208 protein-coding genes, 3 tRNA genes, 7 pseudogenes and 1 riboswitch (2 of these 219 only partly in view) are annotated in these 228,258 nt (G+C 66.4%); of the genes and pseudogenes, 95 read left to right on the top strand and 123 right to left on the bottom strand.

Features of this window, described 5'->3' with window-relative positions; all coding sequences use genetic code 11:
• Positions 1–261 carry the beginning of an ABC transporter substrate-binding protein gene (locus AC0CH8_RS04165; RefSeq protein WP_465238815.1) on the bottom strand. Its footprint begins 813 nt before the window's first position, so only the first 261 of its 1,074 coding nucleotides appear in the window; its start codon is at positions 259–261; its stop codon lies off the left edge, out of view.
• 101 nt (positions 262–362) lie between these two features.
• On the opposite strand from AC0CH8_RS04165, the gene AC0CH8_RS04170 reads away from it, so the two are divergent.
• Entirely contained in the window at positions 363–1,028 is a 666-nt protein-coding gene (locus tag AC0CH8_RS04170) for a response regulator (protein WP_465238816.1), read from the top strand.
• Complete coding sequence (locus AC0CH8_RS04175; protein ID WP_465238817.1) at positions 1,018–2,436, top strand: sensor histidine kinase N-terminal domain-containing protein; 1,419 nt, start codon at positions 1,018–1,020, stop codon at positions 2,434–2,436. Before AC0CH8_RS04170 ends, AC0CH8_RS04175 begins: the two co-directional genes overlap by 11 nt.
• A 143-nt stretch (positions 2,437–2,579) precedes the next feature.
• On the opposite strand, the gene AC0CH8_RS04180 is transcribed toward AC0CH8_RS04175, so the two are convergent.
• Positions 2,580–3,671 carry an ATP-binding protein gene (locus AC0CH8_RS04180; protein WP_465238818.1) on the bottom strand — a complete coding sequence of 364 codons (1,092 nt, stop codon included), beginning with the start codon at positions 3,669–3,671 and terminating at the stop codon, positions 2,580–2,582.
• Positions 3,672–4,445: 774 nt separating this feature from the next.
• On the opposite strand from AC0CH8_RS04180, the gene AC0CH8_RS04185 reads away from it, so the two are divergent.
• The gene (locus AC0CH8_RS04185) at positions 4,446–5,549 is read left to right on the top strand and encodes a helix-turn-helix transcriptional regulator (protein ID WP_465238819.1); all 1,104 of its coding nucleotides are present in this window, start codon (positions 4,446–4,448) and stop codon (positions 5,547–5,549) included.
• Between the two features lie 280 nt (positions 5,550–5,829).
• Here the strand turns inward: AC0CH8_RS04185 and AC0CH8_RS04190 are convergent, their stop codons facing one another.
• Positions 5,830–7,368, bottom strand: coding sequence for a deoxyribodipyrimidine photo-lyase (locus AC0CH8_RS04190; RefSeq protein WP_465238820.1), 1,539 nt, complete (start codon positions 7,366–7,368; stop codon positions 5,830–5,832).
• Between the two features lie 37 nt (positions 7,369–7,405).
• Positions 7,406–9,136 carry a tryptophan-rich sensory protein gene (locus tag AC0CH8_RS04195; RefSeq protein WP_465238821.1) on the bottom strand — a complete coding sequence of 577 codons (1,731 nt, stop codon included), beginning with the start codon at positions 9,134–9,136 and terminating at the stop codon, positions 7,406–7,408.
• A 303-nt stretch (positions 9,137–9,439) separates the two neighbouring features.
• Here AC0CH8_RS04195 and AC0CH8_RS04200 point away from each other — a divergent pair, with 303 nt between their 5' ends.
• The 3 genes from AC0CH8_RS04200 to AC0CH8_RS04210 are packed head-to-tail and all read left to right on the top strand — an operon-like array spanning position 9,440 to position 13,705.
• A complete protein-coding gene (locus AC0CH8_RS04200) occupies positions 9,440–10,126 on the top strand; it encodes an ABC transporter ATP-binding protein (RefSeq protein ID WP_465238822.1) in 687 nt (228 codons plus the stop codon).
• Positions 10,116–12,644, top strand: a complete 2,529-nt coding sequence (locus tag AC0CH8_RS04205; protein WP_465238823.1) for an FtsX-like permease family protein — start codon at positions 10,116–10,118, stop codon at positions 12,642–12,644. Before AC0CH8_RS04200 ends, AC0CH8_RS04205 begins: the two co-directional genes overlap by 11 nt.
• Complete coding sequence (locus tag AC0CH8_RS04210; protein WP_465238824.1) at positions 12,644–13,705, top strand: lipocalin-like domain-containing protein; 1,062 nt, start codon at positions 12,644–12,646, stop codon at positions 13,703–13,705. Before AC0CH8_RS04205 ends, AC0CH8_RS04210 begins: the two co-directional genes overlap by 1 nt.
• 227 nt (positions 13,706–13,932) lie before the next feature.
• On the opposite strand, the gene katG is transcribed toward AC0CH8_RS04210, so the two are convergent.
• Positions 13,933–16,155, bottom strand: a complete 2,223-nt coding sequence (gene katG, locus AC0CH8_RS04215) for a catalase/peroxidase HPI (RefSeq protein ID WP_465238825.1) — start codon at positions 16,153–16,155, stop codon at positions 13,933–13,935.
• Positions 16,156–16,272: 117 nt separating this feature from the next.
• On the opposite strand from katG, the gene AC0CH8_RS04220 reads away from it, so the two are divergent.
• Positions 16,273–17,157, top strand: coding sequence for a hydrogen peroxide-inducible genes activator (locus AC0CH8_RS04220; RefSeq protein WP_465238826.1), 885 nt, complete (start codon positions 16,273–16,275; stop codon positions 17,155–17,157).
• A 134-nt stretch (positions 17,158–17,291) separates the two neighbouring features.
• Here AC0CH8_RS04220 and AC0CH8_RS04225 read toward each other — a convergent pair whose 3' ends face one another.
• Positions 17,292–17,546: a hypothetical protein gene (locus AC0CH8_RS04225; protein ID WP_465238827.1), complete on the bottom strand. Its 255-nt coding sequence runs from the start codon at positions 17,544–17,546 to the stop codon at positions 17,292–17,294.
• A gap of 48 nt (positions 17,547–17,594) precedes the next feature.
• Positions 17,595–18,194 carry an SDR family NAD(P)-dependent oxidoreductase gene (locus tag AC0CH8_RS04230; RefSeq protein ID WP_465238828.1) on the bottom strand — a complete coding sequence of 200 codons (600 nt, stop codon included), beginning with the start codon at positions 18,192–18,194 and terminating at the stop codon, positions 17,595–17,597.
• A gap of 29 nt (positions 18,195–18,223) precedes the next feature.
• Here AC0CH8_RS04230 and AC0CH8_RS04235 point away from each other — a divergent pair, with 29 nt between their 5' ends.
• Complete coding sequence (locus AC0CH8_RS04235) at positions 18,224–18,400, top strand: hypothetical protein (protein WP_465238829.1); 177 nt, start codon at positions 18,224–18,226, stop codon at positions 18,398–18,400.
• A gap of 105 nt (positions 18,401–18,505) precedes the next feature.
• Here the strand turns inward: AC0CH8_RS04235 and AC0CH8_RS04240 are convergent, their stop codons facing one another.
• The 13 genes from AC0CH8_RS04240 to AC0CH8_RS04300 form a co-directional block, all read right to left on the bottom strand.
• The gene (locus AC0CH8_RS04240; RefSeq protein WP_465238830.1) at positions 18,506–19,375 is read right to left on the bottom strand and encodes a glycosyltransferase family 2 protein; all 870 of its coding nucleotides are present in this window, start codon (positions 19,373–19,375) and stop codon (positions 18,506–18,508) included.
• Positions 19,376–19,428: 53 nt separating this feature from the next.
• Entirely contained in the window at positions 19,429–20,334 is a 906-nt protein-coding gene (locus AC0CH8_RS04245; RefSeq protein ID WP_465238831.1) for a polysaccharide pyruvyl transferase family protein, read from the bottom strand.
• Positions 20,331–21,398, bottom strand: a complete 1,068-nt coding sequence (locus AC0CH8_RS04250) for a glycosyltransferase (RefSeq protein ID WP_465238832.1) — start codon at positions 21,396–21,398, stop codon at positions 20,331–20,333. Before AC0CH8_RS04250 ends, AC0CH8_RS04245 begins: the two co-directional genes overlap by 4 nt.
• Positions 21,395–22,315 carry a galactosyltransferase-related protein gene (locus AC0CH8_RS04255; protein WP_465238833.1) on the bottom strand — a complete coding sequence of 307 codons (921 nt, stop codon included), beginning with the start codon at positions 22,313–22,315 and terminating at the stop codon, positions 21,395–21,397. The genes AC0CH8_RS04250 and AC0CH8_RS04255 overlap by 4 nt, the downstream gene beginning before the upstream one ends.
• Before the next feature lie 13 nt (positions 22,316–22,328).
• Entirely contained in the window at positions 22,329–23,477 is a 1,149-nt protein-coding gene (locus AC0CH8_RS04260) for a glycosyltransferase (RefSeq protein WP_465238834.1), read from the bottom strand.
• Positions 23,474–25,492, bottom strand: a complete 2,019-nt coding sequence (locus AC0CH8_RS04265) for an HAD-IIB family hydrolase (protein WP_465238835.1) — start codon at positions 25,490–25,492, stop codon at positions 23,474–23,476. Before AC0CH8_RS04265 ends, AC0CH8_RS04260 begins: the two co-directional genes overlap by 4 nt.
• Positions 25,493–26,137: 645 nt before the next feature.
• Entirely contained in the window at positions 26,138–27,175 is a 1,038-nt protein-coding gene (locus AC0CH8_RS04270; protein WP_465238836.1) for a methionine synthase, read from the bottom strand.
• A 28-nt stretch (positions 27,176–27,203) separates the two neighbouring features.
• Positions 27,204–28,187, bottom strand: coding sequence for a DUF1852 domain-containing protein (locus AC0CH8_RS04275; protein ID WP_465238837.1), 984 nt, complete (start codon positions 28,185–28,187; stop codon positions 27,204–27,206).
• Between the two features lie 125 nt (positions 28,188–28,312).
• Positions 28,313–28,537, bottom strand: a riboswitch (cobalamin riboswitch).
• 375 nt (positions 28,538–28,912) lie between these two features.
• Positions 28,913–32,110, bottom strand: a complete 3,198-nt coding sequence (locus AC0CH8_RS04280; RefSeq protein WP_465238838.1) for an efflux RND transporter permease subunit — start codon at positions 32,108–32,110, stop codon at positions 28,913–28,915.
• 3 nt (positions 32,111–32,113) lie between these two features.
• Positions 32,114–33,262, bottom strand: a complete 1,149-nt coding sequence (locus AC0CH8_RS04285) for an efflux RND transporter periplasmic adaptor subunit (RefSeq protein ID WP_465238839.1) — start codon at positions 33,260–33,262, stop codon at positions 32,114–32,116.
• The gene (locus tag AC0CH8_RS04290) at positions 33,259–34,521 is read right to left on the bottom strand and encodes a TolC family protein (protein ID WP_465239151.1); all 1,263 of its coding nucleotides are present in this window, start codon (positions 34,519–34,521) and stop codon (positions 33,259–33,261) included. The genes AC0CH8_RS04285 and AC0CH8_RS04290 overlap by 4 nt, the downstream gene beginning before the upstream one ends.
• Before the next feature lie 56 nt (positions 34,522–34,577).
• Positions 34,578–34,907 (bottom strand): hypothetical protein, encoded by a 330-nt coding sequence (locus AC0CH8_RS04295; RefSeq protein ID WP_465238840.1) that lies wholly within the window; start codon positions 34,905–34,907, stop codon positions 34,578–34,580.
• 685 nt (positions 34,908–35,592) lie between these two features.
• Positions 35,593–37,881, bottom strand: a complete 2,289-nt coding sequence (locus AC0CH8_RS04300; protein WP_465239152.1) for a glycoside hydrolase family 3 N-terminal domain-containing protein — start codon at positions 37,879–37,881, stop codon at positions 35,593–35,595.
• 134 nt (positions 37,882–38,015) lie between these two features.
• Here AC0CH8_RS04300 and AC0CH8_RS04305 point away from each other — a divergent pair, with 134 nt between their 5' ends.
• Positions 38,016–39,005: a LacI family DNA-binding transcriptional regulator gene (locus AC0CH8_RS04305; RefSeq protein WP_465238841.1), complete on the top strand. Its 990-nt coding sequence runs from the start codon at positions 38,016–38,018 to the stop codon at positions 39,003–39,005.
• A gap of 1 nt (position 39,006) precedes the next feature.
• The gene (locus AC0CH8_RS04310; RefSeq protein ID WP_465238842.1) at positions 39,007–40,431 is read left to right on the top strand and encodes a glucoamylase family protein; all 1,425 of its coding nucleotides are present in this window, start codon (positions 39,007–39,009) and stop codon (positions 40,429–40,431) included.
• Here the strand turns inward: AC0CH8_RS04310 and AC0CH8_RS04315 are convergent.
• From AC0CH8_RS04315 to AC0CH8_RS04335, 5 genes are all read right to left on the bottom strand, one after another.
• On the bottom strand, positions 40,397–42,178 hold the full coding sequence (locus tag AC0CH8_RS04315) for a family 43 glycosylhydrolase (RefSeq protein ID WP_465238843.1): 1,782 nt from the start codon (positions 42,176–42,178) through the stop codon (positions 40,397–40,399). The two genes, AC0CH8_RS04310 and AC0CH8_RS04315, sit on opposite strands and share 35 nt — an antisense overlap.
• Positions 42,178–42,846 carry a DUF6445 family protein gene (locus tag AC0CH8_RS04320; protein WP_465238844.1) on the bottom strand — a complete coding sequence of 223 codons (669 nt, stop codon included), beginning with the start codon at positions 42,844–42,846 and terminating at the stop codon, positions 42,178–42,180. The genes AC0CH8_RS04315 and AC0CH8_RS04320 overlap by 1 nt, the downstream gene beginning before the upstream one ends.
• Before the next feature lie 4 nt (positions 42,847–42,850).
• Positions 42,851–45,802 (bottom strand): TonB-dependent receptor plug domain-containing protein, encoded by a 2,952-nt coding sequence (locus AC0CH8_RS04325; RefSeq protein ID WP_465238845.1) that lies wholly within the window; start codon positions 45,800–45,802, stop codon positions 42,851–42,853.
• An 83-nt stretch (positions 45,803–45,885) separates the two neighbouring features.
• A complete protein-coding gene (locus tag AC0CH8_RS04330; protein WP_465238846.1) occupies positions 45,886–47,436 on the bottom strand; it encodes a tryptophan halogenase family protein in 1,551 nt (516 codons plus the stop codon).
• Positions 47,437–47,705: 269 nt separating this feature from the next.
• Positions 47,706–47,852, bottom strand: coding sequence for a hypothetical protein (locus AC0CH8_RS04335; RefSeq protein ID WP_465238847.1), 147 nt, complete (start codon positions 47,850–47,852; stop codon positions 47,706–47,708).
• Between the two features lie 423 nt (positions 47,853–48,275).
• Between AC0CH8_RS04335 and AC0CH8_RS04340 the strand changes: the two genes are divergently transcribed.
• Positions 48,276–48,467 (top strand): helix-turn-helix transcriptional regulator, encoded by a 192-nt coding sequence (locus AC0CH8_RS04340; protein ID WP_465238848.1) that lies wholly within the window; start codon positions 48,276–48,278, stop codon positions 48,465–48,467.
• Here AC0CH8_RS04340 and AC0CH8_RS04345 read toward each other — a convergent pair.
• From AC0CH8_RS04345 to AC0CH8_RS04365, 5 genes and pseudogenes are all read right to left on the bottom strand, one after another.
• A complete protein-coding gene (locus AC0CH8_RS04345; RefSeq protein ID WP_465238849.1) occupies positions 48,414–48,920 on the bottom strand; it encodes a tyrosine-type recombinase/integrase in 507 nt (168 codons plus the stop codon). The genes AC0CH8_RS04340 and AC0CH8_RS04345 overlap by 54 nt on opposite strands.
• 56 nt (positions 48,921–48,976) lie before the next feature.
• Positions 48,977–49,411: a tyrosine-type recombinase/integrase gene (locus AC0CH8_RS04350; RefSeq protein ID WP_465238850.1), complete on the bottom strand. Its 435-nt coding sequence runs from the start codon at positions 49,409–49,411 to the stop codon at positions 48,977–48,979.
• A gap of 77 nt (positions 49,412–49,488) precedes the next feature.
• Positions 49,489–49,614 (bottom strand): annotated as a pseudogene (locus tag AC0CH8_RS04355) (Arm DNA-binding domain-containing protein); the annotation flags it as partial.
• A 339-nt stretch (positions 49,615–49,953) separates the two neighbouring features.
• Positions 49,954–50,028 (bottom strand) — tRNA-Gln (locus tag AC0CH8_RS04360).
• A 46-nt stretch (positions 50,029–50,074) separates the two neighbouring features.
• Positions 50,075–51,157, bottom strand: a complete 1,083-nt coding sequence (locus AC0CH8_RS04365; RefSeq protein WP_465238851.1) for a branched-chain amino acid aminotransferase — start codon at positions 51,155–51,157, stop codon at positions 50,075–50,077.
• 63 nt (positions 51,158–51,220) lie between these two features.
• Between AC0CH8_RS04365 and AC0CH8_RS04370 the strand changes: the two genes are divergently transcribed.
• Positions 51,221–51,709 carry a MarR family transcriptional regulator gene (locus AC0CH8_RS04370; protein WP_465238852.1) on the top strand — a complete coding sequence of 163 codons (489 nt, stop codon included), beginning with the start codon at positions 51,221–51,223 and terminating at the stop codon, positions 51,707–51,709.
• Between the two features lies 1 nt (position 51,710).
• Here the strand turns inward: AC0CH8_RS04370 and proC are convergent, their stop codons facing one another.
• The 5 genes from proC to AC0CH8_RS04395 form a co-directional block, all read right to left on the bottom strand.
• Positions 51,711–52,517, bottom strand: coding sequence for a pyrroline-5-carboxylate reductase (gene proC / locus AC0CH8_RS04375; RefSeq protein ID WP_465238853.1), 807 nt, complete (start codon positions 52,515–52,517; stop codon positions 51,711–51,713).
• Complete coding sequence (locus AC0CH8_RS04380) at positions 52,514–53,020, bottom strand: type III secretion system chaperone family protein (protein ID WP_204194146.1); 507 nt, start codon at positions 53,018–53,020, stop codon at positions 52,514–52,516. Before AC0CH8_RS04380 ends, proC begins: the two co-directional genes overlap by 4 nt.
• A 71-nt stretch (positions 53,021–53,091) precedes the next feature.
• On the bottom strand, positions 53,092–53,370 hold the full coding sequence (locus AC0CH8_RS04385) for an accessory factor UbiK family protein (RefSeq protein WP_465238854.1): 279 nt from the start codon (positions 53,368–53,370) through the stop codon (positions 53,092–53,094).
• Between the two features lie 22 nt (positions 53,371–53,392).
• Positions 53,393–53,944: a TspO/MBR family protein gene (locus AC0CH8_RS04390; RefSeq protein ID WP_465238855.1), complete on the bottom strand. Its 552-nt coding sequence runs from the start codon at positions 53,942–53,944 to the stop codon at positions 53,393–53,395.
• 191 nt (positions 53,945–54,135) lie between these two features.
• On the bottom strand, positions 54,136–54,870 hold the full coding sequence (locus AC0CH8_RS04395; RefSeq protein ID WP_465238856.1) for a TlyA family RNA methyltransferase: 735 nt from the start codon (positions 54,868–54,870) through the stop codon (positions 54,136–54,138).
• A 182-nt stretch (positions 54,871–55,052) separates the two neighbouring features.
• On the opposite strand from AC0CH8_RS04395, the gene AC0CH8_RS04400 reads away from it, so the two are divergent.
• Positions 55,053–55,718, top strand: a complete 666-nt coding sequence (locus tag AC0CH8_RS04400; protein WP_204194153.1) for an RBBP9/YdeN family alpha/beta hydrolase — start codon at positions 55,053–55,055, stop codon at positions 55,716–55,718.
• A 225-nt stretch (positions 55,719–55,943) separates the two neighbouring features.
• Here the strand turns inward: AC0CH8_RS04400 and AC0CH8_RS04405 are convergent, their stop codons facing one another.
• The 7 genes from AC0CH8_RS04405 to AC0CH8_RS04435 form a co-directional block, all read right to left on the bottom strand.
• Positions 55,944–57,029, bottom strand: a complete 1,086-nt coding sequence (locus AC0CH8_RS04405) for a LuxR C-terminal-related transcriptional regulator (protein ID WP_465238857.1) — start codon at positions 57,027–57,029, stop codon at positions 55,944–55,946.
• Complete coding sequence (locus AC0CH8_RS04410) at positions 57,022–57,183, bottom strand: hypothetical protein (protein ID WP_465238858.1); 162 nt, start codon at positions 57,181–57,183, stop codon at positions 57,022–57,024. Before AC0CH8_RS04410 ends, AC0CH8_RS04405 begins: the two co-directional genes overlap by 8 nt.
• Positions 57,180–59,105: a 1-deoxy-D-xylulose-5-phosphate synthase gene (gene dxs / locus AC0CH8_RS04415; protein WP_465238859.1), complete on the bottom strand. Its 1,926-nt coding sequence runs from the start codon at positions 59,103–59,105 to the stop codon at positions 57,180–57,182. Before dxs ends, AC0CH8_RS04410 begins: the two co-directional genes overlap by 4 nt.
• Positions 59,106–59,214: 109 nt before the next feature.
• Positions 59,215–59,682, bottom strand: coding sequence for a Fur family transcriptional regulator (locus tag AC0CH8_RS04420; RefSeq protein WP_204194160.1), 468 nt, complete (start codon positions 59,680–59,682; stop codon positions 59,215–59,217).
• Positions 59,683–59,739: 57 nt separating this feature from the next.
• Complete coding sequence (locus AC0CH8_RS04425; RefSeq protein WP_465238860.1) at positions 59,740–60,123, bottom strand: MerC domain-containing protein; 384 nt, start codon at positions 60,121–60,123, stop codon at positions 59,740–59,742.
• A 100-nt stretch (positions 60,124–60,223) separates the two neighbouring features.
• Positions 60,224–61,228, bottom strand: coding sequence for a DUF6976 family protein (locus tag AC0CH8_RS04430; protein ID WP_465238861.1), 1,005 nt, complete (start codon positions 61,226–61,228; stop codon positions 60,224–60,226).
• Positions 61,225–61,488, bottom strand: coding sequence for a hypothetical protein (locus AC0CH8_RS04435; RefSeq protein ID WP_465238862.1), 264 nt, complete (start codon positions 61,486–61,488; stop codon positions 61,225–61,227). The genes AC0CH8_RS04430 and AC0CH8_RS04435 overlap by 4 nt, the downstream gene beginning before the upstream one ends.
• A 108-nt stretch (positions 61,489–61,596) precedes the next feature.
• Between AC0CH8_RS04435 and AC0CH8_RS04440 the strand changes: the two genes are divergently transcribed.
• The 5 genes from AC0CH8_RS04440 (at position 61,597) to dcd (ending at position 66,561) form a co-directional block, all read left to right on the top strand.
• Positions 61,597–62,637 (top strand): COX15/CtaA family protein, encoded by a 1,041-nt coding sequence (locus AC0CH8_RS04440; protein ID WP_204194166.1) that lies wholly within the window; start codon positions 61,597–61,599, stop codon positions 62,635–62,637.
• A gap of 141 nt (positions 62,638–62,778) precedes the next feature.
• Complete coding sequence (gene rplM, locus AC0CH8_RS04445) at positions 62,779–63,258, top strand: 50S ribosomal protein L13 (protein WP_082474823.1); 480 nt, start codon at positions 62,779–62,781, stop codon at positions 63,256–63,258.
• Positions 63,258–63,815, top strand: a complete 558-nt coding sequence (gene rpsI, locus AC0CH8_RS04450; RefSeq protein ID WP_465238863.1) for a 30S ribosomal protein S9 — start codon at positions 63,258–63,260, stop codon at positions 63,813–63,815. Before rplM ends, rpsI begins: the two co-directional genes overlap by 1 nt.
• Positions 63,816–64,174: 359 nt before the next feature.
• Positions 64,175–65,938 (top strand): bifunctional metallophosphatase/5'-nucleotidase, encoded by a 1,764-nt coding sequence (locus AC0CH8_RS04455; protein WP_465238864.1) that lies wholly within the window; start codon positions 64,175–64,177, stop codon positions 65,936–65,938.
• 68 nt (positions 65,939–66,006) lie between these two features.
• The gene (dcd, locus tag AC0CH8_RS04460) at positions 66,007–66,561 is read left to right on the top strand and encodes a dCTP deaminase (RefSeq protein ID WP_055847979.1); all 555 of its coding nucleotides are present in this window, start codon (positions 66,007–66,009) and stop codon (positions 66,559–66,561) included.
• Positions 66,562–66,567: 6 nt separating this feature from the next.
• Here the strand turns inward: dcd and AC0CH8_RS04465 are convergent, their stop codons facing one another.
• Both AC0CH8_RS04465 and eno read right to left on the bottom strand, forming a co-directional pair.
• The gene (locus AC0CH8_RS04465) at positions 66,568–66,888 is read right to left on the bottom strand and encodes an FtsB family cell division protein (protein WP_204194169.1); all 321 of its coding nucleotides are present in this window, start codon (positions 66,886–66,888) and stop codon (positions 66,568–66,570) included.
• On the bottom strand, positions 66,885–68,168 hold the full coding sequence (gene eno, locus AC0CH8_RS04470) for a phosphopyruvate hydratase (protein WP_465238865.1): 1,284 nt from the start codon (positions 68,166–68,168) through the stop codon (positions 66,885–66,887). The genes AC0CH8_RS04465 and eno overlap by 4 nt, the downstream gene beginning before the upstream one ends.
• Before the next feature lie 145 nt (positions 68,169–68,313).
• On the opposite strand from eno, the gene AC0CH8_RS04475 reads away from it, so the two are divergent.
• The 5 genes from AC0CH8_RS04475 to AC0CH8_RS04495 are packed head-to-tail and all read left to right on the top strand — an operon-like array spanning position 68,314 to position 70,261.
• A complete protein-coding gene (locus AC0CH8_RS04475) occupies positions 68,314–68,835 on the top strand; it encodes a hypothetical protein (RefSeq protein ID WP_204194172.1) in 522 nt (173 codons plus the stop codon).
• 27 nt (positions 68,836–68,862) lie between these two features.
• The gene (locus tag AC0CH8_RS04480; RefSeq protein ID WP_465238866.1) at positions 68,863–69,171 is read left to right on the top strand and encodes a phage holin family protein; all 309 of its coding nucleotides are present in this window, start codon (positions 68,863–68,865) and stop codon (positions 69,169–69,171) included.
• Positions 69,168–69,503: a DUF3618 domain-containing protein gene (locus tag AC0CH8_RS04485; protein WP_465238867.1), complete on the top strand. Its 336-nt coding sequence runs from the start codon at positions 69,168–69,170 to the stop codon at positions 69,501–69,503. The genes AC0CH8_RS04480 and AC0CH8_RS04485 overlap by 4 nt, the downstream gene beginning before the upstream one ends.
• Positions 69,500–69,979, top strand: coding sequence for a hypothetical protein (locus tag AC0CH8_RS04490; RefSeq protein ID WP_465238868.1), 480 nt, complete (start codon positions 69,500–69,502; stop codon positions 69,977–69,979). The genes AC0CH8_RS04485 and AC0CH8_RS04490 overlap by 4 nt, the downstream gene beginning before the upstream one ends.
• Before the next feature lie 54 nt (positions 69,980–70,033).
• Positions 70,034–70,261 carry a DUF4170 domain-containing protein gene (locus AC0CH8_RS04495; protein WP_204194179.1) on the top strand — a complete coding sequence of 76 codons (228 nt, stop codon included), beginning with the start codon at positions 70,034–70,036 and terminating at the stop codon, positions 70,259–70,261.
• 189 nt (positions 70,262–70,450) lie between these two features.
• On the opposite strand, the gene AC0CH8_RS04500 is transcribed toward AC0CH8_RS04495, so the two are convergent.
• The 5 genes from AC0CH8_RS04500 to carA form a co-directional block, all read right to left on the bottom strand.
• Positions 70,451–71,086 carry a rhomboid family intramembrane serine protease gene (locus AC0CH8_RS04500; protein WP_465238869.1) on the bottom strand — a complete coding sequence of 212 codons (636 nt, stop codon included), beginning with the start codon at positions 71,084–71,086 and terminating at the stop codon, positions 70,451–70,453.
• A gap of 4 nt (positions 71,087–71,090) precedes the next feature.
• The gene (gene greA / locus AC0CH8_RS04505; RefSeq protein WP_465238870.1) at positions 71,091–71,567 is read right to left on the bottom strand and encodes a transcription elongation factor GreA; all 477 of its coding nucleotides are present in this window, start codon (positions 71,565–71,567) and stop codon (positions 71,091–71,093) included.
• Between the two features lie 76 nt (positions 71,568–71,643).
• On the bottom strand, positions 71,644–74,988 hold the full coding sequence (gene carB, locus AC0CH8_RS04510) for a carbamoyl-phosphate synthase large subunit (protein ID WP_465238871.1): 3,345 nt from the start codon (positions 74,986–74,988) through the stop codon (positions 71,644–71,646).
• Positions 74,988–75,254: a hypothetical protein gene (locus tag AC0CH8_RS04515; protein ID WP_204194192.1), complete on the bottom strand. Its 267-nt coding sequence runs from the start codon at positions 75,252–75,254 to the stop codon at positions 74,988–74,990. Before AC0CH8_RS04515 ends, carB begins: the two co-directional genes overlap by 1 nt.
• Positions 75,251–76,432 (bottom strand): glutamine-hydrolyzing carbamoyl-phosphate synthase small subunit, encoded by a 1,182-nt coding sequence (gene carA / locus AC0CH8_RS04520; RefSeq protein WP_465238872.1) that lies wholly within the window; start codon positions 76,430–76,432, stop codon positions 75,251–75,253. Before carA ends, AC0CH8_RS04515 begins: the two co-directional genes overlap by 4 nt.
• A gap of 98 nt (positions 76,433–76,530) precedes the next feature.
• Between carA and AC0CH8_RS04525 the strand changes: the two genes are divergently transcribed.
• The 4 genes from AC0CH8_RS04525 to rpoD all read left to right on the top strand — a co-directional run bounded on the left by AC0CH8_RS04525 (position 76,531) and on the right by rpoD (position 81,380).
• Positions 76,531–76,998, top strand: coding sequence for a GatB/YqeY domain-containing protein (locus tag AC0CH8_RS04525; RefSeq protein WP_465238873.1), 468 nt, complete (start codon positions 76,531–76,533; stop codon positions 76,996–76,998).
• 154 nt (positions 76,999–77,152) lie between these two features.
• Positions 77,153–77,491 carry a GIY-YIG nuclease family protein gene (locus AC0CH8_RS04530; protein WP_465238874.1) on the top strand — a complete coding sequence of 113 codons (339 nt, stop codon included), beginning with the start codon at positions 77,153–77,155 and terminating at the stop codon, positions 77,489–77,491.
• Complete coding sequence (gene dnaG, locus AC0CH8_RS04535) at positions 77,488–79,347, top strand: DNA primase (protein WP_465238875.1); 1,860 nt, start codon at positions 77,488–77,490, stop codon at positions 79,345–79,347. The genes AC0CH8_RS04530 and dnaG overlap by 4 nt, the downstream gene beginning before the upstream one ends.
• On the top strand, positions 79,347–81,380 hold the full coding sequence (gene rpoD, locus AC0CH8_RS04540; RefSeq protein WP_465238876.1) for an RNA polymerase sigma factor RpoD: 2,034 nt from the start codon (positions 79,347–79,349) through the stop codon (positions 81,378–81,380). Before dnaG ends, rpoD begins: the two co-directional genes overlap by 1 nt.
• A gap of 245 nt (positions 81,381–81,625) precedes the next feature.
• On the opposite strand, the gene AC0CH8_RS04545 is transcribed toward rpoD, so the two are convergent.
• The 4 genes from AC0CH8_RS04545 to trmD all read right to left on the bottom strand — a co-directional run bounded on the left by AC0CH8_RS04545 (position 81,626) and on the right by trmD (position 85,433).
• The gene (locus AC0CH8_RS04545) at positions 81,626–82,825 is read right to left on the bottom strand and encodes a DUF418 domain-containing protein (protein ID WP_465238877.1); all 1,200 of its coding nucleotides are present in this window, start codon (positions 82,823–82,825) and stop codon (positions 81,626–81,628) included.
• Between the two features lie 10 nt (positions 82,826–82,835).
• Positions 82,836–84,194, bottom strand: coding sequence for a DUF418 domain-containing protein (locus AC0CH8_RS04550; protein WP_465238878.1), 1,359 nt, complete (start codon positions 84,192–84,194; stop codon positions 82,836–82,838).
• Between the two features lie 115 nt (positions 84,195–84,309).
• Positions 84,310–84,702: a 50S ribosomal protein L19 gene (gene rplS / locus AC0CH8_RS04555; protein ID WP_055848026.1), complete on the bottom strand. Its 393-nt coding sequence runs from the start codon at positions 84,700–84,702 to the stop codon at positions 84,310–84,312.
• 2 nt (positions 84,703–84,704) lie between these two features.
• A complete protein-coding gene (gene trmD / locus AC0CH8_RS04560) occupies positions 84,705–85,433 on the bottom strand; it encodes a tRNA (guanosine(37)-N1)-methyltransferase TrmD (protein WP_465238879.1) in 729 nt (242 codons plus the stop codon).
• A gap of 124 nt (positions 85,434–85,557) precedes the next feature.
• On the opposite strand from trmD, the gene AC0CH8_RS04565 reads away from it, so the two are divergent.
• Entirely contained in the window at positions 85,558–86,463 is a 906-nt protein-coding gene (locus AC0CH8_RS04565; protein WP_465238880.1) for an NAD(P)/FAD-dependent oxidoreductase, read from the top strand.
• Positions 86,464–86,466: 3 nt separating this feature from the next.
• Here the strand turns inward: AC0CH8_RS04565 and AC0CH8_RS04570 are convergent, their stop codons facing one another.
• The 9 genes and pseudogenes from AC0CH8_RS04570 to AC0CH8_RS04610 form a co-directional block, all read right to left on the bottom strand.
• Positions 86,467–86,781 carry a hypothetical protein gene (locus AC0CH8_RS04570; protein ID WP_465238881.1) on the bottom strand — a complete coding sequence of 105 codons (315 nt, stop codon included), beginning with the start codon at positions 86,779–86,781 and terminating at the stop codon, positions 86,467–86,469.
• A gap of 103 nt (positions 86,782–86,884) precedes the next feature.
• Positions 86,885–87,196: a hypothetical protein gene (locus tag AC0CH8_RS04575; protein ID WP_055848040.1), complete on the bottom strand. Its 312-nt coding sequence runs from the start codon at positions 87,194–87,196 to the stop codon at positions 86,885–86,887.
• A complete protein-coding gene (locus AC0CH8_RS04580; RefSeq protein WP_465238882.1) occupies positions 87,193–87,771 on the bottom strand; it encodes a hypothetical protein in 579 nt (192 codons plus the stop codon). Before AC0CH8_RS04580 ends, AC0CH8_RS04575 begins: the two co-directional genes overlap by 4 nt.
• Positions 87,772–88,420: 649 nt before the next feature.
• A tRNA-Leu gene (locus AC0CH8_RS04585) sits at positions 88,421–88,505 on the bottom strand.
• A gap of 54 nt (positions 88,506–88,559) precedes the next feature.
• Positions 88,560–88,940 (bottom strand): DUF805 domain-containing protein, encoded by a 381-nt coding sequence (locus AC0CH8_RS04590; protein ID WP_465238883.1) that lies wholly within the window; start codon positions 88,938–88,940, stop codon positions 88,560–88,562.
• A 58-nt stretch (positions 88,941–88,998) separates the two neighbouring features.
• Positions 88,999–89,877, bottom strand: a pseudogene (locus AC0CH8_RS04595) (YifB family Mg chelatase-like AAA ATPase); the annotation flags it as partial.
• A gap of 70 nt (positions 89,878–89,947) precedes the next feature.
• Entirely contained in the window at positions 89,948–90,400 is a 453-nt protein-coding gene (locus AC0CH8_RS04600) for a hypothetical protein (protein WP_465238884.1), read from the bottom strand.
• Complete coding sequence (locus AC0CH8_RS04605; protein ID WP_465238885.1) at positions 90,397–92,313, bottom strand: hypothetical protein; 1,917 nt, start codon at positions 92,311–92,313, stop codon at positions 90,397–90,399. Before AC0CH8_RS04605 ends, AC0CH8_RS04600 begins: the two co-directional genes overlap by 4 nt.
• Positions 92,313–94,394 (bottom strand): hypothetical protein, encoded by a 2,082-nt coding sequence (locus AC0CH8_RS04610; RefSeq protein ID WP_465238886.1) that lies wholly within the window; start codon positions 94,392–94,394, stop codon positions 92,313–92,315. Before AC0CH8_RS04610 ends, AC0CH8_RS04605 begins: the two co-directional genes overlap by 1 nt.
• A 347-nt stretch (positions 94,395–94,741) precedes the next feature.
• Between AC0CH8_RS04610 and AC0CH8_RS04615 the strand changes: the two genes are divergently transcribed.
• The 4 genes from AC0CH8_RS04615 to AC0CH8_RS04630 all read left to right on the top strand — a co-directional run bounded on the left by AC0CH8_RS04615 (position 94,742) and on the right by AC0CH8_RS04630 (position 99,764).
• Positions 94,742–96,142, top strand: a complete 1,401-nt coding sequence (locus tag AC0CH8_RS04615) for an MBL fold metallo-hydrolase (protein WP_465238887.1) — start codon at positions 94,742–94,744, stop codon at positions 96,140–96,142.
• Positions 96,143–96,480: 338 nt separating this feature from the next.
• The gene (locus tag AC0CH8_RS04620) at positions 96,481–97,929 is read left to right on the top strand and encodes a tyrosine-type recombinase/integrase (protein ID WP_465238888.1); all 1,449 of its coding nucleotides are present in this window, start codon (positions 96,481–96,483) and stop codon (positions 97,927–97,929) included.
• 24 nt (positions 97,930–97,953) lie between these two features.
• Positions 97,954–98,757 carry a hypothetical protein gene (locus tag AC0CH8_RS04625; RefSeq protein WP_465238889.1) on the top strand — a complete coding sequence of 268 codons (804 nt, stop codon included), beginning with the start codon at positions 97,954–97,956 and terminating at the stop codon, positions 98,755–98,757.
• 68 nt (positions 98,758–98,825) lie between these two features.
• Entirely contained in the window at positions 98,826–99,764 is a 939-nt protein-coding gene (locus AC0CH8_RS04630; RefSeq protein WP_465238890.1) for a hypothetical protein, read from the top strand.
• A 25-nt stretch (positions 99,765–99,789) separates the two neighbouring features.
• Here the strand turns inward: AC0CH8_RS04630 and AC0CH8_RS04635 are convergent, their stop codons facing one another.
• Positions 99,790–100,242 (bottom strand): hypothetical protein, encoded by a 453-nt coding sequence (locus AC0CH8_RS04635; RefSeq protein WP_465238891.1) that lies wholly within the window; start codon positions 100,240–100,242, stop codon positions 99,790–99,792.
• A 227-nt stretch (positions 100,243–100,469) separates the two neighbouring features.
• Between AC0CH8_RS04635 and AC0CH8_RS04640 the strand changes: the two genes are divergently transcribed.
• From AC0CH8_RS04640 to AC0CH8_RS04665, 6 genes are all read left to right on the top strand, one after another.
• Positions 100,470–100,697 carry a helix-turn-helix transcriptional regulator gene (locus AC0CH8_RS04640; RefSeq protein ID WP_465238892.1) on the top strand — a complete coding sequence of 76 codons (228 nt, stop codon included), beginning with the start codon at positions 100,470–100,472 and terminating at the stop codon, positions 100,695–100,697.
• 47 nt (positions 100,698–100,744) lie between these two features.
• The gene (locus tag AC0CH8_RS04645) at positions 100,745–101,428 is read left to right on the top strand and encodes a hypothetical protein (RefSeq protein WP_465238893.1); all 684 of its coding nucleotides are present in this window, start codon (positions 100,745–100,747) and stop codon (positions 101,426–101,428) included.
• On the top strand, positions 101,425–102,030 hold the full coding sequence (locus tag AC0CH8_RS04650) for a tyrosine-type recombinase/integrase (RefSeq protein WP_465238894.1): 606 nt from the start codon (positions 101,425–101,427) through the stop codon (positions 102,028–102,030). The genes AC0CH8_RS04645 and AC0CH8_RS04650 overlap by 4 nt, the downstream gene beginning before the upstream one ends.
• Positions 102,031–102,188: 158 nt before the next feature.
• Positions 102,189–103,157, top strand: a complete 969-nt coding sequence (locus tag AC0CH8_RS04655; RefSeq protein ID WP_465238895.1) for a DUF7146 domain-containing protein — start codon at positions 102,189–102,191, stop codon at positions 103,155–103,157.
• 77 nt (positions 103,158–103,234) lie between these two features.
• Positions 103,235–103,942 carry a hypothetical protein gene (locus tag AC0CH8_RS04660; RefSeq protein WP_465238896.1) on the top strand — a complete coding sequence of 236 codons (708 nt, stop codon included), beginning with the start codon at positions 103,235–103,237 and terminating at the stop codon, positions 103,940–103,942.
• Positions 103,943–104,639: 697 nt separating this feature from the next.
• Positions 104,640–105,998, top strand: a complete 1,359-nt coding sequence (locus tag AC0CH8_RS04665) for a hypothetical protein (RefSeq protein WP_465238897.1) — start codon at positions 104,640–104,642, stop codon at positions 105,996–105,998.
• A gap of 93 nt (positions 105,999–106,091) precedes the next feature.
• On the opposite strand, the gene AC0CH8_RS04670 is transcribed toward AC0CH8_RS04665, so the two are convergent.
• Complete coding sequence (locus AC0CH8_RS04670; RefSeq protein ID WP_465238898.1) at positions 106,092–107,120, bottom strand: hypothetical protein; 1,029 nt, start codon at positions 107,118–107,120, stop codon at positions 106,092–106,094.
• Positions 107,121–107,161: 41 nt separating this feature from the next.
• On the bottom strand, positions 107,162–109,036 hold the full coding sequence (locus tag AC0CH8_RS04675; protein ID WP_465238899.1) for a DUF262 domain-containing protein: 1,875 nt from the start codon (positions 109,034–109,036) through the stop codon (positions 107,162–107,164).
• 202 nt (positions 109,037–109,238) lie between these two features.
• Here AC0CH8_RS04675 and AC0CH8_RS04680 point away from each other — a divergent pair, with 202 nt between their 5' ends.
• From AC0CH8_RS04680 to AC0CH8_RS04695, 4 genes are read left to right on the top strand one after another with little or no spacing between them, the layout of a single operon-like run.
• Positions 109,239–110,588 carry a DNA cytosine methyltransferase gene (locus tag AC0CH8_RS04680; protein WP_465238900.1) on the top strand — a complete coding sequence of 450 codons (1,350 nt, stop codon included), beginning with the start codon at positions 109,239–109,241 and terminating at the stop codon, positions 110,586–110,588.
• A gap of 7 nt (positions 110,589–110,595) precedes the next feature.
• The gene (locus AC0CH8_RS04685; RefSeq protein WP_465238901.1) at positions 110,596–112,320 is read left to right on the top strand and encodes an AAA family ATPase; all 1,725 of its coding nucleotides are present in this window, start codon (positions 110,596–110,598) and stop codon (positions 112,318–112,320) included.
• Positions 112,317–113,615 (top strand): hypothetical protein, encoded by a 1,299-nt coding sequence (locus AC0CH8_RS04690; RefSeq protein WP_465238902.1) that lies wholly within the window; start codon positions 112,317–112,319, stop codon positions 113,613–113,615. Before AC0CH8_RS04685 ends, AC0CH8_RS04690 begins: the two co-directional genes overlap by 4 nt.
• 2 nt (positions 113,616–113,617) lie before the next feature.
• The gene (locus AC0CH8_RS04695; protein WP_465238903.1) at positions 113,618–114,055 is read left to right on the top strand and encodes a very short patch repair endonuclease; all 438 of its coding nucleotides are present in this window, start codon (positions 113,618–113,620) and stop codon (positions 114,053–114,055) included.
• Here the strand turns inward: AC0CH8_RS04695 and AC0CH8_RS04700 are convergent.
• The 4 genes from AC0CH8_RS04700 to AC0CH8_RS04715 form a co-directional block, all read right to left on the bottom strand.
• Positions 114,031–115,605: a GmrSD restriction endonuclease domain-containing protein gene (locus tag AC0CH8_RS04700; protein ID WP_465238904.1), complete on the bottom strand. Its 1,575-nt coding sequence runs from the start codon at positions 115,603–115,605 to the stop codon at positions 114,031–114,033. The two genes, AC0CH8_RS04695 and AC0CH8_RS04700, sit on opposite strands and share 25 nt — an antisense overlap.
• 136 nt (positions 115,606–115,741) lie before the next feature.
• A complete protein-coding gene (locus AC0CH8_RS04705; RefSeq protein ID WP_465238905.1) occupies positions 115,742–117,949 on the bottom strand; it encodes a UvrD-helicase domain-containing protein in 2,208 nt (735 codons plus the stop codon).
• Position 117,950: 1 nt separating this feature from the next.
• Complete coding sequence (locus AC0CH8_RS04710) at positions 117,951–118,763, bottom strand: hypothetical protein (protein ID WP_465238906.1); 813 nt, start codon at positions 118,761–118,763, stop codon at positions 117,951–117,953.
• Positions 118,764–118,917: 154 nt separating this feature from the next.
• Positions 118,918–119,133, bottom strand: coding sequence for a hypothetical protein (locus AC0CH8_RS04715; protein WP_465238907.1), 216 nt, complete (start codon positions 119,131–119,133; stop codon positions 118,918–118,920).
• 206 nt (positions 119,134–119,339) lie between these two features.
• Between AC0CH8_RS04715 and AC0CH8_RS04720 the strand changes: the two genes are divergently transcribed.
• Both AC0CH8_RS04720 and AC0CH8_RS04725 read left to right on the top strand, forming a co-directional pair.
• On the top strand, positions 119,340–119,555 hold the full coding sequence (locus AC0CH8_RS04720) for a hypothetical protein (protein WP_465238908.1): 216 nt from the start codon (positions 119,340–119,342) through the stop codon (positions 119,553–119,555).
• Positions 119,556–119,557: 2 nt separating this feature from the next.
• A complete protein-coding gene (locus tag AC0CH8_RS04725; protein ID WP_465238909.1) occupies positions 119,558–119,821 on the top strand; it encodes a DUF3892 domain-containing protein in 264 nt (87 codons plus the stop codon).
• 66 nt (positions 119,822–119,887) lie between these two features.
• On the opposite strand, the gene AC0CH8_RS04730 is transcribed toward AC0CH8_RS04725, so the two are convergent.
• On the bottom strand, positions 119,888–120,829 hold the full coding sequence (locus tag AC0CH8_RS04730; RefSeq protein WP_465238910.1) for a helix-turn-helix transcriptional regulator: 942 nt from the start codon (positions 120,827–120,829) through the stop codon (positions 119,888–119,890).
• A gap of 114 nt (positions 120,830–120,943) precedes the next feature.
• Here AC0CH8_RS04730 and AC0CH8_RS04735 point away from each other — a divergent pair, with 114 nt between their 5' ends.
• The 3 genes from AC0CH8_RS04735 to AC0CH8_RS04745 all read left to right on the top strand — a co-directional run bounded on the left by AC0CH8_RS04735 (position 120,944) and on the right by AC0CH8_RS04745 (position 126,540).
• Positions 120,944–124,408 (top strand): TM0106 family RecB-like putative nuclease, encoded by a 3,465-nt coding sequence (locus AC0CH8_RS04735; protein ID WP_465238911.1) that lies wholly within the window; start codon positions 120,944–120,946, stop codon positions 124,406–124,408.
• Positions 124,409–124,439: 31 nt separating this feature from the next.
• Positions 124,440–124,982 carry a hypothetical protein gene (locus AC0CH8_RS04740; protein ID WP_465238912.1) on the top strand — a complete coding sequence of 181 codons (543 nt, stop codon included), beginning with the start codon at positions 124,440–124,442 and terminating at the stop codon, positions 124,980–124,982.
• A 193-nt stretch (positions 124,983–125,175) separates the two neighbouring features.
• Positions 125,176–126,540 carry an anti-phage deoxyguanosine triphosphatase gene (locus tag AC0CH8_RS04745; RefSeq protein WP_465238913.1) on the top strand — a complete coding sequence of 455 codons (1,365 nt, stop codon included), beginning with the start codon at positions 125,176–125,178 and terminating at the stop codon, positions 126,538–126,540.
• 69 nt (positions 126,541–126,609) lie between these two features.
• Here AC0CH8_RS04745 and AC0CH8_RS04750 read toward each other — a convergent pair whose 3' ends face one another.
• The 3 genes from AC0CH8_RS04750 to AC0CH8_RS04760 form a co-directional block, all read right to left on the bottom strand.
• On the bottom strand, positions 126,610–127,191 hold the full coding sequence (locus AC0CH8_RS04750; RefSeq protein WP_465238914.1) for a hypothetical protein: 582 nt from the start codon (positions 127,189–127,191) through the stop codon (positions 126,610–126,612).
• The gene (locus AC0CH8_RS04755; protein ID WP_465238915.1) at positions 127,191–127,856 is read right to left on the bottom strand and encodes a hypothetical protein; all 666 of its coding nucleotides are present in this window, start codon (positions 127,854–127,856) and stop codon (positions 127,191–127,193) included. The genes AC0CH8_RS04750 and AC0CH8_RS04755 overlap by 1 nt, the downstream gene beginning before the upstream one ends.
• A gap of 93 nt (positions 127,857–127,949) precedes the next feature.
• Positions 127,950–128,492, bottom strand: coding sequence for a hypothetical protein (locus tag AC0CH8_RS04760; protein WP_465238916.1), 543 nt, complete (start codon positions 128,490–128,492; stop codon positions 127,950–127,952).
• Positions 128,493–129,786: 1,294 nt separating this feature from the next.
• On the opposite strand from AC0CH8_RS04760, the gene AC0CH8_RS04765 reads away from it, so the two are divergent.
• Together AC0CH8_RS04765 and AC0CH8_RS04770 are read left to right on the top strand one after the other, a co-directional pair.
• Positions 129,787–130,110 carry a DUF5818 domain-containing protein gene (locus AC0CH8_RS04765; RefSeq protein WP_465238917.1) on the top strand — a complete coding sequence of 108 codons (324 nt, stop codon included), beginning with the start codon at positions 129,787–129,789 and terminating at the stop codon, positions 130,108–130,110.
• A 35-nt stretch (positions 130,111–130,145) separates the two neighbouring features.
• Entirely contained in the window at positions 130,146–130,811 is a 666-nt protein-coding gene (locus tag AC0CH8_RS04770) for an SOS response-associated peptidase family protein (protein ID WP_465238918.1), read from the top strand.
• Positions 130,812–130,814: 3 nt separating this feature from the next.
• On the opposite strand, the gene AC0CH8_RS04775 is transcribed toward AC0CH8_RS04770, so the two are convergent.
• From AC0CH8_RS04775 to AC0CH8_RS04785, 3 genes and pseudogenes are all read right to left on the bottom strand, one after another.
• Positions 130,815–131,534 carry a hypothetical protein gene (locus AC0CH8_RS04775; RefSeq protein ID WP_465238919.1) on the bottom strand — a complete coding sequence of 240 codons (720 nt, stop codon included), beginning with the start codon at positions 131,532–131,534 and terminating at the stop codon, positions 130,815–130,817.
• A gap of 92 nt (positions 131,535–131,626) precedes the next feature.
• Entirely contained in the window at positions 131,627–133,210 is a 1,584-nt protein-coding gene (locus AC0CH8_RS04780; RefSeq protein WP_465238920.1) for a recombinase family protein, read from the bottom strand.
• 29 nt (positions 133,211–133,239) lie between these two features.
• A pseudogene (locus AC0CH8_RS04785) lies at positions 133,240–133,884 on the bottom strand (magnesium chelatase domain-containing protein); the annotation flags it as partial.
• Between the two features lie 103 nt (positions 133,885–133,987).
• Between AC0CH8_RS04785 and AC0CH8_RS04790 the strand changes: the two are divergent.
• From AC0CH8_RS04790 to yihA, 6 genes are all read left to right on the top strand, one after another.
• Positions 133,988–134,302 (top strand): hypothetical protein, encoded by a 315-nt coding sequence (locus AC0CH8_RS04790; RefSeq protein WP_465238921.1) that lies wholly within the window; start codon positions 133,988–133,990, stop codon positions 134,300–134,302.
• A gap of 104 nt (positions 134,303–134,406) precedes the next feature.
• Complete coding sequence (gene rpmH / locus AC0CH8_RS04795) at positions 134,407–134,541, top strand: 50S ribosomal protein L34 (RefSeq protein WP_017978410.1); 135 nt, start codon at positions 134,407–134,409, stop codon at positions 134,539–134,541.
• Between the two features lie 5 nt (positions 134,542–134,546).
• Positions 134,547–134,864 carry a ribonuclease P protein component gene (rnpA, locus tag AC0CH8_RS04800; protein WP_465239153.1) on the top strand — a complete coding sequence of 106 codons (318 nt, stop codon included), beginning with the start codon at positions 134,547–134,549 and terminating at the stop codon, positions 134,862–134,864.
• On the top strand, positions 134,861–135,079 hold the full coding sequence (yidD, locus tag AC0CH8_RS04805) for a membrane protein insertion efficiency factor YidD (RefSeq protein ID WP_465238922.1): 219 nt from the start codon (positions 134,861–134,863) through the stop codon (positions 135,077–135,079). Before rnpA ends, yidD begins: the two co-directional genes overlap by 4 nt.
• Before the next feature lie 64 nt (positions 135,080–135,143).
• Positions 135,144–136,850 carry a membrane protein insertase YidC gene (yidC, locus tag AC0CH8_RS04810; RefSeq protein WP_465238923.1) on the top strand — a complete coding sequence of 569 codons (1,707 nt, stop codon included), beginning with the start codon at positions 135,144–135,146 and terminating at the stop codon, positions 136,848–136,850.
• Complete coding sequence (gene yihA / locus AC0CH8_RS04815) at positions 136,847–137,482, top strand: ribosome biogenesis GTP-binding protein YihA/YsxC (RefSeq protein WP_465238924.1); 636 nt, start codon at positions 136,847–136,849, stop codon at positions 137,480–137,482. Before yidC ends, yihA begins: the two co-directional genes overlap by 4 nt.
• Positions 137,483–137,676: 194 nt before the next feature.
• On the opposite strand, the gene AC0CH8_RS04820 is transcribed toward yihA, so the two are convergent.
• A complete protein-coding gene (locus tag AC0CH8_RS04820) occupies positions 137,677–137,892 on the bottom strand; it encodes a hypothetical protein (protein WP_465238925.1) in 216 nt (71 codons plus the stop codon).
• Positions 137,893–138,028: 136 nt separating this feature from the next.
• Here AC0CH8_RS04820 and AC0CH8_RS04825 point away from each other — a divergent pair, with 136 nt between their 5' ends.
• The 3 genes from AC0CH8_RS04825 (at position 138,029) to dapE (ending at position 141,184) form a co-directional block, all read left to right on the top strand.
• Positions 138,029–139,342: a M28 family metallopeptidase gene (locus tag AC0CH8_RS04825; protein WP_465238926.1), complete on the top strand. Its 1,314-nt coding sequence runs from the start codon at positions 138,029–138,031 to the stop codon at positions 139,340–139,342.
• Positions 139,343–139,412: 70 nt separating this feature from the next.
• The gene (locus AC0CH8_RS04830; RefSeq protein ID WP_204194233.1) at positions 139,413–140,075 is read left to right on the top strand and encodes a glutathione S-transferase family protein; all 663 of its coding nucleotides are present in this window, start codon (positions 139,413–139,415) and stop codon (positions 140,073–140,075) included.
• Positions 140,072–141,184, top strand: coding sequence for a succinyl-diaminopimelate desuccinylase (gene dapE, locus AC0CH8_RS04835; protein ID WP_465238927.1), 1,113 nt, complete (start codon positions 140,072–140,074; stop codon positions 141,182–141,184). The genes AC0CH8_RS04830 and dapE overlap by 4 nt, the downstream gene beginning before the upstream one ends.
• Before the next feature lie 52 nt (positions 141,185–141,236).
• Here the strand turns inward: dapE and AC0CH8_RS04840 are convergent, their stop codons facing one another.
• From AC0CH8_RS04840 to AC0CH8_RS04850, 3 genes are read right to left on the bottom strand one after another with little or no spacing between them, the layout of a single operon-like run.
• Positions 141,237–141,743: a Smr/MutS family protein gene (locus AC0CH8_RS04840; protein ID WP_465238928.1), complete on the bottom strand. Its 507-nt coding sequence runs from the start codon at positions 141,741–141,743 to the stop codon at positions 141,237–141,239.
• Between the two features lie 25 nt (positions 141,744–141,768).
• Positions 141,769–143,142 carry a murein transglycosylase A gene (gene mltA, locus AC0CH8_RS04845; RefSeq protein WP_465238929.1) on the bottom strand — a complete coding sequence of 458 codons (1,374 nt, stop codon included), beginning with the start codon at positions 143,140–143,142 and terminating at the stop codon, positions 141,769–141,771.
• 13 nt (positions 143,143–143,155) lie between these two features.
• Positions 143,156–143,806, bottom strand: coding sequence for a Tim44/TimA family putative adaptor protein (locus AC0CH8_RS04850; RefSeq protein ID WP_465238930.1), 651 nt, complete (start codon positions 143,804–143,806; stop codon positions 143,156–143,158).
• Positions 143,807–143,973: 167 nt separating this feature from the next.
• Between AC0CH8_RS04850 and secB the strand changes: the two genes are divergently transcribed.
• The 3 genes from secB (at position 143,974) to trpS (ending at position 147,429) form a co-directional block, all read left to right on the top strand.
• The gene (gene secB / locus AC0CH8_RS04855; protein ID WP_204194246.1) at positions 143,974–144,495 is read left to right on the top strand and encodes a protein-export chaperone SecB; all 522 of its coding nucleotides are present in this window, start codon (positions 143,974–143,976) and stop codon (positions 144,493–144,495) included.
• Between the two features lie 364 nt (positions 144,496–144,859).
• Positions 144,860–146,425 carry a murein biosynthesis integral membrane protein MurJ gene (murJ, locus tag AC0CH8_RS04860; protein ID WP_465238931.1) on the top strand — a complete coding sequence of 522 codons (1,566 nt, stop codon included), beginning with the start codon at positions 144,860–144,862 and terminating at the stop codon, positions 146,423–146,425.
• Between the two features lie 11 nt (positions 146,426–146,436).
• The gene (gene trpS, locus AC0CH8_RS04865) at positions 146,437–147,429 is read left to right on the top strand and encodes a tryptophan--tRNA ligase (protein ID WP_465238932.1); all 993 of its coding nucleotides are present in this window, start codon (positions 146,437–146,439) and stop codon (positions 147,427–147,429) included.
• A gap of 163 nt (positions 147,430–147,592) precedes the next feature.
• Here trpS and AC0CH8_RS04870 read toward each other — a convergent pair whose 3' ends face one another.
• The 4 genes from AC0CH8_RS04870 to mutM all read right to left on the bottom strand — a co-directional run bounded on the left by AC0CH8_RS04870 (position 147,593) and on the right by mutM (position 151,645).
• Complete coding sequence (locus tag AC0CH8_RS04870) at positions 147,593–148,570, bottom strand: NAD-dependent epimerase/dehydratase family protein (RefSeq protein WP_465238933.1); 978 nt, start codon at positions 148,568–148,570, stop codon at positions 147,593–147,595.
• 68 nt (positions 148,571–148,638) lie between these two features.
• A complete protein-coding gene (gene dnaA, locus AC0CH8_RS04875; protein WP_239474020.1) occupies positions 148,639–150,012 on the bottom strand; it encodes a chromosomal replication initiator protein DnaA in 1,374 nt (457 codons plus the stop codon).
• A gap of 451 nt (positions 150,013–150,463) precedes the next feature.
• Positions 150,464–150,727 (bottom strand): 30S ribosomal protein S20, encoded by a 264-nt coding sequence (gene rpsT / locus AC0CH8_RS04880; RefSeq protein WP_204194255.1) that lies wholly within the window; start codon positions 150,725–150,727, stop codon positions 150,464–150,466.
• Positions 150,728–150,829: 102 nt separating this feature from the next.
• Positions 150,830–151,645: a bifunctional DNA-formamidopyrimidine glycosylase/DNA-(apurinic or apyrimidinic site) lyase gene (mutM, locus tag AC0CH8_RS04885; protein WP_465238934.1), complete on the bottom strand. Its 816-nt coding sequence runs from the start codon at positions 151,643–151,645 to the stop codon at positions 150,830–150,832.
• A 55-nt stretch (positions 151,646–151,700) separates the two neighbouring features.
• Between mutM and AC0CH8_RS04890 the strand changes: the two genes are divergently transcribed.
• Both AC0CH8_RS04890 and ubiB read left to right on the top strand, forming a co-directional pair.
• On the top strand, positions 151,701–152,432 hold the full coding sequence (locus AC0CH8_RS04890; protein ID WP_465238935.1) for a class I SAM-dependent methyltransferase: 732 nt from the start codon (positions 151,701–151,703) through the stop codon (positions 152,430–152,432).
• 7 nt (positions 152,433–152,439) lie between these two features.
• Positions 152,440–153,972 (top strand): 2-polyprenylphenol 6-hydroxylase, encoded by a 1,533-nt coding sequence (gene ubiB, locus AC0CH8_RS04895; RefSeq protein ID WP_204194266.1) that lies wholly within the window; start codon positions 152,440–152,442, stop codon positions 153,970–153,972.
• Between the two features lie 21 nt (positions 153,973–153,993).
• On the opposite strand, the gene AC0CH8_RS04900 is transcribed toward ubiB, so the two are convergent.
• Positions 153,994–154,233 (bottom strand): hypothetical protein, encoded by a 240-nt coding sequence (locus AC0CH8_RS04900; protein WP_465238936.1) that lies wholly within the window; start codon positions 154,231–154,233, stop codon positions 153,994–153,996.
• A 29-nt stretch (positions 154,234–154,262) separates the two neighbouring features.
• A complete protein-coding gene (locus AC0CH8_RS04905) occupies positions 154,263–155,294 on the bottom strand; it encodes a spore coat protein U domain-containing protein (RefSeq protein ID WP_465238937.1) in 1,032 nt (343 codons plus the stop codon).
• Between the two features lie 167 nt (positions 155,295–155,461).
• On the opposite strand from AC0CH8_RS04905, the gene AC0CH8_RS04910 reads away from it, so the two are divergent.
• Complete coding sequence (locus tag AC0CH8_RS04910; RefSeq protein ID WP_465238938.1) at positions 155,462–157,312, top strand: M61 family metallopeptidase; 1,851 nt, start codon at positions 155,462–155,464, stop codon at positions 157,310–157,312.
• 102 nt (positions 157,313–157,414) lie between these two features.
• On the opposite strand, the gene AC0CH8_RS04915 is transcribed toward AC0CH8_RS04910, so the two are convergent.
• Positions 157,415–157,999: an FKBP-type peptidyl-prolyl cis-trans isomerase gene (locus AC0CH8_RS04915; RefSeq protein ID WP_465238939.1), complete on the bottom strand. Its 585-nt coding sequence runs from the start codon at positions 157,997–157,999 to the stop codon at positions 157,415–157,417.
• A gap of 112 nt (positions 158,000–158,111) precedes the next feature.
• Entirely contained in the window at positions 158,112–158,318 is a 207-nt protein-coding gene (gene rpsU, locus AC0CH8_RS04920) for a 30S ribosomal protein S21 (protein WP_088331195.1), read from the bottom strand.
• A gap of 225 nt (positions 158,319–158,543) precedes the next feature.
• Here rpsU and cysS point away from each other — a divergent pair, with 225 nt between their 5' ends.
• Positions 158,544–159,974, top strand: coding sequence for a cysteine--tRNA ligase (cysS, locus tag AC0CH8_RS04925; RefSeq protein WP_465238940.1), 1,431 nt, complete (start codon positions 158,544–158,546; stop codon positions 159,972–159,974).
• Here cysS and AC0CH8_RS04930 read toward each other — a convergent pair.
• Positions 159,966–160,892, bottom strand: coding sequence for a M48 family metallopeptidase (locus tag AC0CH8_RS04930; RefSeq protein WP_465238941.1), 927 nt, complete (start codon positions 160,890–160,892; stop codon positions 159,966–159,968). The two genes, cysS and AC0CH8_RS04930, sit on opposite strands and share 9 nt — an antisense overlap.
• A 101-nt stretch (positions 160,893–160,993) precedes the next feature.
• On the opposite strand from AC0CH8_RS04930, the gene rfbF reads away from it, so the two are divergent.
• Positions 160,994–161,764 (top strand): glucose-1-phosphate cytidylyltransferase, encoded by a 771-nt coding sequence (gene rfbF / locus AC0CH8_RS04935; protein ID WP_465238942.1) that lies wholly within the window; start codon positions 160,994–160,996, stop codon positions 161,762–161,764.
• The gene (gene rfbG, locus AC0CH8_RS04940) at positions 161,758–162,834 is read left to right on the top strand and encodes a CDP-glucose 4,6-dehydratase (RefSeq protein ID WP_465238943.1); all 1,077 of its coding nucleotides are present in this window, start codon (positions 161,758–161,760) and stop codon (positions 162,832–162,834) included. Before rfbF ends, rfbG begins: the two co-directional genes overlap by 7 nt.
• Here rfbG and AC0CH8_RS04945 read toward each other — a convergent pair.
• Genes AC0CH8_RS04945 through AC0CH8_RS04995 form a run of 11 tightly spaced genes read right to left on the bottom strand, consistent with a single transcriptional unit; the run spans position 162,821 to position 174,046 of the window.
• Positions 162,821–164,188, bottom strand: coding sequence for a glycosyltransferase family 87 protein (locus AC0CH8_RS04945; protein WP_465238944.1), 1,368 nt, complete (start codon positions 164,186–164,188; stop codon positions 162,821–162,823). The genes rfbG and AC0CH8_RS04945 overlap by 14 nt on opposite strands.
• Positions 164,185–164,577 (bottom strand): GtrA family protein, encoded by a 393-nt coding sequence (locus AC0CH8_RS04950; RefSeq protein ID WP_465238945.1) that lies wholly within the window; start codon positions 164,575–164,577, stop codon positions 164,185–164,187. Before AC0CH8_RS04950 ends, AC0CH8_RS04945 begins: the two co-directional genes overlap by 4 nt.
• Entirely contained in the window at positions 164,574–165,521 is a 948-nt protein-coding gene (locus tag AC0CH8_RS04955; RefSeq protein WP_465238946.1) for a glycosyltransferase family 2 protein, read from the bottom strand. Before AC0CH8_RS04955 ends, AC0CH8_RS04950 begins: the two co-directional genes overlap by 4 nt.
• On the bottom strand, positions 165,518–166,087 hold the full coding sequence (locus AC0CH8_RS04960; RefSeq protein WP_465238947.1) for a hypothetical protein: 570 nt from the start codon (positions 166,085–166,087) through the stop codon (positions 165,518–165,520). The genes AC0CH8_RS04955 and AC0CH8_RS04960 overlap by 4 nt, the downstream gene beginning before the upstream one ends.
• 59 nt (positions 166,088–166,146) lie before the next feature.
• Entirely contained in the window at positions 166,147–167,130 is a 984-nt protein-coding gene (locus AC0CH8_RS04965; protein WP_465238948.1) for an NAD-dependent epimerase/dehydratase family protein, read from the bottom strand.
• Positions 167,127–168,962: a thiamine pyrophosphate-binding protein gene (locus AC0CH8_RS04970; RefSeq protein WP_465238949.1), complete on the bottom strand. Its 1,836-nt coding sequence runs from the start codon at positions 168,960–168,962 to the stop codon at positions 167,127–167,129. Before AC0CH8_RS04970 ends, AC0CH8_RS04965 begins: the two co-directional genes overlap by 4 nt.
• A complete protein-coding gene (gene rfbH, locus AC0CH8_RS04975) occupies positions 168,959–170,353 on the bottom strand; it encodes a lipopolysaccharide biosynthesis protein RfbH (protein WP_465238950.1) in 1,395 nt (464 codons plus the stop codon). Before rfbH ends, AC0CH8_RS04970 begins: the two co-directional genes overlap by 4 nt.
• A gap of 60 nt (positions 170,354–170,413) precedes the next feature.
• A complete protein-coding gene (locus AC0CH8_RS04980; protein ID WP_465238951.1) occupies positions 170,414–171,451 on the bottom strand; it encodes an oxidoreductase in 1,038 nt (345 codons plus the stop codon).
• Positions 171,448–172,356 carry an SDR family oxidoreductase gene (locus AC0CH8_RS04985; RefSeq protein ID WP_465238952.1) on the bottom strand — a complete coding sequence of 303 codons (909 nt, stop codon included), beginning with the start codon at positions 172,354–172,356 and terminating at the stop codon, positions 171,448–171,450. The genes AC0CH8_RS04980 and AC0CH8_RS04985 overlap by 4 nt, the downstream gene beginning before the upstream one ends.
• Positions 172,353–173,177: an inositol monophosphatase family protein gene (locus AC0CH8_RS04990; RefSeq protein ID WP_465239154.1), complete on the bottom strand. Its 825-nt coding sequence runs from the start codon at positions 173,175–173,177 to the stop codon at positions 172,353–172,355. Before AC0CH8_RS04990 ends, AC0CH8_RS04985 begins: the two co-directional genes overlap by 4 nt.
• A 56-nt stretch (positions 173,178–173,233) precedes the next feature.
• Positions 173,234–174,046 (bottom strand): aldolase/citrate lyase family protein, encoded by an 813-nt coding sequence (locus AC0CH8_RS04995; RefSeq protein ID WP_465238953.1) that lies wholly within the window; start codon positions 174,044–174,046, stop codon positions 173,234–173,236.
• 200 nt (positions 174,047–174,246) lie between these two features.
• Between AC0CH8_RS04995 and AC0CH8_RS05000 the strand changes: the two genes are divergently transcribed.
• From AC0CH8_RS05000 to AC0CH8_RS05015, 4 genes are all read left to right on the top strand, one after another.
• Complete coding sequence (locus tag AC0CH8_RS05000; RefSeq protein ID WP_465239155.1) at positions 174,247–175,185, top strand: D-2-hydroxyacid dehydrogenase; 939 nt, start codon at positions 174,247–174,249, stop codon at positions 175,183–175,185.
• 52 nt (positions 175,186–175,237) lie between these two features.
• Positions 175,238–175,423 (top strand): hypothetical protein, encoded by a 186-nt coding sequence (locus tag AC0CH8_RS05005; RefSeq protein WP_204194316.1) that lies wholly within the window; start codon positions 175,238–175,240, stop codon positions 175,421–175,423.
• 126 nt (positions 175,424–175,549) lie between these two features.
• Complete coding sequence (locus tag AC0CH8_RS05010) at positions 175,550–176,923, top strand: class II 3-deoxy-7-phosphoheptulonate synthase (protein WP_465238954.1); 1,374 nt, start codon at positions 175,550–175,552, stop codon at positions 176,921–176,923.
• A gap of 112 nt (positions 176,924–177,035) precedes the next feature.
• Positions 177,036–177,110 (top strand) — tRNA-Glu (locus AC0CH8_RS05015).
• 63 nt (positions 177,111–177,173) lie between these two features.
• On the opposite strand, the gene AC0CH8_RS05020 is transcribed toward AC0CH8_RS05015, so the two are convergent.
• Positions 177,174–177,299 (bottom strand): hypothetical protein, encoded by a 126-nt coding sequence (locus AC0CH8_RS05020; protein ID WP_275431403.1) that lies wholly within the window; start codon positions 177,297–177,299, stop codon positions 177,174–177,176.
• Positions 177,300–177,467: 168 nt separating this feature from the next.
• On the opposite strand from AC0CH8_RS05020, the gene kynU reads away from it, so the two are divergent.
• Positions 177,468–178,715: a kynureninase gene (gene kynU / locus AC0CH8_RS05025; RefSeq protein ID WP_465238955.1), complete on the top strand. Its 1,248-nt coding sequence runs from the start codon at positions 177,468–177,470 to the stop codon at positions 178,713–178,715.
• Positions 178,716–178,735: 20 nt separating this feature from the next.
• Entirely contained in the window at positions 178,736–179,989 is a 1,254-nt protein-coding gene (locus AC0CH8_RS05030) for an arsenic transporter (protein ID WP_465239156.1), read from the top strand.
• Here the strand turns inward: AC0CH8_RS05030 and AC0CH8_RS05035 are convergent.
• Entirely contained in the window at positions 179,986–181,287 is a 1,302-nt protein-coding gene (locus AC0CH8_RS05035; RefSeq protein ID WP_465238956.1) for a UDP-glucose dehydrogenase family protein, read from the bottom strand. The two genes, AC0CH8_RS05030 and AC0CH8_RS05035, sit on opposite strands and share 4 nt — an antisense overlap.
• Before the next feature lie 338 nt (positions 181,288–181,625).
• On the opposite strand from AC0CH8_RS05035, the gene AC0CH8_RS05040 reads away from it, so the two are divergent.
• From AC0CH8_RS05040 to AC0CH8_RS05050, 3 genes and pseudogenes are all read left to right on the top strand, one after another.
• A complete protein-coding gene (locus AC0CH8_RS05040; protein WP_465239157.1) occupies positions 181,626–182,330 on the top strand; it encodes an IS5 family transposase in 705 nt (234 codons plus the stop codon).
• Positions 182,331–182,404: 74 nt separating this feature from the next.
• Positions 182,405–183,386 (top strand): annotated as a pseudogene (locus AC0CH8_RS05045) (IS481 family transposase).
• An 86-nt stretch (positions 183,387–183,472) separates the two neighbouring features.
• A pseudogene (locus AC0CH8_RS05050) lies at positions 183,473–183,796 on the top strand (IS481 family transposase); the annotation flags it as partial.
• A gap of 13 nt (positions 183,797–183,809) precedes the next feature.
• On the opposite strand, the gene AC0CH8_RS05055 reads toward AC0CH8_RS05050, so the two are convergent.
• Both AC0CH8_RS05055 and AC0CH8_RS05060 read right to left on the bottom strand, forming a co-directional pair.
• Positions 183,810–184,094, bottom strand: coding sequence for a transposase (locus AC0CH8_RS05055; RefSeq protein ID WP_465238957.1), 285 nt, complete (start codon positions 184,092–184,094; stop codon positions 183,810–183,812).
• Between the two features lie 282 nt (positions 184,095–184,376).
• Positions 184,377–184,679, bottom strand: a pseudogene (locus tag AC0CH8_RS05060) (transposase); the annotation flags it as partial.
• A 364-nt stretch (positions 184,680–185,043) separates the two neighbouring features.
• On the opposite strand from AC0CH8_RS05060, the gene AC0CH8_RS05065 reads away from it, so the two are divergent.
• A complete protein-coding gene (locus AC0CH8_RS05065; RefSeq protein WP_465238958.1) occupies positions 185,044–185,712 on the top strand; it encodes a class I SAM-dependent methyltransferase in 669 nt (222 codons plus the stop codon).
• An 888-nt stretch (positions 185,713–186,600) separates the two neighbouring features.
• On the opposite strand, the gene AC0CH8_RS05070 is transcribed toward AC0CH8_RS05065, so the two are convergent.
• Positions 186,601–187,536 carry an IS481 family transposase gene (locus tag AC0CH8_RS05070; protein ID WP_465238959.1) on the bottom strand — a complete coding sequence of 312 codons (936 nt, stop codon included), beginning with the start codon at positions 187,534–187,536 and terminating at the stop codon, positions 186,601–186,603.
• Positions 187,537–187,598: 62 nt separating this feature from the next.
• Here AC0CH8_RS05070 and AC0CH8_RS05075 point away from each other — a divergent pair.
• From AC0CH8_RS05075 to AC0CH8_RS05090, 4 genes and pseudogenes are all read left to right on the top strand, one after another.
• Positions 187,599–187,802 (top strand): annotated as a pseudogene (locus AC0CH8_RS05075) (transposase); the annotation flags it as partial.
• Positions 187,803–187,886: 84 nt separating this feature from the next.
• Entirely contained in the window at positions 187,887–188,192 is a 306-nt protein-coding gene (locus tag AC0CH8_RS05080; protein WP_465238960.1) for an acyl-CoA reductase, read from the top strand.
• Positions 188,193–188,661: 469 nt separating this feature from the next.
• Positions 188,662–190,389, top strand: coding sequence for an ATP-binding cassette domain-containing protein (locus AC0CH8_RS05085; RefSeq protein WP_465238961.1), 1,728 nt, complete (start codon positions 188,662–188,664; stop codon positions 190,387–190,389).
• Positions 190,390–190,395: 6 nt separating this feature from the next.
• Positions 190,396–191,739, top strand: a complete 1,344-nt coding sequence (locus tag AC0CH8_RS05090) for an HlyD family type I secretion periplasmic adaptor subunit (RefSeq protein ID WP_465238962.1) — start codon at positions 190,396–190,398, stop codon at positions 191,737–191,739.
• A 1,512-nt stretch (positions 191,740–193,251) separates the two neighbouring features.
• Here the strand turns inward: AC0CH8_RS05090 and AC0CH8_RS05095 are convergent.
• From AC0CH8_RS05095 to AC0CH8_RS05105, 3 genes are all read right to left on the bottom strand, one after another.
• Entirely contained in the window at positions 193,252–194,586 is a 1,335-nt protein-coding gene (locus AC0CH8_RS05095; protein ID WP_465238963.1) for a sugar transferase, read from the bottom strand.
• Between the two features lie 244 nt (positions 194,587–194,830).
• Positions 194,831–195,067 carry a hypothetical protein gene (locus tag AC0CH8_RS05100; RefSeq protein ID WP_465238964.1) on the bottom strand — a complete coding sequence of 79 codons (237 nt, stop codon included), beginning with the start codon at positions 195,065–195,067 and terminating at the stop codon, positions 194,831–194,833.
• A gap of 131 nt (positions 195,068–195,198) precedes the next feature.
• Complete coding sequence (locus AC0CH8_RS05105) at positions 195,199–196,134, bottom strand: PEPxxWA-CTERM sorting domain-containing protein (protein WP_465238965.1); 936 nt, start codon at positions 196,132–196,134, stop codon at positions 195,199–195,201.
• A gap of 273 nt (positions 196,135–196,407) precedes the next feature.
• On the opposite strand from AC0CH8_RS05105, the gene AC0CH8_RS05110 reads away from it, so the two are divergent.
• The 5 genes from AC0CH8_RS05110 to rfbA all read left to right on the top strand — a co-directional run bounded on the left by AC0CH8_RS05110 (position 196,408) and on the right by rfbA (position 200,500).
• The gene (locus tag AC0CH8_RS05110; protein WP_465238966.1) at positions 196,408–197,034 is read left to right on the top strand and encodes a CAP domain-containing protein; all 627 of its coding nucleotides are present in this window, start codon (positions 196,408–196,410) and stop codon (positions 197,032–197,034) included.
• Between the two features lie 71 nt (positions 197,035–197,105).
• Positions 197,106–197,669, top strand: a complete 564-nt coding sequence (gene rfbC, locus AC0CH8_RS05115) for a dTDP-4-dehydrorhamnose 3,5-epimerase (RefSeq protein ID WP_465238967.1) — start codon at positions 197,106–197,108, stop codon at positions 197,667–197,669.
• 10 nt (positions 197,670–197,679) lie between these two features.
• Positions 197,680–198,735: a dTDP-glucose 4,6-dehydratase gene (gene rfbB / locus AC0CH8_RS05120; RefSeq protein WP_465238968.1), complete on the top strand. Its 1,056-nt coding sequence runs from the start codon at positions 197,680–197,682 to the stop codon at positions 198,733–198,735.
• Positions 198,735–199,634 carry a dTDP-4-dehydrorhamnose reductase gene (gene rfbD / locus AC0CH8_RS05125; protein WP_465238969.1) on the top strand — a complete coding sequence of 300 codons (900 nt, stop codon included), beginning with the start codon at positions 198,735–198,737 and terminating at the stop codon, positions 199,632–199,634. Before rfbB ends, rfbD begins: the two co-directional genes overlap by 1 nt.
• The gene (rfbA, locus tag AC0CH8_RS05130; RefSeq protein ID WP_465238970.1) at positions 199,631–200,500 is read left to right on the top strand and encodes a glucose-1-phosphate thymidylyltransferase RfbA; all 870 of its coding nucleotides are present in this window, start codon (positions 199,631–199,633) and stop codon (positions 200,498–200,500) included. Before rfbD ends, rfbA begins: the two co-directional genes overlap by 4 nt.
• A gap of 105 nt (positions 200,501–200,605) precedes the next feature.
• Here the strand turns inward: rfbA and AC0CH8_RS05135 are convergent, their stop codons facing one another.
• Complete coding sequence (locus AC0CH8_RS05135; RefSeq protein ID WP_465238971.1) at positions 200,606–201,079, bottom strand: MarR family winged helix-turn-helix transcriptional regulator; 474 nt, start codon at positions 201,077–201,079, stop codon at positions 200,606–200,608.
• A 78-nt stretch (positions 201,080–201,157) separates the two neighbouring features.
• Here AC0CH8_RS05135 and hppD point away from each other — a divergent pair, with 78 nt between their 5' ends.
• From hppD to maiA, 3 genes are all read left to right on the top strand, one after another.
• A complete protein-coding gene (hppD, locus tag AC0CH8_RS05140; protein ID WP_465238972.1) occupies positions 201,158–202,252 on the top strand; it encodes a 4-hydroxyphenylpyruvate dioxygenase in 1,095 nt (364 codons plus the stop codon).
• A 273-nt stretch (positions 202,253–202,525) separates the two neighbouring features.
• Positions 202,526–203,803 carry a homogentisate 1,2-dioxygenase gene (hmgA, locus tag AC0CH8_RS05145; protein ID WP_465238973.1) on the top strand — a complete coding sequence of 426 codons (1,278 nt, stop codon included), beginning with the start codon at positions 202,526–202,528 and terminating at the stop codon, positions 203,801–203,803.
• The gene (gene maiA, locus AC0CH8_RS05150; RefSeq protein WP_465238974.1) at positions 203,800–204,432 is read left to right on the top strand and encodes a maleylacetoacetate isomerase; all 633 of its coding nucleotides are present in this window, start codon (positions 203,800–203,802) and stop codon (positions 204,430–204,432) included. The genes hmgA and maiA overlap by 4 nt, the downstream gene beginning before the upstream one ends.
• Before the next feature lie 114 nt (positions 204,433–204,546).
• Here the strand turns inward: maiA and AC0CH8_RS05155 are convergent, their stop codons facing one another.
• The 4 genes from AC0CH8_RS05155 to AC0CH8_RS05170 form a co-directional block, all read right to left on the bottom strand.
• Entirely contained in the window at positions 204,547–205,272 is a 726-nt protein-coding gene (locus AC0CH8_RS05155; protein WP_465238975.1) for a CPBP family intramembrane glutamic endopeptidase, read from the bottom strand.
• Entirely contained in the window at positions 205,273–206,235 is a 963-nt protein-coding gene (glpX, locus tag AC0CH8_RS05160) for a class II fructose-bisphosphatase (RefSeq protein WP_204195011.1), read from the bottom strand.
• A 114-nt stretch (positions 206,236–206,349) separates the two neighbouring features.
• The gene (gene dapD / locus AC0CH8_RS05165) at positions 206,350–207,174 is read right to left on the bottom strand and encodes a 2,3,4,5-tetrahydropyridine-2,6-dicarboxylate N-succinyltransferase (protein WP_465238976.1); all 825 of its coding nucleotides are present in this window, start codon (positions 207,172–207,174) and stop codon (positions 206,350–206,352) included.
• Positions 207,171–207,836, bottom strand: coding sequence for a pyrimidine 5'-nucleotidase (locus AC0CH8_RS05170; RefSeq protein WP_465238977.1), 666 nt, complete (start codon positions 207,834–207,836; stop codon positions 207,171–207,173). Before AC0CH8_RS05170 ends, dapD begins: the two co-directional genes overlap by 4 nt.
• A 317-nt stretch (positions 207,837–208,153) precedes the next feature.
• Between AC0CH8_RS05170 and AC0CH8_RS05175 the strand changes: the two genes are divergently transcribed.
• Positions 208,154–210,445, top strand: coding sequence for a S8 family peptidase (locus tag AC0CH8_RS05175; protein WP_465238978.1), 2,292 nt, complete (start codon positions 208,154–208,156; stop codon positions 210,443–210,445).
• 91 nt (positions 210,446–210,536) lie between these two features.
• Entirely contained in the window at positions 210,537–211,535 is a 999-nt protein-coding gene (locus tag AC0CH8_RS05180; RefSeq protein WP_465238979.1) for an LLM class flavin-dependent oxidoreductase, read from the top strand.
• 97 nt (positions 211,536–211,632) lie between these two features.
• Here AC0CH8_RS05180 and AC0CH8_RS05185 read toward each other — a convergent pair whose 3' ends face one another.
• From AC0CH8_RS05185 to AC0CH8_RS05195, 3 genes are all read right to left on the bottom strand, one after another.
• Complete coding sequence (locus AC0CH8_RS05185; RefSeq protein ID WP_465239158.1) at positions 211,633–212,949, bottom strand: sensor histidine kinase; 1,317 nt, start codon at positions 212,947–212,949, stop codon at positions 211,633–211,635.
• A 180-nt stretch (positions 212,950–213,129) separates the two neighbouring features.
• Entirely contained in the window at positions 213,130–213,795 is a 666-nt protein-coding gene (locus AC0CH8_RS05190) for a response regulator transcription factor (protein WP_465238980.1), read from the bottom strand.
• 157 nt (positions 213,796–213,952) lie between these two features.
• Entirely contained in the window at positions 213,953–214,282 is a 330-nt protein-coding gene (locus AC0CH8_RS05195) for a PepSY domain-containing protein (RefSeq protein ID WP_465238981.1), read from the bottom strand.
• Positions 214,283–214,378: 96 nt separating this feature from the next.
• On the opposite strand from AC0CH8_RS05195, the gene AC0CH8_RS05200 reads away from it, so the two are divergent.
• The 3 genes from AC0CH8_RS05200 to AC0CH8_RS05210 all read left to right on the top strand — a co-directional run bounded on the left by AC0CH8_RS05200 (position 214,379) and on the right by AC0CH8_RS05210 (position 217,612).
• Positions 214,379–216,154 (top strand): ABC-F family ATP-binding cassette domain-containing protein, encoded by a 1,776-nt coding sequence (locus tag AC0CH8_RS05200; protein ID WP_465238982.1) that lies wholly within the window; start codon positions 214,379–214,381, stop codon positions 216,152–216,154.
• Positions 216,155–216,425: 271 nt separating this feature from the next.
• A complete protein-coding gene (locus tag AC0CH8_RS05205) occupies positions 216,426–216,878 on the top strand; it encodes a hypothetical protein (RefSeq protein ID WP_465238983.1) in 453 nt (150 codons plus the stop codon).
• The gene (locus tag AC0CH8_RS05210; RefSeq protein WP_465238984.1) at positions 216,875–217,612 is read left to right on the top strand and encodes a TorF family putative porin; all 738 of its coding nucleotides are present in this window, start codon (positions 216,875–216,877) and stop codon (positions 217,610–217,612) included. Before AC0CH8_RS05205 ends, AC0CH8_RS05210 begins: the two co-directional genes overlap by 4 nt.
• Positions 217,613–217,738: 126 nt before the next feature.
• Here AC0CH8_RS05210 and AC0CH8_RS05215 read toward each other — a convergent pair whose 3' ends face one another.
• From AC0CH8_RS05215 to AC0CH8_RS05235, 5 genes are read right to left on the bottom strand one after another with little or no spacing between them, the layout of a single operon-like run.
• Positions 217,739–218,539, bottom strand: a complete 801-nt coding sequence (locus tag AC0CH8_RS05215; RefSeq protein WP_465238985.1) for a DUF815 domain-containing protein — start codon at positions 218,537–218,539, stop codon at positions 217,739–217,741.
• Positions 218,540–218,577: 38 nt separating this feature from the next.
• Positions 218,578–220,563 carry a tetratricopeptide repeat protein gene (locus AC0CH8_RS05220; RefSeq protein ID WP_465238986.1) on the bottom strand — a complete coding sequence of 662 codons (1,986 nt, stop codon included), beginning with the start codon at positions 220,561–220,563 and terminating at the stop codon, positions 218,578–218,580.
• Positions 220,556–221,902: a PEP-CTERM-box response regulator transcription factor gene (gene prsR, locus AC0CH8_RS05225; RefSeq protein ID WP_465238987.1), complete on the bottom strand. Its 1,347-nt coding sequence runs from the start codon at positions 221,900–221,902 to the stop codon at positions 220,556–220,558. The genes AC0CH8_RS05220 and prsR overlap by 8 nt, the downstream gene beginning before the upstream one ends.
• Complete coding sequence (gene prsK / locus AC0CH8_RS05230) at positions 221,899–223,926, bottom strand: XrtA/PEP-CTERM system histidine kinase PrsK (RefSeq protein ID WP_465238988.1); 2,028 nt, start codon at positions 223,924–223,926, stop codon at positions 221,899–221,901. The genes prsR and prsK overlap by 4 nt, the downstream gene beginning before the upstream one ends.
• Positions 223,927–223,954: 28 nt before the next feature.
• Positions 223,955–225,343 (bottom strand): TIGR03013 family XrtA/PEP-CTERM system glycosyltransferase, encoded by a 1,389-nt coding sequence (locus AC0CH8_RS05235; protein WP_465238989.1) that lies wholly within the window; start codon positions 225,341–225,343, stop codon positions 223,955–223,957.
• A 149-nt stretch (positions 225,344–225,492) separates the two neighbouring features.
• Here AC0CH8_RS05235 and AC0CH8_RS05240 point away from each other — a divergent pair, with 149 nt between their 5' ends.
• Complete coding sequence (locus tag AC0CH8_RS05240) at positions 225,493–226,542, top strand: mannose-1-phosphate guanylyltransferase/mannose-6-phosphate isomerase (protein ID WP_465238990.1); 1,050 nt, start codon at positions 225,493–225,495, stop codon at positions 226,540–226,542.
• A 3-nt stretch (positions 226,543–226,545) separates the two neighbouring features.
• On the opposite strand, the gene AC0CH8_RS05245 is transcribed toward AC0CH8_RS05240, so the two are convergent.
• Together AC0CH8_RS05245 and groL are read right to left on the bottom strand one after the other, a co-directional pair.
• Positions 226,546–227,109: a Uma2 family endonuclease gene (locus AC0CH8_RS05245; RefSeq protein WP_465238991.1), complete on the bottom strand. Its 564-nt coding sequence runs from the start codon at positions 227,107–227,109 to the stop codon at positions 226,546–226,548.
• Between the two features lie 129 nt (positions 227,110–227,238).
• Positions 227,239–228,258 carry the 3' portion of a chaperonin GroEL gene (gene groL / locus AC0CH8_RS05250; RefSeq protein ID WP_465238992.1) on the bottom strand. The gene runs 624 nt beyond the window's last position, so 1,020 of the gene's 1,644 nt are visible here — the last part of the coding sequence; its start codon lies off the right edge, out of view — the gene reads right to left on this strand; the stop codon is at positions 227,239–227,241.

Below are 228,258 nucleotides of genomic sequence, written 5' to 3' on the forward strand. Positions count from 1 at the left end.
CGTTTCCGCCACCACCCGGCGATAGATGTCGCTCGATTCGAGTTCACGGTACTGGACGATCACGCCGGGATAGGTGCGCCGGAACGCTGCGATCATCGCCGTCATCGCCGCAGCATCGGCATTGCCGTAGACGCGGACGCCGCGCTCGGCGCGCGCCTCCGCGATCAGCGCGTCGTAAGATCGTGGATAGCCGGCGGGCCGCTGCGCCGATGCCGGCACGGCGAGGCAGAATACCAGCATTAGCAAGAACAGGGGACGCATCGTTCAGGCTCCTCTCGCTTCCCGGCTCTGCGTTCGGGTAAGTCGACAAGGATGGGCTACACGGGCAAGCTGTCATCAACCTTTCACGGGCGATACCGACAGTGAGGATCTTGATCGTCGAGGATGATGCGCCGCTGGCCCGCAGCATCGTCGCGCTGTTGCGCACCGCCGGCCATGCGATCGATCACGTCGCGACCGGCGCGGACGCTCTGATGGTCACCGCCGACGACGTTTACGCGCTGGTGATCCTCGACGTCGGCCTGCCCGATATCGACGGATTCGCCGTGCTCCAGACGCTGCGGCGGCGCGGGCAGCGCGTGCCCGTGCTGATGCTGACCGCGCGCGACGCGCTTGACGACCGGGTCCGTGGTCTTGACCTCGGCGCCGACGATTACCTCCGCAAACCGTTTGCGCCGGAGGAGCTGGAGGCTCGCATCCGCGCGCTTGGCCGCCGGCGGGGTGGCGATCCGACGCCCGAGCTGGTGGTGGGATCGCTGGCGCTCAACCGCTCTACCGGCGAAGCGCGGGTAGGCGACCGGCTGCTCGACCTGCGCCGTCGCGAGTGGACGGTGCTCGATGCGCTGGCCACCCGCGCTGGGCAGATCGTGACGCGGGAAACGTTGCAGGCAGAGGTCTTCGGCTATGACGAGCCGGTCGGCCCCAATGCGCTGGAAGTGAACATCACCCGGCTGCGCGGCAAGCTGGCCCCGGAGGGCCCGACGATCCGAACGGTGCGTGGCGTCGGGTATCTGCTCGATGCGACCTGAGCCGAGCCACCGCGCGCTGGCGCTGCGGACGCGGCTGCTCACCGCGATGCTGGTGCCCTTGCTGGCGATCGCGGTGCTGCTGGGGCTGGCCGGTGCGACGCTGATCGCCGACGTGGTCCGCCGCACCAACGACCGGGTGCTCGGCGGCGCGCTGGGGGCTATCGCGGAGACGGTGGAGGTGGAACGGGGCGAGGTGACGTTGGACCTGCCCGCCGCTGCGTTCGGGATGCTGGAAAATAGCGAGCGCGACAACGTCTATTACCGCGTCGCGGTCGGCGAGCGGCTGTTGACCGGCTATGCCGACCTGCCCGCGCCGGCCGTCGGCACGGTCGAGATCGACACGCCCGGTTTTCGGTTCGCGACCTATCGGGGCCAGAAAATCCGCATCGCCGAGGTCCGCCGCGCGCTGCCGCGGATCGACAAGCCGGTGATCGTGCAGGTTGCCGAGACGCTCGACGGGCGTGCCTCGCTCCAGCGACGGTTGATGATCGCGCTGCTGGTGGGCGAGATCGTGCTGGTCGGCATGGCGATGCTGCTGATCCGGCCGGCGCTGGCCTGGAGCCTGCGTCCCCTCGCCCGGCTACGCAGCGCGGTGGAGGCGCGCGACACCCGCGCGACGCCCGACCTCTCCCCGTTGCAAGCCGGTCTTCTGCCGGCCGAGCTGCGCCCGCTGTCCGATGCCTTCGATCATCTGCTCGCACGGCTCGATACCGCCACCGCCGGGGTTCGCCGCTTCACCGCCGACGCATCGCACCAGATGCGAACGCCGCTCGCGGTGCTGAAGGTGCAGGTCGCGCTGGCCCGGCGCGGCGACGTGCGGGCGCTGGGCGAGATCGCCGACGCCGCCGACCGGCTGGAGCGGCTGGTGACCCAGCTTCTCGCTCTGGCGCGAGCGGAAGAGGCGGGCACATCGCCGCCGGTGGAACGCGTCGACCTGCGCGAGGTCGCCATCGCCGCCATCAACCGCCGCATCCACGATGCGATCGAGGCCGGGGTGGAGGTGCAGCTGGACGCGCCCGACGCGGATGTCATCATCGCCGGCCATCGTACCCTGCTCTTTGAAATCGTGTCGAACCTTCTCGACAACGCGATCCGTTATATCAGTACGGGCTCGTCGATCACCGTCACCATTGTCGGTGGCGATGCATCCGCGTCGATCGCCGTGGCCGACGATGGTCCCGGTATCGGCGACGGGGACCTGCGACGGCTGGGCGAAAGATTCTTGCGTCTCAGCACGAGCGCTGGACAGGAGGGCAGCGGCCTGGGTCTGGCGATCGTGCGATCGGCGACGCAACGTTTGGGCGCACAGCTCCAGTTCACCAATACAAAGCCAGGACTCCGCGTGACGCTACGCTTTGCAAATCTAGCTGATCCAGCGGCGCAGGTGCCCATTCCTCCTACACAATAGAAGGTGGCTCAGACCCGCACGGTCGGGGCGCGATACCCGTCTTCCAACTTCCGCCGTTCGCTCATCTACCTACCCGCACGCGATTTCGCCCGAGGCAAAACACGCCTCAGGCAAAGCCATCTGCCGGTTGGCAGCGGTTGCCCTCAACGGTGAGCATGTTGTCTCCATTTGGCTGAGAGCATCGCCTGCAGCATATCCACATAGCTCCAGCCATCAGCCCGAGCGGCTATGGCGGAGAGGCAGTCCTGATCGTCGCGACCGGGACGGCCTGGCCCGGTCATGTTGGGCTTCATGTTCAAGTCAAATAGCTTGAACGATCCATGGCGGTCGGCACGGCAGTCGATCCGGATTGCTGCGCGGGCGTCGACGAGCGCGACTGCGGCGACACAGCTTTCCATCATGCTGACGATCGTCGGCTCGCGCAGTCGCTCCTCATCGATCGCCGCGCTGTTGGCGGTCACCGGAACGTCGCCGTTGTAGGGGGCGACACCGTTGCGCTGATCGAAGCGATGGACGGGTCGTAACGCCCAGTGGGATTGCACGTGCGATCCGTCCGGACGCGGAGAGGCAGATGGCATGACGGTTACGGTCATCTCGTCACCGTCGAGATATTCCTCGACCATCAGCATGTCGCCGAAAGTTGCGGCTTCGATCAACGCTGCTGCGGCACTATGCAGCTGGCCGATATTCGCGACGAGCGTAACACCCTGGCTGCCGCGACCACGCACCGGCTTTATCATCAGCGGGAAGTCCATGCCACGGGCAGCACACTCCTCCTCGACGTCTTTCAAAGCGCAGACGCGCTCTCGCGCCGTGCCAGACAGCAGGAACGATCGTGCCACTGGCAGACCCGCCTCTGCCAGCATCTGGTTGGTTTCGAATTTATCATCGTAGGCGTGCATGGCCGCTGGAAGCTGGCCGACGATGTCGACATCCTCAAGAACCGCCTCAAGAGGATGCCCGACGAACAACACCGTGTTAGCCCATAGCGCAGACGCGCCAGCATCGGTCGCTGCGCGGATGCCGTTGATGGTATCGGGAAACACCCAGTCGAGAGCCTTGCGGACGTCAGGAAACTGCTCCGGAGTAACGACGTTCACGCCCGCCATTCGCAGCGCCTGCGCTATATCCGCGCCCCCATCCGAATAGCCGCCTGGCTTCGCCTCTTTGCGGAGCCCGTCGATCAGCGGTGGTGGCAGCGCCTGATACAGAACGGCAACCGGTTCTGGAGTCATGGACGGTCTCTTGTTCGAGAGTCGCTAGCGCACCGAGCGGCTTAGCGATAGCTTGCTGCGGCAGCAGAGCCTTCTGAGACTGCGCCTTGGACCGAATGCGATGGCGATAGGATGATCGCCGAAGCTCGACAAACTGCCCTCTAAGCGGGTGGAGCGCGAGCAATAATGGCCTGAGCTAGACGGAGGCGGGCCTTCCATGTCTTCACCGATGGATGGCCGGCAGCCAAACCGGCGAGCCGCCCTTCGATCTGAACCACTTCTCGCCGGGCTGCTTCAAGCTCGTCAGCGGTTGGGGCAGGATGGATGTTGGCGCGTGCACGCGCGCCGGTGCGTCCATTGCTCTTAGTCATGGCTTTGCGATGATCCCAGATGGATGATCCGGTCAAGAAGAGACGACTATGACGAGGCTTGCGGGGGGCGTATGGCCGTTGAGGCACGACTGCGGACGTTCGCGCGGTGCGTCGCGTCGCCCGGAAACAGCTATTCATTCCCGTTCGCTCGCCACGGCCATCGACATCAAGGCCATCCGCACATCCTGTAAGGCAGCAGCGTCATCTGTTCGGCGCCAGCATTCCCTGAGCCCCGCCCTATCAAAGCTGATCCCCGATGATCCCACCGACCCATCAACGGTTCGTGAATGCCAGCCGCCTGGTCGGTCTTGCGAGGGGGGAAGCGCCGAATGGCGCCTGAACGGCCTGGTACCCAGTCAGAGTACTAGGGCGGTACCAGAAGGCCGTGGTTGGTACTTCCTCCTCAGGCGCTACCATGGCGGGTATGAAGACAGACGAGATAGACGAAAGCATGCTGGCCGCGATCCTGCGCCTGACGACTGGGGAGCGGGAATGCTTGAAGCGGTGTCTAGAGCATCAGACTGCCAAGGAGATGGCGTTAGACCTGGGCGTCTCTCCTCACGCTGTCGAAAAGCGTCTCAAGATGGCGCGTGCCAAACTGGGCATGTCGTCATCGCTTGAGGCGGCAAAGCGGGTGGCAGCAGCCGATGCGTCCAACCGCTTGGTACCCCAATCGTCCGCCCTTTCCGGAACCAACGCGATCGTCGAGGGGGTTCACGCCGCTATTCCGCACCCGCCGATCACGCGGGGCAAGCGGCGCCCCTCCATCTACGTAATTTCAGGAGCGATCTTTATGATCTTAGTCGCGGCAGCCGCTCTCTTCGCCTGGCTCCAGGCCTCTGGCAATGGCGACCAACGGGCATTTCCGCCCACCGCTGCCGATGCGCCGGCATTAGCAGCAACCGCAGCGCAAAAACCCGCTACCGAAGCTGTGCTGCGGCAGCTGGTCGCCGGTCTCGCGAGCGGTTCGCCCGATTACAGAAGACTCTCGCCTAGGTTCGCTGAGGTCGTTCGTAGCGACCTTCCCATGACACACCCCATGTTCAAGGCCCTCGGCGAGCTAAAATCCGTGACGTTTCGCTTACGCGGCGTGAAGAACGACGACATCTACAACCTCGTCTTCACCAACGGCGAGGTTTTGATGTCGGTTGAGCTCGACGCCGAAGGCAGAATGGCGGGCGGCATACTGCAACCAGGCAACCGCACTCCTTCTTCGGCGACGCCATTACCTGGCACTGAGGCTGCAGTAAGGCGCCTTGTCGCTGGCCTGGCAAGCGGCTCCCCCGACTATGACAAGCTTGCGCCAAAATTCGGCGATATAGTCCGCAGAGATATGCCGATGTCACAGCCCATGTTCAAATCTATGGGCGAGTTAAAGTCGATCACTTATCGCGGGAGGGGCAGAATGGGAGACGATGTCTACAATCTCGTTTTTGCCAACGGTGGAGTATCGATGTCCGCTGTGCTCGACAAGGATGGACGAATGGCCGGAGGGTTCATTGCTCCGCCAAACACGCCTCTTCCATGATCCTGCGATAGTAGCGAATCGGAAAGCTTCCTCCATTATGAACAACCGCTCACCCGTCGGGATCGAAGTCACATATCACAGCTGTCCCGGGGCTTTCATGGGTCACCTGAGTAGGAAATTGCCAAGTGAGCCCTGCCCCGGCTTGGGCCGGGGTAATTGTACAATTTCCTGTAAAGCGACGACCCAGAAGACGACATACAGCGCCACTGGTGGCTTGTGTGAGAACGGTCGTCCTTTCAGCCGACATTCCGTTGCCCCGAGAAGGAGGCAGCGGCACAGCTCAGACGGTCGGCTCACCGGTAAGATATGGATCGACCGGCACCTCTGCCGGGATTGTTACTCGCGTAACCAGCCTCGCCGCGGCGGTGGCGAGCCATTCATCGCCGCCTTCCCTGCGGCGGGTGGAGCCGTCGCCGCGGACAGCCACGCGCCCGTAGATCGGCCGCTCCCGATCCGATGGCGAGCCAGCAAAGATCGCCGAGATATTGCCGTAGGTCGACGGGTCGCGACCGTCGAGGCTCAGCCGGTCGTTGAGGTAGCACGCTGTGGCCCATGCCGCCTCGGGGCTGGGCGTCATCGCGATCAGGCGCTTGCACCAGTACATCCGCAGATTGTTGTGCATCCAGCCGTCGAGGAGGAACTGCTTCTGGCAGGCGTTCCAGGTCTGATCGCGCGTTTCGCCATGGACAAGCGCGTCCAGCGTCTCCAGCTCGGGTCGCGGATCGCCGGCGTGCCGGCCGAGCGTCTCGACCGCCCATCCTGCGATGCGGTCGTAGCGTTCCGGCGCGGCGAGCGCCCGCGCCTGGTAGTGGAACCACTCGCGCCAGCCGAGGAGCTCGTCGGCGAACTTGGCCTTGTGCTTGCTGCCAGCCTCGGCAGCCGTGACCGCGGCCATTATCTCGCGGGGGCCCAATACGCCGAAGTGCAGATAGGGCGATAGGCCGCTCGCGCCGTCCGCCCGCGTGGCATCGTTGCGCGCCGACGCGTAGCCGGGCAGCACCTCCGTTACCAACCGCCGAAGCCGGGCTTCCGCCGCGGGTCGGCCAGCCGGGTGCATGTCGCTGACGGGCAAACTGTGATCGATCGCGAGAGCGGCCACCAGTGCGTCGAGATCGCACGTGTCCAACGCGTCTGGCGAGAAGGGCAGAGGGCCAGCGTAGGCGGACACGTCCGGCACCGCCTCATCCGCCTCCATCCAGTTGGCGCGCTCGGGCTCGTGACGGCGCAGGAAGCTTGAGCGGCCACGAATATCGTCGCTGAACAGGGCCGGCGGCACCAGGCAGGCAGAGTTCACCGCATAGACCGGCACCGCGGTTCGCGCGGCGACCCGGTCGGACTGCCAGCGAGCAACGAAGGTCGGCTGATCCTCCAGCACGATCGCCGCCGCCTCGGCGCCGAGGCGGTGCACAAGGCCCTTCTCCCGATGCCCGGCCCGGTCGACATGATGGACGCAGGCGAAGCCGCGATCGCGGCACCCAGTACCAAGATCCCGGCTCGCTCCCAGGATGAAGTGATGCAGCCGGTCGGAGGCATACGGATAATCCTCGCGTACGCCGTGGTAGACCAGCACGGGCAGCGACAGCGCATTGCCGAGCCGGATGCTTGCGTCGATCACCGGATTGTCGCGGGCTCGCAACGCCTGCTGCAACCAGCACAGCACGAAGCGACCGCTCGCGTTCGGCACCCGATCATTCAACGCCTGCACGCGCGGTGCCCCCCGCCAATCGCTGAGGCCAACAGGCAGAGCGGCAGTCACCATCCCGTGCTGCCTCGCCCGCGCTTGTCCAGCCGGCGCACCGGTTCGATCACGCGCCGGCAAAGCGGACGGTCGCCGCGGTGCCGGACCGTGACCCGTCTCATCGCCGCTCTCCCGGGTTGTCGCGCCAGATGCGTTCGGCCAGCAGCGTCGCGAAGCCAAGCCAGGCGACGAACGGGATCGCCGCGGCGGCAGCCGGACGGTCCACCTTGGCGGCCGTCGCGAGATAGGCTGCACTGCTGGCAACCATCGCCCCCGATGCCACCGCGCTGGCCCCCAGTCGCTTTTCGCGAAAGAACAACTGCGTCCAGCCGCCGACCATAGCGGTATTGAGCAGCCACAGGCCGACCGCAGCGTTGCGCGCCGTTCCGGATGGCTGCCGAAGCAGGCGATACCCTCCAACCGCGAGGCCAGTCTCCAGCATCGGCCAAGCGGCGCCGAACACTGCATCGGGCGGGGTGTAGCCGGGTTTGTCCAAGCGGCGATACCAGCGGCGGATGCCGGGATGCGACGGATCGGGTGCGTTGCGCCGGCCGAGGATCGCGCTTGCACCGAGCACCACAGCGACGGCGCCGAGCGCCAGGAGTGGCGACAAGCCCGCCGCCGCTGGTGACCTCGGTGCGATCAGCGATCCTCCAGAGGTTGGCGGGTCATAGCGCGAGAGATCGACGTCCCTGGAGCGGCCACCGAACAACTTGCCGGCGACGCTGCGCACAACCGGGCGGCTCGCCACGCGCAACGCGCCGTGGAGCAACCCGATGCCGAGGCGGCTGTGCGGATTCGCCAATCGCGGCGCAAGCTTGGGGACGCTCTGGGCATCCTCGACCATCGGGCGCATCGCCTGCTCATAGGCCTTGAACGCCGCCCGCATGTCGGTGGAGCGGATGAGCTCCTGCGCCAGAACGTAGGCGCCGGTGACCGCCAGCGTCGTGCCGTAACCGGCGATCGGCGTCGCGCACCATGCTGCATCACCGGTCAGCACCACCCGCCCTCCCGACCAACGGGGCATCCTTACTTGCCGGAGCACATCGAGGTAGAAGTCTTCGGTCGTCTCCAGCGCATCCAGAACGCGGTCGGCCTGCCAACCCGCATCGGCAAAGCGAGTGCGCAGCCACGCCTTCTGCCGGTCGCCACTCCAATCCTGCTCTCCGCCGGGCGGCTGCTGCACCGACAGCATGGCGCGCGCTGTGCCGTGCCGGTCGGGGCGAAGCGACACACTGCGACCGCCAGGCGCATTGTACCAGCGCCACAGCCGATCGTCGTCCGCCTGCCTCGGAATGGTGAAGTAGGCGAACGTCAGGTTCATCCAGCGGGGCGCGTTCTCACCCGGGAAGACCATTTCCCGCGACGTCGACCCCACGCCCTCGGCGACGATGACCACGTCGAATCGTTCGGTGGTCCCGTTCGCAAAGGTGACAGTGGCGCCGTCATCGTCCTGCTCGACGCCGGCGATGCTGTCGCCGAAACGGTAGGTCGCGTGCTCGCCGGCCGGCTCGTAGAGCAGCCGGGCCAAATCGCCGCGCAGGATCTCCATCTCCGCGGTCGGCCCATCGGCATCCGTATCGGCGGTCAGGAACTGCGCCGCCACCCTGCCGTCCTCCTCGACCCAGGCGGTCCCCTCTTCGCCGGTGCCCTGCTCCAGCGCCGCTTGTTCCAGCCCCATGCGACGCAACACCTCGCGACCAACCCCGCGCACGTCGATGTTCTGGCCGCCGTCGCGGAACCCAGGCGTTCGTTCGACCACGGTGACGTCGAGGCCGGCGCGGCCCAACCACCAAGCGGCGGTGTTGCCGGCGACGCTCGCGCCGGTGATCAGGATGCGGTGGGACATCGGCATGCTACTCCTCGCCTGCCCAACGAATGGAAGCAGATAAGTCGCGCAGCCGAGTCGATTCTGCTCGATTGTAAGCGGAACATGATGCTCGACACGTTCAAGACGACCGTGCGCTTGATGTCGAGGATAGCAGATTGAAGCGTTCGGCTGGCTGGACCCACAAGCAGACATTCGCGGCCGCTCCGCGCGATACGCACAGCAGTCATTGGTTCAGGTCGGATTAGCCTGAGCAGCTGACCTATGTTGCCAGACCGGGGCTACGGCATTGCGGTTAAGCTTCACCTTCGCCACGCATACCACGTGACTGGTCACCCGATCCTTCTCGACGTTCAGGCGCTCGGCAAGTCGGTACCGGGGCCCCGGCGATTGTTCCGGTCGCTCGATCTTCAGGTCCGTGCGGGCGAGCTGGTAGCGATCATCGGTGAGTCGGGCGTCGGCAAGTCGACGCTGCTCAATATCCTCGCCGGGCTCGACGACGCCGATGACGGCCAGGTCGCGATCGACGGCACGATACTCGGCTCCCTTGACGAGGCTGCGCGGACGCGCCTGCGACGCGAGCGCATCGGCTTCGTGTTCCAGGCCTTTCACATCCTCCCCTATCTCACGCTGCGTCAGAACGTCGCGCTACCACTGGCGCTGATATCACCGGACGCCGACGCGGCGGAAACGCGACCGACGGCGATGTTGACGGCAGTCGGCCTCGGCGATCGCGGCGACGGCTACGCGCGCGACCTCTCGGGCGGGGAGCTCCAGCGCGTCGCCATCGCCCGCGCGCTCGTGCATCGACCGTCGCTGATCCTGGCAGACGAGCCAACCGGCAATCTCGATCCCGACACCGCGTCGCGCGTCCTGGCGCTATTTGCCAATGCAGTTCGCGACAACGGCGCGGCCGGCGTGATGGTCACGCACTCGGACGCAAGCGCGGCGATCGCCGACCGGGTGCTGACGCTTGGCGCGGATGGGCTGGTGGAGCGTCGTGGCCGCTGAGCCCGGTCTTCTGTCCGGTCGGCTCGCGCTCGGCTGGCTGATCGGCGGCGAATGGCGGTTCCACCCCGCCCGCTTTCTCACCACTGCGATCGCGATCGCCGTAGGCGTCGCGCTCGGCTTCGCAGTCCATCTCGTCAACGGATCCGCGCTCGCCTCCTTCGATGGCGCAGTACGGGGCGTGAACGGAGCGGCCGAACTTTCCGTCACCGCGACCAGCCCGTTGGGGATCGATGAACGGCTCTACCCGGACGTCTTGCAAACTGCCGGCGTGACCGACGCGAGCCCGGTCGTGCGGCTCGATGCACGGATCGGCGGCAATCGGCTGACGCTGCTCGGGCTGGACGTCATCCGCGCGGCCGCAGTGACGCCGTCGCTGGTCGGCATCCCGCCGCAAGGGCCGGATTCCAGCAGCGACGGCGTCTTCGATGAGTCCTCACTATTCCTCTCTCGCACGGCGTTGGAGCGGTCCCGCCTGGCAATCAGTGACCGGATTACCGTGACAGCAAACGGGCGCAACGTTCCTCTGCGCGTCGTCGGCACACTCCCCGCTGCGGAGGCGGAGGCTGCGATCGGCGTGATCGATATCGCCGCAGCACAGTGGCGCTTCGGGCGGATAGGCAGGATCGACCGGATCGATCTTTCTTTATCCGACCGCCGGACGGCGGAAGAGGCGCTTGCCCGGCTCCTACCCGCCGATGCGATCCTGTCGACGGCGCAGGCGCGGGGCGCGCAAGGATCGGCGCTGTCGCGGGCTTACCGCGTCAACCTCGATACGCTGGCGCTGGTCGCGCTGTTGACCGGCGGGTTCCTGGTCTACTCGGCGCAGTCGTTGTCGGTAGCGCGGCGACAGCGCGCATTTGCGCTGCTGCGAACGCTGGGCATGCCGCGCCGCGCGGTGGTCGCTGCGGTGGTTGTCGAGGGGGTCGTGATCGGGATCGTCGGCGGGGCCACAGGACTCGCCGCGGGGTACGGCCTGGCGTGGTCGGCGCTGCACTGGTTCGGCGGCGACCTGGGTGCCGGCTATTTCGGCGGCACCGCCGCGCGGATAGTCTTCCAGCCTGCAGCCGCAGCGGTGTTCTTCGCGCTGGGGTTGCTCGCCGCGGTCCTCGGCAGTGCGGTACCCGCGCGCGCCGCCGCGCGGGCGGCACCCGCGGCAGCGCTGAAGAACGCCGGTGACGTGCTCGACCCGCGCCGCGCTGTGGCGTGGTGGCCTGCGGCCGTGCTGCTGGCGGCAGGCGGGGGCGCGGCGTTGCTGCCCGCAACCGCGGGGCTCCCCTTGTTCGGCTTTCTGGGCATGGCGCTGATGCTGGCGGGCGGCGTCGCTGGCGTACCCTGGTTTGCGCGATCGCTGCTGGCCCCGCTTGCGCGGCGCCGCGGGGGGAGCGTGCCTGCCATGCTTGCCATCCGGCATCTGCACGGCGCGCCGGGCGAGGCGGCGACCGCATTGTGCGGCATCGTGGCGTCGACGGCGCTGATGATCGCGATGGCGACGATGGTGACCAGCTTCCGCGGCGCTGTCGATACGTGGCTGGGGCAGGTGCTCGGTGCGGACCTGTATATGCGCGCCAATGCCGGCGCCAGCTTCGACCCGGCCACGCGAGCGCATCTGGCCGCCACGCCGGGGGTAGATCGCCTGGCGTTCAGCCGACAATTGCCTCTGACGATCGTCGCTGATCGTCCGCCGATCAGCCTGATCGCCCGGCCTGAACGCGGAGGCCGCGATCCCCTGCTCGTCCTCATCGAGCGTACCTCAAGCCTGCCCGCATCTGCGCTGCCGGTCTGGGTGTCGGAGCCGGCGCAGCGGCTCTACGGGTGGGATCCAGGTGAGACGATCATCCTGCCGATAGCCGGCCGGACGCGGTTCACCGTCGCCGGAATGTGGCGCGACTATGGTCGACAGGCCGGCGCGGTGCTGGTCGACGAGGCGGACTATCAGCGGCTGACCGGCGACACCGGCCGCGACGAGGTGTCGGCGACGCTCCAACCCGGCAGCGACGCGACCGCCGTCGGCAAGGCGATGACGGCACGCCTTCCCGCAGCGCTGCGGGGCCAGGTGGACGTGACGCAGCCCGCCGTGCTCAGGCGGCTCGCGCTGACCCTGTTCGACCGTAGCTTTGCCGTGACCTACCTGCTGGAGGCGGTGGCGATCCTCGTCGGGTTGGCTGGTGTCGCCGCAACGATGTCCGCACAGACGATCGCGCGCGAACGGGAGTTCGGCATGCTCCGGCACCTGGGGCTCACGCGCGGGCAGCTCGGCGCAATGCTCGCGACCGAGGGGGCGGTGGTCGGGCTGACCGGCGCGCTCGCAGGCATCGGGCTTGGACTGGTGCTGGCGCAGGTCCTGATCCACGTCATCAACCCGCAGTCGTTCAACTGGACCATGACGACGCAGGTGCCGCTCGGGACACTGTTCGGCGTAGCCGCCGCGCTGACCGGCGCATCCGCCGCAACTGCGGTGCTCGCTGGTCGCCGTGCGACGGCAACGGGCGCTGTCCAGTCAGTGCGGGAGGATTGGTGATGCGGAATGCGCTCTCCGGGTGGTTGGCCCTGGTCGCGGTCGCGGCGCCCGCCGCAACACCCTACCCCGTCGTCCGGCCCGGCATCACTCTCGCCTTTCCGGCGGATCACGGCGCGCACCCGGGGTTCCGCACCGAATGGTGGTACGTCACCGGCTGGCTCCGGACGGCGGCGGGCGAAGACCTCGGCTTCCAGGTCACGTTCTTCCGGACGCGCCCTCCCGTCGACACCGCGAACCCGAGCCGCTTCACTGCACGGCAGGTGGTGTTTGCGCACGCCGCGCTGTCCGATCCCGCTACCGGTCGCCTGCTACACGGCGAGCGCGCCGCACGCGTGGGTTTCGGCCTGGCGAGGGCACGCACGGCTGACGCCGATATCGGCATCCGTGACTGGCGCCTGCGCCGCACGCCTGACAACCGATGGAATACCCGAATCTTCGCCAACGACTTTGCGCTGGCGCTTGATTTCCGGCCAACGCAGCCGCCGATGCCGCAGGGCCTTGGTGGATACAGCCGCAAAGGGCCCCGGCCGGAGCAGGCGAGCTATTACTACTCGATCCCTCACCTGCGCGTTGCTGGCCGCGTCCGGCGTGGCGATCGCATCGTCGCGGTGACCGGCGAGGCCTGGCTCGATCGCGAATGGTCGTCCGACTATCTGGCTCCCCAAGCTGAAGGGTGGGACTGGACGGGGCTCAATTTCGATGATGGCTCTGCGCTGATGGCGTTCCGCATCCGTCGCAAAGGTGGTGGCACGCTGTGGGCCGGCGGTGCGCTCCGCCGCCCTGACGGCATCACCACCCCGCTGGGTCCCCGCGACGTTGCATTCCGGCCGCTGGCGACATGGCGGAGTGGCGCGACCCGCGCAGTGTATCCCGTATCACAGGAGGTAAGTATCCGCGTCGATGGCCGGATCGCGCGGTGGCGCCTGACCCCGATGTTTGCAACTCAGGAGCTTGACGCGCGCCGCGGAGGCCTTCCGGTTTACTGGGAAGGTGCGGTCCGGACATCGGGCGGCCGCGGCTATCTCGAACTCACCGGCTATAATCAGGCGCTCAGGATGTGACGATATGATCGACAAGTCCCTCCCCGAGTTCCCTGCTGCCGCATTCGCGCGGCAGGACAATGGGGATGATCTCACCTTCTACGCTCCGCCTCGGGCACCAAACTTCGGCGCTCCTACGGCTGTTGTCGCGCCAATATTGGAACTCGTGCACCAGCATGTTTAAGACGGTGCACAACCAGAGAAGGCGATTGCTTTCGCAACCGCCTTCTTCCCGGTTCAAGCCACTATCAGGTCGCGATATTCGAGGTCACCGGCTTGGCCGTCACATCGAAACGATCGGCATCCATGACCTTCACCCAAGCCTTGATGAAGTCCCTGACAAACTTCTCCTCGTTGCCGTTCTCGGCGTAAACCTCCGCCGTTGCGCGCAGCTGCGAGTTCGAGCCGAACACCAGGTCCGTGCGAGTGGCGCGCCACTTCTCGCCCTTCCCGCCGCGGTCGTGTCCGATGAACTCCTCGTCGCTCGACGGATCAACGAGCTCCCAGAACGTCTCGTTGTCGAGGAGGTTGACGAAGAAGTCGTTGGTCAGCTGACCCTTCCGCTCCGTCAGAACGCCCTCGGGCTTGTCGCCGTGGTTGGCACCCAGCACGCGCAGACCACCGAGCAGAACCGTCATCTCCGGAGCCGACAGGCCAAGCAGCGAAGCCTTGTCGAGCAGCAGCTCCTCCGTCTTCACGGTCTGCCGCGTCCGCAGGTAGTTGCGGAAGCCATCTGCCTGCGGCTCCATCCATGCGAAGCTCTCGACGTCGGTCCAGTCCTGGGTCGCATCGCCGCGGCCACCGGTGAACGGCACCTTCACGTCGAACCCGGCATCCGTCGCTGCCTTCTCGATCGCCACCGAGCCCGCAAGCACGATCGCGTCAGCAAGCGATATCGAACCGCGGAGCTCGTTGAGCTTGGCAAGCACCGATGCAAGCTCGGCTGGTTCGTTGATCGCCCAGCTCTTCTGGGGCGCCAGCGCGATGCGCGCGCCGTTGGCGCCGCCGCGGTGGTCGGACTTCCGGTACGTCGAGGCCGATGCCCACGCGGTCTTGACGAGCTGCCCGATGCTGAGACCGGAGGTCAGCACCTTCTGTGCGAACGCAGCAATCTCATCGTCGCCCGGAGCCGTTCCCTCAGGCACCGGATCCTGCCAGATGAGCGTCTCCTCCGGAACCTCTGGGCCAAGGTATCGTACCTTCGGCCCCATGTCGCGGTGGGTCAGCTTGAACCATGCACGTGCGAAGGCATCGTCGAGAGCCGACTGATCGTCGCGAAATCGCTCGGAGATCGCGCGGAACTCGGGATCCAGCTTCAGCGCCATATCGGCGGTCGTCATGATCGTCGGCACGCGCTTGCTGGGGTCCCGCGCGTCGGGTGCCATGTCCTCCCACTCGGGATTGACGGGCGTCCACTGCTTGGCACCCGCCGGGCTGGACGTCAGCTCGTAGTCGTATTTGAACAGCAGGCGGAAATAGTCGCCGGTCCACTTCGTCGGATTGTTCGACCACGATCCCTCGATACCCGAGGTGGTGATGTGGCCCTTGCCGATCTCTTCGCTGTCGGTGAGCCAGCCGAGCCCCTGCATGTGCACGGACTCAGAGGCAGGCTCCTTGCCGAAGTTCTCAGCCGGCTTGGCGCCATGCGTCTTGCCGAAAGCGTGACCGCCGGCCGTGAGCGCGACGGTTTCCTCCGAGTTCATCGCCATGCGCGAGAAGGTGGCGCGCATGTCTCGCGCCGAGCCGAGTGGATCAGGATTGCCGCCGGGACCTTCCGGATTCACGTAGATCAGACCCATCGAGTCCGCAGCCAGCGGTCCTTCCAGCTCTAGCTGCTCGTCAGGACGGATGCGGGTCTTGTGTTCCGCGTGTCCGATCCACTGCTCCTCGGCGCCCCAGTACGTGTCACCCTCCGACTGGAAGACGTCCTTGCGCCCACCGGCGAAGCCGAAGGTTGGTCCGCCCATGCTCTCGATGGCGACGTTCCCGGCGAGGATGAACAGGTCCGCCCAGCTGATGTGTTTCCCGTACTTCTGCTTGATCGGCCACAGCAGGCGCCGTGCCTTGTCCAGATTGCCGTTGTCCGGCCAGCTGTTGAGAGGTTCGAAGCGTTGTTGGCCAGACGAGGAGCCGCCACGTCCATCGGTAACCCGGTAAGTACCCGCGGCATGCCACGCCATGCGGATCATGAAAGGGCCGTAGTGCCCGTAGTCCGCCGGCCACCAGGGCTTGCTATCGGTCATCAGGGCGGTGAGGTCGGCTTTCAGCGCCGCGTAATCGAGTGCCTTGAACGCTTCCGCATAGTCGTAGTCCTCGCCCATTGGGTTCGGAGAGACACCATGCTGATGCAGGATCTCGACCGGCAGAACGTCTGGCCACCAATCCTTGTTGGTGCGACCAAGGAGCGAGCGAACGGTACCAGCGCCGCCGCCATTCCGGCCCACCGGGCACCGGGGATCTTCGTCAGCCATGTTCTCACTCCTCTATATGATCGCGCCACCGTAGTAGGGACGATTGATTTATCCAATGGATTGAAGCGATTTCTGCTATCACTTTAAACGATGAAGCCTACGCCATCGCTCCGACAGTTGTCGTATCTGCTTTCGCTCTATGAGCATGGCAATTTTGGACGCGCAGCTACCGCTTCGTTCGTCTCCCAGTCCGCACTGTCGGCCAGCATCGCGGAACTCGAGCGAGTGCTCGATGTGATCCTTGTCGACCGCTCCAAGCGCCATGTCCGCTTCACCCCGATTGGAGAGGAGATAGTGGTACGGGCGCGACAGATGGTGTGCGCTGCCGAAGACCTCCACCTCGTTGCGCAGCGCTCGCACGAGCCGCTTGTGGGATCGCTACGGCTGGCGGTGATCCCTACGATTGCACCCTTCCTGCTGTCCGGCATATTGTCGGCACTCGCGTGCGATTGGGCGCAGTTGCAGCTGTATGTGCGCGAGATGCTGACAAGCGTCGCGTGCGAAGCGATGGGTCGCGGCGAAATCGACTGCGTATTGCTCGCCCTTCCGGTCGAATGCGGAGAGGTGGAGAGCGTCGACATCGCGGCCGATCAGCTTGTCCTTGTAGCCGCCGAGGGACACGACAGCTTCGCATCACCGGCATGTGAAGCGGACGACGATCGCCTGCTCCTGCTCGAGGATGGTCACTGCCTCAAGGAGCATGCTCTGGCAGCTTGCAATCGCACAGAGAGGGAGGCGGAAAGCCGGCTGGTCGCCTCTACGCTGCACACGCTCGTCGAACTGGTAAACGCGGGCCTTGGCTACACACTGATCCCGCAAATGGCCATTGAGGCCGGAATCCTTGACGGCACTCGTGTTGAACCTCGTCGACCGCAGGGCCTTGAGGCAGTGCGTCAGATCGCCCTCGTCTGGCGCAGCGGTCATCCCCGTACGAGCGAGTTCCGACTGCTTGGCGCAACCATTCGGCGAGCGGTCGGCAGAGATGCACCTGAAACCGACTAACTCATGCGCCCTTCTGACGACCACCCTTGTTCGGGGATCGCGCCACGGCGATCTTTTGAGCGCAGCTACGAATTATCCGCCGTCGCGCCGCCGAATGACCTGCCGATCGGGTGACTGCGGCTTGGCACGTCTCGTCAGCGCGTCGGCGGCGGCGCGTTGACCCCTGATTGCGTTTCGCCGGTAGCCTGCTCCACCACGTGGGTCGTCATCATCGCAAAGCCTGCGCCGAAGAGCGGCAGGATGGTAAGGATCGCCCAGATCATGGAGCTGCGCCGGGATGTCAGCCGCTTGGAACGGTGCAACCACATGCCAAGCGCGGCGAGGAAGATTGATCCTGCGACGCAAGCGAGCAGGACGCCAAGGATCGGACTGCCAGTATTCTCACCCATCACGCGCTCTCCTAATCGGGAACGCAACGGTGGCGGGGCTATTGGTGTTCATGGAAACTGAGCACAAACCGCTCCGCTGATAACCGAGTTTACCGTTAGCTCTCTGTATTCGACGGATGACGCCAGTTGAGGTCCGAGTGCACACAAATGAGCGTCGTCGACCGCGTCGGGCCGGCCGCAGAATAAATGATCAATGCAGCCCGACTGGCTGCACTGATCAGTAATTCGGCCATACCATACCGCTTGGGAGAACACGCCACCATCGACCAGCAGCATCTGTCCGGATACGACAGAAGATCCTGGTCCTGCGAACCAGACAACGGCCGCCGCAACGTCCTCGACCGTGCCGACGCGCCGAAGCGGCGTGATTGGCGACCGGCGTCCTGCGTAATCGTCAATCTCGGTGCGGGTGCGATCGGTTTCGATCGAGCCGGGTGCGACGCAGTTGACGCGAATGCCATGCGAGCCAAGCTCATGCGCGGCGATCTTGGTCAACTGCTCGATGCCGCCTTTGGACGCGATGTAATCGACAAGCCGGGAGAAACAGCACCGTGCTCCGGGCGCACCACTGCGCCGTCGGGCTGAAAAAGGGATCAGGAAGCCGAGGGGCTCGGCAGATCCCGAGGCGGCTTCACGACCAAGCTGCACGCCCGCTGCGATGGTCAGGGCCGACCACCATGCTTCGTCCTGACGCCGGCAAATACCGTTGGCGCAATCTCGTCGCGCACCTGTTTAACAAACTGAAGAACTGGCGTCGCGTCGCAACCCGCTACGACGAAACCGCGGAATCCGATCTCGGCTTCGTCGCGCTCGCCTCAGTTACGCTGTGGTCGCCCTTTGTTTACGTGGCCTAGTCGCGCTGGCGATCTCGTCTGGCACTTGCAGTATTCGACCATCAGGTTTGGGGTTGTTTGACGATCGATAAGCTTATGCAAACGGCCGCAAAAAGATCTTGGACGTTATTTGCTGGGTCGACGAGCCCCATCCGAGTGATGGACCTTGTTCGCAATCAGTGCCGACGCGAACGCTGTGAAACCGCGGACGATCCCAAGTAGGCGAAAGGCGTGGAAAAAGCGGACTGATGGGAAAGGGCGCTCACCGCCGCCCAGTTCTGCGACGGCGCTCCACACATCGCCCCATATCGCTCGAGCGATCCGGGACCCGTCGAACAGGTACTTCGCGTAGAGCGCACCGTCGCCGAACGCATAGCCGGCCAGCAGTTGGCGGAGCGTCTCGGCGGATCGCCGGCCATGATGATGCGCGACGACGAAATAGGGATCGTATCGCACCGGTATGTCGTGGCGCAGGGCGCGAATTACGAAATCCGTGTCCTCCGCGGCGCGAAATCGCCCGCCCGCGCCGAACCGCTCATCGAAAGACCCGATGCGCGCCAACACATCGCGCGTGAAGGCAAGGTTCGCACCCATGACGAAGCCGTTCGGAAAGCGATTGCGCGGCGCTTCCATGGCGTAGTCTTCCAGTTTGATCGTCACGGCCAGGTCGTCAGGATCGCCGAGCAGGATGCGACCGCCGATGACCACCGGCGATGGAGCTTGGCCAAAGCGCGCGACCAACATCGCGAAGAAACCCGCGTCGAGCACGCAGTCGTCGTCCGTCATCGCGACGATATCTCCGCGCACTCGTGACAGTCCGGCATTGCGCGCGCGCGCCAGTCCTGGTCGGGGTTCGTCGACGACCGTAACCGGAAAGCACTGCCGGGAACGCCACGCCGCCAGACGCGTGAGCGTGTCGTCGGACGATCCGTTGTCCACGACGACCACCTCGAAGGCATCGAACCCGGCCGCCGCCCGCGTGATCGAGGTCAGCAAGCGGTCGAGCGATGCGCCGCGATCGCGCGTGCAGACGAGGAGGCTGACCTGGATCATCGCACCCGGTGCGACAGTTGTGGCGATCCTCTGGTCCACGCCTCGATATAGGAGGAGAGCTTCCCGTATTCGTTGTCGAGCGCGATGTGCGGGATATCGAGGAGGACCGCCAGGATGTGGGCATGCAGGCGGTCGGTGACGATCCGACGCCCCCTCGAAAGGGTCGCCAGCCCGCGCTCCACGCGGGCGGTGGCCAACGCGAAACAATAGTCGGCGAGCGGTTGTCCCGATCGGGCGAGCGGCAGAACCCCGTCGTCAAGCCAGTCGACGATCACCCGGTCATCGCAGTCGCCCATGATCGGGGCATCGTGGATCACGCGCTCGTCGTCCGTCCGCATCAGCATCAGCACGTCGCAATGCGGTTCCGCTCGCGGCTGTCGGCCCAGCGCAAAGGCGCTGTCCGGGGCAAGATCGGACGGGCAACGCCAGTGACGCCGGGCGGTCGACAGGCTGGGGCGGTCACGAAGATAGAGATGGAAGGCGGGGTGCGCGGCGACCGCCTCCGCGAATGTCTCCATGCCCCCCGGAGCACGGAAGTGAACCGACTGAGGCAATTGCACGATGCTGCGATCGCGAACGTCGCGCAGTACGCGCTCGCGGAAACGTTGGTGATGGGGCCAGATGTCGCCGAGATTGCCGCCGCCGTGCAGGAACAGCACCCCCGCGGGGCTCGCCGCCCGAAACGCGTCCAGATCGAACCCGTCCCATGTTGCGACATAACCGGGATCGCGGCCGGTAACCGATCGCAGCATCCGGATCTCGCCGAGCCAGATCGCACTGTCACCGACGTTGGCATGATCGGGAAAGTCGATCAGCGCATAGCGATCGCCCGGGCCAACGTGACGGCGATACAGGGCCAGCAAGGCGGCCTGCTGCTTCGCCACGACATCGTTCCCGCTCATGCTGCCGAGGCGGTGGCGGAACCGACCTCCCGGTAGAGGTGCTCGCAGCGGTCGAGCCACCGGTCGCGAGTGAACAGCCGTTCCACCCGGTTTCGTGGCACGATTCGCGGAATCGTCAGGGCGTCGGCGATGACGTCGGCTAGCGCTTCCCACTCGTCGGGAGGCGCGAAACGTCCGGCTTCGCCCACGACCTCCCGCGCTGCGCCACGATCGAACGCGGCGACGGGCAAGCCGCAGGCCATCGCCTCGATCGCCACGAGACCGAAGGGTTCATCCCAGCGCGGCGTGAAGAGGAACACCGCCGCCCGACCGAGTTCGGCGGCCAGTGCCTCCCCCTGCACATGGCCGCCGTAGACGATCGTCGGCCCGAGCAACGGTTCGACTTCCGCAGCCCAGTAATCGCGGTCCTCGATCGAACCGAACATGATGAGCGGCACGCCAGCGCGCAACGCCGCCTTCGCGGCGAGGTGCGTGCCCTTGTTCGGGGTGATCCGGCCGCACCAGATCGCGCCGCCGCCGCCGTCGCCATAGGGCCATGCCGCAGGATCGATCCCGTTATGCAGCACCGACACCTGCGGCGGCGCACCGTCCGGAAACCAGGCCCGCAACTGGGTGTGCGACGTCACGGTCAGCCGGTGGGTCGACGTCGGGCTGGCCTTCACGAACCAGTGCAGCGCGTCATAGGGCGGGACGTGCAGCGAGGTGACGGTCGGAACGCGTGCGGTGCGGGCCGGCTCGATCGGGAAACGATGCAGGCTGTTGTTGTGAACGACGTCGAAGCCGCCACGCGCTATCCGGTCGCACGCGGCGGCGTAGCCGGCGTCGACATGCGCGATCAGCGGTGCCGACCCGCGATGCTCCGCCCAGGGAAAGGTGCGCTCGTAATGTTCGGCCAGGACCGGATCGAGCGTGAAGCGCGGATCGCTGTCGCCCGACGCGAACAGCACGACCTCGTGTCCGCGGGCCTTGAGGCCGTCGGCGAGATACCAGCTGTGCGACTCCATGCCGCCCATGAATGGTTGCGCGATGCGCTGGCGGACATGGGCGAGCAGCGCGATTTTCACGCGGCGACACGCTCCGACGACGCCGGTCGCGCCTCCAGCACGCGGATGACGCTGGCGGTGTTGGCATAGGGTTGATGGCTCTGCTGCCCCGTCAGCGCGAGGTCGTCGGCATCGGGTCGACGCAGAATTTGGATGGGGCGACCCTCGGCATCGTCGATAAGACCCATTAGGCGGAAGGCGTAGAGCCAATGCCCCATCGTCCGGTAGCCCCAGCGCGCCTCGAACAGTTCGGCGTTGCGGACGACGCTGTCGAGGTGATGGACCGGGGGCATATGGTGGGGGTGATACTGGTGGTGCGACAGTCCGCCCTTGATCCAGGCGATCGGCACGCCTGCCGTGTCGAGCACCTTGCCGAAGTCGGTATCCTCGCCCCCATATCCGCAATACCCCTCATGAAAGCCGCCGACGGCCATGAACGTCGCGCGGGTCATCGCGAAGTTGAGCGACCAGAAGCAACGGTAGTCGTTGCAGAGTTCGATGCCATCGGCGGGCGGGCCGCGCCGGTCGGAATGACGGATGGCGACGGCATCGAAATCCTCGCTGCGCCAGTCGCCGGTGGTGGCACCGCCGGGCAGGTACAGGACTTCGCCCATCAGCAGTCCGTCGAGTTCCTGCAAGCGGCGCGCGTAATCGGCGACCAGCGAGGGTGCCGGAATACAGTCAATATCCAGGAAGACGAGCTGATCGCCGATCGCCGCACGCGCGGCGGCATTGCGCGCCGCCGCCAGCGGCAGGTCCGTGCCCGCGATCATCAACTGACGGATCGGGAACGGGGCCGCCGGCAGGTCGTAGGCGACGTCCTGCATCACGGCGACGATCAGCTCGACCGGGGCAAGGGTCTGGCGGGTCAGGCCGATGACGAGATTGCGGAGGTGATCGGGCCGGCCGCCGGCCAGCGTAACGACGGAAACGGTCATGGGCAGGCTCCGGTCAGATCGATGGAAGTTGGTCAGTTGCAACCGGACCGGCGGCGACACGCTCGGTCGGCCACAATCGCGCTGCCAGCTCCTCCAGCCAGCGAGCGACGTCGGCGGCGGGCGCGTCGGCGATCATCGCCCGCTGACGAGTGGGTCGATGCATCGCCAAAGCCTCGTCGATCGCATGCCCCCACGCATCGGCAGACGACGGCAGATGGGGTCGGACGCAGGCGACGCCCGCTGCGGCCAGTGCCTGCGCCTTGCGATGCTGCTCGTCGAAATAGCGCCATTCCGGCACCGCCAGCCAGGGGCGTGCCGCGGCGAGGATCTGCTGACAGGTGGTGTTGCCGGTGGAGGCGATCACGAGGTCCGCCGCCGCGACATAGTCGGTGGCATCGTCCACCCAGCCGCGATGTTCGATGTTGGCGGGCTCCGTCGCATGCCAGTCGCGGACGACCGGACCGATCGTGATCCAGCGCGCGGCGGGACGGCTGCGTGCGCCGACGCCGAGTGGTGCCTGTGCGAAGCCGCTACCGCCACCGCCGCCCATGACCAGGATCATCTCCTCATCCGCGGCGACGCCGATCCGCTGGCGTGCAAGCTCCCGCTCCGGGATGCGAGTGTCGACCCCCAGTCCACCCGCGAAACAGGTCCGCGACAGCATCGCGCCGTCCCATTCGAGCTGCGCCAGATCGGCGTGAAAAGGGGCGAGCAGTCCCGCCGCGCCGTCATAGGCGGCCCGGTGGCCGGCATCGCTCCGATCGCCGTGTTGCAGGACCTTGACATGCGGCACGCTGCAAATGCGAGCGAGTTGAGCGACCTCGGCCGATACGTCGCAGATCATCAGGGCAGGATCGGCGTCCGCAAACCACTGCGTCATTACCGCCATCGCGCGGCGGATACCCGGCCACCCCAGGGGCGCGCAGTGGAGGGTGGAGGGGGTCGATACCCAGTCGGCGGTTGCGACTTCGTCGCCACATTGCTCGAAAAGAGAGGGGATGCGAACAACGTCTACTTGCGGCGGCAGCGTCGGAAAGATGTCGTCCCGTGCGGAGAAGATCGTCAGCGGCCGTTCGACGGGCAGCGCATGGGCGATCGCGGCGCAGCGTTCGGCGTGACCACGCCCCTGATGATGCACGAAATAGCCGAAGGGACGGGTCATGCCGCGATCTTCGCGTCGACCGCTATCCCCAGCCGTTCCAGTCCCTCCAGTACGCCCGCCGCATGGTTTCGCTCGGCACGATAGAGGCCGCACCGAGGCGTCAGCGTCGCGAGTTCGTGACCGGCATTACCGACCACGATCGCCGCGCCGCACCGTTCCAGCATGTCCAGATCGTTGCCGCTGTCGCCGGCCGCGACGCAATCTGCCAACGTTAGTCCGACGCTGTGCGCATAGGCATCGATCGCGGCCGCTTTGCCGCCGCCGGGGGCCAAGACGTCGATCAGTCGCCCGTGCGAAAAGATCACATGCGCGGACAGACCGGCCGAGCGAAGCGTATCCCTGATCGCCTCAGCGTCTTCCGCTGTGCCGAAGAAGCTGAGCTTGTGCGGGCCTGCGGTCGCGGCGGGTTGTGGTGCTATGTCGAGCGGAGCGAGCACCGCACGGACGGCGGACAGATCCCAGTCGATGTCCAATGTGGCGGCATAATCCGGGCAGGATCGCCAATCACCGCTCGCATCGCGGCGTATGATCCGGGTGCCGACATCGGTGATGAACGCGTCCGGTTCCGGAAGCCGCCACTGGGCCAGCACTTGGCGGGCGTCGGCGAAGGATCGACCGGTAGCGATGATGAAGGGCATATCGTCGGACCTTCGCCAGTGCGCAAAGGCTTCCGCCCCGCGGAGACAGCCGGTCAGGGTGTTGTCGATGTCGCATGCGAGCAGCGAGAGTGGACGGTGCATTCGCCTGTTCAACCCGGCATAAACGGCGATCGCGCGCTCGGCATATCGCGTCCAATTGTACAGGCCCTGATTCGCGCGGGCCGCGGCGTGGAACCGGGCGTGAAGCGCGGCGTCGCCGATCACGGTGCGGCAGGCCTCCGAAATCGCCATCGGATCGCGCGGATCGATCACGATGCCGTGGCCGATCGCAGCGACGATCTCGGCCGGCCCGCCATGCGCCGTCACCACGACGGGCACGCCCGCTTCCGCTGCCTCGATCAGGGTTAATCCGAACGGCTCATGGAAAGCGGGATTGACGAATACGCCGCCTTGCGCAGCTCGCCGATACAGGCCGGCGACATCGGCGGCATCGTGACGCGGGGGTAATGCGACGCGCCGGCGCAGCAACGGTGTGTCGCACAGGTCGCGAAGCTCCCGGCGCACGGTATCTTCTTCAGGCGAAGGGCGGCCATCGTCCTGACCGGCCAGGATCACGAGATTGGCCTGTGCCTGCAGACGAGGGTCGGCAGCATAGGCGCGCACCAGTCCCGCCAGATTCTTCTTGGCGACCGGCCGTGCGATCGCGAGAATGATCGGCAGAGCGGGCCGGTCGAATACCTCGTTCAGGCGATCGGCGAGCGTCGGCGCGGCGGGGTCGCACTGGCGCTGCGGCACACCGGGTGCGATACAATGAACGCAGCCGCCCGCTTCGACGCCATAGGCGCGCACCTGCCGATCGGCCTCGTCGCGCGTCGACACGATCAACGCGTCCGCTTCAGCGATGGCCGTGGACTCGGCAACGATCCGGGTATTCAGCGTACCGTCGTCGAGCCCCTGATCCCGCTTGTCGATGGCCAGCGCATGCGGCGTATAGACGAACGGAATGCCAAAGCGGCGCCGAGCCTCCATCGCGACCTGAACCGCGTCCGCGAAATGCGTGTGGATGACGTCGGGCAGTGCCGGAAGCGTTGCCAAATAGCGGCAAAAGGCACGCGTGAACTCCGGAATTTCCGCCCCGAGAGCTTCCTTTTCAAGGTAGCGGTCGCTTACCGTCGCAATCCGCCGAATTGCAACGCGGTCGCTGACATATTCACGATCGAAGGCGTGGTTCGCCGGCAGATGCACCTCAGCGAATTTCCGCGTCACGATCGTCACGTACGATGCCGGCGACGACTCAGCCTGGGCTTTCGCGGCTTCCATCACATAGGCTAGGTGCCCGCCCGAATCAGCTGTAATGCCGAAATCGAGTGGCGGCGCTTTCAGGCAGCCGCCAAGCGCCATGTGCAATATGAACAAGCTACCCCCACAACGTTAGCGAGCCGAAACGATCCACGTCAGACATGTTTCCAGTCGAACCTCACCGTTTTTGATCCATGTGAATTTCGGTCGATCGGAATGGACGTGTTTGCCAACGCGTTCGCTCGGCCTCCGCCGGAACCTATTGAGAACAAGATCGCAGGAGCGCTTCACCAGCTTCGAAGGTGCGACAATGATCCTTGTGTGGACATCCGCGCGCCGTTTCCCGCTGCCCGACTTCAGCCGTTCATTCATTCCCGCGTTATGGCCTCTTTTGGCGCCTGACACTGCGGTCTCGAATGTCATTAGGTGGGTGGTTAGTGGAACTAGCTGGCGAGTATCAGTGCGACGGATTGAACGAAAGCCGCGCCATCCCAGCGATTATCAGTGCACCGCCCGCAAGCGCAACGGCGGCAATCAGCCAAATAGCGACGAGAAAAAGCCTGCGAGCCATGCGGCCACGATGTTATCGGCTACGAGTGTCCGCAATTGGACGCAAGCTGCTGGGCTTCATCGCGGCCACCGCGACCCAGTATACGATATTCAGCGCGCAATTGCCTCCACCTGAAAGTGGACGCTCGTTCATCTGGTTTCAGGTGGCCGTATTTCCTTGTTCAGATCGGTAGGATCGATCCAGCAATGACGTCAGCCGCGGCCATCGAGGATCTCTCGTCGAACGATGTCCGCGCCGGCACTCAGCGCCTTCAGCTTGCCCCGTGCGACATCGCGCGATAGCGGAGCCATCCCGCAGTTGGTGGCGGCATAGAGCTTGTCGGGATCGACGAAGCGCAACGCGTTGCGCAGCGTGTCGGCGACCTGTTCCGGCGTCTCGATCGTATCGGTCGCGACGTCGATCGCGCCGACCATCACCTTCTTGCCGCGGATCAGTTCGATCAGGTCCATCGGCACGCGCGAGTTCTGGCACTCGAGCGAGATGATATCGATCTTCGACTTCTGGAGGTTGGGGAAGGTTGCCTCATACTGGCGCCATTCGGAGCCGAGCGTCTTCTTCCAGTCGGTGTTGGCCTTGATGCCATAGCCGTAGCAGATGTGGACCGCGGTTTCGGCCTTCAGCCCCTCGGCCGCGCGTTCCAACGTGGCGATTCCCCAGTCGTTGGCCTCGTCGAAAAAGACGTTGAATGCGGGTTCGTCGAACTGGATGATATCGACGCCGGTCGCTTCCAGCTCGCGCGCTTCCTCGTTGAGGACGCGGGCAAATTCCCATGCCAACTTCTCGCGGCTCCGATAGTGCGCGTCGTAGAGGGTATCGATCATCGTCATCGGACCCGGCAGCGTCCACTTGATCGGTCGATCGGTCTGCGCACGCAGGAAACGGGCGTCGTCGACGAAGACCGGTTTCGGTCGCGAGACGGCCCCGACGACCGTCGGCACGCTGGCGTCATAGCGGTTGCGGATGCGCACCGTCTCGCGTTTTTCAAAATCTACGCCGGCCAGATGCTCGATGAACGTCGTGACGAAATGTTGGCGGGTCTGTTCGCCATCGCCCAGGATGTCGATGCCCGCCTGCCGCTGATCATCGACCGCCAGGCGCAAGGCGTCCTGCTTGCCTGCGATCAGCTCCTCGCCCTCCAGCTTCCATGGCGACCACAGCGTCCCGGGCTGGGCGAGCCAGGAAGGCTTGGGCAGGCTGCCCGCGGTCGTCGTCGGCAACACGGTCGACATGATGCAAATACCTTCGTGTGCGTGAGGATTAGAGGCCGCAGGTCGCGGACCAGCGCTGGAGCGCGGTGGCATGCGGCTTGATGAAATGCTCTTCGGCGAACTTGCCCTGCTCGGCCGCGAGCCGGTTGCGCTCTTCGCGATCATAGACGATGCGAGTCAGCGAATAGTCCTGGTAGGTGAGGCTCGGCTGATAATGCTCCGCGGCCACGGAGTTCGCGTTGTAGATCTCGGGACGATAAATTTTTTGGAAGGTCTCCATCGTGGCGATGGTGCTGGCGAGTTCAAGGTTGGTATAATCGCTGACCAGATCGCCGATGTGGTAGAAGGCGAACGGCGCGACGCTGTGCGGGGGCATGAAGTACCGCACCTTCATGCCCATCTTCGCGAAATACTGATCGGTGGCCGAGGACTTTTCGTTGCGGTACTCGGCCCCGAGGATCGGATGCACGTTGGCGCTCCGATAATAGACTTCCTTGCTCGACACACTGAGGCAGATGACCGGAGGTTTGCGGAAGTTGTCGCGATACGCGCTCGACCCAAGAAAGTGCTTGAACAGATTGCCGTGCAGATCGCCGAAACCATAAGGCGCGCTGCCACCCCCGGCCTTGAGGTGGTCGGGCAGGACGACGCTGAAGTCGTAATCGCGCACATAAGACGAGAAGTTGTTGCCGACCATGCCATCGCTGCGCTCGCCGCTGGTCCTGTCGGTGACGGTGGTGTGCAGGATCTCGATCAGCGGGAACGCTTCGTCGTCGGCGCCGTCGCCCAGCGTGAGAGCGGCCGAAATGATCTTCACTTCCAACGTGTAGCGGTCACCCTTGGGATTATCCCAGTGCATCAGCGCGTTGAAGCGGTGGTCGATCATCGCCAGCGTGTTGCGCAGATTCTCCTGGCGGCGTTCCCCGCGCGCGAGATTGGCGAAGTTGGTGGTGATGCGCGTATTGTCGACCGGACGATAATCCTCGTCGAAGGGCAAGCTGCTGATCGAGAATGTGAAGCCGCTATTCGTCATGACTCACCCAGGTTTTGCGGGCAGAAGGTCAGGCGAAAGCGCGCAAGGCGTGAACAGGCCCGAAAGGCGCCAAGGCCACGGACCGTCGCATCAAGCGCGATCCACCGGAGGAACCCCCGTCCGAGGAACGTTATGGCGTCGATAGGCAGGTATCCTGGCTCACGGGTCAACGCGGTGGCTCCGGCCTTCCCAGGCTCCTTGCGGGAACCCAGTGACACGAATTGGAGCCGCCGCTCACCGCTTACAGTTGCGGGGGCAGCGCCGGATTCTGCCCTGAAGGGCACCACCGGCTTCCCGTCTTAGCCCCATCGCCATGCCTGGGATGGGGAACCTCGACATAACCGTTCAACACCATCGGTCCGATGCTGTCAATGCGATATAACGATATCCTTATATCTTTATATCATTGCGGGGTTCTTGTGAACGCGGCGCCGGTATCCGTGCGTGCACCGTCGGCACACCCGCCGACGTTTACCTCAAAGACGTTCTCAGCGACCGTACCAAGGTCGAGCTTCCTTCGCTGGATGAGGGAAAGCCAAGATTGAAAATGACTGCGATTCCGGTGCTGCTCCCGCAGATTGCCGCCGTCGAGTAGATAACCTGGCGGGAAAACGATGCCCTCGTATATTGTCAGTGCCGCCCTGCTACACGCCGAGCGTGCAATCAAAGGGGCCCGGTTCCGGACATTCGGGTATCCTAAAGACATCCCAGCTCCAGACGTTCGTTCAGCTAGCGGAGTCGCGTTCGGGTCGACTTCGCCACGCGCCGAATCGGGCGTAGAGCGTCGGCAGGACGAACAGGGTCAGCAGCGTCGCCGAGATGAGGCCGCCTATGACGACCGTCGCCAGCGGCTTCTGCACTTCCGCGCCGGCGCCGTGGCCGAGCGCCATCGGGACGAAGCCCAGACTTGCGACGAGCGCCGTCATGGCGACCGGCCGCAGGCGGGCGAGCGCCCCGTCACGGGCGGCCTGCACCCGGTCCATGCCACGCTCCATTAGGTCGTGGATGGACGACACCATGACCAGCCCGTTGAGCACTGCAATTCCCGACAACGCGATGAAGCCCACGGCGGCGGACACGGAGAACGGCATTCCCCGGAGGACCAGCGCCAGCACGCCGCCCACCAGCGCCAGCGGCACGCCGGTGAAGACGATCACCGCATCGCGCACCGAGCCGAGCGCCCCATAGAGCAGCAGCATGATCACCGCGAAGCAGACGGGCACCACGAGCAGCAGTCGGTCGCGCGCCGAGGCGAGATTCTCGAACTGCCCACCCCATTCGACGTACGTCCCCGGCGGCATCTTCACCTGTGCGTCGATGGCCGCACGTGCATCCGCCACCACGCCGGCGACGTCCCGGTCGCGCACGTTCGCCTGCACGACCACGCGGCGCTTGCCGTTCTCGCGGCTGATCTGGTCCGGGCCGTCGACGACTGCGATGTCGGCCACCGTCGACAGCGGCACGAAACGGCCCGCCGATGTCGGCACCGGCACCTGCGCCACTTCGGTCAGGTCCGACCGCGATGCTTCGGATAGGCGGATCACCACCGGGAAGCGGCGATCGCCCTCGAAGATCACACCGGCCTCGCGACCGCCGATCGCCGCGGCGACGGTGTCCTGCACATCGCCGGCGGTGACGCCGATCCGCGACATCGCCATGCGGTTGGGGCGGATGTCGAGCATCGGCAGTCCTTCGGTCTGCTCGACCCGCACGTCGACCGCACCACGCGTCTTGCGCAGAATGTCGGTAATGCGGCCGGCAGCGTCGTTCATGCCGCCGAAGTCGTCACCGAACACCTTGACCGCTATGTCCCCGCGGACGCCGGCGATCAGCTCGTTGAAGCGCATCTGGATCGGCTGGGTGATCTCGTAGGCGTTGCCGGGCAGCGTCAAGAGCTTCTTCTCCATCCGCTCCACCAGTTGCTCCTTGCTGAGGCTAGGGTCGGGCCACTCGGCACGCGGTTTCAGGATCACGAAGGTGTCGGTGGCGTTGGGCGGCATCGGGTCGGACGCGATCTCCGACGTTCCCGTGCGCGAGAAGGCGAAGCGGACCTCGGGTTGGCGCGCCAGCATCGTCTCGACCTGGAACTGCATCGCCTGGCTCTGGTCGACCGAGGTGCCGGGGATGCGGACCGCCTGCACGAGGATGTTACCCTCGTCCAGCTGCGGCAGGAACTCCTGTCCGAGCGTCGTGAACGCGACCCCGGCGAGTGCCAGCGCACCCACCGCGACGCCGAGAGTCACGGTCGACCGCCCCATCGCCTTGCCGAGGCCCGGCTCGTAGCGGCGACGGAGCCAGCCGATGATCCGGCTCTCCTTCTCGTCGACCGGTCGGCTGAGCCAGATGGCGATGGCAGCGGGCACGAAGGTCATCGACAGGATGAAGGCGAAGACGAGCGCGATGATGACGGTCAGCGCCATCGGCTCGAACATCTTGCCCTCGACGCCGGTGAAGGTGAGCAGCGGCGCATAGACGAGGATGATGATCGCCTGACCGTAGACGGACGGGCGGATCATCTCGCGCGCCGATGCCGCCACCAGATCAAGGCGTTGCCGGAGCGGCAGCGGCTCGGCTCGGCCGTGCTGCGCGTCGCCAAGCCGCCGCAGCGCGTTCTCGACGATGATGACGGCACCGTCGACGATCAGCCCAAAGTCGAGCGCGCCGAGGCTCATCAGATTGGCCGAGACGCCTGCGCGGAGCATGCCGACGCTGGTCAGCAGCATGGTGATCGGGATGACCAGCGCCGCGATCAGCGCCGCGCGGAAATTGCCGAGCAGCGCGAATAGCACGACGATGACGAGCAGCGCCCCTTCCGCGAGGTTGCGGGCGACCGTGGCAATGGTCGAATCGACCAGTTCGGTGCGGTCGAGCACCGGCTTGATCACCACATCGACGGGCAGCGCCCGGCCGATTGCCTTCAATCGTTCGCCGACCTTGGTGGACACGGTGCGGCTGTTCTCGCCGATCCGCATCACCGCGGTGCCGACGACGACCTCGTGGCCGTTCTCGGAAGCGGATCCCATGCGCAACGCCTGCCCGGTGCGGACGGTGGCGATCTGGCTCAGCAGGATGGGCACGCTCTCGCGTGTGGCGATCACGGTCCGCGCCAGTTCGTCGGCGTTGCGCACGCGACCATCCGCGCGGACGGCCAGCCCCTCGCCGTTGCGGTTGACGACGCCAGCCCCGGCGCTGGTGTTGGTGCGCTCGAGCGCTGTCGCGAGATCCTGAAGCGTGATCTTCATCGCCGCCATGCGCTGGATGTCGGGGACGACCAGATACTGCTTGGTGTAGCCGCCCAGACTGTCGACGCCGGCGAGGCCGGCGCTGCTCTTCAGCTGCGGGGTGACGATCCAGTCCTGGACGGTGCGCAGGTAGGTCGCCTTGTCGGCGGCATCGACGAGGTGGTCGCCCTCCGGCGTGATGTAGCTGCCATCCTTCTGCAGGCCGGGCTCGCCATTGCGATGGTTGACCTGGTCGAGCTCGCGATATTCCACCGTCCACATGAAAATGTCGCCGAGCCCGGTGGCGATCGGCCCCATCTCCGGGTTCACGCCCTCGGGCAGGCTCTCCTCCGCCGTGCGTAGCCGCTCGGCGACCTGCGACCTCGCGAAATAGATGTCCGTCTTCTCGTCGAAGACGGCGGTGAGCTGAGCGAAACCGTTGCGACTGAGCGACCGGGTATGTTCGAGGCCGGGAATGCCGGCGAGCGCAGTCTCGACGGTGAAGGCAACCTGCTTCTCGATCTGGTCGGGCGAAAGTGCCGGCGCGACGACGTTGATCTGCACCTGGTTGTTGGTGATGTCGGGGACGGCATCGATCGGCAGCCGCTGGATCGCGAACAACCCGGCGAGTGCCGCGGCGACGGTCAGCAGCAGGACGAGCCAGCGCTTCTCGACGGCGATGGTGACGATACGGGCGAGCATGACCTAGTCCTCGTCCTTCGCTTCGACCTTGCCAAGTTCGGCCTTGAGCGTGAAGCTGTTGGTGGAGGCGATGCGCTCCTCGCCGGTCAGGCCGGCGGTGACGGTGACCGAGCCGCCGTTGGTGCGGCCGAGCGTCACCGGAATGGCTTTGAAGCCGGACGGGGTTCGGACGAAGACATGCGGCTTGTCGCCGATCATCTGCACGGCCGCCGATGGCACGGCGACGCTGCGATCGCCGGTGGCCGGCAGCAGCACCGACACGCTGACGTTCTCGCCGACGCGCCATGTGCCGCCTGCGTTGTCGATGGTCGCGATCACCGGCACCAGCCGGGTGGTCTCGTCGAGGATCGGCGAGGCGAAGGTCACGCGGCCTTCCTGACGCCGCCCCGCCGACGTCACTTCGACGCGCGCGCCAGGCGCGACGCGCCCGGCATCTGCCGGCACCAGCGACATCGTCACCGACACCTTGCCGAGGTTCGCGACCCGGAAGATCTCGGCGTCGGCGGCGATCTGCTGGCCGAGCGTCGCCGAGCGGGCGATCACTTGACCGGTGATCGGCGAGCGGACGGTGATGCGGTTGAGCGCCCCACCGCCACCACCGGTGGCCGACAGTTGCTGACGGGCGAGACGTAGCGCGATGTTCGCCTCGGTCGCGGCGGTGCGGGCAGCGACGAGGTCCTGCTCGGGCGACACGCGTTCCGCGAACAGGCGCTGCTCGCGACGCAGGTTCGACTGCGCCAGCGCCGAGCGGGCGCGCGCCGCTTCCACCTCGGCGTTGAGGCTTGCGGCCTCCCGGCTCTCGATGATGGCAAGCGTATCGCCGCGTCGGACCGGCTGGCCGAGATTGCGCGTCAGAGAAACGAGGCGTCCGCCGATGGCGGCCGAGACCACCTGCACGCCCTGCGGGTCGCCCTCGATGGTCGCGGGGAGCTCGATCGCGCCGGCCACGCCGCCGACGGTTGGGCGGCTGACCTCGATGCCTGCGTCGGCGATCTGCTGCGCGGGGAGCGTGGCGCTCATCGGATCGCCGGTGGCTACCTCCTTGGTCTCCCCGGCTTCGCCGGCGTTTTCCGCGGGCTCCGCCGACCGGCCGCAGCCAGAGATGGCGAGCGCCAGGACGGTCGGCATGGCAGCCTTCATGATGCGGTTCATCGTTGATCGTCCTTGGGCAGCGGCGCGGCGGCGGTCAGCCGTTCCAGACGTGCCTGAGCATCGTGATGGGCGGCCAGCGCGTCGATCGCGGCCGTGCGGGTATCGAGCAGCGTGCGTTCGGCATCGAGCAGATCGAGCTGCCCGAACTTGCCTTCGCGGTAGCCGATGCGGGCGATGCGGGCGGCCTCGGTCGCCGCGGCAAGCGCCGGTCCAGCGGCGTTGCGCGCCGTGGTCGCGGCGTTCTCGGCATCGGCCTGCGCCGTTGCCATGTCCTGCTCGGCGTCGAGCAGCGCGACCCACCGCTGTGCATCCGATTGCTCGCGCTGCGCCTCCGCCACGGCGATGCTGGCGCCCCCGTTGTTGAAGACATTGAGCGGGATGGAGACGCCGAACACCGCGGCGACGTCGTTGGTCTGCTCCAGTCGCCGCGCGCTGGCGCTGACCGTGAGGTCGGGCACCCGCTGGCTTCGCGCGAGTCGCACCTGCGCGCTCGCCGTGTCGAGGTCGGCGCGGGCCGCTGCGACCGTCAGGGTCCCGGAAGTCGCCATCGGTCGCATCGTGCTGGTCGAAGGCACCGCGTCGAACCAGCTGCGATCGAGCTGTCCCACCGGCATGCCCAGCAGCCGTGCAAGATTGCCGGACGCAGCCTCGGCCGACCGTCGCGTTCGTTCGAGCGCCCCTTCCGCAGAAATACGAGCGACGTCCGCGCGCTGCTCCTCGAGCGGCGATGCGCGGCCGGCCCGCACCCGCACGCGGGCGGCACGCAGCACTTCGGCCGCGATGCCTACCTGATCCTCCGCGATGATGACCCGCCGCTCGGCGGCGACGGCGGCGTTGTAGGTCTGTGTCACCCGCAGCCGCAGGTCGGCGCGCGCGATCTCGGCCTGGAAACCGGCACGTCCGATCTGCGCCTGGGCGACGGCGATGCGGGCGCCGCGCTTGCCGCCGAGTTCCAGCGGCAGCGCGAGGCCGAGCGTCGTCTCCGACGATCGCAGCCCCTGATAGATGCCGGTGCCCGCGACGTTCTCCGCTTCACCGACGATGGACGGATTGGGTCGAAGGCCGGCGACGCGGCGCTGCGCTTCGGCGGCACGGATGCCGGCCGCTGCCGCGTCCTGGAACGGCGACGACGCGCCCGCCCTGTCGAGCGCCTCGGCGAGCGTGAGGACCGGCGCCGGAGCGACGATCCGGTCGGTCTGGGCCTGCAGCGACGATGCGCAGGCGCCTGCGGCCAGGACGGCCGCGATGATGCGATGCATGGAATGCTCCTGACGGTAGTGCGTGGACGCGCAGTCGCGCGCGCCCAATCGACGCGTCAGGCCTGCGGAGGTCGGAGAGCCGCTTCCGTGTCGTGCCCGCGCAGCGCGCGGCTGAGATCAGCTGGCGGCAAGGTCGATGCCGCGAGGATCGGGGCCGCCGCCGTCTCGACGATCGGCGTGTTCACGTGGTGCTCGTGGCAGCTCGCATGATGGTGCGGATAACCCTTGTCGGCATCCGCCGGGACCTCGTCGCCGTCACCTGGTGCATGGGCGGCCATCTCGGTCCTGCTCATCTCGACGCCGCCTGCTTCGGCGGCATGCGCCATGCCGGCCCATGTCGTAAGGACCAGCATCAGGCACGCCAGGAAGGGCACGAGCTTGCGCATACGTTCCCTTATCACTGAGCAGGCGCGACGTAACCCTACTTGCTCGATCTGCAGGAGGGACCAGTCAGAGAACGCATAAGTGGACGTTCACGCGCACCTGCCCGTTGTCCGAATCTGCCGCTATTTCATGCGACCAAACGGATTGATCGGGCGAGCCCGGTCGGCAACTCGATTGACCTGATTGACTACACGGTACCACGCCATGCTTATGCAGCGGGGCTGCCCTATGCGGGATTGGAGGTGCGGCAGGATCTGATCGCGGGGACGGCCGGCAGGCCGCATGATCGGCGCGGCTGAAGCGGGTGCCAACGGCGGCCCTTGGGTAACGTGGACGCGGGTGGGCGCTCGACAACCGCACGTACGTGGAAGTGCGCCAGTCCCTCCCCTGGAGGGGCGGTGACAAGCTCAGACGAACCGATATCGTCGGGGGCGCCCCTTCGCCGTGCAGGCAAAGCATCGCTCCAACCGCCCTCCCCCCGGTTGAGATCGTTACGCGGTAGGTCCGCCGCCTGTCGCCTAGTCACCCTCCAGCGAAAACCGGGTCCCAGTGGAATCAAATTTCCAGGCAATTACCACCGGCAGCTCAACTGGACCCCGGCCTTGGCCGGGGTGGCAAAAGAGCAGTTTGCAACGATCTTCCAAAGGGTGGGTTTACGCCGAAATGTCTCATTATCCGGGTCCCGGATTACCCCGCCCCCAGCACGAACCGCCCGGTCACTCCCTCCGCCTGAGCGGAGGGCGCGATCCAGACGTCGAACTCGCCCGGCTCGACGGTGGCTTTCATTTCCATCCCGATGAACTCCAGATCGCGGCGCGTCAGCGTGAAACGCACCGTCTCGCTCGCGCCCGGGGCGAGCCGCACCTTGCGGAACGCCTTCAACTCGCGGATCGGGCGGGTGATCGTCGCCACGCGGTCTCGGAGGTAGAGCTGGACCGTTTCCTCCGCCGCCCGCGTGCCCGTGTTGGTCACGGTCGCGGCGATGTCGATCGTGCCGTTCCACGCCATCGTTGGCGGCAATGACAGCGCCGAATAGCCGATCGTCCCGTAGGTCAGGCCATGGCCGAACGGATAGAGCGCCGCGTTCATCGCCGTGCGGTATTTGGCCTTGTACGGCTCCGACAGCGTCTGCGCCGGACGGCCGGTCGCCTTGTGGTCGTAGTGGTACGGCTCCTGCCCGGTCTCGAACGGAAAGCTGATCGGCAGTCGCCCGGACGGGTTCGCCGCGCCGAACAGGATGTCGGCGGTGGCATGGCCGCTTTCGGAACCCAGGAACCACGTGACGAGGATCGCGGGCGCGTCGCGGACCGCCCCGGTAAGCGCCAGTGCGCGACCGTTCTTCAGCACGACGACGACCGGCTTGCCCGTCGCCGCAACGGCCTCCGCCAGCGCCTGCTGCACGGGCGGGACGATGATCTCGGTGCGCGACTGCGCCTCGCCCGACATCCCCTCGCTCTCACCGATCGCGAGCAGTACCACGTCCGCCGCCTGCGCGGCCGCGACCGCCGCCTCGATGCCGCCGGGGATCGGCTTTTCGACCTCGGACCCCGCGACGACCGTCAGTGCAGCCTTGTCCTTCAGCGCGGCGCGGACGCCGGTCGCCAGATCGACAGCATTGGCATTGTCTCCGTACACGACCCACGGGCCGTTCAGGTCGTGCTGGCCGCTGGCGAACGGGCCGATGAGCGCGATGCGCTTGCCGGAGGAAGGCAGCGGCAACAGCCCGCCGTCGTTCTTCAGCAACACGATCGATCCCCGTGCCGCCTCGCGGGCCAGGGCAAGGTTCGCCTTCGTCCGCGACCGTGCCTTCTCACGCTTCGCATCGATGCGTCGGAACGGATCGTCGAACAGGCCGAGCCGGTGCTTGACCGCCAGCACGCGGCGGACCGATGCGTCCAGCGTCGCCTGAGGCACTACGCCCTCGCGCACCAAGGCTGGCAGGTGCAGCATATACAGGTTGCTCTGCATCGACATATCGACGCCGGCGAGAAACGCGATCCGAGCCGCGTCGCGACCGTCCTGCGCGAAGCCGGCTGCGATCATCTCTTCGTCACCGGTGTAGTCCGATACGACGAGGCCGGGGAAGCGCCATTCGTCGCGCAGCAGCGTCTTCATCAGCCACGGATTGCCCGTCGCCGGGATGCCAGCGATTTCGTTGAACGACGCCATCGTCGACGCAGCGCCGGCATCGAACCCAGCCTTGTACGGGGGCAGATAGACCTCGCGCAGCATCCGCTCGGATACGTCGACGATGTTGTAGTCGAGGCCGGATTCCGCCGCGCCGTACGCCGCGAAATGCTTGACGCAGGCCATGACGGCATCATTCGCGGTCAGGTCGCGCCCCTGAAAGCCGCGAACGCGCGCGGCGGCGAACAGCTCGCCCAGCCGCACGTCCTCGCCTGCGCCCTCGACCGTGCGGCCCCAACGCTGGTCGCGCGCGATGTCGACCATCGGCGCGAAGGTCCAGTCGATCCCGGACGCCGCCGCCTCCGACGCCGCCGCGCGGGCGGTGCGCATCGCGAGATCGGGGTCGAAGCTCGCGGCCTCGGCGAGGGGCACCGGGAAGATCGTGCGGTGGCCGTGAATGACGTCGGCGGCGAAGATCAACGGGATCTTCAGGCGCGAGTCCTTCATCACCGCGCGCTGCATGCGTTCCGCCATGACCGCGCCGTTGCCGTTGAACACCCCCGTCAGCTTCCCCGCGACCGCATCCGCGACCTGCCCCTCGAAGCTGGGTCCGGTCGACGGCGGGTTCAGGGCGGTGGCGACGCCGCCGCCCCACGCCGCAGCGTTGAGCGTCAACTGACCGGCCTTTTCCTCCAGCGTCATCGTCGCGATCAGCGCATCGATCGAGGCGGGAACCGCGCCATCGGCCGGGACCTGCATCAGCAGCGCGCGCGCCGGGCTGGTCGCCCAGGCGGCGATTGCGCCGGCCCCCATCAGCGCCGCACGCCGCGAAAGTCGCGTATCGACCATGATCAGGCCCCTCCTCATTGTCGATCCGGAGCCTCGCACCCTTTGCGCTTGCCGTCGGCCGTAACCGGTTACATAGACGACCCTGACAGGCGATGACAATCGCCGAACCGCCGCCAAAAGGCCAGAGGAGAGCGATGGGAGAGCCGACGATCCGGGACGTTGCGGCACGCGCGCAGGTATCCGTCGCCTCCGTGTCGCGCGCGATGAACGGCGCGAACAACGTCCATCCCGATACCCGCACGCGCATCGCGGAAGCGGCGAAGGCGCTCGGCTACGTGCCGCATGCCGGTGCGCGCAGCCTGAGCCTAGCGCGGTCGCACGCGATAGGCGTCGTGCTGCCCGACCTGCACGGTGAATTCTTTTCCGAACTGGTGCGCGGGATCGACCGGGCGGCGAGCGAGGCGGGTTACCACCTGCTGCTGTCGAATATCCATGCCGATGCCGGGCTGGCGGCGCAGGCGATGCGATCGATGCGGGGGCGCGTCGACGGGTTGATCGTCATGGCCCCGCAATTCGGGCGCGAATTGCTGGATGCATCGCTGCCCGCCTCCCTTCCCTCCGTGCTGGTCGCGACCCCCGACGCCGGCGAGCGCCCGTCGCTGCGCATCGACAATGCGCAAGGGGCGGCGGCGATGGTCCGGCACCTGATCGAACGCGGTCGACGCCGCATCGTCCACATCACCGGCGGTCAGGCGAACCTCGACGCGCGCGAGCGATGCGAGGCGTATCGCGTGACGTTGGCGGAGGCCGGGCTGAAGCCGCCCTGCGATCCGGTCGAGGGTGATTTTCAGGAAGCGGCGGGCCTCCTCGCCGTTCGCCGCCTGATCACAGAAAAAATAGCGTTCGACGCGATCTTCGCTGCCAACGACATGATGGCGCTCGGCGCGCTTCAGGGCTTGAGGGAGGCTGGTGTCACGGTGCCGGCCGCCGTGGCCGTGACGGGTTTCGACGACATCCCCCTCGCCCGCTATCTGGGGCTGACCACCGTCAGCCTCGACATCGCCGGGATGGGTGCCCGCGCGGTCGAGCGGCTGGTCGGGGCGCTGGGTCACAAGATGAGCGGTGATGTCGCGGAGGAGCGGATCGGCACCACGCTGGCGATCCGGGGCACGAGTGGAGGATGAGATGACGATCGACCGGCGCATGTTCCTGGGTTCGGCGGCGGCGGTCGCGGCTGGCTCCGCCCTGCCCGTCCACGCTGCTGGCCCGACACGCACCCTCCCCGCACCGTTCGACGATATCCAGCGGCGGACCTTCAATTACTTCTGGGAGCGGACGAACAAGGCGAACGGTCTGGTTCCCGACCGCTGGCCGACGCCATCCTTCGCCAGCATCGCTGCGGTCGGCTTCGGCCTGACGGCTTGGCCGCTGGGCGTGGAGCGCGGCTGGATCACGCGTAAACAGGCGCGCGATCTGACGCTGACCACGTTGCACTTCTTCGCCGGACTGCCCAGCGGCGACGCCGAGACGGGGATCGCGGGACATAAGGGCTTCTTCTACCACTTCCTGGATATGGACACCGGGTTGCGCTACCGCGAAACGGAATTGTCCAGCGTGGACAGCACGTTGCTGTTCCTGGGCATGCTGTATGCGGCGGCTTGGTTCGACCGTGCCGATCAGGCCGAGGCAGAAATCCGGCGGCTGGCGACGGACATCGTCGAGCGGGCGGACTGGGTGTGGTTCCAGCGCGGCCAGCCGCAGATATCGATGGGCTGGCATCCGGGCACCGGCTTCATCGCGCGCAACTGGGACGGATATAATGAGGGGATGATGGTCTACATCCTCGGGCTGGGCGCAACGAAGCACCCGCTGGCGGACGGTGCCTGGGAGGCGTGGACGCACAGCTATCCCGGTTTCTGGCGTGGCAGCGGGCCGACCCGTCACCTCGCCTTCGCGCCGCTGTTCGGGCATCAATACAGCCAGATGTGGATCGATTTCCGTGGCATCCGCGACGAACCGATGCGCGCCGCTGGGTTCGACTATTGCGAGAACAGCCGCCGCGCCACCTACGCCAACCGCGCGTGGTGCGTCGCCAACCCGATGAAGTGGGACGGCTATTCGAAGGATATCTGGGGCCTGACGGCGTGCGACGGGCCGACCAATGCAGAATTGCCGTTCAGGGGTGAGACGCGGCCCTTCTACGGCTATTCCGCGCGTGGGCCGGTCGATCAGCCGGACGGACGCGACGACGGCACGCTGGCGCCCACCGCCGCGCTCGGCTCACTCGCGTTCGCGCCGGAGATCTGCATCCCGGCGGGACAGGCGCTGCACCGGTTCCAGAACGGGCGGCTGTACGGACGGTACGGCTTCCTCGACGCGTTCAACCCGAGCTTTCGGTACGATGTGAAACTCGAAACCGGCACCGTGACGAAGGACGGCGGCTGGGTCGCGGAGGACTATCTGGGTATCGATCAGGGTGCGATACTGGGCGCGATCGCCAATTACAGGGACGAGGGCGTGTGGCGCGTGATGCGCCGGTCGCCGACGATCCGGCGGGGGCTGACGCGCGCGGGCCTCACCGGTGGTTGGCTATCCGCACCGGCCGGCTGAGCCGCGACACCCCGCGCTCGTCGAACGCCTCGATCGCGACCCAATAGTCCTGATCGACGTTCAGCGCGCGCAACGCCAGCCGGTCCGGGCGATCGTCCGCGAATAGCTGATAGGTCAGCGTCAGCCGGTCGGGCCTGAGCCCCCAGCGGACATTGTAGCCGGTCACGCCCGGGACCGGCCGCCATGCGATGTCGGCGTTGCGGCGATCCGCCTGCCGCTCTCCACGCAGCCCCTTCAGCATCGCCGGTGGAGGGCCGTCGGCGTTGCCGAACACCCGTAGGTCGCCGATCGCCAGCGTCGCGCTGCCGACGTGACCGTGGACGTAGCGGACGTATCGCACGCGGACCGGCGCAGGCAGTTCGAAATAGGCGTTTGGACGGTCGCGCCGGGGCGGCTCCGTGCGTGCGATCGGCGTCCAGCGTGCGCCGTCGAGCGACGCCTCCAGCGCGAACTCGGTATAGATGTCCGGCGCATCGGCGAAGCGGGCCGACTTGTAGTCGGCGAAGTTCACCTGCACCGCTCGCACCGTTTTCGCCGCGCCGAGATCGAGCGTCAGCGTCTCCCCCGGCGCATTGCGGCCCGCGACCCAGAAGGTGCGCGGGTTCTCGTCGGTGGCCCGGGCCGCTGCGTATCCACCGTCGGTGGAGGATGCGGTGGCTGGCTTGCGATAGGACAGCAGCATCCAGCCGGTGAAATAGCTGTCGAGGTCGTCGACCTTCCGCTTCGGCGCGTAATGCGGCAGGTCGCCGAACCGCGTCGACACGATCATCTGGCCGTCGTCGGCGAAGCGGGTCGGGAACATCGCGATCCGTCGCTCGAATGCCCAGTTATGGCCGATCCACGGAGTGCCGGTGTTCCACCAATTGCCGTGCCCATCCTCGAACGTCGATCCGTGCCCCGCCCCCTGCACGAAACCGCCCGGCTTGTACGCCACCGGATTCCACGGCGCATAGGTGAACGGCCCCAGCGGTGATTTCGCCGTATATGTGCCGTTGGCATAGACGTTATATTCGGTGCCGGGCGCGCCATATTGCAGATAGTAGGTGCTCCGCACCTTGGTCATCCACGCCCCCTCCATGAAGGGCGTAATCGGCGTTCCGTTCGGCAGCGTACCGCTATGATCCTGTCCGAACCGTTCCCAGCCGTGCTTCAGCGGATCGAGGCCGAACAAAGGTCTGGGCGTGCCGATATAGGCGAGCGACCGCTTCGGATCGAGTTCGATGCCGTAGAGCGGAAAAACGTTCGACGAATTCCAGTACAGGTACCAGCGCCCGTCATCGTCCTTGAACAAGGCGGGATCCCACGGCCCCGGCGGCACCTGGCCGGGCTTCATCGTGTCCTCGAACCCCGATCGCACCATGCCGGGCAGCGGCGGCATGCGGCGCGTCAGGAACTCGAGTCTGCCACTGGCCGGATCGTCGCTGACCAGCACCGCATCCTGGCCGGTCATCGACGGCATGATGTAGAGTCGCTCCCCGTCCGACCACACCGCCGGCGCGACGATGCCGCGGAAGGGCCAGCGGCTGGGTTTCACGAACGTCCATGTCACGAGGTCGGTCGAGCGCCAGTACCCATCGGCAAGAGTCTGGAAGAGGTAGTACGCCCCCTTGTGCCGCACGATCGCCGGGTCCGCGCCGGTGCGATACGAGATGCCCTCGTTCACCTGCTCCCAATTATAGCGATAGTCGATGTCGATGGGGTTGGCGTAGGTCCGGAGCGCTGCCGCCAGCATGGCCACAATCCGCATCACCGCCCCCGGATGAAGATGTTCGTCGTCAGCCGGCCGACGCGTGGATCGGCACTGAGCACGGCGCCGGCGGGGATGATGCCGGAATGCAGCAGCCGTCCCTGATAGATGACCAGCCGGTCCGTCTTGCCTTCGACCGATCCGATGCGTTCGAAGCGTTCATCGTCGGTGACGATGTAGCCGTCGCCCGCCCCCTCCGCCCGAACCGTGGTGACGAAGCGGTCGTAGGTTTCCGGCGTCACCGCCTCGATCCCGGTCGATCGCTGCCGGTAGAAGGCCGTGCCCGGCGTGTCCTTCAGATAGTGTAGCACCGCGATATAGTTCGCATCGGTGGAATCGAAGTGCGGCGCACGCTGCGCCGCCGACAACGTCGCGGGCGTGGCGGTGACGATCGAGAAGCTCGCCTCCAGCAGGTCGAACGCGTCCAGATCGAACCCGCCGGCGATGAATGGCGCAGTCCCCTCCAGCAGGTCGCGGACATAGCCGAACGCCGCTGGATCGCTCTCCCCGATCACACGGCGAACGCCCGGATAATGCGGGTTCGGCCCCTTCGGAAAGGGTGCGAGCGCCACCGCCATGTCGACGATCGCCGGGACCTTGCCCGACGCATCGTCGACGATGACGACGGGGTGCCGCCCCGTCCCGATCAGGTCCCGCCGCGGCGTCATTCCATCAAAACCGGTACTTCAATCCCGCCTGGAAGGTGCGTGCGTAACCAACGGTATTGTTCTGCTCCAGCGTCGGGTTCGGACCGCTGCCCGCGCCCCAAGTCTCGTAGTTGCGGTTGACGGAGTCGAACACGTTGAAGATGCCGAGGTCGGCGGTGACCTCATGCCCCCACGGCATCTCGAATGTCTTCGCGACGCGCAGGTCGAGGTTTTTGTACGCGATATCCTTCTTCGGCGTGAACACGCCACCGTCATTGTAGTAGGTGCAGCCGTTGCAATTCGGCACCGTGCGCGTGAAGTCAACGTTGCCGAACGCAGGACCGGAGCCGAGCGTCAGCGTGCCTGACAGCTGGAAGCCCCACGGGATGTCGACGATCGACGTGCCGACGAAGCGGAACTTCTCCAGTCCGCGCGTGCGCTGCCACCCGAACGCATCCTGACGACCGGCGTTGAACATCTGTCCCTCGTCGAAACCGATGCCCTGATTGGACTTGGCGTCGGAGATCGTGAGCGACGCGGTCGCGCCCCAGCCGGCCGACTTGTTGTACGGCTTGTCGGCTGTCAGGTACACGGCGGTGAAGCGCGCTTCGCCGTTCGAGGACCCGATGTTCAGACGGCCGGTATAACCCGCAGGACGCCCTTCGATCGGAAAATTGTCGCGGATGAAACCGTCGCCGGCGTCGGTGTAGTTGCCGTTGGGCTGACGATTGCCACGCACGAAGATGAACGCGTCGTGCGACCGGTTGTGGGCGATCGCCGCCGACAGCTGCCAATCGCCCGCCTGCTTGCGAACGCCCAGGGTCAGCTGGTCGGTAAACGGCGTTTTGGCATCGTTGTTGATGACCCAGATGTCACCGTTCAGGCCGGAATTCGCCACCGCCGCGCGCAACTGCGCAGGATCGCGATAAGCACCCTGAAACGGGATACAGTCCGTCGTCTGCCCGGCCTGACAGAAGTTGACCGTGACGTCGCTGCGGATCGTGTTGAACAGTGTCTCCAGCGAGGCGAGATAGAAGATGTTACGATCGTAATAGCGGCCGGCGCCGGCGAAGATCACCATGTCGCGATCACCGTTGATGTCGTAGCTGGCTCCGAGCCGCGGCTGGAACGCGCCCTTGAACGGATCGCGCTTGGTGCCGTCGGTGATGTAATCCTCAGGGTCGATGCCCGCCGCCTTCCACGGCTGGTAATTGCGCAGTGCGTTGGCGATCTTGTCCGGCGTCACGAACTTGTTGTTAAAGTTGTTGGATTCGTAATCCCAGCGCAGGCCGGCGTTGATCGTGATATGATCGTCGACCGTCCAGTCGTCCTGAATGAACAGGCCGAGCTGGTTGTTCTTCGCACGGATCGGCGTCGCCGGCAGCAACGAGATCTGCGCGCGCACCGGCGTGCTGGTGCCGAAGCCCGTGAAGTCCGCCGCGTTGAAGCTGTACGACCCGTTCGCAAACGCATCCTCGATCCGCTTCAGCTTGGTGCGCGAGAAGCGCAGACCCGCCTTGATGACGTGCCCGTCGAGGCCGGTGTAGGTGAAGTTGTTCTTCAGCGTGTAAGCGCTCTGATCGTTTGCCTGCTGGAAGGAATTGGCGCCGCCGATCAACACTTCGGCACCGGTCGCGTTCAACAGCTTGAACTCCGGCCCGACGGTCACGGTGGGCGTGCCGGTGAAGCTGCTGAAGCGGCTGATCGTCAGCTCGTTCAACCAGGTATCGGCCCGGTGGTTGTATTCGAGCTGGTAATTCTCCGACTTCGTGCCGAGATCGCGGCCATTCTCGAACAGGCGGATGCCGCCGAAATCGGTGACGTCCTGCTCTTCGCGGCGAAAATAGCTGACATTGATGGTGTCCGCGGCGCTGGCGAACAGCGTCAGCTTGCCGAAATACAGGTCCTGCTTGAACTTGCCGGCGAAGCTGCCTTGCGCGCCCTGCACGATCGTGTTCGGCAGCGAGGTATCGGTCAGGTTGACGACCAGCGACGGGCTGGTCTGGCGCGTGGCTTCGTAGGCCGCGAAGAAGTGCAACACGCCCGGGACGATCGGACCGCCGAGGTCGCCGCCATATTGGTAACGCTTATAGTCCGGCTTCTCGTTGTAGCAGGTGCGCGTCGCGTCGTCGGCGCATGGGAAACCCTGGTTGTTTGCCTTGCCCTTGCGATCGAAATAAGGCTGGCCGAACCACGCCTTCGGCACAAACTGTCCGAACGCGCCGCCGTGGAATTCGTCGCCGCCGGTCTTGGTGATCGCGCTGATGATCGCCGACCCGGCCTGTTCGTATTCCGCCTTGTAGTTCTGCGTCTCGACGCGGAACTCCTGCACCGCCGATTGCGGGAAGGGATTGCCCTTGGAGAAGTTCTGGCCCGCGACGCCGCCGAAGCCGACCTGATTCTTCTGGCTGGAACCGTCGATGTAGACGTTGACGTTGTTCGAGCTGACGCCGCCCGCCTGAATACGCTTGTTGTTCGGATCGTTCGACACCGTCACGCCCGGGGCGAGCGCGGCGAAGTTGAGGAAGTTGCGATCGTTCTGCGGCAGGTTTTCAAGCTGCGCCTGACTGACGCTGGTGCCGATCGTCGCGGTGCGAACCTCGGGGCGACCACGACGCGCGGTCACGATGATTTCACCGCCGCCGGCGGCGACTTCTTCTGCGGGCGTCATGTCGACGGAGATGGTCAGGCCGACCGGCACGGTCGCCTCGACGGTGCGGTCGCCGGCGACGATCCGATACAGCGAGGGTCGCAATCCGACCAGCGTGAAGGCACCCGCGGCATCCGCGGTGGTCGTGACAGGGCGTCCGGTGACGGTGTCCGTCGCGGTCACGGTCGCACCAGCCGGCGCACCCTGCCCCTGGATAGTGCCGACCGTCTGCGCATAGGCGGCGGATGCGAAGCCGAGCGACGCCGTCAAAGCCGTGGCAGAAATGCCGAACGCCAGCGCCGAACGCATGCCGAAAATCTTGCCCATCGCATCCCTCTCCCCACCGGCCGTAACCGGTTACATTCTCGAGCCAGCGTTAAGGCTGGTCCCTGAGCGACGTTAAGACGCTTTCATACGCGCACTGTCAATCCTCCTACCGGTGGTCGCATCACAGGTGTGGCCGCCACGCTACAGTTGCGCTGAATATAGACAGAGTGGTCGGGCATCGCGCGGGCGCAATCGGCCACGACGGCCTCGATGTCCGACAGGAAATCGATCGCCTGATCGTCGGGGATCATGTCCACCATCGGGTCGTACCGCATCGCCATGCCCTGCCCCAGCAGCACCTGCACCCAGCTTTCCTCGCGGAACAGTTCGGCCTTGTTGCGGACGAAGAAGCGCGCCGAGGATGCGAACAAGTCGAGCCGCTCCTTCAGACTGTCGGGCACGTCCATCGTCTTGCAATAGCGCCAGAAGTCGGTGTCCTCGCGATCGGTGACCTTGTAGTGGGCGATGATGAAGTCGCGAATGTCGCAATATTCGAAGTCGGTCTGGCGGTTGTATTCGGCGATGTCGCGCGCGTCGAAATCCTCGCGCGGGAACAGTGAGATCAGCCGCAGCAGGCCGGTGTGGATCAGGTGGATGCTGGTCGATTCCAGCGGCTCCAGAAATCCGCTCGCCAGCCCGATCGCGACGACGTTCTTCTCCCATGCTCGCTCCCGCTTGCCCGGCCGGAATCGCACCGGTCGCGGATCGGCGAGTGGCTTGCCGTCGAGGTTTGCCAGCAGCGTGTCCGCCGCCGCCTGGTCGCCGACATGCGAGCTGGCATAGACATGGCCGTTGCCGATCCGGTGCTGCAGCGGAATGCGCCACTGCCAGCCGGCGTCGCGCGCGGTGGAGCGGGTGTAGGGCGTCAGTGGCGACACGCTTTCGCACGGGACCGCCAGCGCGGAGTCGCACAGGAGCCAGCGGCTCCAGTCTTCATAACCTACGCCCAGCGTCTGCCCGATCAGCAGTCCGCGCATGCCGGAGCAGTCGACGAACAGGTCGCCGTCCACGCTGCGGCCGTCCGCCAGCACGAGGTGGTCGACGAAACCGTCGTCGGGTCGTTGTTCGACCGACACGATCCGCCCCTCGATCCGCTCGACTCCGCGCGCTTCGCAGGTCGTGCGCAGGAACTGCGCGAAGAGCGACGCGTCGAAGTGATAGGCGTAGTCGATGCCCGCCATCGGCGACTCCGGCTGGCGCGTGTCGGGAAGCGCGAAACGGTTTAGGCGCGCCGCGACGCAGTTCACCGCATAGGTGTCGAAATGCTTCGCCTGTCCCCGCGGCGCGTATTTCAGCCAGAACTGGTGCGGGTGCAGCCACATCAGGTCCTGCCCGATCTTGCCGAAGCCGTGGATGTAGCTGTGGCCGCGATCGCGCCAGTCGACGAATTCGATGCCCAGCTTGAACGTCGCCTGCGTAGCGCGGATCATCGCGACCTGATCGACACCGGCCAGTCCGCAGAAGGTGCGGATGCTGGGAATGGTCGCCTCGCCGACGCCGATCGTGCCGATCTCGTCGGATTCGATCAGGCGGATGTCGTAGCCGTCGATCAGCAGGCGGGACAGCAGGGCCGCCGCCATCCAGCCGGCCGTGCCGCCGCCCACGATCGTCACCGTCCGCCGCTTGGCGATCATCGTCCGCTCTCCTCTGCGCGACGTGTCGCGCGTCGGGGCTTGGAGAGCAACCGGCTTCAACTCGCGGCGTCCATAGCCCGTCGAGCGTGCCTCCTTGCCGTCGTACAGTGTGATCTTACCGCCTTGACGAGGATTATCGTGACTTAGCCGTGGGCGACGGCCTAAGCTTTCGCGGCGTCCGGAATACGCGGCCACTGCGCAAGTCCCGCTATCGCGTCGGCCAACGCATGGTGCGCCGGAGCTCCAGCATCGCCCGCTCCGCCCCCCGCTTAAAGGCGATGCACCTCGCGCTTGAGCTGTGCGCCGCCCAACACCGCCACCAGGATCCCGGTCGCGGTCTTCCGCAGCGCGTCGTCGATGTCGCACCCGCGAAGCGCGTGACGCGAGATGCCCGCGGAACGAAGCAGCGCGTTCATCCAATTCCGGCCCGTGACGGCGTGCTCGCTAACAGGTCGTGCTGGTCCAGCGCCTCGACCATCCGCCCGTCGAGGCGTCTCGTTCGAACCGGGGCGAGGTAAACGATCAAGATCCGTCTGAACGAACGTCCGCTTACCTGACGTGGGCGGCGGAAAGTGGCCCGGCCACTTACCACCAGCTTTGCCGAAAAACGGACTGGCTGCTTTTAGAGAGACGCCCACCATGCCGCTTCGTCGCGAAGTGCCTTGAATGCTTCGATAATCCGCCGAGGCTCAACTGAAGGCTGTTTGAAAAGGTTCGAGATGTGTCCAATCTGCCTCGGCGCACTATACGCAATGTTACGACCAGTGCGGCCTTGCGTTTCTGTTAACACCAGCCGATCAATGGGTAGGCAGGCAGGCCCGTCACTTGGGATGACTCGAATGAGCGATGGGTACCTGCGTCTCGCGTCCGTGATCGCAGCAACGGGCCTCCCCCGATCATCACTGTACCGGTTGATCGGAGAAGGCTGTTCCCCGAAGCAGGTGTCGCTTACGCGGCGGACCGTCAGGTGGAAGGTTTCAGCCGTGCAGCGCTGGCTCGACGATCCGGGCGGTTTTCGGGAAGAGCGCTGAGCAGCATCCCGGCCTGCGGCAGCGCGGCAGCAGTTTGTCTCCCTGCATTGCCTTGACCTCGGCCGCATCAAGATAATCGGCCCGCCATTGCGTCATCGGCCGTCGGTGCACGAGATAGCGAGCCGCGTTGTACGCGGCTGGCCCCCCCTGAGGCTGATGGGCGAGTTGATGCTCGATCCAGTCCGGTTCGAACGATCCGCTCTCGTTAAGGACCGTGCTAGCGAGGCCACAAAATTTATGGACCGTGGCCTTTCCGCGAGGCCCGATGCGGTACATGATGTCGGGCATGCGGTTTTCGCTGATCGTCAGCGTCTCGGAATCCGCGACCGGGAACAGGAAGCGTCCGAGACAGTGCGGGCCGTTGGCGTGCCAGACGCTCAGTTCGCGAAGCCCGTCGAGGATGTCCAGCGCCTGGCGCGACAGCGGGACGAGATGCTCAGCCCGCATCTTCATTCGCTGAGGCGAAAGCCGCCATAAGGGTTCCGGCCCGTCGAGCCCTCGAACTCCGATCATTCGGCGAACCGGGTCTCCTGCGTGCGCACTATGGTCAGCATGGTCCACCGCAGGGCGAGATGGCTAAGACGCTCCCCCTTAACGGCGTTCAGCTTCGCGAAGAAATCGGGAAGGTCCCGCGCCTGCACCTTTGCCCGGTGCGCTACGGGTCGCGGCTTCGACATGGCAGGATTGAGATCGCGGCAGGGACTCGTTTCGCAGCGTCCGTCCAGGATCGCGTAGCGGAAGATTTCGCTGCAATGATTCTTCACCCGCCAGGCCATCTCGATCGCGCCCCACGTCTCGATCTTCCGGATCGCGTCGAGGATCTGCCGAGGCGCAATGCGCGCGATGTCGAGTGGTCCGATGACCGGAAAGATATCAGCCTCGAGTCGGCGCGTGACCAGCGCCGCGTAGCGCGGAGTCCAGATAGCAGACGGATCTCGAGCCACTCGAGCGCGACACGTTCGAACCTGTTGCGCACGCGCTCGCTTTGTTGCGCGTCCGCGGCGGCCCGCTCTTGCCGTCGTTCCTCAGACGGATCGCGTCCGAGCGCGAGTTGCTGCTTCATCTCGTCGTGCCAGGCACGTGCCGCGAGCAGCGACAGCTGCGGATAAGGTCCGCCCGAGAGCAGCTTCTGCTCGCCGGCGAAGCGGTAGGCGAAACGTCACAGCTTGGCGCCGTTGGGTTGGACATGAATGAACAGTCCGCCGCTGTCGAACCGCTTGTACGGGCGGTCTTCTGGCGCAAGCGACATGATCGCGATGTTGGTAAGCATGTTGGTACGTCGAGCCTCCGAAACAGGTTCGAATCCCGCGACGCCAAAATCTGTTGGTATGGATGACGAAGCAACCGAAAATTGTACCAACAACCGGGTCGGGCTGCAACGGTCGGTCGCGAGACGTCCCGGGACGCAAACCCGCGGCAAGTCGTTGATCAGCCAGTGATTATCGGGACGTTCCGGGATGCCCCCGGACGACCCGGGAAAACGGATTGGCTGGGGCGGCAGGATTCGAACCTGCGCATGGCGGCACCAAAAGCCGCTGCCTTACCGCTTGGCGACGCCCCAGTGGAGCGCGGCCTTATAGCGACGCTCGCGAGAGAAGGAAGCCTGTTCAGCCCAGGCGATGCAGCCAGTTGTGCGGATCGGGCGCGGTGCCGCGCTGGATGGCGTTGAGTGCCTGATGCAGGCGCTGCGTGATCTGGCCGGTGCCGCCGCCGCTGATCGCAAAGTCGCCCTCGGCATCCTTGACGTTGCCGACCGGAGTGACGACCGCCGCGGTGCCGCAGGCGAACGCCTCGACCAAACGGCCGCTCTGCGCATCGGCCCGCCACTGGTCGATCGCATAGGGTTCCTCGCGCACCGTCAGCCCGTCGGCACGGGCGAGCGTGATCAGCGAATCGCGGGTGATGCCCGGCAGGATCGTGCCGGTCAGCGGCGGCGTCACCAGCGTCCCGTCGTCGAGGACGAAGAATAGGTTCATGCCGCCCAGCTCCTCGACCCAGCGGCGATCGACCGCGTCGAGGAACACGACCTGATCGCACCCCTCCGCGATCGCCGCCTTTTGCGCGATCAGGCTGGCGGCGTAGTTGCCGCCGCACTTGGCGGCGCCGGTGCCGCCAGCGGCGGCGCGGGTATGCTCGCGGCTGACCCAGACGGTGATCGGGCGCATGCCGCCCTTCCAATAGGCACCGACCGAGGAGGCGATGACCATGTACAGGTATTCGGCCGCCGGCTTGACGCCAAGGAATACTTCGGACGCGAACATGAAGGGGCGAAGGTACAAGGCCCCCTCGCCGCCGGGTATCCAGTCGCGGTCGGCATCGACCAGCCGCTCGATCGACTCGATGAACAGGTTTTCCGGCAGTTCCGGCATCGCCAACCGGCGCGCGCTGTCCTGAAAGCGGCGGGCATTCGCGTCGGGGCGGAACAGCGCGGTGCCGCCATCCTCCAGCCGGTATGCCTTCAGGCCCTCGAAAATCTCCTGCGCATAATGAAGCACCGACGACGCCGGATCGATCTGCAACGGCGCGCGGGCGGTGACGTGCGGATCGTGCCAGCCATCGGCGTCGGAAAAGCGGATGACCGCCATGTGATCGGTGAAGACGCGGCCGAACCCTGGGTCGATCATCCGCTCCGCCCGATCGGTGCTGGCGACCGGCGAGGCATTGGGGTCGAACCGGAAGGAACTGGGCATCGGCGTCTTTCTGGCGTTTTTTGGTGTTGCGGTCGCCTAAGACGGATGTCTAAACGGGTCAACATGGCTGCCGCTGCACCTTCTGCCCCCGCCCTGTTCCTCCGCGAGCCCGAGCTCCGCAGAGGTATGGAATTGCTGTACTTCGGTCACGCACACCTCACGAAATCGGCTGATCGCGTTCTGGCGGCGGAGGGTCTCGGACGGGCTCACCACCGCGCCTTGTACTTCGTTGCCCGAAAGCCGGATTTGACGGTCAGCGAACTGCTGTCGCTGCTGGCGATCACCAAACAGTCGCTCGGCCGCGTGCTGACCGAACTCGCCGAGCGCGGGCTGGTCGAGACGCGTGCGGGCGATCGTGACCGGCGGCAGCGGCTGTTGCGGCTGACGCCCGCCGGGGTAGAGATGGAAAGCGACCTGTTCGAGGGGGTGCGGCAGTTGATGTCCGCCGCCTATGCCAGCGCGGGTCAAGCTGCCGTCGCAGGCTATTGGGCGGTACTGGAGGGCCTGATCCCAGAGGAGGAACGCGGGCAGGTCCAGGGGCTGCGCGACTGACCTAGCGCGCCGCCGCCGCCATGGCGGCGTTGCGCTCTGCCGAGGCGGCGAGCGTCGCCCTCAACAGCCGCTTCAAAGCGTCGTCCCGGTCGAGAACGTTCAGCCCCTCGCGAGTCGAGCCACCGGGGCTGGCCACCCGATCGGCCAGAGTCGCAGGCGTCTCGTCGCTGGCGGCGAGCATGTCAGCGGCGCCGGCCAGCGTCGCACGGGCGAGGCGGAGCGCCTGATCCGCGGGCAACCCGAGCGCCGCGCCCGCCTCCGCCAGCGCCTCGGCGAAGCGGAACACGAAGCCGGGGCCACAGCCCGCCAACGCCGTCACCGCGTCATAGTCGGCAGCGTCCGCGATCCACTCCACCAAACCGAGCGGTGCGGCCAGCGCCTCCGCCAGCGCATGCACGGCGAAGTCTGTGCTACTCGTGTGGAGCGCAGTCACACCGCGCCCGATCGCCACCGGCAGGTTGGGCATGGCGCGAACGATCGCGGCCGACGGGATGCGTCCGGCGAGTGCCGCCTCCTCGACGCCTGCGAGGATCGACACCAGCACCGCCGGCGACAATCCTGATAGCGCCGGCGCGACGATGTCCAGTTGCTGCGGCTTGACCGCCAGCACCAGCACGTCTGGTCGTTCGTCAAGCGGAATAGCGGTTAGGTGGCGGACCCCGTCCGGTACCGGGCGCATCGTGCGGGTGACGACCGTGACCTGTCGCGGATCGAGCCCGGCGGCGATCCAGCGGGTCAGCATCGCGCCGCCCATGTTGCCGCAGCCGATCATCCACAGCGGACCGTCCAGAACGAGCGGCGCGCTCATGCCTCGCCGTGCGTTTCGACCAGTGCCGCGGCCAAAGCCTCGCGCGGGCTCTTGCCGCCCCACAGGACGAACTGGAACACGGGATAGAAGCGCTCGCATTCCTCGATCGCCGACTCGACCAGCAACTCGGCGCCCGACAGGCTCAGCATCGGCTCTTCCTCGCCGTCGACCAGCGCGGCGTGGCGGTACAGCAGGATACCGCTAGACGACCACAATTCGAAGTGCCCGATCCAGAGCTGTTCGTTGACGAGGCCGATCGCCTCGTACAGCGCCGGCCGGCGATCGTCGGTGGCCTTGATGTCTGGAAAAGCCAGGAATTGCAGGACGCTGTCATCGTCGCGCCAGAGGGCGCGCAGTTCGTAGGTCGTCCAGCTGCCCTTGATCGACGCGACGATCTCGTCGTCGTGTCGCTCGAATTCCCAATTATGGGCGGCGTAATACGCCTCGAGCATATCGATCGGGGCAGACGGTTCGTTGTCGTCGTGGTCGGTCTGGTCGAGCATCCTGCTCCTTATGCCGCATCACGGCGCGCGATGCGAGACGCCTGTGCAGGGCGCGGAAGGTTAGGCTAAGGTTAGTCCAATGCAGCGTTCGGCGAGGGCGCGGCCGACGCCGGCTTCGCCTCCAGCGCGTCGAGCCGGGCGCGCAGGGCGTCCGCCTCGTCGCGCGCCGCCGCGGCCATCGCCTTCACCGCGTCGAACTCGTCGCGGCTGACGAAATCGAGCCCGCCGATCCACTCGCGTGCGCGCGACCGGGCGCTCGACTCGGCTTCCCGCCCCATGCCGGCGATCGTACCCGCCGCGCCGTTGAACAGCTTGGCGACATCGTCGAGGAGGCGGTTTTCGGATTGCATCGTCGTTCCTTGAAAGTTCCGTCTACAGCATCTGGGATGTACGGGCCGTCGGCACAAGGGTTTCCGCATCGGGGTTCAGGCGGTGGATGCTCCACGTCAGCACGCCCGCGAAGCTGATCCACACCAGATACGGCACCATCAACCACGCCGCCGCACTGCGAATTCGCCCGAACGCGACGGTGGTGGCGATGCCCAGCACCAGCATGCCCGCGATCACCACGGCGGCGAGCAACACTTGATGCGCGCCGAAGAACAGCGGCGTCCAGCCGAGCGACAGCCCGAAGGCGAGCACGAACAGCAGGATCGCGAAGCCGCGCCCGCGTGCCCCGCGCGCGTTGAGGATCATCGCCAGCGCCAGCCCGAGCAGGATGTAGAGCGTGGTCCACACGATCGGGAAGACGATGTCGGGCGGGTTCACCGACGGCTTGTTCAGCGCCAAATACCACGCATTTTCACTGCCGGCCGGGACCGCGCGCCCGGACAGGAAGCCCAGCAGCAAGAGCAGCGGCACGGTGAACACCGCCCAGCGCAGGAACGACGCCCTCAACTGGCCCTTCGATGCGATCCCGCCCACGCGCGCTCCTGTCCGTCGTTTCGCAGGTGATGCCCGACATGCGGGGTGGCGTAAAGCTGGCCTACGGATTCCGTTTCAACGGCGAAAGTGGGAGCCGTTCTTGCAGACGCATCGATCCCCGACCGCCATACCGGGACGAGCGCGACATGACGGAGCGTGAGTGTTCGGGCGTACCGCCACGCCTGAACGCGCTAGGTCCGCACCGCGCCGATCAGGAATTCGACGTTCCCCTCCGGCCCCGTGATCGGGCTGGTCATGGTCGCCGCGACTTGCCAGCCCGCGCTGTCCAGCCATGCCGCGACCTCCGCGCAGACGCGGGCGTGGATGACGGGATCGCGGACGACGCCGCCCTTGCCGACCTCGCCCCGCCCCGCCTCGAACTGCGGCTTGATCAGCGCGAGCAGGCGTGCACCCGGTTTCGCGAAGGACAGCGGCCGCTCCAGCACCTTGGCCAGCCCGATGAAGCTGGCGTCGCAGACCACCAGATCGACCGGCTCCGGAATATGCGCGTCGGTCAGGATCCGCGCGCTGGTCTGTTCGTGCACGACGACCCGCGCGTCCTGCCGCAGCTTCCACGCGAGCTGGTTCGTTCCACTGTCGACGGCATAGACCTTCGCCGCCCCGCGGGTCAGCAGCACGTCGGTGAAGCCGCCCGTGGAGGAGCCGACGTCGATCGCCACCGCTCCGGTCACGTCCCAGCCAAGCTCGTCGAGCCCGTGCGCCAGCTTGATGCCGCCGCGCGACACCCACGGATGATCGCGCCCGCGCACGTCGAGCACGACGTCGTCCGCCAGCTGCTGCCCCGGCTTGTCGAGCTTGCGATCGCCGACGAACACCAGCCCGGCCATGATCAGCGCAGCCGCTCGCGTCCTCGATTCGGCAAGCCCGCGATCGACGAGCATCTGGTCTGCGCGCAGTTTCGGCATGCGCCCCTATCGCGCTGCCAACGTCCTGCCGCAACCCGGCGTCGCACCGGCGCAGCAGACCCGAATCGCTATTGTCTACCAAGCTAGTAGGAATAGCTTCGTGAGCGGGGGGCGTGGCCCGACGGCGTGCCCTAGAGCGCCGGAAGCCCACGCCCCTTCGATTGAATAGAAGGAGAGGCGTCATGGGATCGTTCGCTCCATTCGAGGGCGTACAGCCGACCATCTTGACCGTGCCGGGCCTTGGCGGCTCCGGCCCGTCGCATTGGCAAAGTCTGTGGGAGCGCGAGCGGCACGACGCGATCCGCGCCGAGCTCGGGATGTGGAACACGCCGCATCGCAACAGCTGGGTGACGAAGCTGGATCAGGCGATATCGACCGCGCAGGCACCGGTGATCCTCGTCGCGCATTCGCTCGGCTGCATCGCCGTGGCGTGGTGGGCATCGCTCAGCCCGCAACCCTATGGGTGGCCGGTGGCGGGGGCGCTGCTGGTGGCCCCGGCCGATGTCGACCGCGCCGATGCGCCGCCGGAGATCAGCGGGTTCGCACCCGCCCCGCGCGGCGCGCTGCCGTTCCCGTCGATCGTGGTCGCATCGACCGACGATCCGTGGATCACGTCGCAGCGAGCCCACAGCCTGGCCGCGGAATGGGGCAGCCATTTCGAGGAGGTCGGCGCGCTGGGCCACATCAACGCGGCGAGCGGCCTCGGTGCGTGGCATGACGGTCAAGACCTGCTGGAACGCGTGATCGCCGCCAGCGGCGACGGGCGGGGGCATCAACGCACACCGGGCGACGCGCGGCGGGTGCTGGCGACGCCTGCCGAAGCGGTGCGGCGGGGTGCGCGGGGTTGAATGAGGTAGGACGCCGGGAACACCCTTGGATGACGAAAGATAAAAAACGCCGCGCTTCCCTCACCATTCGAGGCGGTTTCTCCGTAGTTCCGCGCGGGCGGGAAACAGTCACTGGCCTCCAGACTTCACGAGAGGATTGATCGCTCCGCCGGTCATCGCGGGCGAAGCGAAGCAATCCAAGCCGCGAGAGCCGACGTGGGCCGCCTCGCTCCGCTCGCAACCACGTCAGCGCGTGGAGAATCGGATGACCCCAGGCCGCGCCGGTGTTCCATTGGCACCGACGAAGTTCCTGAACTGACCGTAGTTGATGCCGACGGCATACGCCTTGCCGGCCGACGCCGTGCAGTGGAGGGAAAAGGTTCGGCCGTCTGCGGACACCTGCGGCCGGGGATCACAATCGGGATACCCCGCTACGTCCGTCGATGTGAAGGAGTAGCTGTCACGCTGCATTGGCCGATCGAACGTCACCGATATCGTCACGGGACCAGCAGGTACGACAGTTGCGTCGGCGGGACGGCTGCGGCTGATCTTGGGAACTTCGCGGCTGACGCGATGATGATAGGCGACGAACACGCCTTTACCGTCTGGCCCGGCGGCGACCATGAAGGTGCCTTCGAGTGTGAAGCCCATGTCTGCAGGACGAATGAACCGGTAGTCCTGCAACTGTTCGAGCGTCTTGCCCCCTCGCTCGTCCTCGATTTCACCCGCAATCTCGCACAATGTCGACGCGCATGTTGCGCGAAGCCTGCTCAACCCTGCGATCCATCCATAGCGGTTGAGCAACGCCGCTTCGGTCGTGGTGACCCAACCCGTGTCTCGCCTCTCGCGGCGGAGCTTACCGTACAGGGCCTCGACGCCGGGAAACGACTTCATCTCGAAAGAGCCCAACAGAGGATCGGGCGCGATCGGCGCGGTTTGCTGCGGCAGGAGCAAGTAGGCGAGCAACCCCGCCGAGATCAGGATAGACATGGCGATCAGCACCTTCGGCCAGCGGCCCGCCGCACGGTGCGGCGGGTCCGTGACGACGCGCTGAACCGCGGGCGGCGCGGCGGCCATCCCGATTTCCTCGTCCCGATTTTCTTGGGAGGCGCTCGCCGCCGCCAGCTTGCGGGCGAGTTCGCGGCTGCTGCCAACGCCGGTCTTGCGCCGCGCCTCGCGCAGGCGTTCGTTGACCGCATTCTCGGTCAGGCCGAGTTCGACCGCGGCGGTCTTGGCGGTTTGTCCCTCGGCCAGCAGGGCGAGCACGCGGCGCTCGATGCCCGTCAGCGGCAGGTCCACCGCCGCGGCCCCGGACATCGACTGATCAGCCATCGACCGGCTCGCCGTCCCGCTCCACGGCCCGCTCCTTCTCAGCGCGGGCGGCGGCGGTCGCGGCCTTCATCCGGCGCCAGAGGTGGACGTTGACGCCGACCAGCATCACCAGCAGCAGGCCGGTGAGGACGACGACCGCCGTCCAGCCCTTCAAGCCCGCGCCCCCTCCGGCACCGTCGCGCTGTTGTGGCGCAGCGCGGTCAGCACGGTCGTGACGATGCCGTCCGCGTCTAGGCCGGCGGCGGCATACTGCACCTCCGGCTTGTCCTGATCCTGGAACGTATCGGGCAGGCGCATCGTGCGCAGCTTGAGCCCGCCGTCGATCAGCCCCTCGTCACTCGCCAGCGTCAGCACGTGCGCGCCGAGCCCGCCGACCGCGCCCTCCTCGATCGTCACCGCGACCTCGTGCGTGGTCAGCAGGCGACGGATCAGCGCCTCGTCGAGCGGCTTGGCAAAACGCAGATCGGCGACCGTCGTCGACAGCCCCTTGGCCTCCAGCTGCTCGGCGGCTTTCAGCGCCTCCTCCAGCCGGGTGCCGAGCGACAGGATCGCGACGGTCTTGCCCTCACGCACCACCCGCCCCTTGCCGATCTCCAGCCGCTGCGGCTGGTCCGGCAGGTCGATGCCGATACCCGCGCCGCGCGGATAGCGGACCGCGATCGGGCCGCTGTCGTGCAGCGCGCAGGTGTGCGTCATGTGCACCAGCTCCGCCTCGTCCGCCGCCGCCATCACGACGAAATTGGGCAGCGTCGCGAGATAGGTGACGTCGAACGATCCGGCGTGTGTCGCGCCGTCGGCACCGACCAGCCCGGCGCGGTCGATCGCGAAGCGCACCGGCAGGTTCTGGATCGCGACGTCGTGGACGACCTGATCGTAGGCACGCTGGAGGAAGGTCGAATAGATCGCGCAGAACGGGCGCATCCCCTGCGCGGCGAGGCCGGCGGCGAAGGTCACCGCGTGCTGCTCGGCGATGCCGACATCGAAGCAGCGGTCGGGGAATGCCTGTGCGAACTTATCGAGGCCGGTGCCCGACGGCATCGCCGCGGTGATCGCGCAGATCGTCGGGTCGCGCTCGGCTTCCTTGACCAGCTGCTGGCCGAACACATTCTGATATTGCGGCGGTCCCGGCGGTGCCTTGGCCTGAGCGCCGGTGATGACGTCGAACTTCTGGACGCCGTGATATTTGTCCGCCGCCGCCTCGGCCGGGCCATAGCCCTTGCCCTTCTTCGTCACGACATGGACGAGGATCGGTCCCTCCTCGGCGTCGCGGACATTCTCCAGCACCGGGATCAGGTGGTCGAGATTATGGCCGTCGATCGGGCCGACATAATAAAAGCCCAGCTCCTCGAACAACGTACCGCCCATCGTCATGCCGCGGGCGAACTCGTCGGTCTTGCGTGCGGCGGTATGGAACGGCCGCGGCAGCTTGCGCGCGAACTTCTTCATGAGTTCGCGCAGGCCGAGGAACTCGCGACTCGATACGATTCGCGACAGATAGGCGGACAGCCCCCCGACCGGCGGCGCGATCGACATGTCGTTGTCGTTCAGGATGACGACCAGCCGGTTGCCCGCCTGCTCGGCATTGTTCATCGCCTCGTACGCCATGCCCGCCGACATCGCGCCGTCGCCAATCACGGCGATGCCCTTGCCGGGCGTGCCCGCCAGCTTGTTGGCGATCGCGAAGCCCAGCGCGGCGGAGATCGAGGTCGACGAGTGTGCCGCGCCGAACGGGTCGTATTCGCTTTCCGAGCGCTTGGTGAAGCCGCTCAGCCCGCCACCCTGCCGCAGCGTGCGGATACGGTCGCGGCGACCGGTCAGGATCTTGTGCGGATAGCATTGGTGACCGACGTCCCACACCAGCCGGTCGCGCGGCGTGTCGAAGACATAATGGATCGCGGTCGTCAGCTCGACCACGCCGAGTCCCGATCCGAGATGCCCGCCGGTCATGCCGACCGCGGCGATCGTCTCGGTGCGGAGTTCGTCGGCAAGCTGGCGAAGCTGTTCCGGCTTCAGGGTGCGGAGGTCGGCCGGGGTCGAAACGGTGTCGAGCAACGGGGTTGCGGGGGTATCAGACATGGCGGCGGTTTATCCCACCCCGGCGGTGGTGTCGATTGCAACCGGTGATGGGCGAATTCTTGTCCCGTTCTGCACCAGGCGTGCACGTGGCCGCTACGGGTTCGGTGCTTCAGTTCACCCGGCAATCCGCGCATCGGCCGCGAACCTCGATCACCGGGCGGACCGGCTGGAACCCTGCCGCGCTCGCCGCCGCGCGGACACCGCCGGTAACGCTGTCGTTGTCGAGGTGAGTCGTCTGGCCGCACTGATCGCAGACGAGGAAGATACAGTCGTGGAGACAGTCCGGATGCGCGTTCGCCACATAGGCGTTCGCGCTTTCGACCCTGCGGGCGAGGTTCGATCCGACGAACAGGTCAAGGATGCGATACACGCTGTTGGCCGCGACGCGCCGCCCCTCCCGCTTCGAGACGGCATCGGCGATGTCGTAGGCGGACGCGGGCTTGGCGAACCCCGCCAGCGCCTCGAACACGCTGGCGCGCATCGCGGTCCATTGCTCGCCGGATTTCTCCAGCGTCGCCTGCGCCGCGGTGAAGAGGGCGTCGCCCTCCGGCTCATGATGATCGTGCGCGTGCGCCATACGTCATGAGATAAGGTGACGTGCCCCCGCGGGCAAGCGCCGCCTTAGCTGCCCGCCTCAGGTGGTGGCGCGGCGGTTCAGGTCGTGACCGAACGCGAGTAGACCAACGCCGACGATCGTCCACAGCGCTTCGCCGCCGGAGCCGTCATGCGGCAGGTTCATCGCCCCGGCCATGACGCCCAGTCCGAATGCGCCCATCGCGGCCGGCATCGCGTAGCCGTGGATCAGGATGCCGCGACCCAGCGCCACCGCGCCCATCACGATCGCCAGCGTCAGCCCGATCTCGTGAAAGATGGGGTCGAGCAGCATGCCCCCCGCCGCCGATGCCAGCGCGAGGAGCACCGACGTCGCGAGACAATGCACGACGCACAAACCCGACAACCCGATCGCGAAGCGATCGAGACTCGACAGCCAGTTGGGACGGTGCAGGACGAAACTCACGACCGCCATGTAGCCAAGCCGAAGCAAGGTTACAACATCACATCGTGCAATTTCGCCTGCATATTCTGGCGTCGGAGCGGTTCTCTGGCGTCGGAGCGGTTCAGCCCTGCTCGATGGTCAGGTGCACCATCGTTTGCGTGAGCAGGACGTAGGCGATTTCCCCGAACGTCATCGGTCCGGTGATCGTCCCCGTTCGCTGCCCCTCCAGATCGGCATAGGCGTAGTTCAGAACGCAATTGCAGCTGAACGTCGGGGCCGTCTCCATGCCGGCCACCGCCGCCTCGAACTGGGTCGGATAGTGGCCGATCGGCTTGGCGAAGCGATAGGCCATGCCGGCGAAGACCGGTGCAAAGAATTCGACCCGGCCCTCGTCGTCGATGATCCGGGCGATCGCCACGTTGATCGCCGCGCCGTTATAGTCGGCGACCAACGGCAGGCGCGTGTCGATCCCGCGATCGGCGATGAAGTCGACGAGCCGCATCCGCTCCCCGTCGACACGCACCCATTCGGTGGAGAAACCGGGCTCGTCGAACGTCAGCGTCTCGCCATCGCCCTGCTCGAACAGGTTGACGATATCGACCTTGGCAAACACCGTGTCGGGCAGCGCGACGTGCATCACGGCGGCGGCCGAATCCGATACTCGACCGGTACGGCCGTCGAAGACCTTGGCGGAATCGATGCCGACACGGTCGAGCGCGACGCCCGTCACCCATCCGACGACGGGCCGGTCGAACAGCCCCTTCCACTCCGTACCTTCGATCGCGAAGCGGCTGTGCACCGGCGATTGCGACGGCAGCAGGATCACGCTGAAACCATTGTTCGCACCGTCGGCGGCGAAGTGCGGCAGCGCGTCGGCGTCATAGATCGCCTGGTGCGCGATACTGGCCGACGCCGGCAGGCGCGCAACGAAGATGCGCTCCGCGTCGTGGATGCCGCCATGCTCGGCGGTCATGAAATAGGGGATCGTGCCGCCGATCCAGTCGCCGCGGGGAAGTTCGCGCAACAGCCGCTCGTCGCCGGCCAGGAGCAGCATAGCCCCGGCTTCGATCATGCCGGCGACTTCGGCAACGCCGTGCAGCGATCGGTGGAAGGTCATGGCGTTCATCGTGCGGCTCCAGCAAAGATCGACTCGTAATCGGGTGCAGCAAACCGCAGGTTCGCGACGAAGAACTGCCGGAGTTCGGCCACCAGCGCCTGCAAAGACGACGCGTCTCGCTCGTAGGCGCCGCGGATGCGGATCATCATGATCCTCAGCGCCAGACAACGATATTCGAATTTCCGCTCACCCGATACGAGTGTCCGCCATCGCGGATCACTCTCCGGTGCAATCGCCACGTCGCCTTGTTGTACCACGATGTTCCCCATCAAGTCCGATGCCGGGATTAAACCGATTTGGGCTAAATATTCCTTTACTGGGTGGATGCGGAAACCTGTGACACTTGGCCGACGAGATAAGCTGCGGTAAACGCGCCCATGCTTCAGGTCAGCGCCGCATTCATCTCGTCCACCCGCCCGCGCGCGGTGGCGCGCTGGCTGTACGCGGTCGCCGCGCTGATCGTGGCGATGGTGATCGTCGGCGGCATCACGCGGCTGACCGAGTCGGGGCTGTCGATCACGCAGTGGAAACCGATCAGCGGCATCGTGCCGCCGCTGAACGATGCGCAGTGGCAGGCGGAGTTCGCCAATTACCGCCGCATTCCCGAATACACCGCGTTCAATCAGGACATGACGCTCGCCGGGTTCAAGGCGATCTTCTTCTGGGAATATCTGCACCGCCTGCTTGGCCGCGTCATCGGCATGGCGTTCGCGCTGCCGCTGATCTGGTTCGCGGTGCGGCGGCGCATCCCCGCCGGCTATGGCTGGCGACTGACGGCGCTGCTGGCGCTCGGTGGGCTTCAGGGCGCGATCGGCTGGTGGATGGTTGCCTCGGGCCTGTCGGTGAGGACCGATGTCAGCCACATCCGGCTGGCGGTTCACCTGACGACGGCGCTCGTGATCCTGGCGGGCATCGTCTGGACCGCGCTCGACCTGATGGCGTTGCACGGCAACCGCATGGCGGCGCCCGCCCGCCTCGCGCCGGTGGCGACACTGGCGCTGGCGGCGTTGTTCGCGCAGATCGTCTATGGTGCCTTCACCGCCGGGCTCGACGCCGGTTACGCCTTCGCAAGCTGGCCGCTGATGGGCGATTCGCTGTTCCCCGCCGGCGTGCCGATGCTGTCGCCGGGGTGGAGCAACGCGGTCGACAACCCGATTGTCGTGCAATTCATCCACCGCTGGTTCGCCTTCGCCGCCGCCGCCGCGCTCGTCGCGCTGGCATGGCGGGCGAATCGCGTCGGCGCACGCGGGGCGGCCGGGATGGTCGTGGTGCTGGTCGGGCTGCAGATCGCGCTCGGCATCTCTACGCTGCTCAGTGGCGTGCAGATCGGCATCGCGGTCGCGCATCAGGCGAATGCGGCGCTGCTGCTGATCGCCAGCGTCGCCGCGGCGCATGCGATCGGCCGGCGGCGGACCTGACCGTCAGAACACCTCTGGTATTGTGATACCCGTCAGCAATGTGGCGGATTGCTTGACTTCCGGGCAACTTTCCACGAATGGCTCCCGGTCCGCGCCGCTCCTTCTGGAAGCGGCGCGCTCTTGTTTGAAAGGTCTACGCCCATGAAGGCGCTCATGAAGACCACCAAGTCGGCCAAGCCGCATGAGGTGGAGAAGAAGTGGCACATCGTCGACGCCACCGACCTGGTGGTCGGTCGCGCCGCCGTGGTGATCGCCAACGTCCTGCGCGGCAAGCACAAGACGTCGTTCACCCCGCACGTCGATTGCGGTGACAACGTCATCGTCATCAACGCCGACAAGGTCCGCTTCACCGGTAACAAGGCCGGCAAGAAGATCTATTACAAGCACACCGGCTATGCCGGCGGCATCAAGGGCGTGACCGCCGCCAAGGTGCTCGAGGGCCGCTTTCCGGAGCGCGTTCTGGAGAAGGCCGTGGAGCGCATGATCCCGCGCGGCCCGCTGGGTCGCGAGCAGATGCGCAACCTGCGTATCTTCAAGGGCGAAGCGCACCCGCACGAGGCGCAGAACCCCGAGGTCCTCGATATCGCCGGCATGAGCCGCAAGAACAAGGTGGGCGCATAATGACCGACAACCGCCAGTCCCTCGCCGATCTGGCCGCGCTGACGCAGACGCCGGCCCCCGCTCCGCAGTCGGGCGACACGTCCGCTCAGCAGGCCGACGACTATATGTCGGGTGCGGTCGAGGCGCCCCGCGCGCCGACGATGCCGCTGCGTGAGCAGATCATCGACAAGCAGGGCCGCGCCTATGCCACCGGTCGCCGCAAGGATGCGGTCGCCCGCGTCTGGGTGAAGCCGGGTTCGGGCAAGATCACGATCAACGGTCGCGATCAGGAAGTGTATTTCGCCCGCCCGACGCTGCGTCTGGTCATCAACCAGGTGTTCGGCATCACCGAGCGCGAGGGCCAGTACGACGTGGTCTGCACCGTCAAGGGTGGTGGCCTGTCGGGTCAGGCCGGCGCGGTCAAGCACGGCATCAGCCAGGCGCTGACCAAGTACGAGCCGATCCTGCGCGCGCCGGTGAAGGCCGCGGGCTTCCTGACCCGCGACAGCCGCACGGTCGAGCGTAAGAAGTACGGCAAGGCGAAGGCCCGTCGTAGCTTCCAGTTCTCCAAGCGCTGATCCTTTCGCTTCCCGCGAACGATGGAGGGCGGTCCCGCGGGGCCGCCCTTTTTCGTTGCGGTTCCTGTGGGCGGAGAGGATTCGCTTGCCGAATGGCTGGCGCGATTTCACTCCCCCGGTCCTGCATTGAACTTAAAACGTGTTCATCATGCCGCTGGTAGCGGCATCCACGGTTCTCGACACTCGATCGCCGGTTAGCTCGCGGTGCGGGACGAGCCCGGCGGCAGGGATGACACGGCGGCTCAGCGGCCAAAACGGACCGGCACGCAGGCTGCCCGGCACCCGCCGCAACCCTCTGGCGATCCCGGCGAACTGTCGCTAGAGGCGCGGCCGATACCCCCGACGATATCGAGACCGCCATGACAGCGCGCCGCTTCACCACGCTGCTGCTTCCCATGCTCGCCGCCCTGCCCGGCTGTGCGGCGCTAGTCGCGCGCACTGGCGCTGCCCCGATCGAGGTCGGCATCCTCGCGATCAACGATTTCCACGGCAATCTCCAGCCGCCGCATCTGGCGATCACCGCGCCCGACGGGAAGACGCCGGTCCCGGCCGGCGGCGCGGCGTATCTCGCGTCCGCCATCGCCAGCCTGCGGCGCGCGCATCCCAACTCGATCACCGTGTCGGCCGGCGATATGACCGGGGCGAGCCCGCTACCCTCGTCGATCTTCCTCGACGAGCCGACGATCGCGACGATGAACGCGATCGGCGTCGATCTGAATGCGGTGGGCAATCATGAGTTCGACCGCGGCACGACGGAACTGCTGCGGCTCCAGAAAGGCGGCTGCGCCCGCAACGCCACCCCCCTGCCCTGTCGATTGGAGAAATTCGGGGGCGCACGCTTCCAGTATCTGGCCGGCAACACCATCATGGAAAACGGGGCGAGCCTGCTCCCCGCCACCGCCATACGGACCTTCGGCCAAGGATCGCGGCGGGTCACGATCGGCTTCATCGGCCTGACCACGCGTACGACGAACACGTTGGTCAGCCCTACCGCCATTCGCGGCATCCACTTCGCCGACGAAGCCGACACGGCCAACCGTCTCGTCCCGGCTTTGCGGAAAGCGGGGGCGGACACGATCGTGCTGCTGGTCCACGAGGGCGGATATCCGCAGCCGGAAACCGATCCCAATGCATGTGCAGGGTTGAGCGGACCCATCGTCGACATCGCGAAGCGGCTCGACCCGGCGATCCAGGTCGTCGTCTCGGGGCACACGCATAAGGCGTATATCTGTCCCAACATCGTCAGCCGCCCCCTGCTGCTGACCAGCGCGGGCAAGTTCGGGTCGATCGTCACCGATATGGCCCTGCGGTTCGATCCACACAGCAAGCGCCTCATCGACAGCAGCGCCCGTAACGTCATCGTTCAGGGCGAGGCGTTCGAGGTCGACGGACGCACCGTAGGGCTGTCCGACGCCGTGCCCCGCTTCGCGGCAGACCCGGTCGTGGGCAAGATCGTGGATCGCTACGTGACCGCATCCGGACCATTGGCGGAGCGCGTGGTCGGCCACATGACCCGTGCGCCTGCACCGAAGGATGGGCCACCACGCCGGTACGAGACGGAACTCGGCAACCTCGTCGCCGACGCGCAACTCGCCGTCATGAGCGTGCCGGAGAATGGCGGCGCGCAGGTGGCGTTCATGAACCCCGGGGGCATCCGGACGGACCTGAAGATCGGTGATGGCGGTGCGGTCACCTTCGCCGACGCCTATGCGGTGCAGCCGTTCGGCAACGTGCTGATGGTCCGCGAATTTACGGGCGCCCAGCTACGCGCAGTGCTGGAACAGCAGTTCGACATGGGGGGCAAGACGCTGGTCCTCAGCGTGGCGGGCATGACCTACGCCTTCGATCGCTCCAGCCCCGCGGGGCAGCGGGTCATCGACGTCGTCGTTCAAGGGCGTCCGCTCATCGATACGGAACGCTATCGTGTGTCGGTCAGCAACTTCCTCGCCGTGGGCGGCGATGGGTTTACCAGTTTCGTGGTCGGTCGGGACGTCCCCGGACAGGGCATCACCGATGTCGATGCGCTGTCGGATTATCTCGGTCGCAGCATTGTGACGCCACCGCCGGTAAACCGCATCGCCGACCGTACGCCTCCCGGCTGGACGGCTCCGTCGACGCGCTGACGCCGCCGATCCCCCCTTGCCCCGCCCCGCCCTTGCCGCGATGAGCGACGGCAAAGGGAGCCCGACCGATGTCCGTCATGTCCGACCGCTGGATTCGCGAGCGCGCGCTCGCCGATGCGATGATCGAGCCGTTCGTGGAGTCGCAGCGTCGCGACGGTTGCGTCAGCTACGGCCTGTCGTCCTACGGCTATGACGCCCGCGTCGCGGACGAGTTCAAGATCTTCACGAACGTCGACAGCGCGATCGTCGACCCCAAGAACTTCGCCGCCAACAGCTTCGTCGATCGCAAGACCGACGTATGCATCATTCCGCCGAACAGCTTCGCGCTGGCGCGGACGGTCGAATATTTCCGGGTGCCGCGCGACGTGCTGGTGATCTGCCTCGGCAAGTCCACCTACGCGCGGTGCGGGATCATCGTGAACGTGACTCCGCTGGAGCCGGGCTGGGAAGGCCATGTCACGCTCGAATTCTCCAACACCACGCCCCTGCCCGCCAAGGTTTATGCCAACGAGGGCGCGTGCCAGTTTCTGTTCCTGCAAGGGAACGAGCCGTGCGAGACGAGCTACGCCGACCGCGCAGGTAAATATATGGGCCAGCGCGGCGTGACCCTGCCGCGGCTGTAGTCCGCGCTATTTCGGATCGAGCGGGACGATCACCTCGTCGGGATGAGCGACGTTCAGTTCCTTGCGGACCATTTCGTCGACCATGTCCGGGTTGGCGTGATCGGGATTGAGCAACGCCACGCGGTTGCGCAGCACCTCGCGGCGCTTGTCGAGCACCGCAAAGTCCTTTTCCCGCTTGGCGAGCTGCCGCTTATAGTCCCCATACGCGAGTACCCCGTTCGGCCCCAGGATCGCGTAGGCCCCGAAAAACGCCAGCACCGTCAACGCCAGCGCCGGGACGGCGGCACGGCGCAGCGTCTTCCGGAAGGTGGATTCCCGCGTCTTCATCGCGCCCCCATCAGGATGTCACGACCGGCATAACGCGCGGCATCGCCCAATTCTTCCTCAATGCGGATCAACTGGTTGTACTTCGCCAAACGGTCGCTGCGCGACAGGCTGCCGGTCTTGATCTGGCCGCAGTTGGTCGCGACCGCGAGGTCGGCGATCGTGTAATCCTCGGTCTCGCCCGAACGGTGGCTCATCACCGCCGTGTAGCGCGCACGCTGCGCCATCGACACCGCCTCCAGCGTTTCGGTCAGCGTGCCGATCTGGTTGACCTTCACCAGGATCGAGTTGGCGTAACCGCCGTCGATGCCCTGCTTCAGCCGCTTGGGGTTAGTCACGAACAGGTCGTCGCCGACCAGCTGCACCGTGTCGCCCACGGCCTCGGTCAGCGCCTTCCAGCCCTCCCAATCGTCCTCGCTCATACCGTCCTCGATCGACGTGATCGGATAGCGACGCGTCAGGTCCGCCAGATACTCCGCCATCTCGTGGCTGCCGAGCACCTTGCCCTCGCCGCTGATGTCGTACCGACCGTTCTTGTAGAACTCGGTCGCCGCGCAATCGAGCGCCAGCATCACGTCGTCGCCGGGGGTGTAGCCCGCCGTCTCGATCGCCCGCATGATGAAGTCCAGCGCCTCGGTCGTGCTGGCGATGTTCGGGGCGAAACCGCCCTCGTCACCGACGCTGGTGGCCAGTCCCTTGTCGTGCAGCGCCTTCTTCAGCGCGTGGAAGATTTCGGAGCCGCAACGGACGGCCTCCAGGATATTCGGCGCGCCGACCGGCATCACCATGAATTCCTGAAAATCGATCGGGTTGTCGGCATGCTCGCCGCCGTTGATGATGTTCATCATCGGCACCGGCAGCAGATGCGCCGAGACACCACCGACATATTTGTACAGCGGCAGACCGCGCGCCTCCGCCGCCGCCTTGGCCACCGCGAGGCTGACGCCCAGGATCGCGTTCGCGCCCAGCCGGCCCTTGTTCTCGGTGCCGTCCAGCTCGATCATCGCGCGGTCCAGATCGGCCTGATCCTCCGCGTCCATGCCCAGCACGGTGTCGGCGATCTCGTCGTTCACCGCCTCGATCGCGTCGTCCACACCCTTGCCGCCCCAGCGGCTCTTGTCGCCGTCGCGCTTCTCGACCGCCTCGTGCTTGCCGGTGGACGCGCCCGACGGCACGGCCGCGCGGCCGAAGCTGCCATCCTCCAGCAGCACGTCGACTTCCACGGTGGGATTGCCCCGGCTGTCGAGGATCTGGCGGGCGTGGATGTCGATGATGGCGGTCACTGGGCGCTCCTGGCAGCGTATCGTTCGCGCGGTGCTGTAGAGCCGTGCCGCGACGTGGGCAATCGCCACGCCGTGCATGCCTGGTTTGCCAGCAGGGAACCGGTGGGGATAGGTTTTGTTGAAGCGTGGTAACGGAGGAACACACATGGCCGACGACGACCTCAAGCCGATCAGCGACGGCGACATCGTAACCCCGCCCGCCAGCACGGCCTTTCAGCCAGCGGAACCGCTGAAGGACGCAGGCGTGGAATTCGCGCCCGCTTCGGACGACACGGGCACCACCACCAGCAAGACCGAAACCGCCAAGCAGGCGATCCGCGATACGACGGGCAAGGTCGGCCAGCAGGCCACCGAAAAGCTGCGCGCGTATGCCGATGATGGCAAGGCGCGTGCCGGTTCGGCGCTCGACCAGCTGTCGCAACTGCTGATCGATGCAGCCGGTCAGGTCGACGACAAGCTCGGTGCGCAATACGGCCAGTATGCTCGGACAGCCGCCGATCAGGTGCAGGGCTTCGCCGAGACGGTGAAGAACAAGGATGTCGACGACCTGCTGGAGGATGCGCGTGGCTTCGTGCGCGCCAGTCCCGGGGTGGCAATCGGCGCGGCCGCCGCTCTGGGCTTCGTCGTCGCACGACTGTTCCAGTCCGGCCTCGACGATCGGGCCTGATCCGTCATGTTCGGGGAACAACCGGGGGTGACGACGCTCGTCGGGCGGCTGGTCGATGAAAGCCGGACGCTCGTCTCGGCCGAAGTCGCCTTGTACAAGGCGAAGGCGGGCGAGCGGGTCAGCGCTTACAAATCCGCGATCGTGTTCTTCGCGATCGCGGGGGTGCTGGGGTTGGCGGCGCTGGTCGCGCTGCTGGTCGGCCTCATCATGGCGTTGGCGACCGTACTTCACCCGATCTGGGCGACGTTGATCGTCGTCGGCGTCGTGCTGCTGCTCGCCGCCATTCTCGGGATCGTCGGCAAGGGCCGCCTCGCGGGACCGGAGCGTAGCGTATGAGCAATCCCAAACTCGACCTGCTCGCCGCCGAGGCGGAAGCCGCGCTCGCCCGCGAGCGTCTGTCCGGCACCGTGGCACAGCTTCAGGCGAAGCTCGACCCCAAGGCCCTGGCCGAAGAGGCGAAGGACGCCGGACTGTCCGCCGTCCGTGCCGGCGCGGAGGGTGCCCGTCGCAATCCCGGCATCATCGCCGGGGCCGCCGCCGCCACGGGCCTGCTGCTGGTCAGCGGCCCGATTGCCCGGTTCTTCCGCCGTCGCCGCGTCCGCAGGCCCGTCCCCGCGCAACCCATCGCCCATTCCGAAGCCCATTCCATCGAGGTAACCGAGCCATGACCGACCAGCCCAACGACACGCATTCGACCTTCGAGGACGCCCGCGCCGCCGCCGCACAGACGCTGCACGATGCGCGGGACAAGGCATCGGAGGCGCTCGCCACGTCGAAACAGACGACCAAGCAGGCGGTGCACCGTGCCGCGAGCGAGATCGAGACCAATCCGCTCGCCATTCTCGCCGGTGGCCTCGCGGTCGGTGCGCTCGTCGGCGCCTTGGTGCCGCGCAGCGCACGGGAAAAGGAACTGCTCGCCCCCGTCGGCAAGCGTATTTCCGACACCGCGCGTCAGGCGTTCGCCGCCGCCAAAGAAGCCGGCCGCAGCGAACTGGATCAGGCCGGCCTGACGCCGGGCGCGGCCAAGGATCGCGGCAAGGACCTGCTCGATGGCGTCAAGAAAGCGCTGGTCAGCGCGGGCAGCGCCGCCGCGCAGTCCGCGAAGAATGCGGACGCGTCGGCGCAGTCGTCCGAAACCGTCTGATGCAGCTACGGCGGGGGTTCATTCCCCCGCCGCCAGCCGCTAAGGGATGCGGCCATGAGTAAGCTCCATCTCGTCTTCGGCGGCCGGGTCACCAACCCGCAGACTCTCGATTTCGCCGATCCCGCCAATCTCGACGTGGTCGGCATCTTCCCCGATTATGCCAGCGCCGAAAAGGCTTGGCGCGCCGCCGCGCAGCGCACAGTCGACGATGCCGAGATGCGGTTCGTGGTCGTGCACCTGCACCGTCTGCTGGAGCCGGATGCCGTCAAGCCTGCCGGCTGATCGTCGACGGAGCCGCGTATCGGAAAACGGCGCGGCCTCGGATCGACGTCGGGTTCGTCAGCATACACAGCCCGTCACCGTCACGGTCGCTCCCGACTGGTTGCAGAACCACAGCTCAAATAGTCGACCGGTGAAGTTGGAGATCAAGCGGGGAGCCAGCATGAGCGACCCTGCCGCCGCAGGATCCGCTCAGGCTCCCCGGTATCGCCAGATCAGCAATGGCCGCGTCAGCAGCAGCCCTGCGACGAACCCGCCGATGTGCGCACCGATCGCCACTGCCACGCCACCCATGCCGGCGAGGTCGATCAGCAACTGGATGCCGATCCACGCCGCCGCCAACCACGCCGCATGCACGAGGTTCGCCGATACCGGCCCCATCCGCCGCGCGCGTCGCTCGCCATATAACAGCGCATACGCCGCGATGATCGCGGAGATCGCACCGGACGCGCCGATCATCGGCATCGGCGACGCAGGGTCGAAGGCCCACTGCCCTGCCGCCGCGAGATAGGCGCCGACCCCGTACAGCACCAGTATTGCCAGTGGACCCAGCGCCCGCTCGACCTGCTGGCCGCAGAACACGAGCATCACGAGGTTCAGCGCGACATGCGCCCAGCCGCCGTGGATCAGCGTCGCGGTCAGCGGCGTCAACCAGTCCGGCACCAGGAAGACATGATCGACCGGCACCGCCCCGCCGATCCGGCCGGGGATGAACCCCGCCTCGATCGCCGCGACGGGAATGTCGCCGGTCAGGATCAACAATACCGACACGACCAGCGTGACCACGGTCAGCACCGCGGTCACCCGCCACTCGCGCCAGTCGCTCATGACGTCAGATGAACGCGATCTTGGAGACGACATAATAGCGGTCGCCCGCCGGCACCGACACCTCGACCTCCTCGTCGACCTTGCGCCCGATCAGCGCCCGGCCCAGCGGCGAGTTGTAGGAGATACGGCCGCGCTTGGCGTCCGCCTCGGTCTGGCCGACGATCTGGTACACGACCGGCTTGTCGTCGTCGTCGAGCAGAGTCACCGTCGCGCCGAACACCACCTTGTTACCCGACAGGTCGCGCGGATCGATGATCTGCGCGCGCGACAGCTTGTCCTCGATATCGGCGATCGACGCCTCGATCTGGCCCTGACGCTCCTTGGCGGCATGATATTCCGCGTTTTCCGACAGATCGCCGTGAGCGCGGGCTTCCTCGATCGCGTCGACGATGGACGGGCGCTCCTCTTTCAGACGCCGCAAATCCGCGGTGAGGGTTTCGTAGCCCTCCTGCAGCATCGGCATCTTCTCGACGGTCGCCATGATCTCGTTCCCCAATTCCTATTCCCGGGACGACCCGTCAGGATCGCCCGCACACGTCACGTCGTTATGTCCGGGATCAGTCGTGCGACTGCGAATAATAGGACTGAAGGGGCCTGACTTCAAGGACACCCCCGCCCGCATCCCGTTGCGACGCCAGGATCGCCCGCGCCGCTTCCACGCTGGCCGGGGCCGTCGTGAAATACGGGATGCGCCCGGCCAGTGCCGCCTGACGGATCGGCTTGGAATCCTTCAGCGATTGCCAGCCCTCGGTGGTGTTGAAGATCAGGTCGATGCCACCATCCGCAATGCGGTCGACGATATGCGGCCGACCTTGCGCGACCTTGTTGACCCGTTCGACCGGCAGGCCGGCGCGCATTAGGAAATCCGCGGTGCCATCCGTCGCCACGATCGTGAAGCCCGCCTCCAGCAGTGCCTCGACACCGGGGACGATGTGCGGCTTGTCGCCCGGCTTGACGCTGACGAACACCGCGCCCTTCGTCGGCAGGACGGTCCCGGCACCCAGCTGCGCCTTCGCGAAGGCCGTCGTGAAATCGCCCGCGATACCCATGACTTCACCGGTCGATCGCATCTCCGGTGACAGGACCGGATCGACGCCGGGGAAGCGCGAGAAGGGGAACACCGCCTCCTTCACCGCGACATGCGCGATGTTGCGATCGATCGTCGGCAGGTCACGCAGCTTCTCGCCGGCCATCACCCGCGCCGCGATCTTGGCGATGGGGGTGCCGATCGCCTTCGCCACGAACGGCACCGTCCGCGAGGCGCGCGGATTCACCTCGATGAGGTAGACCTTGCCGTCCTTTACCGCGAACTGGATGTTCATCAGCCCGACGACCGACAATGCGCGTGCGAGCGCCTCCGTCTGCCGCTCGATCTCCTCGACGATCTCGACGGGCAGGCTGTAGGGCGGGATCGAGCAGGCACTGTCGCCCGAATGGACGCCAGCCTCCTCGATATGCTGCAACACGCCGGCGACCACGACATCGTCACCGTCGCAGATCGCGTCGACATCCACCTCGATCGCGTCGCGCAGATACTGGTCGATCAAAACCGGTGCGTCACCAGACACTTGCACGGCGGTCTGGATGTAATCGTCGAGCTGCGCCGGGCCCTCGACGATCTCCATCGCCCGCCCGCCCAGCACGAAGCTGGGCCGCATCAGCACCGGATAGCCCACTCGCGCGGCGACATTGATCGCCTCATCGCGGCTGCGCGCGATGCCGTTCGACGGCTGCAACAGCTTCAACCGGTTGACCAGGGCCGCGAACTGCTCGCGGTCCTCTGCCAGATCGATCGCCGCCGGCGAGGTGCCGAGGATCGGGATACCTGCCGCCTCGAGCGCCCGCGCGAGGTTCAGCGGCGTCTGCCCCCCGAACTGCACGATCACGCCGACGAGCTCGCCGCGCGATTTCTCGACGTCGAGGATCGCCAGCACATCTTCCGCGGTCAGCGGCTCGAAATACAGGCGGTCGGACGTGTCGTAGTCGGTGCTGACCGTTTCCGGGTTGCAGTTGACCATGATCGTCTCGAACCCGGCATCCGCCAGCGCAAAGCACGCATGACAGCAGCAGTAATCGAACTCGATCCCCTGCCCGATCCGGTTCGGTCCACCGCCAAGAATGACGATCTTGCGACGTTCGCTCGGCTGGCTCTCGTCCTCCGGCTCCCCAAACGTCGGCGCCTCGTAGGTCGAGTACATATACGGCGTCTTCGCATCGAACTCGGCGGCGCACGTGTCGATGCGCTTGAACACCGGGCGGACACCCAGCTTCAACCGATGCGCGCGCACCTCGTCCTCGGTGACCCCACCGGTCATCGCCTTCACGACCTCGTGGATCAGGCCCGATCCGCGCGCAATGCCGCGGTTCATGCCGCGCAAATTGGCGGATTGCAGCGCCAGCCACGCCAGCCTTTTGTCGGAAAAGCCCATCGCCTTCAGCCGGCGCATGCCCGGCGCGTCGATCGGCAGGCCGTTCGCCATGACCTCAGCCTCGGCCGCGACGATTTCCGCGATCCGCTCCAGGAACCACGGGTCGTATTTGGCGATCGCGTGAACCTCGGCGACGGTGAAGCCCTCGCGTAGGGCCTGTGCCGCGACCAGCAGCCGGTCCGGCGTCGCGGTCGCCAGTGCCGCCTCGATCTGCGCACGCGGTGCGCCGACCAGATGCGCGACCTCGTTGAAGCCGGACAGTCCAGTCTCCAGCCCGCGCAAGGCCTTCTGCATCGACTCGTGGATATTGCGGCCGATCGCCATGACTTCGCCGACGCTCTTCATGGCGGTACCGAGCAAGGGGTCGGAGCCCTTGAACTTCTCGAAGGCGAAGCGCGGGATCTTGGTGACGACGTAATCGATCGTTGGTTCGAAGCTGGCCGGCGTCGCACCGGTGATGTCGTTCTCAATCTCGTCGAGCGTATAGCCGACCGCCAGCTTCGCCGCGACCTTGGCGATCGGGAAGCCGGTAGCCTTCGATGCAAGCGCCGACGACCGCGACACGCGCGGGTTCATCTCGATGACGATCAGGCGGCCGTCCTTCGGATTGACCGCGAACTGTACGTTGGAACCGCCTGTTTCCACTCCGATTTCGCGCAACACCGCGATCGATGCGTTGCGCATGATCTGGTATTCCTTGTCGGTCAGCGTCAGCGCCGGCGCGACGGTGATCGAGTCCCCGGTGTGGACGCCCATCGGATCGACATTCTCGATCGAGCAGATGATGATCGCGTTGTCCTTGCGGTCGCGCACCACCTCCATTTCATACTCTTTCCAACCGAGGAGCGACTCCTCGATCAGCACTTCGGTCGTCGGCGACAGGTCGAGCCCGTTGCGGACGATCTGGATGAACTCGGCACGGTTGTACGCGATGCCGCCGCCGGAGCCGCCCATCGTGAAGCTCGGCCGGATGATCGCCGGCAGCCCGACCTTCTCCAGCCCCTCCAGCGCCTCCGCCTCGGTGTGCGCGATCGCCGAGCGCGCGCTTTCCAGCCCGATCCGGTCCATCGCGTCACGGAACTTCAGCCGGTCCTCCGCCATGTCGATCGCGTCGGCATCGGCCCCGATCATCTGCACGCCGAACTTCTCCAGCGTACCGTCGCGGAACAGCGCCAACGCGGTATTGAGCGCGGTCTGCCCGCCCATCGTCGGCAGGACGGCGTCGGGCCGCTCCTTCTCGATGATCTTCGCCACCACCGCGGGCGTGATCGGCTCCACATAGGTGGCGTCGGCCAGCTCGGGATCGGTCATGATCGTGGCGGGGTTGGAGTTGACGAGAACGATGCGATAGCCCTCCTCCTTCAACGCCTTGATCGCCTGCGTGCCCGAATAATCGAACTCGCACGCCTGCCCGATAATGATCGGCCCCGCGCCGATAACGAGGATGGAGGAGATGTCGGTGCGTTTGGGCATTACTTATCTTCCGAAAGCTGTTCGTTGCCGATAAAGCCGAGCTTCTTCGGGGCCATACTCACGCGGAGACGCTTGAGCACGCAGTCTATTCTTTTGTACTTTGCGTTAGGCGAAGGGCGAAATCGTATCGCTTCGCCTCCGAGATGAACGAGCCACTGGCGTGGGGCTTTACACGCATCGCTCATGATATTGAGCTGAGACTGGTTCAAGTCCACGCGGGATTTAGCGATCGCTCCTTGGATCGCCAAGGCAAACAAGAAGCTCATGCTGCCTTTACCAGCGACCCCACAAACCGCTCAAACAGATAGAAACTATCCTGCGGTCCCGGCGACGCTTCCGGGTGATACTGCACGCTGAACGCCCGCCCTCCGTCCAGCTCCAGCCCGGCGTTCGATCCGTCGAACAGCGACACGTGCGTCTCCGTCACACCGGCGGGCAGCGAGTCCCGCTCGACCGAGAAACCGTGGTTCATGCTGGTGATCTCGACCGCGCCATCGCTCAGCCGCTTGACCGGGTGGTTCGCACCGCGGTGACCCTGGAACATCTTGGTCGTGGTCGCCCCGACCGCCAGACCCAGCAGCTGGTGACCGAGGCAAATGCCGAACAGCGGCAGCTTCGTGTCGAGCAACTGCCGGATCACCGGTACCGCGTACTCGCCGGTCGCAGCGGGGTCGCCGGGGCCGTTGGAGAGGAAAATGCCCTCCGGCCTCAGCGCCATGATCTCGTCGAAACTGGCGGTCGCAGGGACCACCGACACCTTCGCTCCCGCATGAACGAGGTTGCGGAAGATATTGTGCTTGCTGCCGTAATCGATCGCGACGACGTGCGGTCGCGACTCCTCGCCGACCGCGTCGTCATAGCCGAAGCCCAGCCGCCAGACGCCACCGCCCCACCCGCCCTGCGTCTCTCGCGAGACGGCCTTGGCGAGGTCCATGCCTTCCAGCCCAGGCCATGCGCGGGCGATGCCGAGCAGCGCTTCCAGATCGAACTCGCCCACCGCCGAATGCGCGATCACGCCGTTGGGCGCGCCGCCGGTGCGGATACGACGCGTCAGCGCGCGCGTGTCGATCCCGGCGAGGCCGATGCGGGCATGCCGCGCCATCCATCCGTCCAGCCGCTCCATGCTGCGGAAGTTCGACGGCGCGGTCGGGTCCTCGCGCACGATCATGCCCAGCGCGTGCGGGCCGTCCGCCTCGACGTCGTCGGGGTTCGCGCCGACATTGCCGATATGGGGAAAGGTGAAGGCGATCATCTGACCCGCGAAGGACGGGTCGGTCATGATCTCCTGATAGCCGGTCATCGCGGTGTGGAAGCACACTTCGCCCACCGCATGCCCCTCCGCGCCGAAGCCGCGGCCCCACAGCACGTCGCCACTGGCGAGGACGAGACAACCGGTGGCGCCGTCTGGTTTAGCGGGCATGACGAAAGGCGTGGGCTCGGCCATGATGCGGCGGGCACTCCGTTGGTTGATCTACGATGTCGCTAAGCCCCGCCCGCTAAACTCGCCCACCCCTCCCGTCAATCTGCTATGGCCGCGCCACCATGATTCGAGACGACATCAAGCAAGCCCAGATCGCCGCCATGAAGGCCGGCGACAAGAAATCCCGCGCCGCGATCGGCCTGATTCAGGCCGCGATCAAAAACCGCGACATCGAGGCCCGCGCGCCGCAGAGTCGGGAGGGCAAGGCCCCCGATGACGACGACGCACTCGTCGTCGAGGTGCTGCAGAAGATGGTCAAGCAACGCCGCGAATCGATCGCGATGTACGAGACCGGCAACCGCCCCGAACTCGCCGCCGCCGAAGCCGCGGAGGTCGCGGTGATCGAACGCTTCCTGCCCGCGCGAATGAGCGATGCGGAGACGACGGCCGCGATCGAGGCGATCAAGGCCGATCTCGGCGCGACCGGCATGAAGGACATGGGCCGGGTGATGGCCGAACTGAAGGCACGTCACGCCGTGAGCCTGGACATGGCGAAGGCCAGCGGGCTGGTGAAGGCAGCGTTGGCGTAGGGGTCTCGTCGATGGCTTCTCCCTTGGCGGGAGGAGCCATCCCTCCCCACTCGTTCTGAGCTTGCCCCTCCCCGTTCGTCCTGAGCTTGTCGAAGGACATGCGTCGAGCGCAAACATCTCGACCGAATCGCGCCTCTGTGGCAGGCGGAGCGCAATGGTCTTCTGGGCGTATCTTCTCCGCTGTGGCGATGGCAGCTTCTACGCCGGTCACACGGACAATCTGGATGCGCGGGTTTCGCAGCACATGGCAGGACGAGGCTGCGACTACACCGCCCGGCGGCAGCCGATCACCTTTGCATGGGCACAGGACTTCCCGAGCCGGCTGGAGGCGCTGGAAAGCGAAAGACGCATCAAGGGCTGGAGCCGCGCGAAGAAGGAAGCGCTGATCGCGGGTGATTGGGAACGAGTCGTCCAACTCTCCCGGTCGCGGGCTGCATGTCCTTCGACAAGCTCAGGACGAACGGAAGACGTGGCGAGGGGCGTCGTCGCATGAGCCTGTCGCCCGCCTTCCTCGACGAACTGCGCGCGCGCACGTCGCTGTCGGCGTTGATCGGCAAGACCACGAAGCTGCAAAAGGCCGGCCGCGAGATGCGTGGCTGCTGCCCGTTCCACAACGAGAAGACGCCCAGCTTCTACGTCAACGACGACAAGGGCTTCTACCACTGCTTCGGCTGCTCCGCGCATGGCGACGCGATCCGGTGGATGACCGATCAGCGCGGCCTGCCCTTCATCGACGCGGTCAAGGAACTGGCACAGGCGGCCGGGCTGGAGATGCCCGCGCAGGACCGTCAGTCCGCGGAAAAGGCGGAGCGCGCCAAGGGCCTGCACGAGGTCATGGCCGACGCCGCCATCTGGTTCACGGAGCAACTTAACGGCCTGTCCGGCAACGACGCGCGCGCGTTGCTCGACCGGCGCGGCATCTCTCAGGAAACGGCTCGCACGTTCGGCATGGGCTTCGCGCCCGATTCGCGCGGGCGGCTCAAGACGGCGCTGAAGGAATATGGCGATCCGCTACTGGTCGAGGCCGGCATGCTGATCCAGGTCGAGGGCAAGGAGCCGTACGACCGGTTCCGTGGCCGCCTGATGATCCCGATCCGCGACGCGCGCGGCCGGACGATCGCGTTCGGCGGGCGCATTCTGGATCAGGGCGAGCCGAAATACCTCAATTCGCCCGACACGCCGCTCTTCGACAAGGGCCGCACGCTCTACAATCTCGACCGCGCCGCCCCCGCCGCACGCAAAACCGGCCGCGTGCTGGTGGTCGAGGGGTATATGGATGTCATCGCCCTGTCGCAGGCGGGCATCCACGAGGCGGTCGCGCCGCTCGGCACCGCGCTGACCGAGGCGCAGCTGGAACGTCTGTGGCGAATGGTCGACGTGCCGATCCTGTGTTTCGACGGAGACGCCGCCGGACAGAAGGCCGCGCACCGGGCCGCGCACCGCGCGCTGCCGATGCTGGCACCGGGCCGCAGCCTGTCGTTCGTGACCCTGCCGCAGGGTCAGGATCCCGACGACCTCGTCAAGCAGGGCGGCCCAGCCGCGATGGAAGCGCTGCTCGCCAAGCCGGAGCCGCTGGTCGAGCGACTGTGGCAGAGCGAGGTCGCCGCCGAACCGCTCGACACGCCGGAGCAGCGCGCCGGTCTGAAGCGCCGCCTGTCGGACCTCGCCAACAGCATCGCCGATCCCGCGGTGAAGTCCGAATATCTCGCCGAATTCCGCCGCCGCGCCGATGCGCAGGTCACGCCGCAGCGCAAGCCGTTCGTGCCGTTCCAGCGTGGCAAACAGCCGTGGCGACCCGGCCCCCTGCCCGTCACGCAGGATGCGAAGGCCGTGCGCGCCGCCGGGATCGACCGCGTGCTGGCCAAGGCGGTGCTCGCCGGCCTGATCCGCCATCCCGCGGAGATCGCACGCCATATGGAGGTGCTCGGCAGCCTGAAACTGGCCGACGGCGCGCTCGGCCGGCTGTTCGAGGCGGTGGTCGACGTCGCGCTGGAGGACCGCCAGCTTGATAGCGCGCGCCTCGTCACCATATTGGCACGATCCGGTTTCGAGGGGATCGCCAGCGATCTCCTCCGCGCCGACACGATGCCCTATTCGTTCACACGCAAGACGGCCGATACAGTTCGCGTCCGCGAAGACTTGGACGAGGCGATCGCCATCCTGATCGCCCGGCCGGAGGTCGATGCACTGCTGGCCGAGGCGACCTCGGCGATGCAGGCGCGCTTCACCGACGAGGCGTTCGAGCGACAAGTGGCATTGGTTAGAGAGAAACAGGCGTTGGAATTGCGGCTTGCAAACCTATGTCAGGCGCACGAAGACGCCCGGTTATCGGGACCCGAGGGTAATTAATGGCGAAGTCGAACGGCAGCGGTGGTGATGATGGCGGCGTCGAGGTGACCGACGCGCCGCTCATCGATCTCAATGACGCCAACATCAAGAAGCTGATCGCCCGCGCGAAGAAGCGCGGCTACATCACCTACGACCAGCTCAACGAGGCGCTGCCGCAGGACCAGATGTCCTCCGACCAGCTCGAGGACGCGATGTCCGCACTCAACGAAATGGGCGTGAACATCGTCGAGAACGAGGAAGCGGGCGAGGACGGCGAGACCGAGGAGCGCGCGGACGACGGCGACGAGCCGGAGGCGGCGGAGGGCGAGTCCACCGACACCGCGCTTCCCGAAAAGAAGAAGGAGACGATCGATCGCACCGACGATCCGGTCCGCATGTACCTGCGCGAGATGGGAGCCGTGGAGCTCCTGTCGCGCGAGGGCGAGATCGCGATCGCCAAGCGGATCGAGGCCGGCCGGGACACGATGATCCTGGGTCTGTGCGAATCGCCGATCACCTTCAACGCGATCATCGACTGGTCGACCGCGCTCAACGAAGGCACGATGCAGTTGCGCGAGATCCTCGACCTCGACGCGATGCTGTCCAAGGGTCCGTCGGCCGAGCAGGTCGAGGGGGCCGAGGACGAAGGCGACGAGATCAGCGAGAAGACCGCCGGCGCGTCCTTCAAGGAAGAGGAGGACGTCAAGGAAGAGGCGTCCGCCGACGACGAGGACGACCTGACCGAGCGTCGCACGCCGCGTCCGTCCGACGACGAGGAAGAGGACAATACCCTCAGCCTCGCGCAGATGGAGGAGCAGCTCAAGCCGATCGCGCTGGAGCGGTTCGCCAACATCACCGCGCTCTACAAGAAATTCTCGAAGCTTCAGCAGGCCCGGCTCGACTCGATGTCGGCCGGTAGCGACATGTCCGCGGCCGACGAGCGCAAGTACCAGAAGCTGCGCGAGGAACTGACCGCCGAGGTCGAGAGCGTCCAGTTCCACAACGCCAAGATCGAATATCTCGTCGATCAGCTCTACGCCTTCAACCGGCGCCTCACCGCGCTCGGTGGCCAGATGCTGCGTCTGGCGGAGCGCCACAAGGTGCCACGCAAGGACTTCCTCGACCGCTATGTCGGGCACGAACTGGATGACACGTGGCTCCAGTCGCTCGGCAAGATGGACAAGAAATGGTCCGCCTTCGTCGCGAACGAGAGCGAGTCGGTCGATCGCATCCGCAACGAGATCGGCGAGATCGCGCAGGCGACCGGCATGGCGCTTACCGAGTTCCGCCGGATCGTGAATATGGTCCAGAAGGGCGAGCGCGAGGCGCGCATCGCCAAGAAGGAGATGGTGGAGGCGAACCTGCGTCTCGTGATCTCGATCGCGAAGAAGTACACGAACCGCGGCCTTCAGTTCCTGGATTTGATTCAGGAGGGCAATATCGGCCTGATGAAGGCGGTCGATAAGTTCGAATATCGCCGCGGCTACAAGTTCAGCACGTACGCGACGTGGTGGATTCGACAGGCGATCACCCGCTCGATCGCGGATCAGGCGCGGACCATCCGCATCCCGGTCCACATGATCGAGACGATCAACAAGCTGGTCCGCACCAGCCGCCAGTTCCTCCACGAGCAGGGCCGCGAGCCCACGCCCGAGGAGATGGCGGAGCGCCTCTCGATGCCGCTCGAGAAGGTCCGCAAGGTGATGAAGATCGCCAAGGAGCCGATCTCGCTCGAAACGCCGATCGGCGACGAGGAGGATTCGCACCTCGGCGACTTCATCGAGGACAAGAACGCGGTCATCCCGGTCGATGCGGCGATCCAGGCGAACCTCAAGGAAACGGTGACCCGCGTCCTCGCCTCTCTGACGCCGCGCGAGGAGCGCGTGCTGCGCATGCGCTTCGGCATCGGCATGAACACCGACCACACGCTGGAAGAGGTCGGCCAGCAGTTCTCGGTGACTCGCGAACGCATCCGCCAGATCGAGGCGAAGGCGCTGCGCAAGCTCAAGCACCCGAGCCGCAGCCGCAAGATGCGCAGCTTCCTCGACCAGTAATCCCTTCTATTCCCTCTCCCCTCGGGAGAGGGAGGGCGGAGCGCAGCGCCTGAAGGGTAAGGACGAGTACCCTCACCCTTCGGGCGCGGCCCAGCGCGCGGCGAGATCAGTATACTACGCCGTCGTCGCCCCCCAGCCGTTCGGGCTGAGCTTGTCGAAGCCACCTGACCGCAAGCCTCGACGCTCGTGGCCAAAGTCGCTCCACAGCCTCAAGGCGAACGGAAGGTCGTGAGCGTAGAGCCCCCCTACCGAAGCGGCAACCGCCACCCCTCCGCCAGCGATCGCCAAGCCCACTCCACCGGCGCGATCCGGAATTGCGCGACCCACCAGTTCGCCACCACCAGCAGTACCGCGTTCACCGCCAGCGCGGTCGCCATCATCGCGGCCCACCCCTGCTCCCCGTACAGTCCCAGCGCGAATGGCGGGTACAGCAACCATAGGCACACGACGGACTGCGCGACGTACAGCGTCAACGCCGTCCGCCCCGCCGCCGCAAAGGGCCGCAGCAGTCGCGCACCGAGGGCGCTGCCAAGCAACAGATGCAGCAGCCCGATATGCCCCAGCGTCGTCGCCAGACGTGCCACCTCGTACAGCATGTCGACCGCTGGCCCGGCATCCCGCCCGGCCAGTTCCGCCGTCACGCCCGCGATCCGCGCCGGCAACCCCACGGCATATCCCACCATCATCAGCACCGCGTAGAAGCGCCGCGGCCGGCCGCCCTGCAACACGCCCCACCGGAACAGCGCCGCACCGATCAGCATCGTACCCGCCGCCTCCAGCACCGTCTCGATCTCGCCCGCGCGCAGCAGCACCGCCTCGATCCGCCACAGCGCCCCAGCCCATCCGGCGAAGTCGCTCGTCCGCGCCGCATCCTCCAGCACGATGTCGCGTGCGTGATCGATCGCCACGATAGCGGTGCCCGGATCGATCAGCGCCACGCCGTTGGCGATCAGCTCCGTCACCGTTAGCCACAGCCCGATCGCCAGCATCTGGCCTGGCTTCAGCCGTCGGAACCAGACGACGATCAGCGCCGCCAGCGCATAGCTGTGCAGGATATCCCCCGGCCACAGCAGCACCAGCATGTGCACGATGCCGAACGCCAGCAGCACCAGATTGCGCCGGACGTAGCGGCGTACCACCAAACTTTCGCCCACCTGCCCCGCCGTCCGATCGGTCAGGATCACCATGCCCGCCCCGAACAGCATCTCCAGCAGTGCGCGGGCGGTTCCCTCCGCCAGCACGTCGCGCACCGCCCAAACGCTGCGGTCCGCGATCGTCCAGCCGAAATGCCGCGGCTCGACCCAGGATGCCCAGATCGATCCGCCCATCTCGTTGATGTTCATGAACAGGATGCCGAGGATCGCGACCCCGCGCAGCACGTCCAGCGACAGCAGGCGCGGCGCGCCTTCGGGGTCGCTTCCCGCTATCGATGGCTCCGCCGTCATCGCAGGGTCGCTACCCCGCGCGTGGCTCCACCGCAACGCCGCGGAACGGTACGCCCCGCCCCTCGGCCAGTAACCGCCACAGCCACTCGACCGGCGCGATCGTATAGTGGCGCAGGTAGACGTTCGCGCCCCACAGCAGCAGCGCGTCGATCGCCAGCGCCGTCAGCATCAACCCCGCCCACCCCGGCGTCGCGAACAGCCCCAGCGCGAACGGAGGATAGAGCAGCCACAGGCACAGCAACGTCTGCGTGATATACAGCGTCAGGGCCGTCCGCCCCGCCGCCGCGAACGGCTTCAGCAACCGTCGTCCCGCCGCAGTCGTCAGCAGCCAGCACACCAGCCCGACATGGCCCAGCGTCATCGCGATCCGGCCATATTCGTCGCACGCCCACAACAGCGTCACACTGTCGTCCAGCCGGCTGGTCCGCCACGCCGCAATCACCCGGATGCTCAACCCGATCGCGTACCAGCCGATCGTCATTCGCCGATAGAAGGCGGCACTGCGCAGCCCCTGCAATATCCCGAGACGGAACAGCGCCGCCCCGATCAGCATCACGCTGGCCGCCTCCCACAGCACGTTCACCACCGTCATTGGCCGGGACGCGCGGCGCACGTATTCACCGATCATCGCGCCGCGCCACGCGTCGAACCCCTGCGAACGTGCGCGCAGTTCGGCGGCGTTGTCGCGCACCGTCTTGGCGACGAAGCCGTGCCACATCTCCAGGCCGGCGATCGCCTTCTTCTCGTCCCTGGTCGGCGCGATTCCCTGCGCACGGTGCACCTTGGCGGACGCGACCAGCACATTCTCCCGCACCGCCGTCCGCATGTTCGGCAGCTCGCGTGCCGCGGACCACGTCGCGAAACTCAGCCCGAGCACGATCAGTGCCCAGACCGGCAGCCGCCGCAACGGGAACACGATCAGCGCCGCGAGCGCATAGGTGTGGAGCACATCGCCGGGCCAGAGCAGCACGAACACGTGCACCATCCCGAACCCGAACAGTACGACGTTGCGCCAGTAATAGCGCCCGATCATCCGCCATCGGCCGACACGATCGGCCAACCTGCCGGTCAGGATCACCATCCCCGCCCCGAACAGCATCTCCAGCAGCGCCCGCGCGGTGCCGGTGGCGAACACCTGCCGCAGCCACCAGAAGACCTGATCGAACGGCGTCCACCCGATCAGGTCCGGCCGCGGCCCGTGCGACGCGGCCATGGTCCCGCCCATTGAATTGATGTTCATGAACAGGATGCCGAGGATCGCGATCCCCCGCAGGATATCCAGCGTCGCGATGCGCGGCGCGCCGTCCGGCTCCTCGCGCGCGGCCAATTCCCCGACGACCGCGTCGTTCGCCACTATCCCCGTCGTCATGCCCCCGCTCCCCCGAACGAAGGCGACATCATGCGCCGCGTCGGGGCAAAAGAAAAGGCGGCGGTCCCGTCTGGTACCGCCGCCCGATCTGAAAGCCGGAAAAGGCTCGCCCGGCTTATTCGGCCGCTGCGGTGCCCTTGGCCGGACGCGTGTCGCGACGCTCGGCGATACGCGCCGACTTACCGGTGCGGCCACGCAGGTAGTAGAGCTTGGCGCGACGCACCGCACCCTTGCGCACGACGTCGATCGAATCGATGTTGGGCGAGTAGAGCGGGAAGACGCGCTCGACGCCCTCGCCGAAGCTGATCTTGCGGACCGTGAACGACGATCCCATGCCCTTGTTCGAACGCGCGATGCACACGCCCTCGTACGCCTGGACGCGGGTACGCTCGCCCTCGACCACGCGCACGCCGACGCGCAGCGTGTCGCCGGCGCGGAATTCGGGGATCGCGCGCTTTTCGGTCAGCTTCGCGATCTGCTCGGCTTCGATCTGCTGGATGATGTTCATGTTCAATCGTCCTGTCGTCGCCGCGCGCCAGAGGGCGACTGGACCCGAGCACCCTCATGGCGCTCCCAAAGGTCCGGCCGCCGTAGCCGTGTATCGGTCTCGGCCTGTGACTTGCGCCACGCCGCGATCCGCGCATGATCCCCCGATCGCAGCACTTCGGGGACCGTGCGCCCTTCCCATTCATAGGGGCGGGTATAATGCGGGTATTCGAGGAGGCCGCTTTCGAAGCTTTCCTCGTCCCCGCTGGAAGCCGCGCCCATTACGCCGGGGATCAGCCGAATGCAAGCGTCCAGCAGCACCAGCGCCCCCATCTCGCCCCCCGACAACACGTAATCGCCGATCGACACCTCCTCGACTGCGCGCGCCTGGAACAGCCGTTCGTCGAAACCCTCGAACCGACCGCACAGGATCGTCGCGCCCGGCCCCGACGCCAGCGCCCGCACGCGATCCTGCGTCAGCGGCGTGCCCCGCGGCGTCATCGCCAGCACGGGTCGGTCGTCGGCGACGCGGTCCAGCGCCGCTGCCACGACGTCCGCGCGCAGCACCATTCCCGCGCCGCCCCCCGCCGGCGTATCGTCGACGGAGCGATGCCGGTCGGTCGCGAAATCCCTGATCTGCACCGCCTCCAGCGACCAGCGTTCCTCGCGCAGCGCCCGCCCGGCGATGCTCACCCCCAGCGGTCCGGGAAACATTTCCGGATACAGCGTCAGCACGGTCGCCGCGAACGTCATGCAACTCCTGCCCTGATGTTCAGAAAATGCCTGCGGTTGAACGGCTTCGCAGGAAAGTCGTTACTCATCCGTTCCTCCATCTATAGGGGGCACTAGGGCAAGGGCGAAGAACGAGGCAAGCCGCATGGACGACTGCATCATCGTGGGCGCAGGCCCTGCCGGCCTGACCGCCGCCATCTATCTCGCGCGCTTCCACCTCAGCATCCGCCTGTTCGACTCCGGCGACAGCCGCGCCGCCTGGATCCCGCGCACCCACAATCATGCCGGCTATCCGGACGGAATCGCGGGCCGCCACCTGCTCGGCCTGATGCTGCGTCAGGCCGAACGATACGGCGCAGTGCGTGAAGAGGCGGTCGTCACCGCGATCGAACCGGCCGACGATGGCTTCATCGTCCATCTCGGCAACCGCATCGCGAAGGCGCGCACCGTCCTGCTCGCCACGGGCGTCGTCAACAATCGCCCGAAGATGGACGCCGCCCTGCACGACGACGCCCTGAGTCGCGGACTGCTCCGCTATTGCCCGATCTGCGACGGGTACGAGGTGACCGACCGCCGCGTCGGCATCATCGGCAAGGGCAGCCACGGCATGAAGGAGGCGCTGTTCCTGCGCGGCTACACACGCGACGTGACGCTCGTCAGCCCCGAACCCGATCTCGACCTCGATCCCGCCTGCGAAGCGGCCCTCGACGCCGCCGGCATCGTGCGCGTGCAAGGCCCCTGCGGCGGCTTCGCGATCGAAGGCGACCAGCTAGCCTTTGACACCGCCGAAGGCCGCATGCGCTTCGACAGCGTCTACCCCGCGCTCGGGTCCGTGATCCGCTCCGACCTCGCCGTCGCCGCGGGTGCCCGCGCCACCGCCGAAGGCTGCCTCGAAGTCGACGATCACCAGCGCACCACCCTCCCCGGCCTTTTCGCCGCCGGCGACGTGGTGAAGGGGCTCGACCAGATCAGCCACGCGATGGGCGAAGCCGGCGTCGCCGCCACGACGATCCGCAACCTCTTGGACGAACAGCGGCCGTTGCGGCGGTGAGGGTCAATCGCCGGATACTTCGCCCTCCTCGTCGAGCAGCTTGGCCTTGACGCGTTTCCGACGGACAGTTTGCACGATGTCTTCTATCTCGAATAACAACTCGCGTCCCTGATCGGTTTTACCGTTATCCACGTTCGGGTCACCTAAGAACAACGCTTTAGCACGTTCAGCGGTACCTATCAGGGTCGCGTATCGCTCCTCACCGAGCTTTTTTCGAGCGATGCCAAAACTTTCGGTGAGCTGCCTGAAGACCGTGTCGATATTGCGCTCCGGCAATTTACCCGAACCATCTATGAACGTCGGAGCGTCCAAGATCATCGCCCCAAAAAGATCGTATATTTCACCCAGAGATGCGGGGATGTACAAATTGGAAGTTGCGTAAGGGTTCTTGCCTGCCTCGTTCGTCGCACACGTCGCCTCTTCAGTCCCTCGCGTCACGCTGCGCCTCCAACTCGGCGAGCCTGACGGGATCATCGGCTGCGAGCGCCTCTTCCAGATACAAGCTATACGGTATGTCGCGCACCAACTCCCGTGCCTCGTCACTATAGTCTTCGGAGATGATCGCGAACGCATCCACCAGTTCTCTGAGGAATCCCTTTTCCATCTCCTCGAGATGGCAGGCGAGGGATTCTATCATGTTCACAGCATTATCGGGATTGAGCTCTTCCTCGTCGCTCAATTCCAGGAATACGTAGAACTCCGCGATAATGCTTGCAACCTGCCTGGCAATCATGGCTTCACGACCTTCACATGAATGTTGGTGACGTTCATCTTTTTGAACAGCTTCAAAGCCTTAGTCTTCTGGGCAGCAGTTGGAACTTCCCATAATCCGATCAAATGATGTTCTGCCAATACCCCCGATTGTCGCAGGAGCTGAGCCCGCGCGTTGGGGGCATCAACCACTTTCATTTTTCGGTCGATCACATAATCGCCACGGACCCCGTCGAACTTCACCGGCCGTTTCGAACCATCCACCATCGTCCGCATCAACGTCGGCGCCTGACCGGGACGCGCGCCGGTCGCCGCGTCGTTATAGGCTTTCCAAGGTTTCTTGGACTTCGTGGTTTCCTTGACCCAGCCGATCTGCGGAGGGTCGAAAGTCCTCCGCGGCCTTGCCACGCGAAGTCGGCGCAATGCTGCAACTCTGGAGAGCGTTGCTCCCGGCGCTGCCGCCAGTGCGACATTTCCAGCAACCGATCCGGTAAAACGACCGACGTCGCGCGCCGAGGCATTGGCCACCGCGCTTGCGGCGCGCGAAACCTGGATCCGAGCAGGCGTATCCTCCGCGGAGATCGCGGCATCGATCATGCTGGCCACCCCGCCTGCGGCGTCGCGGACGGTGGTCGCCGGATTGGTCGTGACCGCAGATCGGATACCCTCCACTGCTCCTTCCCCGACGTCTGAGAGTCCTTCGCCGACGCCGCCGAAGAACTCAGTGATGGGGTTCGACTGATCGGTAGGTTGCGTTCTGGCAATGTAGCCAGGCTTCGTCCTCGACGCACCAAGTCTGGCTGATCTCCGGCCTCCTGCCGACAATCCGGCTCGCGCTGCCTCCACCTTTGGCGATGTCGCGTTCTGCGAGGTCATACGCTCTTGCAAGGCGCGCGTGCGGTTGCCCCGGCTTGGCGCGCCACTCCTCGCTGCACCGGCCACGTCACCACCCCCGCCGTGGCGGCTTCCAGCGCCCGCAAAGGTGAACCGACCGTCCGTGGGATCGTGCCACGGGTTGAATTTGAGTTCGAGATCGCAAGTACCGGGCGCCGGAAGCAACTTGCCCGTCCGCAGCCACCCCGAAAAAGCGCCGGACCGGCTCCCGCCAGATATCCCCGTCATGCCAAACTCCCCCTGCCCCAAAAGAACAGATAGAGAACAAACGCAGGAAAATCAAGTTCGCGACTCAGCGCCTGCACCAGACCGGCGACTGGTCTGCTGTTCGATCAATTGACTTGCGAGAAGGTGGTGCCCCTGGCCGGACTCGAACCAGCATGCCTTGCGGCAACCGATTTTGAGTCGGTCGCGTCTACCAATTTCGCCACAGGGGCAGCGGCGGGCTGGCTAGACCAGCACCCGCCGCTGCGCAACCCGTTATGCGGTGGTCAGGCGAACACGTCGTTCGAGATGTCGGCATCCTTCGGGTCCTCGCCGTATCGATTGGTCCCGCCAGTGCCCTCCATGCAGAACAAGGCCAGCAGCGCCAGCGAGCCGAGGACGGGAACAAGGCTCACCCAGATCCACCACCCCGATCGATCGGTGTCATGCAATCGCCGGATCGACACCATCACGCTCGGAACCATGAACGCCAGAACGACTAGCGGCCCGATGATGCCCTCATCACTCGTGGCGCCGAGGGAACGATCGACGAAGCCGGTCGCGCAGATCACCGCCACCTCGAACAGCGTGAACATCCAGAACTCTCTTCGCCGCGAGCGCCCCCGGAAGTCGCCAATCCGTTTCAGCGGCAGGAACATCCACTTCATCGCTCTTCCCCCTCGTCATGCCCGCGCCCCCTGCGCGAGCGAACCCTGAAATCGATCATCACGCCCGCGGCGGCTGCCGTCGGTAGCTCAGCGCCTCCGCGACGTGGATGCGCGCCACCTCCCCGCTCCCGGCCAGATCGGCGATCGTGCGCGCCACGCGCAGGATGCGGGTATAGCCGCGCGCAGTCAGCCGCATCGTCTCCGCCGCCTGCCCCAGCAGCTTGCGGCCGGGGGCATCCGGCGTCGCGACCGCGTCGAGCAGCGCACCGTCCGCCTCCGCATTCGTGCGGATGCGGTGCTCCCGGTATCGCTCCCTCTGGATCGCCCGCGCCGCCGCCACGCGCGCCGCGATCTCCGCCGACCCCTCCGTCGGCGCCGGCAGGATCAAATCGGCGGCGCTCACCGCCGCGACATCGACATGCAGGTCGATACGGTCGAGCAGCGGCCCCGACACCTTCCCTTGATAATCCGCCGCGCACCGCGGAGCCCGAGCGCACGCCAGCCCGGCGTCGCCCAGATGCCCGCACCGGCACGGGTTCATCGCCGCGATCAACTGCACCCGCGCCGGAAACGTCACATGCGCATTCGCCCGCGCCACGCTGACGGTGCCGGTCTCCAGCGGTTGTCGCAGCGAGTCGAGCACCGCGCGCTGGAACTCGGGCAGTTCGTCGAGGAACAGCACCCCGAGATGCGCGAGGCTCACCTCGCCCGGCTTGACCTTCAATCCGCCCCCGGTCAGCGCCGCCATCGATGCCGAGTGATGCGGGCTACGAAACGGTCGCGCCCGGGTCAGCCTGCCGCCCGTCAGCGTCCCTGCCACCGACTGCACCATCGACACTTCCAGCGCCTCGGCCGCATCCAGCGGCGGCAAGATACCCGGCAGGCACGCCGCCATCAGCGACTTGCCCGCGCCCGGTGGCCCGCACATCAGCAAATGCGATGAGGGTACACTGAGCAGTTAGAATGACGTAGTTCGCCGGCAGAGAACGCCGTCGATCACCAATGCACTACGGCAGATGGTGAATAATCTCGATCGCCACGACAGCTGCGATCCCGATGCTCGGCACAAGGACCGCCTGCCTCCGGCGCATGGTCGCCAACGCCTCTCGGAGGACCGAGCCCTCCTGCATCACCGCCACATGAGCAGCCTGCCCCTCATCTCGCCAAGCCTCCTGAGCGACGGCAAGCGCATCAATGAGCGAACGGGTTTCGTCGAGCTTGCGATCCTGGGCCGCGATGGCGTCACTTAGCTCCCTGGTGGTCTTCTTCACCAGCTTGGTCAGCGCCTGCACGTCCGCACCGACGTCCGATTGCCCCACCAGAAGCCTGTCGCGCTCGTCGTCAAACCAGTCGGGCTTCTTCGACAAATGAGCGCGAAGAGCCGTGTCGACGGGTGCCGCCACGAATCCTTCGAGCAGCTTCGACAGCTCGGCGATGTCCGTACCGGTAGGCTCGATCATGCAGAACTCCTGCAGTAGCGCCGATGGACGTCCTCGATCAGGCGGAGCTGGCAGAGGCGTGCCAGCACCAGCGCTCCCTGCCGCTCATTTGCGGCCTCGCACATCCTGGCCGCGATCCGTCTGCGTTCGACGATCAGAGCCCCGTCCATCTCGGCTTCGAAACGGGCGATACGCACCAGATCATGCCGCAGCGCGAGGCGGCGGTGCCACAGCTTCCGAACGGCGTCCCTACGGTCGTCGCGGATCCGCGCCGCAGCGCGCCTCAACCGCACGCCCTCGTCGACGAGGCCTCGATCACGCTCGACCACCCGACTGCAGTCGTGCACGAGCGGCCGGCGCAGCTGGTCCAGCCGGCTGCGAAGCGATGCCCGCACGTCGTTCGCGATGGCGCGTCGCGCGGCAGCCGCCGCCTCGGCCAGCGCGGCGCAGTCCTTGCCGAACTGTCCGGAAAGCCATGTCCAGTAACCATCCTGCGAATAGGCGTTCAATCGCTCGCCTACCCGCTCCATCGGCTCGCACGGCGGCAATTCCCAGTGGATCGAGACGCCTGCGGCTTTGCCGAACCACTGCGTCACGCCGGCGATGGCGACCTTCATCTTGGCCTGGTCGTTAAGCGCCCACTCCTGCAGCGCAGCCACGGTACGACCGATCGGCCGATCCTCCCCGTCAAGCAACGTCCGCGGACCCATTCCACCCGATGCCGCAATTGGAGCGGACGCCAAGGCCTTCCGAACGCATGACGGGAGTTCGGCCACGGCGGCGTCGAACTTTGCCAGCCGCTCGACCGTGGCGATCCGTCGCTGGTGCGAACGACGGTGCTTCCCCGAGTTGGTCTCCTGCGCCAAGCGGCAGACGTTCGTCTCGCGCCTGGCCGCCTGCATCGTCGTCCGCCAAGTCCGACGGATCGCCTCGCGACGGACATACACTTTTTCTCGCACCTCTTGGGTAATCCGGAGCCTCCCCTCCCCTTCGCACGACAGCGCTATGTCCTCCGTAAGCGCGCGCATGGCGTCCGCCTGCACGCCGATAGCCCAATCACGGTACGCATCATCGGGGGCTGCGAGCAGCGCCTTCCAGCTGTCGCCGTACTCGAGCGGATATATGCGAGGTGCCAGCGACGGTCCTGTGGGGAATGCGAACTTCCCAATCTCGTCGACGAAGAACGACTGCAGTTCTCCCAACCCGCCGATCCGCCCGTGGGCACGTCTCACCGAATCCTGCCGGTAGGTGTAGGTGAGAACGAGTCGATAGCGCATGGGCGAACGGATCCAGTCCCTCAGCTCCTCCAGCTCCTCGCCCAGCCTGACCGGATCGAACACGCCCAGATCCGAGGCGGCACCGACGAGCAGGACCAGACTGGCGGCCACGACGTAGCGACGAGCGATCCGCTCGACCAGCAACCTTTCATTCGGAGCGGCCGCCGCGATCCCGGGGAGATCCAGTACCGAAACACGGACCGGAGGATCGGCATCGGCGAAATGACCGATGGGAATGTGCAGCACCACCGGATCGATCTCTCGGCAGGTGCCGTCCTCGACGCTCCGCCGGATCGCGGACAGATAATCGCGCACGGCCTCGTCGGAGCATGCCGGGCCGTTCGGATCGCCCACGCGCCATTCGTCGTCGCGCGACCGCACGTAGCGCATCGGCATCGCGGTCGACGACTGCCCGCGCGGACGCCCCCCCCGCAGCACGATCTGCACCCGGTCGAAGGAGCCCTCGCTCACCCCCATGAGCGTGAGCAGCAGCGTCGTCTTGCCGACCTGCGTCGGGCCGAACAGCACGACCATGGTCTCGGGGCTGCGCCTCGCACCGCTTCCGGCGTCGGGGGAGAGCGACGCGACCCAGCGGTCGTTCGCCTCGACCGCCCACGTCAGCGTCTCCTCGTGAAGTTTCCTCCAGGCCTCGGACATCACGCCCGACCCGCCCCCAATTCCTCCTTGAACCGGATGCGTGCCTCACCGAGATCCTGCACGGCCAGCCAAGCCCGCAGCCGAAGACCGACCGCCTCGTCGATGCGCAGAACGATCTGAAGCTGCTGCTCGATCTTGCTCCTCAGCAGGCTCATCATCTCATCGAACGAAGCGAGGTGGCGCATCTTCTGATCCCGGATCGCATCCTCGATGGCGGACTCCACCTGCGCTGCGACGTTCATCTGATGCCGGTTGAGGGTGTCGAGGCCGGCATATGCTATGACGGAGCCGGCGAGGGCTATGGCGGTGACGCCGGCAACGGCGGTCGCGGTCGCACCCATCGCGGCTCCGGACCCGCCGACAAGGGTCGCGACCCCCTGGACGAGGCCCGGAATGCTGTCGATCTCCCCATCCGCGACGTCGATCACCAGAACCGCTGCAGCCGCCCTGATCAGCCCCTTCGTCAGGCCGCTCATCTCCGTCGTCCTGTCCGTGGCTTCCTGGAGAAGATCGCCGAGGCCCGTCGTACGAGCGCCCGTGGACGAAGAGGCGACCGCGGTCTGCATCGCCGACATGTAGGTGGTGGCTATGACCGGCAGCAGCGCGATGTCCTGTCGCAGCGTCTGCGCCTGCGGGCGCGTCAGAGCCAGCGCGTCTTCACGGCGGCCCGACGACAGCAGAGCGCCCAGGGTGACGAGCGCCTGCGATCCGCCGCCCGCAGGCCGCTTGATCACGGCAAGCCGGTCGCCGGATGGCCCATCCACCGCAAGGACGGTGGGATCGGGAAGCCTCGAGTGCTCCCGGGACAGGTCGGCCAGCACCGCGGCATGGGTGGGTGCAAAGGCCGCTCCACCCCCGTGCTTCTCGACGGCCGACCTGAGCCGCTCCGTCATGCGACGCGCGCCTTTGTGACCTTCCAGCGATGCGAGCTCCCGGGCCCAGGTGCCCCACCCCGACCAGCCCGTCTCCGTCGCCTCATAGTCGGCCCTGGCATCCTCCTTGGCGGCGGCGGCAATGTTGCGCAGCTTGGCGTCCAGCCTGCGCTCGTAGTCGTCACGCACCTTCTCGACCTCCTGGTCCAGCGCCTCAACGACCTCCGCCAGCATGTCCTCGTCGTCGGATTGGTCCGTTCTGGCCCGCACGGCGCGCTTCGCCGCACTGACCACGCCGCCGATCCGCTGACCGAGCCTGTCCAGATCCTCGATCTGGCGGACGCGGGCATCCACGCCGATGCCTCCGTGGCGGCTCAACGCAACGAGCAGCCGCTCCCGCCAGTTTAATACATCCTCGGTGCCGGTGCACACCGTGCAGTCCAATGGCACCCCGAACCGCTCGACTGCGGTCCTGCGCAGCTCCTCAAGCCTATCACCGGACATGCCCTCCGTGTTCGTGATCGCGACCACCGGTTCGACGCCTGCGAGCTGCTTCTGCTTCAGGTCGGCTATGATCACGTCCTGCTGTCGGGCGAGCAGCCGTTCATTGGTCACGAGGACGCAGGCGCTCGACGCGACCAGCGCAGCTCGCATAAATTCCTGCCAGACCCGGTTCTCCGACGTGATCATCTCATAGCCGGGCAGCAGCAGGAAGCCGCTGTTCCGCAGGCCGCCGCCATACCTGACCGGCACGCGCAGCACCGGCAGACGCAGTCTCAGGCCGTCGCCCCACGTCGTCAGCGCCTCACGAAACCGTTCGGGCGACACTGGCGTACCGCCGGCGGCACTCACCTCGCCCGCGTCGTCGGCATCGAAGGTGTAGCCTTGGGGCGCGACAGCATCCGGATCCTCCAGCACGAGCACCGGCAGGCTCTCCCCGCGACCTGGGTTGTCGCATAGCCAGTCCGTGCCGAGGCCGTAGAGCTGACGCACCAGCATGGTCTTGCCGGCGCCCTGATGGCCGGCGATCGCGACCACGGTATGATCGTACAGCAGGCTGGTCATCTGGCAGTCGCGCATCGACCTCAGCAGGTCCGGAACGAAGACGTTCCGCTCGTCGTCGGGAAGGTGGCTCGTCGCGACGTCGACGGCGTGTAGACGTCGGATCAGGGCCCTCAGATAGGCTTCGGGCGTTCCGGCGTGCATCATATTCCCCCATCCAACAACAGTCGCTAAGTCGACATCTCAAAGGAGCCCACTCCCAGGCAGAAGGCATCTCTCAAGCCAAGGTCGGACCTAGACGCATTCCCCCCACGGACTGTCCGATAGCGTGGACGATGCATGGCCAAGTCATGGTACGCAACCCTACAATCCGATCAGCGTCGCCCTAGGACGGCGCCGTTATAGGCACAGGCAACAGGGCCGGACCACGTCGAACAGATGCCGAACGCGCTTTCTATTCCAAAGGTGCGGGATAGCGCCCTAATAGAACCAAGTCGCGAACACGCTCTTGCAACACGATGCAGCGCCGTCATGATCCGACGTGGGGGCGAAGAATGTCGAAGCTGACGGCACTAGCAGTTCATGGTGACGCATTTGTGCACCAGCGGTCGAACGGCATCATGCTCATCGACGGAGGCGGGAGCTCGGCCACCCTCGGGGCGCAGCTTACGTATGAACTTCCCACCGTGAACCATCTGGACGTCGTCGTATGCACTCACGCCGATCTCGATCATGCCAACGGGCTAAAGACGATCCTCACAGATTGGCGCGTCGCGAAGAAGGGGGCCGTCACAATTGGTGAATTTTGGCTTCCCGGTCGATGGCTCGACGTCGCGCGACGCGGTCTAGGCGATCCCCGAGCCCTGATGTCCGACCTGATCCGTGCGCTCGATCAAGGCCGCCTCGATGAAGCGCGTTTGTTGACATGGTCGGAAGACGACGATGATGCGGACAATTGGACCGACGACGAAGATGTCTCAAGCACCACCCCTGTTGAGTTATCTGACGAGCTTCGAAAACCCGGTGCATTCATCCGCATCGACGATCCCGATGCGCGGACCCGTGCTGGCGACCCCGCGGATCCGCCAGGCGTTGCCGAAGAGGTCGAGGTGCCGAAGGATCCGGTGGGCGAGGACCCTGCACCAGAATACGACGAACCGTTCGAACCAAACTGGCTCCGCGACCTGCGGAAGAAGCAGGATTCACCGGATCAACACGAGATCACTCGAAGGTTCGGAAACGCGCGCGCTCGGGTCGTCTACCGCATGGGCAAACAACCGAACCTGCAGATGCGAGGCCTGCCACGCAGCGTCGGTACCACGGAGGCCGTAGGGCGATATTGCCTCGCCCTGATCGACGCCGCCGAAGCAATCGTGAGAATAGCGCGGCACGCGATCGACGAGAAGGTGCCGATCCGCTGGTTCGATCAGGACGAATACGCGACCACGCTACAACCGATGGGCGGCAAAGCACGCTTTCTCCTGCCTATGAACTCCGTGGAACTGCGATCTATGCCGGTCGCGGTGACGCCGCCGACCATGCTTTACCTTTCCCTTAGTAAGGCGAACCGCGAAAGCCTCGCGTTCTACTCCCCGGCGGAACAGGATTGCCATGGCGTGGTGTTCTGTGCCGACAGCCGCCTCGGCACCGGACGAAAAGGAGCACGGCCCTTCAAGACATACCCGAGCATGCTCCTGACCAGGCAGCTGGCGACAGCGCCGCATCACGCGGCTGAAAGCGCCGCGCCCGCCTATGCACATTCATCTAGGTTCGGCATCACTGATTGGATCTGCGCAGCGAATGGCAGAACCGAACCCGGTCCGACATTTCGGGGCATCGCCACGAACAGGCGATGCTGCACTGCGTGTCCCCTGATCGGTAAGTCGCTTGCAGCGGTGGCCGTCGACCTGCAGGTACGGTCGTTCGCGATTCGCAATCCCTGCACCTGTCGATAAAGGCGCGCGGTCGGTTCGCCGTTGCCGCTTCGAGGATTGCTCAGCGCTTGCTCGTCGGCACGCTGGATCGACCGGGGCTAAAAGATACTCATCCGGAGTTTGGTCAGGCCGTTGCAAAACGGCCATTTTTTGAGCATCATGTCACCAGTCATCGGAGACGGCTCCTTGTCCAACGTACTCATCGGCATAATACGTTCAACCGTGGACCATTGACCACCCAAGTAGAATCAGCCCGGATTCATTGATCCGTTTGTAATTTACTTGTAGACCGTTGCGGTCGTGAAGCCCCCCTGATTACCGCATGAAGATTGCTCACCGCTTACTCGGGAGAGCACATCATGAAGAACGTCCGCCTCACCAATTCGAACATACTGAAGATCTCGAAGTCGCCTTCCGGTGGTACCAAAAGGTATCTTTGGGATCTGCTGATCCGAGGCTTCGGCGCCTACAAGACGGCGGCCGGTCGCATCGTCTTCGTCTACCAGTACAAGACCGCTGAAGGTCGCACGACGAGCAGCAAGATCGGCGAAGCAGGCGAGATGACCGTGGAGATGGCCAGAGACATCGCCGCAGACTACGCCCGCGATCGGAGACAGGGCATAGATCCCTTCGCCAAGCGCCGGCGGAGCGAGGAGGAAGCGGAAGCCCTTACGCGGCTGACGATCGGCACCTATCTCGACGAATATCTCGCGCGTCAGGTCGTGAGGGGCAAGCCGATGAAAGCGAAGTCCGAGCGAACCTATCGTCGCGACATGGTCGCATACATCGGCGAGATCCGTCTCGATCAACTCACGCCCACCATCATCGAAGACTTCGGCGAGGAACTCGTCAAGCGTGGACCCTCCGTCGTTCGGATCGGCTACGGCTGCCTCAAGACCATCATCAATGATGCGGTTCGGCGAGGCATCATCAAAAGGTGCGTCGCCCACGACTTCACGCTGCCGGCCATCAACAAAAGATCGCGACTGCTCAACGACTTTGAATTCGCGAGAATCTACGAGGCCGCACGCGACATCGGTGACGTCCGATCGGAGGCGCTGGAGATGATCCTGAGGACCGCCAAGCGGAAGGAAGAGGTGGTTGAGCTTCCTTGGGAGGAAATTGATCTTGTCAAGCGACAGTGGAGACTGCCGGCCGAGCGGAACAAGGCGAAGCGAAACGTCCTGATCCTCCTTCCTCGTCAGGTCGTCGAACTCCTCGAACGTGTGCAGCCCGATCCCGCCAAACGTCGCGGCCCGGTCTTCACGCTCGATGGCGTCAACCCGGTCGAGATGGGATCTCAGGTGAGGGACCTCCACCACGCCAAACTGCACCGTCGCCTTGAAGCGGCCGCACCGGATGGGATGCCGGCAGCGTTAAAACACTGGACGGTCCACGACACCCGCAAGGTGCCCTCGACGACCCTGCGCGAGCCGCCCTACCGATACTCGAGGGACGTCGTGAATGCGTTACTGGTGCACAAGGTCGGCGACGACCTCGACGACACGTACATGCTCACTGAGCTCGTAGAGGAGACGGGCGAGGCGCTTCAAAAATGGAACGACCACATGGACGTGCTGATCGGTAAGCCTGACGCATGGCCCGGCGGACTGCACCTCCCGCGCATGAATCCCGCCGAGCAGGCTCGCCGCATCGCCATCCTGCGCGTAGGCTGGCCCAATCGGGCCGATCAGCAGCGCGCCGCAGAGGCAGCTGCGAAGGACGACGCATCGATCGGGCCGGGAGGGACGGCTGCAGCTAGGAAGAGGAGGTGGAGGAACAAGAAGGCGAATCGATCGGGATCCTGATCCTCGACGAAGAGGAGAACCGGAATGAAAGCGACGCCCCCGCTCGCGACCCAACGCGAGCATCCGCACCTGATCTCGCAGGGCGTCAGGAGGAACCGCCGGTCGCACATGGTGGTGTCGAACGCACCGGCCCCGCCATCCTCATCGTTGAAGGACCTCGCGTTCGTCGGTCTCGGCCTCCTCGACGACGCGGGAGAACTGACGCCCCTGGCGATCCGCACGATCATGTCGCGAGTGTCCGGGCTAGCCAAGACGTCGAAGGCGTCCTTCTGTGTCGTCTGGTCGCCGACGTCGTGCACGTGGTTCGAACGGGACGGACGTCATCGCGACGGTTTCGACCCGCCGGTGGGAGACGTGGCCGATCCATGGACGGGGCGCCACCAGGATGCACGGGTGGAGTGGTGCTGGACCATAGCGCTGCCCGCTGGCGCAGAATGGTCGCACCTGTGCGTGAAGCGCATCGATCGCGAACTCGTCGAGATAGCGCCCGGCGAACCCATGGTTCTCGCCGACTTCGACGAGCCCGCCGTACCCGGCCTGCCCGATCCCGCAGCCGGACTGCTCGCTGCGGACGGCTCGCTGAACACGCCCCGCACCTACCGCGGCCAGCCCGTCACCGGCGTGCGCGACGAATGGAAGCTGCTGGGTCCGGTGCAGCCGGCCGAGGACGGCGCGATCCTGCGCAACCCCTGGCCCGACGACGTCCGCGAAGCGTGTGAGCGTATCGCCGGCATCGCCCTGCCCCGCCGTCTGACCGACGCCGCCTGGCGCGCCATCGATCCGGAGCATCTCGACGTGACGTACGTGGGCGTGCGTAAGGCCGCCTGACCCGACCTGACGGCCCGTTGCACATGCCGCGACGGGCCGGCTATGCCGCTGCCGGGAGGGAGATCGCGTTGCACGACATCGATGGCGACAGGGACTGGATCGCAGCACTGGACTGGTCGAAGTACCGCCGTCCGCATGTGGACTACGTGAGCGAGGGCTTCTTCCTGCCCGGCGTCGTCGAGATGTTCGCTCGACAGGTCTGCGCCCCCTACCCCGATGAGATAGACTTCTTTCTGGCCAACGCCGGGAACACCCCACCAGGCCGCGTCGTCCCCGCGGAAGACGCCTTCGCGGCGGATGGCGTGCCGCTGTTTTCGGTCCATCAGCGCTTGAACGCGCTGATGCGATCCCATGCGGACGAACTGGAGGTAGCGATCGCGCGCGCCGACACGATCAGCCGAGAAGAATGGACCGCGGTGATGGACGCCGGTCAGGACGACTGGGCCTTGGGACAGGGCGCGCGACGCGCCGTCGACGGCCTTGCGCCCATCATCGCCCGGCTGGCGGCCGAGGAGCGTATCACTTGCCATGCCCGTGATCACAACGACAGCCGCAGGGTCACGGAAATCAGGGGTCGCGATTGGTGGGATCTCGATCCGCAGCAGGCCATCCGACGCATCGCCAGCGGCGGCATCAACCTCGAGGCTCCCTTCGATCCCGATGCCATCCCCGACCATCACGTCTTCGTAACGCGGGACGGACTGCAGAACGCGATCGTCGAGGCCCAGCGCACGGAATACGTCGCCATCGCCTTCGTAGAGTTCGGCAAGTGGGTCATCCGCCGCCGAGCGGACCACTATGCCGTGCAGGTCGCGCAGGTCACCGATTTCCTCATCGGGCTGATGGATTCCGGCGATTTCGAAACCGCGATCAACGAAGACTTCGAGTACGAGGTGGAAAAGGAGTTCGGCAAACGAGGTCTGGGGCGGTGCTTCGAACGGGCGAAGGCCGCCGCCATCGCCGACGAGAGCAGGGCGCGCTTCGGAAAGAGGCGCAGGCAGGCCTGATGAGCCATGGAACGGGCGGTCGGTCCTACTTCAGGCGGTGCCCCACCGGCGGCGTGGCATAGTTCATCACGATGAGGCGAGCGAACCGAAGCTCCCGGTTGTTGCGGGCGAGGAAGCGCATCACTCCTCGAAGATCACGCCGCGAGCCGTTCCATTGCAGAACACGCAGCTGACTGACCGGACGGCCCAGTCCCGATCCGCCGCACAGCCTGTCCAGCGCCTCCAGCACCAGATCCATCCGGCCGTACGAGAATTTGAGGTCGTGACGACGTCTATCGAAACTGACCATCACGGTGCGTGGCGATGAGCGACGAGCGACGAGCCTGTCGAGCGTCCTGTCGTCCTCGCACACCTGCCCCTGCACATCCCGAAGGAAGCGTCTCTTGGGTCTGCTTCGCACGTCGACGCGCATGTCGTCGAAGAGCGTCTCGACCATTGCGCGGATAGGTTCACGATCGTCTTGGTCCATGATCGTCAATCTGTAGCATCGCGACGTCATCCGCAACATTGACCGCGATCGTCGCCTCGACCGCCACGTTTCGGCATAGTCGCGTACTGGCGAGTAGTCGAAAGCTCCACCGAACCTCCACGCTTTTGCCACGCCGAATGGCATTTGCGTCGTTCGAGTGCTTTGGATGGTCGTTCGAAGGGCGATATTTGGATCGTCGCCGATCACTTCTGGTCGGTCAGCGACGGAGTTCCAACATGCCCAATGGCATCATGCCGGAAGACGAGGACCGCCTCGTCGACACCCACGAAGCCGCCCGCCTCCTGGGCCTGAAGGAGGGCACCCTCCGCAAGCAGCGCATCTACGGTGGCGGCTGCCACTTCCACAAGCTCTCGCGCACGGTGCGCTACAGCCTCCGTGACATCGAAAGATACAAGGCGGTGAACCGCGTCGCAAGCACGAGCGAGCACTGGGCCGCGCGCTGAGCCGAACGCCCCGCAGACCGGTGGGGCCTCAACCACAGGAAGAAGACATGGACATGCTCCGCAAGGGGAATGGACGGCATCCGTTCGTCCTCGACGCTCCGCAGATCTCCCAACTCAACCGCAGGGCATCGATGTGCGACCATCCGCTCGCACGCCTCATGACGGTGGCGACGCTGATCCCCTGCCACGCTGCCGTACTCGCAGGATGCGGCGTTCGGGACTTCGATAGGCGCAACGACGTCCTGATGATCGCCTCGCCCCATCGCGGCCGCACCCGCGTCGCTCTCGGCATGGCGGCCGCAGCAGCCGTGCGCGACGCAGTCGCAGGACGCACCTCGGGCCTGCTGTTCGGCGGCGATGGCGATTTGCCGATCACGCCCGACCAGGACGCCATCGCCTACTTCGAGGAACTCGTCGCCGAAGACGGCCAAGGCCCGCTGCCGTTCGCTACCACCTTCCGCAGCGTGCGGGAGGGCGTGTTCGCCGGCATGGCGGACGGCGGCGTGCCGCAGAACATCGCCGAGGCGCAGGCCGGGCTCCGCCACCTGACAGACGGCCATCGTCCCGAAACCTTCTTCCGGGTGGAGGAGCGTGCGGCCTCCGACTGGTGGGCGGCTCAGCTCGGCGTGCCGGTCCCGGCTACCATCGACGTCATCCTAGCGGGGCTGCGGCAGCTGAGGTGGCACGACGATCCGGGCCAAGCGACGCATGACGGTGGAGGCACCGCATGACCGGCGCGAGCCCCCATTTGCCCGACCTCGAGTCGATGCGCCTGCTGCTGACGGGTGCGCGCACCCTCGGCGGGGCGCACGGCGCGGTGCTGGAACTCTGCATCCTGACCATATGCCTGCCGTGGGAAGCCGTGGCGATCGAGCTCGCGGATATCGACTGGAACCGTGGATGCGTGCCCGTGCCCGCGCGGGGCGGCAGGCATCGGCTGCTGCAGCTTCCCCCCGACGCCATCGGCATGCTGGCCCGCATCGCCGGCACGGTGGCACGGCATGGACAGGCGGTCACGGGCGGGCGCAAGCGCCCACTAGACCGGAAGGACGTGCGTCTCGACCGCATGCAGGCCCGGCTGTCGGTCGCCTCGCCCGACACGATCGTGCTCGAGCCTTGGAACTTCCACGGCCTCCGGGCGGCGGCGGCGCGCGAACTCCTCGAACGCGGCTGTGGGCATGAGGACGTCGCCCATGCCCTCGGTCTGAAGGCCCGCGGTTCGGACGCGGTGCCGATCGGCGGCATCCGTACCACGGAACACGACGCCGACCGCGCAGCGGTGACGGTGGGCAAGTGGAACGCGATCCTCGCGGCATGCGGGAACGCGAGGTGATGCCGCCCGCGCCGAGCGGCGCCGGCGGATGTCCGGATGAAAGTGACAGCGGCGCGAAGGCGCCGGCCGGCTGGTGCCGGGCGGTGGAGGCAGGGGCCGGAGGAAAGAGGCCCCAGACCACCGCGAACGTGGCGATTGACGAGCGAAGGAGCATGCACATGGACAAGATCGGCCTGCCGGCCAGATACATGGACGCGAAGGGAAGGATCGACGTCGCCCGCCTGAAGGCGGAGACCTCGATCGCCAAGGTCGCGGCCGACGCGACCGACCTCAAGGCGTCGGGCGACGAGATGAAGGGGCTCTGCCCCATCCACATTGAGGACACCGCCAGCTTCTACATCAACGAAGGTAAGCAGGTCTTCCATTGCCACGGCTGCGATGCCGGCGGCGACGTCATCGAACTCCACCGGCGCCTTCATCACGTCGGATTCCGTCAGGCGTGTCTCGATCTGGCGGGCGTGGTTCCCGCAGTACCGGCAGCGGTCACAAACCCGGTGCTCATCGCCATGCGGCGGGCCGAGTCGGTGAAGCGGGCGCGAGCCATCTGGCAGGAGGCGACGGCCATCGGGTGGTCGCTATCGGAAACCTACCTGACCGCCCGCGGCATCGGCCATGCCGTGCCCGGCTCGATCCGTCACACCTGCGTGGCCCGCTGGTGGGACGAGGACGGACGCGAAGGGCGGCGTGAACCGGCGATGATCGCGGCGCTGCAGGATCGCGACGGGCGCGTGTGCGGCATCCAGCGGACCTTCCTCGATCGCGAAGGACGCAAGTCGACCCGCGGGACCGCAAGGCTGTCGTTGGGACGTGTGCGCGGCTGCGCCGTCCGTTTCGGGCCGGTGTCCGATACCGTGATGCTGGCGGCCGGGGTCGAGGACGGCCTGGCCCTGCGGTTGATGTTTGCGGGCAGCAGCGTGTGGGTGGCCGCCGGCGACGGCAACCTGCCGCACGTCCGCTTCCCGTCCGAAGTCCGGCACGTGATCATCTGCGGCGACGCGGACGCGCCGGGCCGGATCGCGGCAGCCGCCGCCCTCGAGGCGTACTCCGCCGTCGGGCTGCAGGTCGAGGACCTCGTCCCCCGCGCAGGCAAGGACTTCAACGAGGAGTGGCTGCTCCTCCACGCCTGAGCAGCGGTCACTGAACATGGTCGATCATCGTCACCACCGGTCCGCCGCATCGGCGGACTCCATCCGAGGAGAATGAAATGCCCAGGAAGAAGCCCCCCACCTTCTCGCTGCCGGTCGTGGTAGCGCCGCCCACCGACCTCGTCCGGCCCATGACGGTTGCCGGTGATCTCGTCCGCGTCGACGCCGTCTACCACGTGCCGTCCGTCCACCCGTCGGGCGACGGGCCGTGGACGAACGAGGCGGACAAGGTCGCATGGACCGATCCGCTCACCGGCTACGGCTGCATCATCAGGCGCTCGCCGAACGGACGGTTCCTGGCCGGGTACGTGTCCGTGCCGCCGAGCCACCCCCTGTACGGACGGGAGGTCCGCACCCTGACCGGCCTCGGGATCGCCGTCCACGGCGGTCTGGACTACTCGGACGAATGTCAGCACGAGGAGGCCGAGGAATACAGCGTCTGCCACGTCGTCGTGCGCATCGTGCCGGAGGACTTCCAGCAGCGCGTCTATGCGAACGAGGCGGCGGATCGACGCGACGACGCGTGGTGGCTGGGGTTCAGCTGCGACAAGCCCGGCGACATCGTCCCGGTCCCGTCGAGCAGCCACGCCCAGCACGTTCCCCGGCCCGGCATCGAGGCGCCGACATACAAGACGGAAGGGTTCGTCCACGACGAGTGCGTCAGGCTCGCCCTGCAGCTGAAGGCGATCGAGGAGGGTCGCGATCCGCGCGAGGCGGACCCCGGGCCCACCCCGATGCTGCGTCCCGTTCGGGAACTCCGCAAGTGAGCGCCCGTCGGACCGAGATCGACCACGAGCTGCCGTGGGGCAACTGGCTGCGGGCCGAAGCGGGTACGCGCGGCAAGCTCGTCGACGATGCCACCGGCGAACGCTGGCCGTCGTTGAGGGCGGCCCTGTGGAACGGACGGCTGTCGATGCAGGACTACAACCGGCAGCCGCCGCCCGAGCTGCTGGAGACCATGCATGCGGTGTTGGCGGCGACGGTCCGGCGGACCCCGAACTTCCACGAGCAGACGTGCGAGCTGTTCCAGGGCAGCGAGCCGTACTCCCGCATGTTCCACCTCTGGCTCGCCAGCCAGAAGCTGATCGTGCTGGCAGCGAACGGTCACGGCGCCGAGGCGGTGACCGTGGAGGGCATGGCCATCCTCAACATGCTCATGGCGACCCGCCCGTACGACGTGAGGCAGGAGCGCCCCACCGGGGCTACCATCGCCCAGCTCGGCGAGCTCGGTCTCGGGCCGGAGGCACGCGAGGAGCGCCTGGTGCGCGTCGAGGAGGCGTCTGCCGGCTGGGACGCGACCTTCCTCCGTCAGCAGTTCGCCGGGAAGCCCTCGATCGTCATGTCGAAGCGCGGCGACGGTCCCGCCGCAGCCTTCCAGACGGTCTGGACCCTGCGGCTCGCCAACGTGGAGCAGCGCGACCGCTTCTTCGAATGGCTGTGCTTCCGGCTGGACCGCTGGATGGCATGGGCGGAGATGGCGCACGACTACGGTTCCGATCAGCTGACCCACCACCTGCTGCAGGTCGCCGCGGCAGCGCTGGTGGATGTCGAAGACCGCAGGCTGATGCCGGCTGCGACACAGAACGACTGACCAGCATCGGCAACAATGCGCAGGGGACGGCCGCACAACGAACGTGTGGCCGGCTTCCCCGCTTCAGCGACAGAGAAAGGGACGAGGACATGTGTGAATACGTGGGTAGCGGCAAGAAGCGGGCGATGCAGATGCTCGTGGAAGTCATGGGCGGCGGATCCGTCTCACCGGTGTCCGGCCACGATCGAGGTCCGTGGGGACTGAGGATCGACGATCGCGCGCTGATCGTCATCGCCGGAGATCAGAGCGAACCGCTCGATCACACCCTGCTCCGGTCGCTGGCCCGGCAGAAGGGCTGCGACATCGTCGCGACCTACGTCGACGACTTCAGGTCCGGTCACCCCTTCATGTTCGACCTCGTGCTGAAGCGCGGGCCGGATGCGATCCAACATGCAGGATACCGCCTCTGCCTCCTCGAAGGTCGGTCGCCGATGTTCGTGACGGAGCGCGGCGCGGGTCCGTCGATACGGATTATCGGCGGGGGCCTGGAAGCCAGCGATCAGTCCTCCAGCCTGACGAAGGAGCAGCGGCTGATCGGCGTCGCGCGGGGCCAGGCCGAGCTCCAGCGACGGATCCATGTCGGTCGGCCGTCAGACCATCAGCTCGCGAAGGAGCGCCACATCGATGCGCATCCCGCCAAGCTGGTCGTCGTCTTCCCGATGTACGAAGCGGCGGACTACCGCCAGCGTCTCACCGCCATCGACGATGCTCTGGTCGTTCATCGCCGCGGCGACGGCCACTTCCAGTTCGAGCTCCGTCCCATGGTCAGGTTGGGACTGCGCAGCTACGCCAAGTGGGTCATCGGGTTGGCCGCGGATCTCGAAGCCGGCCACGTCGTGATTATCGTCGATCGCGACGTCTTCCTCGCCGACATCGAGAAGCTGGCTCGCGAACATGCCTCCGAATGCCAGCGGGCCGTCGTCGAGCGCGCGATTCAGGTCATCGAGGAACGTACCCGGTACCAGATCCAGGACCATCTCGACGGCGAAGACGACGAGGCGCGCGTTAAACGGCGCCTGATCGCCAAGCGTCCGCGGCGGACGAAGGCGAAGCCGAACGAACAGGACGGTCTCAACTGCATTGCGGGCATCCCGACGCCACGTTCAGAACAGCTGTGGAACAGTATCCTCAGCGAATGGTGCGACGTCCGGACCAGCCAGCACGGTCGGACCGTTTGGGAATGTTGGGCGCGGGGTAACCGGCCCGACATGCCGATGGCGGATGGCGGGTAGACGGTCGCCGCGATCCGACCCGTCATGAGTTTCATAACCGATCACGGTCGGCTCCGGCTTGCACCTTCGGGGCGAAATAGAATCAACCTCGGTTTAGCCTACCCCTGGGGTCACGCCGCACAGGAATAGAAACTGCTGACTGAACGTCGCGATCGGTTTGGCATCCACGTCGGTCAGCCGGTAAGCATGAAGGTCTACGTTCAAGCCTTCCACCGCTCGAGCAAAGGATCGCTTTAGATCTCCAGGCAGGAGCAGAACGCGGCGATGGCCCTGGAGACGGGCAATCAGCTCGGGATAAATTTCCAGCTGTCCGATCCCGGTGTAGACATCAGCTGGCGACGTCGACGTCTTGATCTCAAGCAGAATAGGCCCGCCGGGTGCCAGGATCTCCGCATCCACTTCATAGCCTTCAGCGTGACGCGGCTTCCTCATGACGATCCCAGCTCCCTTCAAGCGTGCGTGAAGCTGCTCCCAGACGTATCCCTGAATGCGACAGACCTCGCGCGGATCAGGGGTCGGTACCACCGTGCTCGTTCCGCCGCGCTCTTCGCTGCCGAAGATGTCGTCGATGCCTTCTTCGTCGCCTTCGTCTTCGACATGGGAAAGCCGTGCCGTCCAGCATCGGTCCACGAAGTCTGCAGTCTGAGCGACGACGGTCGCCGCGTCGACGCGATCGACCTGCGCAACGACGAACCAGCGGCGTTTTGCGGGAGCGTTGCCGACCATCATCACGACCGGCCGAAGCCGTGTCAGGCGTTGGAACTCGTCGACGTCGATCCGCGGCGACACCCTGTTCTTATGAAGCGTACCCTGCCGGACGACGTAACGGATTCCCTGATGATCGACGGCGATGCCGGACAAGGGGTTCTCCGAGCCGGCCGTGGTCGGTTCGTTGATCTGCACGATCGCCGAGGACGCCTCGGCACCCGCGCTGAACTCCGTGCGGAGCCGAGGGGGCGAGGCGTCGAGGTGACGAAAGGAAAGCCGGCGATCGGGCAGGAGCCAGCCCCAATCCTCCTCGTCAGCCTCATCCTTGATCAGATCGAGCCAGTTCCGGAACCCGGTCTCCGATCGTTCGGGGTGATCGTCCAGCCTAAGCTCGAGTGTGCCCTTCGATGCCATCTCATTCCTCCAGCAGGAGCCATACGACCGGCTCGACGCCCTCAGCCGATCGCCCCTGCGGGCAGCAGACCCGTTGCGCCGGTCGTATCGACCGCCGGCCAGATCCTTCGCGCCTGCTCGAACAGCTCGTCGGCGCGAACCAGTATGCGCTCCTCGTCCCATTCCTCATGACCGTCGAGAAGGTGCCGGTTGAGTTCCAACTTGCTGTGGGCATGAAGACCGTCGCGCTTGCACGCACCCGGGGCACCCTTCCACGGACCGTTGGACAGCGATGGGTTGAGACGCTCGCTGACGAGCGTGAGGTTCCCGATGCCGTCGACCGCCCACGACCGCGCCTCAGGGGTCACGCCCTCTGCCGGCAGAGGCCAGTGCTCCTGCCAGCTCTGCGGAATGACGTGCTCGATCTGCAATCGCGACAGATCGAACGTCAGAATCGGCTCCGCCTTCAGGTTCGCACGCTGCCATCTCTCCTCGATCGCCTGAAGGATCATCGAGACGCGATCGCGGCGGAGACCGTTGTAGAACTTTCTCTGTCGCCACTGCGCGCGGAACTCGTCGTCGTCGGGCCAGGAGTCCGCACCTGAGACCGTGGCAGCAAGCTCGAATTCGATCGCGGGCGCGACGGGATGTTCGGCGGGCACAGTCGCCATCGCCTTCAGAAGGCGAAGCGCCAAGGCACCGTATCCACGTGTCTGATAGCCGCAGATCATGCGGCGGACGAGATAACTCTCCAGCGCGCTGGAAGCGGCCACGAGATCGGCTTCATTCGATCCTGTGCGACCCATCAGCGCGAGTAGAACCGCATCGAACACCACGACGTCGAGGACGCCGAGACGCTGCAGGAACCGCGAGAACCGGTCCGTGCCCTGCTCTTCGGCGATACGCCTGAAGAACTTCGCATCGCCGGCGATCGCCGACATCACCGCGGGAACGTCGACCTTGTCGTCCGCTGATCCCTTCTTCAGAGCGGCCATGTGGCGGAGGAAGCGATCGTACAGATGCTTCGGCGAAATCGCTTCCGTCGTCTCCTTCGTCAGCCATGCCTGCAGGAAGGCATCCACCCGCGCGCGCGCGGCATGGCCCGTACCGACCTTCCTTCGCCAGAACTCGTGGTCGCGATCGAATGCCCGCCAGTGCTTCTCGTAGAGCGCAGCGACATCCAGCTTCTGTCGCGCTCCCTCCCAAAGCAGCCAGTTCTTTATCAGATCGGCCGGCAGCAGCGGCGTACCGTGCGCATTGAGCGTCTCGAAGATCGCCTGAGGCTCGTCGCTCGGGTCGAGATCGAGCACGATGAGCTTGAGATAGTCCTTCAGCGCAGCTGCGAACCGCTGCGCCCGGACGCCCGCGCCCGATGCGTCGCCGGACGGGAGCAGGTACGCTTCAGCAGCGTCGCGAAAGAACCGATATGCCTCCGCCATGCGCGTCGCCTGCCCGACCGGGCCCGACGTCGCATCGCTGTCCAGCACGGCCTGGAACGGTGCACGGTCCTCGTTCGTCGGCCAGACCTTGTACTTCTCCTGCGGATCATAGGCCGTGTTGACCGTCAGCATCGCCAGCTGTTGACGAGCGAAGGACGCCATGTGCGCCTGCTCCCCCTCCGCCGCAGACTCCACGGCAGCGAGCGCATGTTCCGACGCCTTGAGCAGAAGCTGAAGCGTGGTCAGTCGCTGCTGGCCGTCGATGACCTCGCGGCGTGGCAGGCTTCCGGTCGGGTTCGGTGCCTGCTCAAGCACGATGGTGCCGAGGAAGTGACTTGCCACGGACGCTTCACCCTGACGATTTTCGAGCCGGTCGAGCAGGCCGAGCACGTCCTCCCAGAGCGGCTCCCACTGTTCTTCGCGGTTCCAGACGTAGGGCCGCTGGAACAACGGCACGGTATGTCTGGTCTGAGTTCCGAACACCTGCGCGATCGGCATGTAGGTTGGTTGCACGCGACATCTCTCCGAACCGCTCGCCCTTGGGCAACGAAGGCGGAAGGTTAGCCGCTCGGACGGGTTCGACAAGGAAAATGCCGAACTCGAAGAAACCGCTGGCGCGAGAGTCGACGATCGTCGAAAATGATGCCGACCCGTCGATCACGCTTGCGTGAACGGAACGAATGGGGAACAATGATATGCGATGAAAGAAGGGTTGCCCGTGATGCGTACCGGACACAAGCCGAAGCGACCCAAGGTGCTGGACCTGTTTTCGGGTGCGGGCGGCATAGCCGCGGGTTTCGAGGACGCAGGATACGAGATCGTCGGTGGCGTCGACTTCTCCAAGCATGCCATCGCGACGTTCACGCGCAACTTCCCGAACGCTCCGGGGATGCTGCGCGATCTGCGGCTCACCGACTTCTCCGACATCGACGCGTACGTGGACGGGGACGTCGACGTCATCGTCGGCGGTCCTTCGTGTCAGGGCTTCAGCACATCGGGCGGGCTCAGCAAATCCAGCGGGCGCGACGAGGCGGATCCACGGAACCGTCTGTTCCTGAACTACATCGGCATCGTCGATCTCCTGCAGCCGAAGTGGATCGTGTTCGAGAACGTCCCAGGTCTGCTCCTTTATGAGAACGGCAAGGTCGCTCTCGACATCGTCAAGGCGTTCCGCGAGATCGGCTATACCATCGTCCCGATGATCCTGCTGGCGGCCGACTTCGGCGTTCCCCAGCTGCGCAGGCGGCTCGTATTCGTCGGAAACCGTACCGGAAGCGAAATCTGCTTCCCGGCCGCGACCCACGGCAACCCCGATCTCTGGAAGAACTTCTCGCTACCGTTCGCCCACCTTTCGCGCATCGGCCACGGGAAGCAGGGCGAAGTCCTCAAGCACGTCGGCTTCGACGACGCATGCGGCGACCTCCCTCCGGTGCCGGAGGGCGGATGCGTCGACGGCGAGCCCTATCCATGTGCCCCGCGCAACGACTTCCAGCGTATGATCCGGGAAGGCTCGGACGCCGTGCGCCAGCACGAGGCGGCGGACCTCTCACGCCTCGACCACGTGGCCGCCAACACCTTGGAGCAGGGCCAGAACTGGCGCAATCTGCCAGCCGACGTTTTGCCTCCCCGCTTCGCCAAGATCCGTCCCTATGACGCAACCACGCTACTGAAGCGTCTGCGGGCTGACCTGCCCTCCTACACGATCACCACGAAGTTCAACGAGGCGACCACCGGCGCATTCATCCATCCGACGCAAGCCCGCACGATCTCGTTGCGGGAGGCAGCCCGGCTGCAGTCCTTCCCCGATAGCTTCGTCTTCGAAGGCAGCTCTGCGGAAATCCGGCGACAGATCGGCAACGCCGTGCCGCCTCTTCTGGCGCGGTGCATCGCTGAGGCGATCCTTCCCGCAGTCATGAAGGACGCATTCGGCGTATCAGTTCCGCATGTTCGGGACGTCCTCACCGTGGACGGCTCACCGGAAGGCGGCGACCATATCAAGCTCCACGGTGCTCGACGCAAGCCCGCGGACGTCCATCCTGTTCTGATCTGAGGCGACCATGCCCTACTTCTCATCGAAGCAGATCGAGACCTCGCTGGTCGCCTACGAGGAAACGACGCACACCATGCTGATCTCGCTCCTCGCCATGTGGCAGGAGAAATTCCCGTTGGACGACGGCATGAGCTATGCGGAGTTCGGCTCCAAGCAGGAAACCGATCTGCTGCAACGCCACTTCTCGCCCGAGGGCTCGCCGCCCAGTCATCCGCTCTTCGTCCCGTTCTACAAGACGCAGGGCAAGTCGCGGTGGCGGGAACGCACGTATGCGCAGAAGAGCCTGCAGGCGCAGCGCAGTCGACTTCCTGACATCTTCGTCAAGAAGCCGGACAGCAGGACCGAGTGGGCACTGCACAAGGACTACGTCGCCAACGCCCTTCGGGTACCCGACAAGTCGATCGGAGCCCCGCCGATCTCGCTGCCCGCGCTGGCAGTCTGGATCTATCGGGACGTCGAGCTCGCCTCCATCGACCAAGCGACGGACATGCTCGTCGCCGATTTTCATCTCGATCGCGACGGCCTGATCGGTGACGACCACCGCGTTTCCGTATTCACGCGCGAGGACACCCTCGACATCGGAGACCCCAACGAGCCCGAAAGTATCTCGACGACGGATCTGCTCGCCGTGCTGGCCCGGCGGAGCTCCCCCCCGGAGTCATCGCTCGCCACGGCGGCAGACGGAGATGCGGAAGAGAAGAGCGTCGGAGGGCTGGTCGATCCCGACGCCCTCGCCGCGTCGTGGGAGTTCGACATCGAGCTGCTGAACGGCATCGGGGGCCTCGAGGGCATGGAGGAGGCTGCGTTCTCCGCCGCAGCCGCGCTGCGCGCGGGCGACCACGTGATCTTCATCGGACCGCCGGGAACGGGCAAAACGACCTTGGCGGAGGCCCTCTGCCAGGCAGCATCGATCCCGAGCACGCTTTCGACCGCCACCGAGAGCTGGACGACGTTCGAGACGATCGGTTCGTACTTCCAGTCCCCCCGGAGCAGCAAGGAGGGGGGAGAGAAGATCGACTTCCTTCCCGGCCTGATGCTGGACGCGATTTCATCCGGTCGTTGCCTGATCATCGACGAACTAAATCGTGCAGACATGGACAAGTGCTTCGGCGAGTTCTTCTCGATAGCCACCGGCCAGGCCGTCACGCTCCCGTTTCGCATCCTGACCGACACGGGGTTCGAGCGCATTCGGCTGATGCCAAGGCCCGGGATCGTCGAAGAGGACGTACATCCCATTCCCGTCCCTTCCTGGTGGCGTCTCATCGGGGCGATGAACGATGCCGACAAAGGTGCGGTCCGTCGATTGTCGCAGGCGTTCAAACGGCGGTTCGCCTGCATTCCGGTCCCGATCCCGCCGGACGACGTTTATCGACGCATACTCGACGGAGCCGTCGCCAAGGCAAACGCACCGGCCTCCGCACCCATGGATCAGCTGCTCGCGATGCTTCATGAGGTCTTCGCGACGAGCAAGAAGGGTTTCGCCGAACTCGGGCAGCCTATGGGTCCTGCGATCCCCATCACGATCATCCGCCGCGCTGCATTCGAGTGGAACATGGATGACAAGCGACCGCTCGGTCGCGTTCTGAATTCCGTCCTCGCCAACGCGGTCGCTCCTCTGCTTTCCGAACTGAACATCGACCGAACCCAGATCCTTCAGGTACTCGGGCCGCACATAGAGAGCGTGGATCGGCTCGCCGAAGCCATCACCATGTGGAGCAGTCGTAGGCGATGATCGCGAACCGGGAGGCGTGGCGCGAGTTCATCACGTCGCCCGAACACGCGGGAAGATTCTTTTCCAGGATCGGCGACTCGATCGGTGCCGCCCTTTCCGACCCGGTCCACATGGACGAGCTTCAATCCTTTCTGGCGTCGCTTCGAGGAGGACACGAAGACGTAACCTTCCTCGCGACAGTCGTCGAACTGCTGTCCGGTGGCCATTCGCAATTCATTCGCGACGACCTTCCCGTGCTGCTGGATCAGCTCTCGAGCGAGACGGCACGCCGAGACGAAGTCGTCGGCCCCGCGATCCAGGGGGCGGTCCGCTGGATGCAGACGGACGTCGCGCGCAGGACCGGAAAGCTCCCCCCGGGACGCTACTTCAGCATGACGGCACGACGATCGTACGACATTCCCGAGAACCGGACAGTCCGTCGTTACCTTGACGCTATCGACAGCGCCGCGACCTGGGTCGCGCGGAAGGCCCGTCCGGGTCGGCCGCCCAGCGGCGTGCAACGACTTCTCGACGAGGTCCGACGATCACAGGAGCACGACGCGATGCGCGGTCTCCAGTTCACCGAAAGCACCGATGAAGCCGATCTGCAGATCACGGAGACGAGCGGCAGGGCCGGATACGGATCGGTCGCGGGCCTTCTGCGATCGATAGACCGCATCGGCGGCGACGACGACGATCGGCGTCGACACGCGATCCTCATGCTGTTGGCAGTCGGTTGGCTCGAACCGCTGAACGACGACGATCTGTTCGAATTGTATGTCCTAGTCCTCGTGCTCGACGTTCTCGCAACCGAATCGGCATTGGGCTCCCCCGCCGAGATCGGACTCGTGAGGAGCGGCAGATCACACGTCGCGCGCTTCGATCTTCTGGACGGCGAGCTGAAGGTCTTCTTCGACACCTCGCTCGCACGCATCGTAGGGTCGTCAGGCCGATACAAATCGACCGTTTCCGCTCACAGCGGAGTCACGGGAAACGAGCGACGCCCCGACGTCGTTCTTGCGGTAATCGGCAGCGACGGGGAAGTCCGACGCGTCCTGATAGTCGAGGCTAAACGCTCGGATGACGGTCGTTATCTCAGCGACAGCATCTACAAGGTCTTCGGGTATCTGCATGACTTCGCCGGTGCGATCGACGATCTGCAGGCCGTGCTCGCGGTCCCGGAAGCCGTCTATCGAACCTCCATCGCTTCTGACGGAGAGATCACCATCGTGTCCGGTGGCGATCGCGATGCACTCGCCGATATCCTATCCGCTTTCGTAGTTTCCAAGCGGGTCGGTCTGTCCGAGGTCGTCTGAGCGTGGTCGATCATCTCACCCCCGAAGATAGATCGCGTCTGATGTCGCGCATCGGGCCGAAGGGCAGCAAACCCGAAACGATCGTACGTCGCCTGGTTCACGGAATGGGTTTCCGCTTCCGCCTTCATCGGCGGGATCTTCCAGGAACACCCGATCTGGTCTTTCCCGGTCGACGAAAGGTGATCTTCGTGCACGGCTGCTGGTGGCATCGTCACGAGGCCTGCCCGAAGGCCGCCCCGCCAAAGTCGAACGTCGGCTTCTGGAACGCCAAGTTCGATCGAAACGTCGCGCGCGACTCCATGGTCCAATCGTCCTTGGAGAAGGACGGATGGGACGTACTAACCGTATGGGAATGCCAGACACGCGATGTCGGCACCCTCGCACGTCTCCTGAGCGACTTTCTCGAGCGGGGACCTCAGACGTCTGACCTGGCGGCGTGACGCCGTTCCTTGTAGGTGGTGTTGCAATAGGGATGCGACACCTGGGCGTTCTGCAGACCCGCGCCACCTCCGTCCTCCCGCCTCACCTTGTGATCGGTCTGCATCGAGTTGCGATGGAGCAGAGCGTCGCAGATCCTGCAGCGCACACCTCCCGTGAGCAGCTCGGAGACGAAGGCGGCCGACTTGACCGACCTGCTGAACCTGCGCTCACCTTCGCCGTCGCCACGCTGAGGCGCGGGGGTCGCAAAGAAGGCGAAGCGCTGGTCCTCCGACAGCGAGGCGACCACCTCCTCGTCCGCGCGCCCTTCCAGCATGCCGTCGAGCACCAGCTTCAGGAAGGCCTCGATCGCGGGGCGGCTCCTGGCTCCGGCCCCCTGCCGCTTAAGGATGAGCGTGAACGCCTCCTTGTGAGCTAGCAGAAAATCCTCGAACCGGCGTCGGACCAACGTCAGCTCGTCCAATCTGTCCTCCCTTACCAGGCGGTCGACGAACTGCAGGACTGCGAGGAATACGACCGGCTGAAATGACCCGCCGCGGGTATAGAAGTACACGAGCGGATGCAGTCCCAACGACCCGGCGTGCGTCGTGGTGATCCTCTCGAGCCGCTTGCCCACAGAACGCACGAAGCGGACGGCATCCGATCCGTCGTCGTCGCGAGGGAGCGGATCCTTCGGCCCGATGCCGTTCACAAGATGGACGAGATCGAACACGAATGGCAACGAACTGTAGCCCCTGCCACCGATAGGCACGTCGGAGCTCTTGATCGGCAGATCTCCAAGTGGCGGGGAGTAGAGTGCGTCGTACACCTTCTTGCCCTCCGCCTCGAGCTCGGACTGCATGTGTTCATCGTACTTGCCCCAGTACTTGTGGCCCGAACCACCGCGGTTGATCGCTCTGGTGGCGATCGCCGCAGCCGACTCGCGAGCCCGCAGGATCCGCTTCTCGATAGGATCGACCGGTGTCGGCGCCTGATTGATCTTGAAGAAGGACTTCTCGGCGCCATCGGCGTCCGTCGCCGGCACCCACTGCGCCACGAGCGAATTGGCGTTCATCATGCCGACCCGTTCCTTCATGGCCTCGGGCGCGAACTTGTTCCTGCCCGCGTCGACGTAGGACTGATACGACCCGTACCTCTCCTCGACCATTTTCCTGGTCTGATCAGCCACCTTGGCCTGCTCCTCCGGAATCTGATTTCGGAAGAAGTTGGCCGACCGCGAGCGATCGCCGTAGTCGTCGTAGATCCAGGCGAGAAGGGCACTGAGCCGGTGGGCGCCGTCGATGACGAAGACGTTCTGCCCGGATCTCCACAGGATGATGGCCGGAATCAGATCGCCTTCTAGGAACGCGCCGATCAGATCGACGATCTTGCCCGGCGTCCAGTTCGTTGTCTCGCGCTGGAAGTCCGGCTTGCGTAGCGTGTCGACGAAGAAGTCGTCCTTCAGGAGACCGAGGCTGATGGTGGCGATGGGGTTGCCGCGATACGGCCCGGACGCCGTGGCGAAGTCCTCGCGCGGTATCAGTGCATCTAGGTTCACGCCGTTAGCGGCCATGACGCGTCCTTCCTTCCTGTCGATCGTAGGCGACGTTCAATCGAAGCCCGATGGCGAAGCACGGCGGCGACCTGCCCGCCTCTCCTTCCGCATCGGCGACCTCGATCGCCGTGCGTCGCTCCACGTTCAGCGGCGATCAGCGGCCCGTCTCCAAACTGCCGAGCTGCACCGGACCCTTCAACATGTCGCTGTAGCCGCCGCGCTCCCTCGATGCGGTGATGACCAGCTTCGTCTTGGCGCGGCTGGCGCCAAGATAGAAGCGGTGCAGGTAGCGGCGACGAGCACCCTGACTGAGCATCTCGTCGGACAGGTCCGCGTTGTCGGCATGCAGGAGGTAGACGACTTCGAACTGCAGGCCGGCGACGTATTCGGGCTTGCTGAACACGCAGCGCGTCCGGGCATACTGCACCGCCTTCAGGTCCTCGCGCGACGTTAGCGCGACGAACTTGCCGGCGATCCGGGAAGCCTGTCGCGAGCGATCGAAGATGTCGTCGTTCAGACACAGGACGGCCACCTTCCTCCCGTCGTAGCGGCGGGCGTCGCCGCCGGCCTCGCGGAAGACCTCGTCGAGCAGATCCTGATCGCGGTTGTAGACGTCGAGCCGCGGCGACGGTCCCGATCCCTGCTCCGACGTTGCGACGTGGGTGTCGTATTCGCCCTCGAGATCCATCGCCGGAAAAGAGGCGTCGAAGTCCTGCAGGAAACGGGTGATCTGCGGGGTGGAGCGATAGTTCTCCTTCAGGTCCACCGCCTCCGACTCACCCACGCCCGGATTCCGGAACCGCTCAATTCCGCCTCCCAGCGCCGCATCGGACGTGCTCTGCTTCAGGTCGTATGCCATCAGCAGCGGCCACCGCCCCGAGCTGCCCGCCCGCGGCTTGAAGAGGCCCTGGAGGGTCATCGCCTCGTTCCTGCTGAAGTAGTGATATTCGTCGACGTAGACGACGTCATAGCCGCTGACGTCCCTCAGCTGCTCCCACTCGTGCGTCGAGAGATAGCGGCCGAAGTCGGCGGTCATCTGATCCATGCTCAGCAGCCGCTCATGCTTCAGCATCGACCGATACGCGTCATGGATCTCCAGGATCGCCTCTCGCTGCGCCCTGGTCGGAAGGTCCATTTGCCACTCCTCCCTGGAGCCGTCGAGATACCTTTCCGCGGCGGGCGTACCCTTTCGAACGTTCTCGGCGTCGAGAACGCCTGCAAACTCGTTCATGAGCTCCTCAACAAGACCGTCACGCACCGCCGCGTCGCCCAATCTGGTGAGGAATGCGGGCTCAGCGCCGCGCATGTCGCACACGACGCTAGCGTCCCGCGTCACACGGTCGATCGCGTCCGAAATGAGGATCCGCTGGTAGTCCCTGCCCTCCTGACCATCCAGGGACAGGGGCTTCAGGCCCTTCTGTGCATAGTTCAGCCGATCCTCCGCCAGCTGATAAAGCGTGCCGATCCACAGCTTGCTCCTGCCGTCCGAGGTCTTGGCGGTCCGCCACCGCTCGGAGGGATCCAATGCCGTGAACATGCCCCGGATCACGGTGTGCGCGAGCGCGGAGCTGTGCGTCAGGAAGGCGAACGTTTTCTCGTTGGGACCGTCGAGGTCCTCGAGCAGATCCGCGACGCACTTCACCGCCATCGCCTGCGTCTTCCCCGTGCCCGCCGCCCCCCGCAGCCTGACCGGCTGATCGTAGGATTTGTTCAGGAACTTCCGCTGTTCGGGATTGAGCTTGTGGTCGAGCCACTCGTCTAGCGTCGCCGTGCCTGCCATGTCCTGTCCGAGCGGCTCGCTGAGCAGGATGCCGTAATTCCCGACAGAAGGTGCGTTCTCCTCCGCGAGCGCAGCCTCCTCCAGTCCGGCGATAGCCCGCCGGAAGACCCTCAGGTCTGGCTCGACTTCTGACAGAGGCCGGGGGCCATCGGTCACGCCGTAGGCGTAGACGTCGTCCCGACCATCAGGCGACTTATCGAAATACACACGCACGCGCGATCGTAGACTCGCAGGCTCACCGTAGACCGACATCCGCGAACCGTCATGATAGGCCTGCCACTGTAGCGGAAGCGCTATGTTGGCATCGAACCGGCGCATCGCGACCCGCAGGACGCGCTCGAACCGGGACGTCTGTCGCATGCCGCCCGAGAAGACGCCGGAGGAGCCGACGTTCACGACGAGCAGCGGCGAGTCGAGGTCCGCCTTCCCCGAGAGGATGTATACCGTTCCGCCGACGACCGAACGGCGAAGCCCCGCTGCGTTCTCCGGCAGCGCGAACTCGGCGAACCACCCTTCGTCGATGAGCGCCGCATCAAGGGCGGCGATCGCGCCTTCGTCGATCACGAGGGCGTCGTAGGCCATCTTAGTCTCCATCTATGATCCCTTCGGCCGCAAGGTCTGCGGCGGACGAGCAGGCGGCCTCGTAGTGCTCGGGCAGTCCGATGCGGGAGAACAAGAACGCGATCTTCTGAGCGAAGGCGAACCGGATCCCGTCCGGCAGCCTACCGACGCGATGCAGCTCGTGCGGCCGGTCGGAGATCCGGGCTTCGATCTCGCTAACGTGAACTTCAGACGCCGGCACCGTTCGCATCGATCGCAGCACGGCGACGTGTCCGTACTCGTCGCTGCCCGGAAGTTCGGGCAGCACGAAGTAGTCGGGAAAGCCCGACCCGGCGAAAGCCGCCGAGACGGTGCCGCGGATCAGCTGCGGAGGGTCGCCCAGCAGCCGCCTGAGCCGCACCCAGCGGCCCAGGGCGGTCGGTACCGCGACCACGTCCGCCGCGCATCGGATGCCGGCGAGCGTTCGGTTGAGCTTCGCGTCGAAGACGACGCCTATTGCCGCTTCGACCTCCTCCACGGTCCTGCGTCTCAACCAATCGACGAGCTGTGTTGCGTCGAGCGAGAGATCACTCCCTGAGCGGCGGATCGATGCGGAGATCTGCTGCGCGGCGGGCGCCACCTGCTTCTGCAGGTGCTTGGCCAGCTGGTCCGGCGCCCAGTAGTCCTCGAGGTAGCTCCGGATCGTGACTACTTCGATGTACGACAGACGGTTGGAATTCTTCCGCTGGGCGAAGTCGCAGTCAGCGGTCAGGACGAGACCGTATTCCCGGGGCCGGGTTCCATCGGCAATCCTGCGGACGATGTCGCCCTGCGCGAAAAGCTCTTCATCGCCCACCTCAGACCAATAGACGCCTCCCGCTATAGGAGCATGCGCCGAACTGTCTGTCACGATTTTGTCCGTCTGATTCAAGAGCCCCCCGACATCCGCCAGTGCCTCGGTCTAAGACAGTCGCCCCGAGAATAGAAGCGGAAGAACTCTCCATGTCGGCTCAGGCATAGTATCTGAAGTCCGTCTGATCCCGCTCGCCGTAGCTCACATGCTGCAGCACCCGCCCGACTTCCCAGGCCGCGCGGGTAGAGACGGGCAGCTTGCCGTCGAGCTGCGTCGAGTTCCAGTTAAGCTTGGTCAGCGCCATGATCTCGGCGGCGATGTCAGCGAGGGGCGTCTCGCACTCGTAAGGACGCAGCTGGAGCGGCGACGGCACCCTCATTCCGGGATAGATGCCGTAGAGGGTAGCTGCCCCGCGTGTAGAGCAGACCGTTCTCCCCCACCTGCACGTAGCTTCCGCGCAGCGGCGGGTACTCGGCGCTCGAACGTGCGCCATGGTCCCATGCGACGGGATCTGTCGTCCGACGTCTCCATACCGGTCACCGGCGACGAATCAGCGTTGCGCAAACGATGGAGAACAACATGAGCAAAGGCAGGAGCGGCGGCAGCTTTCGCAGCGCGATCAGCGGGCGCTACGTCACCGCGAAGCACGGCAACGCCAGTCCGCGCACGACGGTGCGCGAGGGTTCGGGGCCGAGCGGCAGCTCGGGCAGCCATTATCGCAGCGCGATCTCGGGACGATACGTCACGAACGCCCACGGCAAGGCCAGCCCGCGCACCACGGTCAAGGAGTCCTGACGATGGCGAAGCGGTATGTCCGGGCGACCGGAAAGAACTCGCAGGGCGACATCACGAAGCTCTGCAACTCCGGTGACTACTGGTCCCCCCGCACCAAGGCGGACGCGATCAGCGACATCGACGGCGGAACCCACGAGTACTGGGTCAACTGGGCCAATGCGCCGGAAACGAGGATCAGGGTCGTACAGGGGGCGACTGGCAGGTACCTGCGCACCGATCGGGACACGACGTCGCGCAACAACCTGGACGACCTGCCCGACTGCTGATCGTCGGCGACACATCTCGGGGCCGGAGTCGCACTCCGGCCCCCGTCTTCGCCTGCACCCGATCGATCAGGGCAGCGCGGGAAAGTCGCCGCGACGGTGCTCGGCGACCATCAGCGCGAGCTCCGGCGGGGCCACCACCTCCACGGCATCGCCCCACATGTAGAGGTGCCAGCACATCTCGAGCAGACCGGCGGCCCGGAACCGGACAAGAAGCGTACCTCCCTCCTCGCGCTCCATCGTCTGCGTCGGGTGGAAGGAGAAGCCCGCGGCCCATCGCACCGCCCGCGGCGCGAACCGCCACTCCACGTCGTGCACTCCGCCGTCGTCATGGTACGAGCCGAAGCCGGTGAGAGCGTGGACCTCGAGGTCGAACCCCGCCTGCCGCTCCGCGACCGATGGCAAGACCACCGCCTCGTCGATGCCGTCCACCCGGTAGTGACGGATGCCGGCCGTTGGCTTCGCGATGTCCACCGCGACGAGGTATCGACGGGTGCCGAGCAGCAGCCCATGGGGCGCGACCGTCCGCTCGCGCGCATTCTCGTCGTGCCAGCCGCGATACCGGATCCGCAGCTGGGAGCCGCCCTTGAGCGCCGTCGCGATGGCGAGGTCGACCGCCTCCATCCCGACCGGGCGGGGTCCGGGCCGCTTGGCGTGTCCCAGAGCCAGCAGCAACGCCTCCTCGTCGGCCTCGATCCGGCTGCTACGCTCCTTCGGGATCAGCGCTAGGATCTTGCCGTGAAGCGAGCGAAGCGCTCGGACGTGATCTACGCCGCCGTTCAGCGAAAGTGCCTCCTCCGCCAACGAGAGGGCCGCCAGTTCGTCGGCCGTGGGCGTGAGCAGCGGCGCGAGAGCGGTCCGGGGCAGTCGCCATCTCGCTCCGCCGGTCTCGTCGTCCTTCAGCTTCTCCAGCTCCGGATAGAGTTGACCAAGGGCGGACACCACCCTCTGCGCCGTGCGATAGTCCTTGCCTAGTATATGCTGAATCTCCGTCAGGCTGACGCCGCGCATGGAGGCCGCGCGTGCAGCGATGGTGAGAAGATCGATGGCGTTTCTGTACGACAAGAGATGAAATCCCCATGCGACAGGATCTGTCGCGTGACATCATCATGACTAACCTGAATCATGACGTCGAGTCGTATCGAGGTCGCAATCGGAGTCGAAGATATGCTGAAGCATCACGGGCGGACTATCTTCTCCGCTAGCGACATCGTGAACTTCATGGGGTGTGCCCACGCGACTTCGTTCGACTCCGGCAATCTGACCACGCCGAACGTCTTCCCCCCGAACGACGACAGCGCAGTCCTCCTCCAAGAGAAGGGGATCGAGCACGAACTCGCCTATCTGGCCCGGCTGCGCGGCGATGGTCGCGTCGTCGTCGAGATTCCGGCGGAAGGCACGCTCGAACAGCGCGTCGACGCCACGCGACGCGCGATGCGCGATGGTCCCGACGTGATTTATCAGGGCGCTTTCCTAGTCGGTCGATGGCACGGCTATTCCGATTTCCTGCTGAGGCGCGACGACATCGTCTCGTCGTTCGGCCCGTATGCCTACGACGTCGCCGACACGAAGCTAGCGCGGTCGGCCAAGGCGAAGCACGTCCTGCAGCTGTGCGTGTACGCGGAGATGCTGGCAGCCGAGCAGGGCGTCATGCCCGCCTCCATGCACGTCGTTTTGGGGACCGGCGAGGTCGCGTCGCTGCCGACGACGGCGGTCGTGCACTACTACCGTCAGGCGCGGGAGCGGTTCGAGGCGTTCGTCGACTCCACGCCGGCACTGTCCGGCGCCGATCCCTGCGGTCATTGCCGGTTCTGTCGCTGGATCGACAGGTGCGATGCGGAGTGGGAAGCGACCGACCACCTGTCGATCATCGCCGGAATGGGCAGAAGCCAGATCGCAGCATTCCGGGCCACCGGCGTGGACGACATCGGAGGCCTGGCGGCCCTCCAGCCGAACGGCAGGATTCCCGGCATGCAGCCGGGCACCGTCGCGAAGCTGTCGGCGCAGGCGAAGCTGCAGCATCACCAGCGCACCACCGGCGAGCGCCGCGTGGAGATCCTCCCGGCGGTCGAGGGCCGCGGCTTCGGCCGCATGCCGCTGCCCGATCAAGGGGACATGTTCTTTGACATGGAGGGCGACCCCCTGTTCGAGGGAGGACTGGAGTATCTCTTCGGCGTCGTGGCGTTCGACCGCGACGGCGAGGACCGCTTCCACGCCTTCTGGGCCCACGACCGGGAGGCGGAGAAGACGGCGTTCGAGGCGCTGATGGACTTCGTGACCGACAGGATCGCCCGACATCCGGACGCGCACGTGTACCACTACGCCGCCTACGAGGAGACGGCGCTGAAGCGGCTGGCCATGTATCACGGCACCCGCGAGAAGGAGGTGGACGACCTGCTGCGTGGGGACCGCCTGGTCGATCTGTACAAGGTCGTGGCAGAAGCCATCCGAACGTCCGAGCCGCGCTACTCGATCAAGAACATGGAGGCCTTCTATCTCCCCGGCGGACGGCAGGGAGAGGTGAAGACCGCCGGCGACAGCATCGTCATTTACGAGCGCTGGCGTCAGCTCGGCGGGGACGCGCTGCTCCAGGAGATCTCCGACTACAACGAGATCGACTGCCGCTCCACGCGGATGTGCCGGGACTGGCTCCTGTCGCTGCGTCCGCCGACGACGCCCTGGTTCACCGGTCGACCGGTGGCGCCGCCGGACCCGGCCAAGGTGGCGGCGCGCGAGGAAGCGGACGAGCGAACGCGGGTCCTCGCGGAGAGGCTGATCGCCGCCGGCGACATTCCGTGGCATCGGCTGCTGGTCGATCTGCTGGAGTTCCACCGTCGAGAGGCCAAGCCGACGTGGTGGGCGATGTTCGCGCGGCAGGACATGGACGCCGAGGAACTGCTGAACGATGCGGAGTGCATCGCCGATCTGAAGCCGCACCCGACGATGCGGCCTTGGAACGACAAGCGATCGGTCGTCCACCCGTTCGTCTTCCCCCCGCAGGACTTCAAGATGAAGGTCGGCGACAAGCCCCTGCGCTCCGGCACGCTCGAACCGGCGGGCGAGATCGTTTCGCTAGACGAGGACGAGCGGATCGTGGCGTTGAAGCTCGGTCCTTCGCGATCCGCCATCGAACCCGGGTGTGCGCTGATCCCCGAGGGACCCGTGGGGGACAAGGTCCTGAGCGAGGCCGTGCGTCGCTACGCCACCGACGTCGCGGCCGGCGGGTCCCGATACCCCGCCCTCACCTCGATCCTGCGCCGGGACCGCCCGCGACTGTCCGGACGCGAGCCCGGTCAGGCCATAGTGCCGATGGAGTACGACGCCACCGCAGGCGCCATCGACGCCCTTGGCGTCCTCGACGACAGCTACCTGCTTGTTCAGGGTCCGCCCGGAGCCGGCAAGACCTACACGTCGTCCCAAGCGATCGTCGCGCTGCTGGCGGACGGCAAGCGAATCGGCGTCGCATCGAATTCGCACAAGGCCATCAACAACCTCCTTCAGGAGGTGCAGGCGATGGCGACGGCGCAGGGTCTGAACTGCCGCGGCATGAAGAAGTCCAGCCGGGACGACCAGAAGCTCGATGGCGGCGGCTGGATCGAGGACGTGGTCGGCGGGACCGGAAGCGGCGTTCAGCCGCACCACCGGCTGGTCGCGGGCACCGCGTGGCTGTTCGCGCGCGAGGAACTCGATCAGGCGTTCGACTACCTCTTCGTCGACGAGGCGGGTCAGGTGAGCCTTGCCAACGTCCTCGCCATGGGCACCTCGGCCCGCAACGTCGTCCTGGTCGGCGACCAGATGCAGCTGTCGCAGCCCATCAAGGGCACGCATCCCGGGGGCAGCGGACGATCGGCGCTCGAGCATCTGCTCGAAGGACACGCCACCGTTCCTGCGGACCAGGGCGTCTTCCTCCCCATCACCCGACGCATGCACCCGGACCTCTGCCTCTTCGTGTCGGACGCCGTGTACGAAGGGCGGCTGGAGGCGGAGGCGACGACGGCCGCCCAGCGGATCGAAGTTGACGCAGCACTGGATCCCGAGGCGCTCGCGGCGTTCGGTCTGCGGTTCGTGGACGTCGATCACGTCGGTCGCACGCAGCGCGCGCCGGAAGAAGCGGACAGGCTCGCCGTCACCTACCGCGCGCTTCTCGGTTCGCACTGGACCGACCGGCACGGCGAGCGGCACCGGATCGGGACCGAGGACATCCTGGTGGTCTCGCCGTACAACATGCAGGTCGAGCTGCTGAAGCGCATCCTGCCGGACGGCGCGCGCGTCGGGACGGTCGATAAGTTCCAGGGTCAGGAGGCACCGGTGGTGCTCGTCTCGATGGCGACGTCCTCGGGCGACGACCTGCCGCGCAACATCGAGTTCCTGTACAGCCGCAACAGGATGAACGTCGCGATCAGCCGGGCACGCTGCCTCGCCGTCATCTACGCCAATCCGAGGCTGCTCGAGATCCCCTGCTCCACCATCGCCCAGATGGAGCTCGTGGACGGCCTGTGCTGGGCCAGGCAGTTCGCGGCGGAACAGGCAGCGGGATCGAGCGGCGTCGCTTGCGCCATGGCGGCGGAGGCGTCGATAGATGCGATCTGAGCAGGGACGTGCGACACCGGTCGTGCCGTCGATGCCTGATACGGTGCCGAAGGCCGTCACGCCGGGCATACGCGCATTCTGCAGGACCCTGAGCGACGAAGCTCCGGTGTTCGTCCGCTGTCGTCCCGATGGCGACGCAGTCGCGTTGGAATGCTTCGACAACGTCGCGAGGAAGGTCTCCCGCGCCGGCGGCTCGGTCGCCAGCGGTTGGGCCATCTGGACGACGCCGGGCGTCTACCACGAGGCGGAACACCACGGCGTATGGCGGCGGCGGACCGGTGAACTGGTGGACGTTTCGCCGCAGCCCAACCTGCCCAAGCGCATCCTCTTTCTGCCCGCTCCGGACGCCGTCTACGATCCGCTGGTCCACCGGAACAACGTGCTCGAGGCCGCGAGCGACGACCCCGCCGCCGTCGAGTTCGTCACCTTGGGCAATCGCCGCAACGAGATCCACGGCGCCTATCGCGCCGGAGGGAACAGACTGGCGCTCCTCACCCTCGCCGACCAGAAGGAATTGGGGGCGATCGAGACCCGCCTGAAACTACTTTCGGCGCAGCTGCTCAGGTACGGCTGATGCCACGATAAGTGCGTCGCGTTTCTCCAAATGCCATCGGAAGACGAAGCATCCCACCCGCATAGCCGACACGTCTGTTTCGCGATCCATCCGGACGAAATCCATGGTCCGCTCGATCACCGATACGTGACGGATCGCGTCGAATGACGGGTGGACACTGGCAGACGCCGTCGAATACGACTACCCACCGTCGATGAACTGGGAAGAGCGGCCGAGCGGCTGGGTCAAGAACGCAGACGATGCCCGATCGAATTCGGACATCGACTATGGCCGCATCATTCACTCCGCCTCGTTCCGCCGGCTTCAGGGCAAGACCCAGATACTTAACCTCGGAGACAGCGACTTCTATCGGACGCGCCTCACGCATTCGCTGGAAGTCGCCCAGATCGCCAGCGGCATCGTACGGCAGGTTCGCCAGGACAATGCCGGCCACGAAGTAATCGATCATCTTCCCGACCTCGCGCTGATTCAGGCCATAGGTTCGACCCACGATCTGGGGCATCCGCCCTTCGGTCATGGCGGCGAAGTCGCGCTCAACTTCTGCATGGCCGAACACGGCGGATTCGAGGGGAACGGACAGACCCTCCGCATCCTGACAAAGCTCGAGAAGTACTCGGAAAGCCACGGCGCGAATCTGACGCGGCGGACGCTGCTGGGGACGCTGAAGTATCCCGCGAGCTACTCGTCGACCCGCCACCCGGAGCGATCGCCGGGACTGATGGTCGGCCCCGTCAGCGTTGCGCTGGTGGACCGCGAGGCATCCAAACCACCGAAGTGCCACATGGACAGCGAGTGCGCCGAGGTGAAGTGGATCCTCGCCGAGCTGTCGGATGCCGATCGCGGACTGTTCACGGCGACGGACCGCACCATCGAAGAGGCGCTAAGCGAACCCAAGCCGAAACATTTGAAGACGCTGCACAAGTCGCTCGACTGCAGCATCATGGACGTCGCCGACGACATCGCCTTCGGCGTGCACGATCTGGAGGATGCGACAGCGCTCGGCCTGGTCACGATTGCCGACTGGGAAGAATACGTGAAGCCGGCCATGTGCGAAGGCTTCTTCAACTGGCTCGGCGACCGCGGACGAAGCAGCTTCGGAAACGACGCGTACGCCGCGCTCATGAAGAAGATCTTCGGAGACGGGTCCAGCAGGAAGCATGCGATCAGCCTGCTGGTCGGCTACTTCATCCACCGCTGCACCGTCGTCGAGCACACCGAATTCTCCGAACCGCTGCTGCGCTTCCGCGTCGGCATGACGGGCGAGGCCCGCATGTTCCTCGCCGCCTTGAAGGCTCTCGTCTACGACGTCGTGATCCGCAGCGCCGAAGTGCAGCATCTCGAATTCAAGGGGCAGCGCATGGTGGTGGCCGTGTTCGAGGCGCTCGCGTCGGAGCCCGCCGCTTTCCTACCCAGGAACACCTTTCGCCAGTACGAGACGGCCGGCAACGACATCCGCGTCGTCTGCGACCACATCGCGGGCATGACGGACATGTTCCTGCTCAAGACGTACGAGCGGCTGTTCAGCCCGCGCATGGGATCGGTCTTCGACAGGATATGATCACTTACTCGATCGAGACCGTCAGACGGCGAAGCCGTCCGACGGAATAACGCTTGGGCCGAGCCGCCCTCAGGATCCGCAGTTCAGCCGTCCCTGGAACGATCGCGTCCGGCCGCCCTCGACGAGATCGAGCCAAGCCGCCGTCTCCGAGGACTCCCGGCCTCGGCTCACGACCTTCCCCGTGTCGCGGACGACTATCAGCATCCCACCACCGAGCCAGCGGTCGTAGGTGAAGAACATCTCCTTGGCGTCCGGGGCAGGCTTCAATGCCACGACCGTCCCGTTCCGCCTGACGCCGGCACGGTCGTCCGCCATCGACAGTCTGCGCGTGCGGTCCGATCCCCCCTTCCAGGTGCATCCGGTCCCAACGGCACCCACACGCTCGGCGTCCCGGAAGGTCATCGTCTCCAGCGGCATCTCGGCCACCCGCCGGTCCGGCCGCTTCGCGACCGCTGCTTCCGGCAGCATGCTCAGCATGGCCATGATAAGCAGCCAGCGACGACGATCGACGCCGAGGTAGACGATCCGACACCTGGAAGGACGTTCCGAATTTCGACGGAGCCTTCCGGCGACACGCCGAAGTCGCAGCTCGACGGCCCGACGCGTCGACGACGTGGCGGGTCTGGATCCGCCGCAGATGACGTCCTCCATCAGAATGCACCGCGCTTCGCGGCGGGCGCTTCGCGAGCGGCCACCGCCTTGACCGCCGCCTCGTCGGCCCGGCGCGCGATCCCACCTCGATCTCCCAGGATCTTGACGTAGCGCCCGCTGGAGGACGTGAAGATCTTGGGCTGGTCGCCGACGTACGAGCATCGCGTGACGCACCACGATCCGTTCGCTGCAGTCCCCTCGGTCGGTCGCCCATACTTGCCCTCGAGCTGCCGGACCACCTGGGCCTCGTCGACGCGATCCGTTGGGATGGCCAGATCGATCCGGTCGACGACTTCGCCGGAAGGCGTCTGCGCCATGAAGAGCCGGAGGTGTTCGCCGGAGGGACCCTCGCAGGTGAGTTCGTGCACCGCCCTGCCCGCAGGACCGAACCCCGGCGGGACACCTCGACGCTGGGCTACCTCCTGATCGACCAGCTGACGGAAGGACGCGGCTCTTCTCGTCTCGCAACGATAGGTCGCGGCCAGTGCCGTCTGCGTCGCGGTAAGCGGCATTCCCAGCCGCACGCCGGCGACGTCCATCGCCATGGGTCCTCGCCCCGCCGACATCGGCTTGGCGGCAGCTGCCCGTCCCTGCCCCGGCGCGGCCTGGGCCTGCGTGGAGGAGAGAACGAGCATCGCTGCGGCGGTGATTTCGGTGAAGGTCATGCTGATCGTACTCCTGTCGGTATGGCTGGATTCAGACGGCGCAGCACGGCGCCGACGTCGGGATCGAAGGAAACGTCCGGCTTCCGTTGGAAGTCAGCGGGACACGGGTCGCCAACCGTCGCTTTGCAGTTCGAACGGCTTGGTCGCCTCCTTCGGCGTGGCAATTGCGGTCTGTTCCGCTGCCGGCATGGCCGGGATCGGATCGACACCGTGATAGGAATAGGTGACCTGCGTCACGCGCCGCCCGCCGAAGTCGACGGGCTCGCTCCACCGTACGACGTCGACCACCTCGCCCTTCGCGACGCAGATCGACGGCACGGATACGATGCGGTCGGTCGCCTTCCGCTCGACGGCACGGAAGTATGAGGCTCCCTTCTCCGTGGGGGAGTATGCGATCAGCGTCTGCTGGACGAACGGCCCATCGGCGCCCTTCCACTTGGCGGGCTTCTCGATCGCCGTGCGGGTCACGAAGCCGGCAGCGGCCGCCGCATCGAGCATCGCCATCGACCTGCCATCGGATCCGGGGCCGAACATCGTGCGCTTCGACGACGTGACGACGGGGAACGCCGCGTCACCATTTTGCCCCTCCACCTCGTAGGGCATGACGTCGATCGAACGGCAGAAGACGTCCCGCACGATCGGCTCCAGGCCAGTTCGGAAGGCATCCTTGCTCGGAGCCCCGGCATCGCCGCAGCCGGCGAGAGCTCCAACGGCCAGAAGCATGACGGCGGCGGACATGGGCGTAGGTCTGGGCATGGATGTTCCTCTTCGGCTTCGAGCGGACGACGTCGTTGAACGGACTGGCAGCGTTGAACGGAGCGCACATGGATGGGGGACAAGGCGCGGTCGTCCCGCATGCGCACTGGCGTCGCATCGGACGGAGGCGCTGCCCAACGGCGCGTCCACCATCGCCATCGACACGTACGCGTCCGCGACATCGGCGAACGGAAACGCCGCATTGAAAGCCGTACGCGGCCGAACGGGAGCGGCTGCATGCATCCGAGCAGATGCGATGGGCGCATGGATGGACCGCGGAGGTAGGCCGCCACGGTCGCCATGGGACGTCGCCTGACACGCGACCGCCGTGTTCAGACTGTCCACGAGATTGAGTGGCCCGAAACGGCCCGCGTTCGACATGCCCACGCGCGATCCCTCGTTCGCGTCGGTGCCGATCGGCTCTCCCAGCCGGCGGCACCGCCTCCCTTGACGCGAGGCGGCGCCGGCCCGTGAGCCGGAAGTTGAGAACCCGCGATTAGACGAGCGCGAACGCCTTTAGGCCCGGAGGCCCTGGACATGCGCGTCCGCCTCCCGGCCGAAACTGGTTCGGGCCGGGCGTACGGCTACTAATCGCGAGGTTCTCACGCCTCGGTCCGCCTCCCGGCGGACCGGACCGATGTAGGCGGAACGTGTTAACACTTGCAATCCGCCTGATCATCGACGCGCAGGTTTTCGAACGACCGGCAGCTCCGCATCGGACTGCGACGGTTCTACGTTGACGAGCCGAGGCTTCGCGCTAGCTTCGCTGGACATGCACACGAGGCCGCCAGCATTCACCTTCCAATCATCATGACCGTCATCTTCCCAGCGGGGTGCCGGCTATGTCGCTGACACTTGCACTGCTTGCCGCGATCGTCGTTCCCAACGGCGCTACCTTCTCGTGCACGCCGATCCGGGTCTGGGACGGCGACGGCCCGTTATGGTGCGCCGAAGGCCCGCGGCTGCGCCTGGCAGGCATCGCAGCCCGCGAAAGCGACGGCACCTGCCGATCCAATCAGCCATGCCCCGCGGCTACTGCGGACCAGGCGAAGTCCGCGCTCGTGTCCCTGATCGGTCGGCGGACGGGGACGTCTCGCGAAGGCCATGCACTCGTGTCGGGCATCCGATTGTCCTGCTGGTCCGCGGGCGGCGCAGGCGGGAGCAGAACCGCCGCATGGTGCACGTCGCCGAGGGCGGGCGACCTGTCCGGCGCCATGATCGCCTCGCGCACCGTCATGATCTGGCCGCGCTACTGGCGCGGACACCGCTGCGACTGACCGGCATGCCGATCGGGACTCGTCACGAGCTAATAGGCCTCCTTCTTCGAGATAACGACGAGTTCGTGATCGACGTCGTCGGCGGAGGCACCTGGCGGCTGGATGTCGGCTGGCGGACGGGATGGAAGGCGAGACGCATGGTCGGTCAACGGGTGCGAGTGACCGGGACGAGGGGCGGCTTCGACCTCCTGGCGGTAGAGACGATCGGCAGAACGCGTTGAAGCCGTGAGGTCGATCGACGAACGAGGAGAACGGCATGTGCAATCGGGCAAGGCTCTCCTACGAGCCGGAGACGCTCCGCACCCATTTCGGCGCGACCTGGTCGGCGGACCGACCACGCGACAACCGTTTCGATCCTGTCGAGCTAACGCCGCGCGGTCGCGCATACGTAATCCACAGGGACGATCGCGGGCTCGGGGTCGACGTCATGTCATGGGACGTGCTCGGCGGGGCAGCGAAGTTCCCCATGACCAACGTGCGCAACCTCGCGCTGCCGCAATGGCGTCGACTGGCCGAACGGCCGGAGAACCGCTGCATCGTCCCGCTGTCGGAGTTCTGCGAGTGGACGCCGGACGTCCACGACGTGGGCGGCGGGAGGCCGATCAAGGGGCAGATGTGGTTCCAGGTCGTCGACCAGCCCCTCTTTGCGGTCGCCGGCTTCTGGCAGCGAACCGAAGCCGGCTCCGCCTTCGCCATGGTGACCTGCGATCCCAACGTCCTCGTAGAACCGATCCATCCCAAGGCAATGATCACCATCCTCGAACCAGCCGATCACGAGCGATGGCTCACCGGGACCTTCGACGACGTGCTGAATCTGCAGCGACCGTACGATGCCGCCAGGATGTCGGTCCGCGGCCCCAGTTTCCCTACGAGGACACGTCGACCAGCCGAAGATCAGGGCGTCTCGCCGTTTCTGCTCTGAGCCTCATCGAACGGTGTCCGGAGCCCCACCTCCTTCAACAGCAGGCGACCTAGAAAGGAGACCTCGACCGTATGCTTGAAGTGTCCCGACTTCGGATCGAATTCGGGAAGCTGCCCCTTCTTCACGGTGCCGACAGTTCCGTTGCAGCAGATCGAGGCGAAGCAGATGCTCCTTGCCGGCGGTGAACAGCCGGTCGCGTTCGAGTGCCTCCGGCGGCGACTGCATGTGAACCCTCTCGGGTCTGCCTATCCGCTGCAGCGCCTCGCGATCGGCACCGCCGTACGTCCGGCCATAGGCGTTGAGCAGTGCGACCTCGTCGTCGTCGAGTTCCCCGAACATGACCAGGAGCCTCTTGCGCCTGACCAGATCGGCATCGTGCTCGGCCAGCCCTCGCGACACCGCCTCGACGATGCGCTCGACCCGCTCGTCGGACAACGCCCGGGCGGCCTGGTAACCGCCCTCGACGACAAGATCGAGCCTGGCCGCGTTCTCCGCGATCGCCCGCTGCGTGTCCTCGCGCATCTCCACGATCCTGGCGTCGAGACCGCGGACGTACGTCGCGATCCTGTCCGCGCGCTGGTTCGGGATGGCGGCCCCGATGATCTCCGCTAGCGGTCCGCCGACGAGAGGAACGAGACTGACGGCGCCCTTGCCGATCGCGACCAGCTGGTCTCGATAGTCGTCGTCCAGCGGATCGTAGGCTTCGGGTCCCTGGTCGGTCATCGAACCTCTCCATCCGGCAGTCGCACGGTCGCGACGATCTAATCGGGCTTCCACCTGTGGAGAGCAACGGGCGACACGTCGTCCGGCAAACGTCACCGATCGGCGACGTACCCGGCAGTGATGCCCTCCCCGTAGGGATGTACGACGACATACGCATCGTTCGCCAGCTCCAGGCCGACCAGCCTGCTCCGCCTGCTGAACATCATCGTCCTCACCAGATCGTGCAGCGCCCCCATGATCTTCATGCGCGCCGCAAGCCTCTCGCTCTCGTCGTCCGAGGCCATGCCGCCGCGCAGCCGCTCGATCCGGCGAATGTGTTCGGACGGAGACACCGCGCCTCGCGCAGCGACGAGCTCGTCGCGAAGGCGTGCGATCGTCCCCTCCTCCGCATCCGCCTCGGCGGACAGCCTGATGAACAGGGCTCGCGGTTCCGGCCGCTTCGACTCGGAGGCGAGCTCCATCGCGTTCTCGGCCCGCTCCCTCGTCATCGACAGCCTGCGGGTCCGGTCCGCGATCTCGATCTCGAGCCGGCGCGCCTCCCCCGGCGCCTCGAAGTGCCGGTCCTCGATCGCCTGCGCCAGGACCGCGTCCAGCACGCATCGCTCGACTATCTCGTAGTTGTAGTGGTTGAGGTTCCGGCAGCCCCTGCCCCGCTGGTACGCGTCGCAGACGAGATAGTCCTCGCGCACGACGTCGCCGTTCGCTCTCGTCTTCGCGCCCTTCGCCCTGAACGTCATGCGGGCGCCGCACTCGCACTTCGCCAGACCGCCGAACAGGTTCGACAGCCGTCGGCCGCGGCCCATCACGATCCGCGATCGACCCGCCATGCTCGCGAGCGCCCGCGCGCGCAGGTCGGCGTCCACGATCTGCGGGTAGTAGTCGGGGATGGGATCGCCGGACGTGATCCGGACGCCGCCCTTCGGCTTCGTGCCCGGCTGAAACTCGCCGAGGACGGCAGGCGACGATAGGATCTTCTGCACGTAGCTCGCGTGCCATCCGTCCGCCCTGCCGAAGGGGGCCACGCCCTCCAGGTTCAGGTTCCGCGCGATCAGATGCTTGCCGAGACCCGCGGCGGTCCACTCGAAGATCCGCCGCACGGTCTCGGCCCTGTCCTTCACGACGACGAACGCCGGGGGCGATCCCTCGACGGTGAGCCAGCCCGGCGCGCGGCGCGTCATGACCGTACGATCGCCCTTCTGAAGACGTTCGCGCTTCGCGGCCCATGCGGCACCGACCCGATCGCTCTTCCGCTCCGACTCGAGATTGCCGAGACCGGCCTTCACCGCGACCTCGATCATGGCGACCATGTCGATGTTGTCGGCATCGTACCGCCGGTCGTCCTCGACCGTGCAGATCACGACGCCGAGTTCGGTGATCCGCAGCACCCACGAGACCACCGTCCGCACGTTCTGACGGGAAAGCCGGTCCAGCTTCTCGACCAGAAGAACGATGCCCGGCGGATGGCGCCCCGCTTCCACGTCCTCCACGAACTTCGACAGCCCGCCTTCGAGCGAATTCTGCCCCCGAAAGGCGCTGACGCCATCGTCCACGATCATGTCGACCACGTTCCAGCCCCTGGCGGCGGCGAAGCGTCGACAGTCGCCCTCCTGGCGCTTCAGCGAGCTCCCTCTGCCCTGCTCGGCCGACGACCAGCGCACGTAGATGACGGCATCCATGCCGCCGTGTATCCTCGTGTAGCCTAATTTACCATGAGCAGATTGTGGCCGCCCGCCGCCGCGATCTCCAGCGCGCGCTTGGCCGTCTCCTGACCCTTCACCTGGCTCAGGTCCGGACCGGTCCGCGCCTCCTCGACCTCCCCGGCGGGCGGTGCCGCCAACAGACCGCGCCCGTTGAAATGGTTGAGCAATGCCAGCAGGTCGGGCGCGGCGATCACCTCCACCGAGGCCGCCCACGCCGCCTCGGACCCTTGCGCGGCCGGACACACCAGCCCCTTGTCCTCGCTGCTCGCGTGCAACGCCGCCAGCAGCACGCCCGGCGACGGCGCGATCCGGCCGTCCAGCCCGAGTTCGCCGACCACGACGTAATCCGCCAGCATCTCGACATCGACGATGCCCATAGCGCCCAGCAACGCGAGCGCGATCGGCAGGTCGAAATGCGACCCTTCCTTCGGCAGGTCGGCCGGGCTCAAGTTCACGGCGATGCGCTTCGGCGGCAGCGCCAGCCCCATTGCCGCGATCGCCCCGCGCACCCGCTCGCGGCTCTCGCCAACGGCCTTGTCGCCCAGCCCGACGAGGTTGAACGCGGGAAGCCCGGCGATCAGCTGGACCTGCACCTCCACCGACCGCGCCTCCAGCCCCAGATACGCCACCGTCCGCACGATCGCCGCCACATCATCCCCCGCCAAACTCGCTTTCATCCATAGCAGCCTATTTCGAACAAGCGAGCGCGAGCGCCGTCTTGCAAACACAACACACCGGTTCCAGATGCGGTGCGTGATCCCTGCCCCGCCCGCTCGCCGCCCCGCGATTCGAATCGCGCAACTCGTGCTGGGTGGCCTGCTGATCGTTGCGGCACCGCTGCTGGCGCCGGTGCCGGGTCCGGCCGGTATCTTCCTGTTCGCGGGCGGACTGGTGCTGATCCTCCGCAATTCGGCGTCGGCGCGTCAGCGGTTCGCTCGCGCCAAGCGCAAATGGCCGCGGACCGGGCGCATCATCGACCGGGCGATGCGCCGTGAAAGCGCGCTCCGCCGCCTCGCCAGAGAACGCCAGAACGAGCGTCAGAAGACGCGACGGGACGGTCCGCAATGATCGGCCCCGCGTTGACTTCGACGGGTCGCTCGCTTATGCGACCGCCAACAAGGCCGTCCGCGTGGCGGCCCTTTCTGTTTGAACGATACCCAAGGGAATGAACGATGAAGCGGACCTTCCAGCCGAGCAACCTGGTTCGGGCACGCCGGCACGGCTTCCGGTCGCGGATGGCGACGGTGGGCGGTCGCGCGGTGATCCGCGCCCGCCGCGCCCGCGGCCGCAAGAAGCTGTCGGCGTAACCGTAATATCACGCCGCCGGGATTTCCTGGCGGCGAACAATGGCCGTCGCGCACCGATGCCGGGCTTCGTCCTGCTGGTGCGGGACCGCCGCGATGGCGACCCGGCGATGCGGGTCGGACTCACCGTCACCAAGAAGATCGGCAACGCGGTCGTCCGGAACCGGATGAAGCGCCGCTTGCGGTCGCTTGCGCGTGAGTTGCTGCCGGTGGACGGCATCCGCGGTGCGGATCACGTGCTGATCGGCCGCAACGGCGGCATCGAGCGCGATTACACCGCGCTCCGCATCGAACTCGCGAAAGCCCTGAAGAAGGTCACGCGGTGAGCCTCGCGTCGCGCGCCCTCATCCTCGTCGCGCGGGCGTGGCAGGTCGGACCCTCGGCGGTGCTGCCGCCATCCTGCCGCTACGACCCTTCCTGTTCGGCCTATGCAATCACCGCCCTTCGCCGCTATGGCGCGGTCAAAGGGGCCTGGCTGGCAACGAAGCGCATCGCACGCTGCCATCCGTGGGGCGGTTACGGCCCCGATCCCGTGCCGTGACGCGTGACCACCCTCTACTTGGCCGACCTCGACCGGGGCGACCTCTTTTACCGGGGCTGACGACTTGAAGAACGATCGCCAGAATTTCGTGCTGTTCGCGGTGATCGCGGCGCTGATCCTGTTCGGATGGCCGCTGATCCAGAACCGGTTCTTCCCGACCGCCAATCCGCCTGCGACCAAGATGGTCGACGGCAAGCAGGTCGCGCTGCCGCCCAAGGCCGGTGCCGATCCGACGGCCGACAGCCCCGCCGCCGTCCGCGACCGCCGCGTCGTGCTCGCCGAAAGCCCGCGCGTGCAAATCGAGACGCCGACGCTGCGCGGATCGATCAACCTGCGCGGCGCGCGGATCGATGACCTCGTGCTCGTCGGCTACAAGGAAACGGTCGCCAGGAACTCCGACCCGATCCGCCTCCTGTCCCCGGCCGGCGCTCCGCAGGCGTATTTCGCCGGCTTCGGCTGGCGTGCCGAGGGCCTGACGCCGCCGGCCGCCGACGCCGTCTGGACCGCCTCCTCGCAAAAGCTCGCGCCCGGCCAGCCGGTGATGCTGACCACGACCAACGCCACCGGCCAGCGCTTCGGCATCCAACTCGCCGTCGACGACGGGTATATGTTCACCGTCCGCCAGACCGTGCAGAATGCGGGCCAGCGCCCGGTGCCGGTCGCCGCATACGGTTATGTCAATCGCAGCGGCGTGTCGAAGGACCCCGACAGCTGGACGATCCACACCGGCCCGATGTCGGTCGCGAACGGTGCCGCCAACTACAAGCCCGACTTCAAGGACGTCGATGCCGGCCCGCAGCGGTTCACGACTCAGGGCGGCTGGCTCGGCTTCACCGACAAATACTGGCTGACCGCGTTGATTCCCGATCAGGCCGCGACCTTCGACGGCCAGTTCCGCGCCGGCGCGAATAGCGCCTACCAGGCCGATTTCGCGGTTCAGCCGCGCGTCGTCGCGCCCGGCCAAAGCCTGACCCAGACCTCGCGCTTCTTCGCGGGTGCCAAGGAAGTGCGCCTGCTCGACCGCTACACCGACGATCAGGGCGTGGCGAAGCTCGATTACGCGATCGACTGGGGCTGGTTCCGCATCGTCGAGAAGCCGATCTTCTATTATCTCGACTGGATCTTCCGTCACGTCTTCAACTTCGGCATCGCGATCATCCTGCTGACGCTGACGATCCGCCTGCTGCTCTTCCCGATCGCCCAGCGCCAGTTCGCCTCAATGGCGGCGATGCGTGCGATCCAGCCCAAGATGAAGGCGCTGCAGGAGCGGTACAAGGACGACAAGGTCCGCATGCAGCAGGAGGTCATGGCCCTCTACAAGCAGGAAAAGGTCAACCCGCTTGCCGGGTGTCTGCCGACGCTGATCCAGATCCCGATCTTCTATGCGCTGTACAAGGTGCTGATGCTGACGATCGAAATGCGGCATCAGCCGTTCGTCGGCTGGATCAAGGATCTGTCCGCACCCGATCCGGCGACGATCATCAACCTGTTCGGCCTGATCCCCTTCACCCCGCCGCATTTCCTGGCGATCGGCGTCGTGCCCGTCCTGCTCGGCATCAGCATGTACTTCCAGTTCAAGCTGAACCCGCAGGCGATGGACGAGACGCAGAAGCAGGTCTTCGCCTTCCTGCCCTGGGTGCTGATGTTCGTGATGGCGCCGTTCGCGGTCGGCCTTCAGGTCTACTGGATCACCACCAACTGCGTGTCGATTTTGCAGCAGCGCCTGCTCTACGCCCGCCATCCGGGCCTGAAAGAGCCGGTGAAGAAGTGAGCTTCACCGACGAACAGCTGGAGATCGCACGCAAGGCATTCGCCGGGCCGGTTGCGTTCCTGAAGTCCGCGCCCAAGCTGGAGCATCTGCCTGATCCGCTGGTACCGGAGGTCGCGTTCGCCGGCCGTTCGAATGTCGGCAAGTCGTCGCTGCTCAACGCGCTGACCAACCGGAACGGCCTCGCGCGCACGTCGAACACGCCGGGCCGCACGCAGGAACTGAACTTCTTCGATGTCGGCAACCCGCTGGCGTTCCGGCTGGTCGACATGCCCGGCTACGGCTTCGCCAAGGCGCCCAAGGACATGGTCCGCCAGTGGCGCTATCTGGTGAACGACTTCCTGCGCGGACGCGACGTGCTGAAACGCGCGCTGGTGCTGATCGACTCGCGTCACGGCATCAAGGAAGTCGATCGCGAAATCCTCGCGATGCTCGACAAGGCCGCCGTCAGCTACCGCATCGTCCTGACCAAGGCCGACAAGGTCAAGGCCACCGATCTCGCCGCCGTCATCGCCGCGACGGCCGAGGAAGCCCGCAAACGCCCCGCCGCGCACCCGGACATCATCACCACCTCCAGCGAAGGCGGCATGGGCATCCCCGAACTCCGCGCCGCGGTGCTGGAAGCGATCGGTTGATGGCTCTCCCTCTGAGAGAGAACACCGCGCGGTCGGTAGAGAACCTCTCCCCTCCCTCTTAGGGAGGGGTTGGGGGTGGGTGGAATGCTCGCGATACGGATACCGTCGAGCGGCGCCTCACCGTATCGTCCGGCTCCCACCCACCCCCGACCCCTCCCTAAAAGGGAGGGGAGAGCATAGGCCCACCCGCCAAATTAGCCCAACCCGCGCGCCGCAGCGATCCGCTCGCGCAGCGCCTCCGACCGGCTCGGCAGAGGCGCACCGTCTCGCCCGAACACGAACGTCGGCGCCGTCACGAACGCCGGCACCCGCGACGCCAGTTGCGCGCACAGCGCCCCATCCCGGTGCGGCGCGCTCGCCGCCGATGATGGTCCCGTAACCGCGGTCAGCGCGTTCGTGCGATAGCTCATGCGTGGCTCTCTCCAGGGCGTCCTGCCCCGACGATCCCCATAGCGTCGCCACCGCTGCCACCAGGTGCACGAACGCGGTTAAGCAATCTTGCCGGTGCGGAACGGCCGCTCTACCGTTCCGCAAAAAGGGGAAGACATGACATTCTCGATCCGGGCGACGGCCGCCCTTCTGCTGGCCTGCGCATCTCCCGCGTTCGCGCAGGACACCGTCACGCTCACCTCCGTCCGCGCGCACGAGCGTTTTCTGACCAGCGACGCCATGCGCGGCCGGGGCAGCGCCACGCCCGACGAAGCCCTCGCTGCCGCCTATGTCGCGGCGCAGTTCGAAGCGGCAGGGTTGATACCCGTGCCCGGCATGGCTGGCTACATCCAGTCCGCACCCGTGATCCGCCGCCGCGTGACAGGGCCGTCCGTCCTGACCATCGGCGGTGCCCCGATCGCCGGGGCCGGTCTCGCCAGCGGTGCCGGCCCGGCGGTCAGCGGTACCTTGTTCGTCACCGGCAAAACCAAGGCCAGGATCCCGACCGGCGCAGCCGTGCTGTTCACCGGCCCCGCCGCCAAGCGCCGCACGGTCTTCAGCGCGGCATCGAAAGCCGGGGCGACGATGCTGATAACGGTCGCCGACCGCCCGGCGGAGGATACCCCGCCGCATGACAGCGTGCGCCTTGCGGACACACCGCAACGCCCGCGCATGGCGATCGTGACCATCCCCGCCGCCGCGGTCGCGACGCTGAAATCGGGTTCGGCGGTCACGCTCGCCACGCCGGTCGTGGAGGAACAGGCCGCGACCACCAACGCCATCGGCTTCCTGCCCGGCACCGACCCGGCAGCCAAGCTGCTGCTGCTGACTGCGCACCTCGATCACCTCGGTGTCCAGCCGGACGGCATCCGCGCCGGCGCGAACGACAATGCGTCCGGCACCGTCGCCGTCATCGAGCTGGCGAAGGCCCTCGCGAGCGGCCCGAAGCTGAAACGCGGCGTGATGTTCGTGGCCTATGGCGGCGAGGAAGCGGGCCTGCTCGGCTCGCGCTATTTCGGCGAGCATCCGCCCGTCCCGCTCGACACGATCGCCGCCAATGTCGAGTTCGAGATGATCGGCGCGCAGGACCCGAAACTGCCCAAGGGCGCATTGATGATGACCGGCATGGAACGCTCCGATCTCGGCACGACGATGACCGCGCAGGGTGCGAAGCTCGCCGCCGATCCCTATCCGGACCAGCATTTCTTCGAACGCTCGGACAATTACTCGCTCGCGCTCAAGGGGATCGTCGCGCACACGCTCTCGGGCTGGGCGACCATTTCCAGCTACCACACCAAGGACGATAACTTCGCCAGCATCGACCTGGGCTTCATGACCGACGCGATCCGCTCCCTCGTCACGCCGCTGCGCACGCTCGCGAACAGCGATGCACAGCCCGCGTGGAAGCCGAACGGCCGGCCAAAGGAGTAGAGCCGGCCGAAAGAGTAAAGCGAACCGGAGGAGATTGCCCGATCCGCCGTCACCCCCTACCCCGTCGCGCATGAAGCTCATCATCGGCAACAAGGCCTATTCCTCCTGGTCGCTGCGCGGCTGGCTCGCGGCGAAGCAGTCGGGGCTGCCCTTCGAAGAAGTCGTCGTGCCGCTGTACGACGACGATTGGGACCGCCGCCGCGCCGGCGACGAGTTCGCGCCCTCGTCGGGCAAGGTGCCGATCCTGTGGGACGGCGAGGCGGTGGTGTGGGACAGCCTCGCGATCATCGACTATCTCGCCGACAAGGTCGGCCGCGACGCGTTCTGGCCGGCCGACGATGCCGCCCGCGCGATGGCGCGATCGATGGCGGCGGAGATGCACTCCAGCTTCCCCAATCTGCGCCGCCAGCACCCGATGAACATCCGCCAGGTGTTCCCGCCGCAGCGACCGACCGACGAGGTGCTGGTCGAATTGCAACGCGTCATGGAATTGTGGGCGCAGGCGCGCGCCCGCTTCGGCGGGGACGGCGAGTTCCTGTTCGGAGACTTCGGTGCGGCGGACATCATGTTCGCCCCCGTCGCGACGCGCATCGTCACCTATCAGTTGCCGATCGCGCGCTTCGCCACCGGCTATATGCAGGCGCTGCTGAACCACCCCTTCATGCAGGACTGGATCGCCTCCGCGCAGGAAGAGGATTGGATCATCCAGAAGTTCGAGCAGCCCGCGACATGATCGATCCCGTCGCGCTCGCCGCGGCGTTGCTGCGCGCCGACAGCGTCACGCCCGCGCGCGGCGCGGTGTTCGATGTACTGGAGGCGGCGCTCACCCCGCTTGGTTTCGCGATCGACCGGTTCGTGGCGGGAGAGGCCCCGGACGGACCGGTCGAGAACATGCTCGCGACCCGGCCCGGCACGGGTCCGCACCTCGCCTTTGCCGGCCACCTCGACGTGGTCCCACCGGGAGAGGGCTGGCAGGGCTCGCCCTGGTCCGGCGAGATTCGCGGGGAGCTTCTGTACGGGCGCGGCGCGGTCGACATGAAGGGCGCGGTCGCCGCTTTCGCCGCCGCCGCCGCGCAAGCCGCAGGGCCGCCGCTGACGCTCATCGTCACCGGTGACGAGGAGGGTCCCGCCACCTTCGGCACGCTCGCGTTGATCGATCGCATGGCCGCCCACGGGATCGCGCCCGACCTGTGCATCGTCGGCGAGCCGACCTCCGCCGCCCGGCTCGGCGACACGATCAAGATCGGCCGGCGCGGGTCGGTCAACATCCACATCGACGTCGCCGGCAAGCAGGGCCATGTCGCCTACCCCCATCTCGCCGATAACCCCATCACGCGGCTCGTGGCGATCCTGGCGGATGTCGACGCGCTTGTGCTGGATCACGGCAATGCCTGGTTCCAGCCGTCGAACATCGAGGTCACCGACCTGACCTGCGGCAATCCTGCGCACAACGTCATCCCGGCCCATGCCGGCGCGCGGTTATCGATCCGCTTCAACGACGAACACAGCGGCGCGACGCTGATCGACCGTATGGCGGAGATCGCCACTCGCCACGGCGGCACCGCTCAGGGCCGCGTCTCGGGCGAGGCGTTCCTGACCCAGCCCGGCCCGCTGTCGGCCACCGTCTCCGCGGCGATCGAGGCGCGGCTCGGCATCGTTCCCGAACTATCGACCACCGGAGGGACCTCCGACGCCCGCTTCCTGTCGCGGCTCTGCCCGACGGTGGAGTTCGGCCTGCTCAACGCCACGATGCACAAGGTCGACGAAGCCGTCGCGGTCGCGGACCTGCTGGCCCTGACCGACATCTACGCCGACGTGATCCGGCGAGTCGGCCACGCTTAGAGGCGTTAGCGGATATTCTCCGCGGCTCCGCATCCCCACAATCCGCAAAAGTCTAACCCGTCTCCCGCCCCCGCCGCAGGATGATGTACAAGGCCCCCTGCCCGCCATGCCGCGGGTGCGCGCCCCGCACCGCCGCAATCGCGTCGCAATGCCGCGAGGAGCCCAGCCAGTCCGAAACCGCCGCCCGGATCGCACCGCGCGCGTGCGGGCGCTCGCTCTCCGGCCGCGGCGGCTTGCCCGTCACCAGCAACAGCACCCGGTCGCCGCGCCGGATCGCCCGCTCCAGCCCCTGATCCAGCAGCGCATGCGCCGACGCCAGCGTATGCCCGTGCAGGTCGATCGAGCTGTCCGGCGAGACGATCCCCCGCCCCAGCTTGCGATCCCAGGAGGCGTCGAGCGTATTCTGCGCGACCCGCGCTGCCGATGGGGGCTTCACCACCACCGGAGCGACAGGACGCCGCACCTCCTTCACCCGCTGCGGAAATTCGACCTGCGTCGCCGCCTCGGGCGCGACCGCCGCTACCGGCCGCACCACGCGCATCGGACGGACGGTCGCCATCACCTTCCCCCAGGCGCTGGCCTCGTCAGGGTGTAGGCGACGCACCGAGAATCCCGTCGAGCCGCCCCGTCGGCGACGAAGCCGCCGGAGCCGCATAAGGCGCAGCCGACACCCGCCCGGCGTTCAGCCGCGCGACAATACCGACCGGCAGCAGCAGGAACGCCGTGCCGCGCCCGGACATGCCGCCCGCCGTCGTCTCCGCGCCCGCACCAGCGCCCCAGAACGTGTCGAAGCGGTTGCTGCCCTTGATCGCGCCGCCGGTATCCTGCGCCACCCACAGCCCGCTCGCGTCCGCCCGATCGAGCGACAGGAACACCGGCGCACCCAGCGGCACGAACTTCGGATCGGTCGCCGCACTAACCTGCCCGGTCACAGCATAGCCCATCGCCCCCTGCGGCGGGCCGTCCAGCTCGCGGAAGAACACGAAGCTCTTATTCTCGCGCATCAGTGCGCGGCCCTGCTCCGGATTGGCGCGCAGCCACGCGACGATGCCCTGCATCGACGCCTGCCCCGGCTGCAACAGCCCGCGCTGCCGCATCAGCGATCCGATGCCCGTATAGGAACGCCCGTTTTGCGTGTCGTACCCGATCCGCAGGATGTTCCCGTCCGGCAGCCGCAACCGCCCCGACCCCTGGATTTGCAGGAAGAACATCTCCACCGGGTCCGCCGCCCAGGCGATCACGGGTGCCGATTTGGCGAGCGCACCGTCCTCGATCTGCGTGCGGTCGTAATACGGCACCAGCGCGCTGCCCTCGACCCGGCCGCGGACCTTCTTGCCCTTGAGATCGTCGGAGAACTTGCCGAGATCGACGTCGATCAGGTCGGTCGGGCGACCATAGACCGGCACCTCATACCCGGATCGCCGCTCCAGCGACCCGCGGATTTCCGGTTCGTAATAGCCGGTCGCGAATGCCTTGCCGTCACCGACCTGCACCGCCTCGAAATATTGCGCGAAGAACGCCCGAGCATCGCCGCCCGCGGCTGCGGCAGCACAGGCCGCCTGCCAGTCCGCACCGCGCGTCAGCCCGGAAGTGTCGGCGCGTCGCATCAGCCCGGGGCAGGAGCGCGCGAACGCCACCCGCGCCGCCTCCGCCTGCGCCGGCGTCAACGGCAATGACGCGATCGGTGGTCCCGCGATCACGCCCGCCGCCACCGCGGTCGCCGCTCCGGCGACCGGCGCCACCGGCACCGCCACGATCGGCACCGCGCCGACAATACGGCCGTCCGACGGCCGCACGTTGACGGGCACGTCGGGGCGCGACGGCTTGTGCACGACCTTGCCAGGGGTTGGCGCCGGAGCCGGCGTACCCGGCACGCTCGATACGGTGGTCGGCGGCACGATGCGCCCGCCGCAGGCCGCCAGCGCGAACGCCAGCGGCAAAGCCAGATGAACCTTCATCCGGCGGCGGTTATCAGGCTTCGTCGGTATCGACGAGCTTCCAATTGGGGTCGCCACTCTTCAGGCGACGCGCGAACGTCCACACGTCGTGCGTCTCGATCGCGTCCGTCAGCGATCCGGCGATCACCTGACCCTGGGCATCGCGCGTCACCGCAGCGATGTCGGCATCGAAGCGCACCGTAATGCGCGCCTCGCCTGCCTGCACCGCCGCATCGGCGATCGCCGCCTGCTCGATGCGGATCAGGCGATTGTCGAGCGTCTCACCGCTTTCGCGGCGCTGCGCGATCGCTTCGTTGAACGCACCCAGCACCGGCTCGTCGACCAGTTCGGCCAGCGCCGCCTCGTCGTTGCGCCAGAATGCTTCCAGGATCATCCGGTATGCGCCCTGTGCACCGCCCAGGAACTGCGCCACGTCGAATCCGCTTTCGGCGCCGACGATCTGGCGAAGGCCCGGCTCCGCACCACTATCGATGTTGCGGTTGGCCGGCTCGCGCACCTCGGGTGTCGCATCGATGGTCCGCGGCGCGGACGCGAGCGCGCTCCGCTCCTCGGCGGCACGTGCCAGCGGCTGCTGCTCCGCCCCCGTACGCTTCCCGAGCATGGCATACAGCCGCAAGCCCAAAAAGGCGGCGATCATCGCGAACACAATTACGTAGAGCACCATGCCTCCGATCCAGTGTGCCAACATAGGCCGCACCGCGCGTATTTCCAACCCGGCCCGTGAAACGCTTCCCGTTGAACCTGACGGGGTGCGCTGCTAGGCGACCGACCCGATGGGTCGAACGCGCGAGCGCGTCGCTTCGCTCCGCCACCTAAACGAAGGAAGACCAGATGGCACAGGACAACGGCCCCGATTTCGGCGATTTCGGCGCGCAGGATGCGAACCAGCCGCTCGCGAACGGAGCCGACACCGCCCCCGCCGCCGGCATGATCTCTCAATACGTCAAGGACCTGTCGTTCGAGAACCCGACCGCGCCCGCCATCTATCAGGTGCAGACGCCGCCGCAGATCGACGTGCAGTTCAACATCGCCGCCAACCAGGTGGCCGACGACGTGCATGAGGTCGTGCTGAAGATCGACGTCCGCGCCGAGACCGAGGGTCAGGTCGCCTTCATCGTCGACCTCGCTTTCGCCGGCCTGTTCGGCTTCCGCAACGTGCCGACCGAGCAGATCCAGCCCTTCCTGCTGGGCGAGGCTCCGCGCCTCCTCTTCCCGTTCGCCCGCCGCGTCCTCGCCGACGCCGTCCGCGACGGCGGCTTCCCCCCGCTGCTGCTGGAGCCGATCGACTTCGGCCAGTTGTACCTGCAACAGGCGCAGCAGCAGGGCCAGTCGCCCGTCGCCGGCGTCGCCTGACCTCTGACCGGTTGAGGGTGGGATGAGCGTGGGCCGATGCACCCCCTCACCCATCTGCCTCCCCCCTCCCGTTCCTCTCGAGTAGCTGTCGAGCGTAGTCGAGACGGCCTATCGAGACACATACCCCGTGGGCCAAGTCTCTCGATATAGGCTCTCGCCTCTGCTCGCTCCCTACTCGAGACGAACGGAGCGGGGTGTTAGCGGGGCGGGTGGATACGGGCAGCACCCCGTCCACCGCTGGTGCCGAGCGCAATCGAAGCACAGGCCCCAAATGCCGATCTTCGACTTCGCACCCCGCGAACGGTAAGGCGGATCGCCCGCCGCCCCTCCGAACGGACCCTCTCATGCCACTCCAGCCGCTGCCATGAACATCGCCAAGGCGCTCGGCTCGGTCGGCGGGCTCACGCTCGTCAGCCGGGTACTCGGCGTCGCCCGCGACATGCTGTTCGCGCGCTTCGTCGGTGCGAACTTCGCGTCGGACGCGTTCCAGATCGCGTTCCGCCTGCCCAATATGTTCCGCGCGCTGTTTGCGGAGGGCGCATTCTCCGCCGCCTTCATCCCGATGTTCAACCGCAAGGTCGCCGACAAGGACGGCAACGGCCTGCCCACGGGCGTCGCCTTCGCGGAGGACGCGCTGTCGGTGCTGCTTCCGGTGCTGATCGTCATGACCATCGTCATGGAAGTCGCCGCGTGGCCGATGACGTGGCTGTTGTCGGGTGGTTTCCACGACGCCACGCCGGAACAGTTCGCGTTCGTCGTGTCGCTCGCGCGTATCACCTTCCCGTATCTTCTGCTCATCAGCCTGGTCTCGCTGCTCGGCGGCATCCTGAATTCGCTGCACAAATTCTGGGTCAACGCCGCCGCGCCGATCCTGCTGAACCTGACGCTGATCGCCTCGCTGCTGCTGTTCCACACCCACGAACCGCTGTTCACCGCGCGTAATCAGGCGATCGCCGTCACCGTCTCGGGCGTGCTGCAACTGCTCTGGCTGATGGACGCGTGCCGCCGCTCCGGCGTGCGACTGCGGATCAAGCGCCCGACGCTCAACCCGGACGTGAAGAAGCTGTTGTCGTTGATCTGGCCCGCCGCCGCCGGGTCTGGCGCGGTGCAGATCAACCTCGTCGTCTCCACCGCGCTGACCGCCGCGCTGCTGCCGGCCGGCTCGGTCAGCTACATCTATTACGCCGATCGTCTGAACCAGTTGCCGCTCGGCCTGATCGGTATCGGTCTCGGCACCGTCCTCCTTCCCACCATCTCGCGCCATCTCGGTCGCGGCGAAGAGGCGGAGGCGATGGCGACGCAGAACCGCGGCATGGAACTCGCGCTGTTCCTGACGCTGCCGGCCACCGTCGCGCTGATCGTGTGCGGGACGCCGATCACCGCCGCGCTGTTCCAGCACGGTCGCTTCACCGCGCTCGACAGTCTGCTGACCGCGCAGGCGCTCGCCGCCTTCTCGATCGGTCTGCCCTCCTACATCCTCGTGAAGGTATTGACGCCCGGCTATTATGCGCGGTCCGATACGCGCACGCCCGTGCGCTATGCGACGCTGTCGATGGCGGTGAATCTCGGCCTCAATCTCGCGTTCATCGTGCCGCTGAAGCATGTCGGCCCACCCCTCGCGACCGCGATCGCCAGCACCGTCAACGTCGTGCTGCTCTATCGCACGCTGGCGAAGCGCGGCCACTTCGTTCCCGACGCGCAACTGCGCCGCCGGGCGCCGCGCCTGCTGATCGCCGCGGTGATGATGGGCGCGGCGATGTGGTTCCTGAACGCGCAGTTCCAGCCCTATGTCACCGGCACCAACTGGGAACGCTGGGGGGCGCTGGCGGTGCTGGTCGCCACCGGCGGCGTCGTCTATGCCGCCGCCACCATCCTGACCGGCGCGGTCCGCAAGAGCGACCTCGCGCGTCTGGTCCGCCGTTCCACCTGAAGGAATTTCCGTTGCGCGTCGTCTCCGGCATCCAGCCCACCGGCAACCTCCATCTCGGCAATTATCTCGGTGCGATCCGCCAGTGGGTCGACATGCAGCATCAGGCGGAGTCGCTGTTCTTCCTCGCCGATCTGCACGCACTGACCGTCGCCATCGATCCGAAGGAACTCGCGTCGAATACGGTCGAGATGGCCGCGACCCTGCTCGCCTGCGGGATCGATCCCACGAAGGCGATCCTGTTCAATCAGGCGCGCGTGCCGGCTCATGCCGAACTCTGCTGGCTGCTGCAGGGGACCGCCCGCATGGGCTGGCTCAACCGCATGACGCAGTGGAAGGACAAGGCGGGCAAGAACCGCGAAAGGGCCAGCGTCGGCCTGTTCACCTATCCCGTCCTACAAGCCGCCGACGTGCTCCTGTATCAGGCGACGCACGTCCCGGTCGGCGACGACCAGAAGCAGCATCTGGAACTCGCCCGCGACATCGCCACGAAGTTCAATCAGGATTTCGGCGTCGAGCTGTTCACCCTGCCCGACCCGTTCATCTCCGCCGCCGCGCCCCGCATCATGTCTTTGCGCGACGGTACCGCCAAGATGTCCAAGTCCGATCCGTCGGAGGCGTCTCGCATCGCCCTCGTCGACAGCGACGACGCCATCGCCCAGAAACTGCGCAAGGCGAAGTCCGACGCCGGCGAACTTCCCGCCACCGCCGCCGAACTCGCCGACCGCCCGGAGGCGCGCAACCTCGTCACGATCTACGCCGCCCTTGCAGGCACCGGCGTCGACGCGGTCCTGACGGAGTTCGCCGGCAAGGGCTTCGGCACCTTCAAACCCGCGCTTGCGGACCTCGCGATCGGCGTCCTCGCCCCGATCCGCGAACGCCTCGTCAATCTGCTGGATGACCGTACCGCCGTCGCGAAGGTGCTGGAAGACGGCGCCGACCGCGCCCGAGCGCTGGCAGCTCCGACGCTGCTCGCGGCCCAGCAAGCGATGGGCTTGCAAATCTGACCCCCAGCGCACGGCGCATGGCGGGTGCCGACTGTCCTACACACCCCGAATCCTGCATAGACAGCAGGAGACATCAGCCCCACCGCGCGCTCCCCGAACCAAGCACGTTGGACTAACCTTAGCCTAACCTTCCGATCGCTCGATCGGGCCAACCCGCTCGAACTCAACCATAATATCCGCGGAACCACGAAGCGAATCGGTCCAGCCCCTCGTCCAGCATCACCTTCGGCCGATACCCCGTCAGCGCATTCAGCTTCGACACATCGGCGAAGGTCGCCGTCACGTCCCCCTTCTGCATCGGCCGCATCACCTTCTCCGCCGTCCGCCCCAGCGCCCGTTCCAGCGACTCGATCATCGCCATCAGCCCCACCGGGTGACTGTCCCCGATGTTCAGAACCCGGTGCCGCGCCGCCCCCTCGCCTTCCGGCGGGTGATCCAGCGCCCCGACGACACCGTCGACGATATCGTCGATATAGGTGAAGTCCCGCGCCATCCGCCCCTCGCCGAACACCTCGATCGGCTCGCCGGCCATGATCTTCTGCGAAAACGAGAAATACGCCATGTCCGGCCGCCCCCACGGCCCGTACACCGTAAAGAAGCGCAGCCCCGTCTGCGGCAGTCCGTACAGCGCCGCATAGGACTGGCTCATCAACTCGCAGGCCCGCTTGGTCGCGGCATAGAGCGACACCGGCGCATCGACCGGATCGTCCTCGCGGAACCCCTGCCCGCCCATCGGCCGGTCGCCATAGACGCTGCTCGACGACGCATAGACCAGATGCTCGACGGCTGGCGCATGCCGGCACGCCTCCATCACCGACAGATGCCCGGCCAGGTTCGACCGCTCATAAGCGAACGGGTTCTCGATCGAATAGCGGACCCCCGCCTGCGCCGCGAGATGGACGACCCGCGTCACCCCCTCCCGCCGCACCAGTGCCGCCACCGCCGCCGCATCGGCGATGTCCATCCGCTCGAACGTAAAGTCCGATAGCCCATCGAACGTCGCCAGCCGCGCCGCCTTGAGCATCGGATCGTAATAGTCATTGACGATATCGATCCCGACGACCCGCTCGCCCCGCGCCAGCAGGCGATGCGCCGTCGCATGCCCCACGAAACCCGCGGCTCCCGTCACCAGCACTGTCATGATCGTCTCTCCGGCCGCCGCTTCGCAAAGCTGCTTACCGGCCGAGAGTTACCGAAACCAGCCGGCCCTCAGGCTTCCAGCTCGCGAAGTAACACGCGCACCGCCGCATCGACATCGCGGTCGCTGTCGCGCAGTTCCTCGATCCGCCGCACCGCGTGGATGACGGTCGAATGATCGCGGCCACCGAACTTGCGCCCGATCTCCGGCAGCGAGCGGGTCGTTAGCCGCTTCGACAGATACATCGCGATCTGTCGCGGCCGGGCCACCGCCCGCGCGCGCCGCGCCGAGATCAGGTCGAGCGGCTTCAGGTCGAAATGCTGGCTGACCAGCTTCTGGATCTCGTCGATCGTCACCCTCCGCTGTGCCCCGCGGAGCGAATCGCCCAGCGTCTGCACCGCGAAGTCCAGGTCCAGCGTCTCACCGGTCAGCGACGCATAGGCGACGACGCGCATCAGCGCGCCCTCCAGCTCGCGGATGCTCGAATGGATGCGCGCCGCCAGCAGGTCGAGCACGTCGGCCGGAACCTTGGCGTCGGGCAGGTCCGCGACCTTCCGCGTCAGGATCGCGCGACGAAGCGGCAGGTCCGCCGCCTTGATATCGGCAACCAGCCCCGCCCCGAGTCGCCCGATGATGCGCGGCTCGACACCGTCCAGATGCTGGGGCGCGCGATCGGCGGCGATCACCAGCCGTTTACCGGCACCGACAATCTCGTTGATGGTGTGGAAGAACTCTTCCTGCGTCGCGTCCTTGCCGGCGATGAACTGGAGGTCGTCGATCAGCAGCAGGTCGGCCGACCGCAGCCGCGCCTTGAACGCGAAGGTGTCGCGCACCCGCATCGCCGCCACGAAGTCGAACATGAACCGCTCGGCGGACATGCACAGCACGTTCGCGTCGGGGTTCGCCGCCAGGAACGCATGCGCGATCGCATGCATCAGGTGCGTTTTCCCCTGACCGGTGCCCCCATGCAGGAACAAGGGCGAGAAGCGCGGCCGCCCCGGCTCGGCGACGGTGCGGGCGGCGTTGAAGGCGACGCGGTTGGACTGATCCACCACGAACCGGTCGAACGTGTAACGCGATTCGAGCACCGGGCGCTCGAAGATCATGCCGGCATCCGGTGCCGCCGCGACCTGCACCGGCGCACGCTCCGGCGCCGGCGACTCGATCGTCAGCACCTCGGCCACCGCACCCAGCCGCCGGGTTTCGACCTCGACGCTGCGCACGTGCGGCAGATGCTGCCGGAACTCCAGCGCCAGCCGGTCCGCATAATGGCTGCGGACCCAGTTCGTCATGAATGCGGACGGCAGCGCCAGCCGGACCGTGTCCGCCTCGTCCGCCGCCACCAGCTCGATCGGCTTCAGCCACTGGTCGAACAGTCGGGCGCCTGCCGATTCCCGCAGGCTGGCACGCACGCGCGCCCAGGCTTTCGCCTGCTCGCCCGCCATGTCTGCCTGCCGATCGTTCACGCGCGCACTCTCCCGCCGGCAAAGGCACGATGCCCCGCCGTTTCTCATCTTCCAGCGACAAAAAGCCCCCGAGGTCATTCCCTGGAATGACCGGCTTTGGTTCGACTGATTCTGACGCCGCGGTGGTCACCGGCGGCGTGGGATCGATTATGAAGACCGGGGGGTGACGATCAAGTCACGAAAAAGAAACATACGGGATTGACTCACGCAAACGCGTCAGAATTCGCACAAGCCACTGTAAAATATGAGCTTTTGGAGATTTGACAGCGGCTTCGGGTCACGAATCGCGGCGAATCCTAGGGTTATCGCCAGACCCGTTCCGGTTCCTTCGGGATCAAGGTTTCAGCCACGAAAAAGCCCGCCGGGATCGCTCCCGGCGGGCTTAATTCAGTCGATCGACAGCGTCGGCATCGCGCCGCCGCGCGTCACCTCATGCGAGGCCGGACAACGCCTTGGTCAGGCGCGAGAACTTGCGGCTGGCGGTGTTCTTATGGAGCACGCCCTTGGCGACGCCGCGCTGCAGCTCAGGCTGCACCGCTGCCAGTGCTTCGGTCGCCGCGGCCTTGTCGCCCGACGCCAGTGCCGCTTCGACCTTCTTCACGAAGGTACGGATGCGGCCGACGCGTGCACCGTTCACTTCGGCGCGACGGTCGTTGCGACGGATACGCTTCTTGGCTTGCGGCGTGTTCGCCATGCTGGGTCGTTCCTTAGGTGGTCATCATTGGAAAAGAGGCGCCGGGAACACCCTACGCCTCTCGAAGGCGACGCCCTTAGCGTTTGCCGCCGCGTGGGTCAACTATGTCCGCTGGCATTTGGGGCACCAGAAGGTGGATCGACCCGCTTCCGTCCGGCGCTTCACCGGCCCACCGCACGCACAGGCTTCACCCTCCCGGCCATAGACCAGGAACTGCTTCGAAAAATAGCCGAGTTCGCCGTCCGGCGCGGCGAAATCGCGCAAGGTCGATCCGCCCGCAGCGATGGCCGACTCGAGCACCGCACGGATCGCGGTCACCAGCCGCTCCAGGCGATATTCGGAAATCCGTCCCGCCGCCCGCGACGGCGCGATCCGCGCCATGTGCAGCGCCTCGCATACATAGATGTTGCCGAGTCCCGCCACGATGCGCTGGTCGAGCAGCATCGCCTTGATCGGCGCAGCCCGCCCCGCCAGCGCGAGCGCCAGATAACTCGCCGTCAACTCCGGCCCGAGCGGTTCCGGCCCCATGGCCGCAAACGGCGGATACTCCGCCACCGCGTCCGTCCGTACCAGGTCCAGAAAGCCGAACCGCCGCGGATCGTTCAACGCCAGCCGCCGCCCGGCGTCCGTCTCGATCACCAGATGATCGTGCGCCAGCAACTCCCCCGGATCGACCCGCCAACGCCCCGACATGCCGAGGTGGAAGATCATCGTGTCGCCACGATCCGTATCGATCATCCCGTACTTCGCCCGCCGCCCCAGCGAGGTCACCGTCGCCCCCTGCATCCGCTGCCGCAGATCGAGCGGGATCGCCTTGCGCAGGTCCGCACGCCGCGGCTCGACCAGCGCCAGGCGCTTTCCGGACAGCACGGGGGTCAGCCCCCGAACGGTAGTTTCCACTTCGGGTAATTCTGGCACGCCAGTCAGCTAGGTTGCGTTTGCCCGGGCCACAAGCGCCCGCTAGGGCAATCGCATGACCGACACCGTTTCCTTCGGCTACGAAGACGTCGCCCCGACCGAGAAGACCGCCCGCGTCGGCGGCGTCTTCACCAGCGTCGCCTCCAGCTACGACTTGATGAACGACGCGATGTCGGGCGGCATGCACCGGCTGTGGAAGGATCGCTTCGTTCGTCGCGTGAAGCCGCGCGGGCACGAGCAGATCCTGGACATGGCCGGCGGCACCGGCGACATCGCCTTCCGGATGGCCGTGTCCGGCGCCGCGATCACCGTCGCCGACATCAACCCCGCGATGCTCGAAGTCGGGATGGAGCGTGCGCAGAAGCGCGGCATAGACGGCTTGGTCTGGACGGAGGCCAACGCCGAGTCGCTCACCTTTCCCGACCGCTTCTTCGACGCCTACACGATCGCGTTCGGCATCCGGAACGTCACCGACATTCCTGCCGCCCTGAAGGAGGCGCACCGCGTCCTGCGCCGTGGCGGGCGCTTCTTCTGCCTCGAATTCTCGACCGTGACGTGGCCGGGCTTCGCGGACGTGTACGATGCCTATTCGCACAAGCTGGTGCCGAAGCTCGGCCAGCTCCTCGCGCGCGACGCCGACAGCTATCGGTACCTGGTCGAATCAATTCGTCGCTTTCCGGACATGCCGAAGTTTCAGCAGATGATCGGTGACGCCGGCTTCGTGAATACCAGCGTCGAACCGATTATGGGCGGCCTCGTCGCGATCCACTCCGGCTGGCGGATCTGACCGCTTCGTGACATCGCCCATCGTTCATATCTGGCGTCTTGCGTCGTGGGGCCGCACGCTCGCCCGTCACGGCGCCCTCCTGGGCATCGAGCGTGACCCGAACACCCCCGCGCCGGTCCGCCGGCTAGCGCGTATCGTCCGGTTCGGCGCGCGCATGCCCGCGCAGCCGCGCTATGCCGACGCGTTCCAGGCGATCGGTCCCGCCGCGATCAAGCTGGGCCAGACGCTCGCCACCCGCCCCGACCTCGTCGGGGAGGACGCGACCCGCGACTTGTTGCGGCTTCAGGACCAATTGCCGTCCGTTCCGTACGACATCATCCGCGAAGCGATGCGTGCGGGCCTCGGCCGCGATCCCGACACGTTGTTTTCCCGAATCGAGGAGACGCCGGTCGGCGCCGCCTCGATCGCGCAGGTCCACCGCGCCGTCACCACGGACGGTCGTCAGGTCGCGGTCAAGGTGCTGCGTCCCGGAGTCGAAGAGGAATTCGCCCGCGCGATCGACACCTATCAATGGGCCGCCGCACAGCTCGAGGGCATGAGCATTGAGGCACGCCGCCTCCGCCCCCGCCTGACGATCGAGAATTTTCGGCGCTGGACGCTGCGCGAACTGAACTTTCGACGCGAGGCGGCCTCCGCCTCGGAACTCGCCGAGTCGATGACGGCCGAGCCGGATTTCGTCATTCCTGCGGTCGACTGGGCGCGTTCGACGGCCAAGGTGCTGACCATCGAGTGGATCGACGGCATCAAGCTGTCCGATCGTGCCGCGCTGATCGCCGCCGGCTATGACCTGCCCAAGCTCGCGCAGACTTTGGTCCGCGCCTTTCTGCGTCAGGCGATCGCAGAGGGATTCTTCCACGCCGACATGCATCAGGGCAATCTGTTCGCCCTGCCCGGCAACAAGATCGCCGCGATCGATTTCGGCATCATGGGCCGGATCGACCGGCGCGCCCGCGTGTGGCTGGCGGAAATCCTCTATGGCCTCATCACCGGCAACTACAAACGCGTCGCGGAAATCCATTTCGAGGCGGGCTATGTCCCCAGCCACCACAACGTCGCCGAGTTCGCGACGGCGTTGCGCGCCGTGGGGGAACCGATGCGTGGTCTGCCCGTCAAGGACATGTCGATCGGCATGATGCTCGACGGCCTGTTCTCGATCACCCGCGACTTCGACATGGTCACGCAGCCGCATCTGCTGCTGCTTCAGAAGACGATGGTGATGGTGGAGGGCGTGGCGACCGGCCTCGATCCGGACATCAACCTCTGGCACACCGCCGCCCCGTTCGTGACGGAGTGGATTCGCACCGAACTGGGGCCGGAGGCGGCGCTGGCCGACCGGCTGATCCTCGATTTCAAGACGCTCGCGGGCCTGCCCGATCTCGTCCGCCGGATCGAGGCGCGCTATCCCGCGCCCGGCGGCGAGCCTCCCGCTCCGCCTCTCAAGGAGATCGAGGTCGTCCGCATCGGGGGCTGGCGCTACGCGCTCGTCGCGGCGCTTTCCGCGGCGGCGGGCGTCGGCGCGGCGCTGGCGGTCCTGCACTGACGGACCACTCCGGCAGCAGCGTCAGCCGCCGTGCGCGTGGATGATCGGATCGAACGCCTCGGGATCGGCACGAAGCCGTGCGAACTCGCTTTCGTCGATGTCGAAGCGTCGCTGATGTCCGCCGAGATCGCCCGTGTCATATTCCAGGACGAACCCTCCTCCCTCGCGCCAGGCATGCCACGCCGGACCCCAGACATTATCGACATCGTTCTCGGGCCGTTTGGGCGTCGGTACGATCTTGTCTCCAAAGACCATCTTCATGCCCATCTCCCTGGCATATCGCGCCATCGTCAGCGCACCCGATACGATATCCGGATCGCAAAACTCGATGTCTTGGCCATGATGCCCCGTGCCCGGACCTTGACATGCGTCACCGCCCGTTCCGACGCGGAATTGCCCGCCACCGGCAGGTACGTCCAGGTCTGGCCATTGTCGGCAGAGAAGTCGACGTCGTCCCCGGCATCGCTCGCGTCGGTATAGCGCAGGCTCATCGCCGACGCCGGCGATCCTTCCAACAGCGTGATCGCAGCGCCCGTCCATCCGTCGCCGCTGCCGAGCGCGATCGCGCTGCCCTCCGGCGTCGGCACGACGAACTCGACCGGCCCGCCGTCCAGCGGCACGATGTCGGGGTTGGTGAAGCCGACCGACACCGATCCGCGGCTGCCGGGGATCGCCTTCGGGTACGTCGAACCGTTGACCGGATCCCAGATCGTCGTCGTGCTCATCGCCATCGTCGCGTTCTGCGGCGTCACGCTCAGCGTCACATCGATCACCGATCGGCCGCTGCCGACATCCGAATCGCCCAGACAGATGCCGAGCAGGCCGATGCCGCCGTTGCACATGTTCCAATCCCAATCGATCGTGATCCGGTCTTTGTAGACCCCGACCGGCGGCAGCGTCGCCTCGTCCGGCCGCACGAAGAATGGCAGGTCCGCAGTGCTGCCGCCGAGCAGGCCCAGTACGTTCAGCAAATTGTTCTGGAGGTAGTTGATCGTCGTCCCCTGCGCGAAGGCATAGGTGCCGCCCGCATCCGCCGACGCCTTGTACGCGACGCTGCCGCCGCCGGTCCGCAACAGCTTGAACCCGTTCGTGCTGCGGAACGTGGCGCGGATGTAGTTGCCGTTCAGAAGTACCAGCAGCGCGGTCCCGCATTGCAAGCCCGCCCGGCTTTGCAGCGCCGGCACAGCCTTCGCCTTCACCGCGCCGGGCGAATAGGTGCCGAGCGACGTGGCGACCGTCGACGTCAGCGTACACGCCGCGGCGGGTACCGCGATCAGTGTCGCGGCCAGACCAGTAAGGACGACTAAGATACGGGAGAACAAGGCTGAATCCGTCGGGCTGTTGGCGATCTGCGGTTCATCACGGCGTCGCGCCTAACGAAAGGTAACTGCCCCGGAGCGGCAACATTCCCGCCCCGGACCCAACCCGCCCCCCGGCGCTGTTCAGCCGTCGCCGCAGTCGCTAGACCGAGGCGAAACAAGGGGGATCAATGTCGACCACTTCCCGGCTCCTGCTCGCCGCCGCCATCATCGCCACGCCCGCCACTGCGCAGGTCGCCTCCCCGGTGACCGCGCGCGATCCCGGCCCCGCCGCGCCCGTCCAGTACGACGTCGCCTTCCCCAACGCCGTCCATCACGAGGCGCGGATCACCGCGACGTGGCGCAACGTGCCCACAGGCCCCCTGCGCGTGGAGATGGCACGCTCCTCCCCCGGCCGCTACGCGATCCATGAATTCGCCAAGAACGTCTACGACGTGACCGCCGTCGACGGCACCGGCCGCGCGCTGACGCTGACCCGCACCGACCCTTATGGCTGGAGCGTTTCCGGACACGACGGCACTGTCACGATTACCTACACCCTCTACGGCGATCACGGCGACGGCACCTATGCGCAGATTGACACGACGCACGCGCACCTGAATATGCCGGCGACCTTCCTGTGGGCGACCGGCTACGATGCGCAACCGATCCGCGTCCGCTTCCGCCCCGCCGACCCAAACTGGAAAGTTGCGACGCAGCTCCCGGCCGCAACTGGCCAAGCAACCACCTTCTGGGCGCCCAATCTCCAGTATTTCATGGATAGCCCGACCGAACTCAGCAATTTCACTCTTCGCGAGTGGCAGGACGCTGGTCGCACCTATCGTCTCGCCGTGCACCACGACGGCACCGACGCCGATGTCGACCGGCTCGCCGCGAAGGCGAAGAAGGTCGTGCATGCCCAGATCGCGACGTTCGGCGCGCCGCCCGCCTACGACTTCGGCACCTACACATTCATCGCCGACTACCTGCCCTACATCACCGGCGACGGGATGGAGCACCGCAACTCGACGATCATATCCGACAAGCGCTCGCTTTACGCCGCCAACGACGCGCAGTTGAACACGCTCAGCCACGAGTTCTTCCACTCCTGGAATGTCGAGCGCATCCGCCCCGCCGAACTGGAGCCGTTCGACTTCACCCGCGCCAACCCGACACCGTCCCTGTGGGTCGCGGAGGGCTTCACGCAATATTACGGGCCGCTCGCGATCCGCCGCGCGGGGGAGATGTCGTTCGACGCCTATCTGGCAACCCTCGGCGGTACGCTCAATGCCGTCCTCAACAGCCCCGCCCGCGCACACGGCGGACCGAAGGAGATGAGCCTGCGCGCGCCTTTCGTCGATGCGGCGAAGGCGATCGATGCGGTCAATCCGAACATCTTCGTGTCCTATTACATCTATGGCGCAACCCTCGCCGCCGCTCTCGATCTGGAACTACGTGGCAGGTACCCCGGTCAGTCCCTCGACACCTATATGCGCCTGCTGTGGAAGCAGCATGGCGCGCCCGAAAAGCCCTACACGATCGCCGATCTGCGCACCGCGCTGGCGACGCTGACGGACGACCAAGCGTTCGCCGATCGCTTCTTCGCGAAATCGGTCGAGGGTAGCGACCTGCCAGATCTCGCCGCCCTGCTCGCACAAGCCGGACTGACGTGGCAAGCCGCCAATCCCGGTGGCGCATGGGTCGGCGCGGCCGACGTGACCGCCGATGGCCCCGCCGTGACGCTCAGTCAGTCGCCGGCGGCGGGAACCGCACTCTACGCGGCCGGTGTGGAGCGCGGCGACCGCATCATCGCGCTAGGCCGCACGACAGTAACGAGCGCACAGGACTGGCAGTCTGCCCTCGGCCGGCTGAAACCCGGCACGCCGGTGGATATCCGCTACATCCAGCGCGGCAAGGAACGCGCCGCCACGCTCACCCCCGGCACCGATCCCACGAAGCAGCTTGTCCGCAGCGAGGCGGTCGGCAAACCCATCACGGACAAGCAACGCGCCTTCCGCACGGCTTGGCTAGGCGCGGAGTAGCCAGTTCCAGAGCGAACGTGAGCGCTGATGGCACCACGCCCGGCGAAACCGCGGCAAGCGCTTAAACCAGCCCTTGCATACTCGCGGTGAGGCGCCTCACCATCAGCGCTGCGGCTGGACTCCGGGGGGCATACCGCCCGGGCCGGCGGGGCCGCCGGGCGCGCCGCCGCCCATCATCATCTGTTGCTGCTGCATGCGCTGGATCACTTCCTGCGGCAGGAAGTCGAGCAGTTCGATGTCGAAGACCAGCGTCGAGTTCGCGGGGATCGCAGGGCTCGGCGACTTGTCGCCATAGCCGAGCGCCGCAGGGAGCCACACGCGATACTTCGCGCCCTTGGGCATCAGCTTCAGCGCTTCGGAGAAGCCGGGGACGACGCCGGACACGGGCATCGGCGTGGGCTGCTGCGACTTGTCGAAGGTGGAGCCGTCGAGCAGCTTGCCCTCGTAATTGATGAGCGCGACATCGGTGTCGGTGGGCTTGGCACCGGCGCCGGGCTTCAACACCTTGTACTGAAGACCGGAGGTGGTCGTGACCACGCCCCTTGCGCGCGCATTGCGGGTCATCACGTCATCGCCCTGACGCGCCAGTGCGAAGGCGCTGACCAGGGCCAGCGCAAGCCCGATCCACAGATAGATCAGATAGCTACGCTTGACGGGACGGAGGGGAACAGCGGTGACGGTCGACATGAAAACACCTGGAGTTGGGGGCACCCTGGTCGGCGCCGTCACCGATAATCAGTCTCGAAGTGGAGGAAGTGGAGGCCCTGCGAGGGGCTTCTCCACTTCGCCCGAAGCGCTTTTACCGGGCGCCGTCGCGCTCGGCGCGCTTGCGATCCATCTTGCGCGCACGACGGACGGCCGCGGCACGCTCGCGTGCACGCTTCTCCGACGGCTTCTCGTAATGACGGCGCAGCTTCATCTCGCGATACACGCCCTCGCGCTGCAGCTTCTTCTTGAGCGCGCGCAGGGCCTGGTCGACATTGTTATCGCGAACGATGATCTGCATAAAACCAATAAGCTCCAACGAATAAAGCGGCCGCGAACCTTGGTTCGCGCCGTGTGACGGCGGCGCTTAGCAGCGCCGTTCCAAAAAAGCAACTCGAACCGCCCCCATGCACGCCGTGCCGCGGCTGTGCCTGCTGCCATGTACGGCGCTTCTCCTATAGCCGCACCGCCCCGGCCGTGGACTCCCCCTTGGCCGGGGCCCCGATCCGCCGCTAAGGACGGCGGCATGAACGGCGTCCCCCTTGTCCTGTACAACAGCCTGTCGCGTGCGATCGAAACGTTCGTGCCGATCGATCCCACTGATGTCCGCGTCTATTCGTGCGGGCCGACCGTCTACAACTACGCGCATATCGGCAATCTGCGCGCCTATGTCTTCACCGACACGCTGGGGCGCGTCTTGCGGTGGAAGGGGTGGCCGCTCACCCACATCATCAACATCACCGATGTCGGGCATCTGACCTCCGACGCCGATGCCGGCGACGACAAGATGGAGGCTGCGGCGAAGGCGGCGGGGCAGGACATCTGGGCGATCGCCGCGCATTACACGGCGACATTCAAGCAGAATTTGCGGGACCTCAATATCGTCGACCCGTCTCGGTTTCCGCTGGCGACGGATCATGTCGCAGGCATGATCGACTGGGGCTCGGCGATCGAGGCGAAGCACTGCTACCGCCTGCCCGACGGCCTGTATTTTGATACCGCGAGCGTGCCGGATTACGGCAGCCTCGCGCGGCAGGTCCATGACGAGGGCGAGAGCCGGATCGATCCGGTCGCCGGCAAGCGCAACGCGGCGGACTTCGCGATCTGGCGCACGTCCACGCCGGGCGAGAACCGGCAGATGGAGTGGGACTCGCCCTGGGGTCGCGGCGCGCCGGGCTGGCACCTCGAATGTTCGGTGATGAGCCGCCAGTATCTCGGACCGAAATTCGACATTCACACCGGCGGCATCGACCACCGCGAGATCCACCACCCCAACGAGATCGCGCAGAACCAGGCGATGAGCGGCACCGCCGACACCGGCGCGAATTTCTGGATGCACAACAACTTCCTGGTCGAGCGGGCGGGCAAGATGTCCAAGTCGGCCGGCGGATTCAAACGGCTGCAATCACTGGTCGATCGCGGCTTCCACCCGCTGTCGTACCGGCTGATGTGCCTCCAGGCGCATTACCGGTCGGAGATGGAGTTCTCGTGGGAGGGGCTGGCCGCGGCGCAGACCCGGCTGAAGCGGCTCGTCCAGAGCGTCGAGGCTTTGCGGGCGCGACCGGCGGCACCCTCCGCCGGATCGGCAGCGGTCTATGTCGAGCGGCTCGATGTGGCGGTGTCGGACGACCTGTCGACGCCGCGCGCGCTGATCGCGCTGGACGAGTTGCTGGCCGACAAGAAGGTTTCGGCAGGCGATCGGCTGGCGGCGCTGGCCGAGTTCGACGCCGTGCTGGGCCTCGGGCTGGCGACCCTGACGCGCGCCGATCTGCGCACGCGGCCGGCGGACGCGACGATCGATGCGGACGGGATCGAGGCGAAGCTGGTGGAGCGGCGCGAAGCGCGCGCGGCGAAGGACTTCGCCCGGTCCGACGCGATCCGGGACGAACTGGCGGCGGTGGGTGTCGAGGTGATGGACGGCGACCCGATCGGCTGGGACTGGCGGCCCCTAGTTTAGGGGCTGGTCGCGCGTCGCCAGCAGGGGCGGCGTCCAGTTGCGTCCGGCATCCTTCGGGATGCGTGCAGCCTCGGCGTCGATCGCGGCGGCCCGATCCTTGCTCGACGCGTGCGTGCGGCTGCGGAAAAGGCCGCCATCGACATCGCCGCCATGCTCTCGCCAGAAGCGCGCGGCGTTGCGCGGATCGTACCCGGCATTGTGGAGGAGCGCGACGGACAGCTGGTCCGCTTCGTCCTCGGTCCGCCGGAACAGCCGGCCATTGCGCCCGAACTCCGACAGCGCACCCCATTTGACGCCGGCCGCTTCCAGCCGGTCGCGGTGGTGGAGGACGTTGTGCGACAGTTCGTGAGCGACGACGGCGGCGACCTCCGCATCGGTGTAGCGTTCAAGGAAGCGGACGCCGATCCGCACCGTCGTCCCGTCTGCCTCGGCCGTCATCTTCGGCCCAAGTATCAGCTCGAAATCGGTGCGGCAGCCCGGGCTGGCGGGAATGGTGACGCTGCGATCCGCGAGTGTCAGCGCCAGCGGCCGGTCGGCGGGGCGCGCGGCCAGCACCTTCAGCGTCGCCTCCCGCGTGGCGGAGGTGGGTGGTGTCGCGGACTTCGGCACGGGCGCACCGTCGATCGCGACGAGGCCGTCGTTGGCGCGCACGCCGGCGGTGGCGGCGGCGCTGCCGGGTACGACCGCCTCCACCGATACGGGGGCAGCGAAGCGGAAGGTGGCACGCGCGGCGGGCTGCTCCTCGGCGGGATACTGGTCCAGTGTGTGGATCACCAGCCCCGGCGCGGGCGCTCGCCGGTCGCACAAGCCGACGTTGGCGACCGAGAGCCGGTGGCCGATCGTGGCGAGGCGCAGGTCGGCGGCACGCAACGTCTCCAGGTCGGGAGCCTGAAGGGCAAGCAGGAGGAGCGCGATCATCGCCGCCGCGATAGCCGTCCCCTGACGTAACGGGAAGCGTCGGCGCGATTGACACACCCTCCCCCGCGCCTACACCCGGCCGCGTCAACGAGGGAGGCACTGTGAGGGCGGTAATCCTGGCCGGCGGGCTCGGCAGCAGGATCGGCGAAGAAACGTCGGTCCGCCCCAAGCCGATGGTCGAGATCGGCGGGATGCCGATCCTGTGGCACATCATGAAGATCTACGCGGCGGGCGGGATCAACGACTTCGTGATCTGCCTCGGCTACAAGGGATATGTCATCAAGGAGTTCTTCGCGAACTACTTCCTGCATACCGCCGACGTGACGATCGACCTCGAAACGAACGCGATCGACGTGCATCACGCGCGCAGCGAGCCGTGGCGGATCACGCTGGTCGAAACCGGCGCGACGACGATGACCGGCGGGCGGCTGGCGGCGATCCGGTCGTACCTGACCGAGGGCGAGCCGTTCTGCTTCACCTATGGCGACGGCGTGGCCGACATCGACGTCGCGGAACTGGTGGCGTTCCACCGCAGCCATGGCCGACGGGCGACGATCACCGCCGTCGCGCCGCCGGGCCGGTTCGGCGCGCTGGAGTTCGACGGCGATATCGTCACCAGCTTTCGCGAGAAGCCGGCTGGCGACGGCGGTCTCATCAACGGCGGGTTCTTCGTCGCCGATCCGTCCGTGCTGGATCTGGTCGCGGGGCCGGACACCTTGTGGGAGCAGGAACCGCTCAACGCGCTGGCGGCGGGCGGTGAACTGGTCGCGTTCCGGCATGACGGGTTTTGGCAGCCGATGGATACGCTGCGCGACAAGCAGCATCTGGAAGAGTTGTGGAGCAGCGGCCGGCCACCGTGGAAACGATGGTGATGCACTGGACGGGTCGTCGCGTCTTCGTGACGGGGCACACCGGCTTCAAGGGCAGCTGGCTGGCGCTATGGTTGCACCGATTGGGGGCGGAGGTCACCGGCTTCGCGCTGCCGCCGCCCACCACCCCAAGCCTGTTCGACGCCGCCCAGATCGGGGAAGTCGTGCGCCATGTCGAGGGCGACATCCGCGACCTGCCGGCGCTGGAAGCGGCAATGGCGGACGCGCGGCCGGAGGTCGTCTTCCACCTCGCCGCGCAACCGCTGGTGCGGCTGTCCTACGACGAGCCTGTCGAAACCTATGCCACGAACGTGATGGGCACCGTCCACACGCTGGAGGCGGCGCGACGTGCCGGCAGCGTCGCGGCGTTCGTCTGCATCACGACCGACAAATGCTACGAGAACCGCGAGTGGGTGTGGCCGTACCGCGAGAGCGATCCGATGGGCGGCCACGACCCGTACAGCAGCAGCAAGGGTGCGGCGGAACTGGTCGTCGCCGCCTATCGCCGGTCGTTCTTCGAGCGGGACGGGATCGGTCTGGCATCGGTGCGCGCGGGCAACGTCATCGGCGGTGGCGACTGGGCGGCGGACCGGCTGGTACCCGATCTGGTCCGCGCGTTCGAGATGGGGGTCGCGCCGGCGATACGTGCGCCCGACGCGGTGCGGCCGTGGCAGCACGTGCTGGAGGCGCTCGGCGGCTATCTGATGATTGCGGAGCGGCTGCTGGCGAAGGAGCCGGGCTTCGCGGACGCGTGGAACTTCGGGCCGGCGGACGACGATACCCGGCCGGTGTCGTGGATCGTGGATCGGATGCGCGCCGCCTGGGGCGGAGACGCCGCCGCGCCGGTCGCATTTGGCGGCGCCGTCCCGCATGAAGCCGGACTGCTGCGGCTCGACTGTTCGAAGGCGCGGGCGATGCTCGGCTGGCGGCCGGCGCTGCCGTTGGGCGAGTCGCTCGAATGGATCGTCGACTGGCACCGGCGCACCGCCGCCGGCGAGGACGCGCGTGCAGTGACGCTGGAGCAACTGGCGGACTATTCGGCGCGGTCGGGAATCGGCGTCACGCCGGCCTGACCGGCTGCCCCTCCCCCGTCAGGATGTGCAGGTCGTGCCGAAATCGCCGGCGCGACCGCCAGCGTTGTCCGCGGATATCGTCCCACACCTCTCGCAGCGTCAGGCAGGCGAGCGCGACGGGAATAGACAAGTTCAGCATCGGCCGAACGAAGGGTCCGAGCATGATGGCGTAATCGACCGGTTGCACCCGGCCGCCGAAGAAGGTCTCGCGGACAAGCGGCGGCATGGAATAAAGCGGCCAGTCGAGCGGGATGCAGATCAGGTAGCAGGCGACGATCGCGCATTTGCGTGCCGGTCCACGCCACGGCTCCATGAACACGAACAGGATCGGCAGCATCGCGGCGTAGCCACCGGCCTCGCTCGTCACCAAGGCGAAACACAGGCCGAGCGCCGTCAGCCGGAACATTGGCACCGCTTCGGGCCGCAGCCATGCCGCCGCGGCGGCGGCGACGATGAGGCCTTGAATGACCAGGGTCAGCGCCGGCAGCACCACGAGCAACGCATCGACGTTCGCCGCCCCGATCAGCGACGCGACGGGCAGGTCGCCGGCCTGCAACAGCGTCATCGTCGATGCGTAGGTGTAGGCGTACCAGAGGTTCGGCAGCGCATCCGCCTGCCCCTCCGCGAAGCCGGTGATGTTCGTCACGATCTCCCACGGCGTCCCCCGGCCGAGCATCGCGAAGCTCACGAGGTACACGATCACCACGGTGAACACCGCGCCCTCGAACCAGCGCCAGCGGCGGCGCAGCAATTGCGGGAAAAGCGTCGCGATCAAATACGGCTTGAGGTTGATCGCGCACGCGACTGCCACCCACCGCCAGCGCGCTGACCTCAGCAACGGTCCATAGGCGAGGATCAGCCCGGTGAACGCCAGCAGGATGAGGTTGCCGCGTTCGAGCGCCGCCGTCATCGGCAGCCCGGCGGACAAGGCGACGGCGCGCGGCCACGCCGTCCTGCGATCGATCCGGACGAAGGTCCGGGCGATCAGCACGACGTTCAGCACGAAGATCGCGTGGATCGCGACCGCGCCGAGCCAGTCGCAGCCCCGCGCCGCATAGCCGCCCTCACCGCCCCCGCCCTGCATGTAGCAAAAGGGCAGCCCCATCAGCTTCAACAGGACGAAGGTCAGCGGCGGGTAGACCGAGCCCCAGCTGTCATAGGTGCCCGGATCGCGCGCCCAGCCGGCGGTGCTGAACCAGTCCATCCACACCTCGCCCGCTTCGTGGAAGTAGGGCTGCGGCAGATAGCCGTGCGTCCACACGTGGATCATCGCTCGCGCCAGACCCGCGAGGATGACGATCGCCAGCAACGGCTCCAGCCAGTGACCGATCGGCCTGACCCGCGCCCGCTTCATCCGGCGGCGGCGTCCCGGAACACCCAGTGTTTCAGGACGAAGTAGTTGATGAACGAGGTCAGGACGAGCGCAAGGAACCCCGCCAGATAGTCGGACTGCACCAGCCGGTCCGCCCCCGCGAGCGTGACGAGGCTGATCAGGTAATTGACCATGTAGGAGGTCGCGAATCGCAGTTTGGCCGGCCCGGCGGCTCGAAAGACGTGGCGCGAATAGGTGACGTAATTGAACGCCACGCCGATCGCGTGCGCCACGATTTGCGCTATGTACAGGTTCAGGCCGAGCCACACGAACAGCGCGAACAGCCCGAAACCGAACGCCGCATTCAGGGTGCCCGCCTGATAATAGCGCCAGATCTGCGCCAGCCGCGCCCATCCCATGCGGTCGATCACAGCCGCGGCTCCGCCGGGAAGTTGACCCGCTCCCGCTCGACCACCAGCGGCGTGCCGCGCGTGCGCTCGGACACCAGTCGCGCCTGATCGCCGATCAACCCGAGGAATCCGAACAACAGCGCGAATTGAAACTGGACGACCGCTGCGACCAGCCACCAACCACCCGCGCCGCCCACCAGCCACGCGATCGGCGCGGCGACCAGCGACATGGCCGCCAGCATCCCGCACAGCGCCGCAACCGGAAAGGTCAGGCGGATCAGGTTCTTGGACGAACTCGCCAGCCCCGACAGCGCGAAGTCGAGCAACGTCAGGAAGTTGTTCTTCGACACGCCCCGCAGCCGGCCCGGCCTCGGATATCGGACGATGTCGACCGGATAGCCGGTCTCTACCAGCATCCCGCGGAAAAACGGCTCCGGCTCGCGCAACGATGCGATCGCGTCCACCACCTTGCGGTCGTAAAGGCCGAAGCCGGTCGCGTCGGAGATAATCCGGTACTCGCCGACCTTGCCCGCGAACCAGTAGAAGACACGGCGGAGCGAGCCGAACACGAAGGTCGATTGCCCCTGCTCGCGCACGCCCAGCACGATATCGAACCCGGCGCGCCACCGCTCCACGAAGCGGCCGAGCAACTCCGGTGGGTCCTGAAAATCGGCGCACATGCCGACGACGGCCCGGCCGCGCGCCTGGAAGATGCCGTGCGTCGGGGAGCGCATCTGCCCGAAATTGCGCGTGTTGACGATCAGGCGGACGCGCGGATCGGCCGCGCACAGGCCGCGAACGATCTCGACCGTGCGATCGGTCGAGGCGTTGTCGATGAAGATGATTTCGAAACTGGCCTGCGCCCGTTGCAGCTCCGCGACGACCGCCGCGGCGATTTGCGCGGCGTTGTCTTCCTCGTTGTAGCACGGGATGACGACGGAAATATCCGGTCTATCGGTCGTCACGGTCGCTCCCTCCCAACCGGCGGTCGCCAGCCATAGAATTCGATGCCCAGCCCCACGAGCAGGATCAGCACGCCGATCGCCGCCGGGCCGGTGTTGTACTGCCGTGCGGGGTCGACGAACGCCGGTTCGAGCACGCGCACGGTCGCGAAGGGCAATTGGCCGTCTGCGATCTCGCCAAGCCGCTGCTGCGTCGCCGCGATATAGGCCGCGACGATCTGCCGGGCGAAGGCGGCGTCGCCCAGCGCCGCTTCGATCTGGACGATGCCGCCACGCATCGTGCGAGTGACGACATGGTCGTCCAGCCAGCGCTGCGCAGTCAGTTCGTCCGCGAGGTCCAGTCGTGTGATCAGCCTAAGACGTCTCAGAACGCGTTGGCGGACCTCGATGCTGCGGGCGATCCGCAGCACCGCCTGCACGGCGGGACGATCGCGCGTATCGGGGAAGGAGTGCGCAGGCTGATCGGCGGGATCGGCGACCAGCAACGTGACCGCTGCGCGGTGCCGCTCTGGATAGAACGCCAGCATCGCACAGATTGCCAGCGCCACGCCGAACAGGGTCCGCCGCAAGATCGTGGATCGCAGCGCGCGTGTTCGGCGAAGCGAACCGATCAGGGTCGGGGGCGGCGTCACCGGACATGCTCCCACTCGCGCACCATCGCCTCCGCGGTATCGGCGATCTGGTCGCCGAGCGGCACTGCCGGAACGCCGTGGCGGGTCAACAGCGCCTCGTACGCGCGGCGGTCACCGCTATAGTGGTCGACCCGGTCCGACACGATCGGTGCGCGCTTGATTTCACCGCCAAGCACCTCCGCGACAGCCGCGCCGACCTCCGCCAGTTCGAGCGGCTCGCCGCCGGTGTCGAAGGCGTGAACGCCCGGCTCCGCGAGCAGCAGCAGGACGACGAGCGACATCAGTTCTCGGATGGCGACATAGCCGCGGACGACGCGGTGCAGCGCGCGGACGGTGATCGGGCGACCGGCGAGCGCATCGAGGATGAACGCGGCCATAGCATAGGCCTGATGCTTGTTAATGTACGGGCCCGTGACGTTGAAGATGCGGGCAATTACGGCCGTGCCGCCAGTCGCGCGCGCCCAGGCAGCGAAATCGCGTTCTTCGCGGCACTTGAGCCGACCGTAGAGGCGCATGTCCGCCGCCGCTTCCGGATCGTGTGCGAAACGCGCGGCGCCGGACGACGCGACGAACACTCCCGTCGCGCCGATCGGTCCGAGCGCCTCGAGCACCAAGCGGCTAAGCGCCTCGTTCGCCGCTTTATAGTGGTCGGCGGCCATGTCGGCGACCCGATCCTTGGTCAGGAACGCGAGGTGCAGAACCAGCGTGGGGGCGGGCAGCAAATCGGTGATCTCGGCGAGCGGACGTTGATCGATCGTCGTGCCGTCGCGGAGCGTCAGCGTGCGCGCCGACGCACCGAACGCGTGGACGTGGTCGACAAAGGCGCCTTCTAGCGCAAACCGAAGCAATTCCAGCGTCGCCAGCCCCAGCCAGCCGCCCGCCCCCGTCACGATGATGCGGCGACCGCTGGCGGCGAGCGCATCGGCGGCGGCGGGCGTCAGCCGCTGGCGGGCGCGCACCCCCGCCCGCCAGTCGCTCATACCGCCATCATCTCCGCCAGTTCCTCGCGCGGCAGGAATGGGGCCATGTCCTCCAGCGGCGACGTGACCATCGTGCCGTCGTCCAGACGGCGGGAGGACAGGCGCGGCGCGAAGCCCTGACGCTTGTCGATCATGACTTCGCACAGATGCGGCCCCTCGCCGGCCAGCGCTGCGCGTATCGCGGAGGGCAGGTCGGTGTGGTTGTCGACGCCGGATGCCGGAATGCCGAAACCGCCCGACAGCCGCTGGAAGTTGGGGAAGGTCACGCCGCTGTCGGGGCCGCAGCCGACGATGTTGGTCGGGAAGTAGTTCTGCTGCGCCTGACGGATAGAATGATAGCCGTCGTTGTTCAGGAGGAAAATCTTGATCGGCATCTGCGCGCCGACGATCGTCTGCAATTCCTGAAGGTTCATCATGATGCTGCCGTCGCCGGCCAGACAGACGATCCGCTTCGCACCCGACGCGTAGAACGCGCCGATCGCAGCGGGCAGGTCATACCCCATCGAGGCGCAGCCGGAATTGGTGTAGAGGCGCTGCCCCTTCTTCAGCACTGCCGCCTGGAAGATCGTGACGCACGCCGTGCCGTCCCCGGTGACGACGATGTCGCCCTCCTCCAGTTCGGCGAACAATGCTTCGCCGAAGACGTACGGGTTGATCGGCGATTCCTGCGTGCGGTACTCGTCGAGCACGACGGGATAGCGCTCGGTTCGCGCCCGGCTGCGCGCGAGGAAGGCGGCGCGGGCGGCATGATTGTCGGTGGCCGGCGTCGTCGCGGTTGCGGCCGCGGCGAAGAAGTCCCGCAGATCGGCGTGGATCGGGCGATCGATCGACAGCGTCGGCTTGGCCAGCTCCGCCGCATCGACCTCGACCATCGCCACCTTCGCATCGCGGGCGAAGCTCTGCCAGTTGAAGCTGATCTGGCGGATGTTGAGGCGCGATCCGAGGATCAGGACGTAATCCGCCGTCTGAACCGCGAAATTGCCACCGCGATTGCCCAGCGATCCGGGCCGCCCGACATAGAGCGGGTGATCGTCCGGCACGGTGTCGTGCGCGTTCCAGCCGGTGACGACGGGCACACCGATCCGCTCCACGAACTCAAGGAATGGCGCGTGTTGCCCCGACAGCCGCACGCCCGCACCGGCGAGCACCACCGGCCGCTCGGCGGCGTACAGCTCGTCCAGCATCGCCGACACTTCGGCGTCAAGCGCGTGTCCGGTCAGCAGCCCCTGCTCGGCGGCGGTATTCGTCGCCTCGCCGTGGTGATCGTCGGCGGCGGGGTCGTAGCCCCTTAGCGTGTCGGGATCGACCAGCGCGCCCTGCACGTCGCCGGGAATGTCGATCCACACCGGGCCGGGCCGGCCGCGCACGGCGAGGTGCAGCGCCTTCTCCACCACCTTGCGGACGTCGGTCGGCTGATCCAGCACCACGGCGTATTTGGTGATGCCGGCCGCCATGCGGACGATGTCAACCTCCTGATCGCCCAACTGACGCAGGCGCGGGTCGATGAACGGTGCGTAGGTCTCGCGCTTCACCTGCCCGGACACGACCACCATCGGGATCGAATCGACATAGGCGCCGTAGACGCCGTTCAGCGCGTTGACGCCGCCGGGACCGGTCGTGACATTGACCAGCGCCGGCCGCCCCAGCAACCGGCCATAGCTTTCCGCCGCGATCGCGGAGGCCTGCTCGTGATGCAGGAACAGGCAGCGCAGCCCCGGATGCAGGCCGAACGCGTCGTTCAGGTGCATCGAGCCGCCGCCGGTCAGGACGAAGGCATCGGTGATGCCGAAATCGGCCAGCGCGTTGGCGATATAGTCGGCGACGCGGATCATGCCGCGCTCGCGACCCGCGCACCCGCGACGAATCGGCGGATCATGTCGACCTGGAACGCGATGTGATCCTCGGTCAGGCCGGGATAGAGGCCGATCCAGAAGGTGTGGTGAGTGACGAGGTCGGCGTTGGTCAGCTCCCCGACGACGCGGTACTCACGGTGGCGCATATAAGGCTGGCGCAACAGATTGCCGCCGAACAGCAGGCGCGTGCCGATGCGATTGGCGTCCAGCCACTGGGTCAGCTCATCGCGCAGCAGACCCGATTCCGGCCTTATCGTAATTGGATAGCCGAACCAGGACGGATCGCTGTTCGGCGTCGCCTCCGGCAGGATCAGCACGTCCTCCAGCGGCTTCAGAGCCTCCGTCAGCAAGGCGAAGTTGCGACGGCGCGCGGCGACGAACTCGTCCACGCGATCGAGCTGCGCGACCCCGACCGCCGCCTGCATGTCGGTGATCTTCAGATTATAGCCGGCGTGGCTGTACGTGTATTTGTGGTCGTAGCCGGTTGGCAGGCTGCCCAGCTTGCGCGCGAACCGCTTGCCGCAGGTATTGTCCATGCCCGGCGCGCACCAGCAGTCGCGTCCCCAATCGCGCATCGATTCGATGACGCGCTTCAGCCGCGGCTTGTTGGTGAACACCGCCCCGCCCTCACCCATCGTGATGTGGTGGGCGGGATAGAAGCTCAGCGTGCCGATGTCGCCGAACGTGCCGACATGCTGGCCGTTATACGTCGCGCCCAGCGCGTCGCAGGTGTCCTCGATCACGAACAGCCCGTATTTTTCCGCCACGCGCATCACCTCGGCGATGTCGAACGGATTGCCGAGCGTGTGCGCGATCATGATCGCGCGCGTCCTGTCGGACACCGCCGCCTCGATCATCTCCGGCTTCACATTGTAGGTCGGGATGTCGACATCGACGAACACCGGCACCAGTCCATATTGCAGCGACGGATTGACCGTCGTCGGGAAACCGGTGGCGACGGTGATGACCTCGTCGCCCGGCTTCAGTGCTTCGCCGCGCAAATAATGCGAAGTCAGCGTCGACAGCGCCAGCAGGTTCGCGGACGAGCCGGAATTGGTCGTCAGCGCATGCTTCACGCCGAGCCGAGCGGCCAGCTTGCGCTCGAACTCGTCGTTGAAGCGACCGGTAGTCAGCCAAAAATCGAGCGAGCTGTCGACCAGCGACCGCATATCCGCCTCGCCGTAGACCTTACCCGACACCGGCACCGGGCTCTGGCCTGCGACGAACGGCTTCGGCGCGTGGAAGGACCGTGCATATTGCCCGACCAGATCGAGGATCAGCTCGCGGAGCTGCGGCTCGTCGCAATCCTGCGCCATCTTCATCAAGGTATCGGGATCGGTGGCGAGATCGCTGGCGGCGGGCAGGGTCATGACGGCTCCGGTATGCGGATGATGCCGTCTCCTATGCGAAATAGATGGTTAACGCGACGTTCACGCCAAGGTGTCTCGCATCGCATTGTCGAACGGTACGAACGCCTCGCGCGCCGCGATCTTCCTCGCGAGGTCGGGATTGGCGATGAACGCCCGGCCCCAGGTGACGGCGTCGAGCAGTCCGGACTCCACCTCCGCCTCCGCCTCTTCGATCGACAGCGACGCACCGCCGATCAGCACGCCTTTCCATAGCGGCCTGATCTTGCGCACCGCGGGGCCGGACGTATCGGCATAGACCGACCCCGCGCCGCTCACGTCCAGCGCGACGAGGCCCAGCCTGCGCAGTTCCGGCAGCAAATAGGCGAGCATGGCGTCGATGTCGGGCCACTCGTAGAGCCCGCCCATCGTCCGCGACGGGCTGATCCGCGCGATCACCTTGTCCGCAGGTACATCGGCGAGCACCGCCTCCACCAGTTCCAGCATGAAGCGGCAGCGGTTCTCGACCGAGCCGCCATAGCGGTCGGTGCGATCGTTGACGCGCGCATCGAGGAACTGGTCGGCGAGATAGCCGTGCCCAGTATGCAGTTCGACCGCATCGAACCCGACATCGATCGCGCGACGCGCGGCATCGGCGAAATAGCCGTAGACCGTCGGCATCTCGTCTGCCTCGAGCGCGCGGGGCACGCCATAAGGCTTGTCGTTCTGCCGGTTGACGCCCTCCGCGGCGCGATCGGTGCTGCTGACCGGCGCGTCGCCGGTGAAGTCCGCGTGGCTGATCCTGCCCATATGCCAGAGCTGACAGGCGATCTTCGCCCCGCCCTCATGCACGCCATCGACGACCTTGCGCCAGCTTTCGGCATGCGCGTCGGTGGCGATATAGGGCGCGTCCTTCCAGCCGTCGCCGCTCCGGTGGATGATCGTCCCCTCGGTCAGGATCAGGCCGACGCCGCCATCCGCGCGGCGCTTGTAGTAGTCGCGCATGGCTTCGGTGGCGTGACGGCCCTCGCCCGCAAAGCTGCGGCTCATCGCCGACATGACCGTGCGATTGCGCAAGGTGATGAAGCCGGGTCGCTCCAGCGGGTCGAGAAGACGGGTCATCGGGCAGGCTCCAGCCGGTAACGATCGAAGAACGGATGCGACAGATAGGCGTGCAGCGTCGCGCGCCAGTCGCGTTGCAGATTGCGCCCCTCCGCCTCCAGCCGCGTGCAGCTTAGCACGGCGCGATCGGGGCGCCGGCCGAGCTCGTTGCCCGATACGGCCGTGGCGGCGACGGTGACGACCTCCAGCCGGTCCGACCAGCCGAGCGCGCGGACGATCTCCGCCGCGATCTGCGCGAACGTCGCCTCGCCGCGGCACGCCATCTGGTAGCTGCCCGATGCGCCCGCCGCGACCAGCGCCAGCGTGTTGAAGGCGAGATCGTTGGTCCAGGTCGGCTGCCAGACACGGTCCCCCACCTCGAACCGCGTCTCGCCCCTGTCGATCGCCGCACGCATGACGGGGATGATGCGGCCGACGAAGTTCTTGTCCGCCTCCTCGCCCCCGAAAAAGCCGGCCATGCGCAGGATCGTCGCGTCGGGGATAGCGGCCGTGACCTCCCGCTCCGCTTCCAGCTTCAGGTCGCCGTAGAAGGACAGCGGACGCGGCGGCTCGTCCTCCGGGATGGGATTGGCCGCGCCGTCGTACGTCAGGAAGGATTGCGGATACACGAACCGCGCGCCCACTCGCTTCGCCAGCGCGACGGCGTTGCGAGTGCCGGTCACGATTGTCTCCCGCGCCGCCTCCGGATCGCGGGCGCAGCCCTCGACATCGACGCGCGCGGCGCAGTGGATGATCCAGCCGCTCGCGATCCGGTCGGCCCAGCGATCGAGCGCGGCGGGATCGCGGACATCGAGCTCGTCCCGGCCCGGCGCATGTACCGTCAGTGCTGGGAAGCGTCCCGCCTCGAGCGCCAACGCACGGCCGAGCATCCCCCGGCCGCCGGTTACCAGTACAGCGATCGTCATGCGGTCTCCGCGAAGCCGGTTTCGTAGGGGCGCAGCACGTCCATCGCCTGCTGCCACGCAAACTCGGACGATGCGGCCACCAGCCCGATATTGCCGTCGTCGATCCGGTAGGGCGTTCCGTCCCAGCGGGTCACGAGTCCGCCCGCCTCCGTCAGGAACAGCGCGCCGGCGGCGTGGTCCCAAGGCAGCGTGCGCTGGAACAACGCGATGTCGTAAGTCCCGTCGACGAGCCTCGGATAATGTTCGGCGGCGCAGAACGGGATCGGCTGGACATCGTACACCGGCCCGGCGCGGGCGATCACCTTGTTGCTCGCGGCATCGGTCATGAAGCGCGTCGCCAACGTCGCCACCCGGCGTTCGCGCGTGTCGCTGGACGCGCGGATCGGTGTGCCGTCCACGAACGCGCCGCCACCCGCGATCGCGTGGCAGACCCGGCCCGAGACGGGATCGTACAGCCAGCCGGCAACGGTCGATCCATCCTCGACCAGCGCGACGATGATGCCGAACGGCTCGCGACCGGCGGCGAAGTTGGCAGTGCCGTCGATTGGATCGATGATCCAGATGCGGCCGCGGCCGAGATCGTTCATCAGCGAAGGATCGGCGGCGCAGGCCTCCTCGCCGACGATGCGCACGCCGGGATCGATCGTCGCCAATCCCTCGAACAGCCGGACTTCGGCTTCGCGGTCGGCGACGGTGACGAGCTCGCCGCGTGACTTCTCGACGATCTCATCGGCGGCGAGGTTGCGGAATCGCGGCATGACGACGGTTTCGCCGACGCGCGCCAGCAACGCCGCCACCGGCTGATGAAGGTCATGCATCAGGACTGATCCCCTTCGGCTGTGCCGATGCGGGCACGCTGCGTCGGTGTCCGGTCGCCTCAGGCGGCCCGGACGAACGGCATAACCGCGGGGGCATCGGCACGCACGCGCTTTTCCATCATCGCGATGCGCGCCTGATCCTCGGACGCGATCCGCTGATAATGGTCGCGCTTGTTTCGGAGCCATTCCAGCTCGAACTCGACGGCATTGGCAATGCCGGCCTCGATCGACGCCAGCGCCGCGGCTTCGCCCTCGAAGATGACCTTCCGCGTTTCGAACCGGTCGAGGCGGATCGCCTGGATCTCGCGCAGCGCCGGCACTGCGTCGGCGGACACCGATCCGCCGACCACCAGCTCCAGATCATGCTCGCGACAGGCATGCGCGACGATCAGGACGGCATCGGTGATCGAGCGATCGTTGATCGCGGTCCGGGCCATACCGCGGGACAGCGTGAAGTCGACGCGGCCGAACACGACGCCGGTGCCGCTCGCCTTGGCGATAGGCAGCATCGCATCGAGGTTTTGCAGCGTCGTTTCGGTTTCGAGATTGAACAGGAAGCGCGTGTCGTCGCCGTCGCCATAGACCTTCGTGCGCGCCTCGACGAACTTGCTCAACGCATAGGGCGTCTCGACCATCGGTGCGATGATGTAGTCGATGCCGTACAGCCGCGACGCGAGCAGGTCGGAGACAGCCTCGCACCCGCCGATCTTCAGCGCGACGTCGACATCGGCGCGGCGGGCCAGTTCCAGCAGGCGCAGCAGTTCGTCGGGGCGCGTCCCCTCCGCCTCGAACTCCGCCTTGACGGCGACGACGCCGTACTGGTCGCGACCGCGCTTCAGGCAATCGAGCATCTTGCGTTCAGACTGGTTCATCGTCGTTCCCCGTTCCCGGCTGCGATCCATCGCCGAACCCCCGCTCTGGCGAACGCGACCGGCCAATCATGAAGGAAGTCGTAAGCCCCGAGTCGCTACCGAATGGTTAATGCGCGTTTGCATTTGGCAGCACGGCCGAAACCGGCGAATGATCTGCCGGATAATCATGGTTCGGGGAGGTGAAGATCACGCGCATGTCGATGAAACTGGTCCTGCCCGCCCCTGCCCGCCCCCTGCTGGAGCCGCATCTGCCGGCCGGCGCGACGACCTCGTGGTTCGCCACCGTTGAAGAGGCGAAGGCCGGCATCGCGGACGCCGAAATCGCCTGGGTCGACCTCCAACCCAGCCACCTCGTCGCCGAAGTGCTCGCGGCAGCCGGTCCATCGCTGCGCTGGGTGTCGACGATCTATGCCGGGCTCGACGCATTTCCGCTGCCGATGCTGCGCGAGCGCGGCGTGACGGTGACGAACGGCAGCGGCATCAACGCGGTCACCGTAGCGGAATATGCCGTGATGATGGTGCTGGCCGCGGCGAAACGCTTCGATACGGTCGTCCGGCTGTACGACGCGCGCGAATGGCCCTGGGATGCGCCGGGCAAGCTGGAACTGGACGGCAGCCGGGCGCTGGTCGTCGGCTACGGCACGATCGGGCGGCTGATCGGCACGCGGCTGGCGGCGTTCGGGGTGGAGGTGACGGGGGTCACCCGCTCGGGTCGCGACGGCACGCTGGCCGCCGACGCGTGGAAGCCGCGGGTCGGCGACTACGACTGGATCGTCCTCGCCGCGCCGTCCACCGGATCGACGCGCGCCCTGATCGGCGAGGCGGAGCTGGCGGCGATGAAGCCGGGTGCGTGGATCGTGAATATCGCGCGCGGCGACATGATCGATCAGGATGCACTGATCGCGGCCTTGACCGAGGGATCGATCGCCGGCGCGATGCTCGACCCGACCGACCCGGAACCGCTGCCCAAGGATCATCCGCTCTGGTCCACGCCCAATACGCTGGTGACGATGCACCTGTCCGGGCGCAGCCAGACGACGATGTTCCAGCGCGGCGCGGCGCTGTTCTGCGACAATCTGCGCGCCTATCTGGCCGGCGGGCCGATGCGCAACGTCGTCGATCTCGACGCAGGCTATTGAGGAAACGGAAGCTATTTCCGGGCGTTTGGCGATCATGGACAGGATATCGGGGATGATCGCGCAACCGCTCGTCGTGGAGCACGACACGGATATGGCCGGCATGGTCGCCGGCGACATCACGGTGCGGTCGGGCAGATTGTTACGGCTCGGCGGCATGGTTCGCGGCGATATCATCCTGGAGCCAGGCGCGCGGCTGGAGATGTCGGGCATCGTGTCGGGCCGCGTCATCCGCCGCTGAGCTTCGGTTAACTATCGCGCGGCCAAGCCACGCTTTCGGGCGGCTGCGGAAAGGGTCCAAACGATTTGCGCAGGCGGCACCGATGGCGCATGGGCGAGTGACATCGTCATCGTGCAAGGACTCGTTATGGCCGCCAACTGGGCCCCCGAAAGCTGGACCGCCGCCGACGCGCGCCAGATGCCCGACTATCCGGATGCCGCCGCGCTGAAGTCCGCCACCGACACGCTCGCCACCTATCCACCACTCGTCTTCGCCGGCGAGGCACGCAGCCTGACCGCGGAGCTGGCGGAGGTTTCGGCCGGGCGCGGCTTCCTGCTTCAGGGCGGCGATTGTGCGGAGAGCTTCGCCGAGCATAGCGCGAACAACATCCGCGACACATTCCGCGTCATCCTGCAAATGGCGGTCGTGCTGACCTGGGCCTCGAAGCTGCCGGTGGTGAAGGTCGGCCGGATGGCGGGCCAGTTCGCCAAGCCCCGCTCGACCGCGACCGAGACGATCGACGGTGTCGAGCTGCCCAGTTACCGCGGCGACAACATCAACGACATCGCCTTCACGCCCGAAGCGCGCATTCCCGATCCGCAGCGCCTGATCCGCGCCTATGCTCAGGGCGCGGCGACGCTCAACCTGCTCCGCGCCTTTGCGCAGGGCGGATATGCGAATCTGCATCAGGTGCATCGCTGGACGCACGACTTCATGGGCCGCAGCCCGTGGGCCAAGAAGTACACCGAAACCGCCGACCGCATCGGTGAGGCGCTGGAGTTCATGGCCGCCTGCGGAATAGATCCGGAGACGGTGCCGCAACTGGCGCAGACGCATTTCTACACCAGCCACGAGGCGCTGCTGCTACCGTTCGAGCAAGCGATGACGCGGCAGGATTCGCTGACCGGCGACTGGTATGACACTTCCGCCCACTTCCTGTGGATCGGCGACCGCACCCGGTTCGAGGGGTCGGCGCATGTCGAGTTCCTGCGCGGCATCGGCAACCCGATCGGCATCAAGTGCGGCCCCTCACTGGAACCGGACGATCTGTTGCGGATGCTGGACACGCTCAACCCCGGCCGCGTGCCCGGCCGCATGACGCTCATCACCCGATACGGGTACGACAAGATCGAGGCCGGACTGCCGCGCCTCGTCCGTGCCGTCACTCGCGAAGGGCATCCGGTGGTCTGGAGCTGCGACCCCATGCACGGCAACACCGTGAAGGCGGTGACCGGCTACAAGACCCGCCCTTTCGACCGTATTCTTGCCGAAGTGCGCGGATTCTTCGCCGTCCACCGCGCCGAAGGCACGCACGCCGGCGGCATCCATGCCGAGATGACGGGCCAGAACGTCACCGAATGCACCGGCGGCGCCGTCGACGTGACCGAGCAATCGCTGGCCGACCGCTACCACACTCACTGCGACCCGCGCCTGAATGCAGGCCAGAGCCTGGAGCTGGCGTTCCTGCTGGCGGAAATGCTCAACGCGGAAATGGCGGAGCGCCGGAAGGTAGCTGCCTGAGCCGAACAGGAGTGGCGTCGGCGACCAGCGTCACGGGAGAAAAGCGGCGGACGCGAAGCGATCGCGCTTGACGTCCGCCGCCCCCTTCCATAAATGCGCCGCTCCACCGGACGGCCCCTTCGTCTAGCGGTTAGGACGTCGCCCTCTCACGGCGAAAACACGAGTTCGATTCTCGTAGGGGTCACCAGCGGCGGCTTTCCGCGCTCTCCGGCCTGTTTAAATCACACAGCAATGCGTTGGCTTGCCGATCCTATTTTGACAGGAACAGGATCAAGCCGATTATCGCCACCCAGAAGCCGGCCCCGAGCAGCAATGCGCCGCCCAGCCCGAAATATAACGGATAGCCGCGCTCCTTCGGCGGCGGATCGGTGTTCACTGCCCTCTCCTCCCCCGGCGCGGCGCTTGGGCGATCCTAGTCTCGCCGCGCAACATGTGTAAACAATCCGTTACTAACCAGATTGTCCCATAGCGGGCTGCCGGAAAGAGCGTATCGGACGCTTCGGTTGCGTCGCCTACCTTGGCCGCCGCGATAGGATCATGCAGAATGTCGCGCTTTTCCAAATGTCCCGATCTCGACGCCGTACGCGCGCTCGATGCCGTCGACCCGCTGGCGCCGATGCGCGCTCGGTTCGCGCTGCCCGAGGGCGTGACCTATCTCGACGGCAATTCGCTCGGTGCCCTGCCGCGAACCACGGCTGCGCGGCTGAAGGAGGTCGTGGAGCGTGAATGGGGCCGCGACCTGATCGGCAGCTGGAACAGCGCCGACTGGATCGGCGCGGCGCGGCGGGTCGCCGGGCGGATCGCACCGCTGATCGGCGCGGAGGCGGACGAAGTTCTGGTGACCGATTCGACCTCGGTCAATCTCTACAAGCTGCTCGTCGCGGCGGTGAAGGCGTCGCCGGAGCGGACCACGATCCTGTCGGAGCCCGGTAATTTTCCGACCGACCTGTATGTCGCCGATGGGGCGGCGTGGAGCACCGGAGCACGGGTGCGGACGCTGCCGGTCGAGGACATCGTCGCGGCAATCGGCGACGAAGTCGCGGTCGTGATGCTGACCCACGTCCACTACAAGACCGGCGCGATGCTCGACATGACCGGGATCACCGCCGCCGCACAGGCGAAGGGCGCGCTGGTGCTGTGGGACCTGAGCCACAGCGTCGGTGCGGTGCCGGTCGACCTGAACGGCTGCAACGCCGATCTCGCAGTGGGGTGCGGATACAAGTATCTGAACGGTGGACCGGGTGCGCCCGCCTTCCTGTACGTGGCCGAACGGCATCAGGCGCGGCTGCGATCGCCCCTATCGGGCTGGATGGGCCACGCCGCGCCGTTCGCCTTTGACGACGGCTATGTGCCGGCCGCCGACATCGCCCGCTTCCTGTGCGGCACGCCGCCGATATTGGGCTTGGCGGCGTTGGAAGAAGGCGTGAAGCTGTTCAAAGAGGTCGCGTTCGACGCTCTGGTTGCAAAGTCGCGGTCGTTGTCCTCGCTGTTCGTGACCCTGATGGACGAATTGTGCGGAGAGCATGGGTTCACGCTGGCGAGCCCGCGCGATCCGGCGGCGCGTGGCAGCCACGTGTCCTACGGACATCCGGAGGCGTATGCGATCTGTCAGGCATTGATCGCGCGCGGCGTGGTCGGCGACTTCCGGGCGCCCGACATACTCCGGCTCGGCTTCACACCGCTGTACACCAGCCACGAGGATGTCTGGCGCGCGGTCGATACGCTGGCGGCAGTGATGCGCGAGCGCGCGTGGGACCGCGCGGAGTACCGCGAGCGGGCGGCGGTGACCTGAGCGTGCTGCCCGACGTGTCGGTGGCGTCTTCAGCACTGGCTGTCTGGGCCATCTGCCTGATCGCGACCATCGGCGTCATCGTGCGCCCGTTCCGACTGCCCGAGGCGGTATGGGCGGTCGCCGGCGCGGTGGTGCTGGTCGGCACGGGGCTGATCGCCTCGACGCTCGCCTTTGGCGCAGTGATGAAGGGCGCCGACGTCTACCTGTTCCTGATCGGCATGATGCTGCTGTCGGAAACCGCTCGGCAGGCGGGGCTGTTCGACTGGGTCGCCGTGCAGGCCGTACGACACGCCAACGGTTCTTCGACGCGGCTGTTCGCTTTGGTGTTCGCGGTCGGCGTACTGGTCACGACCTTTCTGTCCAACGATGCCACTGCGGTGGTGCTGACCCCCGCCGTCTATGCGGCAGCGCGGCGGGCCAAAGCGGACCCGCTGCCGATGCTGTTCGCCTGTGCGCTCGTCGCCAACGCTGCCAGCTTCGTGCTCCCTATCTCCAACCCCGCCAATCTGGTGCTGTACGGAGGGCATATGCCGCCGCTCGAGGCATGGCTGGCATCGTTCGCCCTACCCTCGGCGCTGGCGATCTTGGCAACCTTCGTGGCGCTGCGCTGGGTCGAGCGGGAGCGGCTGGCGATGCCTTGTGAAAGCAACGTCGAGCCGCTTCTCCTGTCGCGCGGCGGTGCGCTCGCGCTGGCTGGCATTGTCGCGACGGCGGCGGTGCTGGTGACGGCGTCGGCGCTGGACCGGGAGTTGGGCCTGCCCACATGCCTCGCCGGGATCGTTACGACCGCGCTGGTGTGCGTCGGCAGTCGGCGGTCGCCGCTTCCGATCGCGCGCGACGTATCGTGGTCGGTGCTGCCGCTCGTCGCAGGGCTGTTCGTGCTGGTCGAGGGGCTGGATCGCACCGGCGTGGTCGCGGCGCTGGCCGGCCATCTCCGCACCTATTCCGCCGCGTCGCCCACCGAAGCGGCCGCGGTATCCGGCGCGGTTCTCGCGTTCGCATCCAACCTGACCAACAACCTGCCCGCCGGCCTGATCGCCGCCAGCACGATCGCGCAGGCGCAGCCGCCGCGGATCGTCGTCGACGCGCTGTTGATCGGCGTCGACCTCGGTCCGAACCTGTCGATCACCGGTTCGCTCGCCACGATCCTGTGGCTCGCGGCGATCCGGCGCGAGGGGGAGGATGTCGGCTTCCTGCGCTTCCTGAAGGTCGGGTTGGTGGCGATGCCACCGGCCCTGTTCCTCGCGATCGGGGCGCGGCTGATGCTCGGTTAGCGTCCGACTGCGTAATAGGTGAAGCCGGCCTCCTCGACCATGTCGCGCGGATAGACGTTGCGCAGGTCGACGATCACCGGCTCGGTCAGCAGCGACTTTACGCGGCGGAGATCGAGCGCGCGGAATGCGTCCCACTCGGTCACGATCGCCAGTGCGTCCGCACCCTCCATCGTCTGGTACGCGCCCTCGCAATAGACGACGGTGTCGAGCACCTTCTTCGCCTGCTCCATGCCCTCGGGGTCGTAGGCGCGCACGGTTGCACCTGCGTCCTGCAGCGTCTGGATCACCGCGATCGCCGGGCTGTCGCGCATGTCGTCGGTATTGGGCTTGAACGTCAGGCCGAGCACCGCGACCGTCTTGCCGCGCACGTCGCCGCCCATCGCCGCGATGACCTTGCGGCCCATCGCGCGCTTGCGGTGATCGTTGACCGCCGCGACCGTCTCGACGATCCGCTGCGGCGCCTCGAAATCGTCGGCGGTTTTCAGTAGCGCCAATGTATCCTTGGGGAAGCATGATCCGCCATAGCCGGGGCCGGCGTGCAGGAACTTGTCGCCGATCCGCTTGTCCAGACCGATGCCGCGCGCCACGTCCTGTACGTCGGCGCCGACCTTCTCGCACAGGTCGGCGATCTCGTTGATGAAGGTGATCTTGGTCGCCAGAAACGCGTTGCCGGCATATTTGGTCAGTTCCGCCGCGCGCCGGCTCATCTCCACGATCGGCGACTTGTTCAGGTACAACGGCCGATAGACCTGCCGCAGCACCGCCAGCGCGCGCGGATCCTCCGAGCCGATGACGATGCGGTCGGGCCGCTTGAAGTCGTCGATCGCCGCGCCCTCGCGCAGGAACTCCGGGTTAGAGGTGACGGCGAAATCCGCCTCCGGGTTCGCTTCGCGAATGATCCGCTCGACCTCGTCGCCGGTACCGACGGGCACGGTCGACTTGTCGACGATGACGGTGAAGCCGGTCAGCGAGCGGCCGATCTCTTCCGCCGCCGCATAGACGTAGGACAGGTCGGCATGGCCGTCGCCGCGGCGCGACGGCGTGCCGACCGCGATGAACACCGCCTCCGCATCGCGCACGCCCTCCGGCAGGTCGGTGGTGAAGCGCAGGCGCCCCGCGGCGACATTGCGCGCGACGAGTTCGTCCAGACCCGGCTCGAAGATCGGCATCACCCCCTGCAACAGCAGGTCGATCTTGCCCTGATCCTTGTCGACGCAGCAAACCTCATGGCCGAAATCGGCGAAACAGGCACCGGAGACGAGGCCGACATAGCCCGAACCGATCATCGTGATGCGCATGAAAATCCCTTGTACATTCGCGCACTGCGCCCCTCGGGATGCTGTGCGCGATGGTCGTTACCGATGCGCTCCTACCCAGCGCCAGTCGCGAACGCCAGCCTGCCGAACCGCCGGCCTTCGTCGAATGACACGATGCCGACACGAATTCGGCTCGCTCCGCCGACAGCTTTGCTTCATCCTCACGGGCTAGAGCCGCCACTCCATTAGGCCAGATCGACATTCAGGATTTCCAAACGACCTGAAGGCTGATTCATGGGCATCCGTGTCGAGACGCGGAGCGAATGGTGGGGATCAAGCGGTACGAGTTGAGCGAGGCGCAATGGTTGCGGATTGCGTAGCTGGTTCCGGGCAAGACGGCTGATCCTGGCCGAACGGGTGCGGATAACCGCTTGTTCGTGAATGGATGTTTGTGGGTGCTGCGCTCTGGCGCGCATTGGTGCGATCTTCCGGAACGCTACGGCAAGTGGAAGACGGTGCACCGTCGTTTCAGCCGCTGGTGCCGTGCCGGCGTCTGGGAGCGGGTGTTCGAGGCGCTGACAGCCGACCGGGACAACCAGGATCTGATGATCGACAGCACCATCGTTCGCGCGCACCAGCAGGCAGCGAGCGGAAAATTGGGGGCCAAGGATCAGGCGCTGGGGCGTTCCCGAGGTGGCCTGACGACCAAGGTTCACATGCTCGCCGACACGTTCGGCCGGCCCTTGGGCTTTCACATCACGCCCGGGCAAGCCAGCGACATCGCTTCGGCACCTGGACTGCTCGAAGGCCAGCGCGGCAAAGCCGTACTTGCCGACAAGGCGTATGCCGGCAATGACTTACGTAGCCAGATCGCCGCGATGAACGCCGAAACGGTGATCCCGTCCAAGCGCAACCGTAAGGTCGCCATCCCGCATGATGCCGCCATCTATAAACATCGCAACCAGATCGAAAGATGCTTCAGTCGCCTCAAGCATTTCCAACGCTTCGCCACTCGCTACGACCGCCGAATCATCCACTTCACCGGCTTCGTCCACCTTGCCGCCGCCATGATCTGGCTGCGATGAATGTCGATCCGTCCTAGGCGTTTGATCCCACGGTTTGATGGTGCGATCCTTTCGTTGGAATGGAAGGAAGCCGTATGGGACAAATTCGTCATGGGAGCGCCACGCCTGTCCTGAGCCGGACGAAGGGACCACGCACGCCGTCCGAGCAGCAATACAGCGATCGCAAGCTTCGCTCGCGACGCTGAGCCGTGAGCTGGGGATCAACCCGAAGACGGTGGCGAAGTGGCGCAAGAGGGCGACCGTCGAGGATCTGAAGACCGGGCCGAAGGCCCCTCATTCAACAACCTTGTCCGAGGCTGAGGAGGCAATGGTAGTCGCCTTCCGCCGGCACACACTGCTGCCGCTCGACGACTGCCTCTACGCGTTGCAGCCATCGATCCCGCCTAACCCGGTCAGCGCTGCATCGTTGCCTCCAGCGGCACGGCATCTCCCGCCTGCCGGATATCGAGGGCGACAAACCGAAGCGCCAGCGCTTCAAGCGTTATCCCAACGGCTTCTTTCACATCGATATCGCTGAGGTTCAGACTGCCGAAGGCAAGCTCTACCTGTTCGTGGGCATCGACCGCACCAGCAAGTTCGCGGTCACCCAACTGATCGACAAGGCTGACAGGCGCACGGCGTGGGAGTTCCTCGAACACCTGCTGAAAGCTGTGCCTTACCGCATCCACACAATTCTCACCGACAATGGCATTCAGTTCGCCGAGCAGCCGCGTAACCGCAACACGGCCTGGTCGCGTCAGATGCGCTTTGACATGATCTGTGAGGCGAACGGCATAGAGCACAGGCTCACCAAGCCGAACCATCCCTGGACGAACGGCCAGGTCGAGCGGATGAACCGCACCATCAAGGAAGCGACCGTCAAACGCTTCCACTACGAGAGCCATGACCAGCTGCGGACGCATCTCACAGATTTCCATGGCCGCCTACAACTTCGCCCGCCGGCTCAAGACCCTCAGCGGGCTCACGCCCTACGAATACGTCGCCACGATATGGACGTCAGAGCCAGACCGGTTCATCGTCGACCCGATCCACCAGATGCCGAGACTAAACACCTAGTCTGATGACGGGACCATGCACACCGTCTGAGTTTCCGGCTCAGCCCAGAGACGGTGGCGAAGTGGCGGAAGCGTGCGACGGGCGAGGATCTGAAGCCCGGGCCGAATCCACTTTCTTCCACGGCCTTGTCCGAAGCCGAGGAGGCAATGGTTGTGGCGTTCCGGCACCATGCCTTGCTGCCGCTGGATGACTGCCTGTATGCCCTGCAGCCGTCGATCCCGCATCTGACGCGCTCAGCGCTACATCAATGCCTTCAGCGGCACGGCATCTCACGGCGACCGGATTTCGGTGGCGACAAGCCGAAGCGTCAGCGCTTCAACCGCTGTCTCATTGGCTTCTTCCATATGGCTATCGCTGAGGTGCAGACCGCCGAAGCCAGCGCTCTCCTGAGCAACTGTGTCAGGCGGTCCAAAATTGAATGTTTTATTTTGGGGATGGCGTTGAGGGTGATGAGGAGCTTTCGCATGAGGGCGACGATCGCAAGCTTGAGAGGTCTGCCGCCTCGCGCAGCCGATTGGTGGTCGCTGCGAGGTGCCCTTTGCCTGAGCGCGCGACGGTGAGCGCCGCCAGGTAGAGAGAACGTCTGACGGTCGGTCTGCCGCCCAAGCAGCGTCCAGGCCGGCTAGTCTTGCCGCTTTGCCGATCGAACGGTTCCGGACCGGCGAGGGCTGCGACCTGTCGGCTGGAGAGGCGTCCGAGTTCGAACACGCGCTATTAGGAATGCGCCGACGATGGACCCGACGCCTGGTGCGGTGCGTAGCAATGCATCCCGTGCTGCCAAATCGGGTGAGAAAGCGATGACGGCGGCGATGGCTTTTCCGATCCGCAGGGCCAAGGCCTTCAGCCGTGCAACATGGGCGACGGTGAGGCGGCGCATAGCAGTATCAGCGATGCTCTCGAGCTGGTTGCCCAGTTTAGAAGATAACCCGCATACCCGTCACACCGCTCGACGAAGGGGTCCCTTTTGGATGCCGATAGGGGGTCCTTTTTGGACGCCGATTGACAGTGCGGGATCGACGGTTGCAACGCATAAAGGCAATTGTCGAGAGGCAGCAGTGTGTGCCGGCGGTACGCCACGACCATTGCCTCCTCGGCTTCAGTCAGGGTGGTTGAATAAGGGGCCTTCGGCCCGGTCGTCAGGTCCTCGACGGTTGCCCTCTTGCGCCACTTCGCGACTGTCTTCGGGTTGATCCCCAACTCGCAGCTCAGCGTCGCGAGCGAAGCCTGCGATCGCTGTATCGCTGCTCGAACGGCGTGCGTGCTCGTGGCGCTCCCGTGACGTACCTCTCCCATACGGCTTCCTTCCATTCCAACGAATGGATCGCACCATCAAACCGTGAGATCAAACACCTAGGCGGCAACCTCAAAGCTCGACATGCCTCTGGCGGAAGCCCCTTTGCTTCCATTTAAAAGCGCCATCTCGCCGCCTGCAACATCGCTAATTGAGCAGCTGCGGCCATCACGATGCAAGATCCACTGCTACGCCGATGTCTTCGCGGATGGCATCGTTCTTCCTCGCAGATCCAGTTCGGGATAGCCAAGCCGCTAGCGACCATCTAAATCTGAACTGGACGTAGGGTTGAAGGCGTTCAGCGAGCTCGCATACGCTTACCCATCGCGAGAAGCTCATTAATGGTGTATATAAGGTTTTAGCAACATGTCTTTTGGACGCACCGATGCGAGGAAAGCACCAGACAGCAACGTCGACGTGAATTCTTTTCGTCGCGCTCGATTTTCAGCGTTTACAAATATGCTAGCGATGTTGAGCGAAACTCGTTCGATTATAAAGATTATTGATATTGGCGGGACTGTGGCATATTGGGAAGGTCTCCGGCCATTATGGGATTCCTATAAAGTTGAAATAACTATCCTAAACTATGGCGCCAGCGATGGCATGCTGGGTGAGTATAGGATTATAGGTGGCGACGCTAGGAATATTCCTTTTAGTGACATGGCCTATGATATTGTGCATTCTAACAGCGTTATAGAGCATGTGGGGGATTGGCATGATATCCAATTAATGGCTCAAGAAGTACGAAGAATTGCACCACACTACTATGTGCAGACGCCGAATTACTGGTTCCCTTTTGAGCCCCATTTTAGAACCCCCCTGTTCCAGTATCTACCCCGCAAGATTCGAGCACTAATGATGTTGAAAATACGTTTAGGATTTCGCGGAAAGGCGAAATCATACGAAGAGGCCATTAGCGAAGTTGACTCTGTCAACTTGCTTAGCACCCGACAAATGAGGATTTTATTTCCCGATGCCTCCATAATTCATGAATACTTTCTTGGATTACCCAAATCAATCACTGCCATGCGTTAATAAATAAGTGTAGGCTCAATAAGCAGCAACTTTGAAGTATTATATGTCTTGCATATAATACTTGCAGCTTCGTGACGTTGGGAGGGTGGATTTCATAAGCTCGTAATTTCTTACCTTAGATTGGCATGATGGTGCTACATTTTGTAGCTCTCTTGAGTGAGCTATCGGGCGCATCGCTTGATCAAGTTTGCAGGCGATCGGGTGATCTCCGGCCGGCTAGAATTAAAGTAGTTGCAATCAAACTTGATCATATTCGAAGGTAGCCAAGTAGGTGCGCATCTCCAGAGGCGAGCAGAGGTTTCGAACACTGATGGTAACGATCCACAGACAATGGGCGTCCGTACGGTGGCTTCTCGCCGGTGTCGTTTAGCTTGGAGCATGCCTCCTGGATTGGGATGAGACTGGCGCTGGTTGGCGGGAGGGCACGAGCGATCCACAAGTGAGCAATAGCGGTGCCTACCCCTCAAAGGTCTGGGTCTGCGCCCGTGCGGTCGACCGGGTTTGCACGAATCGCCGGCGGCTCACGCAGCACCGATGTGAGGCGAGGATGATGGCTGACTTGAAGGGCCAGATGCTTGCACCTGACGTGGTCGCGGCATTCGTCCGCGAATACCATCTAGAGCGTGCCCGCCAGGTGAGGGAGCTTCCGCGAGGCCGGGACAAGATCGAGCGACTGCTGGCAGAGGCGGACCGGAAGCGTGACCGCCTGGTCGCGTCGGTCGCCGAGGGCGGTTCCAGCTTCCCGGCGATCAAGGCATCGCTGACAGCGGGACGATCACGAGCGCCTGCGCCGGTAACTCGCGTCCATAGATGTCCTGCCGGTGCTGGCTTTCCATCCTGGCCTAGCCGACACGTACCACCGCGAGATCGAGGAGCTGGAGCAACTGCTTAGGTGTTTAGTTCCGGCATTTTGGCGATGTATTCGTAGGGTGTGAGCCCGCTGAGCGTCTTGAGCCGGTGAGCGAAATTGTAGGCTGCCATGAAGTCGGTGAGGGGCGTCCGGAGTTGGTCGTGGCGCTCGTAGTGGAAGCGTTGGACGGTCGTCTCCTTGATGGTCCGGTTCATCCGCTCGACCTGGCCGTTCGTCCACGGGTGGTTGGGCTTGGTGAGCCGGTGCTCGATGCCGTTTGCGTCGCAGATCATGTCGAAGCGCATTTGGCGCGACCAGGCGGTGTTCCGGTTTCCAGGCTGCTCGGCGAACTGGATGCCATTGTCGGTCAGGATCGTGTGGATGCGGTAAGGCACGGCCTTCAGCAGGCGTTCAAGGAACTCCCACGCTGTCCGCCTGTCGGCTTTGTCGACCAACTGGGTGACCGCGAACTTGCTCGTACGGTCGATGCCGACGAACAGGTAGAGCTTGCCTTCGGCAGTTTGCACCTCGGCGATGTCGATGTGGAAGAAGCCGATCGGGTAGCGTTTGAGGCGCTGACGCTTCGGCCCTTCGACTTCGCTCAGGAGAGCCTTGTCGCCCTCGATGCCCGGCAGACGGGAGATACCATGCCGTTGCAGGCAGCGATGCAGCGCTGACCGGGTCAGGTGCGGGATCGACGGTTGCAACGCATAAAGGCAATTGTCGAGAGGCAGCAGTGTGTGCCGGCGGTACGCCACGACCATTGCCTCCTCGGCTTCAGTCAGGGTGGTTGAATAAGGGGCCTTCGGCCCGGTCGTCAGGTCCTCGACGGTTGCCCTCTTGCGCCACTTCGCGACTGTCTTCGGGTTGATCCCCAACTCGCAGCTCAGCGTCGCGAGCGAAGCCTGCGATCGCTGTATCGCTGCTCGAACGGCGTGCGTGCTCGTGGCGCTCCCGTGACGTACCTCTCCCATACGGCTTCCTTCCATTCCAACGAATGGATCGCACCATCAAACCGTGAGATCAAACAGGTTGGGGCATCCAACCCAGCATACCAATTTGGCAACCCCGCAGCGAGCCGGTCAGATACGATAGGCGCCGCTACCGGCGGCGCAGCCGTATCGAGATCATGTTTGGACGCCTGAAGGATTGGCGCCGGGTCGCCCCCCGCTACGAGCGATGCCCGACCGCCTTCTTCTCAGCCTTCCCGCTCGCCGCAACCGTCATCTTCTGGCTGTGATTGGGGCCTGAACCGAGCTATCGACATTCACCAATCATTTGAGTTCCGATTTCGTCGTCTGTGGGGCGGCAGAGTCCGCTGGCAGTGGCGGGCGCCGAACTCGTCTTCCCAAACAAGTTTTCGCTTGCCGTGCTTGACGCGCAGGCGCGGCTCGCGACGACCGACCATGCCGGCTTGGCACGCAAACTCGCGAACAACTCCTTGTGTTTCGGGCAAGCAGCATGTTCCTCTCCGCGCAGCATCGTCTCGGGCGGAACAGAAACGGACGCCACGGGCTGCCGCGAATGGCTTCTGGACTGCGGTCGAAGCTGCAGCGGACGATGCCGGGTTCGAATGGGAGGATGCTCATGCGCTCGCCAAGCTCCTTGCCGAAGAAGGGGCTGCGATTGACGAACGCGCCACGATCCGCTCGACGCGCAACGACTGCGTCCGGGTGATCGGCGGTCGCTCAGCCTTGCTCGGCGAGCCCGCAGGCGCGGCCAGCCGAGTCTTTCGGGAGGGCAGATTCGACGACCTTACGCAGCTTGCCGCCTTGGTACGGTCGAATTGGCAGACAATCGTCAGCTAAGGCATTGATGCAGCCGGTTGGCGGTCCGCCGCGCAAACGGGTTTGCCCGCCGGCATTGATCGCATGATACCGCTGGGTACGGCGGTCGATTTCGAAGCAATCTGGGATGGCAAGGACCTGCTCACGGCCATGACTAGGATGATCGTCGTCGGCGTCTGACCAGTCGCGTGGTAATCATCGCCGGTAGCTGGTGAAAATTTTCGCGGAAGCGAACGAGCCGCTGGTTATCAGCTTCTTAAACATGGATGCGTAGGGGTTTCGGCAACGCCCTCCCCCTCGCGAGCCAACCCGATGAACCCTTCCGCCGCTCCCGGCTCCAGCCTTCGCGCGATGCTCGGCCGGTCGCGCCACGCCGGTGCCGCCGTCGTCGCGCTGACGTTCGGCCTCACCCTGCTGCCAGTCGCCGCCGCCTTGTACCTGATGATGCTGTTCGACGTCGCGCTCGCCAGCCGCAGCGGTGCGACGATCGGCGGCATGGTCGCGATGATGCTGGGCGGGATCGGGCTGACGGTCGGTATGGCGCGACTGCGCACCCGGCTGCTCGCTCGCATTGGCGCGAACCTCTTCGTCCGGGCTGAGGAGCCGCTGGCGCGCGCGATGACCCAGGCCGCGGACCCGCGCACCGGCCGCCGCGCGATCACCGCACTGAACCAGCTCCAGACCGTCCGGGCCTTCATCGCCGGCCGCGGCGTCGTCGCCTTCCTCGATCTCGCCATCTTGCCCGTCGCGCTGCCGGTGCTGCTGTGCCTCGGCGTGTGGCTGGCGATCGCGTGGCTTGTCACGGTGAGCGTCATGACGGCGCTGCTCGTCCGCGCCACGACCGCAGCGCAGACCGCAGACGCCGCGCGCGAGGACGCTGCGACCGAATTGGTGCTTGACGTCGGCGACCCCGTCCTGCTGCGCGCGCTCGGCATGCACGATCATGCCGCCACCGCCCGCCGCCGCGCCGGTCAGCGCACCGCCGCACTCGCCCAGCGCGTCGACATTGCCGCCGGCCGTGGCCATATCACGGGTGCGATGATCACGCTGCTCGGCTGGGTCGTCGCGGTCGCCGTCGGCAGCGTCATGGCGATCTACGATGCGGCCAGCGTCGGGGCGATCGCCGCCGCCGCCTTCGTCACGCAACGCTCGCTCGCCGCCCTCGCCGGGGCGATGACGACGGTCGATTCACTTGCCGAGACGCGTGCCGCATGGCGCCACGTCGATTCGCTGCTGGCTGCCCTGCCGCATCCCGCAGCCCGCCTGCCGCTCCCCGCGCCGACCCGGTCGCTGACTGTCGACACGCTGTCGCTTGTCGTACAGGAGACGCGCCGGGTGATCCTGCGCGAGATCGGCTTCGACCTGTCCGCCGGCGACGTGCTCGTCGTCGCCGGACCGATGGCGGCCGGCAAGTCGGCGTTGCTGCGGGCATTGGTCGGTGGCTGGGCGCCCGCCGTCGGCAAGATCCGCCTCGACGGCGGCACGCTCGACCAATGGGAGGCCAGCGCCCTCGCCCACCACATCGGCTATCTCCCGCAATCCGCCGAGCTGTACGAGGGCACCGTCGCGCAGAACATCGCCGCGTTCGATCCCGCCGCCGACCCCGCCGCCGTCCTCGCCGCCGCCCGCGCCGCCAGCATCCACGACATGATAGTCCGTCTGCCGCGCGGCTACGACACCATAGTCGGCCCGTTCGACGGCGACCTCTCCGCCGGCGAGCGTCAGCGGATCGCACTCGCCCGCGCCCTGCACGGCGATCCGTTCGTCGTCGTCCTGGACGATCCCGCTGCCCACGCCGATGCGGAAAGCCACGCCGCCCTTGCCGCCGCAATCCGCGGCGTCCGTGCGCGCGGCGGTATCGTCGTGGCGGTCGGCCATGCCGCCGCGATGATCGACGAGGCCAACCTCTTGCTGCTGCTGCGCGCCGGCCGGATGCAGGATTTCGGCCCCAAGGACGAGGTGCGCCGCCGCCTTGCCGAGGCCCGCGCCGCCAATCGTCAGCGTCAGCAGACACCCGAACTCGCCACGGCGAAGGAGTAAACGCCCGTGTCCTATCAATATCCCGTCCCCTTCGTCGCCGAGCGCGAGCTGTCGCTGTTCGACGATCCGCAAGCCGATGTCGGCCGCACCGTACGCTTCGGCATGGCGGCGGTGGGCGTCCTCGCCGCCGGCCTCGTCGCCGCGGCCGCCTTCGTGCCTATCACAGGCGCGGTGATGGGCTATGGCGAAGTTTCCGTCGCCTCCAAGGTCAAGAAGATCGCGCATCCGACCGGCGGCGTCATCGCGCAGGTGTACGTCCGCGACGGCGACCGGGTGAAGCGCGGCCAGCCATTGATGCGCCTCGACACGACGGTTGCCGGGGTCAGCGCCAGCACGTCGGCGCAGACCTACGACCAGCTGCTCGCCGCCCGCGCGCGCCTGACGGCGGAGCGCGACGGCCTGTCGTCGATCAACTATCCCGCCGAACTCACCGCCAGCACCGCGGCCGACGCGCAAGCGGCAATGGTCGAGGAAACCCGCCTCTTCCGCCTCCGCCAACAGGCGCGCGCCGGTCAGCAGGCGCAGTTCGTGGAGCGCGTGCGTCAGGCGAACGAGCAGATCGCGGGGCTGCAAGCGCAGGTCGCCGCCTCTCACCGCCAGTCCGCGCTGATCGAGCCGGAGCGCGAGGGCGTCCGCGCCCTGTACGCCAAGAACCTCGTGACCGTCGCGCGTATGAACCAGCTGGAGCGTACCGCGGTCGAACTCGACGGCGGCGCTGCCTCCCTTCGCGCCCAGATCGCCCAGATCAGGGCGCACATCGCCGAACTGCGTCAGGCGTCGATCCAACTCAGTCAGGACGCCCGAAGTCAGGCCGCGACCGAGCTGGCCGACGTCATCACTAAACTCGGCGACCAGCAGGTGCGCCACGTTTCGGCCAGCGACACGTTCGATCGTTCGCTCCTGCGCGCACCGAGCGACGGCGTGGTCAGCGATCTGGGCTACAGCACGATCGGCGGCGTCGTCCCGGCGGCGCAAACGATCGTTTCGATCGTCCCCGACGCCGACCGCATGGTCATCGAGGCGAAGGTCAGCCCCGCGGACATCGACCAGCTCCATATTGGCCAGCACGCGACGCTGCGTTTCACCGCATTCAATCAGCAGACGACGCCGCAACTCGACGGCATGCTACGACGCGTCGCCGTCGAGCGCACCACCGACGAACGCACCGGCAGCGCCTTCTACAAGGTCGAACTCGCGATCGCGCCGGGCCAGTTGCAGCGCCTCGGCAGCCTCAAGCTCGTCCCCGGCATGCCCGTCGACGCGTTCGTCCAGACCGGCGACCGCTCACTCCTGTCCTACATCACCAAACCCCTCCGCGATCAGCTCAGCCGCGCCTTCCGCGAGAACTGATCCGCTTCGACCGGACCCTCAACGGCCGTCGGACTCCAGTCCGGCGGCCATTTGCGCGACGGTACGTCCGCTGGGGATGCATGACCGTCGAACGACATGCTCCAGACCACGAAACAAGTCAGTGCCGCCCCCTTCCGACACAGAGCGATCACGTCTCCCCGCGAAAGCGGGGACCCAGTCCTGGGCTCGCGCCATCGCGGGGGCACACGGGATGCCGGGCAAATCGCCACCCCACTCGAACGCGATCAGCATCGAACAGGTTAGGGGCGAGAACAGGTGAGATGCAGCGTGCCAGAAAAACCCGACGATCCGGATGCCCGGCTCAGCAGGACGAGCATTACCCCCTTTCGAACGCGCTCTGCCAACATTCGACACCACGACACCGGATGCAAACCGCGACACCGCTCCGGCCGACTTCGGCAAGCCTAGCGCAAGCGGCAGGAGTGGATGACCATCAACCCAGATGCCCCAGACCCCTGCACAAGCGGAGGCTCATCCCTGTGATTCACGCAGACTTCATGTGTTCCCGCGAAGGCGGGGACCCAGTACTAGGCTCCCGCTTCCGAGGGAGCACGCAGGATGCCGAGCAGATCGCCGCCCGATGCGACGCGATCAGCATCGAACAAGTCAGGGGTGAGAACAGGTGAAAAGGAGCCTGCTTGGAAAACCCGACGACCCGGATACCAGGCGCAGCAGGAGGGTACGCACTTCAAATCACGCTGTGCCGGCGTTCGACACCACAACACCGGAAGCAAACCTCGACAGCGCGCGGAGAGGCTTCGACAAGCCTTGCGCAAGCGGAAGGGGTGGATGACCATCAAGCCAGATGCCCCAAACCCCTGCACAAGCGGATGCTCATCCCCTTGCCTCACGTCATTTGTCCCCGCGAGGCAGGGACCCAGTACTGGGCTCCCGCCTCCGCGGGAGCACACAGGATGCCAGGCAAGTCCCCGCCCCATTCGAACGCGATCAGTATCGAACAGGTCAGAGTGAAAACCGGTGAGATGAAGCCCTGCCGGGAAAACCCGACGATCCAGATGCCCGGCGCAGCAGGACGGGCATTGCAGGCGTTCGAAGCCCGCTAGGCCGACGTTCGACACCACAACCCCGGAAGCAAACCGCGACAGCGCTCGGGGGGGCTTTGACAAGCCTAGCGCAAGCGGCGGGGGTCGACGACCATCAAGCCGCTTGCTCCAGCCCCTGAACAAGTTGGTGCTCATCCCCTTGCCTCACGGCATGTGTCCCCGCTAAGCCGGGGACCCAGTACTGGGCTCCCGGCTCCGCGGGAGCACACAGTATGCCGGGCAAGCCCCGGCCCCAAACGAACGCGATCAGTATCGAACAGGTCAGGCGCGAGAACCGGTGAGATAAAGCCTGCCGGGAAAAGCGAGGATTCAGAATCCCAGCACAGCAGGACGCGTATCATCCAGTTCGAACCAGACGAAAAACCGCGGCAGCGATCACCGCAAGGATCGAGCCCGCCGGCTTACGGGATCAACCATCCCTCAACTCTCAGAACGCGTTGCGATGCACCACGACCTTGGCCGTCGACAGCAGGATGCCGATGTCTCGCCAGAGCGTCCAGCGCTCGAAATATTCGAGGTCCGAGTGCAACCGGTTGATCAGGTCGTCCCGCTTCAACGTCGCACCACGGTGGCCCCGCACCTGCGCCAGTCCCGTGATGCCGGGCTTCAGCGCATGCCGGTGCCAGTACCGCTGATCGACGTCCCAGAATAATTCCAGCCCGGCGAGCGAGCCCAATGCGTGCGGGCGCGGTCCGACCAGGCTCATGTCGCTGCGCAGAACGTTGATCAACTGCGGCAGTTCGTCGAGGCTGGTCGCGCGGATGATCCTGCCGACCCGCGTAATCCGCGTGTCGTTGCGCGCCGTAGACGCGTCGCCGTTCGCGTCGCACGTCTCCGTCCGCATTGACCGAAATTTGTACAGCTCGAACAGCCGGTTGCCACGCCCCAGCCGTTGCTGCTTGAACAGCACCGGCCCGGAGCTGTCGAGCTTGATCGCCAGGGCGATCGCCAGCAGCACCGGCGTCAGCACGACGATTGCCGGCACCGTCAGCACCAGATCCATCGTCCGCTTCATGAAACGGTCGCGCAGGTTCATCACGCCGGTCGACACCTGCATCGTCGGATGACCGTGGAACCGTCCGAGCCGCGTCGCACCCATCTGATCGAATTCCGGCGCCATCACGTGCGCCGGTACATCCGTACCCTTTAGCAGATGCGCCCACTGGGCGCGATCTTCGAGGCGGCAGCAGACGAAGACATAATCCGCGCCGCGGACGATCGAGCCCAGCCGGTTCAGCATCATCGGATCGCGAGGGTCCGGCCGCAGTCCGAACGCATCGGCATCGATCACATGCGCGCCGGGGATCGGATCAATCTCGCAACGGTCGAGGATCACCAGCTCGCTGCGCATCGTCGCAAGCCTGCTCCGCACGCGTCGGTGCAGCAGCCACCGCCCGCCGATCAGGAACATCAGGCTCAGCGCGGATCCGGTGCCGAACACCAGCCGCGACACGACGGAACTCGTCTGAAGGAAAAACGCCACGAACAGGACGAGCGCCAGCGCCTCGAACAGGGCCATGATTGCACGCTGCAACCCGGTGCGCCAGTCTATCAGTGCCTGATTGCCGTACGAGCCGTTGTTGAAAGCAAAGAACAGGAAGATCGGCGCGGTCATCGTCGCCAGCAGAAAACCGTTGGTGTAGGGGGTCGTGGCGCGGAGCATGCCGCCGATCTCGAAGCCGAGGAAAATTGCCATTATGTCGGATACCGCCAGCGCTGCATAATAGCGGTAGCGGCGTGCCTGGCGCGACATCATCGACATCGGCGTTTCCGCACTGTCGATGGGCGTCCCTTCTATAGCACGCGACGCGGCGTTCATCGTCTACATACCCCTGCCCACGGCCCACATGGCGAGTCCGGGATGTCCCTGTACGCTCATCCGGGCCTGTCATCGCGGCTCGAATTGGCCATAGCATTAGCAGATCGTGCCAAAGCTGAACAGCGCAGAGCACTCGTGTATTTTGCAGCGCAGCACGACGCTGCCCCGGCTCATCGTTATTACGGGATCATGCCAGATAGAACCAGGCGGCCGCCGCAGCGACGTATCCGGCCCCGAGTGCCAGATACCCGCCCGCGACCGACAAACGCTGGATCGCTGCCTCGACCCGGTCCGCGCCAATGTCGGGCGACGGCAGACGGAGGTCGGCGCGCATGCGCCGTTCGATCTCCGCCTGAAGGTCGGCGATCTGTCCGCCGGCATCATATTCGGCCGGAACGGCATCGGCCGGTCCCGTGGCGGGCATTGCTCGCGGATCGGGCGCTTGACGCGGTGCCATCATCATCGGTGCCTTCGTAAGGGAAGGCCACGATGACGTGTTAGGGTTGAGCAATCGTTAAGCCGGTGACGTTCCTGCCTTACAGCAGCAAGAGAACGTCAACCGGCGGCCGGTTCCTGAGGCGTGACCGCCCCGACGAACGGCGCCGGTCCCTCGACCGGTGCGGGCGATTCGACGCAGAGGTTGCGGATCGGCCGGAAACCCGCGGGGCTCGTCGCCGTGTGGACGGCGTTGCGAACCGGGGGCACCGTCATCACCGTCCCTGCGGTCAGCACGGCCGGGCAGACGCACAGCATCAGCTTACCCGCCAGACCGGTGCCAGCCGATTGGGCCGCCGCTTGCGTCGCCAGCGTCGCCGCCATGTCGCCCGCAGCGATCGGCGTGGCGCCGGCCCACAATGCGCCGGCAGCGACGACCTGCGGGGCGAGTCCCCGCGCGGTGATGCGGCCGTTGCGCCGATGCCGCAGCCCGGCTCCGAGCAGGCCGAAGCCCAGGATCAGCATCAGCCACACCGACGGTTCCGGCACGGTGCCCACCGGGGGCGTCCCCGGTAGACCGACGGTCGGCTCCGGCGTCGGCGCGACGGTGGGTTCGGGAGTCGGCGCGTCCGTCGGTCCCGGCGTCGGTGCAACGGTCGGCGTAGCGGTCGGAACCACGGTCGGCTCCGGCGTCGGCGTGGGTGTCGGCGGAACGATCACGCCACCACCACCCCCGCCGGGAGCACCGATCGGGGTGAAGCCAGCCGGCACGATCGGAGTCGCGGTCGCGCCACCCGGCGACCCTAGTCCGACGATCGGCTCATCCGGGATGGGCGATGCGAAGCTGACCAGCGGTACGATCGGCGCGCTGATGATGCCGCTGCCGGGCCCGAGAATCGGATCGCAAATGAATTCGCGCGGCGGCATCGATGCACGCACCAGACGTGGCTGTTCGACCGCCCGCTTGGCCGGACGCGCCGCCGCCTTCGGCTTGGGCGCCGTCGCGTGATGGACCGCCCGCTTGGCGGCAGGCACGGTCGCGACCGCCGTCGCCATCAGGGCGGGCGGGCATACGCACAAAGCAGCCTTGGACAAAAGCGACAGGGCCAACCCACATCCTCCCAAACTCGACCATGCGCCGAGCCCTAATATATGTCAAAATCATTCGCCTCCCGTTGCAACGCGCCATGGTGCAAAACGACGCAGACACCTGGGCAAAAACCTGGTTAGAATCACGTTCACCAGCCCTGTTCGCAACGTTTTCAACGGTCCGGTTCCATTCGGGATGCGACGGGAAGCCATTCCGTCGGTCGCAACCACGGAATCGCCATGCCGCTGCTGCCGCTCATCGTCGCCCTGCATGCCTCCTTCACGTCCGTCCTGCCGCTGGAGCAGCGGATGGCGATCGACGTGCTCGCCGAGCTCAACCGGGCCCGGACCGATCCGGTCCGCTATGCCGAGTCGCTGCGGGCGTATCGCGGCTATTATCGCGACCGGGTGATCGTCAGCCCCGCCACCGCCAACCGCTATCTGACGGTCGAGGGGGTCGCCCCCGTCGACGAGGCGATCGAGTTCGTCGTCCGCCACAACCGCCGCGCGCCGCTCTCCCCCGCCGTCGCGCTCGCTGCCGCCGCCAACGATCACCAGGTCGAACAGCAACGCGACGGCGCCGTGGGGCATGACGGTCCGGACGGCAGCACACCCGGCGACCGCGTCCGGCGGCGCGGCGGCGGCCAGTATGTCGGCGAGGTCATCGCCTACGGCTCCGAAGACGCCGCCGATGTGGTGCGACAACTGGTAGTCGACGACGGCGTAGCCGATCGCGGCCACCGCACGCTGATCTTCGACGACAGCATCCGCTACGCCGGCGTCTCGTGCGGCGCGCACCCCGTGTACCGCTACATGTGCGTCATTACCGTCGCGCGAACGAAAGACGGCCGCCCACTTTCTGGCTGAGGACGTTTCTCCGGCGCGCCGGATAGTCTAAGCGTCGCGCGAACGCAGCCATCCGGGGGTATGCCGCACCGATGACCAATCCCGTCCAGTTGATCCGTCCCAAGCGCCACGGCGATGCGCGGGGTTGGTTCATGGAAGTGTACAACGAGCGCACCTTTGCGGAAGCCGGCATCGCGTGCCGGTTCGTGCAGGACAACCACTCGCTGTCGGTGCCCGCGTTCACGCTTCGGGGCCTGCACTTCCAGACCCCGCCGCATGCGCAGGACAAGCTGGTGCGCTGCCTGCGCGGGCGCATCTTCGACGTCGCGGTGGACCTGCGCGCAGGCTCGCCGACCTATGGCCAGTGGGTGGGGGCCGAGCTGTCGGCGGAGAACGGCCACCAGCTGTTCGTCCCCGTCGGCTTCGCGCACGGCTTCCTGACGCTCGAGCCCGATACCGAGGTCGCGTATAAATGCTCCGACCTCTACGCGCCCGAGTGCGACGGCGGCATCGCGTGGGACAGCTGCGGCATCGCCTGGCCCATCCCCGCCGGTACGACGCCGGAGCTCTCGGCCAAGGACGCGGCCCAGCCCGTGCTCGCCGCGTTCGACAGCCCCTTTTCCTATGACGGCCGCCCGCTGGCGCCGCTTTCCTGAGGTCACTTCCATGCGCGTACTCGTCACCGGCGGGGCCGGCTTCATCGGCTCGGCGCTCGTCCGGCACCTCATCGCGGACAGCGACCACGAGGTCCTGAACCTCGACAAGCTCACCTATGCCGGCACGCTGACGACCGTCGAGGCGGTGTCCGACAGCCCGCGCTACCGCTTCGTGCAGGGCGACATCGGCGACGCCGAACTGGTCGCGCAGACGCTGGCCGGGTTCCGCCCCGACGTCATCACGCATCTGGCCGCAGAGAGCCATGTCGACCGCTCAATCGACGGGCCGGGTGCGTTCATCCAGACCAACATCGTCGGCACCTTCACGCTGCTCGATGCCGCGCGCACCTACTGGTCGGGCCTGGACGAGGACGCGCGTGCACGCTTCCGCTTCCACCACATCTCCACCGACGAGGTCTACGGCTCGCTGGGTGACGAGGGGCTGTTCACCGAGGACACGCCCTACGACCCGCGCTCGCCCTATTCGGCGTCCAAGGCAGGCTCCGACCATCTCGTCAGCGCCTGGGGCCACACCTACGGCCTGCCGGTGGTGGTGACCAACTGCTCGAACAATTACGGGCCGTACCACTTCCCCGAGAAGCTCATCCCGCTGATGATCGTCAAGGCGCTCGCGGGCGAGACGCTGCCCGTCTACGGCCGCGGCGCCAACGTGCGCGACTGGCTCTACGTCGAGGATCACGTCCGCGCGCTGCGCGCGGTGTTCGAGCGCGGGCAGCCGGGTCGCAGCTACAATGTCGGCGGCAACAACGAGAAGACCAACCTGTCGGTGGTCGAAACGATCTGCACCATCCTCGACGATCTGCGCCCGCGCGCCGACGGCGAGAGCTACACCAAGCAGATCGGCTTCGTCGCCGACCGCCCCGGCCACGACGCGCGCTATGCGATCGACGCCTCGCGCATCCGCGACGAACTCGGCTGGGAGCCTGCCGAGACGTTCGAGACCGGCATCGCCAGGACGGTGCGCTGGTACCTCGACAACGAGGCGTGGTGGCGCGCGATCGTCGACGAGCGGCAGGCCGACCAGCGCCGCGGCCTCGCCGCTTGATGCGCTCTATCCTCGTCACCGGGGGCGGTGGCCAGCTCGGCACCGCGCTCGCCAAGCATGTCTGGCCCGAAGGGTACCACGTCGTCACCAGCGACGCGGCCGATCTCGACCTGACCGACACCGCCGCCATCTCGGCAAAGGTCGCGGCCGGTCACGATGGCCAGCCCTTCGCCGCGGTGATCAACGGCGCCGCCTACACCGCGGTCGACAAGGCCGAGGACGACCTCGTCACCGCCTGGGCGGTCAACGCGCTGGCGCCCGCCGCGTTCGCTGCGGCCTGCAAGGCGGCGGACATCCCGCTGGTGCAGGTATCGACCGACTATGTCTTTCCGGGCGACAAGGACGGGGCCTGGGAGGTCGACGATGCGGTCGCACCGCCCAACGTCTACGGCGCGTCCAAGCTGGGCGGCGAGCTCGCGGTCCGCACCGGCACCGCGCGCCACGTCATCGTCCGCACCGCGTGGGTCGTGAGCGCGACCGGGCACAACTTCATCAAGACGATGCTGCGCGTCGGCGCGGACCGCCCCACCCTGTCGGTCGTCGCCGACCAGCATGGCAGCCCGACCTCGGCGACCGATCTCGCCGCGGCACTCGCGACGATCGCGGTGCGGCTGGTCGAGGACCCGGACGCGCCCGTCGGCACCTTCCACTTCTCCAACGCCGGCGCGACCAGCTGGGCCGGCTTCGCACAGGAGATCTTCCGGCAGGCGGCCCTGCGCGGTGGCCCCTCCCCCGCCGTCCAGCCGATCGCGACCGCGGACTATCCGACGCCCGCGCGCCGGCCGATGAATTCGCTGCTCGGCCACAGCGCCATCGAACGCGCCTACGGCATCCGCCCGCGCGACTGGCAGGCGGCGCTCTCCGACATCCTCGACGAACTCCTGGGAGTACCCGCATGAAGGGCATCATCCTCGCCGGCGGCTCCGGCACCCGGCTCCACCCCGCGACGCTGGCGATCAACAAGCAGCTGCTGCCGGTCTACGACAAGCCGATGATCTACTATCCGCTGTCGGTGCTGATGCTCGCCGGCATCCGCGACGTGCTGATCATCTCGTCGCCGGAATATCTGCCCAACTACCGCCAGCTGTTCGGCGACGGCTCGCTGCTCGGCCTTACCATCCAGTATGCCGAGCAACCCCGGCCCGAGGGGCTCGCGCAGGCGTTCACGATCGGCGCGGACTTCATCGGCGACGACAACGTTGCGCTGGTGCTCGGCGACAACATCTTCTTCGGCGCGCATCTCACCGACCTGCTCGCCAGCGCCGTCGCACGCACCGAAGGCGCGACCGTCTTCGCCTACCGCGTCGACGATCCGGAGCGCTACGGCGTCGTCGAACTCGACAAGGGCCGCGCCATCAGCCTCGAGGAGAAGCCCGCCGCGCCAAAGTCCAACTACGCGGTCACCGGCCTGTATTTCTACGACAACCGCGTCGTCCAGTTCGCCCGCGACCTGAAACCCTCGCCCCGCGGCGAACTCGAGATCACCGACCTCAACCGCCTCTACATGCAGGCCGGCGACCTGTTCGTCGAACAGATGGGCCGCGGCTATGCCTGGCTCGACACGGGCACCCACGACTCGCTCCTCGAAGCCTCCGAGTTCGTCCGCACCATTCAGCACCGCCAGGGCATCCAGGTCGCCTGCCTCGAGGAAATCGCCTTCCAGCAAGGCTTCATCTCCGCCGATCAGGCACGGTCCAGAGGCGAGGTCTTCAAGAAGACCGCATATGGCAAGGCCATCATCAATGCCGTGAACGAGGGCCGCTGACCTCTCACCGGCTCATCGCCCGAATGAATCATCACGTCCGTCATCCGAGCGGAAGCTGGGATGACGGGTTGAAGTGGTCGCCAGTCATCGCGGGAGCGCACCCACCTACTCTCCCACGCCCACCGGCAACCCCGCCCCCATCCCCGCGACCACCGCATCGATCCGCCGCAACGTCGCGCGAAACGCCTCAAGCTCCCCCGCCTCGAACGCCGCGAAGATCGATCGCTCGACCTCCAGCGCCTTGGGCGCGACATCGGCGTAGAGCGCCCGCCCCGCCGCCGACAGCACCAACAGATGTGAGCGTTTGTCGTCCGGATTTGCCGCCCGTTCCAGCAGCCCCCGCCCGGTCAGCGCGATCGCCGCGCGGCTGACGGTAACCTTGTCCATGCGCGTCCGCGCACCGATCGCCTGCTGGCTGATCCCGTCATGCTCGGCGACCACCGCGATGATCCGCCACTCCGGAATGCGCAGGTCGAACAGCGCGATATAGATCTGCGCCACCGTCTCGCTGACGAGGTTCGACGTATAGGACAGCCGGAACGGCAGGAATTCGTCGAGGCGCAGCGTCGGTTCGTCCATTCCCGAGATCGTAGCATTTGACACCGGTTCCGCAATCCGGCAGCTTGGTATCAATTGATACCGGATTTGGAGCGGACGATGGCGACCTTGGCACCCGAGAACACTTCCCACGAGACCACCGCGACGGCTAACCCACTGGGCCTCGACGGTTTCGAGTTCTGCGAGTTCACCTCGCCCGACCCCGACGCACTCGCCGCGCAGTTCGAGGCGATGGGCTTCGTCGCCGCGCACCGGCATCCGTCCAAGAACGTGGTCCGCTACAAGCAAGGCCGGATCAACCTGCTGCTCAACCGCGAATCGGCCGGCCAGTCCGCCGATTTCCGCGCCGCGCACGGGCCGTCCGCCAGCGGCATGGCGTTCCGCGTCGCCAACCCGCAATCGGCCTACACGCATGCCATCGAGGAAGGCGCGCAGGCCGTCGACGCCGCGCGCGGTACGCTGGGCGACGAGGCCTGCGTGATCGAGGGCATCGGCGGATCGTATCTGTATCTCGTCAAGGCCGGCGCGGACCTCTACGCCGACTGGACGCCGGTCGAGGGTGCCGCCGAGGCGGAGGCCGCGAACAACGTCGGTCTCGACATGCTCGACCACCTGACCCACAATGTCCGTCGCGGCGAAATGCGGACATGGTCCAGCTTCTACGGCCGCCTCTTCGGCTTTCAGGAGCAGAAGTATTTCGACATCAAGGGCAAGGCGACCGGCCTGTTCTCTCAGGCGATGATCGCCCCCGACGGCGCGATCCGCATCCCGCTCAACGAGTCGCAGGACGACAACAGCCAGATCGAGGAGTTCCTCCGCGAATATCAGGGTGAGGGTATCCAGCACCTCGCGCTGACGACCGAGAACATTTTCGACACCGTCGAAAAGCTCCGCGCCCGCGGCGTGCGGTTGCAGGATACGATCGAGACCTATTACGAACTGGTCGACAAGCGCGTCCCCGGCCACGGCGAAGACCTCGACCGCCTGAAGCGCAACCGCATCCTGATCGACGGCAATGTCGGCGACGAGGGCATCCTGCTCCAGATCTTCACCGAGAACATGGTCGGCCCGATCTTCTTCGAGATCATCCAGCGCAAGGGCAATCAGGGCTTCGGCAACGGTAATTTCCAGGCGCTGTTCGAAAGCATCGAACTGGATCAGATCCGGCGCGGCGTGATCCAGGTCGACGCGTAAGCGCCGACCGGACGCCGCGCGCAGGCGCGGCCCGCGCCCGGCCAGCGCAGCGGAGCCGGCGCACAAGGCGCGGCTTCGCCGCGACTGACGCGCCGGCGGGTAGTGGGGAGTGCGCCGCCCAGACCCTCACCCCGCGCTCGCTCACGCGAGCTAACCCCTCTCCCAGAGGGAGAGGGTAAGAAAGCCCCCCTTTCCCTCTCCCCTCGGGAGAGGGAGGGAGGAGCGAAGCGACGGAAGGGTGAGGACGAGACTCCCCATCGGAGGAACCAAGAGATGCCAGACTACATCCCCGGCTTCGCCAACCACATCTCCACCGAGGCCATCCCCGGCGCGCTCCCGATCGGCCGCAACTCGCCCCAGCGGCCGGCATTCGGCCTCTACGCCGAACAGCTCAGCGGTACCGCCTTCACCGCACCCCGGCATGAGAACCGGCGAAGCTGGCTCTACCGCCTCCGGCCCACTGCCGAGCACCCTGCCTATGCCCCCTACGACGGCGCACCGCGCCTCGCCCCCGGCACGACCGCCGCGCCGCTCGCGCCGAACCGCCTGCGTTGGGACCCGATCGCCGACGCCAGTCCCGGCACCGACCTGATCGACGGCATGACGACGATGCTCGCCAACCGCGACCCCGCCGATCTGGAGGGTGTCGCGCTCCACCTCTATGCCGCCGACCGCGACATGACCGACCGCGTGTTCATGAACGCGGACGGCGAGTTGCTGTTCGTGCCGCAGCAGGGCCGCCTCGACCTCCTCACCGAACTCGGCCGGGTCGAGATCGCGCCCGGCCAGATCGCGCTGATCCCGCGCGGCGTCCGGTTCCGCGCGCTGCTGCCGGACGGGGCCACCCGCGGCTATGTCTGCGAGAATCACGGCGCGCTGTTCCGTCTGCCCGACCTCGGCCCGATAGGCGCCAACGGCCTCGCCAATCCACGCGATTTCGAGACGCCGGTCGCGTGGTTCGAGGATCGCGACGAGACCGTTGAGGTCATCCAGAAGTTCATGGGCTCGCTCTGGACGACGACGCTCGACCACAGCCCGCTCGATGTCGTCGCTTGGCACGGCAACCTCGCACCGTGGCGCTACGACCTGTCGCGCTTCAACGCGATCAACACCGTGTCGTTCGACCACCCCGATCCGTCGATCTTCACCGTCCTGACCAGCCCCAGCGACGTACCCGGCCGCGCCAACGCCGACTTCGTCGTCTTCCCGCCGCGCTGGATGGTCGCGGAGGACACGTTCCGTCCGCCCTGGTTCCACCGCAACATCATGTCGGAGGCGATGGGCCTCATCACCGGCGCGTACGATGCCAAGGCGGAGGGGTTCCAGCCCGGCGGCCTGTCACTGCACAACCTGATGGCCGGCCACGGTCCCGATCTCGCCAGCTGGCAGGGTGCGTCCGCCGCCGACCTGAAGCCGCACAAGATCGACGGCACGATGGCCTTCATGCTGGAGAGTTGCTGGCCTTACAAACCCACGACCTTCGCGCTGGAGCACTCGCAGCTCGACTATGACGCGGTCTGGTCCGATTTCCCGAAGGCGAAGCTGCCGTGATCTTGCACGGCTACTGGCGATCCAGCGCCGCCTACCGCGTCCGCATCGCCCTCGCCCTGAAGGGGCTCGCCTACGAACAGGTCAACCACGACCTGCGCACCGGCGCCCAGAGCGCGCCGGACTACGCCGCGCTCAACCCGCAGCATCTGGTGCCCGCACTAAAGGTCGACGGCCTGATCCTGACGCAGAGCCTCGCGATCATCGAATGGCTCGACGAGCGTCATCCGACGCCCGCGCTGCTGCCCCCCGATCCGGACGGTCGTGCGATCGTGCGGGCGATGGCGACGACGATCGGCGCGGACATCCACCCCCTCCACAACCTCCGCATCCTCAAGCGCCTGCGGTCCGACTTCGCGGCGGACGAAGCCGCCGTGAACGCGTGGATCGCGGAATGGATGACCGCCGGTTTCGCCGCACTGGAACCGACGATCGCCCGATACGGCCACGGCTTCGCCTATGGCGACACGCCGACGATCGCGGACTGCTTCCTCGTTCCCCAACTCTATGCCGCCGCACGGTTCGGCGTGGACACGACACCCTATCCCGCATTGTCCGCCGCCGGAGCCAAAGCCGCCGCTCTCCCGCCGTTTGCAGAAGCACATCCCTCCGCCCAGCCCGACGCCGACTGACCAATCTCTCTCCCATTGGGAGAGGGAGGGAGGAGCGAAGCGACGGAAGGGTGAGGACGATCCCGCCATCGGCATCCCGCACCCACGCTCGCCTCTATCCCGAGCGCAGAAACATCACCCTCGCGCTGGAAACAGCATCGGCCGCAGCACCAGCGCGTTGAGGTCGATGACGACATGCACCAGCATCGCCAGCCACAGCTGCCCGATCGCAAGATACAGCATCGTCAGGAACGCCCCGACCAACCCGGTCGCGAGAATACCGGCCCAACCCTGATGCCGGTGCGACGCGCCGAACGCGACCAGCCCGACCGCGAACCCCGCCAGTCCCGATCCCGTCACGATCGCCACCAGCAGCGGCAGCGTCAGCCGAAAGAACAGCTCCTCGCCGACCCCCGCTGCCAGCGACAGCGCCACCGCCCCCGGCCACTCGCCCGCGTCGCGCATCGCCGCCGGCGAGCGATAGCGAATACCTGCCGGCGTGCGTCCTATCCTCCGCAGGACCAGCAGCGCGACAAGCCCCAGCAGCAGCCCGCCGCACAGGCACGACAACAGCCATTCCACATCGCCCGGAGCAGCCTCCCCCGGCAGGCCCAACCGCCACGCCGCCACCTGCAACTCGAACGGCATCGTCACGATCGCATCGCCGTGCCCCATCAGCAGCAACGCCATGACGCTGGTCCAGCCGAAATAGATCGCCGTCCCCGCCGCCCAACCGAACACCGCCCGCTTCCGCGACGTACGCCCGATCAGGTCCGCCAGTTTCGCCGAGAAACCGCGTCCATTCCAAATATTCCAGACGACAAGCCCCAGTATCGCCGCCAGCAGGACCGCCGCCGGCATTTAGCCGAGCCGGTGCTCGCCCTTGACCCAGCGCACCGTGCCGGACGACGCGCGCATCACGACGCTCTCGGTCGTCATCTTGCCCGGCCGCCGCTTCACGCCCGCCAGCAGCGACCCGTCCGTCACGCCCGTCGCCGCGAAGATGCAGTCGCCGCGCGCCAGCTCGGTCAGGTCGTATTGCTTGTCGAGGTCGGTGACGCCCCACTTCGCCGCGCGCGCCCGCTCGTCGTCGTTGCGGAACAGCAGCCGCCCCTTGAACTGCCCGCCGACGCAGCGCAGCGCCGCGCACGCCAGCACGCCCTCCGGCGCGCCGCCCGATCCCATATACACGTCGATCGTCGTCTCCGGGTCGCTCGTCGCGATCACCCCCGCCACGTCGCCGTCGCCGATCAGCATCACGCCACATCCGACCGCGCGCAGTTCCGCGATCATGTCAGCGTGGCGCGGGCGATCGAGCACGCACACGATGATCTCGCGCGGCGACACGCCCTTCGCCTTCGCGACCGCGGTGACGTTCTCGGTCGGCGAACGATCAAGGTCGATGATCCCCGCCGGATAGCCCGGCCCCACTGCGATCTTGTCCATGTACACGTCGGGCGCATTGAGCAGCCCGCCCTTCTCGGCGATCGCCAGCACCGCAAGGCTGTTCGGCCCCGCGGTCGCGCAGATCGTCGTTCCCTCCAGCGGGTCGAGCGCGATGTCGATGGCGGGGCCGGTGCCGGTGCCGACCTTCTCGCCGATGAACAGCATCGGCGCCTCGTCGCGCTCGCCCTCGCCGATCACCACGGTGCCGTCCATGTCGAGCTCGTTGAGCGCGGCGCGCATCGCCTCGACCGCCGCGGCATCCGCCGCCTTCTCGTCGCCGCGCCCGGTCAGCGTCGACGCCGCGACCGCGGCCGCCTCCGTCACGCGCACCATTTCCAGCACGAGGACTCGATCGAGGACGTTGCTGCTATCGGTCATGACGGTCTCCGGAGGCGCGTTGAACACGTTAAACGCTGGATACGCCTTGGACGGTCCGGGAGCAACCGCACATATTTCCTCCCCTCCCTCTTAGGAAGGGGAGGAAAGCCTTCCTCAATCCCGCAGCAGCTCGTTGATGCTCGTCTTCGACCGCGTCTGCGCATCCACCCGCTTGACGATCACCGCGCAATACAGCCCCGGCTTCCCGTCGCCACCGCCCAGCGTCCCCGGCACGACCACCGCATAGGGCGGCACCTCGCCCTTCATCACGTCGCCGGTCTCGCGATCGACGATCTTGGTCGACGCGCCCAGATACACGCCCATCGACAGCACCGCCCCTTCGCCGACGCGCACGCCCTCCGCCACTTCCGCGCGCGCACCGATGAACGCGCCGTCGCCGATGATGACGGGATCGGCCTGCAACGGCTCCAGCACGCCGCCGATGCCGGCCCCGCCCGACAGATGCACGTTCTTCCCGATCTGCGCACAGCTGCCGACCGTCGCCCAGGTGTCGACCATCGTGCCCTCGCCGACATGCGCGCCGATATTGACGAAACTCGGCATCAGGATCGCACCCTTGCCGACGAACGCGCCACGTCGCACCACGCTGCCCGGCACCGCGCGAAAACCAGCGGCGCGGAACGCGTCCTCGCCCCAGCCGGCGAACTTCGACGGCACCTTGTCGAACCCCGGCAACTCGCCCGCGCCGCCGCCCATCACGACATTGTCGTTCAGCCGGAACGACAGCAACACCGCCTTCTTCAGCCACTGATTGACGCGCCAGCCGCCCTGCCCGTCCGGCTCCGCCACGCGCGCCTCGCCCCGGTCGAGCAGCGCCAGCGCCGCCTCCACGGCATCCCGCACCTCACCCTTCGTGTCGAAACTCAACGAGGCGCGGTCGTCCCAGGCGGCGTCGATCGTCTGCGAAAGGTCGGTCATGCGGTCTCCAGAATGGATTCGAGCCACGGCGCCAGCTCGTGGACGTGATAGTCGATATAGCTGCGGTCGATGTCCGGATGCTGTTCCGATCCGTTGTCGACCCACACCGTCGTCATCCCGATCGCCTTGGCGGGCTTCAGGTTGCGCGCCATGTCTTCGACGAACAGCGACCCATGCGGGTCGAGGCCGAACGTGTCGCACAGCCCGGCATAGGCGGCGGGGTTCGGCTTCGGCACCAGCCCCATCGCGCGGATGTCGTGCACCGCCTCGAAACTGTCCCCCAAGCCCAGCCGCTCCAGCACCCTCAGCGCATAGGGCGTGTCGCCGTTGGTGAAGACCAGCTTTCTTCCCGGCAGCCGCGCGATCGCCGCCGCCAGCGGCGCATCATGCTCCAGCACGTCCATCTCGATGTCGTGGACATGATCCAGGAACGCGTGCGGATCGACGTCATGCTCCGCCATCAGCCCGGCCAGCGTCGTGCCGTGATCGATGAAATACTGCTTCTGCACCCGCCGCGCCGCGACCGGGTCCAGCCCCAACAGGTCGCCGACGAACTGCGTCATCCGCACGTCGATCTTTGCGAACAGATCGCACCGCGCCGGGTACAGCGTGTTATCGAGATCGAAGATCCAGTTGCGGATCGAAGAGAGCGGCCCACCCATCGCCGCCGCCTCTACGGTCGCCCGCGCCGGGCGGCAATGGGGAGCGCCGAACCTTCCACTCCGTCATGCCGGGCTCGTCCCGACATCGACGGCTCCACGAGCCAGTATTCGGATGGCTCGACCACCGGTGGATGCCCGGACAAGCCCGGCATGACCGACGTTCGACGGCCAGCCCCGCGCCCATCATTCGCGGCGTCAAAACAACCACTCCCGCCGCCGTCACATTTGGTTAACGCCTGCATGGCATTCCGGCCGCCAGCGTTTTACGAAGGACGAGTATGCGTAGCGGCAAGCCCACCCTCCTGACGGCGGCCGCCATGACGGTGCCCCTGTGGCTCGCCGCCTGTGGCGGAGGCGGAGGCGGTGTCGCCAGCACCCCCACGCCGCCGATCGCCACGCCAGCGCCGACGCCCGCTCCAACTCCAGCGCCGACTCCGGCTCCTACCCCGGCACCCACGCCCGCTCCGTCTCCTGCACCGACGCCGCCCACCAACCCGGATGGTACCGAATATCGCGCCACCGTCGGCGCGGTGTCGATGAACGCGCTCGCCGCCTATCAGCGTGCGGCGACGGGGGCCGGTATCGGCATCGCCGTCATCGACACCGGCATCGACCTGCAAAGCGCGGAGTTCGGCGACCGCCTGTCGCCGGCATCGACCGACGTTGCCGGCAACGCCTCGATCGACGATGTCGACGGCCACGGCACCGCCGTCGCCTTCACCGCCGCCGGTCGGCGCAACGGCACCGGCACCCACGGCGTCGCCTTCGATGCGACCGTCATCGCCCTTCGCGCCGATCGCCCGGGTTCCTGCACCGGCACCACCGACGCCAACGGCGACGACCCCTGCCGCTTCGATTCGGACGCGCTCGCCCGCGGCATCGACACCGCGCGCACGGCCGGCGCCCGCGTCATCAACATCTCGCTCGGCAGTTCGGCGATGCCGCAGACCGTGCAGCAGGCGCTGGCGCGCGCGACCCAGGCGGGCATCGTCGTCGTGCTGTCCGCGGGCAACGACGGTGCCGCCGATCCCGACGGCTTCGCCGCCATCGCCGACACGGCATCCGTATCCCGCAATCAGGTCATCATCGCCGGCTGGGTCGATGCCGCCGACCGGATCGACGACGACAGCAACCGCGCCGGCGCCAGCCCGACGCATTATCTGGCGGCTGTCGGTACCCGCGTCCAGGCACCGGACCAGAACGGCACCGTCCAGCTCTGGTCGGGCAGTTCCTTCGCCGCACCGCAGATCGCCGGCGCGGTGGCGTTGCTGGCGCAGGCATTCCCCAACCTCACCGGCGCGCAAATCGTCGACCTGCTGCTCACCACCGCGCGCGATGCCGGCGCGGCGGGCACCGACTCCACCTATGGCCGCGGCGTCCTCGACCTGACCCGCGCGTTCCAGCCGGTCGGCACGACCTCGATCGCCGGAACACGGCTCGCGACCGGCGGTACCGCTTCACTGTCCGCGCCGATGGGCGACGCCGCGATCACGCCGATGGGCGCGGTGATCCTCGACGGCTATGGCCGGGCCTTCGCCGCCGAACTCGCGCAGACGATCCAGCGCACCGGGCCGCTGCGCCCGCTCGGCGGCTCGCTGCTGTCGTCCGGTCGCCACGTCGCCTTCGCCACGGGCCAGACCACGGCGTCGCTGACGCTCAGCCCGACCCGAAACGGCGGCGTCGCGACCGATCGACTCGCCCTGTCGCAGGGCGATGCCACCACCGCCCGCGCCATCGCCGGCACCGTCACGCAGCGGCTCAGCAAGGACCTGTCGTTCGGCATCGGCCTGTCGCAAGGGTCGGCGGGCCTGTCCGCGCAACTCGCCGGCAGCGCGGACCCCGCCTTCATGATCGCCTCCGCCGATGGGCTGGGGTTCGAGGGTGGAGCCCGCTCCGCCACCGCCGTGCGCCAGCGGTTGGGCGCGTTCGGCGTGACGATGGCGATCGAGAACGGCCGCGTCGTGTCCCGCCGCGACGCGCTTCTCCCCGCGCTCAGTGGCTGGCAGCGTTCGGGCTTCGACCGCGCGTCGCTTGCTCTCGACCGGACGCTTGGGCCGGTGACGGCGCGCCTGACCGGCTCCCGCCTTACCGAGGATGCGACCATACTCGGCGCGCGGTTCGACCCCAGCTTCGGCGGCGCGACCGCGACCAGCTGGTTTCTCGATGCCGGCGCCCGCCTGAACGCCGGCGACTGGACGCTCGGCGGCAGCCTGCGTCGCGGCTGGACCCGCGCGGCGCTGCACGGCGGGCTCGGCGGCGGCGGCGTTCTGCGCACCGGCGCCTTCGCCGCGGATATCGGCAAGAACGGCCTGTTCGGCGGCGACAGCGTCGGCCTGCGCATCGCCCAGCCGCTCCGCGTCGCGTCCGGGGGCATCGACCTCGCCCTGCCGACCTTCTACGATTACGCGACCAGCGCCGTCACCGCCTGGACCACGCAGCGCATGACACTCGCCCCCTCGGGCCGCGAAGTCGATGTCGAGGCGCGCTACTCCCGCCCCTTCGCGGGTGGCGATCTACAGGCGAACCTCTACTGGCGTCGCGACCCCGGCAACATCGCGGCGCTTCCCGACGATCGGGGCGTCGCACTCCGCTACGCGCTGGGCTTCTGATCCCGAAGCCGCTCTCGACGCACCCGATCTAAACCCGCGCAAACCAAAACCTCACTGGCGCGTGTCGGCTCCCGCCCCCATCTCCAACATCATGACCCAGTTATCCTTTCTCGATCTCGTTCCCGTCGTCGAAGGCGGCACCGTGTCGGATGCGCTCGCCCGCGCCGCCGATCTGGCCGCGCATGCGGAGGCGACCGGCTTCACGCGCTACTGGGTTGCGGAGCATCACGGCATGACCGGCATCGCGTCGGCCGCGACCTCGGTCGTCATCGCGCATGTCGCCGCCGCCACAAAATCTATCCGTGTCGGCGCAGGCGGCATCATGCTCCCCAACCACTCGCCGCTCGTGATCGCGGAACAGTTCGGCACGCTCGACGCGCTCTATCCGGGCCGCGTCGATCTCGGCCTCGGCCGCGCGCCCGGCAGCGACCAGCGCGTCGCCCGCGCGATCCGCCGCTCCCTCGACAGCGATCCCAACGCCTTCCCGCAGGATGTGCTGGAGCTACAAAGCTATTTTGCGAATGACGGCCAGACCGGCATCGTCGCGACACCCGGCGCGGGCGCCGATGTGAAGCTGTGGATCCTCGGCTCCAGCCTCTACGGCGCGCAGGTCGCCGCCGCGCTCGGCCTGCCCTACGCCTTCGCCTCGCATTTCGCGCCGGACGCGCTGGATCAGGCGCTCGCCGTCTACCGCCGCGACTTCCGCCCCTCCGCGCACCTCGCCAAGCCTTATGCGATGGCCGGATTCAACGTCTTCGCCGCCGATACCGAGGAGGAGGCGCAATTGATCGCGACCTCGCAACAGCAATCCTTCGTCCGCCTGCGCACCGGCAACCCCGGCCAGCTTCCGCCCCCCGTCGCCGGCTATCGCGGCAGCCTGGGTCCGCAGGGTGCGGCGATGCTCGACAACGTGCTCAGCTGCTCGGCGATCGGCACCCCCGCCACCGTCGCCCGCGGCCTCGCCGCCTTCGTCGAGCGGACCGGCGTCGACGAAGTCATGGTCACCAGTGCCATCTACGACCAAGCGGCCCGCAAACGCAGCCTGACCCTCACCGCCGAAGCCGCGCGCGACGTAAAACTGGCGGCCTGACCTTCCAAGCGCCCTCCCCTGCAAGCGGAGGGTTGGGGTGAGATACAACCTTGGCAACGTCGGCTGCGAACCGGCACACCCCGCCGCCGTGCATGCCTCAGGCCACCGTACCCGCCGCCGGCAAGCGCAAGCGCACCATCAACCCGCCAAGGTCCTCGCTCTCCTCCAGCGACACCGTCCCCTCATAGATCTCCGCGACATCGCGAACGATCGCCATGCCCAGCCCGGTGCCCGGCTTGCCGGTATCCAGCCGCACGCCGCGATCGAAGATGCGAACCCGCTCCTCCTCCGGGATACCCCGGCCGTCGTCCTCGATCAGGAACTCGACGAAGCCCGCCTGCGCGCCGACCGTCACGAACACGCTGCCGCCACCATATTTCGCGGCGTTCTCGATCAGGTTGCCCAGCATCTCGTCCAGATCCTGTCGCTCGACATGCACTGACAAATCGCGCGGGCCGGTCACGTCGATGCGGACGTGCCGGTACAGCCGCGCCACCGCCCGCTCCACGGATTCGAGGCTGGGCCAGACATCCGCCCGGCTGTGCGCCGATCCGCGCCGCCCCACCGCCCGTGCCCGCGCCAGATGATGATCCACCTGCCGCCGCATCGTCCGCGCCTCGCGCACCACCGTCTCCGCCAGATCGTCGGCATTGGCGGTCGCGGCGTTCATGATGACGGTCAGCGGCGTCTTGAGCGCATGCGCGAGGTTCCCCGCATGCCGTCGCGCCTCCTCCGCCTGCTTCTCGTTATGCTCGACCAGCGCATTCAGCTCCTCGACCATCGGCGCGACCTCGATCGGCATCTCGCCCTCGACGCGGCTGGCATGGCCACCCCGCATCCGCGCGATCTCCAGCCGCACGCGCCGCAGCGGCAGCAGCCCGTAAAAGGTCTGGAGCGCCGCCAGCACCAGCAGCCCGAGCGCCAGCAGCGCGAACGACCGCACCAGCGTCCGCCGCAGCGTTGTGATCTGCGCATCCAGCCCGTCGCGCGCCTGCGCCACCTGAAACCGCCAGCGCACCGGCGACCCCGGCAGTTGCACGTCGCGCTCGACCACGCGCAGCCGCTCCGTCCCGAACTGCCGGCTGTCATAGGAATGCACGCTGCGATCGGTATGCGCCGAACCGTACGCCAGCCTTCGGTCCCACAGCGATCGCGACGGGAACGACTCGCGCCCCTTCGCCGACACCTGCCAGTACAGCCCCGATCCCGGCTCCAGGAACCGCTGGTCCGCCGCCTCGCGGGTGAAACTGACCTCGCCGGCATCGTCGATCTCGGCCGACACGATCATCGCCGTCATCACATATTCGAGCTGGTCGTCGAAATTGCGCGTCACCGCCGACACCAGCACCCGGTCGAGCGCGAAGCCCCCGCCCGCCAGCAGCAGCGTGATCCACGCCGCGGCGATCAGGATCATCCGCCGCGACAGCGACCCCGTGCCTTTGGACACGGCGGATGATGGTTCCGTCGTCACGCCGCGTCACTCCACCCCGGCGCGCGCCGGGGTCCGGTCGCACCGGTCACGACGCGACGCGGCTCCGCTCCACCAGCCGTGCTGCGCCGGGTCGGGGAGCAAGAAAGCGGCACCGCACCAACATCACGCGTCGGGATCTTCCAGACTATAGCCCAGCCCACGGATCGTCGTGATGACGTCCTGTCCCAGCTTCTTGCGGATACGCGTCACGAACACCTCGATCGTGTTCGAATCGCGATCGAAATCCTGATCGTAGATATGCTCGATCAGTTCGGTCCGGCTGACGACCTTGCCCTTGTGATGCAGCAGGTAGCTGAGCAGCTTGTATTCCTGCGCGGTCAGCTTCACCGGCTCGCCGGCGCGCGTGACCTTGCCCGACCGCGTGTCGAGCCGCACGTCGCCCGCCGTCAGTTCGGAAGAGGCATTGCCCGATGCGCGCCGGATCAGCGCCCGCAACCGCGCGATCAGTTCCTCGGTCTGGAACGGCTTGGCGACGTAATCGTCCGCGCCCGCATCCAGTCCCGCCACCTTGTCGGACCAGCTGTCACGCGCGGTCAGCACCAGCACGGGCGTCGTCTTGCCCTCCTTGCGCCAGCGATCGAGCACGGTCAGCCCGTCGATCTCCGGCAGCCCCAGGTCGAGCACGATCGCATCGTAACTCTCGGTCTGCCCCAGAAACAGCCCCTCCTCGCCATCGACCGCCAGGTCGATCGCATAGCCCGCGCCTTCCAGCGTGTTCTTCAGCTGCTGGCCGAGATTGGGTTCGTCCTCGACGATCAGAACGCGCATCGTGTGTCAGCTCCCCTAAACGGATATGATCTGCGCTAGCACGGGTGCCGGACGCGGGCAAAAACGCTTAGGCGGGCCCCGCTGTCGCGCTGGTGAACGAATCTTCTCCCACCTTCTCCCCTCCCTTGCAGGAAGGGGAGCAAGAAGAAGCAGCCCCCTACTTCCCCGTCCGGCCGATTACCTGACCCGAACGCCCATCGACATCCACCCAGATCACCCGCCCGTCGCGCAGGAACTTCAGCGTGTATACGCTGCTGCCGCCGTCGAACTCGAATCCCAGATATTGCGCACCCGGCATCGTCGGCACCACGCGCCGCTCGATCTCGCGCAGGGGCATCAGCTTGCCCGTGCGGCGGCCGTCGAACGCCTTCATCTGGTCGCCGCGCTGGCCCCCCGGCACGGCGGCGGGGGCCAGCGCAGGAACGGGCGAAGCCGCCGCAAGAGGCGCCGCCATCACGAGAATCATCAGGGCGACGGGCATCTTCATGTGGCAACCCCTATTCGCCCCGCATTGAACACGTTGTGAATGGCAGGACAAGCTTCGGGTTGCGCACCCCCGCCCCGACCCCCTAGTCGGCGGCGCATGGCCGCACCCATCCTCTCCTTCGAAGACCTCGGCATCGTTCAGGGCTCCGGCTGGCTCTTCCGCCACCTCGACATCCATATCGGCCAGCGCGACCGGCTCGCGCTGATCGGCCGCAACGGCGCGGGCAAGTCGACGCTGCTGCGCCTGATCGCCGGCAGCATCGACGCCGACGAGGGGCGGCGCATGGTCGTCCCCGGCACCCGCGTCGTGATGCTGGAACAGGATCCCGACGTGTCCCGCTTCGCCACGTTGCGCGATTACGTCTCCGCGGGCGACGACGCGCCGCTCGGGCATGAGGCGGAGGCGATCGCCGACCAGCTCGGCATCGATCTCGACCGGGAGGCGAAGTCCGCATCGGGCGGCGAGCGTCGCCGCGCCGCCATCGTCCGAGCGCTGGCGCTGGAACCCGACGTGCTGCTGCTCGACGAGCCGACCAACCATCTCGACGTCGCCGCGATCGAATGGCTCGAACAATGGCTCGGCCGCTACACCGGCGCGTTCGTCGTCATCAGCCACGACCGCACCTTCCTGACCCGCCTGACGCGCCAGACGCTGTGGCTGGAACGCGGCAGCGTCCGCCGTGCGGAGATCGGCTTCGGCGGGTTCGAGGCGTGGACCGAGCAGGTCTTCGCGGAGGAACAGCGCAACGCCGAGCGCCTCGATGCCAAGCTCAAGATCGAGGAGCATTGGCTCTTGCGCGGCGTCACCGGCCGCCGCCGCCGCAATCAGGGCCGCCTGGCGAAGCTCAAGGAGATGCGCGCCACCCGCGCCGCGATGATCGGGCCGCAGGGGACCGCCGCGCTCGCGGTCGGCACCGACGACGTGAAGACGAAGGTCGTGATCGACGTCGGCCACGTCTCGAAATCGTTCGGCGACCGCGTCATCATCCGTGACCTCAACCTGCGCGTTACCCGCGGCGACCGCATCGGCATCGTCGGCGCCAACGGTGCGGGCAAGTCGACGTTGCTCAAGCTGCTGACCGGCGAGATCGAGCCCGACAGCGGCAGCGTGAAGCTGGCAAAGACCCTCGACGGCATCGTCATCGATCAGCAGCGGTCGCTGATGGCCCCGGAAAAGACCGTTCGCGACGTGCTGGCGGACGGTGGCGAGTGGATCGACGTGCTCGGCGTGCGCAAGCACGTCCACGGCTATCTCAAGGAATTCCTGTTCGATCCCAGCCTGATCGACGCCAAGGTCGGCACGCTGTCGGGCGGCGAACGCTCGCGGCTCCTGTTGGCCCGCGAATTCGCGCGCCCGTCGAACCTTTTGGTGCTCGACGAACCCACCAACGACCTCGATCTCGAAACGCTCGACCTGTTGCAGGAGGTGATCGGCGATTACGACGGCACCGTCCTGATCGTCAGCCACGACCGCGACTTCCTCGACCGCACCGTCACCGTCACGCTCGGGCTGGATGGCAGCGGCACCGTCGATGTCGTCGCCGGCGGCTACGAGGATTGGGAAAAGCGCCGCCGCCCCCGCGCCGATGCGAAGAAACCCAAGGCCGCCGCCGCTCCCCCGCCACCACCCGCACCGTCGAAGAAGCTCACCTACAAGGACCAGCGCGACTACGACCTGCTCCCCACCCGCATCGAGGAGCTCGACCGCCAGATCGCCCGCGACGAGGCGCTGCTCGCCGATCCCGATATGTATACCAGGAATCACGCCCGCTTCGCTGCCCTGACCGCCGCCGTCGACAAGGCCCGCGCGGAGAAGGACGCGGCCGAAATGCGCTGGCTGGAACTGGCCGAAATGGTCGAGGGCCTGGGCTGATCCTGATCGACGGGAGAGCTTGGCTAATCCTGCTCCCCTTCCCTCGGGGAGGGGTTGGGGGACGGCGTCTCCCCGCGCGCGACATCGACCGCAGAATCCCGCCGACGCCCCGGCCCGACCCAGCCCCGGATCGCCGCAACAACCCTCGCCGGGCCCCGAAAAACGTGCATTTCCGGCAACAATTCGGCCGGTCGGTCATTGGATATATACGGCCGCACCGGTCGCAACGTCACCGACCAGTATGGGTCGGGACACCGTACAGGAGATGATGATGACCTACCTTTTGGCGACCGGGTTGATGCTCGGCCTCGCCTCCGCAACGATACCCGCAGCGACCATCGACCACTCGACCACGATCGATCATCGCACCGGACCGATCGACGCCCGCTATCGCGGCACCGTCGCGGTCGAACATAAGCAGGTGGGCTCGATCGCGCCTCCCGGTCGCGCCTCGACGCTGCGCTGCATGTGGTCTGCCAACATGATCGTCGACCGGCACGCGACCGCCGCCACCGGCACCACGATGATGCGCAACATCGTCCGCGACAACGTCGTCTCCGGCAGCCGGCCGGGCTGGTGCGATACGCACCGTGGCAGCATCGCGAAGGAAGTTGCTGCAAAGGTGAAGGATATGGACTCCCATGTCGTCGCCGTCGCGCAGGAAGATCACGATGTTCTGCGCGCCGAACTCGACCGGGCGCATGGCGAGACCCGCACCGGATGAAGCCCTGTTCGTTGATCGCCGGTGCCGCTCTCGCGGCGGCATCGGCCCTGCCCGCCCATGCCCAGACCGGCCTGTCCGCCGGCGTAGAAGCCGCCACCGACGAAGCCCGCCGCGGCCTGAGCTGGAGCGAAAATCGCGGCGTCCTCTCCGCCGATGCCGCCGCCAGCCTCGGCCCGGTCGACGCGTCCGCCCGTGTCGTAACGACGCGCGGTTCGTCCCGCCACGGCGATGCCGATGCGGTCGCCGATATCGGCCTCGGCACGGGCTGGGACCTCGGCGCGATCCGCGTTCGCGCCGGCGGTACCGCCCACCTGTTTGCCGGCGCACGCGGCAAGATGGATTACGGAGAGGTCGGCGCCTCCGCCAGCTTCACCTTCGGTCCGCTGCAACTCACCGGCGGGGCCGACTACGCCCCCTCGCAGGACGCGATCGGCGGCGACAATCTGTTCGTCTACGCCGTGGTCAACGCCGGCATCCCGGCCACGCCGTTTACGCTGGTCGCCGATATCGGCCATTCAACCGGCGACGTGAACGATCCCGTCCGCGCCCAGCGGCTCCGCCCCGGCGGCGATTACAGCAACTGGCGGCTCGGGGTCGAACACCGCACCGGCCCGCTGACGCTGGCGCTCGACTATATCGGCACCGACGTGAACCGGCGCGACGCTTTCGGCCCGTTCGCGGACGCGCGCCACGCCGGCGACCGCATCGTCGGCCGGGTCCGCTTCGGCCTCTGAAGGGTCCGCTGTCCTACACGGGCACCCTGGTGTAGGACAGCGGATGACGCTCTTTGAACCCGCCGGCTACCTGATCGCGAAACGCCGCATTGGACTAACCTTAGCCTAACCTTCCGCGTCGGCGTCTTACAGGCGACGCCCCTCGCGCCCTGCAAGATCAACGACATACTGCCAGGCGACCCGTCCCGACCGGCTCCCGCGCCGGGTCGCCCACTGCACCGCATCGGCGGCATCGAATGGCAGCCCGTGCGCCTCGGCATAACCACGCACGATTGCCAGATACCCGTCCTGATCGAGCACGTGGAAGCCCAGGCTCAACCCGAACCGGTCCGCCAGCGCCAGATGATCGTCGACCGCATCGCGCGCGTTGATCGCGCTCTCCTGCTCGGCGATGTCGCGTGGTTGCAGGTGGCGGCGATTGGCCGTCACCGCGAGGCGGACATTGCCCGGCCGCGGCTCCGCCCCGCCCTCCAGCATCGAACGCAGCGCCCGCGCCTCGCCCGGCTGATCGACGCCCAGATCGTCGATGAACACCACGAACGCGCGCTCCACGGACCCCAGCCGTGCGAACAACGCCGGCAATCCCGCCATCTCGCCCGCCGACACCAGCGCCAGCGCGCCGCCCTCCGCCTGCACCGCTGCGACCGCGCTCTTCACCAGCGCCGACTTGCCGGTACCGCGCGCACCCCACAGCAGCACGTCCTGCGCCGCGAATCCCTTGGACAGCCGCCGCAGATTGCCAAGCAGCGAAGCCTTCTGCCGCTCGACGCCCAGCAACCGGTCGAGCGGCAAAGGCGCGAACCCCCGCGCCGCGACCAGCACCCCGCCCTCCCAGCGATAGGCGGGATGCGCCAGCGGGTCGGCGGGCTCCCCCGGCGGCGGTGAAAGGCGCTCCAGCGCCGCGGCGATCCGTTCCAGCGGGTCCATGCCGCCGCTCTGGCGACTGGCCCGGTTCGGCGCAAGGCTCAGCCGAGCTGCCGGCGATGTCCTGCGATCGCGGTATCGCCCGGCGCCAGCACCACCGCCTTGTCGAGCAACTGCCGCGCCGCATCGACCCGACCCGCCGCCGCCAGCGCGACGCCGTACGCATCCGCCGCTCCCGCATGCATCGGCTGGGCCCCGTACGCCGCCCGCCCGTAACGCACCGCGACGTCGCCATCGCCATCCCCGGCATAGGCCAGCGCCAGATCGCACAGCAGCGCGACCTCCCCCGATCCGACCCGGCGTCGCACGCCCTCCAGCGTCTCGATCGCCGCATCCCACTGCCCGGACGCGACCTGAAGATGCCCCAGCAGCCGCTGCCCCGCGACGCTCTGCGGGTTCTGCGCCAGATACAGCGCCAGCGTCGCGGCCGCCGCTTCCGACTGCCCGCTCCGGCCCCGCGCATCGATCAGCCGCAGCATCGCCGGCTCGTCGAACTGGAGGTCGGCGGCCCGTGCATAGGACGCATCCGGCCGCTGCCCCGCCAGCGCCAGCACGTCGCCATAGGCCGTCTGCGCCGCCGGCGTCCCCGCGCCGTCCTGCACCAGCGCCCGCGCCTGCCCCAGCGCCCCGCTCGGATCGCCGCTACCGATCAGCCCCCGGATCACGCCGACCGCATAGGTCGGATCGCCCGGAGCCGCCGCCGCTCCGGCCTGCAACGTCGCCAGCGCATCGTCGGTCGCGAACGCCGCCGAGCCGCCGCGCCCCACCGCCGCCGCCCGGTCGAGGAACACCGCCGCCGACCCCCGGTCGCCGGTGGCCTCGAACGCCCGCGCCGTCTGCGTCAGTGCATAGGCATCCGCATCGCCCCGCACCGCGAGCGGCCGCAGCACCGTCAGCGCCCCCTGCGCATCGCCCGATCGCAACAGCGCCGCCGCCAGCAAACGCCGCGCCGTCAGGTTCATCGGCTGGTTCTCGCTCAAGGCCCGCCAAGACGCCGCCGCCCGCTCCCACCGTCCGCCGGCATAGTCGATCGCTCCGCGCAACAACTGCGCACCCGGCAGGCCCGACACCGCGCCGTTCCGCTCCAGCAGCGATCCCGCCAGTTCCAGCTTGCCCGCCCGCGCAGCCAGCACCGCATACAGGTACAGCACCCGCGCATCGCCCGGCCGCGCCTCCGCCGCGCGTCGCAGCGACGCCAGCATATCCGCATTCCGCCCCGCCTCACCCAGCGTCGCGGCATAATCGATCAGGGTCGGCATCGCATAGGCGTCGCGCCACAACGCCGCCTCGAACCATGGCAGCGCCGCGACCAGTCCATATCGCGCCCGAACGACCTCGCCCTCCAGCGCCAGCGCGTGCGGATCACGCGGCATCAGCCGCGCCGCCGCGCCCGCTGCCTCGCTCGCACCGCCCAGATCGCCGCCGGCGAAGCGCAGCCGTCCCAGGTCCAGCCACGCGCGGCCATTGCCCGGATGCTGCGCCACCAGCGTCTCCAGCGCGGTCTTCGCCGCCACGAGCTGACCCTGAACCGCCAGCGCCCGTGCCCGGATGCGCTCGGCGAAATCGAAATAGCGCGAGTCCGACTTGGCCGCTTCCGCCAGCGCGCCGTCGGCGTCGCCCTGCAACAGCCGCGCCTCGGCCCGCAGCTGATGCAGCCGCGCCGCCGGAAAGCCCACCGCCTCCGCCCGCGTCAAGGCTGCTTCCGCCGCCAGCCCGTCGCCCAGTTCCAGATAGGCACGCGCCAGCGCCGCCTGTGCCGCCCCATATTGCGGCGCCGCCGCCACCGCTGCCAGCGCGTTCGAACGTGCGGCGCTGTAATTGCCCGCCTCCAGTGTCAAGAGCGCATTGCCCAGCAGGACCCGCGCATCGACCGGCGCCGGCCGCAGCAACAGCTTGGCCGTGCCGCCGAGTACCAGCAGCGCGCACACCGCCAGCACCGCGATCGACCGCACCCGCGGCGATACCCGAACGCCACGTCGACGCCGTCGCTGCCGCATCATCGGATAGAGCATCGCCGCATCAGCCATGAAGGTCGTAGCTTTTCAAAAGGTCGTACAGGGTCGGCCGGCTGACGCCCAGCAAGCGCGACGCGCCGGAGATATTACCCTCCGCCTGCGCCAGTGCCCGGCCGATCGCCCGCCGGTCCGCGGCCTCGCGGGCGGTGCGCAAGTTCAACTCCACCACGCCGTCGCTGTCCGCCAGATCGAGGTCGGCGGCCGTGACCAGCTTGCCGTCGGCCATGATGACCGCGCGCTTCACCCGATTCTCCAACTCGCGGACGTTGCCCGGCCACCGCCACGCATCGACCGCCGCCCGCGCATCCGCCGCCAGTCCGGTGACGGCGGGGTTCAGCGCCTTGGCGTACCGCCCGACGAAATGCTTCGCGAGCAGCGCCGCATCGCCCGTCCGCTCCGCCAGCGCCGGGATCTTCACCACGATCTCCGCCAGCCGGTAATACAGGTCTTCGCGAAACCGCCCCTCGGCGACCATCGCATCGACATCCTGATGCGTCGCGCAGACGACGCGCGTATCGACCGGGATCGCCTTGCGCCCGCCGATCCGCTCCACCACACGTTCCTGCAGGAACCGCAACAGCTTCACTTGCAACGGCAGCGGCACGTCGCCGATCTCGTCGAGGAACAGCGTGCCGCCCGCGGCCTGCTCGATCTTGCCCTCGGTCGTCTTCACCGCGCCCGTGAACGCGCCCTTTTCATACCCGAACAGCTCGGCTTCCAGCAGCGTCTCGGGGATCGCGGCACAATTGATCGCGACGAACGCGCCCTTCCGCCGCGGACCTGCCTCGTGGATACCTCGCGCCAGCAATTCCTTGCCCGTCCCGCTCGCCCCCAGCAGCATCACCGATACGTCGGCCGGCGCAACCCGCTCCAACTGGCGCGCGACGCGGCCCATCTCGGGCGATGCGTAGAGCAGCCCGCCGAACGCACCCGGCACGACCTTCGCCTGCAACCGCCGGTTCTCCGCCTCCAGCGCATGGACATGAAAGGCGCGCGACACGATCAGGCCGAGCGCATCGATATCGATCGGCTTCTGATAGAAATCCCATGCTCCGTCGCCGATCGCCGTCAGCGCACTCTCCCGCGCACCGTGCCCCGACGCGACGATCACCTTCGTCGTCGGCGCCATCGCCAGCATGGCGTGCAACGTCGCAAAACCTTCGGCGGTGCCGTCCGGATCGGGCGGTAAGCCCAGGTCGAGCGTCACGACCGCCGGCTCGTGCAATCGCAGCGCGTCCAGCGCCGCAGCCCGGTCGCCGACCACGACGACCTCATACGCCTCGTACGCCCAGCGCAATTGCCGCGCCAGACCGGCATCGTCCTCGACGACCAGCAACACCGGACGACTCATGCCCCAACCTCCAATGCAGGGGCGACGGGCAGCACGATCCGAAACCGTGTACCCTCCCCGACACGGCTCTCCACCGTCAGTTGTCCGCCCATTCCCACCACCAATTGTCGCGCCTCATAGGCTCCGATTCCGAACCCGCCCGGCTTGGTCGACACGAACGGCCGGAACAGCTCGTCACGCACGAAGTCGGCGGACATGCCGCTCCCCCGGTCTGCGACGACGATCGCCACGTCGTCTTCCGTCCGCTCGATTGAGATCGTCACCGCCCGATCGGTCGCGCTCGCTTCGACCGCATTCTGGATCAGATGGCTCAGCACCTGCTCCAGCCGCAACGGCTGCGCGAGCACGAGCGGCGCGGTCGCGAGATCCGACGTGACGGGATGCTGTGCACGCCGCGCCGCGACGACGCGGCCGATCAAAGTCGCCACATCGACGGGCTGCGTTGGCTCCGGCCGCGCGCCATCATGCTGGCCCAGTCGCGACAGCAACGTCGCCATGCGGCCAGACGAATCCTTCAGCGTCGCGACCATGTCGGACCGGAACTCGGCATTGTCCGCGTGCCGCTCGGCGTTGCGTGCCACCAGCGTCAACTGGCTCGCGACGTTCTTGATGTCATGCAGCAGGAACGCGAACCGGCGATTGAACTCGTCGAACCGTCGCGCCTCGTCCAGTGCGGTGCGCAGCCGATCCTCCGCCAGAAAGCTCGCCGCCTGACGCCCCGCCACGCGGAGCAGATCGAAATCCTCCCAGTCCAGCGCCCGCTCCACCGGCGGCCTCGCCAGCACGATCGCGCCGACCAGCGCCTCGGCATGCAGCAACGGCAGCACGAACCACGCATCGGCGTTGGTCGTCAGCCATTCGGGCACGCCGGCCGCGACGACATCCATGACGTCGTCGACCACCACCAGCCGACCCGTGTCGCGAAGGTAGCGGGTCATCGTCTCGCCCCCCTCGCCGCTCGCCTCCGCCCAGTTCCAGTCGCCGCCCGGCACCAGCCCGCCGTCCTGCGCCCTCAGCAACAGTCCTGCGGGCGCATCGACCAGATCGGCCAGCGCCTTGATCGTTCGCGTCGCCAGCGGCGCGGTACCCTCGCCGGACGCGCCGAGCGTCGCCGTCACCCGCTGCCACTCGACGCGGTAGTCGTACCGGTGCGTAAACAGATGCTTGGCGACCTTCACGCGGAACCACGCGCGCAGCCAGGGTGTCGACATCAGCGTCAGCAGCGCCGTCGTCGCCCCGATCACGATCGCGGTCTGGACGATGCGGGCATGATCCGGAGCCAGCAGGCCGGCGACATGCGCCCCGAACGCGGTCAGGCCGGCATAGAGCACCAGTGCGATGCCGCCGATCGCCCGAACCGCGACGCTGCGCGACAGCGTCGGCTCCCCCGCGCCAAGGCGATTGGTGGAAAGCAGCATCGCCACCCCGACCATCGCCAGCCCGCGCGCCAGGAACAATCCCGGACCCATCGCGGCATCCGCCATCTCGCCCAGCGCGACGATCAGGTCGCTCGTCCATATCGCGGACAGCGCGATGACGATCACGCGGGCGCTGCCCGTCTTGGGGCTGCGCGGATCGCGCACGATCTGGTGCAGCAGGACCAGCGCGCCGGCCGCGCCCATCATCGCGAACACCGACCGCGCATCGCCCAGCGCGCGCGCCGCCGCCGGGACGTCGACTGCGGCACCGGCAATTGCGACCAGCGCCGTCCCGCCCATCACCGCCGCGACGATCACATACAGCGCGGCAAGAGATCCGTGGCCGCTGCCCGACCGGCGTACCGATACCGCCATCATGCCCAGCCACGCCAGGTTGCGGATCGCCGCCGCCAGGTCTGGGCCGACCTCGTGCGCGTCGATCCCCGCGACGGTCAGCGCCCACAGGCTTGTCAGCAACAGCGTGCCCGCCATCATCCGTTGCAGCGCGCCGCCACGCCGCCACGCTGCCAGCGCCGCCATGCCGAACAGCAAGGCAGCCAGCGCATACGTCCACAGAACCAGCGCGCCGGCGATGGTATTGGTCATGGTCGTACGTTCATCGGAACGATGGGAATCACCGCGCGCCCGACGGCCACAGCACGACCTTCAGCGTCTGGAGCAGGATCAGCAGGTCGAGGAAAGGCGAGTAATTCTTCGCATAATACAGGTCGTATTCCAGTTTGTGGCGGGCGTCGTCGACCGATGCGCCGTACGGGTAGTTGATCTGCGCCCAGCCGGTGATGCCCGGCTTCACCATGTGCCGCTCGGCATAGTACGGGACCTGCTGCTCCAGGTCAGCGACGAACTGCGGTCGCTCCGGCCGCGGTCCGACGAAACTCATCTCGCCCTTCAGCACGGTCCACGTCTGCGGCAGTTCGTCAATCCGCAACTTCCGGATCAGCCGGCCCACGCGCGTGATGCGCGGGTCCCGCTCCGCTGCCCACACCGCCTGCCCGGCGATCTCCGCATCCTGCCGCATCGATCGCAGCTTCAGGATCTCGAACGACTGGTTGTACAGCCCGACGCGGTGCTGCCGGTAGAAAGCCGGTCCCCGCGACTCCAGCTTGATCGCGATCGCGGTCACGATGACGATCGGCAGCGTCAGGATCAGCAGCATCAGGCTGGCGACGATGTCGAACGCGCGCTTGGCCGCACTCGACAGCGCCCGCCCGGATGCGAACCCGTCGGAAAAGATCAGCCAGCTCGGATTGACGCTGTTCAGGTCGATCCGGCCCGTCTCCCGTTCCAGGAAGGTGGAGATATCGCTGACGGCCACGCCGGTCGTCTTCACCCGCAATAAATCCTGCAAAGGCAGCGCGTTGCGCCGTTCCTCCAGCGCCAGCACGACCTCGCTCGCGCGACAGTCGACGACGTGTCCGGCCAGATTGGCGATGGCGCCCCGCTCGACCGCATCGGGCATGACGACCTTCGGCTCGTTCATCGCGACATAGCCTGCAACGACGAAATTGGCACCGGGCTTGGCCGCCAAGGCGCTGATCCGTGCCGCGCGTGCACCCGCGCCGAGGACAACGATCCGCCGCTTGAATGTCTCGCCGCCCAGTATCCCGCCCAGCAGAGCGCGGGTACCGACCAGCAGCACGGCCGCAATCACCATCGCGTACAGCAGGTTGGACCGCCACAGCGTCAGGCCGGGTACCAGAAAGTACAGCAGCGACAGGAACAGCACGCCCAGCGCGATCGCGACCGCCAGCCGCGCCGCCGCGAACCGCAGCGAGACGAAAGATCCGACGCCATAGGCGCCGACCGCCACCAGCGACACCTGCAACGCCGCCGCGAAGCTGATCAGCTGCGGCAGGCGATTGGTGGCCGCGTCGACCGCCATGTCGATCTGGTGCGCGCGGACGATCCAGGCGATCTCCGCCGACGCCATCAACAGCACGGCATCGACCAGCCCCAGCAGCAGGACGACGTGCGGCACGTAATGCTTGAACAGCCGGATCATGGCCAGAACTACTCCGCCGGGCAGGTGTGAAAGTCCCCGACCGCGACGTTTCGCAGCTTTTCCTCAACAAAGGCTGAAACCCGCACCTCGCTTGCGCGCTTGGGTGTCGTGCCGGTCCGCGCTACAGGCCAGCGCTTGCAGGAGGAATCATGAGCAGAACCATCGTCCCGGTGATCCTTTCGGGTGGCTCCGGTACACGCCTCTGGCCGATGTCGCGGCCGGAGCGGCCGAAGCAGTTCCTCGCACTGACCGCCGACGAGACGATGCTGCAACTGACTGCGAAGCGCGCTGTCGGTGCGCAGTTTGCGGCGCCTGTCGTGGTCGCCAACGCCGCGCATGCCGAGGAGGTCGAAACGCAGTTGGCCGCGATCGGCAGCAGCCCGGCCGCGATCATCCTGGAGCCGGCGGGTCGCAACACCGCCCCGGCCATTGCCCTGGCCGCACTCGCCGCCGATAATGGCGAGGATGCGCTGCTCGTCATGCCGTCCGACCACGTCATCGCCGATGTTGACGCATTTCACGCCGCCATTCTGCGCGCACTCCCGCTGGTCGACGACGGTTGGCTGGTGACTTTCGGGATTGCTCCCGACGCGCCGGAAACTGGCTATGGCTGGATCCAGGTCGGCGATCCGGTCGTGGACGGCGTTCACCGCGTCGTGCGCTTCGTGGAAAAGCCGCCGCTCGACCGGGCGGAGGCGATGCTGGCGTCGGGCGATCACGCCTGGAACGGCGGTATCTTCCTGTTCCGCGCCGACCGCTATCTGGCGGCGCTCCAGATCTATGCGCCGGACATCGTCACATCGACGCAGGCGGCTATGGATGCGGCGCGGCGCGAGGGCGTGCGGGTATACCCCGACGCGGAGGCGTTCGCCGCGTCGCCATCGGAGTCGATCGATTATGCCATCATGGAAAAGGCGGAGCGAGTCGCGGTCGCGCCGGTGTCGATGGGGTGGAGCGACGTCGGCAGCTGGGACGCGCTGCACGCGGTCAGCGGACGCGACGGCGACGAGAACAGCCACCGGGGCGAGGTACTGGCGATCGACACCCGCAACTGCCTCGTCCAGAGCGACGGCGCACGCGTGTCGCTGGTCGGCGTCAGCGACCTGATCGTGGTCGCCAGCGGCAACGACATCCTCGTCATGCCCCGCGGTCGCAGCCAGGAAGTGAAGAAGCTGATTGAGGCAATGAAGCGCGGCTGAGGGTCAGTCGCGAGCGAATATCTCGGCGAACGGAAGGCTGAGCTTCAAGGCAGGCAAGTCGACATCGTGCGGCTGCGCGAACAGGTCATCGCGCCACGATGTCGGCCCCAGTCGCTGAAATACGCGGCTGAGCTCATTATGCGGGTCGACCAGTACGATCGTATCGACGGTGGGGAGTCGGCGATACTCCGCCAGCTTTTCGCCTTCATCGATCTTGACCGTGGATGTTGACAGAACTTCCACGATAACGACCGGATCAGTGTAAAACCGCTGCTCTTCTCGCTCGAATGAAGCAGGGTCGCCGCAGAATACGCTGACATCCGGGTAGCGCAAATTCGAATCCGTGACCGCGACCGCCATGTCCGAATTATAGGCCCGGCAACCGGTACCCCGTAACTTGTTCGCCAAGTAGACGAGAATGTTCGTGGCCACGCGTGCGTGAGCCGGCGTGCCGCCCGTCATCATCCGGATTACGCCGTCAACCAGCTCGTACTTGCGACCGTCAGGAAACTCGATGTCCAAGAACTGATCGACCGTGATCGGCTGGTATAGAGGATCGTGGCGCATGGACACTGCATATCACGGCCAGCGAAACGGACAAAGGGCCGGGGGATCGCTCCCCCGGCCCTTCGTTTCGAAACGGACAGCGGTTCCGATTTCGTATCGGGCGGAGCCATTGGCTCCGCCCGACCGAAATCAGAAGTCCATGCCGCCCATGCCGCCCATGCCGCCGCCGCCGGGCATGCTCGGAGCCTTGTCCTCCGGCAGTTCCGACACGGTCGCTTCCGTGGTGATCAGCAGGCCGGCCACCGAAGCGGCGTTCTGCAACGCGGTGCGGACGACCTTGGTCGGGTCGATCACGCCGGCGGTCACCAGGTTCTCGTACGTGTCGGTCGATGCGTTGAAGCCGAACGACGTGTCCGACTGATCGAGCAGCTTGCCCGACACGACGGCACCGTCATGACCGGCGTTCTGCGCGATCTGGCGCACCAGCGCGGTCAGCGACTTGCGGACGATGTCCACGCCGCGGGTCTGGTCGTCGTTGACGCCGGTGACGCCCTCGAGTGCCTTCGTCGCGTAGAGCAGCGCCGTACCGCCACCGGGGACGATGCCTTCTTCGACGGCTGCGCGGGTTGCGTGCAGTGCGTCGTCGACGCGGTCCTTGCGCTCCTTCACCTCAACCTCGGTCGAACCACCGACCTTGATCACGGCGACGCCGCCGGCGAGCTTGGCGAGACGCTCCTGGAGCTTCTCACGGTCGTAGTCGCTGGTGGTGTTCTCGATCTGCGCACGGATCGCCTCGGTACGCGCCTTGATCGAATCGGCTTCACCCGCGCCGTCGATGATGGTGGTGTTGTCCTTGTCGATCGTGACGCGCTTGGCGGTGCCGAGCATGCCGACGGTCACGTTCTCGAGCTTGATGCCGAGGTCTTCCGAGATCATCTCGCCCTTGGTCAGGATCGCGATGTCCTCGAGCATCGCCTTGCGACGATCGCCGAAGCCCGGAGCCTTGACCGCTGCGACCTTCAGGCCGCCGCGCAGCTTGTTGACGACGAGCGTGGCCAGAGCCTCGCCCTCGATGTCTTCGGCGATGATCAGCAGCGGGCGACCCGACTGGACGACAGCTTCCAGGATCGGGAGCATCGCCTGCAGGTTCGACAGCTTCTTCTCGTGGATCAGGATGTACGGATCGTTCAGCTCGACCGTCATCTTTTC

This window comes from Sphingomonas sp. AC435, assembly GCF_979253005.1.

Coding starts and splice junctions, on each gene's coding strand:
- AC0CH8_RS05215 (WP_465238985.1), bottom strand. CDS start 218,539: ATGGACCCGCTGGAACGGATCGCCGCGGCGCTGGAGCGCCTTTCACCG.
- AC0CH8_RS04455 (WP_465238864.1), top strand. CDS start 64,175: ATGACAGCGCGCCGCTTCACCACGCTGCTGCTTCCCATGCTCGCCGCC.
- AC0CH8_RS05175 (WP_465238978.1), top strand. CDS start 208,154: ATGACGGTGCCCCTGTGGCTCGCCGCCTGTGGCGGAGGCGGAGGCGGT.
- AC0CH8_RS04310 (WP_465238842.1), top strand. CDS start 39,007: ATGACGATCGACCGGCGCATGTTCCTGGGTTCGGCGGCGGCGGTCGCG.
- AC0CH8_RS04175 (WP_465238817.1), top strand. CDS start 1,018: ATGCGACCTGAGCCGAGCCACCGCGCGCTGGCGCTGCGGACGCGGCTG.
- AC0CH8_RS05190 (WP_465238980.1), bottom strand. CDS start 213,795: ATGCGCGTTCTGATCGTCGAGGACGAACCCAATCTCGGCCAGCAGCTG.
- AC0CH8_RS04290 (WP_465239151.1), bottom strand. CDS start 34,521: ATGCATCGCATCATCGCGGCCGTCCTGGCCGCAGGCGCCTGCGCATCG.
- AC0CH8_RS04260 (WP_465238834.1), bottom strand. CDS start 23,477: ATGACCCGTCCCTTCGGCTATTTCGTGCATCATCAGGGGCGTGGTCAC.
- AC0CH8_RS05220 (WP_465238986.1), bottom strand. CDS start 220,563: ATGGCTGATGCGGCGATGCTCTATCCGATGATGCGGCAGCGACGGCGT.
- AC0CH8_RS04575 (WP_055848040.1), bottom strand. CDS start 87,196: ATGATTGCCAGGCAGGTTGCAAGCATTATCGCGGAGTTCTACGTATTC.
- AC0CH8_RS04405 (WP_465238857.1), bottom strand. CDS start 57,029: ATGGCTGATCAGTCGATGTCCGGGGCCGCGGCGGTGGACCTGCCGCTG.
- AC0CH8_RS04565 (WP_465238880.1), top strand. CDS start 85,558: ATGGACGACTGCATCATCGTGGGCGCAGGCCCTGCCGGCCTGACCGCC.
- AC0CH8_RS05235 (WP_465238989.1), bottom strand. CDS start 225,343: ATGATCCGGCTGTTCAAGCATTACGTGCCGCACGTCGTCCTGCTGCTG.
- AC0CH8_RS04525 (WP_465238873.1), top strand. CDS start 76,531: ATGATTCGAGACGACATCAAGCAAGCCCAGATCGCCGCCATGAAGGCC.
- AC0CH8_RS04655 (WP_465238895.1), top strand. CDS start 102,189: ATGGACAAGATCGGCCTGCCGGCCAGATACATGGACGCGAAGGGAAGG.
- AC0CH8_RS04765 (WP_465238917.1), top strand. CDS start 129,787: ATGGTGCACGTCGCCGAGGGCGGGCGACCTGTCCGGCGCCATGATCGC.
- proC (WP_465238853.1), bottom strand. CDS start 52,517: ATGAGCGCGCCGCTCGTTCTGGACGGTCCGCTGTGGATGATCGGCTGC.
- rpmH (WP_017978410.1), top strand. CDS start 134,407: ATGAAGCGGACCTTCCAGCCGAGCAACCTGGTTCGGGCACGCCGGCAC.
- AC0CH8_RS04970 (WP_465238949.1), bottom strand. CDS start 168,962: ATGATCCGCGTCGCCGACTATATCGCCAACGCGCTGGCCGATTTCGGC.
- rpsT (WP_204194255.1), bottom strand. CDS start 150,727: ATGGCGAACACGCCGCAAGCCAAGAAGCGTATCCGTCGCAACGACCGT.
- AC0CH8_RS04680 (WP_465238900.1), top strand. CDS start 109,239: ATGAAAGAAGGGTTGCCCGTGATGCGTACCGGACACAAGCCGAAGCGA.
- dcd (WP_055847979.1), top strand. CDS start 66,007: ATGTCCGTCATGTCCGACCGCTGGATTCGCGAGCGCGCGCTCGCCGAT.
- AC0CH8_RS04435 (WP_465238862.1), bottom strand. CDS start 61,488: ATGGGGAACATCGTGGTACAACAAGGCGACGTGGCGATTGCACCGGAG.
- AC0CH8_RS04395 (WP_465238856.1), bottom strand. CDS start 54,870: ATGCCGAAACTGCGCGCAGACCAGATGCTCGTCGATCGCGGGCTTGCC.
- AC0CH8_RS05095 (WP_465238963.1), bottom strand. CDS start 194,586: ATGTCGATGATGTCGCGCCAGGCACGCCGCTACCGCTATTATGCAGCG.
- AC0CH8_RS04900 (WP_465238936.1), bottom strand. CDS start 154,233: ATGAAGATGGTCTTTGGAGACAAGATCGTACCGACGCCCAAACGGCCC.
- AC0CH8_RS04675 (WP_465238899.1), bottom strand. CDS start 109,036: ATGCCGATCGCGCAGGTGTTCGGAACTCAGACCAGACATACCGTGCCG.
- AC0CH8_RS04465 (WP_204194169.1), bottom strand. CDS start 66,888: ATGAAGACGCGGGAATCCACCTTCCGGAAGACGCTGCGCCGTGCCGCC.
- AC0CH8_RS04660 (WP_465238896.1), top strand. CDS start 103,235: ATGCCCAGGAAGAAGCCCCCCACCTTCTCGCTGCCGGTCGTGGTAGCG.
- AC0CH8_RS04775 (WP_465238919.1), bottom strand. CDS start 131,534: ATGACCGACCAGGGACCCGAAGCCTACGATCCGCTGGACGACGACTAT.
- secB (WP_204194246.1), top strand. CDS start 143,974: ATGGCACAGGACAACGGCCCCGATTTCGGCGATTTCGGCGCGCAGGAT.
- rpoD (WP_465238876.1), top strand. CDS start 79,347: ATGGCGAAGTCGAACGGCAGCGGTGGTGATGATGGCGGCGTCGAGGTG.
- AC0CH8_RS04870 (WP_465238933.1), bottom strand. CDS start 148,570: ATGACAGTGCTGGTGACGGGAGCCGCGGGTTTCGTGGGGCATGCGACG.
- AC0CH8_RS04770 (WP_465238918.1), top strand. CDS start 130,146: ATGTGCAATCGGGCAAGGCTCTCCTACGAGCCGGAGACGCTCCGCACC.
- AC0CH8_RS04690 (WP_465238902.1), top strand. CDS start 112,317: ATGATCGCGAACCGGGAGGCGTGGCGCGAGTTCATCACGTCGCCCGAA.
- rplM (WP_082474823.1), top strand. CDS start 62,779: ATGAAGGCGCTCATGAAGACCACCAAGTCGGCCAAGCCGCATGAGGTG.
- AC0CH8_RS04605 (WP_465238885.1), bottom strand. CDS start 92,313: ATGTCCGAGGCCTGGAGGAAACTTCACGAGGAGACGCTGACGTGGGCG.
- AC0CH8_RS05135 (WP_465238971.1), bottom strand. CDS start 201,079: ATGGACGAACCGACGCTGCGCCTCGACGAATTCCTGCCGTTCCGGCTG.
- AC0CH8_RS04995 (WP_465238953.1), bottom strand. CDS start 174,046: ATGAACCAGTCTGAACGCAAGATGCTCGATTGCCTGAAGCGCGGTCGC.
- rfbH (WP_465238950.1), bottom strand. CDS start 170,353: ATGACCCTGCCCGCCGCCAGCGATCTCGCCACCGATCCCGATACCTTG.
- AC0CH8_RS04495 (WP_204194179.1), top strand. CDS start 70,034: ATGAGTAAGCTCCATCTCGTCTTCGGCGGCCGGGTCACCAACCCGCAG.
- AC0CH8_RS04700 (WP_465238904.1), bottom strand. CDS start 115,605: ATGGCCGCTAACGGCGTGAACCTAGATGCACTGATACCGCGCGAGGAC.
- AC0CH8_RS04400 (WP_204194153.1), top strand. CDS start 55,053: ATGGGATCGTTCGCTCCATTCGAGGGCGTACAGCCGACCATCTTGACC.
- AC0CH8_RS04195 (WP_465238821.1), bottom strand. CDS start 9,136: ATGTCCCACCGCATCCTGATCACCGGCGCGAGCGTCGCCGGCAACACC.
- AC0CH8_RS04325 (WP_465238845.1), bottom strand. CDS start 45,802: ATGGGCAAGATTTTCGGCATGCGTTCGGCGCTGGCGTTCGGCATTTCT.
- dapE (WP_465238927.1), top strand. CDS start 140,072: ATGATCGATCCCGTCGCGCTCGCCGCGGCGTTGCTGCGCGCCGACAGC.
- AC0CH8_RS05105 (WP_465238965.1), bottom strand. CDS start 196,134: ATGGCGACGGCGGTCGCGACCGTGCCTGCCGCCAAGCGGGCGGTCCAT.
- AC0CH8_RS05035 (WP_465238956.1), bottom strand. CDS start 181,287: ATGCGCATCACGATGATCGGTTCGGGCTATGTCGGCCTCGTCTCCGGT.
- AC0CH8_RS04645 (WP_465238893.1), top strand. CDS start 100,745: ATGGACATGCTCCGCAAGGGGAATGGACGGCATCCGTTCGTCCTCGAC.
- AC0CH8_RS04890 (WP_465238935.1), top strand. CDS start 151,701: ATGACCGACACCGTTTCCTTCGGCTACGAAGACGTCGCCCCGACCGAG.
- carA (WP_465238872.1), bottom strand. CDS start 76,432: ATGGCCGAGCCCACGCCTTTCGTCATGCCCGCTAAACCAGACGGCGCC.
- dxs (WP_465238859.1), bottom strand. CDS start 59,105: ATGTCTGATACCCCCGCAACCCCGTTGCTCGACACCGTTTCGACCCCG.
- rfbC (WP_465238967.1), top strand. CDS start 197,106: ATGACCAATCCCGTCCAGTTGATCCGTCCCAAGCGCCACGGCGATGCG.
- AC0CH8_RS04910 (WP_465238938.1), top strand. CDS start 155,462: ATGTCGACCACTTCCCGGCTCCTGCTCGCCGCCGCCATCATCGCCACG.
- AC0CH8_RS04385 (WP_465238854.1), bottom strand. CDS start 53,370: ATGCAATCCGAAAACCGCCTCCTCGACGATGTCGCCAAGCTGTTCAAC.
- trmD (WP_465238879.1), bottom strand. CDS start 85,433: ATGACGTTCGCGGCGACCGTGCTGACGCTGTATCCGGAAATGTTTCCC.
- rfbG (WP_465238943.1), top strand. CDS start 161,758: ATGGTGATGCACTGGACGGGTCGTCGCGTCTTCGTGACGGGGCACACC.
- AC0CH8_RS04530 (WP_465238874.1), top strand. CDS start 77,153: ATGGTCTTCTGGGCGTATCTTCTCCGCTGTGGCGATGGCAGCTTCTAC.
- AC0CH8_RS04610 (WP_465238886.1), bottom strand. CDS start 94,394: ATGATGCACGCCGGAACGCCCGAAGCCTATCTGAGGGCCCTGATCCGA.
- AC0CH8_RS04275 (WP_465238837.1), bottom strand. CDS start 28,187: ATGACGAATAGCGGCTTCACATTCTCGATCAGCAGCTTGCCCTTCGAC.
- AC0CH8_RS04345 (WP_465238849.1), bottom strand. CDS start 48,920: ATGAAGATGCGGGCTGAGCATCTCGTCCCGCTGTCGCGCCAGGCGCTG.
- AC0CH8_RS04590 (WP_465238883.1), bottom strand. CDS start 88,940: ATGAAGTGGATGTTCCTGCCGCTGAAACGGATTGGCGACTTCCGGGGG.
- carB (WP_465238871.1), bottom strand. CDS start 74,988: ATGCCCAAACGCACCGACATCTCCTCCATCCTCGTTATCGGCGCGGGG.
- AC0CH8_RS04255 (WP_465238833.1), bottom strand. CDS start 22,315: ATGACCGTTTCCGTCGTTACGCTGGCCGGCGGCCGGCCCGATCACCTC.
- greA (WP_465238870.1), bottom strand. CDS start 71,567: ATGGCGACCGTCGAGAAGATGCCGATGCTGCAGGAGGGCTACGAAACC.
- AC0CH8_RS04650 (WP_465238894.1), top strand. CDS start 101,425: ATGACCGGCGCGAGCCCCCATTTGCCCGACCTCGAGTCGATGCGCCTG.
- AC0CH8_RS04370 (WP_465238852.1), top strand. CDS start 51,221: ATGGCTGCCGCTGCACCTTCTGCCCCCGCCCTGTTCCTCCGCGAGCCC.
- AC0CH8_RS04570 (WP_465238881.1), bottom strand. CDS start 86,781: ATGATCTTGGACGCTCCGACGTTCATAGATGGTTCGGGTAAATTGCCG.
- AC0CH8_RS04725 (WP_465238909.1), top strand. CDS start 119,558: ATGGCGAAGCGGTATGTCCGGGCGACCGGAAAGAACTCGCAGGGCGAC.
- AC0CH8_RS05210 (WP_465238984.1), top strand. CDS start 216,875: ATGAAGCCCTGTTCGTTGATCGCCGGTGCCGCTCTCGCGGCGGCATCG.
- AC0CH8_RS04500 (WP_465238869.1), bottom strand. CDS start 71,086: ATGAGCGACTGGCGCGAGTGGCGGGTGACCGCGGTGCTGACCGTGGTC.
- AC0CH8_RS04745 (WP_465238913.1), top strand. CDS start 125,176: ATGAACTGGGAAGAGCGGCCGAGCGGCTGGGTCAAGAACGCAGACGAT.
- glpX (WP_204195011.1), bottom strand. CDS start 206,235: ATGACCGATAGCAGCAACGTCCTCGATCGAGTCCTCGTGCTGGAAATG.
- AC0CH8_RS05110 (WP_465238966.1), top strand. CDS start 196,408: ATGCCGCTGCTGCCGCTCATCGTCGCCCTGCATGCCTCCTTCACGTCC.
- AC0CH8_RS04965 (WP_465238948.1), bottom strand. CDS start 167,130: ATGAGCGACTGGCGGGCGGGGGTGCGCGCCCGCCAGCGGCTGACGCCC.
- AC0CH8_RS04730 (WP_465238910.1), bottom strand. CDS start 120,829: ATGCGCGGCGTCAGCCTGACGGAGATTCAGCATATACTAGGCAAGGAC.
- AC0CH8_RS05000 (WP_465239155.1), top strand. CDS start 174,247: ATGAAACTGGTCCTGCCCGCCCCTGCCCGCCCCCTGCTGGAGCCGCAT.
- AC0CH8_RS04980 (WP_465238951.1), bottom strand. CDS start 171,451: ATGACCCGTCTTCTCGACCCGCTGGAGCGACCCGGCTTCATCACCTTG.
- AC0CH8_RS04740 (WP_465238912.1), top strand. CDS start 124,440: ATGCCTGATACGGTGCCGAAGGCCGTCACGCCGGGCATACGCGCATTC.
- AC0CH8_RS05100 (WP_465238964.1), bottom strand. CDS start 195,067: ATGCCCGCCACGGGACCGGCCGATGCCGTTCCGGCCGAATATGATGCC.
- AC0CH8_RS04225 (WP_465238827.1), bottom strand. CDS start 17,546: ATGGGTGAGAATACTGGCAGTCCGATCCTTGGCGTCCTGCTCGCTTGC.
- AC0CH8_RS05010 (WP_465238954.1), top strand. CDS start 175,550: ATGGCCGCCAACTGGGCCCCCGAAAGCTGGACCGCCGCCGACGCGCGC.
- AC0CH8_RS04620 (WP_465238888.1), top strand. CDS start 96,481: ATGAAGAACGTCCGCCTCACCAATTCGAACATACTGAAGATCTCGAAG.
- AC0CH8_RS04615 (WP_465238887.1), top strand. CDS start 94,742: ATGTCGAAGCTGACGGCACTAGCAGTTCATGGTGACGCATTTGTGCAC.
- AC0CH8_RS05180 (WP_465238979.1), top strand. CDS start 210,537: ATGACCCAGTTATCCTTTCTCGATCTCGTTCCCGTCGTCGAAGGCGGC.
- AC0CH8_RS04475 (WP_204194172.1), top strand. CDS start 68,314: ATGGCCGACGACGACCTCAAGCCGATCAGCGACGGCGACATCGTAACC.
- katG (WP_465238825.1), bottom strand. CDS start 16,155: ATGGCTGACGAAGATCCCCGGTGCCCGGTGGGCCGGAATGGCGGCGGC.
- AC0CH8_RS04185 (WP_465238819.1), top strand. CDS start 4,446: ATGAAGACAGACGAGATAGACGAAAGCATGCTGGCCGCGATCCTGCGC.
- rfbB (WP_465238968.1), top strand. CDS start 197,680: ATGCGCGTACTCGTCACCGGCGGGGCCGGCTTCATCGGCTCGGCGCTC.
- AC0CH8_RS04335 (WP_465238847.1), bottom strand. CDS start 47,852: ATGAACGCGCTGCTTCGTTCCGCGGGCATCTCGCGTCACGCGCTTCGC.
- AC0CH8_RS04430 (WP_465238861.1), bottom strand. CDS start 61,228: ATGAACGCCATGACCTTCCACCGATCGCTGCACGGCGTTGCCGAAGTC.
- AC0CH8_RS04780 (WP_465238920.1), bottom strand. CDS start 133,210: ATGGATGCCGTCATCTACGTGCGCTGGTCGTCGGCCGAGCAGGGCAGA.
- AC0CH8_RS04850 (WP_465238930.1), bottom strand. CDS start 143,806: ATGGTGCTCTACGTAATTGTGTTCGCGATGATCGCCGCCTTTTTGGGC.
- mltA (WP_465238929.1), bottom strand. CDS start 143,142: ATGAAGGTTCATCTGGCTTTGCCGCTGGCGTTCGCGCTGGCGGCCTGC.
- AC0CH8_RS04320 (WP_465238844.1), bottom strand. CDS start 42,846: ATGACGCCGCGGCGGGACCTGATCGGGACGGGGCGGCACCCCGTCGTC.
- hmgA (WP_465238973.1), top strand. CDS start 202,526: ATGCCAGACTACATCCCCGGCTTCGCCAACCACATCTCCACCGAGGCC.
- AC0CH8_RS04915 (WP_465238939.1), bottom strand. CDS start 157,999: ATGTCGACCGTCACCGCTGTTCCCCTCCGTCCCGTCAAGCGTAGCTAT.
- rfbD (WP_465238969.1), top strand. CDS start 198,735: ATGCGCTCTATCCTCGTCACCGGGGGCGGTGGCCAGCTCGGCACCGCG.
- AC0CH8_RS04930 (WP_465238941.1), bottom strand. CDS start 160,892: ATGATCGCGCTCCTCCTGCTTGCCCTTCAGGCTCCCGACCTGGAGACG.
- AC0CH8_RS04600 (WP_465238884.1), bottom strand. CDS start 90,400: ATGATCGAGCCTACCGGTACGGACATCGCCGAGCTGTCGAAGCTGCTC.
- AC0CH8_RS04625 (WP_465238889.1), top strand. CDS start 97,954: ATGAAAGCGACGCCCCCGCTCGCGACCCAACGCGAGCATCCGCACCTG.
- dnaG (WP_465238875.1), top strand. CDS start 77,488: ATGAGCCTGTCGCCCGCCTTCCTCGACGAACTGCGCGCGCGCACGTCG.
- rplS (WP_055848026.1), bottom strand. CDS start 84,702: ATGAACATCATCCAGCAGATCGAAGCCGAGCAGATCGCGAAGCTGACC.
- rfbA (WP_465238970.1), top strand. CDS start 199,631: ATGAAGGGCATCATCCTCGCCGGCGGCTCCGGCACCCGGCTCCACCCC.
- AC0CH8_RS04985 (WP_465238952.1), bottom strand. CDS start 172,356: ATGACGATCGCTGTACTGGTAACCGGCGGCCGGGGGATGCTCGGCCGT.
- AC0CH8_RS04380 (WP_204194146.1), bottom strand. CDS start 53,020: ATGCTCGACCAGACCGACCACGACGACAACGAACCGTCTGCCCCGATC.
- AC0CH8_RS05005 (WP_204194316.1), top strand. CDS start 175,238: ATGATCGCGCAACCGCTCGTCGTGGAGCACGACACGGATATGGCCGGC.
- AC0CH8_RS04300 (WP_465239152.1), bottom strand. CDS start 37,881: ATGGTCGATACGCGACTTTCGCGGCGTGCGGCGCTGATGGGGGCCGGC.
- AC0CH8_RS05070 (WP_465238959.1), bottom strand. CDS start 187,536: ATGGGAGAGGTACGTCACGGGAGCGCCACGAGCACGCACGCCGTTCGA.
- AC0CH8_RS04830 (WP_204194233.1), top strand. CDS start 139,413: ATGAAGCTCATCATCGGCAACAAGGCCTATTCCTCCTGGTCGCTGCGC.
- AC0CH8_RS04685 (WP_465238901.1), top strand. CDS start 110,596: ATGCCCTACTTCTCATCGAAGCAGATCGAGACCTCGCTGGTCGCCTAC.
- AC0CH8_RS04295 (WP_465238840.1), bottom strand. CDS start 34,907: ATGCGCAAGCTCGTGCCCTTCCTGGCGTGCCTGATGCTGGTCCTTACG.
- AC0CH8_RS04420 (WP_204194160.1), bottom strand. CDS start 59,682: ATGGCGCACGCGCACGATCATCATGAGCCGGAGGGCGACGCCCTCTTC.
- AC0CH8_RS04735 (WP_465238911.1), top strand. CDS start 120,944: ATGACGTCGAGTCGTATCGAGGTCGCAATCGGAGTCGAAGATATGCTG.
- AC0CH8_RS05155 (WP_465238975.1), bottom strand. CDS start 205,272: ATGCCGGCGGCGGTCCTGCTGGCGGCGATACTGGGGCTTGTCGTCTGG.
- AC0CH8_RS04705 (WP_465238905.1), bottom strand. CDS start 117,949: ATGGCCTACGACGCCCTCGTGATCGACGAAGGCGCGATCGCCGCCCTT.
- hppD (WP_465238972.1), top strand. CDS start 201,158: ATGGCGACCTTGGCACCCGAGAACACTTCCCACGAGACCACCGCGACG.
- AC0CH8_RS04365 (WP_465238851.1), bottom strand. CDS start 51,157: ATGCCCAGTTCCTTCCGGTTCGACCCCAATGCCTCGCCGGTCGCCAGC.
- AC0CH8_RS04945 (WP_465238944.1), bottom strand. CDS start 164,188: ATGAAGCGGGCGCGGGTCAGGCCGATCGGTCACTGGCTGGAGCCGTTG.
- AC0CH8_RS04670 (WP_465238898.1), bottom strand. CDS start 107,120: ATGGCATCGAAGGGCACACTCGAGCTTAGGCTGGACGATCACCCCGAA.
- AC0CH8_RS04840 (WP_465238928.1), bottom strand. CDS start 141,743: ATGGCGACCGTCCGTCCGATGCGCGTGGTGCGGCCGGTAGCGGCGGTC.
- AC0CH8_RS05085 (WP_465238961.1), top strand. CDS start 188,662: ATGAACCCTTCCGCCGCTCCCGGCTCCAGCCTTCGCGCGATGCTCGGC.
- AC0CH8_RS05205 (WP_465238983.1), top strand. CDS start 216,426: ATGACCTACCTTTTGGCGACCGGGTTGATGCTCGGCCTCGCCTCCGCA.
- cysS (WP_465238940.1), top strand. CDS start 158,544: ATGAACGGCGTCCCCCTTGTCCTGTACAACAGCCTGTCGCGTGCGATC.
- AC0CH8_RS04235 (WP_465238829.1), top strand. CDS start 18,224: ATGCTTCGTCCTGACGCCGGCAAATACCGTTGGCGCAATCTCGTCGCG.
- AC0CH8_RS04180 (WP_465238818.1), bottom strand. CDS start 3,671: ATGACTCCAGAACCGGTTGCCGTTCTGTATCAGGCGCTGCCACCACCG.
- dapD (WP_465238976.1), bottom strand. CDS start 207,174: ATGACCGACCTTTCGCAGACGATCGACGCCGCCTGGGACGACCGCGCC.
- murJ (WP_465238931.1), top strand. CDS start 144,860: ATGAACATCGCCAAGGCGCTCGGCTCGGTCGGCGGGCTCACGCTCGTC.
- AC0CH8_RS05245 (WP_465238991.1), bottom strand. CDS start 227,109: ATGCGCCACGATCCTCTATACCAGCCGATCACGGTCGATCAGTTCTTG.
- kynU (WP_465238955.1), top strand. CDS start 177,468: ATGTCGCGCTTTTCCAAATGTCCCGATCTCGACGCCGTACGCGCGCTC.
- AC0CH8_RS04280 (WP_465238838.1), bottom strand. CDS start 32,110: ATGCTCGCCCGTATCGTCACCATCGCCGTCGAGAAGCGCTGGCTCGTC.
- AC0CH8_RS04825 (WP_465238926.1), top strand. CDS start 138,029: ATGACATTCTCGATCCGGGCGACGGCCGCCCTTCTGCTGGCCTGCGCA.
- AC0CH8_RS04270 (WP_465238836.1), bottom strand. CDS start 27,175: ATGTCGACCGTGTTGCCGACGACGACCGCGGGCAGCCTGCCCAAGCCT.
- AC0CH8_RS04305 (WP_465238841.1), top strand. CDS start 38,016: ATGGGAGAGCCGACGATCCGGGACGTTGCGGCACGCGCGCAGGTATCC.
- AC0CH8_RS04515 (WP_204194192.1), bottom strand. CDS start 75,254: ATGAGCTTCTTGTTTGCCTTGGCGATCCAAGGAGCGATCGCTAAATCC.
- AC0CH8_RS04640 (WP_465238892.1), top strand. CDS start 100,470: ATGCCCAATGGCATCATGCCGGAAGACGAGGACCGCCTCGTCGACACC.
- AC0CH8_RS04210 (WP_465238824.1), top strand. CDS start 12,644: ATGCGGAATGCGCTCTCCGGGTGGTTGGCCCTGGTCGCGGTCGCGGCG.
- dnaA (WP_239474020.1), bottom strand. CDS start 150,012: ATGGCGGGCGAGCAGGCGAAAGCCTGGGCGCGCGTGCGTGCCAGCCTG.
- prsR (WP_465238987.1), bottom strand. CDS start 221,902: ATGAGTCGTCCGGTGTTGCTGGTCGTCGAGGACGATGCCGGTCTGGCG.
- rpsI (WP_465238863.1), top strand. CDS start 63,258: ATGACCGACAACCGCCAGTCCCTCGCCGATCTGGCCGCGCTGACGCAG.
- AC0CH8_RS04315 (WP_465238843.1), bottom strand. CDS start 42,178: ATGCGGATTGTGGCCATGCTGGCGGCAGCGCTCCGGACCTACGCCAAC.
- AC0CH8_RS04245 (WP_465238831.1), bottom strand. CDS start 20,334: ATGAGCGGGAACGATGTCGTGGCGAAGCAGCAGGCCGCCTTGCTGGCC.
- AC0CH8_RS04340 (WP_465238848.1), top strand. CDS start 48,276: ATGAGCGATGGGTACCTGCGTCTCGCGTCCGTGATCGCAGCAACGGGC.
- AC0CH8_RS04285 (WP_465238839.1), bottom strand. CDS start 33,262: ATGAACCGCATCATGAAGGCTGCCATGCCGACCGTCCTGGCGCTCGCC.
- AC0CH8_RS05170 (WP_465238977.1), bottom strand. CDS start 207,836: ATGGGTGGGCCGCTCTCTTCGATCCGCAACTGGATCTTCGATCTCGAT.
- rpsU (WP_088331195.1), bottom strand. CDS start 158,318: ATGCAGATCATCGTTCGCGATAACAATGTCGACCAGGCCCTGCGCGCG.
- AC0CH8_RS05185 (WP_465239158.1), bottom strand. CDS start 212,949: ATGATCCTGATCGCCGCGGCGTGGATCACGCTGCTGCTGGCGGGCGGG.
- AC0CH8_RS04755 (WP_465238915.1), bottom strand. CDS start 127,856: ATGACCTTCACCGAAATCACCGCCGCAGCGATGCTCGTTCTCTCCTCC.
- AC0CH8_RS04545 (WP_465238877.1), bottom strand. CDS start 82,825: ATGACGGCGGAGCCATCGATAGCGGGAAGCGACCCCGAAGGCGCGCCG.
- AC0CH8_RS04440 (WP_204194166.1), top strand. CDS start 61,597: ATGCTTCAGGTCAGCGCCGCATTCATCTCGTCCACCCGCCCGCGCGCG.
- AC0CH8_RS04750 (WP_465238914.1), bottom strand. CDS start 127,191: ATGGAGGACGTCATCTGCGGCGGATCCAGACCCGCCACGTCGTCGACG.
- AC0CH8_RS05240 (WP_465238990.1), top strand. CDS start 225,493: ATGAGCAGAACCATCGTCCCGGTGATCCTTTCGGGTGGCTCCGGTACA.
- prsK (WP_465238988.1), bottom strand. CDS start 223,926: ATGACCAATACCATCGCCGGCGCGCTGGTTCTGTGGACGTATGCGCTG.
- AC0CH8_RS04720 (WP_465238908.1), top strand. CDS start 119,340: ATGAGCAAAGGCAGGAGCGGCGGCAGCTTTCGCAGCGCGATCAGCGGG.
- AC0CH8_RS04485 (WP_465238867.1), top strand. CDS start 69,168: ATGAGCAATCCCAAACTCGACCTGCTCGCCGCCGAGGCGGAAGCCGCG.
- AC0CH8_RS04330 (WP_465238846.1), bottom strand. CDS start 47,436: ATGATCGCCAAGCGGCGGACGGTGACGATCGTGGGCGGCGGCACGGCC.
- AC0CH8_RS04490 (WP_465238868.1), top strand. CDS start 69,500: ATGACCGACCAGCCCAACGACACGCATTCGACCTTCGAGGACGCCCGC.
- AC0CH8_RS05195 (WP_465238981.1), bottom strand. CDS start 214,282: ATGAAGATGCCCGTCGCCCTGATGATTCTCGTGATGGCGGCGCCTCTT.
- AC0CH8_RS04550 (WP_465238878.1), bottom strand. CDS start 84,194: ATGACGACGGGGATAGTGGCGAACGACGCGGTCGTCGGGGAATTGGCC.
- AC0CH8_RS05065 (WP_465238958.1), top strand. CDS start 185,044: ATGTCTTTTGGACGCACCGATGCGAGGAAAGCACCAGACAGCAACGTC.
- AC0CH8_RS04665 (WP_465238897.1), top strand. CDS start 104,640: ATGGGCGGAGATGGCGCACGACTACGGTTCCGATCAGCTGACCCACCA.
- AC0CH8_RS05200 (WP_465238982.1), top strand. CDS start 214,379: ATGGCCGCACCCATCCTCTCCTTCGAAGACCTCGGCATCGTTCAGGGC.
- AC0CH8_RS04580 (WP_465238882.1), bottom strand. CDS start 87,771: ATGATCGATGCCGCGATCTCCGCGGAGGATACGCCTGCTCGGATCCAG.
- AC0CH8_RS04820 (WP_465238925.1), bottom strand. CDS start 137,892: ATGAGCTATCGCACGAACGCGCTGACCGCGGTTACGGGACCATCATCG.